This window comes from Mycobacterium sp. NPDC004974 (genome assembly GCF_053600815.1).
The window spans coordinates 113340-344025 of record NZ_JBSGAQ010000002.1; the positions used below are offsets into that span (position 1 = coordinate 113340).

Genomic DNA, 230686 nt, shown 5'->3' on the forward strand with positions numbered 1-230686 from the left:
GTCGCAGAAAGCGGAGTACGAGGTGCTCATGGCGGAGCCCATGGTGTTGCGGGCGATCAAGAGTGCGTCGCGCGGTCCCCTCACGGCCCGGGTGGACAAGCTGACCCTCACGCTGTCAGGCCTGGGTCGCGGCCTGTGGGAGGCCGCGGTGCAACGGGACGGTTCGTAACCGCATGAGCGGCAGCGAGACATTTCTCGCGATCCAGACCTGGCAGGAGATCAAGGCAGATTTCGGCGTCAATTGGCTGATTTATCTGTCCATGCCGTTCGTCGCCGCCTTCGTCGGGTGGAGCACCAAGATCGTCGCGCTGGAGATGCTGTACCGGCCGATGGAGTTCAAGGGCATCGGCCTGTTCGGTTGGCAGGGCATCGTGCCTCGCCGCGCGGGCAAGGTCGGGTCCAAGACCATCGAGCTGCTCACCCAGAACCTTCTGAAACCCGAAGAGCTGCTGGAGAAGGTCGACGCCAGAGAGGCCGTCGACACCTTGCGCGAGCCGCTGACCCAGGCAGTCGACGAGATTTCCCGCGACATCGCCGAGCAGATCCGCCCCGGGCTGTGGGATTCGCTGCCTGATGCAGCGCGTAAGGCGATCATGGCGCGCGTCCACGAACAGACGCCGAAGATCGTGGAGAAGATGCTCAACGAGATGCGGTCGGACCTGAACCGGTTCGTCGACATCCAGTACCTGGCGGTCACGACGCTGGTCCGGAACAAGGACAAGCTCAACAAGCTGATGCGCGGGCTCGGCGACAACGCGATGGCCTTCGTCCGTCGCAGCGGAATCTATTTCGGGCTCGCGATCGGCGTGGTCCAGATGGTCGCGTGGGCGCTGTTCCAGAATCCGTGGATCATGCCGGCCTTCGGCTTCGGCGTCGGCCTCATCAGTGACTACATCGCGCTCAACATGTTGTTCCGGCCCGTGCGGCCGACGAAGTACCTCGGCTTCATCCCGTTCCAGGGGTTGCTGCACGCCGAGCGCGACAAGATCACCGCGGACTACGCGCGGATCCTCGCCGAGGACTTGTTCTCACCCGAGATCCTGTTCGACGGCGTGCTACGCGGCCCGGGCTCCGACAAGCTGTTCGCGCTGGTGGGCAAGGAGGTCGAAGCAGCCATCGATGCGCAGACCGGCATCGCGACCCCGCTGGTCAAGTTCGCCGTCGGCACGCAGCGCTACAACGCCTTCAAGGACAACATGGTGAAGATGGTGCTCGAACGGCTCCCCACCACGATGGTCGAGGCCCAGGACTACGCCATGCATGCGCTGGACCTGGAGAAGACCATCATCGACAAGATGGGGCAGCTCACCAACGAGGAGTACGAGTCGATCCTGCGGCCGGTCTTCAAGGACGACGAACCGACCATGATCGCCGTCGGCGCAATCCTCGGCGGCGTCGTCGGCGAAATCCAGGTGCAGGTCATCGAGCACTTCGGCAATGACCCCGAGGCCATCGCGCTGCGCACCCTTCTGCATCACTAGCGATCGCCGGCCGGACCACTGCCGCCGGCCAGCAGGTCGCGGGACTGCAGAGCCAGCCAGAGTTGGGCGATGTCCGCGGTATCGGACAAGCGGGCGCCGGTGAGCTCCTCGACCTTGTGCACGCGGTAGAGCACGGTCTGCCGATGGACATTCATCGCGGCCGCCGTACGCTGCCACGACCGCTGGTTGGCCAGGAACGCCTCCAGCGTCTCGACCAGGCCGGTCCGGTGCTGGGCGTCATGCTCGATCACCGGACCGAGCCAGCGTTCCACCATCGCCCGGGCGTCCTCGACACCGCCCATGCCCACCCACGATGTAGCGGTGCCGTAGCGAACGACGGGATCCCCGGTCCGCTGCGCGGTACCCAGCGCCCACGTCGCCTCGCGGGCGGATTCGGCCGAACGGGCCACGGTCTTGATCACCCGGCCCGCACCGACCCTGGCCGTCGGCCCGAGTGAGGCGGCGATCGCCTCGACCGCATCATCGGATGCCGGTACCACGGCATGGGCGACTCCCGACCGGAACGCCGACACATGGGGAATCCGGCGGCGCCACAACGCCACGTGCAGATCCCGCAACCGCCGTTCGTCATCGCACGTGACCGAGACGAACATCGATGTCGCCGGGTCCAGCCCCGAGGACACCAGCTGACGACGCCCGACCCGTTGATCCATCCGCCCGTCGATGAGCTGCGCGGTGAGCTCGGCACCCGAGCGCCGGGCGTGTTCGAGCGCGAGGTGGGTCTGGGACAACTCCAGCGCGACGACGGTCGCGGCGTGCTGTATCAGCACACCGTCGAGCGCGGCACCGCCTTCGCGGATGACGGCCAGCACCGCGTCGTCGTGCGTGGGCACCTCCCCGACCAGAACCTCGGCCCCGCCGTCGGTGAGGACCGATCGTGCCCCGGCGGCCAGTGTGCCCTGCGACGCCGTCCGCACAGTCTCTTTCACGTCGTCCGACGGGTGCGGGCCGTCAGGGTGATAAGCGTCTCCGGTGACCCGGTCGCACACGTACACCGCGCATTTCAGTTCCTTCGTCAGGGCGTCGGCGATGCGTGATCGCCCCGCATCGCCTGTGGTGGAGTGGCGCAGCGCGTCATAGATGCGTGCCGTCTGCATCAGCCGCTGGGACTGCTCGAGCAGGGTGGCCTCGGCGACGGCGCGCGAGATCGCCACGAACGGCATCGGATAACGAATCCACAGCACCGGTAACTCGAGACGCTCGCTGGCGCGGGTGAACCGCTGGGTCAGTCGCGGGCAGAACATGTCCTCGCCGATGGCCAGTCCGCTGGCCCCCACGCGATGGAGTTCCTCGAGCAGATTCTCCTGGTCGTCCGCTGCTGCCGGGAACGACATGCCGTTGGTCATGAGCAGTTCCCCGGCGCTGACCCACTGCCACGGCTCGGGCAGATCCGACGTGTGGGTCCAGGTCACCTGTCGATCCAGTCCGGACTTGCCGGAATGCAGTCGCAGCTGCAGGTGCGGCATGTCCAGCAATTCGCGCACCGTGATACTCACATGCCAACCGTATCGACTCGACGACACATCGGGTAGCGCCATCAGCCAGATCCGAACAGCCCGACCCGATTACGGATTGCCCACCAGGGCTGCATCCCTGGCCTTGCGATGGGCCTGCGGCCCGAATACCGCGTACAGCGTGGCGGCCACGCTACCGCCGGCCAGCCAGGACAGATCCAGTCCGCCCAGCGCGCGGGCTCCGAAGCCCTGCATGACGCCTGTGGTCCCGTACATGAACATCCAGGTGGACACGATGCCGGCCGCGAAACACCCCATCGTCACCCAGTTCACATCGGGCAACCGCGGTGACCCGATCGGGTCGAACAGTCGCTGCGAATCGAGACGGCCCTTCTCGATGAAGAAGTAGTGCACCAGCATGATGCCGGCCCAGCTCGCCACCCACGCCACGATTGAGGCCAGCCAGGTGTCGAGCACGGCGGCAAGGCTGGACTGGAAGATGAAGAAGACGATGGCAAACAGAGCCAACACACCGACGAACACGTTCAGCTTCCGTCGGTGCACCTTGATATCGAGGGCCTGAGCGGATACGGAGAACGAGTAGATGTTGAGGATGTTCGTCGCGATCGGACCATGAATCACCAAGAACAGCACCGGTATCGCCAAGGCACCGTAATTCTCCACGATCAGCTTGCCCGGATCGACCGAACCATTCGTCGTCGCCAGACTCGCCCCCAGTACGCCGAGCCAGACCACCGGGATGAACTGGCCCAGCACGCTGGCCAGATACAACCGACGCTTCGGCACCGTGGTGCTGACGAACCGCGAGTAGTCACACGCGTAGGCGAACCAGGTGATTCCCCAACCAATTCCGATCACCGTCATCACCGCGGACATGGCTGCGACGCGTTCGCCGCCGTGCAGCACGTGGCCGGCGGGCCCGGCGTACGACGAGTCGATCGGTAGGTGAACCCACGCCACCACCGACATCAGCACCAGCACCGCCAGGGTCGGTGGAACCGTCCACCGCTCGAACCTGGCGATGGTCCGATAGCCGAACCAGGCGATGGTCACCTGGATGGTCATGACCGCCGCGGCGACCAGGATCTTGGCCGTGATGTTCGGCGCGTCCGGATCGACCAAACCGAGGCGGCCCAGCAGCGCCATCACCAGATCCAGCACGATCCAGGTGTTGACCGCACACCAGCCCACGGCAAGCGCCGCCTGGATGGCGGCCGGCACATAGGCGCCACGTCGGCCGAATGCGGCCCGGGACAACACCATCCCCGTGACACCGGCCTGTTGGCCCATCACCACGAACACGCCGAACAGCGCCATCCCGACGACGTTCCCGGCGATCAGGACGATCAGTGTGTCACGCAACCCAAGGCCGAGCCCGATGCCGAGCGCGCCCAGCACCCAGTTGATGGGCGCGATATTGGCACCGGCCCAGATCCAGAACTGCCCTGAAACTCGTTTGGTGCGGACCGATTCGGGGATCGGTTGGAGAATCTCTTCGAACTCGTGGATATCGGCCTGCGTGGTGGTTGTCACGGTGATCAGCGTGCGCTCTCGGTCGCGAGCGCAGGCTGCAACTCTTCGACTTGGCGTGCCTGCCACAGCTTGATCAGACCGAGGTAGATGAAGAACGTCGCAACCGTCCCCACGATCCACGCCGTATCGATGCCACCGATCTTGCTGGCAACCACGCCCTGATAGAACGCCGTTGACATGAACGGGATTTGGACGACGAAGCCGAGGAAGTAGCTGAGCACGGCCGGGACATTGAAGGCACCGTAGCCACTCTTCGGATCGCTGAACGAGGCCGGGTCGTAATGCCCCTTCTTCACCACGTAGTAGTCGATCAGGTTGACGATGCTCCACGGGATCAGCAGATAGATCAGGATGCTGATGAAGTTGGAGTACTGGACGAGGAAGTCATCGGAAAATCCGATGGCGGCGACGAAGACCACTACCGCGATCGCTGTCGCGGTGATGTTCCTGGCCGAGGACTTCGGCGACCACTTCAGCTTGAAGGCCTGGATGCAGGTGAGCGTGCACAGCGATGACCCGTACATGTTGATGACGCCGGCATCGATCGCTCCGAAGAAGAACACGAGCATCACGAAGACGAACAGGGGGCCGGGCATGATGCGCGACAGACTGGCCAGTTGGGCATCGGAGCCAAGGCCCGCAACGAGGAGCGCACCGACGATCATCGCTCCGGCGGCACCGAGGAGCGTGCCGAAGTACGTGTACCAGAACGCGGAACGGGGGGTGGTGGAGGACGGCAGATAGCGTGAGTAGTCCGAGACATATGGCGCGTATGAAAGCTGCCAGATCCCGGCAACCGATGCCATGCCCAGGAAGCCGGTCCAGTTGAAGGCGCCACCGCCGCCGCCACCGATGTCGCCGACACCGCCGTGCGCCGCGGCGACTGCGGTGTAGCCGAGGGTGAACAGCAGGGCGAGACCCGAGAGCCAGACCATCACCCGGTTCATCCGGAGGATGAGCTGATAGCCGACGACTACGGTGACCAGGGTGAGTCCGGTGCTGACGGCAAGCGCCACAACGGCATTCAGCGATGGGAACACCGCGATCAGGGTCTGCTGCGCCAGTATCATCAGGGAGACGATCCAGCCGACGTACGCAAGAATGACGACGACGATCACCAGCAGCGACCCGTACATCCCGAACTGGGCACGCGCCTGAATCATCTGCGGCACACCGAGGCCCGACCCCTGGACCGAGTGCAGCGCCATGAACACCGCACCCACGACGCTGCCGAGTAGGATCGCGATGATCGTGGATGTCACGTCCAGCTTGAAGATCGTCGGCCCCAGCAGGCCCGTGACCACGGCCAGCGGGATGATCTGGACCGTAAACCAGAACGAGAAAAGGTGCCGCACCTTTCCGGTGCGCTGCGATTCCGGCACCGGCTGGATGGTCAGATACTCGACCCTCGGGGCACTGTCATGCGACATGAAACACGTCCTTGTCTGGTGGGTATCGGCCGGATCAGCGGATCGCGAAGCCGCGGTCGACGACGCTCTCGAGCATGTCCACATAGGTGTCCATGTCGTCGCGCGCCGGCCGTGGTGCGGCGTCGTAGGGCATGGCAGCTTTCACTGCCGGGCTGAGGAAGTAGGCCCCCGCAGCCAGGACGGTCAGCGCTTCGAACTGGTCCGGCTGCTCGGCGGACAGGCTGTCCAGCGCAGCTTCGGGATCCTTGCCTGCGCTGGAGTCCAGCGCCTCGGTGAGCGCGCCGACGAGGTCGGGCCGGTAACCCAGGACCTGGTCGAGCAGGGCGCCGGACACCTCGGCAGTGGTGGCCGACGGCATGGTGTCGCTTGCGGGGATGAGGGTCTCGGCCAGAGTGGCAAACACCTGGCGCTGTTCGGAATTGAGCATGACGGTCCTCAGAATGCAGTCGGGATGCTGGAGCGGGTCTCGGCCAGATGCCGCATGGACCGCAGGGCGACCGCCATGATGGTGGCGGTGGGATTCATACCGGTCGACGTGACCATGGTGCTGCCGTCCACGATGAACAGGTTCGGGACGTCATGTGTGCGGCACCATTCGTCGACGACGGAGGTGGCCGGGTCGGTGCCCATCTTCGTGGTGCCCAGCAAGTGCCAGGCACTGTGCCGAACCACCGGAACCGGGTGCACGTCAACGGCTCCGGCGGCCTCGTGTGCCTCGACGGCCCGCGCGACGTTGAACTCGAGCATGCGCTGGCAGTTCTCGCCGATCTCGTAGTGGATCTTGGCCGCGGGGATGCCGTCGGAGTCGGTGACGTCGGGATCCAGTGTCACGGTGTTGGATTCGTCGGGCAGGTCCTCGGTGGTGATGCCCCATTCGGTGTAGCGACCGAAGGTGCTCGCCAGCCGCGGATGGAAGTTGGCGCCGAAGCCGTCGCGCCAGTTGTCGCCGGGCTCCCACAACGTCTGGGCCAGCGGGCCACCGGTCGGCATCAGGTTCCACTTCGCACCGCGCACGAATCCGCGGTCGGTGTCGGTCTCGTAGAACTGCAGGGACTGAATGGCCTGGCCGGCCGGGCCGAGCCAGGTCTCCATGTCTTCGTCGTACGCGCCGTAGACCGAGGCGTAGGGGTGCGTCATCAGCCGCTTGCCGACCAGGCCCGACGAATTGGCCAGGCCGCCCTCGGCCGAGTTCAGCAGCAGCCGGGGCGTGCCGATTCCGTTGGCCGCCACCACCGTCACCCGGGCGGCCTGATGCTGCAGCGTGCCGTCGCGGTCGATGTACTCGGCACCGGTCGCCAGTCCGCGGTCGTTCGTGGTGATTCGGCTGACCCGGGCTCCGGTGACCAGCTGCACCCCGAGCTTGATCGCGTCACGCCAGTGGGTGATGTCGGTACTGGCCTTGGCGCCGACGGGGCAGCCGGATTCGCAGGCGCCGTAGCGCATGCAGGCTTCCTGGTTCTTGTACTTGCGCGAGGCGATGGCGTTCGGCGCGGGCCACCAGTGCCAGCCCAGCTTGTTCATTCCCTTGGCCGCGACCAGGCCGTACTTGCCGATCGGCAGCGGGGGCAGCGGGAAGGTGTGCGGGTCCGGATAGGCCGGGTCGCCTTCCAGTCCGGACGCCCCGATGTGGTGAGTGACCTCGTCCAAGAACGGCCGCAGATCCTCGTAGGTGAACGGCCAGTCCTCGGCGACGCCGTCGAGGGTCTTGACCCGGAAGTCCGACGGCATGGGGCGCACCCAGTGTCCGGAGAACATGATGGTGCTGCCGCCCACACCGTTGAACATCAACGGTTCGACGGGGCTCTCGGTGCTGTCGATCGGATAGTCGGCGGAATTCTGCCGCACGTTGGGGCTGGCATTCCACTGCTTGAGGCGGGTGAGCTCCCACTCCGGCTTGCCGGCGGTGAAGTCGTCGGGCAGGTTCCAGTCGCCCTGCTCAAGGCAGACGACCTTGAGTCCGTGGCGGGCCAGTTCGAGGGCCGCCACCCCGCCGGAGGCTCCGGCCCCCACGATCAGGACGTCGGGTTCGTCATGGATTTCTCGGGTGTTCACTGGTCGCACTCCAGGTCAGATGGGCTGCTGTGCGAATAATGATGCGTGCGTCACACCTTGGAGGGCGAGAATTGATCCGCACAAAGTGCAGGACCCGCCTTGTGCAGGCGCACAAACACTGTCAACGCCCTGTCAGTTTGGGCTGATCAGCCGCCTCAACGGGACATGTGCTGTAGCCGGCGGGCCGCAATGGCGACCGCCAGGGTGGTCAACTGCCCGGGCTCGTCGAGGTCGACCTCGAGCAGCCGGGCCACCTGGTCGAGCCGGTAGTAGAGGGACTGCCTGCGGATGTGCAGGCGTTTGGCGGCCTCCGCCTTGCTACCCGCGCACGCGATCAGCACTTCCAGGGTGCGGACCAGCTCGCTCCCCTTGGCTCCGTCGCTGCGTTCCAGCGCGCCGATCTGGTCGTCGACGAATTGGCGCATGGCATCGGCGTCACCGTGGTGGGCCAACAGCCGCTCCAGCACGAGTGCCTGCACGCCGATCACCGGGCCGGCCTCCCTCAGCCCCTGACCGAGCCGCAGCGTCTCACGCGCCTCCACCATGGCCCTGGGCAGCAGGGCGATCTCGCCCACCACACGACTAGCTGTGGCGCACAGACGGTTTCGTGGAAGTCGGGCAACGCGCGCGGCCTCGCGCACGGCATCGAGGACTTCGGTCGACGGCACCCCGGCGGGCATGGCCAACACGCCGCACAACAGACCGTCGACGAGGCCGAAGATGCCGTGGCCGACCTGACCCATCAGGGCATCCGCCACCGAGGCAACCGATTCGACGCGCTCCGGGTCGATCGCGACGCATACGTAGCGTTGGCCCGTCGTCGCGATGCCCGCCGCGCGCAGCCGCGATTCCAGCGCGCTGTGTTCGACGGGTTGATTCGCCACCAGCTGATCGAGCACCAGCTGCTGCGCCCGGAGCGTGCCCGCGATACCCGTCTGCTCCCGCATCAGGCACAGCCCCAGCACCGTGGGCGCACGGTCGAGCACGGCGGCGCAGAGCAGTTCGGGTACGCCCTGCGGATCCACCGACAGCCGGCCCCATGCCGTTCCGTCGACCATGACCGGTACCTCGGAGCGCTCGGTACCGGAGCCGTCGCCGGCGCTGGACTCGACCATGACGCGTCCCGCATAGTCGCTCAGCCGGGCCGACGTCCCGAGCATCGAGGCGACCTGATCGATCAGTTCATTCAGGGTCGCGCCCCGGGCCAGCGCTTCCGACAGCGCCCGCGACGTCTCGTCGGCGTAGCGCAACCGCGAGACCGAGCGATTGATCAGCTCACTGTTGACCGCCTCGGCCACCTCGGTGAACCGGAGGGTCGGCGCCAGTTCGACCACCGGGAACCCCAGCGGCAGCGCCTCCTCGACCATCTCCGGCGGTACTTGCGCGAATGTCCTTCCGACCTCGAAGAACAGCCCGGCCACGCCTCGCTCGGCCAATCGCCGGACGTACAGCCGGCGACCGGCCTCGCCCACATCGATGAGGCCGACGCCGTTGGTCAACAGCACTTCATCGCCGCGCAGCAGGCCCGCGATGTCGTAGAGGTCGGTGGAATGAACCCAGCGCACGGGGTGATCGAGGTTGTCGCCACCGCTGAGCACGGCGGGGCCGGCCGACTGCAACGACGGGTGCGCCAGCACGTCTCTCACGGTCAAGGACATACGACAGTATGACCCACGGCACCCTCTAAACGTATGACAATACGTCTGTTGTCGCGGGACAAGCAGCGGGGCATTCTGGTCCACACAGGACCACTGAACATGCGTGCCGGCCAAACCAGCACCAACTGCTCCGACCAAATATGTTGCAGCACAATCTAATTACCACCAATAGAGGAAGATTGCCATGACCACACTCGTCACCGGCGGCCGCGGCTTCGTCGGCCGTCACCTGGTGGACCAACTGCTCGCCGGCGGCGAACGCGTCATCATGTACAACCGGGACTACTCCGTCGACCCCCGCGACGGGGTAGTACCGGTCCTCGGCGAACTGTTCGACATCCCGCGCCTGACCGAAACCCTCCGCACCTACGAGGTGGACCGCATCATCCACACCGCCGGGCAGAGCCACCCGGCGATCTCGATCGAACTACCGGTCACCACCTTCGCCGCCAATGCCGACGGCACGCTTGCGGTTTACGAAGCAGCCCGGATGACCGGCGTCCGTCGCATCGTGTTCTTCTCCTCGGAGTGCGCCCTGGGCAACATCACCGAGGCCGGCCCGGTCACCGAAGACATCAAGCCGGCCCCCACCACCGTCTACGGCGTGACCAAGGTGGCGGGCGAGTTGCTGGGCAGCACGTACAACTCGCTCTACGACATGGAAATCGTGTCGCTGCGCATCACCGAGGTGTACGGGCCGGGCTTGTGGATGCCCAGCCTGCTCGGCGACATGATCCGGGCCGGACTGCGCGGCGAGACCTTCGCCCTCGAATCCGGTGGTGATCACGGGTTCCAGTTCGTCTACGTCGACGATGTCGCCACCGCTGCCCGGCTGGCGTCCACCACCGCCAACCTGACCCAGCAGGCCTACTTCGTCTCGGGCGGCGACCGCATGACCGTCTTCGAAACCGCCGACCTGCTGAAGAAGTTCCTGCCCGATGCCCGGTTCGAGATCGGCCCGGGCTACCTGCCCGACTGGGACCGCCAGGTCCAGTTCGATCTGGGCCGGTCGGAGCGCGACCTCGGCTACGTGCCGGCCTGGACGCTGGAGAAGGGCCTGGAGAAGCAGATCGAGTGGATCCGGGCGACCGAGAAGCTGTGACGGAACGAAACGAAAAGGACACGCACATGGGTGAGATGACAGGCCGCATTGCCCTGGTGAGCGGAGCCTCCTCAGGTATCGGGCTGGCCACCGCCGCCACCCTGGCCCGCGAAGGTGCCGACGTGGCGGTGCTGGCCCGGCCGCAGGACGATTTGTCCGAGGCCGTCCGGCTCGTCGAAGGACACGGCAGGCGCGCCCTGCCGGTCAGCGTCGACGTGCGGGATTCGGCCGCGGTGCGCGCGGCGTTCGAACAAGTGGAAGCCCAACTCGGTCCGATTGATGCCGTGCTCAACAACGCCGGAATATCCCGCGTCGCGCCGCTTGTCGAGACCACCGACGAGGCCCTCGACGATCTGATGTCGATCAACGTGGCCGGGTCGTTCTACGTGCTGCGCGAGGCGGCCCGCGTCATGCAGCCCCGGGGCGCCGGCGCCATCGTCAACACCGGCTCTGAACTCGCGCTCATGGGCCAGCCCGGTTTCGTCGCCTACACCGCGACCAAGGGCGCCATCGTGGCGATGACCCGCAGTGCCGCAGCGGAACTGGCGTCCTGGGGCATCCGGGTCAACTCCGTGTGTCCCGGCACCACCCGCACTCCGCTGCTCATGGTCGAGTTCGAGGACAGCGCCGACGCCGAGGCCGAGATCGCCGAGATCGAGTCCAGCGTCGCAGTCGGACGGTTCGGTGAACCGCAGGAGATCGCCGAGGCCGTGGTGTTCCTGCTGTCCGACCGCGCCAGCTACGCCGTCGGCACCCACCTCGTCGTCGACGGCGGACGCTCGAGCTGCATTCCCGCCGGCAACATCGGCGTCTCCCACAACAACTGACCTACAAGGAGTTTGACTATGGCTGAGCAGAAGCCCCGGATGTACCGGGACATGACGTGGTCGGAGATCGCCGAGGCGGCCCGCGCCGACATCCCGGTCGCCATCCCGATCGGTTCGACCGAACAGCACGGCCACCACCTGCCGGTCTGCACCGACTGGCTCATCCCCGAGAAGCTGCTGGAGGAGGCCAGCCGTCGCACCGACCTGGTCGTCGGGCAGTTCGTTCCGTTCGGCTACCGCAGCCGTCCGGGTAGCGGTGGCGGACAACATATCCCGGGCACCCTGTCGCTGCGGGCCACCACCTACATCGCATTGCTCGAGGACATCCTCAGTGAGCTGAAGCGGGCCGGGTTCCGCAACATCGTGCTGTACAACTGGCATTACGAGAACAGCGGCTTCATCTACGAGCCGGCGTTCCTGATCTCCGAGAAGCACCCGGAACTGAAGATCCTGGTGATGGAGGACGCCAACCCCGATTTCACCGTGGACCGCCAGCAGGCCATCTGGCCCGAAGGCTTCCCGGGTCTGGCGCTTGAGCATGCCGCCGTCATCGAGACCTCGCTGCTGCTGCACCACGCACCGCACCTGGTACGGACCGAGCACATCAAGGCCGACGCACCTGAGCGGGTCGTCAACCACGATGTGCTGCCGATCGACACCCGGATGTCCACGGCCAGTGGTGTTCTGTCGTCTCCTGAGGCGGCCACCGCCGACAAGGGCAAGATGCTCACCGAGTGGATGGTCGACCGGTTGGTGGCGATCTTGGATGAGGAGTTCGGGGGCCGCCGCGGCGGTGCCGCGTAGATCCTGTGGTGGCGGTGCCGCGTAGATCCTGTGGCGGAGGTGCCGCGTAGGTCCTGTGTAATGGCGCGCCGCGCGAAATGTGTCGCGGCGCGCCATTCACATTTGTCCCAGTAGTCACCGCTGAGCAATGGGGTGTCGTTGTGCCCGCCTATGCGCGACTTTTCAGCGACAATCGCCCCACACCTATCGTGGGCACCGTCCGTCACGTCGGCGCTCACTACTCACACCACTGACACCTCATCAGCCACGCATGCAACGGATTTCGAGTTGCCCGACTACTAGCGACAGAGTCGCTGATAGCCGGGCACTGGACTGGTGAGGTTGACGAGACCGGTGGAGCTGGTGCGTCAGAAGTGGTCAGCGACAATGCGTTTGATGAGGCTGATGTTGCCCATCTGGCGATTGTCGCTGGATTGTCGCTAACAGGCGGGCAGATCGGATAAGGCTTCGACGGCCGTGGCTGCCGGGGCGGATGTGACTCGCCACCCGCCGGCCGCCACGGCCATCAGCATCCTCAGCCGTGCAGGTGAAGCGGCGCGCCGGACACAGCCATCAGCGCCTCTCCCAATGCCTCGTTCTGGGTGGGGTGGGCGTGCACGAATCGAGCGGCCTCGTCGGCCTTCACACCCAGGTTGTACAGCATCTGGGCCTCGCCGATCAGTTCCGAGACCCCGTGGCCGATCATGTGTACGCCCGCAACCGCACCGGCCGGGTCGACGACGAGCTTGATCGCGCCGGACGCCTTGAGGATCTGGCTGCGCCCGTTGCCGGCCAGGTCGTAGGTGACGGTTTCCACGCCGTCGCCGTAGCGTTCCCGCGCCGCCTCCTCGGTGAGCCCCACCGAGGCGATCTCAGGGTTGCAGTACGTGACCCGTGGGATACCGAGGTCCGCGACGGGCTGGGGGTTGCGGCCGGCGATCTGCTCGGCGACGAAGATGCCCTGCTGAAATGCCCGGTGCGCCAACTGGAGTCCGCCGACGATGTCGCCGATCGCGTAGACGCTCGGCACGCTGGTACGCAGCGCGTCATCCGTCACCACGAACCCACCGTCGAGGGTCACCCCGGCCTCGTCGAGCCCGAGATCGGCGGTACGCGGGGCCCGGCCGACGGCAACCAGCAGCACATCGGCGGACAACTCGTCGCCGGATTCCAGGGTCACTCGCACGTCGCCGTGATCGGTGGCGACCGCGGTGACGCGGGCTCCGGTCTTGGCGGTGATGCGGCGACGACGGAACAGCCGCTCCAGATAGGTGGAAATGGCGGCGTCCTCGTTGGGCACCAGCCGTGGCAGTGCTTCGACGATGGTCACCTTGGTGCCGAACGAAGCCCAGAGACTGGCGAATTCGACGCCGATCACGCCGCCGCCGAGGATGATCGCCGATTCGGGGATGGTCTCCAGTTCCAGGGCCTGATCGCTGGTGAGCACCCGCTCGGAGGGCGCGATGAGTCCGGGGAGCTTCGGCGCCGATCCGGTGGCCAGCACGATCGATTTGCCGGTGATGGTGGTGCCGTCGACCTCGACGGTGGTGGGCCCGGTCAGCCGGCCGCGGCCGTTGACGACGGTGATGCCCAGGGCGTCGATCAGCCCGGACAGTCCCTTGTGCAGCCGTGACACCACGGTGTTCTTGAAGCCGTGCAGCTTCTCCGGGTCGATGCTGTCGAAGGTCGCATTGACCCCGAATTGCGCTGCCGTGCGCGCGCTGTCGGCGACCTCGGCCGCATGCAGCAGAGCCTTGGTGGGGATGCATCCGCGGTGCAGGCAGGTTCCGCCGACCTGGGCCTCGTCGATCAAGATGACCGACAAGCCGAGCTGGGTCGCGCGGATCGCGGCCGCGTACCCGCCAGGGCCGCCGCCGAGGATGACGATATCTGCTGTGCTCACGAGACGCTCCTTGAAAGTTCGATGGCGGTACGGGCCTGGGTGTAGAGCCACCCCGCTCGGTAGGACGAACGCACCAGCGGGCCGGACATCACTCCGAGGAAACCGATCTCGCGGGCGATGCCGTCGAGTTCGGTGAATTCATCTGGGGTGACCCAGCGTTCGATGGGGTGGTGCCGCGGTGTGGGCCGCAGGTACTGGGTGATGGTGACCAGTTGACAGCCGGCAGCGTGCAGATCCCGCAGGGCAGCAACGATCTCCTCGGTGGTCTCCCCCATGCCGAGGATCAGGTTCGACTTGGTGATCAAGTCTTGACTGCGGGCCCGCTCGATCACTGCGAGCGAGCGTTCATAGTCGAAGCCCGGCCGGATCCGGCGAAAGATACGCGGCACGGTTTCCAGATTGTGCGCGAGCACTTCCGGTGCCGCATCGAAGACTTCGTCGAGTTGTTCGGGAGTGCCGGTGAAATCCGGGATGAGCAGTTCGACGCCGGTGCCCGGGCAGGCCGCGTGGATCTGACGCACGGTCTCCGCGTACAACCAGGCGCCGCCGTCGGGCAGGTCGTCGCGCGCCACCCCGGTGACGGTGGCGTAGCGCAGCTGCATGTCGGCCACGGATTCGGCCACGCGCCGCGGTTCATCCCGGTCCAGCGGCTCGGGGCGGCCGGTGGCGATCTGACAGAAGTCGCAGCGCCGGGTGCACTGGTCGCCGCCGATCAGGAAGGTCGCCTCCCGGGCTTCCCAGCATTCGAAGATGTTGGGACAGCCCGCTTCCTGACACACGGTGTGCAGGTCGTTGCGCTGCACCAGGGCGGCCAGCTCCCGGTATTCCGGGCCGGTCCGCAGCTGGGTCTTCATCCAGGCCGGTTTGCGTTCGACCGGGGTCTGCGCGTTGCGGACCTCAAGTCGCAGGAGCCGGCGGCCTTCTGGGGTGACGGTCATTTCCTCAGCATTCGACGATGTTGACAGCGACGTTGACCGCCAGCCCACCCATGGATGTCTCCTTGTACTTGGAGCTCATGTCCATTCCGGTGGCACGCATGGTCTCGATGACCTGGTCCAGGCTCACCCGGTGGGTGCCGTCGCCGCGCAGCGCCATGCGGGCCGCGTTGATCGCCTTACCCGCCGAGATGGCATTTCGTTCGATGCACGGGATCTGCACCAGGCCACCGATCGGATCGCACGTGAGGCCGAGGCTGTGTTCCATGGCGATCTCGGCGGCGTTCTCCACCTGTTGCGGTGTGCCACCCAGGATTTCGGCCAGTCCTCCGGCAGCCATCGACGCCGCCGAGCCCACCTCACCCTGACAACCGACCTCGGCACCCGAGATCGAGGCCCGCTCCTTGTACAGCGATCCGATGGCCCCGGCGGTCAGCAGGAAGCGGACGGTGGTGTCGTCCGGGTCGGCGATTCCGGCCGGGGTGTAGCGCAACGCGTAGTGCAGAACCGCCGGGATGATCCCGGCCGCACCGTTGGTGGGCGCCGTCACGATCCGTCCGCCCGACGCGTTCTCCTCGTTGACGGCCAGCGCCACGAGGTTCACCCAGTCCTCGGCGAAAGCCGGGTCACGCTGCGGGTCTTCGGCATTGAGCCGCACGAACCAGTCCCTGGCGCGCCGCCGGACCTGCAGGTTGCCGGGCAGATAGCCGTCGCGGGCCATCCCGTTGGCCTGGCACGCGACCATCACGTCGCGGATGTGCAGAAGGCGTTCCCGCACGTCGGCTTCGCTTCGGTTCACGCATTCCTGCCGCATCATCGCCTGGCTCACCGACAGCCCGTCCCGTTCGGTCAGGGCCAGCAACTCCGCGGCCGAACGGAAGGAACCGGTGGCGTCTGCTCCCGCCCCTTCCCGCTGGGCCGGCGCGCTTTCAGTGACGACGAAACCGCCACCGACCGAGAAGTACGTCTCGCGGTACGCGACGTCACCACCGGCCGAAAACGCCGTCAGCGTCATGGCATTCGGGTGCTGGGCGAGCTGCCGGCCCGGCTCCAGATGCATATCGGATTCGGTCAGCGCGATGACGATCCGGCCGGCCAACAGGATCTTCCCGTCGGCGCGAATGGTCGCCAACCGCCGTTCCATCTCGTCGGTCTCGATCGTCTCGGGCCGATAGCCCTCGAGACCCAACAGGATGGCGGGCATCGTGCCGTGCCCGGCACCGGTCGCTGCCAGCGAGCCGAACAGATCCACCCTGACCTCGGCGACACGATCGACCATGTCGCGCCCGGCAAGTTCGTCGACGAACATGCCGGCCGCCCGCATCGGGCCGACGGTGTGTGAGCTCGACGGGCCGATCCCCACCGAGAACAGGTCGAACACGCTGACCGGCATGGCTACAGCTCCGGGTACAGCGGGAACTGCTCGGCCAGCGTACGAACCTGCGCCGCAAGCTGTTCGGTGTCGGCATCGGCCTCGGCGATCAGCGCGGCGGCGATGACGTCGGCGACGCGCGCGAAGTCCTCGTCACCGAACCCGCGAGCGGCCAGCGCCGGGGTGCCGATGCGCAGCCCGGAGGTGACCATCGGCGGCCGGGGATCGAAGGGCACCGCGTTGCGGTTCACGGTGATGCCGACGGCGTCGAGCCGGTCCTCGGCTTGCTGCCCGTCGATCGCGGCGTTACGCAGATCCACCAGCACCAGGTGCACGTCGGTGCCGCCGGTGAGGACTGTGATTCCCGCGTCCTTCACGTCGGGCCGGCTCAGCCGCTCCGCCAGGATCCGCGCACCGCGCAGGACCCGCTGTTGGCGTTCGGCGAACTCCGGCTGGGCAGCCATCTTGAATCCGACCGCCTTGGCCGCGATGACGTGCTCCAGCGGTCCGCCCTGTTGGCCGGGGAACACCGCGGAGTTGATCTTCTTGGCGATGTCGGCCTCGTTGGTGAGGATGACGCCGCCCCGGGGCCCGCCCAGAGTCTTGTGCGTCGTGGAGGTCACGACGTGGGCGTGCGGCACCGGCGACGGGTGCAGACCGGCGGCGACGAGGCCCGCGAAGTGAGCCATGTCGACCATCAGGTAGGCACCGACCTCGTCGGCGATCTCACGGAACCGGGCGAAATCCAGCTGCCGCGGGTAGGCCGACCATCCGGCGATGATCAGCTGCGGCTTGTGCTCGCGCGCCGCCTCGGCGACGGCGTCCATGTCGATGAGGAAGTCCTCCTTGGACACCCCGTACGCGGCGACGTTGTACAGCTTGCCGGAGAAGTTCAGCCGCATGCCGTGGGTCAGGTGCCCACCGCAGTCCAGGGACAGGCCGAGAATCGTGTCGCCCGGCTTGATCAGCGCGTGCATGACCGCGGCGTTGGCCTGGGCACCCGAATGTGGTTGCACATTGGCGAATTCCGCCCCGAACAACGACTTCACCCGGTCGATGGCGAGCCGTTCGACCACGTCGATGTGTTCGCAGCCGCCGTAGTAGCGCCGGCCGGGATACCCTTCGGCGTACTTGTTGGTCAGCACCGAGCCCTGGGCCTGCATGACCGCGAGCGGTGCGTGGTTCTCCGAGGCGATCATCTCCAGGCCCAACCGCTGCCGGTGCAGTTCGTCGCCGATCGCCGAGTAGATCTCGGGATCGAAGTCGGCCAGGCGTTCGTCGAGGATGCTCATGGCTAGGCCTCGCTCTTCTCTGTGTACTCGGCTGCGGTCAACAGGTTTCCCGCCTCGGTCGCCTGGACCTCGAACAGCCAGCCCGATCCGTACGGATCAGAGGTGACCAGGGCGGGATCGTCGACGGCTGCGGTGTTGACTGCCGTGACGGTGCCGGTCACGGGCGGATACAGCTCGGACACGGTCTTGGTGGATTCCACCTCACCGCAGCTTTCGCCCGCGGTGATGGTCGACCCGACCTCGGGCAGGTCGAGGAACACCAGGTCACCGAGCGCGGCGGCGGCGACCGAGGTGATGCCGACCTTGACCGGCGTGTCCGGCAGTGCGGCACCGGGGGCGATCAGCACCCATTCGTGTTCCTCGGTGTAGCTACGGTCATCGGGGATTGTCTGATTCGTCATGTCGGGGGTCCTTTCAGCTGCGGCGGTAGAACGGGGCGGGGGTGACTTCGAACTGCTCTTTGTTGCCGCGGATGTCGACCTGCAGCACGGTTCCGGGTTCGGCCAGACCCGTGTCGAGGTAGGCCAGTGCGATCGGGTAACCAAGGGTCGGCGACAACGCGCCTGACGTCACCATTCCCACCGCGGCCCCGTCGTTCTCGACGGTGTAACCGGCCCGGGCCGCGCGACGGGTTGCACCCTTCAGCCCGACCAGGACGCGCGAGACCGGCTGCTCGGAAAGTCCTTGCAGCGCCTCACGTCCGATGAACTCCTTACCCAGGCGGACCACCTTGCCGAGGCCCGCCGCATACGGGTTGAGCTCGCGGGTGAGCTCGTGTCCGTAGAGCGCCATCCCGGCCTCGAGCCGCAAGGTGTCGCGGCAGGCCAGACCCGCAGGCAGCCCGCCGACCTCGCTGGTGGCGGCCAGCAAGGACCGCCACAACGCCACGGCCTGCGCGTTGGGCACGTAGAGCTCGAAGCCGTCCTCGCCGGTGTAGCCGGTACGCGCCAACAGCACATCGATGCCGCCGACCTGTGCCGCAGTCACCGCGTAGTACTTGAGGTGCGCGACCAGTTCCAGCTGCTCGTCCGGCACCAGTGAGCTCACGATGCCTTCCGCTGCGGGCCCCTGAACTGCGATCAGTGCGGTACTGGTGGACTGGTCGTCGACGTCGGCGTCGAATTGTGCCGCGCGTCCGGCCAATTCGCGTGCCACGGTCGGGGCGTTCGCGGCATTGGCGACCACCAGGAAGCGGTCGTCGCCGAGCCGGTACACCACCAGATCGTCGATCACCCCGCCGTCGGCGTCGCACATGAGCGAGTACTTGGCCCGGCCGATAACGATCTTGGACGCCTCGCCGACCAGCGCGAAGTCCAGCGCCTCGGCGGCCTGGGGTCCGGTGACCGAGATTTCGCCCATGTGGGACAGGTCGAACAGCCCGGCAGTCTCACGGACCGCCTTGTGCTCGGCCAGTTCACTGCCGTACTTCAGCGGCATTGCCCACCCGGCGAAGTCGGTGAATGCGGCGCCCAGTCCCCGATGTTCGTCGAGCAGCGGGGAAGCCGGGGTGTTGTTGTCGGTCATGCAAAAACCTCCTGAAGGCTCTCGGCGATGTCGGTCTGGAACGCCTCGGGTGCAGGGCACGAGCAGGCGAGATTGCGGTCGCCGTGCACGCCGTCGATGCGGCGAACCGGTGGCCAGTACTTGTTGAGCCGCAGGGAGGCAACGGGATACGCCGCGTACTGCCTGCTGTAAGGCAGGCCCCACTCGGCGTCGGTGACCTGTTCTGCGGTGTGCGGGGCCTGCCGCAGCGGGCTGTCCTCGAGCGCCCACTCCCCCGCGCCGACGCGGCTGATCTCGTCGTGGATGCTGATCATCGCCGCGATGAACCGGTCCAGTTCGGCCAGGTCCTCGGATTCGGTGGGCTCCACCATGAGCGTTCCGCTGACCGGGAAGGACAGTGTCGGAGCGTGGAAACCGTAGTCGATCAACCGCTTTGCGACGTCCTCCGCGGTCACTCCGGTGCGCTTGGTGATCTCCCGGAGGTCGAGGATGCACTCGTGCGCGACCAACCCGGTCTCCCCGGTGTAGAGCACCGGGTAATGCCCGGTCAACGACTTCGCGAGGTAGTTGGCGCCCAGCACCGCGGCCTTGGTGGCCGCGGTCAATCCGTCCGGACCCATCAGCGCCAGGTAGGCCCAGGTGATCGGCAGAATGCCGGCCGAACCGTAGTTGGCCGCCGAAACCGGCGCCGGGCCGTCCTGCAGCGGGTCGCCGGGCAGGAACGGTGCCAGGTGGGCGCGGACCGCGACGGGCCCGACGCCCGGGCCACCGCCACCGTGCGGGATGCAGAACGTCTTGTGCAGGTTGAGATGTGAGACGTCGCCGCCGAACTCGCCCGGTTTGGCCAGCCCCACCAGTGCGTTCAGGTTGGCGCCGTCGACGTAGACCTGCCCGCCGGCGCGGTGGACGAGATCGCACACGGTGCGGACATCGGTTTCGTACACACCGTGTGTGGACGGGTAGGTGAGCATGATCGCCGCGACCTGTCCGTCGTGGCCGGCCAGCTTGGCCTCCAGGTCATCGTGGTCGATGTTGCCGTTGGCGGCCGTCTTCACCACGACCACCCGCATCCCGGCCAGGACCGCCGAGGCCGCATTGGTGCCGTGTGCGGACTGCGGGATGAGGCAGACGTCGCGGTGGTCCTCCCCGCGCGACCGGTGGTAGCCGTTGATGGCCAGCAGGCCGGCGAGCTCACCCTGAGATCCGGCGTTGGGCTGCAACGAAACCCGGTCGTAGCCGGTGATCTCGGCCAGCCAGGTTTCCAGGTTTCCGATCAGCTCGACGTAACCCGCGGTCTGCTCGGCCGGCGCGTACGGGTGGATACCGGCGAACCCGGGCCAGCTGATCGGCTCCATCTCGGCAGCGGCGTTGAGCTTCATGGTGCAGGATCCGAGCGGAATCATGGTGCGGTCCAGTGCCAGATCCCGGTCCGAGAGCTCGCGCAGGAAACGCAGCATCGCCGTTTCCGACCGGTGCGAATGAAACACGGGGTGCTGCAGGTACTCCGAGGTGCGCAGCAGGTCGGCGGGAAGCGCGAACAGATGATCGGCGGCTGCCGGCGATGCACCGAACACGTCGAGCACGCGCCCGACGACCTCGTCGGTGGTGCACTCGTCGCAGGAGATGCCGACGTGTTCGGCGTCGACCAGCCGCAGGTTGATACCGACCCGGTCGGCCGCCGCCACGATCTCATGAGCGGTGCCCGGGGCACGCACCAGCACGGTGTCGAAGAACCCGTCGTGGACGATCTCGCGACCGGCGGCCCGCAGACCGTCGGCCAGCGCGGCGGCGTGCCGGTGGACACGGGTTGCGATGGCGCGCAACCCTTCCGGTCCGTGGTAGGCGGCATACATGGCGGCGACGTTGGCCAGCAATGCCTGCGCGGTGCAGATGTTGCTGGTCGCCTTGTCGCGGCGGATGTGCTGCTCACGGGTCTGCAGTGCGAGCCGGTAGGCGGGCTTGCCGTCGACATCGACCGATACGCCGACCAGGCGGCCGGGCAGCATGCGCTCCAAACCGGATCGCACCGCCATGTACCCGGCGTGGGGTCCGCCGAAGAACAGCGGCACGCCGAATCGCTGAGCCGAGCCGACCGCGATGTCCGCGCCCTGCTCGCCGGGGGCCGTGATCAGGGTCAGCGACAGCAGGTCGGCGGCGACCGTGGTGAGCATGCCGCGTTCGCCCGCCGCGGCGATGAGCGGGGCGAGGTCACGGACCAGTCCGCTCGCACCCGGGGACTGGAAGACCACACCGAAGGCGTCACCGTCCGGCAGCGCCTCGGTCAGATCGGCGACCACGACCTCGATGCCGACGGCCTCGGCCCGCCCGCGCACCACCGCGAGCGTCTGCGGCAGGCAATCGGCGTCCAGAACCACACGGTTGGACGACACGGACTTGTTGGCCCGTCGCATCAACAGCATCGCCTCCACCACCGCGGTGGCCTCATCCAGCAGCGATGCACCGGCCACCGGCAACGCGGTGAGGTCTTCGATCAACGTCTGGAAGGTGAGCAGCGCCTCCAGTCGGCCCTGCGAGATCTCCGGCTGGTACGGCGTGTAGGCGGTGTACCAGGCAGGCGACTCGAGCATGTTGCGGCGCAGGACAGCGGGAGTGATGGTGTCGGAATACCCCAGACCGATCATCTGAATCCGCTGTTGATTGCGGTCGGCCAGCTCGCGCAGCGCCGCGAGCACCTGCTGTTCGGACCGCGCGGCGGGCAGCCGCAAGTCTTCGGGGCAGCGGATCTGCTGCGGCACCGCGCTGTCGATCAACTCATCGGTGGTTGCGAACCCGAGAGCGTCCAGCATGTGCCGCTCGCCCACACGGTCGGGGCCGATGTGGCGGTCGCGAAAAGAGCTGTCGTCGTTGACAATTGCGGTGCACTCAGGCATGAGGTGACTCCGGTTTCGGGCATCGCGATTACACGATGCGTCGTGAAGTGACACCTCCCCGCTCTGTCCTGAAACCTGAGAGCTTTAGCGCGTTGCGCTTGTCCCCTTCGGTAAGCGCGATAGCGCTGTTCTCCAGAGTTGTCTCGACACTGCGGTATTGGGCCTGAGAGATTCCCGGGGAGGAGTTGCTCCTACGGCGCCTCCGGAATCGGAGGTTCTCCCACAATGCGTCAACGACGTATTGAGTTATGTGACGGATGCTACTCGATTACGGCGCTGTGGCCGCAACTTCTCCGTTGACGGGCAGATTTGACACCCGTCCAGCGACCATGAGCGACACGATGTCGAACACCACGGTGGCCGCTGCCACGGTCGTGATCTCGGCATGGTCGTAGGCGGGGGCCACCTCGACGACGTCGGCGCCGACGATGTTGAGCCCGGACATCTTGCGCAGCATCTTCAGCAGTTCGCGCGAGGTGAGGCCACCGGCTTCGGGAGTGCCGGTGCCCGGGGCGAAGGCCGGGTCGAGCACGTCGATGTCGATCGACAGGTACACCGGGAGGTCGTCGACCCGGCGGCGCACCACGTCGACGGCCGCGTCCGTGCCGATCACGTCGAGGTCACCGGCCCGGATGATCTTGAACCCCATGCGGGCGTCGTCGTCGAGGTCGATCTGGTCGTAGATCGGGCCGCGGATGCCGACGTGGATCGAGTGATCCTCGATGAGCAGCCCTTCCTCGAACGCCCGCCGGAAGATCGTGCCGTGGGTGACCGGGGCGTTGAAGTAGGTGTCCCAGGTGTCCAGGTGGGCGTCGAAGTGGACCAGCGCGACGGGACCGTGCTTGGCGTGCAGGGCCCGCAGGTTCGGCAGCGCGATGGTGTGGTCACCGCCGATCGACACGATCCGGCGGTCGCCGCCGGCCAGGATGTCGGAGGCATGATCCTGGATCTGCTGGCAGGCCTCGGCGATGTTGTACGGCGTGACCGCGACGTCGCCGGCGTCGACAACCTGCACATGGTCGAGCGGCGCGACGCCGAGTTCGACGTGATAGCCGGGGCGAAGCGTGCGCGCGGCCTGGCGGACGGCCATCGGACCGAACCGGGCACCGGGCCGGTAGGAAGTGCCGCCGTCGAAGGGCACGCCGAGGATCGCGATGTCATAGTCGGACACCTCGTGGATGTCGGCGATCCGGGCGAAGGTGCCCTTCCCGGCGTAGCGGGGGACCTTGGTGGCGGGCAGTGCGCCGATGATGCCGTTCTGCGTGCTCATCTGTGGTTTCCAGCCTTTCGACTCGCCGGTTTGTTGAGAGTCAGCATCACTCCCGGCGCACACCCGTAGCGAGCAGATAATGCCCAAACACTGACGAGTCCCTTTGAGCAATTGCACAATCACTATCGTCAGAGCCGCACGTCAGCCATTGATCGATGGAGGTCCGCGATGCGTCTGTCCACCCGTAACCAGCTCACCGGCACGGTCACCGAGGTCACGATCGGCGCCGTCATGGCGACCGTGAAGGTCAAGCTCGACGGCGGTGACCAGATCGTCACGGCCTCCATCACGAAGGAGGCCATCGAGGAGCTGGGCCTGGCGCCGGGCACCGCGGCGACGGTGCTGGTCAAGTCCACCGAGGTGATGCTCGGCGTCGACTGACGTCGGGGAATTCGGAACCATGATGGCCGAGGCACTGCCACTGCCCGATACCGGCAGCACCTCAGTCGATCTCACCGAGCAAGTGGTACGCGTGTCGGCGTTCTACGCCAGTGCCCGCGGTGAAGTATTCGCCCAGCTGCTTGCGGCGTGCGTCGAAGATCAAACGGGCGCAGCGTATTTCTGCGAGTACTTCCTCGGTGGCCGACGCGCGGCGATCACCGAACTGTGGCAGCGCGGGGTGGAGCGCGGCGACGCCGACGCGGACATCGCGATCGATGACGTCATCGACATCCTGTTCGGGCCGCTCATCTTCCGCCGCATGACGGGGCATTGTGTGCTCACCGAGGAGAACGCCCGCCGGCTGGCCCGAACCGCTCTGCGGGGATTGCTTCCCGCCTAGCTCACGTGCACCCGCAGCCACCGGCGGCAAAAAGCTGGCCATCTCACGCCTGCTCGGCATCTCGCGCGCCATGCTGTGCGAGCATCGGCGGGCAGAGCCGCTGGCCTTCGAATCACCAGAGGGAGTCCATGGATGAAGAGGCTGCTTGCGCGCCTGAAGGGCGTTCCGTCGAAACCGGATCACGTGGACAGTGAGCCGGACGGCGATGGCGTGCTGGTCAATGCGTACTGCACCCGCAGCGATGTTCCGGTGCCCGGTTTCCCGCATGCCTTGAACGGCCACCGCGACCTTTCCGATCCGGAGCTTGCGCAGCACCTGGCGGGATTCGCGGGCTATGTACTGAGTCGCGGAGATGGCCAGATGACGCGCACTCGCTATCACGTCATGCGGCACCTGCAACGCGTGCAGCAGCATTGGAGCCTGACCATCGATGAAGCGCAGCTCGATGCGCTGGCGCAGTGGGCGCAGCGCGCAAATGCGATCGTGGTCCTGCCTGATGGCGGTATCCGCGATCCGCAAGGGCGCGTGCTGTTGTCCGCCGGCGGTGCCGAGGCCGACCCGGGCGCCGCGCTGCCCTACCCCGATCAGGCATGGCAGCGTAAGGCGCGGACCGAGGCCGAACTGGCGGCGAGAAATCTGTCGCCCTCCGCATCCCTGCCGCCGCTGATCTCGGAGCCTGAACTGCGGCAGCGCACGCCGCAGGAGATTGCCGAGCGGGCCTTTGCATTGCTGGCGGTAGCGGTGCGTGCCGAGTCGATGGCCAGCGGCGAGGCGCTGCCGCTGGACACCTTGCTGCAGCGGCTGCCATCGGCCGAGGCCGCGCTCACGCCCAAGGAACGTGCCTTCCTATTCGATCAGGCGCCGACCCAGTCGGAGGTCGCCCAGTTCGGTTGGCGCTACGAGTGCCTTGCCGTGCTGCAGTGGGCCATGGGCCTGCTCGATGTCCTGCCGTTCCCCGATGCGATCTGCGACGTCCCCCGCGCCACGCGCACCATGCTCGATGCGACGGATGTTCAGGGTGTCCTGGGCGCAATGCGCATGCGCTCCGGCAGCGAGATCCTGGACGCGCTCGATCTGCACTATCGGCTTCATTGGCTTGTGCGCCAGGCGCAGCTCAAGGAATTGCCCGCGCCGGAGGGCCTGGACCGCGGTGTGGTCGTCGAGCGCCACTACGCGCTGAACTGGCTGGTGCGATTCGAGGACAGCGCCTGGGACGAGGTGGATACGCCCACCTGAATCCGGCGCCCAGCAAGGCCTAGCTCACTCGCACCCGCAGGTCTCCCCCACCCGCAGCGTCGGCGTGATGTCGTCGTCGGAGTGATCCCCGAGCAATCGGCCCAACGCCAGGCGGGCGAGCGCGTCGACAGGTTGTTGGATCGCGGTGAGCCGCAACTGCCCATAGTCGACGGCGGCGCCGTCGAAGCCGACCACCCGGATGTCCTCGGGCACGCGCAGTCCGGCATCGACCAGTGCACGGACCGTCGCGGCGGCCTGGCCGAATGTTCCGACCACCAGCGCCTGCGGCACGCGTTGCCCGCCACGCAGAAACTCGCCGACCGCGGCGTACGCGCCGGCCGGGGTGAGATCGGTCCGGATGAGCGGGAGATCCTGCCCCACGGCGGAGGCGACGCCCTCGAACCGTTGCTGCACGGTTTCGCGGTCACCGTGCTGGACATCGTCCTCGGTGAAACCGCCGACGAACGCGATGTCACGACAACCATGGACCTCCAGGAGGTGCCGGGTGACGAGTTCGCCGGCATTCACGTGATCAACCCCGACGATGTCGGCTTCCACCTCACCGCGGACGTTGTGCATCCACACCACCGGAATACGTTCCTGCCGACAGAGATTCGCCGTTTGCGGAGCGTTCGCGGCACCGACCACCAGCAGTCCGTCGACACCGACCTCGGAGAACGCGGCGGCGAACTCAAGTTCCCGCTCGGGGTCGTAACCGGTGTTACCGATCAAGGTCAGGTGGTCGCGCGCCCGGGCTTCGATCTCGATCCGCCCCACGAACTCGCCGAACAGAGGCAACGTGAGGTCGGGGACCAACAGGCCGATCTGCCGCCATCGCCGCGACCGGCGCAGCGCCCTGGCCCGCACATCGGGCCGGTAGTTCAGCTCGTCGATCGCACTGATCACCTTGGCCCGCAATAATTCTGACACCGGACGCGGACCGTTGTTGAGCACGTAGCTCACCACCGCCGTCGAGGTGCCGGCGCGGCTGGCCACATCTGCCAGTGTCGGACGTTTCCCACTCACAACGGCTGGACCCTCCGCTCGTCGATGACCGCTCGAAAGAGTTTCAATCACCTCGATTGTGACGGTTCCGCCCACGCTTCGCCTGCCTCACGCTAATCGATTAGAACCGTAACGAGGAGGACCCGTGGTTGTAACCGGACGTTGGTGGAGTGACTGACATGGCATTCGTACGTCTCAGTGGAGTCAGCTACCTCGATCCCGAACTTGTCCACGACAGCTACATCCTGTTCACCGGCGCCGACGGAACGACCCGGGTGATCAACCTCAACGGCACCGTGGTGCACGAGTGGCCGTATGCCGGTGTGCCACCGCGCATTCTGGACCCTGCGCTCAACGGCGGGCGCCTCGGCGACGTCGGGGTGCAGCTGTCCGACAGCGGAGACGCTCGTGGCGGCATCTACGCCAACGGCACCGTCGGCCAACTCGACTGGAACGGCGAGGTCGTCTGGGAGTGGGGCACGCAGGCACCTGGTGGCGCGGCCCGGCAGAACCACGACTGGGAGCTGCTGCCCAACGGCAATCGCCTGATCCTGGTCACCGTTCCCCGGGTGGTAACCGCTCTCGGCGAGCACACCGTGGGCGACCAAGGACTCTACGAGGTCACACCCGAGGGTGAGATCGTCTGGCAGTGGCTGGCCGGCGACCACCTCGACGAGTTCGGATTCTCCGAGGCCGGATGGGACGCGCTGCGCCAGACCGTCGCTCGCGACCCCGACGATCCCTGGGGTTATCTGGAGATGAACAGCGCCAAGACCCTTGGGCCCAACCGGTGGTACATCGACGATCCGGACTCGGTCTTCCACCCCGACAACATCCTGATCAGCTTCCGCAAGGCCAACATCATCGCGCTGATCGACAAGTCGTCCGGAACCATCGCCTGGCAGCTGGGTCCCTACTACGACGCCGAGCCCGGCGCCCAGCACCAGCGGATCAACGTGCACAAGGTCCCACGTCCGGTCGATCAGACCTCCGGGCAGCACAACCCGCACATGATCGCCGCGGGCCTTCCCGGGGAAGGCAACATCCTGGTGTTCGACAACCAGGGCGGCGCCGGGTACCCGGCCGCACCGCTGGGCATCTACGCCGGATCCAGAATTCTCGAAATCGACCCCGCCACCAAGGAAATCGTGTGGCAGTACACCGCTGAAGACTCGGGCCTACCGTCCTGGACCTTCTTCAGTTCGTTCGTCAGCAATGCCCAGCGGCTTCCCAACGGCAACACCCTGATCACCGAAGGGATGCAGGGGCGGCTGTTCCAGGTCACGCCCGACGGCGATGTGGTGTGGGAGTACCACAGCCCGTACCAGGGCCTTGGCGTGGCCGGTGAGCCCGAGGTCAAGCAGACCAGGGTGCCCGGGGTCGACCGGCTCACCCAGACCGCGCTCGTATACCGGTCGCAGGCCGTGCCGTTCGACTGGGTGCCCGCGGGTACCCCGCGCGAACCGCTGCGCGCAGTAGGCACCGAAGCGGGAAGCCGTCCATGACAGCCGGTTTGGCCGTCCGGACACCGGCGGCGAGCGCGCGCCGATACCCGGGCCCGGCCCGGGTGCGGTCGGCGTTCGCGCGGTTGGGTGTCCTGGGTTGGACGGTCGCCGGCCTTGGGATCGCCGCGGCGTTGTGGTCGCTGATCGTGGCGACCGGACGGTTCCCGCGGCAGCTGTTCCCGAGCGTGCCCGAGATCCTCGCCGCCGGGCAGACCCTGTGGACCGAGGGCCTGCTGGCCGACGACATCGTCGCCAGTTTGCGCAGGGCGGCAGTCGGTTTCGCGATCGGTGCCGCCGCCGGGATCGTCGTCGCGGTGTTCACCGCGACCACCAAGCCGGGGCGCAACCTGCTGCAACCTGTGCTCCGGGTGTTCTCGCCGATCCCGACGATCGGCCTTGTCCCCTTGGCGATCCTGTGGTTCGGGCTCGGCGAGAACAGCAAGCTGCTGGTGATAGCACTCGGTGTCTTCGTCCCGGTGTGGATCAACAGCCACTCCGGTTTGGCGAGCACACCGGTCGACTATCTGAAGGCTGCCCGGTGCCTGGGTGCCGGCCGCTGGCAGACGTTGTCCAAGGTGGTGCTGCCCGAAGCCGCCCCCGACATCGCATCGGGTCTGCGGGTGGGGGCTGCGATGGCCTTCGTGCTCATCGTGGTGGCCGAGATGACCGGCACCACCGCGGGTATCGGGTACCGGATCTCCCAGGCACAGCTCTTCTCCCAGGCCGACCGGCTGATCTTCTGCCTGATCATCCTTGGCATCGTCGGCGCGCTGTGCGACCTGCTGGTCGCCTCGGTCACGTCCCCGTTCACCCGTTGGGCTCAAGAGGAGCGCTGATGGCCATCCAGACCCACGACCTCGTGGTGCAGTTCCCCGGCAAGCAGGGGCCGACGCTCAAGGGCATTTCCCTGACCATTCCCGACGGGTCGTTCTCCGTCCTCGTCGGCGCCTCGGGCAGCGGCAAATCGACACTGCTGCACTGTCTGGCCGGGCTCATCATCGCGACCGCCGGATCGGTGACCGACAGTGACGAGGCGGTCACCGCACCGCATCCCCGGCGCGGCGTCGCCTTCCAACGCGATGTGCTGTTCCCGTGGATGTCGGTCGCCGACAACATCGACTTCGCCCTGGCCGCCCGGCGGCTGTCAAAACCTGAGCGCCGGGAAAAGATTCACGAACTGCTGGACTTGGTGGGCCTGCGGGACGAGGTGGCCACCCAGCGCCCCGGTGAGCTGTCCGGCGGTATGCGGCAACGGGTCAGCATCGCCCGCGTGCTGGCCGGGGAGCCGACGGTGATGCTGATGGACGAACCGTTCGCGGCGCTCGATGCACTCACCCGGCTGCGCATGCAGGATCTGCTGATCGATCTGTGGACGCGGTTGAACCGCACGATCGTCTTCGTCACGCACGACATCGACGAGGCGATCCGGCTCGGCGACACCGTCAGTGTGCTGCGCGACGGGCAGATCGCCGATCAGATCACCAACCCGTTGAGTCGCCCCCGGCCGGCCGACGCGCTGGCAGATCAACCCGGCTACAGCGAGATCCGCAAGACCCTGCACCACCAGCTCGGCATCGACCACGCCGTCCACTGATCCCCCACCCCCACAAAGGAACCCATACCGTGAAGACTCCTCTTCGGCGTATCGTCGCCGCAGCAGTTGCCGCTGCCGCACTCACTGTGGCAGCCACCGCGTGCACCGACCCGGGCACCGCGAACGCCGATCAGCTGACCGTCGGATTCGTCGTCGACCCGTCCTGGGCACAGATCCCCGTCGCCGCCGACACCGGCCTGTTCGGCAAGCACAACGTGAACGTCAAGGTGGTGAACTTCCAGTCCGGCGTGGAGGCACTGCAGGCCGCGGCCGCCGGTCAGGTCGACATCACCACCGCGGCCGATGTGCCGACCTCGGCCGCGCTGACCCGCACCCCCACCTTGCGGGTGATCGCCGACGGTTCCCGCTGGGAAGGCTCGCGTATCGTCGCCCGGCGCAGCGCGGGCATCAACACCGTCGCGGATCTGGCCGGCAAGTCGATCGGCACTCCGCTGGGCACGAGTGCTGCCTACTTCGTGTCGAACGCCTTGGCGCAGAACAACATCAAGGCCGAGCTGGTCCAGGTCGCGCCGTCGGCGATCGTCACCGCCGCCACCCAGCGCAATGTCGACGCCGTGTCGATCTTCCAGCCCTACCAGGCGCAGACCATCAAGGCCCTCGGCGACGACGCCGTGGCGCTGACCGGCGGAACCTACAACCAGCACAGCCTGTTCGTCGCCACCGAATCGGCCGTCTCGACCAAGGGCACGGCGATCACCGCCTTCCTCGCCGCACTCGGTGACGCCGGCACTGCCCTGTCCCAGCACGACAAGGCCGCCACCGACGCCGTTGCCAAGGCCACCCAGCTGGACCCCGAACTGTTGGGCACCGTGCTCGACGAGTTCGACTTCACCCTTCAGCTGAAGCCGGACCTGGCCGCCAAGCTGGCCGAACTGGGCGCGTGGGCCAAGACGCAGAAGTCCATCGACCCGGGCACGCAACTGCCCGACTACGCAAAGTTCCTCGACAATCAGTTCCTGCCGCAGTCGGCCCCATAGGCGCGGAGCCGATGACGGAAACACCGCCTTCCGGTAGTGCAGCGGTCGACACAATGGCAGCCATGACCAGAAATCGCCTACTCGCCGCTGCGGCCGCCGCGGCCGTGCTCACCGGCTGTACGACAGCCACCCAACCCGGGCTGCATCCCGGGCAGTTACTCACCGCACGGCCGCTGACCACCACCGCCGCGCTGCCCAGCGGTGAGACCCGGTTGATCACCTACGTCTCCGACGATGCGCATGGCCAACCCATCGTGGTGTCAGGCACCGTGGCCGTCCCGAAGTCGCCGCCGCCCGAGGGCGGCTGGCCGGTGATCTCCTGGGCCCACGGCACCACCGGCTACGCCGACACCTGCGCCCCCTCGGTCGATACGCCCGACGGTCTGGCCCACGACTACCTCGGACCGGTGACCACGATGCTCGACACCTGGGTGGCGCGCGGCTACGCCGTCGTCCAAACCGACTACCAGGGGCTGGGCACCCCCGGCGGGCATCCCTACGTCGACGGCACCAGCGAGGCGAACACCGTCACCGACATCGTGCGGGCGGCCCGCGAACTGAACTCCGGCATCGGCACGGACTGGGTTGCCATCGGCCACAGCCAGGGCGGGCAGGCCGCGCTGTTCACCGCGCAGGATGGTGGGCAGCGCGCACCCGAACTCGATCTGAAAGGCGCGGCGGCACTCGCACCCGGCGGGGTGGGGATGAGCCAGGCAGTCGACTTTGCACGCTCCGGAAGTCCGGAAGCCGTTGGAACACAAGCTTTCCTACCACTGCTGGTACTCGGCGCCGCCGTGGTCGATCCGGCCATCGAGCCGGATGAGATCTTCACACCGCAAGCGCAGCCCTTGTTGACCGCGGCCCGCACTGCGTGCATCGGTCAGATCCGCGCCGTCGCACCGGTGCCATCGGCACAGGTCTTCGCGGCGGATGCGAATGTGACCCCGCTGCAGGACTACCTCGGCCGCCAAGATCCGACCCGCCTCAGCCCGGGGGTACCGGTCTTGATCGGGCAGGGCACCGCCGACACCGCGGTTACCCAACCTGGTGTCGACGCACTGGCAAAAGCCCTGTGCGACAAGGACGTCGCAGTCGACTACCGGGTGTATGCCGGCCAGGACCACCGTGGCGTCATCGGCGCCTCACTACCGGACGTACAGGACTTTGTGAACACCGTGATGGCCGGGAAAACGGTCAGCACCTGTCCACGCTGACACCTACCTACAGTGCCCGAGCCCGCTGGTCACGCAACCGCAGCAGTGCCGTCCCGAACGCGCCGACCACCACCAGGTCAGAGGCCACCCCGCTGCTGACCGTCGCCAGCAGCCACCCGGCGACGCCGGTGGCCAGGACGAACGGCGGCAGCCACTCGAACACCTGCGACCATGACGGCACCGGATGGTGGGTGTGCGCAGCGTCCTTGGCGCGGGCGTACTCGGGATAGAACTCGGTGACGGCCACCGCGAAGAACAGCGCGGCCAGCTGAAGAATCCACCCGGTCCAGAAGTTGTCGGTGCTGCCGTAGACCACATCGCCGAGGAAGCCGACCGAGGCCGAGAAGCCGAATGCCGCCGCCCACACGGCGGTCACCACCATGTTGGTGCGCTTGAACAGCGGCGTGTCCCAATGGTCCGGCGGGGTGACGTCGCGCGCGTACGCCGTCGTGTACGGCCGGCCGATCATCAGGCTGACCAGGGCGAAAATCGCCAACGAGGCGTTCGTGATCTCCCCCGACCACATCTCCAGCCACGTCTTCTGCCCTCTGGAGGCCACCAGGCCGACGACGGCCAGCACCACGAAGAAGGCCACGCCGAGCATCTCGAGCACGTGCACCGGAATGTTGCGGCGACGGTCCAGTGCCAGAACCAGCAGCGAGAATCCGAGCGCACCCCACACGGCGATCTCATAGCGGCCGGGACCGGCAAGGATCGCCATCAGAGCCCACGGCACGATTCCGGACAGCGGGGAGTCCAGAAACGCATCGAGGGCTTTTCCGGGCACGCGACGACGGTAGGGGACGCAGCTGGGAAAATCCCAAGACTTCAGGTTCCCCGGAGGCGGACCATGGAGTCATGGCCTCCGACCTGGAAACCCGTGTCGACGAGATCGCCCCGGACATCTACCGGCTGTCCACCTGGATACCCGGGATCACCGAGCACGGCTTCACCTTCAACCAGTTCCTGCTGACCGGAGACGAACCGTTCCTGTTCCATACCGGTCAGCGGTTCCTGTTCCCGCAGGTCTCCGCGGCCATCGATCGGGTCCTGCCGCTGGCCCGGCTGCGCTGGATCTCGTTCGGGCACCTGGAAGCCGACGAGTGTGGCGCGGTCAACCAGTTCCTGGCGGCCGCACCGCATGCCGAGGTGATCCACGGACCGCTGGCCATCATGTTGTCGCTGAACGACATGTGCGACCGTCCTCCCGTCACCGCGCCCGCGGAGACCCCGCACGACGTCGGCGGACACCGCCTGCGCTTCATCGCCACACCGCACGTGCCGCACAATTGGGAAGCCGGGCTGTGGTTCGACGAGGCGACGTCGACGCTGCTCGCCGGTGACCTGTTCACCCACACCGGCCAGTGTCCGGCCCTCACCGAGTCTGATTGTGTGGCACCGGCATTGGAAGCCGAGGCGCTGTTCCAGGCCACCGGCCTGACCACGAATCTGATGCCCACTTTGGCCCAGCTCGCCGAGCTGAACCCCACCACCTTGGCGATCATGCACGGCGCGTCGTACCACGGCGACGGGGCCGGGCAGCTACGCGCGCTGGCCGACGGTTACACAGGGTTTTTCGGCGCGTCATAACCCGCCCTGATTACGGGCGATGCGTAGCCTTGGCGCGGTGAAGGCGTGGCAACCGGTGGGCGCCCTGCTGGCTGCGGGTGTGCTGTTGTCGGGCTGCCAATCGAGTATCGAAGGCACCCCGAGCACCAGCCCGCAATCACCGACCGAGCCCAGTTTCCCGACCGCGCGGCCCACGCGGTCCAGTCCGGCGCCCTCGCCGAGCACCACCGCCGCGGCCCCGCCCAGCAGCTCCCATGCGCCGTCCGGCGCCACCCCGCTGCAGCCGGAGAACGGGTACGTCTTCATCGAGACCAAATCGGGGCGGACCCGCTGCCAGCTGTCCAAGCAGGATGTCGGCTGCGAATCGAACTTCACCAATGCACCGGTGATCGACGGCGAACACGCGAACGGCATCAGGCTCACCCCGGATGGCCAGATCAAGTGGGTAGTGGGCAACCTCGGTGACATTCCGGTGGTCACCCTCGACTACCGCACGTACAGCGCGGTGGGCTGGACCATCGATGCGCGCGAGGACGGTACCCGCATCAGCAATGACGGCAGCGGGCACGGAATGGTCATCGCTGTCGAAGGGGTGAGAACCTTCTAGAGCTTCTAGAGTTGGTCAATGACTATCGCTCAGCGGGAGCGTGCCGCCCTGGTCGAGTCCATGCGCGCCGCGGGCCCTGATGCGCCCACCCTCTGTGAGGGCTGGACTGCCCGTGACCTGGCCGCCCATCTCGTCGTGCGCGAGCGTCGACTCGACGCCGCCCCCGGCATCCTGGTGCCTCAGCTCGCGGGCTACACCGAGCGCGTGCAGCAGAAGGTCACCGAAAGCACCGAATGGGGCGACCTGGTGGACCAGATCGCTGCGGGCCCTCCGCTGTACTCCCCGTTCAAGCTGTTGGACCCGTTGGTCAATGTGGCCGAGATGTTCATTCACAACGAGGATGTGCGCCGGGCCCAACCAAACTGGGAGCCAAGGCATCTCGACAGTGCGACGGTATCCGCACTGTCGCGCGGGATCGCCGCGATGGCCCGGATGTCGATGGGCAGATCCCCGGCCCGGGTGGCATTGACCACCCCCGCGGGCAAGACGCTGGCCACCGTCGGCGCCGGTCCGGCGGTGACAGTGACCGGGGAGCCGGGCGAGCTGCTGTTGTTCGCCGCGGGCCGAGAGCCGGCCCGCGTGACGTTCGCGGGCGACGACGATGCCGTCGCCGCGCTGCGCGCCGCCCGTCGCGGACTGTAAAACACCAGGCAGTCCCCCGCTTTACTCCTTCTTGATCATGCGTTGAATCGCCACCCCGACGATTAGCGCGTGAGTACGCTTTCATCGGTGGAACTGGAGGTTTTGGGACCTCTTCAGGTCCGATTGGACGGTGCGACCGTCGTGATACCGGGCGCGAAGCCGCGCGCCATCCTCACGATGCTCGGTCTGCACGGCGGTGCGGTGGTACCCGCCGACGTGCTCATGGAATTGCTCTGGGGCGACGATCCGCCACGCACCGCCGCCAAGGCCCTACAGACCCATATCTCCGCATTGCGTCACGCCCTCGGCGACGGCTTCGTGCTGACCGAGGGCATCGGGTGGCGTCTGAACACGGCCGAGACTGATGCCTCGCGATACAAGTCGCTCACCAAATCGGGCCGGGACGCCTTCAGCTCCGGTGACACCAGCGGTGCGGTGGCCCGGTTCGATGAGGCGGTAACCCTGTGGCGGGGAATCCCGGAACTGCCCGACGGCCGGCCGGGAGCATCCGAGAAGACCCGGTGGATCGAGAGCCACGCCGCACTGATCGAGGACCGGGCCGATGCACTCCTTGCGACTGGCCGTGCCGCGGAGATCATCGGCGATCTCGAAGCTGCCGTTGCGGATGCGCCGTTGCGCGAAAGACGTTGGGGCCAACTGATGCTCGCGCTGTACCGTGCCGGCAGGCAAGGTGAGGCGCTCGGCGCCTATCGACGGGCCCGCTCGCTGTTGGCCGATGAGCTCGGAGTCGACCCCGGACCCGAGCTTCGGCGGCTGGAGGCCGCGATCGTCGCCCAGGATGCCGAGCTCGAGGTCCCTGCGACGCAACATGTTCCGTCAGTGACGCGGGCAGTGACCTTCCTGCTGACGGATATCGAGGGGTCGACCGCCGCATGGGAGGCAGACGCCGATGCCATGGCGCTCGCCCTGGCGCGGCACGACGAGCTCGTCGAACAGGTTGTCACATCCCGCGGCGGACGGCTGATCAAGACGCGTGGCGAGGGTGATGCCACATTCTCGGTCTTCGACCGCCCGTCAGCGGCCGCGGCCGCCGCGATCGAGTTGCAGGACGCGATCTTCCACGAGCCGTGGGAGCTGGCCGAGCCGATGCGCATCCGTGTGTCGCTGCACACCGGCGAGGCCGAGCTCCGTGACGGCGACTACTTCGGTCGCGCCGTCAACCGCGCCGCCCGCCTGCGTTCACAGGCCTCGGGCGGTCAGATCCTGTGTTCGGGTGCGACTGCAGAGCTGGTCATCGATTCCTTGTCCGACGACGTTGCGCTCGCCGATCTGGGCATGCACCAGTTGAAGAACCTGGCACGGCCCGAGCACATCTTCGAGCTCCGCCTCCAGACCGCCGAAAGCTCACCGCCGACAGGTGATACGCCGATCGAGCGGCCGGCGATGCCCGCGGTGCTCGGCGGGCCCGGCCCGTTCGTCGGGCGTGGTCGTGAGCTCGCAGAACTTCTCGCCGCCTGGCAGTCGGCGCTCACCGGTGGCACGGCCGCGGTCCTGATCGCGGGCGAACCAGGTGTGGGCAAAACCCGCCTGGCCGGCGAATGGTGCCGGCAGGCCTATGAACAGGGCGCGGTCGTGCTGTACGGCCGTTCCGACGAGGACCTCGGTGCCCCCTACCAGCCGTTCGCGGAAGCCCTGCGCACACTCGTGCCCTGCGTCGGCACGAACCAGCTGCGCGGAATGCGTGGCATCGAGGCACTACTGCCCCTGGTGCCCGGTCTGACCGACGTCCTCCCCGATCTCGCCGCACCGCCCCACGGCGACCCGGACACCGAACGCTATGCACTGTTCGATGCCGTGGTGGCGCTGCTGGGCGTCGCCTCGGTCGACGTACCCATCGTCCTGGTACTCGACGACCTGCACTGGGCGGCCAAGCCCACCCTGCTGCTGCTTCGCCACCTCCTTCGCTTCGGCGAGCACGCCCGAGTGCAGATCATCGGCACGTACCGCAGTACCGACCTCGACCGTTCACACCCGCTGGCGGCGATGCTCGCCGACCTTCACCGCGATGGCAGCGCCAACCGCATTACCCTGGGCGGCCTCGACGAGAACGACGTCAGCACTTACGTTGCCGAGGCCGGATACCACGACGAAGAGTTGGCCCGCGCGTTGGCGTCGGTCACCGGTGGCAACCCGTTCTTCCTCATCGAGGCATTGCGCCATGTGGACGAGAGCGGTGGGCACTGGGACCCGAGCACCCTGCCGCAGGGTGTCCGGGAAGCCGTGAGCCGCAGACTCTCCCGGCTTCCGGTTGAGACGAACAAGGCACTGGCCGCGGCAGCGGTCGTCGGCAGCCAGTTCGCCCTAGAACTGGTCGAGCACGTGGTCGGCCAGGATCTGGTCGACGCGTTCGACGAGGCATGCCAGGCCGGCATCGTCATCGAGGAGCCAGGTGGGCTCTACCGCTTCAACCACGCCATCGTCCGGCAATCGCTGCTCGCCGAACTGGCATCCGTGCGGCGCATGCGGCTGCACCAGCGGATCGCCACAACGTTGGAGACGAAGCCGGGCGCCGACGACGAGCTGCTGGCTGAACTGGCCCACCACTACTTCGAATGTGCTTGGGCGGGAAACGCGGTCAAGGCCGTCGAGTACTGCCGGCGCGCTGCGGACCAGGCGATGGCGCGACTGGCATACGAGGGCGCCGCCGACCTCTACGACCGTGCCCTGCACGCGCTGGAGGAACTCGACGACGAGCTGCCCGACCGCGACGACCAGCGCGTCGAGCTTCTGGTGGCACGCTGTGAGGCGCTGCTGGCTGCGGGCGATGTGTCGTCGGCGGCGGGTGTGGTCACGCAACTGAAAGAGGGAACGCGTGATTCAGCCCGTCTCGCGGCGTGGGCCACGTGCTTCGACGGCCAACTCTCGATGCTCGTCGATCCCGAGCACTTGGACGAGATCGAATCCTCGGTGGCGGCCGCCGCCGCAACGCTGGCCGAATTAAACGACCCCGCAGGGGAAGCCAAAGCCCACACCGTTCGGGCGGGGTGCCTGGCACGCCTCGGGCGCGTCGCCGACTGCGAAGTCGCGTTGGACAACGCGCTCACCGCAGCACGCCAGGCGCATGAGCACCGCTTGGTGAACGCGGTGCTTGCAGGCGCCCCGTTGGCCGCGCTGTGGGGGCCCAATCCGGTTCCGCGTGCGGGCGGGCGGTGCCTTGACGTGGTGCGTCTGCTGCGGATCACCACCGATTCCCCCGCAGTAGAAGCGACGTCGACGCGCTGTCAAGCGGTCCTGGAGGCGTTCCGCGGGCGGGCCGCTGCCGCCCGGCGGATGATCGACTCCGCGCGACGCACGGTCACCGAACTGGGACTGCGCCATGCGCTTCTAGAAGTCGAGCACTTCGCCGGCATCGTCGAGTTGGTGCTCGACGATCCTGACGCAGCCGAGCTGCATCTTCGCCTGGCCTACAACGGCTTCCGCCGGATGGGCCTCGACGCAGACGCCGCCGAGACAGCCGCGCTGTTGGCCCGTGCTTGCCTCTTGCTGGATCGAGACGTTGAGGCCGACGAACTGTGTTCGGAGAGTGAGCGACTGGCGGGGCACGCTCTGAAGGCGTCGATCACCTGGCGGACGGTCCGGGCACAGCTGTTGGCCCGCCGCGGCGCGCACGATGAGGCCCGGCGGGTGGCCGAGGAGGCCGTAGCCATTGCCGAGCGCACCGACGCGTTGGTCGATCACGGTGACGCGCGCCTTGCCTTGGCAACCGTCCTGGGTGACACCGACGACGTTGCCGGCGCACGGGCCGCCGCCGAGCGTGCCGCCGAGCTGTACGAGCTCAAAGGAGCTGTGGCACTGGTCGAAAAGGCGCGCGACCATCTCGGTATGCCGGTACACCCGGCTCCCCCGGCTGCACCCGCTCAGCCCGAAGCGCCGGTCGAGATTCACACCGCGGCCATCGAAGCGACCGAACGTGCTACGGCACTTGTCGAGGCCGGGGCGTGGGACGAATTCGAGCGGATGTTTGCACCCGAAGGCTCAGTAGAGAGTCGGCGCAAGCTCGTCGGCTTCGAGCGGACCGCATTCACACCATACGAAGTGATGCACCAGACGCGGTGCGATCTCGAGAGCGGGGTCATGCGGGCGGATTTTGTCATCTCTGCCGTACGCGGCGAGCAATTCGCAATCGCACGGGTGAGCATAGGCACCGCTGATGAAAGTCCCGGTGCGCCGGAGGACGAGTTTCTACAGCTGTATGGCATCGACGAGGAAGGTCGAATTGCCCTGCAGATTTGGTTCGACCTCGACGACATGGATGCCGCGCTCGCCGAACTCGACGCCCAGTACGCGCGATTCGAGCAAGAACGTTCGCGAGCGTCATTGGAGAACAGCGCGACCCAGATCAACGATCGGATCAATCAGCTGTTCGCCGCCGGCCGTTGGGACGAAATCGGTCCGCTGTTCGCCGACGGAGTCTGGATCGATGATCGGCGGCGGGGAATCCGCGGAGAGCACCACGGCCGCGCCGGCGCACTCCGCAACATCCGCGCGGTCGCCGACTTGGGCGCCGTGAACATCTCGACAACAACTCTTGCGGTGCGGGGCCAACATCTGTGCCTCAGCCATGCAAATGTCTACGGGCGCGACGGTTTCGACGCAGAATCGCTCAACGTAACCGAGGTAGTTGACGGGTTGGTCGAGACCGTCGTCGCTTTCGACGTCGACGACCTCGACGCCGCCATAGCGGATCTCGACGCTCGATACGTCGCCGGTGAAGCGGCGCCTTGTTCGGAAACATGGTCCGCCATCGCGCGGGCCCTTGCTGCATTCAACAGGCGCGAAATGCCCGAGTTCATGCCGGACTGGGTCAACATCGATCACCGGCGAGCGAGAGGGTTCGCGCCCGGCGACCTGACCGCATACATACGTGCCACGTGGGATCTCGCGCCGGACGTCAGCATCTACGCCGAGGCCGTTCTTCGGCTGGGCGGCGTTGGAGCGGTCTTCACTCAGGCGGTCAGCGGTACCTCGCAAGACGGCTTCGACGCCGAATGGCGGGAAGTCTGCCTTGCGAACGTAGAAGGCAACCTGCTCAGCCGCATCGAGATGTTCGACGAGGCCGACCTCGACGCCGCGCTGGCTCGCTTCGATGAACTCAGTCGGTCTGCCCCGAAGCTGGAGAACACGGCAAATCGCACGTACGAACTTCTCCAGAATTACTTGGCGGACCGTGATTTGGATGCGATAGCGACCATGTTGGCCGACGACTTCTGCGGCGACGATCGTCGTCAGTTCGTAGGCTCCGGAGTCCGGCACGGTCGGGTTGCCGCGCTCGAAGACGCACGCGCGGCCGGCGACATCGGCGTCGGGAATACGGCGGCAACCGTCGTTGCCACGCGCGGTGAGCGCCTCGTCCTCAGGCGCTCCCGCTACGAAGTCGGCGACGAGCAGGCCGACGCGTTCCAGGTCAATGTCCTCGAAGTCGTCGTCGTGGATGCCGACGAGCGCATCTCCGCTCTAGTCACCTTCGACCCCGACGACCTCGACGCCGCCTTCGCAGAGCTCGACGCTCGATACCTCGCCGGTGAAGCCGCACCGCATGCGCAGATGTGGTTGCGCACCATGCAGGTTTTTGCCGCGCTCAACCGGCGCGAACTTTTCCCGACCACGCCAGATTGGGTGAACATCGACCATCGGCGGGGGACCCCAGTCGCACCCGGCGAGATGCCTGCGTTGCTAAGCGCCGCATGGACTTTCACGTCTGACCTGAGCCACTTCGTCGACATGGTGCATCGGCTCAACAATCTTGGAGCGGTCTACACCTATATGGCGCACGAAACCTCCCAAGACGGTTTCCACGCCGAGTGGCGAGCGATCAGCGTTATCACGTTCGAAGGAGATCTGGTCAACCGCTGCGAAGTCTTCGACGAGGAAGACCTCGACGCTGCGCTGGCGCGGTTCGAAGAGCTGCTTCCGCCAGTTCGACGTCTCGGGAACACCGCGAGCCGGACATACGACAAGTTCAACGCGTATCTCGCGGGCCGCGACTGGGATGCCATGGCGGCGATGATCGCCGACGATGCCCTCAGCGACGATCGCCGTCGGGTCATCAACAGCGGTATCCAACGCGGTCGGGACGCCCAGATCGCGAATCTGCACGCCGTCGTCGGCCTCGGGGTCAAGAACTCGGAGTCGGTCGTGGTCGCGACCCGCGGGGACCACCTCGCGCTCACTCGTGTTCGCGTATCGGGTGGCCGGCACCGGCCTGAAGCGTTCGGCATCGAGCTGCTGACCATCATCGGAACCCGCACCGACAACAGAATCACGACGAGCGTCTTGTTCGACTCCGACGACTTCGACGCTGCTTCCACCGAACTCGAGGCTCGCTATCTTGCCGGCGAAGCAGCGCCGCATGCACATTCGTGGTCGGCGGTCGTGGGCGCATATGCTGCGCTCAACCGGCGCGAAATGCCCCCGACAACCGCCGATCATGTGAGCGTCGACCACCGGCGAGTGACATCATTCGCACCCGGCGATATCAAGGACTACACCCGCCGCGCCTGGGACCAGATTCCGGACATCAGCTTCCGCATCGAGGCCGTACATCGGTTGAACGATCGCGGCGCAGTAGTAACCCATGCGTTGCACGGAAGTTCGCGGGAGGGCTTCGAGGCGGAGTGGCGCGAGATCCACCTCATGACCCTCGAAGGCGAGCTGTTCAACTGCAGCGAGATGTTCGACGAGGAAGACCTGGACGCTGCGCTCACGCGATTCGACGAACTCAGTCGGCCGACGCCGCACCTCGAGAATGCGGCAAGTCAAGTAGACCAACGATTCTGGGGGCATTTCCCGGATCGGACCTGGCACGCCATGGCCGAGATTCTGACGGAAGACTTTTCCCTTGACGATCGTCGTCAGACGTTGAACGCGGGCCTTCGAAAAGGCCGGGAGACCGAAATCGAGAACGTCAAGGTCATCGCTGATGTCACCGAGCGCGTAGAGGTGACGGCGAATGTCATCGCAACCCGCGGCGAACGCCTTGCCCTTCGTCGTCTTCGCTTCTCCGGGCAAGACCAACAGCCCGACTCGTTCTATACCGAGATGATCGGCATCGTCGAGATCGATGCCAATAGTCAACTAGCGGCTCACGTCGTGTTCGATCCCGACGACATCGACTCCGCCTTCGCAGAACTCGACGCGCGATACCTCGCCGGTGAGGCCGCTGCGTACGCGCGCACATGGTCGGTCATCACAGGCGCCCAAGCAGCGTTCAAACGACACGAAGTCCCCGCGACAACGCCGAACATGCCGTACATCGATCATCGACCGGTCCTGTCGGTCGATGCGGTCGATCTGGCCACATTTGTCGGTGCCGTGTGGGCCGTCATCCCAGAACCCAGCGTCTACATCGAGGCAGTACATCGGCTGACCGAGCTCGGAGCCGTCGTTACCCAGGTGCTGAAAGGAACCTCGCGAGAGGACTTTGACGGTGAATGGCGGCTGATCGACCTTTTCACAGTCGAAGGCAACCTGATCAGCCGCTGTGAAGTGTTTGACGAGGCCGACCTCGACGCAGCGCTCACCCGCTTCGACGAGCTGAGTCACCCGACAACGCCCACTTGAGATCGCCGATAGGCTGGCCCCGTGGACTTCCGTGTGTTCGTCGAACCCCAGCAAGGCGCTACCTACTCCGATCAGCTCGCGGTCGCCCGCGCAGCCGAAGCTCTCGGTTATTCGGCGTTCTTCAGGTCCGACCACTACCTGGCGATGAGCGGCGACGGCCTACCCGGGCCGACCGACTCCTGGGTGACGCTGGCCGGCATCGCACGCGAAACCTCGACGATCCGGCTGGGCACCATGGTCACCTCGGCCACGTTCCGCCACCCCGGACCGCTGGCCATCTCCGTGGCGCAGGTCGATGAAATGAGCGGTGGCCGTGTCGAATTGGGCCTCGGCGCCGGCTGGTTCGAGGCCGAGCACCAGGCCTACGCCATCCCGTTCCCGCCACTGGGTGAGCGTTTCGACCGGCTCGAAGAGCAGCTGCGCATCCTGACCGGCCTGTGGGACACCCCCGTCGGCGAGACGTTCGACTTCGCGGGCAAGCACTACACGGTCGTCGACTCACCGGCGCTGCCCAAGCCCACCCAGGCTCCGCACCCGCCGATCGTCATCGGCGGCATGGGGGCCAAGCGCACACCGGCACTCGCCGCCGAGTTCGCCTCTGAGTTCAATGTGCCGTTCGTCCCGCTGGACCTCCTCAAGACGCAGTTCGCGCGGGTCGCCGACGCGGTGACCGCGGCTGGACGAGCAGCGGACTCCCTGACCTACTCGGCGGCGTTCGTGGTGTGCGCGGGCCGCGACGAAGCGCAGATCACCAAACGGGCCGCGGCGATCAACCGCGAGGTGGACGAGCTGCGCAGCAATTCGCCGCTGGTCGGCACACCCGCCGAGATCGTCGACAAGCTGGGGCCGTTCTTGGAGGCCGGGGTGCAGCGGGTCTACCTGCAGATGCTCGACCAGTCCGATCTCGATCACATCGAGCTGTTCGCCAGCGATGTCATCCGTCAGCTGAGCTGACCGAGGCCCGCTCCAGCGCCGGGCATAGTATCGGTGCCCGTGACCGGTGACGACGATCAAGGGCGGCCTCCCGAGGTGCCCTGGCATCATTCGACGCCGGCGGTAGCCGGGGCCAGCGCGGCGGCCCTCGCCGTGATCGGCCTGGTGGTGTGGATGGCGATCGCGCTGACGGGCTCCGGCGGGCCCGAGGACGCGCCGATAGATTTCGTCCCACCCAGCTTTTCGTCGACTTCGGTGAAGTCCTCGAAGTCCACCACGACCCGGACCACCACCAGTCGGCTTCCGGTGACCACCGAGTTCGGCGTGCCGGGCGAGTCCGACACCACGACGACGTCGCCCTCGGAGACCTCCGGGACCTCGACCACGTCCGAGACTTCGCCCACCTCGACGACCACGACAACTACCACGACCACGACCACGACCACGGAGTCGAGCAGCGCCGGCTACGGCGAGTACCCGACCACGACGCACAGCCGGCCCCGCACCAACGTGACACGCACGCTGTATCCGGCACCTGGCGGCTGAACCCGCCTACCATCGGCGCGTGTCGAACTATTACGACGACGACGAGCCCACCCAATACGCCCCCAGCTACGGCGAGTACTCCGAGCCTTCCGCGCCGCCCACTCCCGAGCCCGTTCCCTGGTACCGCAAGCCCGCCGCACTGATCGGCATGGGCGCCGGGGGCGCAGTCATCGCGGCGCTGGTCATCTATGCCCTGGTGCAGCTGTTCTCGTCAGACTCCCCGTCGACGTCCACGACAACCACCACGTCGACCACACCGACGACCACTACATCGGTCGTCACCACGGCGCCGGTGGTTCCCGCGCCGACTCACACTGTCACCGAGACCGTGGCGCCGACCACCACGACGGTCGAGGAGACCACCACGACCACAACCACAACCACAACCGAGACCACCACCACGACCACGACGACCGCGCCGACCACCACCACGACAACTGCGCCGGTGACGACGACAACGCCTGCGGGTAATCCGTAACCTGACGCGGCGCAGCTGGTTATCCACAGGTCCTCGAAATGCTGCTGGCCGCCGTCGCAGCTCTCCAGAAGTATCGAGTTGGTGGACGTTGACGATGTGCTTCGCCAACAGGATGGGGTGATCTCGCGCCGGCAGGCGTTGGACGCGGGCCTGCAAGAGCACGAGATCCGGCGACTACTCAGACGCAATCAGTGGGCGCGGGTCCACGTGGGCGTGTACGTCGATCACACCGGACCACTGACGTGGTCGCAACGCGCTTGGGCGGCAGTGCTTTACGCGGCTCCGGCCGCACTGTGCTTCGATTCTGCCCTTGGAGCCGACGCGTTGCCCATCCATGTAGCCGTCGCGCAACAGCGCGCGATGTTGGCTGAACCGGCGGGAGTCCGCATTCACCACCTTGCGAACCTTCAGGCGCGGGTGCTGTGGAACGTCAGCCCACCGCGGATGCGCTACGACGAAGCCGCGCTTGATGTCGCGTGCCGCGCCGCGTCCGAACTCAATGCCATCGCGGTCCTGGCCAACGCCTGCCAATCGCGGCGAACCACTGCGCATCGGCTGCTGCGAGTGCTCGATTCTCGGGCACGGGTACGCCGTCGCCGGTGGTTACGCGCGGTATTGATCGATATCGCCGACGGCACCTGCTCGGTTCTCGAGCATGGCTATCTCGTTCGCGTCGAGCGCGCGCATGGTCTACCCAAGGCCAAGCGACAGAAGCGGGCCGCGTCATCCATCGGTGTCTGCTATCGCGATGCCGAGTACGGCGAACAGCTCATCGTCGAGCTCGACGGCCGGGTCCACCACGATTCGACGACCAGGCGGGATGCGGATTTCGAACGGGATCTCAACGCCGCCGTCGACGGCCATTCAACAGTCAGGCTCTCCTACGGGCAAGTCTTCGACCGGCCGTGTCAGACCGCGAGCAAGATCGCTCAGGTGCTGCAGCGGCACGGGCTCGCAGTGGCCGGCCGCCCGTGTGGGCCGCGGTGTGAGTTCACTCGACTCGACCGCGCCGCATAGTCGTCAACACCGAGGATTCCAGTCAACATCAAGCAGGAATCCTCGGTTTAAGTCCGTATCAGGGTGACGGCGCCACCGATGTGGGTGTGGGCTCTGGCGCCTTGGTCGGCTCTGGCGAATGTGTGGGCTCAACCGTCGGCTCGGGGGTATGTGTGGGCTCCGGCGAAGGTGAAGGAGTGTGCGTCGGCTCAGGCGCCGCAGTGGGTTCCGGCGTGGGCGAAGGCGACGGCGTGGGCGAAGGACTCGGCGTGGGCGAAGGCGACGGCTCAGATACCGGTGGCTTGAACGTCGGGATCGGCAACTGTGGGAGCGTCACCGGCGGAAACACCAATGGCGGTACCGGAATCGGCGGGATCGCGACAGGCACAGGCACAGGCACGGGCACAGGAGCCGGCGCGGCCGGTCGAGGCTGAGGCTGGGGCGCCTGTGGGGCCGGGGCAAGCGGCGCGGTCTGACGACTCTGCACCAACCGTGGCGCAGCTGCGGGCTGCGGCGCGGATTGCGCGGGCGCGCCAGGTCCTGGCCACGACGGATCGCGCACCACCACGGTCCGGGTCGGCGGTGCGGGCGCGGCCTGGACCAACGGAGACTCGGCCGGAACCGTCTGCGGCGCCGCAAGGCTGGATCCGGTCGCGGCGGCATCGAGGCGGTCGGCCCGTGCCGACAACACCATGCCGACCGTGCCGACGACGGCCAGGAACACCGCCGCGTACGCCACCACTCCCCCGCGCCGATACCAGGGAACACGCGCGGCAGCGGGCGGCAAAGCCGGCTCGGAGAACACGAATTCCGGCCGGGCCGAGTCGTCGGTCACCGATTCCGGAACGAACTCGGCGACCTCAGCCGATGAGTCAGACACCGACCACGCCAGAGCGGATGCCGCGATCGTCCCGGTGCCGAGGACGGGAGCAGACGCGTACGCCACCTGCGTCGCGGTCTCGTCGGCACCGTGTCGGCCCAGCAGCGCAGCCCCGACTGCCGCGATCACCTGGGCCTGCGGCACGGTGGTGACCGGCTTTCGGAAGGCCTCTGAAAGACGTTGGGTGACAAGGGGTATCCGCGCTCCGCCACCGACCGTCACCAGGGCCGCCAGCTGCGCCGGGTGAATACCGTTGCGGCGCAGCAGGTCCAGCAGAGCCTCGATCACGCCGCCCAGCGGCTGATCCACAACCGCGTCCAGTTCAGGGCGGGTGAGTCTGATCGCGCCCGCAGGACCGGCCAGGCTGGTGGCGCTCTCATCGCTCAGCCGTTCCTTGGCGGCCCGACACTGTTCGCGCAGCCGGCCCAATGCGGCCACCCCTGCGGTGCCGGCCGGTTCGGCATCCAGGTCGCTCAGGACGTGTCGCAGCACTTCCTGGTCGATCAGATCGCCGGAGAAGTCCTGGTATCGCACCGTCTGCCCGACGGTGGCGAACCCTGCAGAAGCGTCGGCAAGCGTCAGGCTGGTGCCGGAACCGCCGAAATCGCACAGGGCGACGACGCCGCGGGCGGGCAGACCCGGATGCGCCTGGATGGCCGTCAACGCCGCGACCGAATCGGGAACCACCCGAACGCCGGGCATCGCGCGACGCACGGAATCGAATGCCGCCGGGCTCCAATGCGCGGGCACCGCCACAACCGACACATCAGGTCGATGCGTCGGGCTGGTCTCACGCGTCAGCGCCTCGACGGCGCCGGCCAGTAACCGTTCGGCGTGATGGGTCGAACCGTCGGCGGCGACCAGCGGCACCGGATCGCCGACCCGTTCGACGAATCCGCCGATGACCGAGCCGTCACCGAGTGCGGACACCGCCCGCCGCACCAGCGGCGCATGATCGGCGATCGCCACCAGATTGGTCGCCCCCACGGACAACCCCAGGCAATCACGCATACCTGTATGTCGACGGAGGGCCCTGATTCGTTAGTGGCGCGACGAGTACTCGGCGACCAGCGCCTCGGCACTGCGCACCGCGGCCCGGCAGGCCCGCGTCGTAAATGGATCGTTGAGCGGATGATCGGCCCGCCGCCGCCAGCGCTGCGCCGCCGCGAAGGCCGAGCGAGGCCCGTCGAACGGGGCGTCGGGTTGCAGTCCCAGCCGGCTTGCCGCATCGGTACCCGAGCCGCCGATGATCCGACGCAGCGAGGCCATCTCGTCCTCGTTCAGCGTCGTGGGCCGTGAGCGCAACAGGCTGAGCAGCCGCAGCTCCTCGAAGGCGTGCGTATCGGCGAGCAGCGGATCGATGTCGGCAAGGATGTAAGGCGTCGCATAGATGGGATTCGCCTGCACGAACTGTCGCAGCGACAGCAGCGCCGTATGTGCCTTGAGCAGCTCCGAACGTTGCGCGAACTGCTGGTCGATCACGTCGCGCAGCGCGATCAGGCCGCTGCGTTCCAGCAGTTCGTCGGCCAGGGCGACGGAGTCGGACACCCCGGCGTGCATCACCGCGATCGAGATTCGGATGCCGAACATGCCGAACCGGTCCAGCAGCGCGGCGCGGGTGGCGGCGTCGACCGGCAGTGCACTGTCCTCGCGCACGAACCGGTCGACCGAAAGCATCGCCTTCGTCAGATCAGCGGGCTCGATACTCGCGAGCTTCTGCAGCGCGACGAATTCGCTCTGCCGCAGGGTGCGGGCGGTGAGCGCGAGCAGTCCGGACACCGGGACGACGGCCTGGCAGATCCCGGTCTTGTCCATCTCCTCGGTGAACCGCTTGGCCACGTCCTTGGCCGACATCATCGCGTCGATGCGGCCGGCACCGATCTCATCGGCCCGGGAGGCCACTCCGATCACGCCGAGTGCGCCCGACGACCCGCCGACAAGCTCGCCGATCTGCTTGAGCAGGGCGATGTCGGCGGCGTTGAGCGTGCGCAACAGGAAGACCACCGCGTCGACGCGGGGCACGCCGTCCTCGGGGACGAGTAGCCGGTGGGTCCGCATCGACACGTCTCGTGACAGCGACGAGGTTCCCGGGGTGTCGATGATCGTGGTGTCGATGAGCTCGGCGGCGGGCCACTCGACGTCGAGGTCCACTACGTCTTCGGGATTGAGCCCGGCGAAGCTGAAGGTGAGACCGCGATCATGTGGATCCCGCGCGATCGGCACGTTGGCACGCCGCCCGCCGCGGTGATTGGCGGTCACCTTGGGGGTGGGCCCGTGCCGGAACCAGGTGACGATGCGGGTCGCCTCGGTGGCATCGGTGGGCGCGATGTCCTCCCCGACCAGAGCGTTGACGAGCGTCGACTTGCCGGCCTTGAGCGTGCCGGCCAGCGCGATACGGATCGGCTGGTTGAGCCGGCGCCCGATGCGGTCGAGCTCGTTGTGCACGTCGGGCCGATTGCGATAGGCCGGGTCACCTCGGTACGCCTTGATGGTGCCGCTCAGAATCGAACGCACCTGATCCGCCGTGCTCACGCTGCGGAGTCCAACCTTTCGCCGCCAGTCAACCCTTCGAGCTTAAAGCGTGCCGAACACGGTTGAATGTTCACCGAGGCGATCACGGGGTCAGCCTCTCGGTCCGCCGGCACGGAGGTGCAGCACATGGAAACTGCGAGCAGAGTCAGTTCCGACACATGGCGGACAGCCACCTGGTCGGTACCGCTGGTGTTCCAGTTGGTGCTGACACTCTTCCTGGCGACCACTTGGGCGGCGGGAAAGTGGGTGTTGGTCGGCGACACGCACCGGACAATGATGTCGGCCGGGGCTGCGACGTCAACTGTGGTTGCCCTCGTGATGAGCATCGTGCTCTTCAAAGCTCGGTCTTCGCGTTTGCGCGGCGTCGGCCTGGCCGTCGCCGGCTCGGCGGCAGCGGTGTTGGTCGGTTGGCTGGTCGCTGCATTCTGGATCTACGAATGACGGACAACCCCGCGCCGACCAAGTTCGGCCCCCTCAGCTTCGTCGCGGCTCTCGTCACCAGCCTCATATTCGAATTCGCCGCTGTGACAATGGGATACTTCGTGATCTTTCTGCTCTACTTTGTCTTGCCCGCACTCCTGATCGTGGCCGCAATCGGGGGCCTGTTCTACTTCTCGGGCGGCAAGACAACGCAGGTCGGCCTCGGAATGCTGATCGGCTGCCTGGCAGCTCCGTTGACCGCGACGATCGCGGCCATCGTCCTCGCTGTCTCCTACGCCGGAGCCTAGGCGCCCTCGCCCGCGAGATTCGTGGCGTGGTGGACGACCTGTTTGAGGATGTTCTGCTGACGTTCCAGTTCCGCGACGCGGGTATTGCGTTCGTTTTCTTCGATCTTCGCGGCCATCAGGGTGGCCTGTAGCGATTCGTTGAGCGAGCGCGTGGTCTGGTTGGCGATCCCGCGGTAGTGGTCGCGCAGTTGACGTTGGATGCCTTTGAGCCGGTCCCGAGATTCCTTGCCGACGACGAACGCCACGTCGTCGACGAATTTGCGGGTGTTGGTCTTGGCCTCACCGCGCACCCGGAGCATGCGGTTCTCCATGTCCTCCTTGTAGGCCTTGCGGCCCAGAACCAGGCCGGCGCCGAGGGACAGCGGATTGAACATGCCCAGCCCCGCGAAGGAGGTGAGCATGCCGAACATCAGCACTCCGCCGTAGGAGCCGCGCATGCCGGTGATGACCTTGTGCCCAGCCTTGATCGGCTTGGCCTCCAGGCGGGCCAGCGATTTCATCTCGCCGAATCCTGCGCCCATGTCGCGGGCGTCGATCTGCGGCAGTTGCACCGCCTCCAAACCGGCCTCGGTGAAGGTGCGAGCCACCTCGGCCGCGAGGGCCTCGGCCCGCTGGTACGCCCAGACGAAGTTGTCGCCGACCGCGATGGCCACCGCTTCTTCCAGTTCCGCGCCGATCTCGGCCCAGTGCAGGGTGGGGTCGCCGGAGTCGATGACCTTCTCGGTGTGTGCGGTGATATTGCGGAACCGGTGGCGCAGATCGTGATCGACGTCGGCGGTCAGATCGGCGATACCGTCATTGAGCACCTGCTGCCACAGTGCCGTCTGCTGCAAGGCCTCCTGGGCCTCCTCCTTGCGCCGTTCCAGGTCCGCGGTCAGCCGCTCGCGTTCGCCCGGATCGTTGAAGGCCGAAAGCTCAGAATCCACCGCTAACAGAAGATGCTCTGCGGCTGAATGGATTTCAGCCACCACCTGATCGCGAATACGATCGTTCTCGCGCGAGAGCACGCGGTCGGACAGGAACTTCACGATGGCCGGGAAGTTCGACTCCTCGTTGAGTTCCTTGTCGTTGAGTTGGATGGCATGACTGCGCAGCACTGAGGACACCGGAGTGACCGGGGTCGTTATCCCGGCCCGTTGCAGATGACGGGCATTGGCGCCGACGATTTCCCGCCAGTGCGGATACAGGTCGGTCTTGGTCGCGACAATCGTTGCCACGGGGCAGATTTCGATCGCCTGCCGGATGAAGATCATCTCTGGCTCGGTGAATTCCTGGCTGGTGTCACTCACCATCAGCAGTGCGTCCGCATCGGGCAGCAGCCCCAGCGTGGACGACAGATGGGGCTGCCCATGCCCGCCCACACCCGGGGTGTCGATGAATGCGAGCCCGCCTTTGAGCAACGGGCTGGGCGCGGTCACCTCGACGCGCAGCACCTCACGGCCGCCGGCTTCGGGTGCCCGGCGCAGATCCTTGGTCAGGTCCGAGGGCGAAATGCTGATCAGCTCGGGTTCGGCGCCGTCGGGCCGCGCCACCACAAGCCGCGCCGTGGGCTGGTCGCCGTAGGAGACCACGGTGGCCAGCACGGTGCTTTCGTCGTCGCCGACGCGGGCCACCGGGACGTTGAGCAGCGAGTTGAGCAACTGGCTCTTGCCCTGTTTGAGCTGACCGGCGATGACCACCCGGATCTGCGGATCGTTGATCCGCACATTGGCCACTTTCAGCCGTTCCACGAGATCGCCACGATCCCGCGCGGCGGCGATCTTGGTGGTGTGGTCGATGAGCTCGACGATCACCTTGACCTTGCGGGGGTCAGTCGGTTGCGTCGGTTGGGTCATGGAAGTTCCCTCCTGCGGAATCCACCGTAAGCGCACGAACGGGGCGGGGACTCCCCAGGTGTGGGAGTCCCCGCCCGTCGCTGACTGGTGCGGATCAGAACCCGTGGAAACCGACGTCGTTGTGTGACGAGGTGTCCAGGTGGGTGTTGGTGTGGGTCTCAGGCGCGAAGCTGCTGTTGAGCCCGCCCACCTGGTGCACGGAGTCGTCGGTCACCGAGCTGTGCACGGAGCTGGAGCTGTGCACCGAGCTGTCCTCGTGGATCGAGTTGTCGGTGACCGAGTGGTCCGACAGCGAGGTGCTGGCCGAGCTGGTGGTCGAGCTGGTGGTCGTCGTCGAGCTGTGCACCGACGAGTCGATCACGCTGCTGTTGCCGCTGCCCACGTCGTGACCGGCGGTGGTCTGGTTGCCGCCGACAGCGTGGTTGGAGCTGTCGCTGATCACGATGCTGCCCGCGTTGCCGCCGTCGCCGCCGCTGGCGTGTCCGCCACCGATGCCGAGCAGGCCGCCGCCACCGCTGGCGCTGGCGCCACCGCCATGACCGCCGCTCATGTCGACATCGCTGATCACCGGTCCGTCGTTGCCGGAGATGACATTGCCGCCGGCGTGCTGCGAGCTGTCCTGGATGGCGTTGCCCTCACCCACGTTGACGTGGGAACCCGAGCCTGCCCAGACATCGCCGTTGTTGACGGTGTTGCCGTGGCCCAGCACGGCGCCGTCGCCGGTGACGATGGGACCGCTGGAGTGACCGGTGTTGACCACGGCGCCGTCGGTGGCGGTGTTGGTGGTGGTGGTCTTGTTGCCCAGCGTGATGTCACCGAAGCCCAGGTTGAACGCGCCCTGCTGTGCGTTGGCGCCCGCGTCCTGGTTGGGGCTCATGATCGGGGTGTTGTTGTGGCTGGCCAGATCCGTGGAGTTGCCGCTCATGAAATCGGTGTTGGTCTCCGGCGCGAACGTCGGCTGAGAGGTGAAGGCCGTCTGCGGGGAGAACGGGGAGCCGATGCTGTGGTAGTCGGCCACGGCTCGCTGCAGCCCGTACACCGGGTCGCCGTTGCCCAACGCGATGCCGGCCGGAGCGGCCGATGCCGCCACGGAGGCGAGCTGGGCGGCCGACACGTTGGGCAGGCCCGCGTCCCGAAGTGCGCCCTCGGGATTGGCGACGTAGGCCGCCGCGGCGGCCGGGCTGCGGAAGAGCTCGAGGATGAAGTCGATCAGAGTGGTCATGTCTCCAACCTTTCGGATGTTTCTGGGAGTTTCTGGTGAGTCCCCCCGCCGGGCTGTCCGGCGATCTGGAGACAACGTTATGGATCCGCCGCAGCCCCGGAAACGGGGTCGATTCCCCTCCCCGTATCGCCCCTACTCGGGGTGGAGGGGGCTGCCCCAGTAGGGGGTTAGGGGATACGTAGGGGCAGGGGTGGCCAGCCCCGGGACTATTGACGTTTCCGCAGGTAAACGCCACAAGCGCACGACCACTTGGGTCGTGCGCTTGTTGGAACGCTGGGGCAGATCAGTCGAAGATGTCGAATCCGCCGCCACTGTCGGTGTGATGTTGGTCGTCGACGATGGGTTGGGCCCAGCCGTCGGCCTGCATCGCATCGACGATCGGCGCATCCTCGATGACAGGTTCGTTGAGCTGCAGCGATACGTCATCGAACGGCTGATTGACGAGGCCGGGATCGTCGATGGCCGGCGCAGAGGACACGAGGTGGTCCAGGGAGCCCGACTGATCGATGACCTGGCCGGTCGTCGAGTCCCAGGCATCGTTGGGGGAATCGAGCGGCACGTGATCGCCGAAGGCGTCGAACGCCGCCGTCGCCGCACCGCTGGCCCAGACGTTGCCGCCCGGGTCGGCCGCACCGAGATCGCCGAACCCCGTGTTCGTGCCGGTCATGGACAGCGACTCCGACACGACGGGAATCAGGTTGTTGACGTCCGCGCTGGTCACATCGGTCAGATGGGCATCGGCAATGGCCTGGGCCGGATCGGCGGCATAGTGGGCAGCGGCATCGGGGTCGCGTACCAGCGACATCACAAAGTCCAGCAATGTGTTCGCCATGCTCCACCTCCTCAACAGTTCGATTTGAATGTTAGCCAGCTGTGAGGGTGCTGGGATCGGTGCCGAACCCACCCCTGCCCGCCCGCCATTAGGGGGGTGGACATTAGGGGATCGACGCCACTAGGGGATCAATCACGGGCTCTGGCGGTCTCAGCCGTTAGGGTGAGGTTCGGCCGAGACAACAGGAGTGACGCCTGATGACCGACTCACTGGGGTTGTCGATCGGGATGACCAACCTGGTGGCAGCCCGCGAGGGCCGCCAACCGGTGATCCGCCGATCGATCCTCACCCTGCACAACGACCGTGCCCCCGACGTGGGCGAGTACACCGGCAGCGGGTTGCCGCTGGCCGGCTTCGTGGAACGGGTGGGCGACCCGGTTCCCCTGGTCGCAGCCGACGGGTCCCAGCACCGCGGCGAGCTGGTGCTGGCCGAGGCGTTGGCCGCGATGGCCCGCCTGGCCGGTGGCGGTGCGCCGGTGGTGATCGCCGTCCCGGCGCACTGGGGTCCGAGCACCGTCGGCGCCTTGCGCGATGTACTGCCTCGTTATCCCGGGCTGGCCCCCAATGGCACCGCGCCGGGCCTGGTGCCGGACTCTCTGACCGCGCTGGCGGCCCTGCAGGCCGATCCGGGGCTGCCCGCCGACGGCGTCGTGGTGTTGTGCGATTTCGGCGGCAGCGGCACGAGCGTGACGCTGGCCGACGCCGGTGCGGCGTTCGCCACCATCGGTCCGACCGTGCGCTATCCCGATTTCTCCGGCGACCTGATCGACCAGGCCCTGCTCAACCATGTGCTCAGCGGGGTCGCGTCGGCCAACGATGCCGACCCGGCGGGCACCGCGGCCGTCGGATCGCTGGCCCGGCTGCGGGCTGAATGCCGTCAGGCCAAAGAGCAGTTGTCCGCCAACACCGCCACGGTGATCCGCACCGAGCTGCCGGGATTCAACTCCGATGTCCGGGTGACCCGCCCCGAACTCGAGCAACTCATGTCCGCGCCGCTGGCGGGCCTACTGGATGTCATCGAAGACACGTTGCAGCGCAACAACATTGCGCTGTCGAGTGTGACCGCGGTGGCCACTGTGGGCGGCGGTGCGGCGATTCCTCTTGTTACCCAGCGACTGTCGGAACGGTTGCGGGCAGCGGTCGCCACCACCGCACGCCCGCAGTTCGACGTCGCAGCCGGGGCAGCGCTGGTCGCAGAGCGGGTCGTCGACGCGGGCGCGCCGACGGGGATGGCCCCCATGGTGGCGGCTGCCGACGCGCCGACGGGTTTGGCTCCCGAGGTGGCCGCCGCCGATTTGCCGACCGGGATGGCCCCGACCAGTCAGGCTCCGGCCGCCGACGCGGGGAATGTCGGCGCCCTGGCCTGGTCGCAGGACGACGCGCCCGGCAACGAGCCGGTGCCGTACGCGGGCGGCGACTACCAGACTCCCGCGGGCACGACGGCGGCGCGACCGTCCGTCGAGTTCAGCCACGACGAGGAGATGTTCGACGCCGGTCCGGCACCGCTGGCCTGGTACAAACGCCCGCCGATCCTGTTCGGAGCCGCGGCCGCGGCCGCTCTGTTGGCTGCGGGCGGCCTCGCGGTGACTTTGACCAGCACCACCGGTGATTCCACGCCCGTGACTGAGACCAGCACCACCTATTCGATGGGCCCGTCTCCGGAGGGGCCGCCGCCTGAGCCGGTCACCACCGTGACCGAGGGTCCCGACGGGGTCAAGACGACCACGGTCGTGGTTCCGCCACCGCCACCGCCGGAGACGACGACGTCGGCACCGGAAACCACCACGACGACCAGTCCGACCACAACCACCACGACAACGACGACCACCACAACGACTACGACAACGACGCCGCCGCCGCCGACGACCACCACGACGCAACCGCCGACGACGACCACGCAGCCCCCGACGACAACGAAGCCGCCGACCACCACCCAGCCGCCGGTCACGACCACTGCGGCGGCCGAGGGTGCCGACGACGGCGTCTCCTAGGCAGTCACCATGACCGCCCCGGCACCGGAGTCCGTTCCGGAGCTTCCGTTGACTGCCCGATCGGCGATCGCTGCGGTGCTGGCCGACCCGACCGCACCGGTCAAGCTGCTGCTGTCCGGCGGGATCGGAACCGGGAAGAGCACGGTGCTCGCCGCGGTCCGCACCGCACTGCGCGAGGCCGACCGTGTTGTGTTGACCCGTGCGCCCCGGCCGGACGATGCACCTGAGGCGGCGTTCGTCGTCGACGACGCACATCTGCTCGGCGACAGCGAAATCGGCTTTCTCACAGAGAAAGTCGCCGATCCAGCGTCGACCGTCGTGGTGGCGAGCGAGCCGTTGACACATCGCCCGCCGTTGGTCACGTTGGCCACCACACTGGAGCGGGAGAACCCGGTGGCACGCCTCGGGCCCATACCGACAGCCGAGGTGGGTCGGCTTCTGAGCACGGCGCTGGGAGCCCCGGCCACCCAGGAGACCGTCAGATCGGTGTTGGCCGCGACAGCCGGATTGCCATTTCTGTTGCAGGCGGCCGCGGATGCGGTCGATGCGCCGGCCGATGCGGCCCGGTTCGCGTTGCTGCAGCGGTTGCGTCGGGTTGACGACGACACTCGCGATGCGCTGCTGATCCTGTCACTGAGTCACGATCTCGGTCCCGACGACGTCGCGGCGGCGCTGCGGTTGACCGGCGCCGAGGCGTCGGTCTTGGTGGATCGGGCCCGGGCCGGCGGGTTGGTGGAGCCGTCGCATGACCGGCGGTTCGTGCGGATGGTTCACGAGTCACTCGCCCAGATCGCCGGCGCCGCCCGCCACCACGAGATCGAAACCTCCCTTCTCGCTTCGCAACTCGAGCTGTCCACCTTGTCGGCCGACCTCGCGGTGGGGCTGGCCGAGCACGGATTGCGCGACGATCGGCTGGCCGAGGCGCTCGCCGAACACGCCGCCCACAGCCGCGCCCGGCCCGCGCGGGCGGCCCGCCTCTACCGCGCCGCGGTCACGGCCGGCGCGGCGGCGGTGAGCACCCGCCTGGCCGATGCCCTGGCACTGGCCGGGGACTGCACCACCGCGGCGCGGATGGCCGACGAACTGCTCGGCTCCGAGGACCCGGCCGAACGGGCCACCGCGGTGCGGGTCGCGGCCAGTGTCGCCATGCACGACGGCGGCGCCGCCCAAGCCGCCGACCTGTTCCGTTGGCTCGGTCCGTATCCGGATGTCCTGGTCAGTTCGGCGAGCACGACGGCGTTTCTCGCGGCCGGCGACGGCGAGGCCGCGCGGGCATCGGCAGGCACAGAGGCGGCCGGGCCGCCCACCTCGACAGCACGGGCGGCCCGCAGCCTGGCCGAAGGTTTGGTGTTGTCGCTGGATCAGCCGTTCTCCGTGACCGTGGCCCGGCTGGGACAGGCCGTCACGACCGAATATCAGGCCGGTGGCGTCGCCCCCGATACGCCGGCGGCGTTGGTGACGCTGGCGGCGCTGCACGGTGGCGACTCGGTGCGGGCGCGCAGTGTGATCAGCCGCGCAGTGCGTGCGGGCGGAAAAGACGAGGCCTTCAGCGCGGCTCGGCACCGCTTGCTGTTGGGCTGGGTCAAGATGCAGGACGGTCAGCTCGCTGCGGCCGGCGCGGACGCTGCCGCCGCCGAGGCGGGTGAGGATCTGCACCGGCGCGACGCGTTGTGGGCCGCCGCGCTGCGTACCGCGATCGCCCGGCGCAGCGGTGACAGCGGCGCGGTACAGAAGTATTGGTATGCCGCGGTGGAAGTCCTGGCTGAGTATTCGATCGACCTGTTCTCGCTGCTGCCGCTGGGCGAGTTGTGGGTGGCCGGTGCCCGCATGCGTCAGGTCGACCGGTTGGAGCACACGCTGGCCGAGGCGTGGAATCTGCTTGCGGCCCTCGGTAATCCGGTGTTGTGGTCGGTGCCGCTGCACTGGGCGGGTGTGCACGCCGGGATTCTGGCCAACTCCCCCGGCGCGGTCGCCCCGCATGGGCAGGCATTGACGGCCGCGGCCGGGCAGAGCGCCTTCGCCCGGGCGCTGGCCAATGGCGGGCGGACCTGGTTGCGGGTGCTGGCCAACCACGTCGACATCGACGAGGTGACGGCCGCTGCGCGGGCGCTGTCCCAGTTCGGCCTCACCTGGGATGGCACCCGGCTGGCCAGCCAGGCCGCGCTGCAGACCCCGGACGCCCGGGTGTCGCAGGCGATGCTGCAGCTGGCCCGCGATCTCAAGCAGACCAGTGCGGTCGAGGAGGTCGAGGTCGTTTCAGGCGCCCCGGTCGTCGCCTCGACGCAGACCGCACCGACGCCGTCGTCGACCAAGTTGTCCGACCGCGAGCGCGAGGTGGCCGAACTGCTGCTGCTCGGGATGCCCTACCGCGACATCGGCAGTCAGTTGTTCATCTCGGCGAAGACCGTCGAGCACCATGTCGCCCGGATTCGGCGACGGCTCGGCGCCGAGTCCCGCTCGGAGATGCTCTCGATGTTGCGGGCGATGTTGGCGCCCCAGGGCTAGAAGGCGCGAATGCCGTTTTCGACATTCGCATTCTTTGCCACTTTCGAATTACTGACGTGGCCCCCATCGCCGGGAGGGCTGAGACCCGTACCACAGTTACCTCAAAGTTAGGTAAGCCTCGGTAGCGGTGAGAAACACCTAAATGTCACTATGAGCTGAAGGAAGCTAAGTTACCGACGGGTAACTATGCCTAAGTTACCGGCCGGTAACTCGCGAAATGGAGGCGTTTCTGTGGGGAGTCTCGAACACACCCTGACTCTGTCACGGCTGATTATCGGTGTGCTCGCCACGCTCGTCGTTTTGGCGTTCGCCGCCAAGCGCGTGCTGTGGCTGACCAAGCTGATCAGCTCGGGACAGAAGGTCGGCGACGAGCGTGGCCGCAAGGACCATCTGGTCCAGCGCTTCCTGAACCAGAACAAGGAAGTCTTCGCTCAGTCGAAGCTTCTGAAGTGGTCGATCCCCGGCATCGCGCACTTCTTCACCATGTGGGGCTTCTTCGTCCTCGCCACGGTGTACCTCGAGGCCTACGGGGTGCTGTTCAACCCCGAATTCCACATCCCGTTCGTCGGCCGCTGGGCGGTGCTGGGCTTCCTTCAGGACTTCTTCGCCGTCGCCGTGCTGGCCGGCATCATCGTCTTCGCGATCATCCGTATCCGTAAGAACCCCGAGCAACTGGGCCGCGAGTCCCGCTTCTACGGCTCGCACAACGGCGGCGCCTGGACGATCCTCATCATGATCTTCCTGGTCATCGCGACCTACGCGGTGTTCCGTGGTGCGGCCGTCAACGTGCTGGGCGAGAACTTCCCCTACCAGTCCGGCGCCTTCTTCTCCGACGGCATGGCCGCGCTGCTGGCTCCGCTGGGCCACACCGCCAACGTCTGGCTGGAGAGCCTGGCACTGCTCGCCCACCTCGGCGTCATGCTGGCCTTCCTGCTGATCGTGCTGCACTCCAAGCACCTGCACATCGGCTTGGCCCCGATCAACGTCACCTTCAAGCGTCTGCCCGACGGCCTCGGCCCGCTGCTGCCGATGGAGTACAAGGGCGAGAAGATCGACTTCGAGGATCCCGCTGAAGACGCGGTGTTCGGCAAGGGCCGCATCGAGGACTTCACCTGGAAGGCCAACCTCGACATGGCGACCTGTACCGAGTGCGGTCGCTGCCAGTCGCAGTGCCCGGCCTGGAACACGGGTAAGCCGCTGTCTCCCAAGCTCGTGATGATGAACCTGCGCGATCACCTGTTCGCCAAGGCTCCCTACATCATCGAGGGCAAGCCGATGCCCGAGGACGGCTCGGTCGACTTCGCCAAATTGGGCGACAGCCTGCACGGGCACGGCGTGCCCGAAGACGGCTTCGCCCGCATCGAGGGCTCCGGCCCCGAGCAGGCGCTGCGCCCGCTGGTCGGCACTGCCGAGCAGGGCGGCGTCATCGACCCCGACGTGCTGTGGTCCTGCACCAACTGCGGTGCCTGCGTCGAGCAGTGCCCGGTGGACATCGAGCACATCGACCACATCGTCGACATGCGCCGCTACCAGGTCATGGTCGAGTCGGAGTTCCCCGGTGAGCTCGGCGTGCTGTTCAAGAACCTGGAGCTCAAGGGCAACCCCTGGGGCCAGAACGCCAAGGACCGCACCAACTGGATCGACGAGGTCGACTTCGACGTGCCGGTCTACGGCGAGGACGTCGAGAGCTTCGACGGCTTCGAGTACCTGTTCTGGGTCGGCTGCGCCGGCGCCTACGAGGACCGCGCCAAGAAGACCACCAAGGCCGTCGCCGAACTGCTCGCCGCCTCAGGCGTGAAGTTCCTGGTCCTGGGCACCGGTGAGACCTGCACGGGTGACTCGGCTCGCCGCTCCGGCAACGAGTTCCTGTTCCAGCAGCTGGCCGCGCAGAACGTCGAGACCATCAACGAGCTGTTCGAGGGTGTCGAGACCGTCGACCGCAAGATCGTGGTGACCTGCCCGCACTGCTTCAACACCATCGGCCGCGAGTACCCGCAGCTGGGCGCCAACTACACCGTGGTGCACCACACGCAGCTGCTCAACCGCCTGGTCCGGGACAAGAAGCTCGTGCCGGTCAAGTCCACCGGTGGCCCCGAGGTCACCTACCACGACCCGTGCTTCCTGGGCCGCCACAACAAGGTCTACGAGGCTCCGCGTGAGCTGGTCGAGGCCTCCGGCGTGACGCTGAAGGAAATGCCCCGCCACGCCGACCGCGGCCTGTGCTGTGGTGCCGGTGGCGCGCGCATGTGGATGGAAGAGCACATCGGCAAGCGCGTCAACGTGGAGCGCACCGAAGAGGCGATGGACACCGCCTCGACCATCGCGACCGGCTGCCCGTTCTGCCGCGTGATGATCACCGACGGTGTCGACGACGTGGCCGCTGCCCGCAATGTCGAGAAGGCCGAAGTGCTCGACGTGGCCCAGCTGCTGTTGAACTCGCTGGACAAGAGCGCCATCAAGCTGCCCGAGAAGGGCACGGCGGCAAAGGAATCCGAGAAGCGGGCCGAGGCACGCGCCGAAGCGGAGGCCAAGGCCGAAGCCGCGGCACCGGCACCCGCCGTCGCCGAGGCTGAAGCAGCCGCTCCGACCGAAGCACCTGCTGCCTCGGCGTCGGTAGCGACTGCCACCAAGCCGGTCACCGGGTTGGGTATGGCTGGTGCCGCTAAGCGTCCGGGTGCGAAGAAGGCTGCGGCACCTGCCGCGTCGACTGCCCCGGCTGCCGAAGCACCTGCCGCTCCGGCTGCCCCGGTCAAGGGTCTGGGCATCGCCGGTGGCGCGAAGCGTCCGGGCGCCAAGAAGACTGCTGCTCCGGCAGCGTCGGCCGCTCCCGCTCCCGCAGCCGAGGCCCCGGCCGCGCCTGCGGCCCCGGTGAAGGGTCTGGGCATGGCGGCCGGCGCGAAGCGTCCGGGCGCCAAGAAGGCAGCTGCTCCGGCGGCACCGGCCGCCGCTGCGGCTCCGGCTGCTGAAGCTCCCGCCGCACCGGCAGAACCGGCCAAGCCGGAACCGCCGGTCGTGGGCCTGGGCATCGCCGCGGGTGCGCGTCGTCCGGGGGCCAAGAAGGCCGCCCCGGCTGCGCCCGCAGCTCCGGCCGCTCCGGCGGCACCTGCTGCCGAGCCGACGCCGGAACCGGCAGCGGAGACGCCCGCCGAGCCTGCCAAGCCGGAACCTCCGGTCGTCGGCCTGGGCATGAAGGCCGGCGTCAAGCGTCCCGGTAAGCGCTGAGCACGTCCCTAACGCACCGAACGGCCATCTCCATCACGGAGGTGGCCGTTCGGCGTATCGGGATCAGCTCTTGGCGCCGTAGGGCGGGGCCTTCACCGGAGGCACGGCGACCACCGGGGCGATCGTGCCGGTGTAGGTGACGGTCGTGGTCTCACCGAGGGTCATCGATCCGCCGGAGACGACGGTTGCCGGACCTTCCGGTGCGCCGCCAAACGTCGCGGCAATGACTCCCATTGCGACGACGGCGCTGCCGCCGACTACCGCGGCGAGCGTCTGGACCCGGATGTTGCCGCTGATTCGTGCCATTTGGACTGCCAATCGTGTCGGAGGATTGCGGCACGAAACATCCCCTGACCTGGGGAAATCAAGCGCCGTTTGCGTTGCAGCCATGGTTTCGTAGCTTTTTGGCCCACGCGTGGCCACCCAAGCGAACCCACAGCGGGTTGACATTCGAATGGCAGGTGCACCCACAGATCATGTGCTCTGGCAACTCGAACGGCTGTGGCGGTGGCCACCTACTGGTTCGGCAAATTCCAAATTCAGTGGACGGTGATGAGACCATGGTGAGCGTGACTACCCATCAGTTGCCGTGGCAGACCGGTCAGCACCCGAAGCCGCGTACGTTCGCCCAGTCCACGAAGCTGCAGGACGTCCTGTACGAGATCCGTGGACCGGTACACGAACATGCCTCACGGCTGGAGGCTGAAGGTCACCGCATCCTCAAGCTCAACATCGGCAACCCCGCGCCGTTCGGCTTCGAGGCACCCGACGTGATCATGCGCGACATGATCCAGGCACTGCCGAACGCGCAGGGCTATTCCGACTCCAAGGGCATCGCCAGCGCGCGCCGCGCGGTATTCACCCGGTACGAACTGGTCGAGGGTTTCCCCCGGTTCGACATCGACGACGTGTATCTGGGCAATGGCGTCTCCGAGCTCATCACCATGACCCTGCAGGCGCTGCTCGACAACGGTGATCAGGTGCTCATCCCGGCACCGGACTACCCGCTGTGGACAGCCTCGACCGCACTGGCCGGTGGCACCCCGGTGCACTACATGTGCGACGAGACCCAGGGCTGGAATCCCGATGTCGCCGACATCGAGTCAAAGATCACCGAGCGCACCAAGGCGCTCGTCGTGATCAACCCGAACAACCCCACGGGTGCGGTGTACAGCCGCGAAACCCTGGAGCAGATGGTCGAGTTGGCCCGCAAGCATCAGCTCTTGCTGTTGGCCGACGAGATCTACGACAAGATCCTCTACGACGACGCCAAGCACATCTCGCTGGCCACGCTGGCTCCCGACCTGCTGACTCTGACCTTCAACGGGCTTTCCAAGGCCTACCGCGTGGCCGGCTACCGCTCGGGCTGGCTGGTCATCACCGGTCCCAAGGAGCACGCGAGCAGCTTCATCGAGGGCATCAGCCTGCTGTCGAACATGCGGTTGTGCCCGAATGTGCCTGCGCAGCACGCGATTCAGGTCGCCTTGGGCGGCCATCAGAGCATCGACGATCTGGTGTTGCCGGGCGGGCGGCTGCTCGAGCAGCGCGACATCGCCTGGACCAAGCTCAACGAGATCCCCGGGGTTTCCTGCGTGAAACCGGCCGGTGCGCTGTACGCGTTCCCGCGCCTGGATCCCGAAGTGCACGACATCCACGATGACGAGCAACTGGTGCTCGATCTGCTGTTGCAGGAGAAGATCCTGTTGACGCAGGGCACCGGATTCAACTGGCCCACACCGGATCACCTGCGTATCGTCACCCTGCCGTGGTCGCGGGACCTGGCCCACGCGATCGAGCGGCTGGGCAACTTCCTGGCCAGTTACCGCCAGTAAGGCCCACTACCACCCGTTGTTGCGCAGTCCGCACATCCACCATCCGTCACCGAGATCGACGGGATTGGTGCAGATGTCGCCGTAAAGGTCGGCGCCTTCAGGGGATTCGTTCGGGTCGTACAGATAGCCGCCCGCATCGTCGGGAATCCCGATCCACTGCGGAAAGAAGCGGCTACCCCCTCGATTGGACACTCTCCCCTCAGCCACGAGGAACCGTAACGCCCAAGGCAATTCGTTGCCGTAATACGCCGCCCCGGGATCGGTTTCGAGTGCCCGCTCGAACAACGGCCGGTGCATCGTGAACCAGGTTCGCGGTGCCACCATCCATGTCGAGTTCACCACTACGGTGACGACAACCAGTACCGGCACCACCGTCGCGAGAACTACCCAGCGGCGGCCTCTGATCGCCGCGACAACCACCGCCACCAGCCCAAACACATACAGCGCGCCCATGAGTGGGATCATCAGGATGTCGAAGATCCACCATGAGGTGTGCGACCAGTGCCACCAGAACCCGACCAGCCAGCACGCCAGGCCGCCCCAGAGCAACCACACCCACCACCTACCCACTCGCTGAGTATCGCTGCCGCACGCGCGTAGGCCCGCGTATGTAGCGTGGTGGCGGAAAATCGCGCCAGATCCCGCCACTGCGTTACGCACGCGGAGGCCAGGAACCCGACAGCCACCCGCTCTAGGCTGTCCGGGTGGCGCACACGCATTCCCACTCCCATTCGCTGGCCGGCCCGTCTCCGCTGGGCCCGTTGGCCGCACGCATCGTCGTCGGCCTGTTGGTGGCCATCGGGCTCGCGGTCCTCATCGGCGCGGCCGTGCTGTGGCCCAGCCACCAGAGGGTCGACATCCCCCTGCCGTTCCAGAACGCCGCGGGCGGAGCCGTCACCACCGAGGCCGGGCACGTGGTGTCCAGCACCCTGGCCGATTGCGGCAGCCCGTCGGCCGGAGGTGTGCTGACGGCCAAGCCGCAGCCCGCCGAGCCGGGTGCCGGCACGTGTGTGCAGAACCTGGTCGCCATCGATTCCGGCCCGAACAAGGGCGCCAAGACGTTGCTGGAGTTCACCACCGGGCCCGGGCAGCCGAATCTTGTTGCCGGAGACAATATCCGGGTGAGCCGGCAGGTCGATGCCGCCGGTACGACGAGCTACGCATTCTTCGACTACGAGCGCACCTGGCCGTTGATCGCGCTGGCCGCGGCGTTCACCGTGGTGATCGTGGCGGTGGCACGCTGGCGGGGCCTGCGCGCGATCATCGGCATCGTCGTGGCGTTCGCGGTGCTGATGCTCTTCCTGTTGCCCGCGCTGCGCGACGGTGCCCCGGCGGTCCCGGTGTCGCTGGTGGCCTCGGCGGCCATTCTCTACGCGGTGATCTATCTGGCCCACGGTGTCAGCCTGCGTACCAGCGCGGCCCTGCTGGGCACCCTGACCTCACTGCTATTGGCGGCCATATTGTCCTGGGCGGCAATCGAACTGGCTCACTTGACGGGGTTGTCCGAAGACCAGAACAACGAGGTTGCGGCGTATCTGGGCAACGTGTCGATCACCGGCCTGCTGCTGGCTGGGTTCATCATCGGCTCACTGGGCGTGCTCAACGACGTGACCATCACCCAGGCCTCGGCGGTGTTCGAGCTCGCCGAGCACGGCGGCAGCAGGCGCTCGATCTTCGCCGGTGCCATGCGGGTGGGCAGCGACCACATCGCCAGCACGGTCTACACCCTGGTGCTGGCCTATGCCGGCAGCGCGTTGCCGCTGCTGCTGTTGTTCAGCGTGGCCAACCGGTCATTGGCCGACGTGCTGACGGGTGAGAGCGTGGCCATCGAGATCGCCCGTTCCGCGGTAGGCGGTATCGCCCTGGCCCTGTCGGTCCCGTTGACGACGGCGATCGCGGCGGTGCTGGCGACGCCGACGAAATAGCGTCAGCCGGCGAGGTCCTTCTCGGTGAGCTCGGTGGCGGCCAGAGCGGCAGCCAGGGTGTCGTGCCGGAACACCGAGGTGACGTGGTCGTGCACCACCCGGAAGGCAGCGGCTCCGGCGTGAGCCGTCCCGTCAGCGGCCCGGACGGTCTGCTCGACGACGACCACACCGTCGTGCACGAACATCCGTCCCGGCGTGACGGTGTCGCCGACAGATGCGGCCCAGTCGCTCAGTGCGGCATGCCCCTGGGTGGCCCCGTTGGCATCGCCCAACTCGATGTCATCGCTGGACAGCGCGGTCAGGGTGTCGATGTCCTTGTCGTTCAGCGCGTCGTGCCAGGCCAGAACCGTGGCGATCTCGGATGTGGTCATGAACGAAACGTACGCCACTCAGAACGGTGTGCGGTCGAGCCAGGCGTCCCAAGTTGCGGTGTCGCCGAACACCTCGAGCCCGAGTTCGGCCGCGGTCCGCCGGCGCGTGACGGCCAACAGCAGGTCGTTGGCCGACCCGCGCAGCGCGACGGTGCCCTTGCCGTGGCTGTGTGACCATCCGAGGCCGTCTTCGTCGTGCTCCACCGTCCATTCGCCGGTGGGGCCCAGACCGTCGTCGGTGGCATGCAGGTGGATGCTGGCGCCGAACGCGAGCGGTTCGCCGTGCCGCTTTTTGGCCATACCGGTGGAGATCTCGAGCCACTCGCTGACCGCGTCGGCGGCGAGGTCGGCCGGCAGGACGAACGTGGTTCCCACGGCCAGCGCGGCGTCGGCGTGGTGAACCGCCACCTCGTGTACGCGTCGCCGGATCCACCAACCCCCGGGCTTGGGGCCCAGGAACGTCCACACCCTGGTGTCGGTGCCGACCTGGTCGACGGCCTTGAGGATCTGGGTCGCACCCGCATTGAGCCACTCGAGCGCGGCGTCGGGATCATCGGGCGGCCTGCCCTCGTGAACCTCGCGCGGATCGAGGGCCGACACCCGGCGCTCGGAGATAATCTGTGCCGCCCAACGGTTTCCGCGCCCGACGTGGCGGAACAGTTGCTTGATTGTCCAGTCCGGGCACGTCGGCACCGGTGTATCGGGATCGCTGGAGGCGATCAGCTCCCCGAAGCTCCGGGTCTGGTCGAGGAGTGCTGTGTGGAAGTCCACGTCACGAACTTACCGCTGTGCGTGCCTTCCCGAGCGCGATCGGCAGAGTCGACCAGCCCCGCAGGATGCGGGTCTCGCGACGGCTGCCTTCGCCGGCCGCCCGGGCATCGGGGAACCGGTCGAAGAAGGTCTGCAGGCCGACCTGACCTTCGGCCCGGGCGAGGGCCGCGCCGAGGCAGAAGTGCCGGCCGCCGGAGAACGACAGGTGCCGTCCGGCGTTGTCCCGTTCGATGTCGAAGCGGTGCGGATCGGTGAACACCGCGGGGTCTCGATTGGCCCCGGCCAGATGGATGATGACGAGTTCTCCGGCCTGCACCGGGGTTCCGGCCACTTCGGTGTCGCGGAGGGCTACCCGCGCGCTCATCAACACCGGTGAGTCCAGTCGCAGGATCTCCTCCACCGTGTTCGGCCACAGCTCGGGCCGCATCGCCAGGGTCTGCAGGTGTTCGGGATGGTCGAGCAGCATGCGGATGCCGTTGCCCAACAGGTTGACCGTGGTCTCGAATCCGGCCGCCAGCACGAGCCCGGCCAGGGCCCGCAGTTCCGCCTCGTTGAGCGGTTCCCCGGCCGCACCCGCGTCGGAGGCCTGGATGATCTGGCTGAGCAGGTCCTCACCGGGGTTGCGCCGCAGTTGACGCAGGTGACCGGTCAGCCAGGTCTCGAATCCGTGGATACCGGAGTTCACCTCCTGGTACTGACGCCAGGTCAATCCGATGTCCAGGCTGGGCGCGCCGAGCTCGCCGAAGCGCAGGATCTGGGACCGGTCGGCGTCGGGCACACCGAGGATGTCGCTGATCACGGCGACCGGCAGCTGTGCGCAGTACCGGTCGACGATCTCGACCACACCGTCGTCGTCCATCGAGTCCAGCAGTTCGTTGGCCGTTTCCTGGACCCGTTCGCGCAGCCGGGCGACGGCGCGGGTGGTGAACACCGAGGAGACGAGCTTGCGGTAGCGGGTGTGATCGGGCGGTTCCACGGCCAGCAGCGACGGCGGTAGCAGCGGGTGCAGCGACCCGTTGTCGGTCTTGTCGGCGACCCAGCGCAGCGGCTTCGGCAGGTTGCCGCCGAGCCGCGAAACCCGGAAGTCATCGGAGCGCAGCAGCTCGGTGGCCACGTCGTGGTTGAAGGTCATCAAGATGGCGCGGCCGCGCACAATCGGTCCGCGACGGCGCATTTCGTCGGCGAAGGGTGCCGGGTCGGCCCGCACCGCGGGGTCGGCGATGAGCCGAGCCTGCGGATCCCCATGACGCATCCCATACGCAGAGATGCCTCGAACCACCCCGTGCAGGGCCATCCACCGGATTCGTTCCCGCATGGCCCGAGCCTACGACTGCGGAATTTGTTCTACAAGCGTCAAACAGTGGCGACCGGACGGCCCAGCGCGTACACACGCCATCCGGCGTCCCGCCACCGCTGCGCGTCCAGGCAATTACGGCCGTCCACAACGACTTTGACGCGCACCGTGTCGGCCAGCTCGGCCGGGTCCAGGTCGACGAACTCGGCCCACTCGGTGAGCACCAGCACCGCATCGGCCCGATCGCAGGCTTCGATGACCGAGGTGGAGTAGTTCAACGTGGGGAACACCCGCTGTGAGTTGTCCATCGCCTTGGGGTCATACACGTTGACCGCAGCGCCGTTGAGCTGCAGCATGCCGGCGACGTTGAGCGCGGGCGAGTCGCGCACATCGTCGGATTCGGGCTTGAACGCCGCGCCCAGCACCGCGATGTTGGCGCCCAGCAGCGAACCACTGCAGGCCCGGGTGGTCAGTTCCACCATGGCAGTGCGGCGGCGCATGTTGATGCTGTCGACCTCACGCAGGAAGGTCAGCGCGTGGTTGGCGCCGAGCTCACCGGCGCGGGCCATGAACGCCCGGATGTCCTTGGGCAGGCAGCCACCACCAAAGCCCAGACCCGCGTTGAGGAATCGTCGTCCGATCCGCGGGTCGTAACCCAGCGCGTCGGCCAGCATGGTCACGTCGGCGCCGACGGCTTCACACACCTCGGAGATCGCGTTGATGAACGAGATCTTGGTGGCCAGGAACGCGTTGGCGGAAACCTTGACCAGCTCGGCGGTCTCCAAGTCGGTGACCAGGAACGGCACCCCGTCTGCGATCAGCGGCGCGTAGAGCTCACGCACAGCCGCCTCGCCCCGCACCGAATCATGCTGCACGCCAACCACAATGCGATCCGGGTGCAGCGTGTCGTGCACGGCGTACCCCTCGCGGAGGAACTCCGGATTCCAGGCCACCTCGACGTCCACATCAGCGGGTGCCAGGCCGCGGGCCCGCTCGGCCAGGTCGGCGGCCGTACCGACCGGGACGGTGGACTTGCCGACGATGACCGCCGACCGGCGCAGCTTTGGCACCAGGGTGTCGATGACGGCGTGCACGTGGCGCAGATCGGCGCTGTATTCGCCCTTCTTCTGAGGGGTGCCGACGCCGAGGAAGTGCACATCGGCGAAGTCGGCGGCCTCGTCATAGTCGGTGGTGAACCGCAGGCGCCCGGCAGACAGGTTGTCGTTCAACACCTTGCGCAGCCCGGGTTCGTAGAACGGGATGTCACCGGCGGCGAGTTTGGCCACCTTGCCCGGGTCGATATCGACCCCGATCACCTCGTGGCCGAGCTCGGCCATCCCCGCCGCATGTGTCGCGCCCAGATAGCCGGTACCGAAAACGGTGCATCGCATACTGCCTGGATAGGCGGCCAGTATGAGCTAGCTGCTACGCGACACTGAGCGGCAGGCCAACGTCAGGTGACGGTTGGTGGCGGGGCCGCGCGGTTCAGTGTCCGCCGAACGGGAACGGCCACAGCGATCCGCCGTCGCCACCCGACTTGTGAGAACCACCGGAACGACCGGGGTTCCAGTCGCCGGATCCCGAGCCACCCGGATTCCAGTCATCGGAGCCGCCAGAGCGTCCGGGGTTCCAGTCACCGGACCCGCGGCCCGGGTTCCAGTCACCCGATCCCCGGCCAGGGTTCCAGCCCGAACTCGGACCCGAACCCGATCCCGGGCCCCAGTCATCGGAGCCTGAACCGGGCCACTGCGGGGCTTCCGGTTCATGGCGCGACGGCGGGTCCCACCGCGGAGACTGCTCCCACGGCGGGCGGAAGATGTTCGGCAGCCGCGGCGCAGGCGGCAAAACGACCAGCGGCGGGATGTACGGCGCCGGCGGGTTGTAGATCGGTGGCGGCGGCGGCGCGGGCGGAGCTTCGGGTGCCGGAGCAGGCGCCTCAGGCGCGGGCGGCGGGGCCGCGGCGGGCTGTTCGACGTAGACCGTGCGCGGCGGAGCCTGCGGTGCGGGCGCCGGGGCTTCCTGCACCACCGGGATCGGGGCCTTGATGGTCTCTGGCGGCGGGGCCGGTGGCGGCGGTACGGCAGCTTCTGGCGGCGGCGCGGGGGCCGGCAGCTTGGCCGGGGCGCTGGGTGCCACTGCGCCCTGCGCCGGGGCCGGACGCTGATCAACCGTCGGCCGGATGCTCACCGCAAGCGAAATAACCAGGGCCACAACGCCAACCACGAACACCGACGTCAACGCCGAACCCACCAGGAGGAAGGGTTTCCGCTCCTCGTCCATCGGCATCTCGTCGGCGACGAGGTCCACCCCGTCGATGGCATCGGCACCGGCCGGGGCCATCTCGGTGGCCAGGCCGGCCAGCGCGTAGGCGCTGCCCGCGGTCGACCCGTCGGGATCTTGCGAATAGGCCAAACCGACCGTGGTGGCCTCGAACGCCGGAGCATTAGCCGACGCGAGTGCGGCACCGCGCGCCAGCGCCATCTCGGGCTCGTCCGGGGCGCTGACGGGGAGCGACACCAGAGGCTCCAGGTGCGCCTTGACCGAGGCGACGTCGACGCCTGAGCCGAGAACGAACATGCCCTGCGGTGCGGAATCGGCGGCGTCGACGGCAGCGGCCATATCGGTGAGCACGGCCATGGCGTCGGCGCTGTGCAGGGAGCGGCTCAGCACCTTGACCACAGAACCGTCGTCGGTCTTGACCACGGACAGCGTCGCGGCGTCACGGTCGATGAACAGCAGCGCCGTGGTGTCGTAACCGACCGCGCGGCCCACCGCCTGGGCCAGCGCGGCGGCGGCATGGCTTTCCGAGACCAGCATGACGTCGTCGATGCCGTGCGCGGACAGGGTGTCGCGCAGTGCGGCGGCGTCGGAATGGTCGGTCCAGGTGACCCCGATCGACTTCAGATGGTGCCCGCCCGCGGTCGCGCTCTCCTGGGTTCCGAGGATCGCAGCGACCACCTGATCGGCCGCGCTGATGGTTGCCGAATCTTCACCGGCGGTGACGTCGAAGACGTCGTGATCGACGGTAACTCCGTCGGCCTTCTCCCCCTCGACCAGCACCATGCGGACCGTTGTAGGTGCCATCGCCACACCCAATACGATGTCCACCGAGCCCTCCAATGTGTTTGCTACACTGCGTTTGTCGCCACTGCGCACACATTCCGCACGAACCGACAACTAGAACCTTCATCGGTGTAACCAGCTCGATCGTTACACCTGCGCTCGTTAGCTACAGCGCTTGGACTCCGGTCGGACCGCGGCGGCGTTGTGCGTGCCGGCGCCGGTTAGTTAGACCCTACTCGGCATTACGACAAAGAGCGCCGGCCGGTTCATCCCGCGCTGTCTTCCTCGGCCGGATCGGGACGCTGTTCGTGGTCTCCGAGCTGGCCAAAGTGCCCCAACTGCCCCAGCGTGCCGCCGAACAATCCCGGTCGGCGCTGCGGCAGGTGCCCGTGCACACCCTCGGCGTATGCGGACTCGGCGTGCTGTGTGAAGTCGACGCCGGTGGTCTCATCTTCGGGGCTGAGCCGGAATCCCATGAACCGGTCGATCGCCTTGGCGAGTCCGTACGACACGGTGAACGCGTAGACCGCCACGACGACCGCGGCCAGCAGCTGCTTACCCAGCTGCGTCAGCCCGCCTCCATAGAAAAGGCCCTGCGGCCCCTGGGTCATCACCTCGGTGGCCAGGAATCCGATCAGCAGCACGCCGACCACGCCGCCGACGAAGTGCACACCCACCACATCGAGAGAGTCGTCGTAGCCGAACCGGAACTTCAGGCCGATGGCAAAGGAACAGACCACACCGGCAGCCAGGCCCACCACGACCGCGCCCAGGGTGTTGACGGTGCCGCAGGACGGGGTGATCGCCACCAGGCCGGCCACCACGCCGGAGGCGGCGCCGAAGGTGGTCGGCTTGCCGTCGCGGACCTGCTCGACCGTCAGCCAGCCCAGCATGCCCAGGCAGCCGGCGACCAGGGTATTGAGGAAGATCGCGGCGGCGGTGCCGTTGGCGGCCAGCGCCGAGCCCGCGTTGAAGCCGAACCAGCCGAACCACAGCAGACCGACGCCGAGCAGCACGAAGGGCAGGTTGTGCGGGCGCATCGCGTCCTGCTTGAAGCCGATGCGGGGGCCGAGCACCAGGGCCAGCGCCAGGGCCGACGAACCGGAGACGATCTCGACGACGAGGCCGCCGGCGTAGTCGAGGACGCCCAGGCCGGCCAGCCAGCCACCCGGCCCCCAGACCCAGTGCGCGACGACGGCGTACACCGCGACCGCCCAGATCGGGACGAACAGCATCCAGGCGGCGAACTTCGCCCGGTCCGCGATGGCCCCGCTGACCAGGGCGGCGGTGATGATCGCGAAGGTCAGCTGGAACGTGGCGAACAACAGCTCGGGTACCGCGCCGTGGGCCGTGCTGGGGGTGATGCCGAGCATGCCGAAGTGCTGCAAGCCACCGATCAATCCGCCGCCGGCGTCCTCGGAGAACGCCAGGGTGTAGCCGACCAACAGCCAGGCCACCGTAACCAGCGGGATCGAGATGAAGCTCATCATGATCATGTTGAGCACGCCGGTGGTGCGGACCATGCCGCCGTAGAAGATGGCGAGGCCGGGGGTCATCAACAGGACCAGCGCGGTGCTGGCGAGCAGCCAAGCAGTGGCGGCCGGATCGATTTCGGGCACGTCGAGCTCCTTTGGTCTCGACGAGAATGTCGGGCGCGCGTTTCAGCTGCGCGGCGCGCGTGTTTCAGCCGTGTTTCGTGTTGCGGTGTGGTTACTGAAAGTTCACCGGGTGTGGGCTTGGCCTGCCGAGCGTGCGTGCCTGCCTCGCGGTCGCGGCGGCCCCGGAGTCGCCGCGCCCAGCCCCCGCAGTCGCCGCGCCGTTTTCTACACCAGGGCTGTTGATCGGCGATTCCACGACTCACACGTAGAAAACGACGCAGACGTGGCGAGGGCCAGACCCCGGATGCACGCCGAGTGGCCACTTATGACACGCGAATCGCCCGTTTACGTGTCATAACTAGCCACTCGGCAAGAGCGCCTACGACTTGATGAAGTTCAAATGCGAACGTGACGGCGTCGGCCCGCGCTGACCTTGATATTTCGAGCCGACCTTGTCGCTGCCATACGGGTGCTCGGCCGGGCTGGTCAGCCGCAGCAGGCACAGCTGGCCGATCTTCATGCCGGGCCACAACGTGATCGGCAGGTTGGCGACGTTGGAGAGCTCCAGGGTGATGTGCCCGGAGAACCCCGGATCGATGAACCCGGCCGTCGAGTGCGTCAACAATCCGAGACGCCCCAGCGAGGACTTGCCTTCCAAGCGCCCGGCGAGGTCGTCGGGCAGCGTGCACACCTCGAGCGTGGAGCCGAGGACGAACTCGCCCGGGTGCAACACGAACGGCTCACCCTCCGCGGGTTCGACCAGGCTGGTCAGCTCGTCCTGCTGTTTGGCCGGGTCAATGTGGGTGTAGCGGGTGTTGTTGAAGACCCGGAACAGGGTGTCCAGGCGAACGTCGACGCTCGACGGCTGCACCAGGGCATCGTCGAACGGCTCGATGGCCAGGCGTTTCGCGGCGATCTCGGCCCGGATGTCCCTATCGGAGAGCAGCACCCGACGAGCGTATCGGTTACCGACGGACCACCTGCGGCAACGGCGGCAAGGCGGTGTCGGCGTCGGGCCCCACCAAGGATTTCCCAGCCGCCCTCCCAACCAGTGGCACCACCTTGCGCACGACGGTGTGGATCGGCAGCTCGGGCGGCGAGATCGGCGCGGCATGTTCAACCGGGGTCGACGCCTGCGGCGGCGAGTTGCGAGGGCCCCCGCGCATGGTCACCGCCAGGAACACCGCACCCGCCACGATCAGCACCGCTGTCGCCACGACCATCGCCAAGGTGTGCGCCAGAGGGTCACGCTTGACTGCCGGCGCGGCCTCGTCGCGACGGTCTGCACTGGCGAGCAACGCGCCGCGCGCCAGCAGCAAGGCCGCGTCGTCACCGAGGACGACCGGCCGCGACATCACCGAATTCACTTCCTCGACAAGACTTTCCGCATTGGGTGTCGAACCCGCGATGGCAACCGCGGAGATCGGTTCGGAGAAGCTGTCACAGACGCCGCGCAGCGCCAGCACTGCGGTGGCCGCATCAGGTCCAACCAGACGGCGGCTGTGTGTTCGGCGCGTACCGTCCTCGCCCTCGGCGCCGATCGCGGCCAACATGGTCTCGTCGGGTTCCATGACGCATAGTGCGATCGAGTCGCAGTCCGCGATCTGAACGGTGTATTCGGCGGCGGCTGCGAGCGCGTCGTTGGTGGAGACCACCTCGACGTTGGCAATGCCCAGCTCCTTGAGAGCCTCGAGGATCGACTTGGCCTCGCTGGCCACCTCGTCGGTCCAGGTCAGGGCGACGCGGTCGACGACGTATCCGTTCGCCGGGGCGGCGGCGCAGGTGCCGAGCACCGCGTTGACGACGTGCTCACTGAAGTCGGGGTGCTCGACGCCGATGCGGGTGTGCGCGTCGAAACCGTCGTGGTCGATCATCGCGCCGTCGCCGCGAGTGCCCTCCACCAGGAGAAGCCGGGTATCGCGCGAGGTCATGGCGATACCGATAACAACATCCATGGGAAAACCCCTCGATTGATTCGGCCCGTGGTGGGGGCCTGCTCGCTCCATTCAGCGCCGGATGGAGCCCAGGACGACCGACGGTAGACAGGGCGCCTGAGAGCGAAAGCCCAAGCTGTTATGCGACTCTCAGGGTCGGGCGTGAACAGGAATCATGTTCTGGGGTCGTATCTTTCGCCACCCGGCCCGAAGCACCGGGTCCGCACTGGGCAACGGTCGATCGGCCGCGTCGACGACCTTCGCCAGGCGGGGGCTGCCCCACGGGTCAGCCGGCGTCAATTTCTCAGACTCGCGGCGGCGTTGTCCGCCCGCCTTACCCACAACGCAGGCCGAGTTGCTATCCTTCGTCAGCACCATGCCGATGTAGTTCAATGGCAGAACATCAGCTTCCCAAGCTGAATACGCGGGTTCGATTCCCGTCATCGGCTCCATACATACAGGTCAGCGGCGTATAGCAAATTGCCAGCTAACTCGAATCGGCGGAATCCTTCCTGCTCACCTAAGCAAATCTGGCGCGCGATCACCGGAAACGATTTAGACCACACGAGTAGCATCAACACTTGTCGGGGGCCATCGGCCGGAGGTACCGATCATGATCGACGCGACCCGCTCACTCGTTGTTACTGCCGCAGCAATACTGACGCTGGGCGTCAGCACCGCCGTCGCCAATGCCGACCCGCCAGCACCCGGCTCCCCCTGCGGCCCCGACAAGGTGATCACGTCCGTCAACACCTGCGAGCCGCTCAACTCATCGTGCACGGGGTATGACGGCATGGTGATTGGGCGGGTGGCCGCTGACGGCCGATGCGTGATTCCGGGGCTCGACGGCACCCGGTGGTAGGCCGGACCGGTAGCGCGAGAGTCGTCACCGACCGTCGGTGATGGCAGCTGCTCCAGCACCAGACGACTACGAGAGTGGTTGCAGCACAATACTTCAACAAACCACGGCGGACGGCATTCTTCACCGTCACGCACGCGCCTGATCTTGCCGGCACCCGGCTCACGCCGCCACACCCTCCCATTCATTGAGAACCCTCATTGACAATCGCCGTCGCCGTGGCAGACAGTGCTAGACGTCCGCGGAACGAAAGGCACGTCATTGAGCACGAACCAGCCCGAAGACCAGCTCAACGAGCTCGGCTATTACGCGGTGACCCGTCACCCCGCGGATGTCCGGGTGGTCCTGCCCGAAGCCCGTACGGCCGAAGGCCTCGGTTTGGGTTCCTGCCACATCGGTGAACGCTTCACGGTGAAGGACGCGGCGGTGCTCTCCGGCGCGGTGGCGGGCTGCAGCACAACCCTGGGGATCGCGCCGTCGACCAACTACCACACGCGGCACCCAACAGTCACCGCCACAGTGGGATCGACGATGCACGCGCTCACTGAGGGTCGCTTCGCCATGGCGTTCGGACGCGGAATGGCGGCGTACTGGAACGTGATCGGTCTCCCGGTGGTGACCGAGGCCCGGCTGCGTGACTTCTTCGGCATCCTGCGCCGGCTCTGGGCCGGCGAGATGATCCTGGACCATGACGGCCCGGCCGGGAAGTGGCCGTTCCTGCGCCACACCAGCGGCCTGCCCGACGGACCTCCCATCGGTTTGGTGGCGGTCGGCCCCAAGACGATGGAACTCGCCGGTGAGATCGCCGATTTCGTTGTGCTCCATACGTTCTTCTCCGATGAGGCGACGACGTCGTCGGTCGCGGCAGTGCGCCGGGGCGCGGAACGTGCGGGCAAGGATCCCGACAGCGTCCGCATCTGGGCCTGCCTGGCAACAGTTCCCGACGCGTTGTCACCGGAGGACCAGTTGCGCCGCGGAGTTGGCCGGCTGGCGACGTATCTGCAGGCCTACCCGGACGTGCTCGTTACGGCCAACGGCTGGGATCGCGCGGTGTGGGACCGGATCAGGCAGTCCGAGCTGTTCACCGATGCCGCCACCGCCGGGCCCATCGACGCCAGCGCCTCATTCGAGACGCTGCAGCGGATCGCCGAGCTGATTCCCACCGAATGGTTGGATTCGGTGGCCAAGGGGTCACCGCAGGACTGCGCGAAGACGATTGCCCGGCAGTACGACCTGGGCGTGCACTCCGTCATCATGCATGGGGCGAGCCCACACGAACTCGCGCCCGTGGTCCAGGCCTACCGGGCGGACCGGCCGACGCTGCGGCGAGCTGTCGCGGCGAACCCGGGCAGGTTTGCCTGAACGCCCGCGAATCTCCGCAGGCCGCCCGCGCTCTGGAGCAGTGGCGGGCCGCGGTTCCCTCCGCGGTCATCCAGTCGGCCGCGGGCACCCGGCTGAACAAGCGCGGCCTCGAGACCCGCGCGCGTCTGCTCGACGTCGCCATCCGCTGTCTGGCCGACAGCGGTGGCGAGCCGGTGTCGGCGAACCGCATCGCCAAGGATGCGGGCGTCACCTGGGGCACGGTGCAGCATCAGTTCGGCGACCTGGACGGTCTGTGGGTGGCGGTGATCACCGAGATCCATTCCCGCAGTTGGGCATCCAATGCGGATGTCCGGCCGTCCCGCAGCGGCACCCTGCGCGAGCGGGTCACCGCGGCCATCGATTCCATCTGGACGTACCTGGACACCACCGAGGGACGGGCGCTCACGGCGTTGCGCACCTCGCTGCCGCCGCGCCGTTCGGATATCGCCGCCGAATACCCGCAGACAGCAGCGGCTTTCGCGGCGCGCGAACTCGATTGGATTCAAGGCTTCGACTACCTGATGGACGGGCTCGACCTCGACCCGGACCAGCTGTACCGGGTGCGGTGCCTGCTTCCCGCCGCGATCCGCGGCCTGAGCAACGAACGCCAAGTGGGTTTCACCTCGGATCTCGAGATCGCCCGTGCGACGTTGACCGACGCGGTGGTGGCATTGCTGTCCCAGCCACGGGCGTGAGGGCGAGCGGGGCCGCGCCGATTTCTACACCAGGGCTGTTGCTCGGCCGCGGTCACGACTCTGAGGTAGAAAGCGACGACGTGGCCCCGGCCCCAGCCCCGGTCCGCGCCCGCGCCCGCCGCGTCAACGGATAACAGCACAGCCCGATCAACAGCGCCGACACATGGCCGATCGCGGTGAAGTTGATATTGCTCACCAACGCGGCGCCACAGTAGATGAACGCCGCACCCAGGTACAGCCACCGCCACGGCCGCGCGATGCGATACGCCAGTACGGCGCCCACCCCGGCGAGGAAGTAGCTCACCCCGATGTCGCGGACATGGACGAGCCGTTCAGGCGCGAGGTGATCGTGGATCGCCAGGTACAGCAAGCCCTCGCTGATGTAAGTCGCCAGCACATGAGAAATCAAACCGACTGCAAGCCAACGAATTTGGCCGAGCCAGCGTTCGGCCGGCGCAAGAATGAGGGTGAAGAGCACCAGGTACGGGGTCCAGAACCGTCCATCGATCCAGAACAGGCTCGTGAATAACACGTAGAGCGGATCGGTCCCCAGATGGTGGATGTTGGTCGAGCTCTGGACCAGGAGGTCATGCAGCTCCCGACCATGTGTCTGGCGCTGGATGATCGTGGTGACGAGCAGAATCGCCAACCACGCGTACGTCAGCGGGGCGCTGCGAACATATCGCCACACCGCCGCCGACCATGACTTCAGACGCACGGTAACCAGTATGGACACGGCGGCTGGACGTTCGCCGAGATTGTGCCGAAGACAAGGAATGTCGCCCGGCCCGGCGGGCGAGGACACCGCGAATCACCTTGACATGACAGGTTTTTGCATACAAAAAAACCTACGTTGACGCGCGGCAAGGAGCTTGACGGCGTCCCATTACCATGCCGGAAACTCACAGCCACTACTCCGGCTTCCCGTGGGATACTCACTGGATGGGCGGCGCGTCGCGGCACGATATGACCCGAACTCCGGTCGACGAACTGTCGGCATTCGAAGTGGCAACCCGAGATCTGGTGGGCGTTGCGCTGCGCAGCGTGGAGCAACTGGAGATCTCGCTCCCGCAATTCCGGCTGCTGCTCGTGCTGCAGGAGCACGGGAAGTCGACATCGACAGAGTGCGCCCAGGCGCTCGGCGTGGTCGGATCGACGGTGACCCGGCTGGCCGATCGGCTGGATGCCTCCGGTCATCTGGTTCGCGGTTCCGACCCCACCAACCGCAGCGTCGTCACGCTGTCGCTGACCGACCGCGGACGCAAACTGGTTCGGCAGATCACCACCCGACGCCGGCGCGAACTGAGTCGAGTACTGGACCGCCTCGACCCGACCGAGCGCGCAGCGTGCGCCGCGACGTTGCGGAGCTTCCACGAGCTAGTCACCGATGACGACCACGACGACCTGAACCGGCCGATACCGCTGTAGAAATATCGCCCCGAAAAGGCGATTGACAAACTCGTGCCGCAAGAGATGTTGTGGCACACAACGTTTGTGGACTGTTGCGATTTGGTGCGGCGATTTCCCGGGACAGTGCACCTGATCGGGCCTAGTGTCAGCCAACATGGAATCGAACAACGATGACATGACCGAAACCGATCGCAATCAGCGCGGCAAATTATCGAGACGTTCGATGCTGGGGGGCATCGCGGCCGCCGGAGTCGGTGCGGCCGCCGTGGGTGCTTTGGCCTCCGGCTGCGACGACACCGGAAAGCCGACTGCCAGCGGACACACCGGCCCGCCCGACTACGGCACGGGCATCAACGAGGGCTTCAACGGGAAGATCGAACTGGACATTCGTGATTCGAAACCGGATTGGAAGCCCTTCGAGCTCAAGCACGCGCCCGAGGGTGCACCCAACGTCCTGGTGGTGCTCTATGACGACACCGGCATGGCCTCATGGTCACCCTATGGCGGCAGGATCAACATGCCGACGCTGCAAAAGTTGGCCGACAACGGACTCACCTATTCGCAGTGGCACACCACGGCGCTGTGCTCGCCCACCCGGTCCTGCCTCTTGACCGTCCGTAATCACCATGTGAATCGGTTCGCGAGCATCACCGAGGGTTCCGAAGGTTTCCCGGGCACGGCAGCCCGCCTGCCCGCGCAGTGCGCGACGGTCGGCCAGGTGCTCCAGGAGAATGGCTACAGCACCTTCTGGGTCGGCAAGAACCACAATGTGCCCGAAGAGGACGTCTCCAGCGGCGGCAGCAAATCAGAGTGGCCGCTGCAGAAGGGATTTGACCGCTTCTACGGATTCCTCGGTGGGGAAACCAACCAGTGGTATCCCGGCCTGACCGAAGACAATCGGTTCATAGACCAGCCGTATACCCCTGAACAGGGTTACCACTTGTCGAAAGACCTTGCCGATCAAGCGCTCCGAATGTTGCGCGATCAACGGTCCAGTAACCCCTCCAAGCCCTGGTACATGTGGTTCTGCCCCGGCGCGAACCACGCGCCACACCACAGCCCCGAGGAGTACTCGGCCAAATACAAGGGCAAGTTCGACGACGGCTACGAGGCCTACCGCGAATGGGTGCTCAACCGAATGATCGACAAGGGCATCATGCCCAAAGGCACTGAGCTGACCCCGATCAATCCACTGCCAGAAGACGTGGCCGTGGAGGCGGACGCGGTACGCCCATGGGATTCCCTGAACGCAGACGAGAAGAAGCTGTTCTCCCGGATGGCGGAGGTGTTCGCCGGCTTCTCCGAGTACACCGATGCCCAGGTCGGCCGCGTGGTCGACTACCTGGAGCAGACCGGACAGCTGGACAACACCCTCATCTTCTACTGCGCCGACAACGGCGCATCAGGTGAGGGGTCGCCCAACGGCTCGGTCAATGAGAACAAATTCTTCAACGGGTACCCCGACGACTTGGCCGAGAACATGAAGATGATCGACAAGCTCGGCACTCCCGATACCTACAACCACTATCCGACGGGCTGGGCGGTGGCGTTCTCCACACCGTTCCAGATGTTCAAGCGCTATTCGCAGTTCTCCGGCGGAACCTGCGACCCGATGGTGATCCACTGGCCCAAGGGCATCAAGGCCAGGGGTGAGGTGCGCCATCAGTACCACCACGCAACTGACGTTATGCCAACCATTCTCGACGTCGCGGGTATAGAGATGCCGGAGGAGTATCGCGGCATCAAGCAGTACCCGATAAATGGGGTGTCGATGCGGTACACCTTCGACGGTGCCGATGCGCCCACCACCAAGAAGCGTCAGTACTACGCGATGCTGGGCACCCGCGGGATCTGGCAGGACGGCTGGAAGGCGGCGGCGCTGCACGCACCGATCAGCGGCAAGGGCCATTTCGATCAGGACAAGTGGGAGCTGTTCCACGTCGACGAGGATCGTTCCGAGTCGAAGAACGTGGCCGATCAGAATCCGGCCAAGCTCAAGGAGCTGGTCGACGCGTGGAACGAGGAGGCCAAGAACAACTACGTGCTTCCCCTCGACGACCGCACCGCGGTCGAGCTGATCACCATCGAGCGGCCGCAGTTCGAACCGTCCCGCACTCGTTACCTCTATTACCCGGAGACCGCGCCGGTGCCTGAGGGCGTGGCGGCCAACATCCGCGGCCGGTCCTACAAGATCATCGCCGACGTCGACATGACCAAGGACGCTCAGGGCGTGCTGTTCGCGCACGGTTCACGCTTCGGCGGGCATGCCCTGTTCATCAAGGACAACAAGCTGCACTACGTCTACAACTTCCTGGGCATTCAACCCGAGCAGGTCTTCGTCTCCGGTCCGCTGCCGGAGGGCAAGCACGCACTGGGCATGGAGTTCAAACGGGAAGGAAAGGGCCCGAACGGCGAATCCACCGGCACCACAATCCTTTACGTGGACGGCAAGGAAGCGGCCAGGGGTCCGATGCGGGCACAGATCGGCAAGTTCGCGCTCGCCGGCGACGGGTTGTGCGTGGGGTTCGACAGTGGCGACAACGTGTCGTCGCTGTACCAGAATCCGGGTCGGTTCACCGGCGGCACCATCAGAGGCGTCGCGGTCGACGTCAGCGAGGAGTCCTACGTCGACCTCGACAAGGAAGCCCAGGCCGCGTTCGCGACGGACTGAGTCCAAACGGGAGTTCCCCTAGCCGCCCGAGCATTCCCGCTCGGGCGGCTAGGGGGCCAGGAAATGGCCCTCCGCTTTTCGACACGTCGCTGATTCGCCAAAGTACGTCCAACTCCGCAACTCCCGTCGTCCAGGCGAATTCCCGCTGTTGCGATCACAGCGCAGCGAACGAACGCGGTCTATGCAGATTGGGACAGCCGCGCACTGTCACACGCTCATTCGGGGCAGCGCGACCGATGCCACACAGGAACTGGTTTCAGTTCGGTGCTGATGAATCCCGCTCGTAGGCAACATGTTTGAATTTTGAACCTTCATGCGCGCCGCCGATCGAGCTGCCGAACCAGTAAATCCCCAGTTCACCGGCGTGATATCGACGCGCGCACACGTCGCGACTTCAATCGAAATTTCCCGAGATCATGTTCCTAGAGCCTCTCACTGGCTACCTTCAGGCGTCCCCAGCCCGTGCCAGGAAGGAACACACCTTGCAAATCTCCCTACGGCCCTACATGACCGCGGGTTTCACCCCGGCGGGAGTGCCAGCGCCATCCCGGCTACACCCATTGCGCCGCCCCCGCTAACAGCGTCGGCCACACACGTCTCGGCCGCATCCATCGCTTCCACCGCAGCGGCCACTAGCTCCGCCGACCCGTCGCCCGCTGGTGGCACGTCATCGGAACAACGGCGGAGGACATCGGCAAACTCGGCATTTCTGCAACTGCCGAACTGGCGACGGTCGACGAAGGCGTCGAAGAAAATCGGCCCCTGGCAAGCGCTTTCATCACACCGACCCGTCTGCCATCTTCACATCTCAGCTATTCGTCGAAATAGCTTGTGCAAGTTCATACTTCGACACAGTAACGCCTTTGCGCGTCGGCCCGAACATCGGCATCCAGTTCGGAAAAAGCAACCTCACCAACGTCCAACGTCATCTACGTCTAGAAGGGGAAGTCCAAGTGGAAGTATCCGTTCGTTCATATCTCTCCGCCACCACCGCGCTTGTTGGTGCCGGTGCGATAGCTCTGAGTCCCGTCAGTCCCGTTGATTCCAATCTGAGTGATCTGCGGGCTCCTGTGGTGGAGTCGGATGTCGGGTTGGTCGCGGCACCGTTCCCGTTGCAGACCGTGTTGAACACCGCCATCAACTCGGCGAACAACGTGTATGCGGTGGGGCAGGGAATGTGGGCGTTGCCGGCGCCTCTGTTGCGGCAGGTGGCTGCCAATCTGATCCAGTACGCCTCGATTGAAGTCGGTGCTTTTCAGTCGGCGGCCAATGCTGCGGTGGGGTATTTCGGGACCGACTTCCCAGAGATCATGCAGAACGCGATCGCTGCGTTGGACTCCGGTGATTTCGATGCGTTCATGAGCGGTGTGAACAACGCGACCTTCTCGTTGTTCTATCAGGTGTTGATGCCGATGCAGTCTGCGATGGCGATCCCGCAGCACGTTGTGGCCAGCCTGTCGGCCACGGTCACCTACGTCACGGGCGCTTTTGTGACCGCTTTGGGGGCCGCGGCGCTGATGGGGACGCTTCCCGCGGTCACCGCTGCGGCCGGTTCCGGCATGCAGGCCATCTATGACCAGGCCAGCGGTGGTAATTGGTTGGGGACGGTTGCTGCTGTGGTTGACCTGCCTGCCGTGGTGACCAACGCGGTCCTCAACGGGGTGAACCAAGTCGGGGGCCTGCTGGGGCCGGCCAACAGCATCATCGCTGGCGGCGGCATATTAGGTGCGTTTGCGCAGACGCTGCCCAGTGGACTGGCTTCGGCGATCATGGCCCCGGGCGCACAGAACATCGCGACCGGGGGCACGGTGGAAGCGGCGATGCAGGATTTTGCCACCCAACTAAGCACCGAGTGGCCCACGCCCGACGAGTTGGCGGCCATCCCGACGGGTATCACGGCAGGGCTGCAGGGCCTGCCACAGGCAATGCTGAATGTGGCCGGTAATGCGTTGGGCGGGTTGATCGGTGGCGGTGGTTTTGCTGCGTTCGCCCCGGCGGAACAGGTCGTGGAGCTGAGCCTGTCGGGTGACGTGGCGCCTTCCGCCACGGCTGCACGTAGTGATGTGGCGTCCTTGACCGCGGCCGTCGGTGGTGGGGTGGCCGACCGGCCGGCTGGTGTGAATCTTGGCGGCTTCGATATGGGGGGCGGTGGACTGATTGGGATGTTCATCGGTAACGGGACTGCTGAGAACCCCAACGCCGGGATCCTGATCGGGAAGGGCTACAGCTACGGCACGGTGGCCGGGGACTGCACGTCGACCTGTGATGGTGGCAACGGCGGGATGTTGTTCGGCACGGGCGGCAACGGCTTCGGCGGTGGGACCGGTGGCAGCGTCGGCCTGATCGGCAATGGCGGCGTCGGCGGTGCGGGCACCCTTGAGCATCTAAATGGTGGTGTTGGCGGTAAGGGCGGCATCTTCGGCAACGGCGGCGCCGGAGGCGCCGGGTTCGGCAACGGCAACGGTGGTAGCGGTGGCAATGCCGGGGTGTTCGGCAACGGTGGCACCGGCGGTGCGGCCGGTGGGAGCGGCGGGACCGGCGGTACGGGCGGTCTGGGTGGTTTGTTCGCCGGCAACGGTGGTACCGGTGGGTTCGGTGCCGGCGCTGGTGGTGACGCTCGCGCCATCGGCAACGGCGGCACCGGCGGCGCCGGCAACGTCAACAACCCCACTGGCGGTGACGGAGGCACCGGTGGCGCGGTGTTCGGCAGCGGCGGCACCGGCGGTGCCGGCGCGTTCGGCAGCACCGCCACCGGCGGGGTGGGCGGTACCGGTGGTCGGGGCGGTGACGCGATCTCCCTGGTCGGCAACGGCGGTACCGGCGGGGAGGGCGGCAGATCTCAAGCGGCTCGGGGCAAGACCGGCGGTACCGGCGGTGACGGTGGCTCCGGTGGAAAGGTCTTCGGCCAGGGCGGTACCGGCGGGCAAGGCGGCACCGGCAGTGTAGCTGGATCTATCCAGGGCACCGGCGGTACCGGCGGGAATGGCGGTAGCAGCACCGGAATCCTGGGCACCGGCGGTAACGGCGGCACCGGCGGCACCGGCGGTGCCGGCGGTGCCGTCGCCACCACGCACACCGGTAACGGCGGTAACGGCGGTAAGGGCGGTGCCGGCGGACTCAACGGCGGCGCGGGCGGCGCCGGGGGCACCGGGGGCACAAGCTCCAATTCCCAACCCGCCGGGACCGGCGGCACCGGCGGCGTCGGAGGCACGGGCTTCGGCGGCAAACGCCCCGGCAGCACCGGAAAGCCCGGCAGCGGACCCTCCGGCGTACAGGGCGGAAAAGGTGGAAAGGGTGGAGCCGGAGGCGGCCTCTGACCCACCCCAACCCCACCAATGCAGTCAAAACATCAGTGGCCCAGCATGATCCACTGCACCCAGTCGTGAATTCGGTCTAGACATCGCGAGCTAGCCCAGTCATGACAACAACGATCCACCCCCTCCGGTCCCCAACGGAGGGGGTGGGTTGCGTTGTAGTTCAGTATTTTTCGCTTCCCGCAGAGGGTTCATACCCCCTTTGCCTCTGCGTGGCAGCATTGGAACTGAAATGCTCTGCAAATTAAAGAGATTCAGCCATAGCCTCTGCTAGCATCGCGCCTATGACGACTCGCGCCCGCTCGGTTGAACGTGCACCAGCTCAAGAGCCCAGTCGCACACCTTTCATCGTGGCGATCGTCGCGTTGGTGGCGGCGTCGGGCGCAGCAGGCGTCGCGATCTGGGCTCTGTTGGATAAGACCGAGGCATCCAACGGCGCCGTGCCGGCGACACCGGCCCCGCCTACCTCCGAACAGATGAGTGCCGCCCGCACGCGCACCTGCGACAACTTCAAGAAGGTCGCCTCCGGGGTCGCCATCCAGACGCACACTCGGCCGGAAGATAATCCCACCTCGGGGCAGGCCGTCGCGGCGAATGCCCGGTTGTCGATGCTCGGCGGTGGCACGTACCTGCTGAACAATATGGATCCGGCCGCACCCAGCGGCCTCAACGATGCGGTCAAAGAATTCGCCGGGACCCTGCAGGCGGTTGCGGTGAACGCGCTGGCCGGCATCGGCAACGATGCGCCCGACCAGGCCGGCTTGCTGCAGAAGGCGCAATCCGAGACCGAGCGGATCGAAGTGCTCTGCAAGTAGTCGGTGCCGCCCGTCAGGGCCGCCGGGTCGATAGCGGCAAGGGGCCCACATCGAATCCGACAGCTCGATAAACTCCGCTTCGGTTTGACCGACGCAACAGCGTCCGGGCGACCCAGGAGGACCGTGACATGCGTCGACAGCGATGGGATGGCAAGCGACCCCTGTCCCCGCGAATAGTGCTGGGGCAGAGGGTCGCGGCGAATCACGATCTATCCTTCCGGTTCCCGACCGAACAGGTCGATGCCGAGACGGATTGGTGCTGCTTGGACACCAGTCACCACCTGATCTATGTGCACCGGGTCGGCCAGTTGCGCTCGATGGAATTCGACGTCGACTGGGGGCCGTCCGGTCGGGCTGTCCTGCGCAAGGGCGACATCTGGGTGATCCCCGCCGGGCACCGGTGCTCATCGCTGGTCTATGGCGACACGGCAAGTTACTGCGAGATCGCCATGCCTGTAGGGATGTTCGGCGATGTAGCCCTTGAACCCCGGATCAACCATCGCGACCCGTTGCTGCAGGATCTGGTCGAGACGGTCTACAACGTCGCCGACCGCGATGATGTCGTCGCGCGGTTACTCAGAGACTCGGCGATCGAGACGCTGCGGTTGATGCTGTCCGATTCGTACACGCCGGTGCGCACCCGCCGCCAGTACGGACCCCATCACCTGGACGCCGAAACCTGCTCATTGCTCGTCGAGTATCTGGAGGACGGTCTCGACACCGAGATCACGCTGGAATCGCTTGCTGCGCTGGCAAAAATGCCGGTGAACACCTTCCTCAAGGCGTTCCGCACGGCGTTTCACAGATCGCCCTATCAATACCTGCTGGACCGCCGCATCGGCCGCGCCAAGACCCTGCTGCTGACGACCAGCTACACCATCACCGAGATCAGCACGATGGTGGGCTTCGCGGCGCAGAACCAGTTCACCACCGCGTTCCGGCGCCGCGTCGGAGTGTCGCCCCGCGACTACCGCACATTGCCGTGATTGGCGACGAGCAGCGGCCCGCCAATCTCACTGACCACCCGATCCGCCGATGCCGAATCCGGACGCGACTACTTTGGTCAGGGAACCCTGACGATAGGAACGGCCGTGGACTCCGACACGATCTGGCGCAATGTCGATGAGCAGCGTGGACAGCTCGCCGATCTTCTCGACACCTTCCAACCCCACCAGTGGTCGACACCGTCACTGTGTGCCGGCTGGACGGTGCGTGAGGTCGCGATCCACATCACGCAGTCCCACGCCAGCATCGGCGAGATGTTGCCGGCCGCGCTCAAGTCGGGCTTCCGGTTCGACGCCATGGTCCGCCGGGCCGCCCAGGACGATCCCGCCGACCCGCCTGCCATCACGGCGCGGCTGCGCGCCATGGCGGGTTCGCGGAAGCGGCCGCCGATGACCAAGGAAGTCGATCCGCTGTTGGATGTGCTGATCCATACCCAGGACATCTGCATCCCGCTGGGCATCGACCGTCCGATGCCCACCGACGCGGCCGTGGCTGTCGCGGAACGGTTGTGGCACATGAAGTTCCCGTTCGCGCCGCAGCGCGATCTACCGGGCTATCGCTTCGTGGCCACCGATGCTGATTTCGCCGTGGGGCCGGATTGGGGTGGGCGCCGCGAGGCACCGATTCGTGACATCGTGCTGATGCTCTCGCGGCGACGCGATGTGCCCGACGCCGAACGCGAGGCCGACGGCGAGTCCGAAGTGGACTAGCGGCCGTTCTGCACCTCGTGCAGCCGTTTGTACAGGCCGTCCTGGCCCATCAAGGTCTGATGATCGCCGCTCTGTGAAATACGCCCGTCTTCGAGCACCAGGATCCGGTCGGCCACCGCGGCAATGAAATCCAGGTCATGGCTGACCACCACGCAGGTGCGGTCCTTGGCGTAGCCACGGATCACCCCGATCATGCGGGCCCGCTCGTCGGCGTCGAGGTTCTCGGTCGGCTCGTCGAGCAGCAGGACTTCGGGCCGGCGCAACAGACAACGCGCGAGGGCGATCAGGCGCTTCTGCCCGCCGGAGGGGATCTGAACGTCCACCACCGTGTCGTAGCCGTCGTGCATCTGGGTCGTGATGATCGAGTGGATGTGGGCTTCGGTGCAGGCTTCCTCGATGTCGGCATCGGTGGCGTCCGGCCGCGCCAACCGGATGTTCTCCCGGATGGTGTCCTTGGTGAAGAACGGGAACTGGGCGAGTTTGGACACCTGATCGCGCAGCGACTCTATGGTTACGGTCGAAATATCATTGCCGTCCAACAGAATTCGTCCATGTTGGGGATCCCGGAACCGCAGCAGCAGGTTGAACACCGTCGACTTGCCCGACCCGATACCGCCGACCAGTCCTACCGTCTCCCCCTCGGCGATCGAAAACGACAGCCCTTCGACGATGTTCCGACCGGGCGTGTAGGCGAAGGTCACGTCCTCGAAAACCACGTTGCCGTGCACCTCACCCAGCGCTACGGCATCCTCGGCTTCGTGCACCGAGGGCTTCGTGTCCAACAGTTCGTAGGTGGACGTCACATTCGGCGCCAGGGCCTTGTATGTGGTGTAGGCCCCGAGAACCCGTTGTGCGGCACTGAACATCACCGGAACCACACCCGCGAAGACCAAAAGTCCTGCGAATGTCAGTCCGAAGTGTCCGCTGAGCCCGACGCCGACCAGGAGCACGACCACGGTGCTGAGCGCGACGAAGATCTGTGAGCCGTTGACGGTGGCCTGCATCCACACCACCGAGGCCGCCGATCCCTTGGCGGCCTCCTCCGAGACGGCATGAAATCGCTTGCTCCGGAGCGGTTGCGCGTTGAACGTCTGGATCTCGGCGATCCCGCTGATCGTCTGCTCGACCTCGGCGGCCATCGCCCGCTCGGCATTCATCACCCGGTGCATCACCGCCTGTACGTGGCGGCCGGCGAATCTGAGGGTGATCAGCGCCAGCGGCGTGAGTACCAGTGCGGCCACCGTCATCTGCCACGAGATGGCCAGCAGGTAGCTGATCACTACCACCAGCACTGCCGCATCGATCAGCGGCGGCAGCAGACAGTCGGTCAGAAGCCGTTGCACACCGGCAGATTCCGTCATCACCCGGTGCATCAGCTCGCCGCTGCGTGAGGCCAGAAAGAAATCCAAGGACAGCGACTGCATGTGGTCGTGGACGCGCTGGCGGATGTCCACCAGCAGCACCCGTTCGACCTTCGCGCCGATCCATGCGTTGACGAAATACATGAGCTGGGTCAGGACCAGCGATGACGCCCAGACAGCCAAAAGCACCGCGAACGGCACCGTCACGGCCAGAGAATGCAGCACCCCGTCCTGGCGGGCCACCAGCGGACCGCGCAAATCCCATACGCTGCTGAGGTTTCCGCTGTTCCCGGCGTCGGCGATGACCTGGACCATCGGCCCGAAGGCGGCCACGGTGATATAGGGCAGCGCCGAGGCGATCCCGCCGATCACCAGCAGCAGGGCCAGCACTCCCCGGACCGCGCGGAGCATGCTCAGACTGCGCCACACCATATGCAGCGACGACGCCACTGTGGCCACCGGCACCCCCTTTTCCCGCGAAGGCTATCGTGCGGGTTCAGTCGCTGTCGCGCGGAGCATCCGGCACCGTGGCGGGCGCTTCGTCGTCGAAGAACTGCCGGATCGCAGCGAATCCCCCGTGCCGGGATGCCTCGTAGGCCCAGATCGCGGCGATGATCGGCAGCGGCCCGAACGCCACCCACCACCGCGCCGACGGTGGGACCAGCTCGGCGATCACCTGGGCGCTGGACTGATCGTCGACGACGGCAGGCAACCATTCGTGCAACAGGATGGTCAGCATCCGCGTCGCCTCGAACGGTCCGGCGATGGTGGCCAGCACCCAACTCAGGCACGCGATGATCAGCGCCCACGGCCAGGCCAGCAGCAGCGACTGGTCGTCGACGATGTCGGCGGCCGAGCGGATCGATTCGGCGATGAACGAGAACCCGAGCGCCACCAGCAGCACACCGATCTGCGCGGCCAGCAGGTCGTCGAGCACCGAGTTGGCCAACTCGTCGCCGCTGCGCGTCGGCAGGCCGAACGCCAGCGACAGCAGGCCGGCCAGCAGGGCCAGCAGCGTCAGCGCCGATGTGGAGTCGTCGATGCGCATGAACGAGTCGGTCAGGATGCGCATCACCAGGCGCGACGAGGACGACGGCCGGGTGCGGTACAGGATCATCACCACCAGGCCGGAGATGACGATCGCGATCAGCCAGGCCACCACGGCGGCACAGATGATCACCAGTGCCAGCGAGCCGATGACCGGGACCAGTTGCTCGTTGGCGGTCTCCCCGTTGCGAACCACGAGCAGGGGCACCAAACCGATGGCCACCACTCCCAGGGCGCGCACCAGGATCGGCAGGGTGAATCCGGCGATGTCACCGGCATCGAAGTCGGGATCGGTGCGGCGGATCGCGGCGATCTCGGCGCTCATCACAGATCGCGCCCGGCGGAACGACATTCTGCGCGCCACGAGGGGAATCTAAACGGCGCAGCGCTCCCTGGTCTTGGGGACACGCCACGCTCAGCGCAGGTAGAGCTCGCCGCCGGTCGGGTAGCCGCCCCCCTTGGTGGTGAGGTGGACATGGTCGTAGTGGCCGTAGCCTCCGGCCTTGGCCCCGCCGTCGGGCGTGTAATAGGTGCCCCGCCAGATGGCGTCCTGCAGGGCGAACCGGTCGGCGTTCTTCAGGGCGTAGGCGACGATCCGGTTGCCGAGTTCGATGCCGTGGGCGCTGCCGGGGTTGGGGATCATCACGTCGAGCGCCAGACCGTTGGGGTGCCAGCGCAGCGCGTCCGGCCGGACGCCGCCGATGTCATGGATCTCCGGGAAGTCGGCGCTGACGCTGCGCGACGCGAGGATGGTTTTGACCTGCAGGCCGCGCTCCGGGGCATCGCCGACGGGCAGCAGCTGCGGGATGTTGATGACGCGCCAGCGGGACGCCGTGGCGGGCGGCGCCTGCTCGGCGCTCAGGCCCACGGTCTGCGCGACGACAGGGGACGCGGATGCGGACGGCGCGGTCACGATCTGCAGGCAGCACGGCGGCTCCTGGGCCGGCGCGGGTGCCGCGACAGGTTTGACCGAGTCGGAAAAGGGGGATGGAGGAGCATCACTGCCGCCTGCGAAGAACGCAGCGACCGGCGCGATGATCGCAGCCGCTACAGCCGGCAGTTTGCGCTGACCGGGGCTGGCTAATACGTGTCGGCCCACACGGGCACCATACGGGTACTTATCTGGCGTTGCAGCAACCACTCCTCTGTTCTGAGAGTTTCCTCAGAAACCTGTCAAGGACATTTGCGGCGTGTTTACGCAGGTCAAAGGTCACGAATTGGTCACGGGCGCGCGGACCTTTTTAAGGACCGCCATCACGTGGTGGCAGGTATTTCAATGCAAAAACAACCTCGGTCCTGCCTCCCGGTCGTTACGCTCCTGTCCAGATTTACGGAGCCGCAAATCGCCCAGGAGGTTGTCTCGTGTGGCGATGAAGCCCTGGAATGACGACCGGCCGCTCACCCGACGCGTGGTGTTGGGCGAGACGGCCGTGGCCACTCGCGGCCTGTCCCTGCGATTCGCCACCGAGCAGATCGACACCACGACCGATTGGTGCTGTTTCGACGACTCCCGTCACCTGGTCTTCGTGCACCGCGCCGGACGTCTGCGCTCGATGGAGACCGATCTGGACTGGGGCCCATCGGGCCGGGCGCTGCCGAGCGTGGGCGACGTGTGGGTGGTGCCGGCCGGGGACAAGTGCGCGTCACTGGTCGAAGGGGACACCGCGGGATACTGCGAGATCGCCATCCCGGATCACCTGCTCGGCGAGACGACGCTGATTCCGCGGGTCAAGCACCACGACCCGCTGATTCATCAGATGGTGGAGCGCATCCACGACGTCGCCGATCGCAAAGACGCGGTCGCGCGTCTGCTCACGGCGTCGATCGGTGAAACCCTGCGACTGCTGATCACCGACAACTACACGGAGTCCGTCCAGCGCCGGACCGAGCGCAAGGCCGACGTCCTGGATTCAGCCACCCGTTCGATGCTCATCGCGTTCCTCGAAGACAGCATGGATTCCGAGATCACTCTGGAAACACTTGCGCGGCAGGCGAAAATGTCGGTGGGCGGCTTCATCAAGGCATTCCGGGCAGCGTTTCACACCACCCCGTACCAGTTCCTGCTGGAACGACGGATCGAACGCGCCAAGTCCCTGTTGCGGAACACATCGCATACCGTCACCGAAGTCAGTGCGATGGTGGGGTTCTCGACGCCCAATCATTTCGCCACCGCGTTCCGGCGCCGCGTCGGGGTCTCGCCGAGCACCTACCGCGACCATCGCTGAGAGCACGGCCGTCGGCCGATCTAAGTCAATAATTCGAACGTGCAAAAGAATGCGAATGTCGTTCGGCGACTTTCCAGATACCTTCGCGCGGTCAGCAACAGCTGACATCCCCGCTGTTGCGAAGGAGACCTTCTTGAACCTCGCTCTACGGCCGTATATGACGGCCGGTGTCGCCTTGGTCGGCGCCGGCGTCATCGCAGTCACCCCGGTGGCCGCGCCCCCGCCTGAAATGCAATCCCACTCGATACAACTCAGCGCGGCGATCGATGACCCCATCGAGGTCTTCTCCCCGGTATTCGCCCAGGCGAGCACCGTGATTCAGAATGCGATCCAAGCCGAGATAGACGATCCGTTCCCCATCATCGTCGGGCTGGCCGGCAAGCTCGCCAAGGACGGCAAAACGCTTGGTGACATCGCCAGTACGCTCGGCCAGTCCTACGCCGGGCTGGTGGCCGGCCTCCCGGGGGCATTGACCACCTACGCGCAGAAACTGGCGGCCGGCGATTTCACCGGGGCAATCGGTGCGTTCATGCCTATCGCCATGGGACCGTTCATTACCACGTTCATGCAGGTCATGAACTTGCAGAGCTTCGTGAAGACCCAGTTCGATGTCGCGAGGGATTTGACCGGTGCCGCGATCCTGACCGCCTGGTCTCTCGGGCCTGGTCAACTACTGTCGGTGTACGGCGTCATCGGCGCGGTAACCAATACGCTCGGCGATCTCGTAAAGGCAGTGCCCACAGGCGATCCCGGCACGATCGTCAACGTCATCCAACACGGCATCGCCAATATTGCAACCGCGACTCTCGGCGCAGTCGATTTGTACCGATTTGTCGTTGACGACGCGCGAACCAAGTTCCGCGACATCCTCAACCCGCCGCCGCCGGAGCCCGAAGAGCTCACCGCTGCGGTCACCTCGAAGGTGACGGCGCTGTCACTGCCCGCCGCCGAGGCTCCGGCAATCGAGGCGCCTGTCACAGCACACGTAAGCGAAACCACCAGCGGCACAACAGTGAGCGACGCGGCAGCCTCATCGGCGGCAGAAGCAACTGAAGCAGGTCCCGCGGCGGCCGCCTCGGACACTTCAGCGGAAACAGTCAGACCGGCCGTGCGCGAGAGCCTCGTCGCTGTGCCCGGGAAGGCCGGGATAACAAGCACGACCAAGAAACCCGCCGCCAAGTTCGTCTCGGAGGTACGCGACGGAATCTCCGCCACGGTCAACAAGATTGGCGAAGACGTGAAGAAGACACTCGCCAAGCCTGAGAAAAAGTCAACGAGTGCTTCAGCCCATGCCGACAAGGCGGGCGACGCCGGCTGACACCGACGCGCCGGCCCCTCCTAGGCGAGGGGTCGGCGCACGTCCGGCGATCACGAACGCTGACGGTAACCACTGGGCGAGATTCCCACGCGCCGCCGGAATGCGTTCGCGAAGTGACTCGGCGTGGAAAACCCCACTGATGACGCGATTTCCGCGACGGTCTGCGAGGTGGTCAGCAGCAATGTCTTCGCGCGTTCGATCCGCAGGTCCAGCAGGAACTGGTACGGCGTGGTGTGAAAAGCACGACGGAAAGCACCGATGAATCCTTGAACAGGCATCCCGGCCAGCCGCGCCAGAGCGTCCAGATGGATCTCCGAATCCAGGCCGTCGTTGAGATGCTCGACCAGCATCTTGCGCGTAGCGGTGTCGAAGACCCGATGTTCGCGCGCCTTCGGCGGCGCCTCGGCATACTTGTCCCTGATCAACAGGCGCATGGTCTCGGCGACGGAGTCGGTGAGCAACCGCGCGATCGCATCATCCCGATCGGCGACGGTGTAGATCTCCTCGACCAGGTGCTGCATCAGCAGATCCCGGTACTTGATGCGGGGTAGCAACGCGGTGTCGCCGATCACCCGACGCGGAATGGCGATCTCGCAGTATCCCGCGACATCGCCCTGCACCAACGCCGCGCATGGAATACCGGCGGGCTTCCACCACACGTCCCCCGATGTCGGCGGCACTTGCCCGGACGGCCCCCAATCGAGCGCGGTCTGCATCGAATGCATTGCGCCGCCGCGGTATACGTACACCAGATGATGGGTGTCGCTGAAGCTGCACCAATCCGTGGGCTCCGTTATCCGCTCAGTCCCGAACGTGAACGACAGCCCCCGAGCCGCGACATCCTTCTGCTCCAGCACGACGCGCGGAGTCAGCGGCCGGCCACCATCCCACGGCTTCAATCCCATGCGAAAACCCCCAGGCACAACAATCGCGATCGGCGCCAGGCTACGCCCCCGACGGCCCGAAACCGACCGATTGACCCGAGTCGCCCCATCTCGAAGCCCTTGACCGGAATATTTCGCAAGGCAAACAGAATGTGAATGCGGTCTCGCGGTTCAGACCGTACTTTTCGGCCCGTCAGTGACAACTGACACCCTCATCTGAACCGAAGGAGACCGAGTTGAGTCTCGCTCTACGACCCTACGTAACCGCAGGCGTCGCCCTCGTCGGCGCCAGCGTCATTGCGGCCACCCCGATAAGTCCTCCCCCGATTGACTTCGACGCCGCCCTACCGCAAGTTTCGACGGCGTCGGTGGAACTCACTGCCGCCGTCGATCCCATCGCGGCTTGGGCGAACTTGTTCACACACACACCCGAGAACTTGTTGGCGCTAGGCAATCTGATAGCCAAGAATCCCGCCCCAATCCTCGGGCAGATCGTCGCCAACTGGTCGGGCTACGGCCAAACGCTGGGAACAGCACTCCAAACGGCCGGGACGGCTCTCAGCACCTATCTGACGATCACTCTGCCCACTGCCCTTCAGAAGTTCTCCAATCAGCTGATGTCCGGTGATATGCAAGGCGCCGCACAGACGTTCGTCGACGCCATTACCAGCCTGGCCTACGGCGCAGGGCTCCCGATGCTGAACGTCTTCAGCATCCCCGTCCACATCACGCAAAACTTCGCGAATGTGGTCGCTACCCTGGGCCCGAACCTCATGGGGGTGGTGGCTAACGTCGGCCTCAGCGCTGTGGCGATGGTGGTTGGCACCAGCTACGCGGCAGGCGACAGTGCCCGAGCGGTCGTAGACGCGATCAAAGACGGGGACCCGGTCGGGGCATTCAACGCGCTCGCAGCCATGCCCGCGATCGTCGCGGACGCCCTAATCAATGGCTACGACAGTCCAGCCAGGGGCATCCTCGCCCCCGGGCTTCTCTCTTTCGAGCATCCCCCAACACCCGACACGCCGCCCTGGGAGGGCTGGTGGTCCGACGGCCCCATCGCAAGACTGCTGAACAGCCGCCTGACGATCGCCAAGGCGATCGGTTGGCAAGATCCGGCAACACCTCCCGCGCTGTCAGGGCTGTTTGGAACCGGCTCCAAGGCAACCACGTTGTCACCGAAGGCTACGGTTCCGGATGCTGTAACGGCACCGACGGTGACGCTGTCGACAGATCCGGCACCAGCCGCACCTGAGACTGAAACTGCTTCTCCGGAATCAGCTGCGACAGAGGATGTTACGCCCAAACCCGCCAAGCAGGCGGCAACTTCGCTCGTCCGCCAGAGCTTGGTCGCAACCCCCGGCAAGCCCGGCGCTCTCGGCACCACCAACAAGCCGGCCGAAAAGGTGGCCTCGGATGTCCGCGACGGAATCTCGGCCACCGTCAACAAGATCGGCGAAAGCGTCAAGAAGGCCTTCGCCAAGCCCGAGAAAAAGTCAGCGAGCGCGTCCACCGGTGCCGACAAGAATTCCGGTTCCGGCAGTTCGGGAGATGCCAAGTAGCACCGACGCAGGCGCCCCCGCCCTCGCCTAACGGCCGGGCGGGGGTCGACTGCCACGTGAAGCCGCTTCTACGGCACGGTCACCACCGCGGCGATCGAACGCGATCTGCACCGAATGCATTGACCCGCAGCGGTTTACGTACGGGGCCAGCAGCCGACCACCATCCCACGGCTTCAATCCCATCCGAACAACCCCCAAGCACAACAATCGCGATCGGCGTCAGGCTACGCCCCTGATGACCCGAAACCGACCGATTGACCCGAGTCGCCCCACCTCGAAGCCCTTGACCGGAATTTTTGAAAAGTCGAAAAGAATGTGAATGCGCGTCTGCGGTTCAGACCGTACTTTTCGGCCAGTCAGTGACAACTGACACCCTCATCTGAACCGAAGGAGACCGAGTTGAGTCTCGCTCTACGACCCTACGTAACCGCAGGCGTCGCCCTCGTCGGCGCCAGCGTCATCGCCGCAACACCCCTCGCCCCACCCGCACCCGACGTCCACCTACCCACACTGCCGTCGCATGCGTCAGTTGAATTGTCGGCATTCACCAACCCGCTCGACACCTGGGCCTCCGTGCTGACGGCGACCATTACCGACGTCGGAGCACTCGGCCAGGCCATCGCCGAGAACCCGGCGCCCATCCTGCGCCAGGTGATCGCCAATCAGCTGGCGAATGCCACCAAGCTGGCCGGTATCGGGCAGACGATGGCCACCGCCATCGGAGGTCTGCTAGATCCTAGTAGCCCGTACAGTTCGGTCAGCTTGTTGCAGCAGGCAGTCAGCCAAGCCGCGGCAGGTGATGTCGCGGACGCCATCGACAGCGTTTACAGCGCACTCATCGTGAACCCCGCCTTCAGCGTCGGGTTCCCTCTGCTCGGTACGTTTGACGTGATCAATGGAGTGACGACGAACGTCCAAAAATTTGTCGCAATGGTGCCCAACCTTGTCATCGCCGCGGGTATGACTTTCGCTTTCGGCACCTTGGGCAGCATCAAAGGGGCGCTTCAGGACAGCGCACAAGGGTTTGTCGATGCGGTCAAGACCGGTGATGTCGAAACGGCAGCAAGTATTGCACTCAATGCACCTGCCGTCCTCGCCGGAGCCGCGCTGAACGGATACGCCCCATTCGATCACGGCGGACTGCTCGGCGTGGATGGCCCGATCAGAGCCTTTGTGGACTGGCAAGAGCGTGCCGCCGAAGCAATCGGGAAGCCAAAGCCGCCGATCACATTCACATTGCAGTCGGCTGAGGTGTCCAGAGTTCCAGAGGCTGCCGTGGCGCCGACGGTGGCATTGGCAATAGATCCGGCACCAGCCGCGCCTGAGACCGATACTGCTTCTCCGGAATCAGCTGCGACAGAGGGTGTTACGCCCAAACCTGCCAAGCAGGCGGCAACTTCGCTCGTCCGCCAGAGCTTGGCCGCAACCCCCGGCAAGACCGGGTCTCTCGGCGCTACCAGCAAGCCGGCCGAAAAGGTGGCCTCGGATGTCCGCGACGGAATCTCGGCCACCGTCAACAAGGTCGGCGAAAGCGTCAAGAAGGCATTCGCCAAGCCCGAGAAGAAGTCAGCTACCGCCTCCACCGGTGCCGACAAGAGTTCCGGTTCCGGCAGTTCGGGAGATGCCAAGTAACACCGACGCAGTCGACCTGGCCGGGATCGTCACTCGATCGCGGCCAGGTCGCAGCCGCCCAGGTTGAGTCAGCCGTTGATTACTCAGGGAGTCTGCGTGTGGCACTGAAACCGTGGAACGACGATCGGCCCCAGGCGAACCGTATCGTGTTGGGCGAGAGACACATCGAGTCCCGCGGCATGTCCATGAGGTTCGCGACTGAGCAGATCCACACCACCTCCGAATGGTGCTGCCTAGACGAAACCCGCCATCTGCTGTTCCTGCACCGGGCCGGGAAACTGCGCTCGATGGAGACCGACTTGGATTGGGGCCCCTCGGGCCGGGTCCTGCCCAAGGTCGGCGACATCTGGGTGGTGCCGGCCGGCGACAAATGCGCGTCCCTGATCGAAGGCGACACCGTCGAATACTGCGAGATCGCCATCGCCGATCAAGCTCTTGACCCAACGACGCTGGTTCCTCGTGTCAAACACCGCAACCCACTGATCCATCAGATGGTGGAGCGCATCTACGCCGTCGCCGACCGCGACGACACAGCCACCCGACTCCTTACCGACTCGCTCGCCGAAACCCTGCGCTTGGTGATCGCCAAAACCTGCGCGGTGACCCCGCCTCCCCAGGCCGCACGCCGGTCCAGCACCCTGGACGCGGCCACCCGCGCAAAGGTCATCAAGTCTCTAGAAGACAGCATCGACTCGACGATAACCCTCGAAACCCTTGCGCGGCAGGCAGACATGTCGGTACCCGGTTTCATCACGGCATTCCGCGCCGCGTTCCACACCACCCCGTATCAATACCTGCTCGACCTACGGTTCGAACACGCCAAGTCACTGCTCCGCAAGTCATCGCGAACTATCGCCGAAATCAGTGCAATGGTGGGCTTCTCGCGGCCGAGTCACTTCTCCACCGCCTTCCGGCGCCGCGTCGGGGTGTCACCACGGGTCTACCGGGACGGCTGCTGAGCGCCGTCGACGTGCCCGTCGAGGTGACAATTCAAACGTGCCACAGAATGTGAATGCCGTTCTGCGGCTTTCCAGATAGCTTCGCGCGGTCAGTGATGGCTGACACCCTCACCCGTACCGAAGGAGACCGAGTTGCCCCTCGCTCTACGCCCCTATGTGACCGCCGGCGTCGCGCTCGTCGGCGCCGGCATCATCGCCGTCACACCGGTAGCCGCGCCCCCACCCGCGGTCCAAACCCACGCAGTTCAGCTCAGCGCAGCGATCGACAATCCCATCGAGGTCTTCGCCCCGGTGTTCACCCAAGCGGGCACCGTCGTGCAGAACGCCATCCAGGCCGAGCTGAACAACCCCTTCCCCGTTACCAGGGCGATCATCGACAAGGCCGCCGCGGATGGGAAGGCGCTGGGGGACATGGCAACCGCTTTGGCACCGGTGGTCCAGAACTTGGTGAAGTACTTTCCGGTGACAACAGAAGTCGCCATGAAGAGGCTGGCCGAAGGCGATCTTGACGGCGCTCTCGGCACCTACATCGGATTGTTCTTCGGGCCGGTCTGGGTGGGCTTCATGCAGTACATGAAGGTTGTCGGGCTCGTCGAGGACAAGTTCGAGATCGCCAAGCGCGTCACCTCGGCGGCGATGTACTACGCGTGGGGAATGATCAGTGTCGCGGCGTCCGGTTTCGGCTTCGCCCAGACCGTTGCCGCCAACATCGAAGCCGTCGGCAAATCCATCGCGACAGGGGATCCGACGAACGTGGTCAATGCCGTGCAACACGGCATTGCCAACGTCGCATCGGCGGCGATCAACCAGGCCGACTATCTGAAACTCGTGCTCGATCCCCGTCCTGCCCTCGCAGCGGCCATCAACCCGCCGCCGCCCGACCCCGAGGAAGAGTTCCTGACCGCGACCACGGATCGCCAGGTCGCGGCGGTATCGCTGCCGGCCACCCCCGCCCCGTCGGTCGAGGTACCGCCGGCGGAGCCGACGACCGAGGACGTGGCGACCGGAGTCGACGCGCCCGGCGAAGCGACGCCGGCAGCCGAGACGCCGACGACTGAGACCAGGTCGCTCGTTCGCGACAGCCTCGTCGCCGTGCCCGGGAAGCCCGGGATAACGAGCACGACCAAGAAATCCGCCGCCAAGTTCGTCTCGGAGGTACGCGACGGAATCTCCACCACAGTCAACAAGATTGGCGAAGACGTGAAGAAGGCACTCGCCAAGCCTGAGAAAAAGTCAACGAGTGCTTCAGCCCATGCCGACAAGGCGAGCGACGCCGGGTAACACCGACTGCGTCAGAGCTGGATGGCATTTCGCCCGTCGACCCAATCACCCGATACCCGTTTGAGAAGAATCTTCCGAAGAAGGAGATCCCCCATGCAACGCGCACTAAGCCCCTACGCGGCGGCTGGCGTAGCACTGGCCACCGCCAGCGTCATCGCTGCGACACCAATCATCGATACCGCGCCCCATATCCAATCGCGCACCGCGAGTACGTCAGTCGAACTCGCCGCGCTCACCAATAGCGTCGTTGACCCGTGGATCACACAGTTCAACGCAGCCTCGGCCAACATGACTCAACTCGCGCACGAGTACTTCCTGGCCCCCGGCCCGGACGTGCAGCAAGCCGTCGTCAACCAGGTGGGCTATCTCAACACCCTCCTCAACGACCCAGCCAGCATCGGGACGGTTATCCAGAGCATCGGCGCCAACGCGCGGAAGGTACTGGAAGGGCTGACCTATATCGGCCTGGAGAGTGGAACCTTTCCGCTCGGGCGCCGCCTGTTGATGAACAACGACTACCTCCACACGGTGATGGCCCAGTACCTGCCGCTGTACCTGCCGGCCGACATGGATCCTCAGACCGTGCAGATCGCCATTGAAGTCGTCAAGGCCCTGGGCACACCTCTGTCCGGCGTGCTCATCGGTTTTGCGGGTCCGATCGTCAGCCCGGCGGTGGCATTGCTCAACAGTGTGCAGGCCATCGCCGGAGAGCTGGGTACTGATCCGGCAGTCGCTCTCCAGACGCTAATGGCAACCCCGGCCAACGTCGTCGGCGCATTCTTCAACGGCGCCACCCTCGATCTCTCAGCGGTACTGCCGCTGGTCAACGGGAGCATGCCCGAGGGCACCTCGATCGACGCACTCAGCGTGGCATTCGGCGGGCTGCTGACTGCGGGTAACACAGCGTGGAACCCAGCAGGCGAGCTCGTTACGTTCGGCCCCGGCCATATGGGCGGATCGATCCTGAACTCGATTGGCTTGTCCATCACGCGACCCGACGGCGCCGGAAACCCGTCGACGATGGTGATTGCCGGCAACGCAGTGGGCCCGCTAGGAGCGCTGGCCAAGCTGTCGCAAGTCATTGCGAAGGAACTCGGGTGGGATGGCAAAGGTAACCCGCTCACCAACCTGAAGTTCCCCGAAATCAACCAGGGCACAGCTACTAACGCAACCGTCGACCCGGCGCCACATGCTGTTACATCAGCTACTGGTATCCCTGAAAGGCCCCAGCTTGAATCCGCTGACACCGCGGACACGGCTACGGCTACCGGTGACAACAGTGCGTCCGTCGCTCCGACGACGAGCGATACGGTCGACACGAATGAAGACACGATGGCCGCCGTTCCGCCCGCACCCGCAAAACGAGCAACGGTCCCGCTTACCCGGCAGAGCCTCGCCGCCACACCCGGCAAGGCCAGCGCCAAGGTGGCCTCGGATGTCCGCGACGGAATCGCGGACGCCGTCAACAAGATTGGCGAAGGCGTCAAGAAGGTCTTCAGCAAGCCCGCCAAGCTGGCCAAGGCTGACACAGCCAAATCCGATGCTGGTGGTAGTGGTTCGGCCAAACACCGCGCAGGTGACGGAAACTCGGGGGATGCCAAGTAACACAGACCCAATCGACCCTCGCCTGGCGGCCGGGCGGGGGTCGATTGCCGTGTGAAGCTGCTGTTATGGCGCGGCCATCACCGCGGTGAACGTCATCCGGTCGCCCCGGTACAGGGAACGCCGTCTCGACATCGGCGGCACCCTGGTGCTGGCCGGCTCGGTCACCCCTGGGCCGCCGTTGGCGGTGAATCCGGAAACCGTTGTACGGCAATGGCTGACCATCACCGGTGTGCACAACTATGAGCCCCGGCACCTGCACCAGGCCGTCGAATTCCTCGACCGCACCCGCGAGCGCTATCCGTGGGAGTGTCTGGTCACGCCGCCGGTGGCACTGTGCGACATCGCGTCGGCGTTACGCCCTCCGCCTGCCGGCAAGCTCCGGACTGCGATCTGTCCCTGACCGGCGCCGTCAAAAGTTTTGACGGACTTTGGCGCAACACACTTTCACGAGAGCTTCCAGCGGCGCGCCACAAACGACGAAACTACGGGCTCTGACGTGAAATACGTCAGAGCCCGTAGTTTCGTCGCAAGAAGAATCAGCCCTGGAAGACGCGGATCCAGTCGACCAGCATCTCGGCCGGGTAGTTGCCGCCACTCGGATCGCGGCCGCCCGAGCCGCCGATGGCGATGTTGAACACCGGCACCAGGGTGTAGCCCGGATCGTTGAAGGGCCAGTCATCCAACGAGTTCGCCGGAACCGTGAAGAAAGGTTCCATGCCGGGGGCATAGTCCTTCCAGAAGTACATGCCCGTCGGCGTCCACGACATCCGCCAGGTGTGCCATCCGCTGTCGATGGGGTGCGGGTCGGTGGCGAACGATTCACCGTCCAGGCGGGCGTGCACGGTGCTGCCCGACGGCCAGTCCCGGTTGCCGTACCACTCGACGAGGTCAACCTCGCCGCCGCGGACAGGATCGTCATTGAGGAGCCAGAACGCGGGCCAGGCGCCGTCGGTCAGGCAGTTGAGCTTGACCCGGGCCTCCCAGGTGGTGCCGATGCCGCCGCGCCAATTTCCGACGACTTTGGCGCTCGCGTACTTCTCCTGGATCGTGGTGCCCGGGCCGCGCGTCGCGCGGATCACCAGGTTGCCCTTGCCGTCCTGGAACGCGTGGTCGGTATCGGTGACGTAGCGGCCCATGTTGAACGGCTTGTCCCACTCGACCGGGTTCTTGATCATCTCGCGCTCCGGCACGAGGTGCCACCACGCCGGATCCGGCGGAGAACCGGCCGGGCCGTTGAACTCATCCTGGAACAGGAAGGTCGACTGCGCCGAGGCGGCAGCGGGCGGGGTGGGAGCTCCGGGGGCAGGCGCCGGCGGGTTATCACCAACAGCCGGGTCGGCGTTCGCCATCCCGGCAGGCAATGCAGCCGCTGCCACCCCCAGACCCATCATGAACATCACACTGCGACGATCCATCTCAGGCACAGCAGAACTTTAACCGAACTCTTACGCAGATATCCGACCCCTGCCCAAAGTTTCGTAGGGCCACACCCGTTTCCGCAGCTAGGGACATACGGCAGGCGCGTCGTCACGCACCGGAACGTCGGCGGGCAGGGTGTAGGTCACCACGACATCGGCATCGGCGGCGCCCTCATTGGTCACCCGGTGCGCCACCCCGGCGGGAATGACGACCGCCTGGCCGGCGGTGTACTCCACCGGTGCGCAGTCAGCCGCGGTCTGCACCACCACGGCGCCCTCGTTGATCACCGACTGCTCCCATCCGGGATGGCTGTGCCAACCGCTGCCGGCCCCGGGTTTGAGCAGCAGGCCCTGCACGTGCAACGTGATGGGCTGGCCCGCGGTGACCACCCAGATCGGTGCGGTGGTGGTGCCTTTGCCCAGATCGGTGCGCACCACGTCGCCCTCAGCGGGCGTGGCAGCGGCGGGGGCGGCCGACACACCCGTGGCGATGACGGCTCCGACGACGACGGCATAGATGCGGTTCACAGTGCCTCCCGATTGTTGATCGAAAGGTAGCCCGCTCAAGCGTATTTCGTCACTGGAAAGGCTGGAACGGATACTGCGGCTGCTGCTGGTACGGGTACTGGGGTTGCTGCTGATACGGGTATTGAGGCTGGGGCTGCTGCGTCTCACCCCGGTTCGGCACCTGGATCGGAATCGGCACCGGGACGAACGGCACGGTGACGTATGTCGTCGTCATCGGGTTCGTCGTCGTGGTGGTCGTGGTCGGCGTCGTCGTTGTAGTCGTCGGCGGCGTTGTGGTTGTTGTGGTGGTCGTCGTGGTGGTGGTCGTGACGGGAGGCGGCGTGGTCGTCTGCGTGACGACACGCGTCTCGGTCACCGGTGGCGGCGGTGCTTGGGTCACCGTGACCGGCGGAGGCGCCTCGATGACCGGCTCAGGCGCGGGTGGCGGCTCGACCGGGGCCGGCGGTGGGGCCTCGACCGGGCTGGGGGCCACCTCCTGCGGAGGCAACGGCTTGGGCTCGGGCGGCTTGACCTCTGAACTCGGGGCGCTGCCCGTCGAACTGGTCAATGCATACGTCACCCCGCCGATGGCGACGAGGACCAGAGCGGCGGCCACGGCGAAAACCGTCAGCGGCAACCGCTCCCATCCGCCGCGCGGCTGCTCGATCGGACCGGTCGGCGGGACGTACTGCACGGCGGGCCGCGCCGCGGTCTCGCTGCCGTAGGAATCCACCAGATCGGGTCCGGTGTAGGGCACCACGTCGTCGCCCGCATCATCTTCAGACCACGCCAGCGCCCGGAACGTCGATGAACCCTCAGAACCCTGTGCGGCGGAAGGGATTCCAGCCGTCGGCACCGCGGCCGCCACCCCCAGGGTCGGCGCCATACCGGTTTGCGCATCAGATTCGGCGAGGTAGGCGGCGGACAAGGCAGCACCGATCGCAGCGTCCAGCGCGGGCTGCGGAGTGGTCACCACCACGGCCTGCGAGTGTTCCGAAAGTTGTTGAGTGACCAGCGGAATGCTGGCACCGCCCCCGATGGTCACCACCGCTGAGACCGCCGGCCAACTGATCCCGTTGCGCTCCAACGCTTTTTCGAGCGCGTCCAACACGCCGGCAAGCGGAGCCTGCATCAACGACTCGAGTTCGGTGCGGGTCACCCGCACGGTGGCGGAATAGCCGGGCAGTTCCACCACCAGATCAGTCACGGTGTCAGCCGACAGCCGTTCTTTGGCCTGACGGCACTCCTCACGCAGCCGAGCCAACGACCCGACCGCCGCGGTGCCGGCTGGATCGATGCCGCCGGCCTGAGCGACCCCGTCAAGCACATGTGTCAGCAACGACTGGTCGATCTGATCACCGGAGAAATCGGGATAGCGGGTGGTCTCGTCAATGGGTTCGAGCGCCGACGCGGCGTCGGCCAGCGTGATGCTGGTACCGCCGCCACCGAAATCCAGCAGTGCCACCACGCCGTTGGGCGGCAGGCCCGGGTTGGCCCGCAGTGCGGCCAGTGAGGCGACGGCGTCGGGGACGAGCCGGGGCGGCCTGCCGTCGCGGGAGAAGCTGGGGTTGGTGCGCAGCGCATTGCGCAGGGCACGCATCGTGGGTGCACCCCAGTGCGCGGGCACGGCGATGGCCAACTGATCGGATGGTCCGCCCGCCAGGTCCACCATCGCGTCGAGGGCTTCGACCAGCAGGGTGTCGGCGGGATAGGACGCACCGTCGGGCGCCACGAGGGGCACCGGATCGCCGACCCGCTCGACAAAGCCACTCAACGTGACACCGGAGCCGGATTCAGGCATGCCGACTTGCGGCGTCCGGTCTGTCGACAAGGTCAACACCGAACGCCGGCTGACAGGTTGATTGCCGACACGCGCCGCAACCAAGTTGGTGGTCCCGATCGACAACCCCAACGGGCCGCTCATAACGCACGCCACGATAGCCGCAGTGCAGCCCCGGAGCCTTCCGACACTCCGCACCTGCGCGGCCAAGCATGTTCGGCCGGTGCGCTTTTGACTACGTCAGCAACGCTAATGCCGCACACAGGAACAGCAATGGTCACCCTGGACGAAGATCAAATCGCCACGTCGGCAAACGGTTTCAGCCCCTGTGGCGAATGTACGGCTTCTCGCGCCGAACGCCGTGGCTCCGCCGCAAGAGAATGCACGTTCACCACAGTGGACACAGAGGCTATTCCAGCTGCCCACGGTGTGCTCCAATGTCGGGCATGGGTGACATCGACGACATCAAGCAAGTCAAATACCGGTACCTGAGGGCCCTCGATACCAAGCACTGGGACGAGTTCGCCGACACCCTCACCGAGGACATCGCCGGCGACTACGGGCAGTCCATGGGCAAGACGCTGCACTTCACCGACCGCGACTCGCTGGTCGAATACATGAAGAGCTCGCTGGGCCCGGAGGTCATCACCGAGCATCGGGTCGCGCACCCGGAGATCGAGGTGAACGGCGACGAGGCCACCGCCACCTGGTACCTGCAGGACCGGGTGATCATCCCCAACATGAACTTCATGTTGTTCGGCTCGGCGTTCTATCACGACCGCTACCGCCGCACGGCCGACGGCTGGAAGATCAGCGCCACCGGCTACGACCGCACCTACGACGCCACGCTGTCGCTGGAGGGCCTCAACTTCAAGCTGGAACCCGGTACCGCCCTTAACATTTGACGCGCTATTTCGCGACGGCGATCACGGCGCCGGGCCGTAGCCACTGCATGATCTTCACCAAGGTGGCGTCGTCGATCGCGACGCAGCCGGCCGTGGGCCCGCCATCGGTGGTGTGTACGAAGAACGCGCCACCGTTGCCGGGCACCCTGGCCTTGTTGACGCCCATCACCACGGCGTGCTTGTAGGCCGTGATGTCCAGGTTCTCGGTCCCGCTGCTCGGGTCGGTGTTGAACGGGCACTGCGCCTTCTGGCACACCTGCATGGTGTTGTAGGTCGGGCTCTTCATGTCGCCGTCCCACCAATGGTCCGGGGTGACCTGGACATACTGCAGGCCCCCGCCGGGATTGGGTGCGGTGCCGAAGGCGAAGTCGAGACTGAACACACCCATCGGCGTCTTCATCTCACCGTCGTGGGTCTGCGGCGCCATTCCGTTGGCGCCGATGTTGGCCGGAATCCCCGCACCGATCGGCTGCCATCCGGCCGGCCCCCGTTGCCAGACATCCATCTTGGCCTTCGAGCCACCCACGCCGACAACCGAAATCACCTGGGTGGCGTTGCCGACCGAGGGGGCGAACCAGGGCGGGTCGACGGCACCGGCGGTGGGCGCGCATGCCAGCGCCAGCACCCCGGCACACAACAGGGCGAGCAGTCGGCGCATCCGTCCATCGTCGTTGCCGTCCCTCTCGGCCGGATAAAGCTTGGAGCACGATCCGGTCGCGACGGTTACGTTGGCGCCATGGACGTGCGCGCGATCGGCAAGGGACTGGGCACCTTGGACCGCGAGGTCTTTGAGGCGGTCGCCGAGTCACCGAGCCCCCTACTGGACTCTGTGATGCCCGGGCTGACCAGGGCAGCAGACCATTCCAAACTGTGGTTCGCCATCGCGGCGGCGATGGGCGCGCTGGGCAGCACGGCGGTACGGCGCGGCGCTGCGCGCGGCGTGGTCAGCCTGGCCGTCACCAGCCTGGTGACCAATCAGGTGGCCAAGCGGATCTGGAAACGGCCCCGGCCGGATCACCGCCTGATCCCCGTGGCGCGGCGGATCCGACGCATGCCGACATCGCACTCGCTGCCGTCCGGTCACTCCGCGAGCGCCGCGGCCTTCGCCGTGGGTGTCGGCCTGGAGTCCCCGGCCGCCGGCCTGCCACTGGCGCTGCTGGCCGGCCTGGTCGGGTTGTCCCGGGTCGCCACCGGCGCGCACTATCCCGGCGACGTGTTCGCCGGATTCGGCATCGGCGCCGCGATCGCGGTCCTCGGCGCCCGCGTCGTCCCCACCATCCCCGCCGCCACCCTGCCGAAGTCCGATCCGCTGCGGTTCCCCACCGAGCCGCGACCGGACGGCGCCGGCGTCGCCCTGGTGATCAACCCGGCCTCCGGCGACGGAACCGGCGCGCGAATCATCGATGACGTCCGAAAAGCCCTGCCGCGCACCGAGATCATCGAACTCGGCGATGACGACGACATCGAGGCGGTGCTGCGGGAGACGGCCGCCCGTACCGACGTGCTCGCCGTGGGTGGCGGCGACGGCACGGTGGCGGGTGCGGCAGGCATCGCCGTCGACGCGGGTGTTCCGCTTGCGGTGTTCCCCGGCGGGACGTTCAACCACTTCGCCAAGGACATCGGCTGCGATTCGGTGGCCCAGACCGTCAAGGCGATCGCCGAAGGCTCGGCCGCCTACGTCGACCTGGTCTGCCTCAATGAGGAACGCATGGTGATCAACACCGCCAGCATCGGCGCCTACCCGAAGTACGTGCGCACCCGGGAGAGGCTGGAGCACCGGATGGGCAAGCGCTTGGCCGGGATGTACGCGCTGTACCTCACGCTGCGCCGGGAAGCCCCGGTCCGGATCAGCTATGACAACAAGACCCTTGAGACCGAGTTGTTCTTCCTGGGCAACTCGACGTACTTCCCGTCCGGATTCGCCCCGTCACAACGCCCGCGCCTGGACGATGGGCTGATCGACGTGCGCATCCTGGAGACCGGGCGGCGCTTCAGCCGGCTGCGCATCGCGACGGCCGTGGCACTCGGCCGGCTGGAACGCAGCCCGCTGTATCACGAGCTGCAGGTGCCGCAGTTCCGGTTCACCGCGGTCGACGGCCCCACCACCGTGGCCCACGACGGCGAGGTCGGCGAGGCGCTCAGCGAGGCCAGTTTCACGGTGCGGTACCGGGCGCTGCCGGTGTTTCGTCCGCTGCCGTGACGACTGCCGGATACGGCGGGCACAGCAGGTAGACCGCCACGAACCAGGAGTAGCCCAGTGCCCAGCCGGCCATCACGTCGGAGGGGTGGTGGACGTTGAGCACGACCCGCCCCACCCCGATGGCGACGACCACGAGCACCCCGGCCGCCACCCACCAGCCCCGCTGCCGCGGGCGAAGCGTCGGCCAGGCAAGAACCGACAGGGCCAGCGCCGAGACCATCACGCCCAGCGCGTGCCCGGACGGGAACGAGGTCGAGAGCGCGTGGACCAGTGCGGTGGCCGGGCGCGGACGATCTGCCAGAAATTTGGCCACCTCGGTCGTCACCGCGCTGAGCTCAACGGTCAAGAGCAGGAATAGCGCGATACGCCGTTGTCGTCGCCGCAGCGCAACGACGATCATCACCAGCGCCAGCAACCGGAACGCGAAGGGCCCGAGCACCGTGCAGAACACGTTCCAGGCCGTCACCCAGCCCGGGTGCGCCGCGCCGTACCGGTACGGGCCGGCCAGCCCGGCGTCGTCCAGGTCGGCCAGCCAAGTCCACTGCATCGCGTAGCCGACCCACAGCGCCGCGTACACCGCGACGGCCACTACCGCGCTCACGATCAGCCACCTGGCCCCGGTTTTCACCAGATCATCTCTACCAGCTCCAACCGATTTGCCATGTTTGCGCGCTACCGTCGAACACATGGCACTGATCCTGCGAAAGCTGATGCACATCGGCGCACTGCCGGAGGGTCTGCGGGCCGAAGCCGAAGCCGAAGGCATCCTCTTTCTGGCCGAATACGTCCCGGTGACCAGGCGGTTCACCGGAACGATCCCGGGCCTGCGGTCGGCGGGCAGCGTCGCCAGTTATGCCGGTGCGCTGGCTCTGACCAACTACCGCGCGCTGGCCACCATGTCCACCCTGCCCAAGCTTGCCGGCCGCAGCATCGACCAACCGTGGTCAGCGCCGCAGGTCGGTGCGATGCACGCCGAACTCGACCCGACCGGGCTCACCCTGACGGCCGATGTGGCCGAGATCGACCGGCGCTGCCGCGGCCGATTGTCGCTGCACTACAAGACCGCGATACCGGACGAGATCCTGACGCAGCTGCCCCGCCGGTCCCTGGCCTTCGACGTCGGGCCCGAATACGTTTTCCGCGCTGTCGGGGTGCCGTACCACCCTTAGTTCTGACGGTTCATCAGCGCGGCGATCACCGCGGTGAACTCGTCGTCGCGGTTGATCTCCAGCCCGCTCGCGCGGGCCGCGCCGTCCAGGACGTACCAGGCGAAATCGGCCAGGTGCGTCACGATCTCTTCGCGTGACCGCTCCGGCGCCGCACCGCGGATCCACGCCGACACGGTGGCTTCCACCATCGTCACCACCGCGAACGGGACCGTTTTGAACGCGGTGTCATCCACCCCGATGGTCTGGGCGATCGTGGCGATGATCCCCTCGGACTGCCCGGTCATGCGGAGCTTGAGCTCGCTCATCGCGTCCAGCGAGCCGTCGCCGTCGAATGTCGGCCCGCGCCGGACGAACTCGTCGAGGCGCGGGTGATCGAGCATCCAATCGGCCACCGCCGCCACGGTGCGGGTCAGGATCTCGCGCAGCGAGCCGTAGGAGATATCGAGGTTGGGGTCGAGCACCGCCGCGAAATCGTCGAACACATAGGAGCGGACCCGTCGCTCGAGCTCGTCCTTGCCGGCGAATTGGCGGTACACCACCGACTTCGCCACCCCGGCGCGGTCCGCGATACGCAGCATGGAGATCTCGGCGCCCGGTGGATTCTCCTCGATCAAGGCGACCGCCGCCTGCAGGATCTGGGCGCGCCGCTCGGTGTTGTGCTGCTCCCAGCGGGCGTCGTAGCCGCTGACCACAGCAGGTTCGGTGGCAGTCGGCATGGCCTCCACCCTACCGACGACGCCCCGTCGAATAAGTGGCTCTCGGTGAGCCAAACGGTTGCGGGCCAAAGGTTCAGCCTGTTCGGTCGTAGGGTGGACGGAAAGGATGTGACGTGACCGAGCCGCTACACCAGAACCTGCTGGTCGTGCACTGGCATGACCTCGGGCGCTATCTCGGCGCATACGGCCGCCCCGACGTGGCCAGCCCACACCTCGACCAGCTCGCCGCCGAGGGAATCCTGTTCACCCGCGCACACGCCACCGCGCCGTTGTGCTCACCGTCGCGAGGATCGCTGTTCACCGGCCGGTACCCGCAGAGCAACGGCCTGGTGGGCCTGGCGCACCATGGCTGGGAGTACCGCGCCGGGGTACGCACCCTGCCCCACCTTCTCGCCGAATCAGGTTGGCACACCGCACTGTTCGGCATGCAACACGAGACCTCGTACCCGGCCAACCTGGGCTACGACGAGTTCGACGTGTCGAATTCGTTCTGCGAGTATGTCGTCGAGCAGGCCACCGCTTGGCTGGCCGATGCTCCGCAACAGCCGTTCCTGTTGACCGCCGGATTCTTCGAGACGCACCGCCCATATCCCCGAGACCGGTATGAACCGGCCGAATCGGCGACCGTCGAGGTGCCCGACTATCTGCCCGACACCGGCGACGTGCGCGACGATCTCGCCGAGTTCTATGGATCGATCGCGGTAGCCGACGCGAAGGTGGGCGAACTGCTCGATGCCCTGGCCGCGGCCGGCCTCGACGAGAGCACGTGGGTGGTCTTCATGACCGACCACGGGCCGGCGCTGCCGCGGGCCAAGTCGACGCTGTACGACGCAGGCACCGGCATCGCACTCATCGTGCGTCCGCCGCGGGGTTCTGCCGTTGCGCCGCGCCGCTACGACGAGTTGTTCAGCGGGGTCGATCTGCTGCCCACCCTGCTGGAGTTGCTCGGCGTCGATATCCCCGGCGACGTCGAAGGGCTGTCACACGCCAGCAACCTCCGGGCAACCTCCACGGAAACCGGCGAGATCCGATCCGAGGTGTACACCACAAAGACCTATCACGATTCTTTCGACCCCATTCGAGCCATCCGCACAAAGGAATACAGCTATATCGAGAATTACGCGGCACGGCCATTGTTGGACCTGCCGTGGGATATCGCCGACAGCCCACCCGGACGGGTGCTCGGCGACACGGTCCTGAGCCCCCGGCCCGGTCGCGAACTGTACGACCTCGTCGCGGACCCGACCGAACGCAACAACCTGCTCGGACCCGATGCCACCGACAAGGACGAGGCGATCGCGGAGAACCTCGCACTGTTGTTGAACGACTGGCGCCAGAAGACCCTCGACGTCATACCCTCCGAATTCGCGGGCACCCGCATTTCGGAGCGTTATACCCAGACATATCTGAGCATTCACGGCCGTCCCGCCACCAGCCGATCTGCCATCGCCACCGACCGTGGCATCACCGATACCCATCAATAGTTTTCATCTCGGTGAATAAAAACTCTTGACGCTTCTTCGAATAGGCGCCGCAAATCAATGATGGTTAGAGTCTCGCCCATGTCAGATCATCCGACTGCCTACCTGGTGCTCGCTTCCCAGCGCAGCGGGAGCACCTTGCTGGTGGAATCCCTGCGCGCCACCGGCATGGCCGGTGAGCCCCAGGAGTTCTTCCAGTACCTGCCGACCACCAGCATGTCGCCGCAGCCCCGGGAATGGTTCGCCGGCGTCGAGGACGAGTCGATCCTGCGCCTGCTCGATCCGCTGGTCGAGGGCAAGCCGGATCTGGCCCCGTCGGAGATCTGGCGCGACTACGTCCGCACCGTCGGCCGAACCCCCAACGGGGTGTGGGGCGGCAAGCTGATGTGGAACCAGACCCCGTTGCTGCTGGAACGCGCCGAGGGCCTGCCCGAGCGCTCCGGGCCCGGTCTGCTCGCCGCGATCCGCGACGTCATCGGCAGCGACCCGGTGCTGATCCACGTCTACCGCCCCGATGTTGTGTCACAGGCGGTTTCGTTCTGGCGGGCGGTGCAGACCAGGGTCTGGCGCGGCCGGGCCGATCCGATGCGCGATGCCCGCGCCGAGTACCACGCCGGCGCCATCGCCCATGTGATCAAGCTGCTGCAGGCCCAGGAGGAGGGCTGGCGCTCCTGGTTCGTCGAGGAGAACATCTCCCCCATCGAGGTGTCGTATCCCTTTCTGTGGCGCAACCTCACGACCGTGGTGGCCACGGTGCTCGAGGCACTCGGCCTGGACCCGCGACTGGCCCCGCATCCGGTGCTGGAACGCCAGGCCGACCAGCGGTCCGACGAATGGGTGGATCGCTACCGCCGCGATGCCGAGAAGGAGGGGTTGCCGGTATGACGGCCACTGATCTTTTGCATGTCGACGAATTGCGGCTGCTGGAAGCCGAAGCGGTGCACATCATCCGCGAGGTGGTTGCCGAGTTGCAGCGCCCGGTGCTGCTGTTCTCCGCCGGCAAGGATTCCATCGTCCTGCTGCGCCTGGCCGAGAAGGCTTTCCGCCCTTCGCCGTTGCCGTTCCCGGTGCTGCACGTGGACACCGGGCACAACTTCGGCGAGGTCATCGAATTCCGCGACCGCCGCACCACCGGCGTCGGGCACAAGCTGGTCGTGGCCTCGGTGCAGGAGACCATCGACAGCGGCCGGGTCGCCGATCCGGGGCCGGGAGCCTCCCGCAACCGGCAGCAGACCCGCACGCTGCTGGACGCGCTGGAGGCCGGCGGATTCGACGCGGCGTTCGGCGGCGCCCGCCGTGACGAGGAGCGGGCACGTGCCAAGGAACGCATCCTGAGTTTCCGCGACGAGTTCGGTCAGTGGGATCCGCGGGCCCAGCGCCCCGAACCGTGGTCGCTGTACAACGGCCGGATCCGCAAGGGTGAGCAGGTCCGGGTGTTCCCACTGTCGAACTGGACCGAGCTGGACATCTGGCGCTACATCGAGCTGGAAAACCTTGAGCTGCCGTCGATCTACTTCGCCCACGAACGCGAGGTCTTCGAACGCGACGGCATCCTGCTCGCAGTCTCGGAGTACGCCCAGCCGGTCGGTGCCGAGCGCGCGGCGGTGGAGTGGGTGCGCTACCGCACGGTCGGCGATCTCACCATCACGGGAGCCGTGCGGTCGGAGGCCACCACCATCGACCGGGTGATCACCGAGATCTCGGCGGCCACCGTCTCCGAACGCGGTGAGACCCGCGCCGATGACCGCACGTCCGTCGCCGCGATGGAAGACCGCAAACGAGAGGGCTATTTCTGATGTCTACCCGTCAGCTGCTGCGCATCACCACCGCCGGTTCGGTCGATGACGGCAAGAGCACCCTGATCGGCCGCCTGCTGCACGACACCGACAGCCTGCCGCTGGATCATCTTGAGGCCGTGACCGGTTCGGACGGCGTCGCCGATCTGGCGGCGCTGTCGGACGGCTTGCGGGCCGAACGGGAGCAGGGCATCACCATCGACGTGGCCTACCGGTTCTTCTCGACCGCCACCCGCAGTTACATCCTGGCCGACACTCCCGGGCACGAGCGCTACACCCGCAACATGTTCACCGGCGCCTCCAATGCGCACGTGGCCATCCTGCTGGTGGATGCCCGGGCCGGGGTGCTGCGCCAGACCCGGCGCCATGCCCGCATCGCAAAACTGTTGGGCATCAAGCACTTCGTCGCCACGGTCAACAAGATCGACCTGGTCGACTTCGACAAGGGCCGGTTCGCCGAGGTCGAGCAGGAGCTGCAACAGGTCGCCGACCGGCTCGGCGGGCTCGATCTCACCGTCATCCCGATCGCCGCCAAGCTCGGTGACAACGTGGTCCACCGCTCCCAGAACACCCCCTGGTACGACGGGCCCACCCTGCTCGAATACCTCGAAGGCATCGAACTGGCAGCGCCGCATGCCGACCCGGCGAGCCTGCGGCTGGCCGTGCAGTGGGTGTCCCGGCCGACTACCGAACAGCGTCGCCGCTACACCGGCAGGCTGTCCGCGGGCACGCTTCAGGTCGGTGACCCCGTCGTCAGCCTGCCGGCCGGCACCCGCTCCATCGTGACAGCCCTGGATACCCTGGACGATGACCGATCGATAGGCGTTGCACCGCTCTCGGTTTCGATCGAGCTGGCCGACGACATCGACGTCGGGCGCGGCGACGTCTTCGTCAGCGGCTCCTCGGAGGCCGTGGTGCCGGTGCTGGCCCGCGAGATCGACGCGACGGTGTGCTGGTTCTTCGACAACCCGCTGCGCGCCGGCGACCGGCTGGCCCTCAAGCAGGGCACCCGCACGGTACGGGCCACGGTCCAGGAGTTGCACACCAAGCTCGATCCGGAGACCCTCGACGAGGTCGAGTCCCCGGTTGAGCTGGCGCTCAACGACATCGGCTCCGTCACGTTGCGGACCAGCTCGGTGCTGGTGGCCGACAACTACGCCGACAACCGCGACAACGGTGCGTTCATCCTGATCGACGAGGTGTCCAACGACACCGTCGGTGCCGGGATCATCCTGCATGCGCGTGAACTCAAGCCGAGCGGGCACAACCGGTCCGACATCAAATGGCATCCGTCGTCACTGGACCGCGACTACCGCTGGAACAGCACGGGCCAGCGCGGCGCCACCATCTGGTTCACCGGCCTGCCCGCCTCCGGTAAATCCACGCTGGCGGTGGCCGTCGAGCGGGCCCTGGTCGAATCGGGCCAGGTGGCCTACCTGCTCGACGGGGACAACCTGCGTCACGGCCTGTCCGATGATCTCGGCTTCTCGGCCGGTGACCGGACCGAGAACATCCGCCGCGTCGGACATTTGACCCGGCTGCTGGCCGATGCGGGCGTGGTGGCGCTGGCGTCGTTGGTGTCGCCACTGAAGTCCGACCGGGACACCGCGCGGGCCCTCAACGACGCCGCCAAGCTGCCGTTCATCGAAGTACACGTGGCGACGTCACTGGCCGAGTGCGAGCGCCGCGATCCCAAGGGGCTCTATGCGCGGGCCCGGGCCGGTGAGCTCAGCGGGCTCACCGGTGTCGACGCTCCCTACGAGGCGCCCGAGAATCCCGACCTGGTGCTCGACACCACCGGCGCCGTCATCGACGACCTGGTCCAGCAGGTCATCGACTTGCTCAACACCCGCCGCTAACCAGCGATTTGGGTGCATTCAGCGGCGGTCAGCGCCGTTGAATGCACCGAAATCGCGGACTAACTCGTGATTTGTGGAGTCTTGGCCGTATCGAGCACGGCTGAAACTCCACAAATCGCGGCGATGACGTGGTCGAGGTGGGTGACATACAGCCCGTGGGCGGCGCCGGGGATCTCGATGAGCTCCGCGTTCGGCAGCAGCGCGACCGTGGGACGCCCGGAGAGCTCGATGGGCGTCGACACATCGGCATCGCCCTGGATCACCCGAACCGGAAGATCGAGGTCGGCAAGCTCGGCACGGTAGTCGGCGTGGGCGCCCATCTGCTGGGTGCCGACCAGAGTCTCAACGGGCAGGTCGGCGACCTGGTCCACGGTCCACTCGACCACCTCGGGCGACACCTCGTGGTCTCCGAAGAAGGGGGCGGCGTTGTCGACACACCATTGCCGCACATCGCGTTCCAGCTCGGCGGTTACCGCGTCGAGGATGGCCTCATCGACACCGTCCGGGTTGTCCTCCGCCTTCACCACCATCGGGAGCTGAGGTGCCACGAGCACCGCGTGATCCACCCGGTCCACCCCGTGTCGACTGAGGTAGCGCACGATCTCACCGCATCCCAGGGAGTGCCCGACCAACGTGACGTCGTCGAGATCCAGGTGATCGAACAGCGCGGCCAGGTCGTCGGCAAGCAGATCCACCGTCCACTCGCCCTCGTAGGCACCAGAACTTCCGTGGCCGCGCCGGTCGTAGCTGACACACCGAAAACCCTTGTCCACCAGATGTTCGATGATCTGATCCCACTGGCCCGCATTGAGTCCCCACGAGTGGGTGAAGACCCGGACCGGTCCGGACCCGGTGTCGGTGTAGTGGATGTCGGTGCGGTCTGCGGTCTTGAATGTCGGCATGCGTCAATGCTCACCGCCGGCCATCCGAAAATCGATTACGTCGTAGGTAATGACTACCGAACCTGAGCGACCACGAACACGCGACGGAACGGGAAGAACGTGATGCCGTCGTCCCGCTTCGGGTACGCCTCGGCCAGCATCGGGATGATCGCCTGGCGGTACTGCTCCCACAGCTCGTCGCTGAGCCGGCCTTTGACCTGAGTCAGAGCCGTCCCGGTGATCCAGTCCAGAACCGGTGTCTCACCGGATAATTGGTGCACATAGGTGGTCTCCCAGGCATCGACCACGCAGCCCGCATCGGTCAGCAGTCCGGCGTATTGAACGGGCGTGTCCACCTGGCCCACGTCACGCCATGGCATGTCACGCAGCGGCTCGATGAACGGCTCGCGCCGGGCCAGCGCACGCACCGCGTGGTGGGAGGGCGCATCGAAGTTGCCCGGCACCTGGAAGGCGATCCACGCCCCGGCCGGCAGCTGACCGGCCCAGCGCACCACGAGTTCGCGATGCGACGGCACCCACTGCAACGCCGCGTTGGAGACCACCACGTCGGTGTCGGGTCGCGGGTTCCAGTCCTCGATCGCCCCGGCGTGTGCCTTGAGCCCACGGCTCTGCGCGGCCTCGACCATCTCCGGTGAGCTGTCCCAGGCCTCCAGCGTGGCCCCGGGCCAACGCTGCAACAAGGTCTCGGTCAGGTTGCCCGGCCCACACCCCACGTCGACCACGCGCCGCGGCGTCTTTGCCGCAACCCGCGAGAGCAGGTCGTAGAACGGCCGCCCGCGGTGGTCGGCAAAGGTCAGATACGTCTCGGGGTTCCACACCCACCCGATCATCCCCGCCCTCGGCGGCCGGTGCATGATCGTCGGCGATGGATGAATCGAAAAAAGTGCGGAAGATCTGGACCGAGCTGGGCCTGCCCGGCATCGTCGACGTACACACCCACTTCATGCCCAAGAACGTGATGGACAAGGTGTGGCAGTACTTCGACAGCCAGGGCCCGCTGATCGGCCGGGAATGGCCCATCACCTACCGCGCCGACGAGGCGCAGCGGGTCGCCACCCTGCGGGAATTCGGCATCCTCCGGTTCTCCTCGCTGATCTACGCGCACAAGCCCGACATGGCGGCCTGGCTGAACCAGTGGGCGCGAGGGTTTGCGCAGAACACCCCGGATTGCCTGGCCACCGCCACGTTCTACCCCGAAGAACAGGCCGCGAGCTACGTCGCTGACGCCATCGCCGCAGGTACCGAGGTGTTCAAGGCGCACATCCAGGTAGGCAACTACGAGCCGAACGATCCCCTGCTCGACGAGGTCTGGGGGCAGATCGAAGACGCCGGTATCCCCGTCGTCATCCATTGCGGCTCGGGCCCGGCGCCCGGAGACTTCACCGGCCCGGAGCCGATCGCCCGGCTGTTGGGCCGCTACCCGCGCCTGCCGCTGATCATCGCGCACATGGGCATGCCCGAGTACTCCGCGTTCCTGGATCTCGCCGAGCGCTACGACAACGTGCGACTGGATACCACGATGGCGTTCACCCCGTTCGTCGAGGAGATGATGCCGTTCCCCACCTCGGAGATGGACCGGCTGAAAGACCTGGGTGAGCACATCCTCTTCGGCAGCGACTTCCCGAACATCCCCTACGGGTACGCCGAGGCCGTGCACCACCTGATCGACCTGCCGGGTGTCGACGACACCTGGCGCCGCAATGTTCTGCACGACAACGCCGCGAAGTTGTTCGGGCTGAGCTGAGCAGTTAGCTAGCATCGGGAATCGTGGACCCGGACCCGGTGGAACCCCCGATCCCTGTTCCCGACGTCCCCGGCGGCGAAGCCGGTGCACGCGGCCTGCCACGGCGTTCCGACCTGACCTTGCGGCAACGGGCCATCGTCGACGCCTCCGCGATCGCCGACATCGCGTTGCGCACCGGGGTCGCCTCCATCGTGGCCACGTCGATGGTGCCGACCACTCTCGCGTCGATGCTGCATCCGTCGGCGTCGCGGACCGAGCACGACCACATGCGCTTCTACGCCGATCTGGCCGCCGCACAAGATCCGGCGGTGTCGTTCCCGGCGCCCACCCGGCCACCCCGGGTATCCACCCGCCCGGCCAATCCGGTGGCCGAGATGATCGCCCACGGCCAGGTGGAGAACATCCGGTTCGACAGCAGCTTCACCGCGGTCAACCCCGGGCTACGCGACCTCTGGAGCGGGTTCACCCGCAACAACGTTGTGCGGGCCCAGCATTGGCGCCACAATGACGGGCCGCATCCCACGTTGTGTGTGATCCACGGGTTCATGGGGTCGCCGTATCTGGCGAACGGCCTGTTCCTGTCCTTGCCGTGGTTCTATCGCTCCGGGTACGACGTGTTGTTGTACACCCTGCCGTTTCACGGTCGCCGCGCCGAACGGTTCTCACCGTTCAGCGGCTACGGATACTTCTCCCACGGATTCGCCGGTTTCTCCGAGGCCATGGCCCAGGCCGTGCACGACTTCCGTTCGGTGATCGACTACCTGGAGTCCACCGGTGTCGATCGGGTGGCCCTGACGGGCATCTCCCTGGGTGGCTTCACCTCGGCACTGCTGGCCAGTGTGGACGACCGGATTCAGGCCGTGGTCCCGAATGTCCCGGTGGTGACGCCGGATCGCACGGTCGACGAGTGGTTCCCGGCCAACAAGCTGGTGGCCCTGCAACGGCGCATGTCCGGAACCGACCCGGCGTTGACGGAGGCGGCGGCGCGGTACGCCTCACCGCTCAACTACCGCCCCCTGGTACCCAAGGAACGACGGCTGATCATCACCGGCCTCGGTGACCGGCTGGCCCCGCCGCAGCAGGCCGAGATGCTGTGGGAACACTGGGATCGCTGCGCGTTCCACTGGTTCCCCGGCAACCACCTGCTTCATGTGAGCCAGCCGGACTACCTACGCCGGATGACCCGCTTCCTGCAGGACTTCATGTTCGACTGACGCCGCCGCCTTCGGCACCGCGACGGGGGTGCCGTCCAGACGGTCCGCGGACAACGGGTTCAGCGCTGCCAACGCCGGGCGATGCCGACCGGCGGCCGATTTCAGGCCGGCCAGCGGAGCCTTGCGTGCCGGCCGCTCCTCGGTGCGGAATGCCGCTCCCACCGTCAACTGCGGTTGCGCCGGAGATCCGGTGAACTCCAGTGCGGTCCAGGTCTCCTGGGCCGGCACCGCGCCGATCTCGGCCAGCACGGCCTCCAGCTTGTCGCTGACGCTGACACGGTATGCCGCAACATATCCGGAGTCATCCTTGACGCCACGCCAGGTTTCCTTGCCCGGGTCGGGAAGCGGTGAATCCACCCCGTCGACGAGCGTGACCGTCCAGCCTTGCTCGCGCAGATGATCGGCGAGCCGACGCCCGACAATTTCCGTGGTGTCCCGCAACGGGATTCGCGAGGACCGGGCACGCAACGCATCGAGGTTGTCGGTGGCGGCCACGGTCAGGCTGATCCAGCTACGTCGCGCACCACCGGCGTCGCGGTGGGTCACGCGGACCTTGTCACAGCGGATGCCGTACCGGTCCAGGTAGCTGACCACGACTGGAAGCTGGGCCGGGTCGGCGGGATCGACCCGCAGCACGACGGTCTCCGAATCGACCGCCTCCGCAGGCTGCTTCTTGGCCAGGTTGCGCCGCCACACCCCGATGCACCGGGCGATGCGCGTCGTCAGGAACAACCCGCCCCACCACGCCAGCAACAGCACCACTGCGGCGACGGAGACGCCGAGCACCCACCGCTCGGTGTTGGTCTGCCACGGCCGGGCCAGTACCGCCGCGACGATGAACAGGGACGCCAACGCAAGTCGGGCGGTCATGAATGGTCCTTCCGTCTGTATGCGCTGAACGCAACGGCGATGGCCGCCAGCGCAAGTGCTCCGGTACCGGCGAAAGCGACGATTCGCCCGGTGTTGTCACGCGGGGCCGGTTCTGCCGGTGCGGCAATGGGTTTGCCTGCGGGATCCGCCGGACCGTCCAGCGGCATATCGGCGACGTCCCAGGTGAGCGCCGCCACCGGATCGACACCGCCGGCACCGATCACGTTCGACGGCGAGCGGGCGGCACCCTGGGCGGTCGTGGTCAGCCGGTGCACCACCTGCCGCGCGTTGAGGTCGGGAAACTTGCTGCGCACCAGGGCCGCAACGCCGGATACGTACGCCGCGGCATAGCTGGTGCCGTTGAGCGGGACCAGCTTGTCCTGATCGGTGGGCATGGCGTTGGACAATCCTCCGCCGGGCGCGTTGCTCACCGAGGAGATGTTCTCTCCCGGCGCCGCGATACCCACCCATGGCCCGGCCATGGTGAACCCGGAAGGCTGACCGGTCGCGTTCAGCGACCCGACCGACAGCACGTAGGGCTGCCACCACGAGGGGATGGAAACCGAGGAGACGCCGCCCCAGTTACGCGGATCGCCCGGAGCGCCGGCGTCGCCAAGCGGATTGGATCCGCACGCCGATCCGGTGGTGACCCCGCCCTGGGTGTTACCCGCGGCCGCGACGATCACCGCGTCCTTCTCGACCGCCGCATAACGCAGTGCCGCACCGAGTTCGGTCTGATCGATGTGTTTGTCGGCGGGCATGCAGGTCACCACGGAGATGTTGATGACGCGCGCACCCATGTCTGCCGCGCGCACCACGGCCCGGGCCAGGCTGGCCACGTCGGCCGCGGCGCGGGCCTCGGCAATATCGGTGCCGGTTGCGCGCGGGGCAAATCGTGGCGAGTTCTGCCGGATCGAGATCAGCCGGGCTTCCGGCGCCACACCGGAGAAGCCGTCGGGTCCGGGCTGCCCGGCGATGAGACCGGCCACCGAGGTGCCGTGGCCGTCACAGTCGGTCAGCCCATCGGTGGACTCGATGAAGTCACCGCCGCCTTCGACGTGAGGCAGCCGGGGTCCCGGCTGCACCCCGGTGTCGATGACGGCGACGGTCTGGCCCTGTCCGCGGCTCTGCTTCCATGCACCGGACAGGTTGAGCGCCAACTGATTCGGGTTGACCGCGCCGGGATCGGTACCCGGCAGCACGCCGGTGGTGGCGCACGCCGAGCGCTGCGCCATCGCCTCCACCGGACCGGCACTGCCGGCCGGCGGGGCGACCTGTGGGTCGACCTCGGGCGGGCTGACGGCACCCGCCGACGGGGAGCCGACCAACAGCACCAGACCGGCTGTCGCCAGAACACCCAGGCTCTTGTGGATCACCGATTCATCACCTGTCGAGGACGAGGCTGAACAGCCCGATGAGGAAAGCCATCACCGGAATCAGCGAGGCGTCGAGGCCGGTGGCCAGGAAGCCGACCAGGCGGCGCATCGGCAGCGAGTACGTGTCCGGCGACGCGGCCCGCGGATTCAGCGCCGCGACAACCCACACCACCACCAGGGCGGCCAGCACGGCCAGCGCCCACCACGCGGCCTGATAGCGGCCGTCGATCGCGAAGGCCACCAACAAGACAACGGTCAGCAGGTAGGGATGCCCCAGCAGCCATGCCTTGCACGAGGCCGAGTCCCAGACCCGGGCCCGCAGGGCGGCACCGAGCGCACCGGCCACCACGACGTACCAGGCCCACGGCGACGCGGTCGGCGAACCGACCAGCGCCAGTGACCCGGCCACACCGAGCAGCACGCCCGCGGCGATCACACCGGTCTGATGCGACTGGCTCACCCGGACCCGGCGCGGCAGGTCGGCCAGCACCGAAAGCGGCTGCGCCGACGGGGACGGATCGCCCGGCGCCGGGATGACCGGCAGCGGGAATCGGGCCCACATCGCGGACAGCTGGGCGGCCTGAACGGTGACCACGAGGGCGATGACGATCAGCGCGCACCCGATGACCGTCGAGTTGATCTCCCACAGCGAGGCCGCTCCGGCGACCAGCAAGACGCCGGCTCCGGCCACCGCGGTCGCGGTGAACACCGCTATCCCCCGGTCGTCGGGCGAGCTCGCCATGCTGATCAAGGACCATGCGGCGACTCCGGCCGCCGCCAGCAGAATGCTGGGCGCACCGAAATCGCCTGGCACACCGAGCGCGAACACCGCCGCGACAGGAACCAGCGCGGTGACGGCCAGCGCGGTGGCCAGTACCGGGGAGCGGCCCCTGGTCGACAGCGCGGCCAGCACGGTGGCGATGGCGATGCCGCCGACGACGAACAGTCCGAGCAGTTCACCGGTCACCACGCGGTGGGCGAGGGCCAGGCCGGTGCCCACCAGGATCAGCCCGATCAGGGCCAGCGACGCGTACCGCGCGATGTTCGCAGGGCCCCACGGGCGCTCGCGGGCCGCGGAGAAGATCACGGCGGCGTCGGCGATGTCCTCGACGATGCGCGGGGCAGCCGGCCCGGCGGGAACGGCTTGCAGCGCAAGCAGATCACCGTCCACCACACCGACGGTGTCGAGCGTGGCATCCAGGCTGTACGGCGCACCCCCGACCGGGGCCAGGCTCAGCCGTACCGGGTCGCCGGCGCCGTTGTCGCCGCCTTCGGCACCGTCGCCCCCGGCGGGGAGCACGATGCGCTGGACCGCGGGCAGGATCTCGCGCAACGGCAGCTCGGACGGCAGTGCCATCTCGGTCAGCCGGCCGCCGTCGTCTCCAGCGGCCAGCACGGCCACCCGGACGATCGGCATCACAGTGTTGTCGGACATTCCTATGCTTTCTGGGTTCTTCTCATGGAGCGTGAATCTCGGTGGGCGTGGTCTTCGGTTGTCGCAACTTCGTCGAAGTCGCGGATGAGCGGCTGGTCGGGGAACCAGGAGCCGCTGGGCAGCGAGGCGGTCAGCCGTTCGATCGCCATCGCGATCGCTTCGGAAGTGCCCGCCGTGAAGGTCGAGATCCATTCCCCGTCAAAGGCTTTTGACGGGGAGACCAGAATCCGTCCCTCGGGGGTGTCGATGATGCTGACCCCCACCTGGGTGGTGACCCGGTGACCGTCACGGTGTTCTCCGGCGACGATCTCGACGTAGGTACGCCGTCCGTCGAACACCGATTCCACGATCGGGCGGGCCGAGGCCGGGACACCGAGGAATCCCAGCACTTCGATCAGCGGGGTGCCGTTGCGGATCTGCTCGTCGGCGCGGGCACCGGCCGCGGCCGGCAGCGCGAACTCCCCGAACCGCGCCGGCCTGCGTTGCGACAGACCGGCGGTGAGCACCGGGACCAGCGCGTGGGGGTGGTGGATGTCCATCTCGGTGAAGGTCACCAGCTGCGCGTTGCGCAACACGACGACGGTCTGGTCACCTGACCGCGAAACAATCCCGCGCAGCAGATCCCCCGGACCGGAGACAAACCGCAGGTCGAGCCACTGGGTTGCCCGGCAAGCCAGCCGAACCCATTGCGCCACCCGCGGATTGACCCCACCACTGGCGTCGAGCACACCCATCCTGGTCAGTTCAGCGGTCTGCTCGGCGGCAAAGCCGAACCGCTGCGCCGGTTCGCTGTAGGGCGGCGTGATGGCCAACACCCACGGGTACGCCCCGGCGCCGAGTACCTCGGCGAGGTACCAGGCCTGATCGGTGGTCAGCTCGACCGCGTTAGCTCCCACTTGTGCCCGGCATCAGCCCCACTTGGCCCCTTCAGCCGCGTCGCGTGCGCTCATCGACATGGTGTTCATCTCGTGAGTGGACGCCATCGCTCGGTAGGCCCGGGTCAGCTCTTCCATGGCCTGGTTCCACTGCGCCTGCCAGGCCTGGTAGGTCATGGCGGTGTCACCCTGCCAGGCACTGCTCAGCGCGGCCTGCTCGGCGGCGATGTCGGCGCCGACGGCGTGCAGAGCGCCCGAGTAGGTGTTCATCTCCCCGGCGTGAGCCAGCATGGCCGGGTAGTTGTACATGATCTGAGACATGAAAACTCCTGTATCCGTTGAGTGTTCGGCTAGACCGAGGTGTAGGTGCTGGCGGCGGCGGCATCCTGGGCGACGTAGGTGCCCGCGGCGTCGCCGAGGTTGAGCTGCGCGATGTCGAGCAGCGCGTTGACCTTGGCCGACACCTCGACGAAGCGGGCGTGTGCGGCCTGGAACGCGGCGGAGGCCTCACCCATGTGGTAGGCCTGCGACGACATGGCGGCCTGCTCGGCCTGCGCGATGGTGCTGCGCATCAGGGCGGCCTTGGCGCCGAACGCGGCCTCGGAGGCAATCAGCTGGGGGATGTGAGCGTCCAACAGACTCATGGTGTTTCCTTTCGGATCGTTGGTGGATGGTCATGCAAGAGCGGTCTGGTCAGCTGCGCGAACCCCCTTCCGGAACACCCGGGGCCGCATCGGGGTCCCAGGAACCGGGCAGCATCGGCGAGACGGGGCTCTCGTCGAATCTCTCGCCGGCCAAGTTGGTCAAGCCGGCCGCGGCCGCATCGGATTTCGTCTCGGTGCCGGTGAATCCCATCGTCCCTGCGCCGCTTTCAGATGCGCGGACCCGTGGTTCCGGCCGAGGCGCGGGCTCCGGATCCGGCTCCTCGTAGTCCATGTAGGCATCCGCGTAGGCGTGGTCCTCCAGTGCCGCGCCCCGCTTGCGCCGGCGCTTCCGCCGGGCCGCCAGCGACGCCGCCACACCCGAGGCCGCCGCGGGAATTCCGGCGGCCGGTGCCGAGGCACTGGACTTGCCGCCCACCGTCGGGCTGAAACCTTCATCGGGGTCGTTGCCCATCACCGCATATGGTGCGAACGCCGCGGCCGCGACCGGAGCCGGCGCCGCGACCCCACCCGCACCGGCAGCGGGTGCGCCCGCCGGAGCGGCCGGTACCCCGGCGCCGATCCCCGCCGGGCCCAGGCCCGCCATCGGCAACCCCTGATCAGCCCGCATCGGCACCGGCGGTGCATCGGCCTCGGCGGGAACATCTGCCGGGGCGTCGGTGGGGAGCAGGTCGAGCAATCCCAAGAAGGCAAGGCCGATCCCGAGGAGAGGTACCAGGAAGGGCGACAACGCAGCACCGATCCAGGTGCCCCAACCCACGGGCTGGAAGATCGCCTGATAGAGCACGGCGCCGAGCATCGGACCCCACTCGGTGAGGAAGGCACTCGGATTGGTCAGCAGCGTCTCGATCATCCCCCGGATGCTGCCGAGCGGATCATTCAGGAACTTCAGCAGCTGATCGCTGCTGGGCAACGTCTTGACGTAATCGATCAGCCATTGCGGCAGATTCGGGTACTCGCTGTCTGCCGTCGCGTCGGCGCTGGTCAACGCTGAACCGGAATCCGTCGCGGTGGCCTGCGCCATCATCTGCCGCGCGTTGGCCGAGGCGGTACCTGCCTCCCCCACACCGGGTTTGAGAAGCATCGGCGACGGCGTGCTGGCCGGGGCCGCCATGACCGCGGCTCCCGACACGGCCTGGTAGGTGGCCATGGTGGTGGCCGCCTGGATCCACATCCGGACGTAGTCGGCCTCGTTGACCGCGATCGGAATCATGTTGATACCGAAGAAGTTCGTGGCGATCAGGACGCCGTGCACGACGTGGTTCAGCGCGAGCTCGGGCAGGGTCGGCATGGTGGCCACCGCCGTGGTGTAGGCCGCGGCCGCCGATTCATGCTGCACGGCCACCGCCGCGCTGTTCGCACTCTGCTGCGCCAGCCAGGTCAGGTACGGCCCGTGGGCGGCGACGTACTGCTCCGAACTCGGGCCCTCCCACGACCCGGCTTGCACCCCGCCCAACACGCTGGTGAGTTCTGCTGCCGCCGAGGCATATTCAGTGCTCAGCGAATGCCAGGCCCCCGCTGCGGCCAGCAACGACCCGGCGCCCGGACCGCTGGAGAGCAGCGTCGAGTGCACCTCGGGTGGTAAGGCCATCCAGATGGGGGCGGTCATGTCAGAGGCCGCGCGCAATCATGTAGGACGAGGCAGCCATCGCGTCACCGGTGACGTAGCTGGCGCCGGACTCCGCGACGCCGGCACCCGAGCGGCCGAGCTCCTCGACGCCCTGGGCGGCCAGCGTCGAGTGCTGGGCGCCGTGCACGCTGAACCCCGTCGCGGTCTGCAACGACACCGCATCCGCGGCAGGCGGGATCACCGCCGAGACCAGGGGGGCGGCCGCGGCGTGAGCGGCGGCCAGACGCGCGGTGAGCGCCTCCACGGCCGCACTCGCGGCGGTCAATCCTTCCGGAACTACCCGCAATGTCATCAGAATTCCTTTCTCCCGTTGTTCACGGACAGCGCCGCGTCATCGATGAGTGGGTTGACGAGCTGGACGAACTCGGGCGCGTCGCCGTCGCCGAGCAACATGCCGCGTCCCGCGGGGAACCGGGCGAACCGGTGCCCGCGGAGCTTGCCGCTGTCGGCGGGATTGCCCGACAGCATCAACGTGGTCGCTTGCAGATCATTGAGGCGACGCAGCAGCGCCGCGGTCATCACGGCGTGCGCCGATCCGGTGGCCCGGGCCGTCACGATCACGCGCAGACCCAGATCGGAGGCCTCGGCCAGCAGACCCACGATGTTGGTCCACGGGCGCTGCCCCGCGAACGGCCCGCTGACCGCGGGTCCGTCGGGGATCTGGTCCACGTCGTCGATGATCAGGTAGTGGATGTGGCCATCCGGAGCCGTCCGCTGACGCCAGGCGCTGAGCTCCTGCGGGCTCAAACCGGCCGGCGGACGGCGCTTTTCGATGAGGGCCGACAGACCCAGCATCGCCGGCAGCACGCGGTCGATGTTGGCGGTGTACTCGTTGTCCGGGAACAACGGCTCCTCCACCAGATGCAGCCGCCGGTCGATCACCGTGAAGGCCACCTCGTCCGGCCGCGAGTTCTCGCGGATGGTCCGGATGATGTGACGCAGCAGCGTGGTCTTGCCCGACCTCGTATCGCCGAACACGGCCAGCAGCGGGTTGTTCTTGAAGTCGAGCAACACCGGTGCCAGATCCTCTTCACGCTGCCCGATGACCACCTGCTCGGGCGCCGGGTATAGCGGCGCCAGCGCGGCCGGGGCCAGGGCGGTGGGCAGCAGGCGCACCGGCGGTGCGCTCTGTCCCGAGTAGCGGGCGTTGATGACGGCGATGTCGCTCAACTGCGGCTCGGCGAACAGGAAGTGCTCGGCGGCCATCGTCAGGCCGCGGCCCGGCTGATCGGCGGGTACCGAATCGGCCGGCCGACGCAGCGCACCCACCACGCGCACGATGCTGTCGTGGCTGTCGTGCAGCTTGAGCTCCAGGCGCAGGCCCAGGCCGTCACGCATCGCCAGCGGCACCTCCAGCCAGTTCGGCGTGGTGATCACGACGTGGATGCCGTAGGCCAGCCCGGTGTTGGCCAGCTCGGTCACCCTGGCCAGCAACGGGTTACGGGTGTTGAACGTATCCGTGTTGTCCCGGCTGAACGCGTACAGGTTGTCGATGACCAAGAAGACTTCGCCATACCCATCGGCATAGCTGCCCACCCGGCTCACCGCGCCCTGGCGCTGACGGGCCTGCAGCAGCTGCTCGAGCTCGCCGAAGGTACGGCGGATGCGCTCGGGCTCCAGCGGGGTGGCCACACTGCCGACGTGGGCCAGGTCCTCCAGGCCGGCGAGCTGTCCGCCGCCGTAGTCCAGGCAGTAGAAGCTCACTTCGCTCGGCGAGTGCAGCGCCGCGGCCGACAAGACGAACGTCTGCAGCGCGGTCGACTTGCCGGATCGCGGGCCGCCGTGGATCAGGACGTTGGCTGCCGACGAGTTCGCGTCGAACACCAAGGCTTCCCGGCGCATCTCGAACGGCTTGTCGATTTCGCCCAGCGGCCAACGCAGTTGACCGGGCTCCACCTCGGTACGGGCCAGAACGTCGTCCAGGGCGATCGCGTCGTCCAGCGGCGGCAGCCACAGCTTGGGTGCCTGCGGGCCGTAGGCGGCCAGCTGGTCGCCGATGGTGGCGATCAGCTTGCGCGGCGGCGCGGCGTCGAATTCCGGCTCGTTGGTGACGATCACAGTGTCGGGCTCGGGCTCGACGCGCGAGGCGGTGAACAGCTGCGGCTGCGGCAGGGCCCGCACCACGATCGACTTCTCCGCGCGCGGCGGATCGTAGATGCCGTCGACGTAGGTGCTGCGGAACTTGACCGGCACCGCACCCGGCGCGGGCACCAGGAAGCCCTCGCCTTTGTGCTCGCGACCCGATTCGATGTGATAGGCATCCTCGACCCCGATGATCTGACGGGAGATGCTGGGGCTCGACACCTTCAGGCCGATCCGGTACGACGTGTTCTTGTCGATGTCCTTGATCCGGCCGATGTCCAGGGTCTGCGACGCGAACAGGATGTGAATCCGGAACGAGCGGCCCTTGCGCGCAACGTAATCGAACAGATCCGCGTACTCGGGATGCTCGGCCAGCATCAGGGTGAACTCGTCGGCGACCACGAACAGCGTCGGCATCGGGGGCAGATCATGTCCGGCTGCGATGGCGGCCTCGTACTCGGTGACCGAGTTGAAGGCGCTGCCCTGAACCCGCCGGCCGGCCTCCTTGAGCATCTGCTCACGGCGGGCCACCTCACCGCGCAGGGTGTCGGCGAACCGGTCGGCCAGCGACCGCTTCTCGGCCATGTTCGAGATGACCGCGACGACCTGCGGGAAGTTGCGGAAGATGTCGGCGCCGGCCTCGCCCTTGAAGTCGGCGTAGATCACGATGAGCCGCTCGGCGGAGTGAGTGGTCAACAGCGACAACAGGATCGACATCAGCGTCTGGGACTTGCCCGAGCCGGTCATACCGATCATCAGACCGTGCGGACCCATGCCCCCCTCGGCCTCGTCCTTGAGGTCGAAGTACAGCGGCTCGCCGGTGGCGGTGACGCCGATCGGCACCCGTAGTTCGTCGTCGCGGTTGCGCGGAGCCCACAGGTCGGCGACATCCAGCGCCGCGGCATCCGGGATGTCGAGCAGCGTGGTGAAGGTGGCGCCGCCGGTAGCGGTCGACCGCACGTAGCCGGGGTTGGAGTCCCAGCGCGACAACCGCCGCGCGATGTGGGCGGCCGCGGCGGCCGACATCGCGTCGGCCTTGTCGACGTAGGGCTGCCATCCGCTGCTCTGCCACCGCTCGATCCGGCCCTCGGTGACCCGCAGGATGGGCCGCTCGGGATCGGGGTACTGCTCGCGGTTGGGCAGCTTGTCGCTGCGGTGGATCACGGTCACCCCGGTCAGGCCCGGCTTCCGCGCGATGTCGTCGGGGTCGGCCTCGGGGTCGTCGAGCACGACCAGCAGGTGCTTCAGCGCCTGATCCGCCTCGGCGGGGAATGCCGGCCGCCCGGCCAGGGCCGAATCGAGTTGTCCGCGAAGCTCCGTCACACCGGTGGTCAGGTACCGGGCCGGGCCGACGCCGTCGGCCTGGGACGGAATATCCACGTGCGGCAGCCATTTCAGCCACGACCAGTCATCGGCGTCCACATCGGGCGAGGCCAGCGCCACCCCGAGCATGGTCGGGTCGTGCCAGGTGACGGCCTGGGCGATCCAGGCCCGCAGCGCGTCGCGGACTTCCTCGGCCTCACCGATCACGGTGATCCGGGCGAGCTTGGTGACGTCGATGCCGGCGGGGGCGTCGCGCACGGTGCGCTGCACGTCGAGCAGACCGCGAAGGGTGCTGTGCGACACCGGTTCCAGGTCGATCTCGTCGGCCGTGTCCTTGACCTTCAACGCCGCATCCAGCGGCACATCGTGCAGCCCGGCGCGCAGCACCAGGAAGTCACGGTCGCGCGGATCGCGCTCCCACTGCCGACGGGTGCCCGGAATGATGGCCAGCGCCTCGGGTTCCGGGTGCGACCACTCCAGCGCCGCACGCTGCTCGGCGGCATGAGCACGGACGTTGTCCCGTACCACCGACAGGTAGCGCAGGTAGTCGGCGCGCTCGGCGTCGACCTCCTCGGTGCGCATCTTGTTGTCCGACCCGCGGTACATCGCGGTGGCCGCCAGCAGCAGCACGAACGGGAAGAACAGCGTCGTCGGCGAGATCATCCGCATACCGGTGGCCACCAACGCCACGATCATGCCGACGATCAGGATGACGATCAGGAACGGCAGCACGCGACGCAGCAGCGACGGCGGAACCAACCGCGGCAGCTGCGGTGGCGGCTCGATGGTGATGGTGCCCTTGCGGGTGGTAGGTGGAGCCAGCCTGCGCTGGTGCTCGAAAATCAGCCGGCTCATCGAGTTCCCTCCAGGCGGGCAGCATTTGCGTTGGACGACAGCGCATCATGAGCGGTCAGGGCGTCGCCACGGGACAGGGTCGGACCGGCCGCGAACTGCGTCAGGATCGACCACGGGATGGGTAGGGCCGGCGCGGTGAGGCCAAGCGCGGCAAGGGTTTTGTCGTGGTCACCGGTGGTGTCGATGCCGTAGCGCACACCGGTGTCGCTGACCCAGAACTGTGATCCGGCGGTCGGCGATCCGGGCTCGGCACCCACGGTCTGCACCAGGTACCCGGTGCCGGGTGCCAGTGCGACGCGGCTGGCGGCACCGTTGGCGCCCGCCCCGACCAGGTCGACGCTGCGCTGTCCGGCAGGAACCGGCACGACCGCACCGGACAGCAGGCTCAGTCGGCTCTCGGTGGCACCCGCCGGCTTGCTCCACTGGGCGCAGGTCACCGGGGCCGCCGAGGCGGACACGAGCTCGAGCGCCCGGTCCGGGTAGGCAGCGGTGTCGATGCTGTGGACCGCTGGGGTGCGGGCCACCTCGTCGGCTCCGAGTCGCGGCGGCTGTTGCAGCCCAAAGGAATCGGTGTTGCGCATGATCGCGGCGAGCACCGGGGAGATCGGCTGCAGGCCGTCGGACAGCACCGCGTAGTAGCGGACGGTGTTGTCAGCCTCGGCGGCCGAGACCACCGCGCCCACCGGCGCCGGCGTCGACAGTTCGAACTGTGCGGGCGCACCCGCCCCGGCGATCGCCGGCGCGGTCAGTGCGGGCGCCTCGGGGATCGCGTTGAACAGGCCCGCCGCGATCGGCCGCGGGGCCGGGATGTCGGAGCCGAAACCGAGTGCATCGGTGACGGCACGGTTGTTCAGGTCGATCGGGCTGCGCTTGCCGTCCCACAGCAGCCAGTCACCTGGGGTGGGGCCGCCGCTGTGGTGCACGAGCACGGCCTGGCCCGCCGTCAGCGGCAGGGCCCGCTCCTCACCGGATCCGAGCGTTCCAGCGATCAGCGTGACTCCGGCGGTCGTTCCCGTATTGCTGTCGCACACAGTCCAATCCGCGTCGGCACTGGTGCTCTGCACCATCCGTTCGGGCGCACCGGGGATACCGAGCAGGTTGCCTCGCGGGTACTTGTCGATCTCACTGGTCTTGACGGTGCTCGGGTTGTCCGCCTTGCCGGTGATCAGCCGGGCCGAGGTCAGGTTGAGCACCGGATGCAGCTGTTCACCCACGCGCACATACAGCGCCGCGGTGGACCGGTCGGCCAGCACGGTGTCGTTACCGGCCGTCCCGCCGGGGCGGATCAACGAGAAGATGAAGCAGCCGACCAGGCCGGTGACCAGGATCAGCGCGCCGGTCAGCACCGCCCGGCTCTGCGTACGCAACGGGTCGACCAGCATGCGGGTGTCGTGCAGCGCCACGCCGGAAGCGATGCGGCGCATGACGAATCGCCAGCCCGAGACCTGATGACGCGTGACGAAGCCACGCCGGTAGGCGACCTGATCGGGGTTGTCGTTGGACGGTGTGCGGGAGGAGAAGGAGCGGCGCTCGTCAGGTCCCTGGGTGGTCATGCGGGCACCGTCAGGCCCAGGCCACGCAGCAGCGGGGCAGCCGAGTTGTTCACGTCACCGGCGGTGATCGTCATCATCTCCTCGTCGGTGAAGTCGTCGTGGTCGGAATGATCGAGGCGGTACTCGCGCTCCTCCTCGGAACGCTCGACCAGGTTGCGGACGAAGCGGCCGTTACCGGCGATGTCGAGGCTGCGCCGCGGCACACCGTTGGTGTCCGGCATGGTGGCTGCGGCCAGATAGCCGAACAGCTTCTCCATGTCGTCGTGGGCGGCCTTCTCGAACGTGCTGTCGCGCTTCTCGGCCATCCGCTCGGCGATCTCGACGAGTTCGGACGAGGAGTACGACGGGAAATCGATGCTGCGGGTGAAGCGCGAGCGCAGACCTTCGTTGGTGTCCAGGAACATGTCGAGGTCCTTGCGGTACCCCGCGACGATCACGACGAGCCGGTCGCGGTCGTTCTCCATGCGGGCCAGCAGCGTGTCGATGGCGACCAGACCGAAGTCGTTCTTGGCTCCGGTGGACACCAGCGCGTAGGCCTCGTCGAGGAACAACACGCCGTCGAGCGCGCTGTCGATGATCGCGTTGGTCTTGGCCTCGGTCTCACCGATGTGCTGGCCGATCAGATCGGCACGGTGCACCTCGCGGACCGTCTCCTTCTTGAGAAGCCCCAGGCCGCAATAGATCTTGGCGACGACGCGGGCGATGGTGGTCTTACCCGTACCGGGAGGACCCGCGAACACCAGGTGGTTGGTGCGCTGGGCCACGGCCAGTCCGCGTTCCTGGCGACGGATCGACATGGCGACCGAACTCTTGAGCCGCGCCACCTGGAACTTCACTTCTTCCAGACCGATGAACTCGGCCAGCTCGGCTTCGGCCTCGACGAGCAGGTGCGCCTTGCGCTCCTTGGCACCCGGGTCGACGAAGTCCGACTCGGTCGGTTCGGTATCCGGGTCCCACGGATCGGTTCGGGCGTCGATGCGTGCGGCGGTGGTGATGAGCAGCCCGAAGGACGAATCCAAAAGGGCCTCTTCGACCTGCTTGTTCTCCGGGTGGGCCGCGAAGAGGTCCTGCAGTACTTCGTTGGCGTCCTCGTCCTCGCCCTGCGAGCGCAAGGTCAGCCCCTTGGCCAGCGCGCCGTCGAGCGCCGCCACCGCGATCGGGCCGGACGGGTCCTCCAAGTACGACAGCGCGGGTGCCAGCATGCCGAGGCGCGCCAGCGCGATGCCGAGGGTGACACGTGCGGCGTGCGCGGTGACCTCGTCGAGCGACGGGTTGGTGACGACCGGGGTGAGCAGACGCACCACATCGGACCAGCGCTCGGCGTGGTGGTTGAACGCCACCCGGAGCCAGGTGGCGTTCAGCCACCCGGGGCGACGGGCCAGCAGTTCGGCCACCAGCGCGTCGGCCTCGGCCCGTGCACCCGAGGCATAGCGCCCCGCGGCGTAGGCGAGCTGGAAGTCGTCGACATCGACGGCCCGGAACTGCAGGTACAGCCCACTGTCATAGGTGAACCCGAGGTCGCCGGCAGCCAGATCGATCTCCCGTTGCAGCAGACCGGCGCTGCCCCGGGTGCGCCACACGGCGTCGATGACCGGTTCGGACACATCGCCCGCGGCGGCCAGGCCGGTCCAGGCATCACAGTGGTCATGCGCGATCCGCGTCAGACCAGCAAAGCCGGCGCGGGCTGCGTCGAGATCGGCCGGCCGTTGCCGGTCGTTCACCGTCAAGCCCAGCGCACGACAACATGTGGCGAAGCGGCTGATCACATCGCGATCGAGCCGGGGCGCTCCCTGTGTTGGAGCCGCAAGCGTGTCACTACCCATATGCGTGCACGGGAGCGAAGCCCCCGATTCTCTCCCTTATGTATGGCTAAGCTAACTTTTGCTGAAGTTAGCATTGCATAACTTAAGTGTCGAGAGGCACGTACTCGAGCTAGGTCGTGAACTGCCTCACCTTTTAGTCGCAGACACGAGGCTGATAGTTCCCGTCATCCCGCCGGATTCGGTGTCAGGTTCGGGCACGGGCCGACCCACTTCGGCCAGATATTCATGCAACGGTGTCGGCACGGCGTCCCAGCCCCGCGAGCCGAACCACCGATCCGCCGGCTCGTGTTGCTGGTTGTACACGAGCGTGAAAAAGGCGTTCTCGTCGCCGGAAGACACCGCTTCGGCGCGCTTGGCCTCGAAGGCCTCGTCCGGCATCGGCACCGCCTCCTCGATGCCGACGAAGCTGCCCGGCGCGGCCAGCGCATCGATTCCAGCAAACAGCTGTTCCTGTGCTGCGGCGGGCAGATAGATCAACAATCCCTCGGCGATCCACGCCGACGGCCGCGACGGGTCGAAGCCGCTCTCTTGAAGGGCGCGCGGCCAGTCGTCGCGCAGATCGATCGCGACCTCGCGGCGCTCGGCCGTCGGCGCCTCGCCCAACTGATCCACGGTGTCGCGCTTGAATTCGAGCACCCGGGGCTGGTCCAACTCGTACACCACGGTGCCGTCGGCCCACCGTAGGCGGTAGGCCCGCGAGTCCAGGCCGGCCGCCAACAGCACCACCTGTTGCACGCCGGCTTCGATGGCCCGGGCGAAGTACTCGTCGAAGTACTTCGTGCGGGCGCCCTGGAAATTGACGAAGTTCTCGCCGAATTCGGTCTGCAGCGGATGCTCGGGGTCGGTGCCCTCGACCGCGGTCGTCCACTCGCCCCCGACCGCGCGGCAGAACACCTCGGCATATTGGTCGACGGCGAGAGGATCGTCCTTCCGCGCCTCCAATGCCCTTGAGGCAGCTACGAATAACGCTGTCTGCCCAACGCTCGTGGTGATATCCCAATTGTCGTCATCGGTACGCACCGACGCGAGGGTACGCCGCGAATCTGACAGCTACACCAATGGTCGACCGGTCCGGATCCGCCAGTCGAGGTCTTTGAGCAGCACGTTGAAGGGGAACTGCCGCAGGAACGACGGCAGCAGATCGTTGATCGTGCGCAGCACCCTGATCAGCTGGTCGAACCGCTTCTGACTCTTGGCATCCCATGGCAGGTGCATCTCGTCGCGGAACCGCTGTGGCAGAAAACCCGTGGTGATCAGCAGTGCCACCGCGTCGAGCCGACGCTGCACCGCGCGGGGCAACCTCGGATTCTTCGGCCGGCCCGCGGCGATCGGATACAGGTACCCGCGCACGGTGTCGTCGATGTGCAGTTTCTCCAGCGACTCTTCCCAGTAGCGATCGAAGGCAGCCCGGTCGGCCGGCCACATTGCCTCGGGCACCTGCAGGGTGGTGCCCATCGTGACGCTGTCCCGGTAGTGGCGGTCGGCGGTCTCGTCGTCCAGCTCGCCGATGAACATCCGGAACACGTCGACCCCGCCCTTGTAGAGGCACGCGGCCACCCACAGCTGCAGATTCTTGTCGAACGCGTTGTACTTCACCGGGCTGTCCTCGGTGGAGTACACCTGCGCGTGGGCCTTGTTGACCGCGCGCCGGTAGGCCGCCTTCTGGGCATCGGTGCCGCGGGTGGCCACCGCCAGGTAGGTGAAGGTGGTTCTGGCCCGCTTGACCGGGTGCAGATCGGTGCGGCCGCTGTCGACGCGACTCTCCACGACGCCGTAGCCGACGCCGGGGTTCGCCAGCTGCATGATCACGTTCGCCGGACCGGCCAGCAGCGCCACACCCATCAGTCCGTCGTCGAAACTGGCGGTCCGCCGGCGGCGCCTGGGCGCAGCCCCCGGGCGCGACGAGTCACTCATCGCCCGTTCGACATGCGGGATCGGTTCGCTGACCGTCATGGCCACCCCTTCTGAAACTGAGAACATGTGATTCCCGATATTGGCCCGCCGGCCTGACAGGTGTCAAGATGTTGGGGTGAAACAGGTCCGGCCGTACCGCGGCATCGAGGCAGCCGACCGCCTCGCGCAACGGCGCAGCCAGCTGCTGGAGGCGGGGCTCGACTTACTGGGCGGCGAGGACGCGGAGGTGACGGTGCGCGCCGTGTGCCGCACCGCCGGGCTGGCCGCACGGTATTTCTACGAGAGTTTCGGCGACAAAGACGACTTCATCGGCGCGGTCTACGACTGGGTGATCGCCGATATCGCGACCTCGACACAGGCCGCCGTCGCCGCCGTTCCGCTGGCCGATCAGACCATGGCCGGGATGGCCAACATCGTGCACCTGATCGCCCAGGACCGGCGGATCGGCCGGCTGCTGTTCAGCGTCAAACTGTCCAACGAGGTGCTGGCCCGCAAACGCGTCGAATCCACGGCGCTCTTCGCCACCCTGCTCGGTCAGCACGCCGGCGACGCCCTGCAACTGCAGGAGAACGACTACCTCAGGGCCGTCTCATATTTCGCGGTCGGCGGGGTGACCCAGACGATCAGCGCATGGCTGTCCGGTGAGGTCGCACTGTCTCCCGAACAGCTCATCAACCAGTTGCGCTCGATGCTCGACGCAGTGGCCGGCATGCAGCAACCGGGGAGTTGACCGTGCCGGGCCCGGTGTTGCTGCGCCCCGGCGCGGCGCCGCACGTGGCCGCCCAGCCATGTCGGCGTCAGCCCCGGCCGGTGAACCTACGCGTCCCCGATGCAGCCCAGCCCGGATCACCCGTGGTGGCATAGCCGACCCAGGCGCCGTGCATCTGGTCGGCCAATGCGGCGGGAGGCTCGCCGGGCCCGAGCAGCGCAGCCGGGCCGCGCAACGACTCCAGTCCGATCCGGTCGAACACGAACGGCAGCTCAACCGCATGGGCTGCACCCAGCGTGCCGTCTACAGCTTCTGAGCGCCAAGAGAATTCGTAACGGTGGGTACCCGCGCCGGCCAGTTGCTCATGAGCTCGGGCAGTGCGGTCACTGCCGGAGCGGAACAAAGCGTCACCGAGAATCGCTGCACGCAACTCACCCCAGCCCGCGCGGGGAAAGCGCGAGCGGTACTGCCGGACCAGGCTCGCCGGGTCGGGGTCCACGCGCGCGGCGAGTCGCTCGACGTCGTCGCGGGTGGTGGAGGCGAGTTGAGACTGCGGGGCCAGGTACAGGTTGCCCTCCTCGGCGTTGGTCCCGATGAGCAGCCCCACTTCGGGATTGAGCCGCTGTGCCGGCTGTTCGGCCAGCACCAGGCTGAACGGGCTCAATCCCAGCAGCGGATCGAAATGTTCTTCGGTATGCAAATCGAGCCCGGCAAGCTTCGGCACCACCTCGACGAGCTGTTCGTCGGAGAGCTGGTCGAAGCCGTCCGCGGCGGGTTCGACACCCAGGGCCTCGGCCGCCGCCTGGGTGACTTGAGTGGCCTGTTCGGGAGCGAACGCACCGAAACCGTTTCCGCTCTGCATGATTGCGCGACGGATCAACCGCTCCACGCCAGGAGTCGCCAGCGCCCCGGCGGTGATCGTTGCGCCCGCGGACTGGCCGAACAGGGTGACGTTGCCGGGATCCCCGCCGAATGCCTCGATGTTGGTCTGCACCCAGGCCAGCGCGGCCAGCACGTCGAGCAGCCCCCGGTTGGGTACCGCCCCGGGCAGATCCAGAAATCCGGTGATCCCGAGCCGGTAGGTGACCGTCACCAGCACCACGCCGTCGCGGGCGAAGGCGGTTCCGTCGTAGAGCGCCGAGCGGGTGGAGCCGGCTACGAAGCCGCCGCCGTGGACGAACACCATGACCGGACGGCGCTGCGCGTTCGGCGGAGCCCAGACGTTGACCGTGAGATAGTCGTCGCCGCGCACCCAGCCCGGGCCGAAGAAGGGCGACATGTCCAGGCGTCCGAAGCCGTTGCGGGGTGGCTGCGGAGCGGTCGGTCCGGGCCTGGTCGCATCGCGTAGGTCCCGCCACGGTTCGTGGGCGATCGGCACCGCGAAGCGGCCCGCGGCCATAGGCGCTGCGGCGTAAGGGATTCCGAGAAATACCTGCGCGTCCGGGATCTGGAAACCACGCACGGCACCGGTTGCCGTCTCGACGATCGGATCGTCCATCCTCACGAACCCTCGCTCACCCGGTCGAACGGCGCCCATGCCTTGATCGCGTACCTGTCGCCGTCGCGCATCACCTCGGCACCCCCGTGCCCGCCGAAATGCGCCGGTAGCACCAGTGTGTTGGTGTCGGCGGCCTGACCCAGCACCCGCCGCCGGGTGGCCCGCGCCTGCACCGGGTCCTCGCAGTAGCAGCTGTTGGTGTAGGGTTCGACGACCTGCAGCGCCGTGTGCATCATGTCGCCGACGAAAACAGCACGGTCACTGCCGGACCGCAGCCTGACCACCGCCGAGCCCGGGGTGTGGCCCGGGGCCGCCTCGAGCGCGAGGTTGGCATCGATCTGAAAACCGTCCTCCCACAACACTGTTTGTCCCGCTGCACGGACCGGGGCCACACTGTCGAGGAACACGTTGTCCCGCCCTGCGACCGGGTCGCCCCGATTGGCCGGGTTCCAGAAATCGAAGTCGGCCAACGGCATCAGATAGGTGGCGTTCGGAAAGGTCGGGATCCAGTTGCCGTCGTCGAGGTAGGTGTTCCAGCCGACGTGGTCGACATGGAGGTGGGTGTTGATCACCACGTCGACATCCTCAGGAGCGACACCGGCCCGGGAGAGGTTCCCGAGAAAATCGGTGTCCAGGTGATGCCAGACCGGGGCATACGGCCGGTCCTTGTGATTGCCCACCCCGGTGTCGACCAGGATGGTCCTGCCCTCGCTGCGCAGCAGCCAGGTCTGAATGGCGGAGACGCAGACGTCGTTATCGGGGTCGTAGAAGTCGGGCGCCATCCATCCCTCGTTGCGTCGCCACACCTCGTCGGAACTCTCCGGGAAGAACTCCTGCGGCGACAACCGGACCGAGCCGTAATACTCCATCACCCGGGTCACGCTGACGTCGCCCAAAACGATTTCGTTCATGGAACCCAGCCTGGTCACGCCCTGTCAGCTCAGCCAGGCCCCACTGTGCCTACCCCTGGCAGGGATAGGCACGGCTCATCAGACCGCAGGCATAGTGGGGTCATGACCACCGGACAACTCGGCGAATTCCTGCGGGCCCGGCGCGGTCGGCTGCATCCAGAGGATGTGGGCCTGTCCCGGTACGGCGAGCGGCGCCGGGTCGCGGGGCTGCGACGGGAAGAAGTTGCCCAGCTCGCCGGCGTCAGCGTGTCGTATTACACGCGGCTGGAACAGGGACAATCGGCCAATGCCTCAGAGGCGATCCTCGAAGCGCTGGCGCGGGCTCTGCAACTGGATGTTCACGAGCAGACGCATCTGCGGGAGCTGGCATCACGGCGCGCGCAGCCGCCTCGACGGCCTCCCGTCGAGCACGTCAGCGCGTTGACGCGCGATCTGTTGCGCTCGCTGGACCACCTGCCGGTGCTGGTGCTCGGACGCCGCACCGATGTGCTGGCCTGGAACGAGCTGGGCCACGCGCTGCTGGCCGGCCACGTGGATTTCACGTCGGTGGACAGCCCGGCGACCCGGCCGAACCTGGCCCGGCTGCTGTTCCTCGACCCCCATAGTCGCGATCTCTACGTGGATTGGCACCGCAAGGTCCGGACGGTGGTCGGCAGCCTCCGCCTGGCAGCGGGCCGGCATCCCGACGACGCACTGCTGTCCGCCCTGATCGGTGAATTATCGGTCAAGAGCGAGGAATTCGTGTCGCTGTGGGCCGATCACCGGGTCAAGCCCTGCGAGGCAGACTCCTATGACCTGCGCCATCCGCTCGCCGGACCACTCACGGTCACGATGCAGAATCTGACGCTGGCCCGCGACGCCGAGCAGGCACTGGTTGTGGTGACGACGGCGGAGGGCTCGAGTTCGGCGGACGCATTACAGCTGCTTGCGCGGGAATCCCGAGGCATTAATATCCAAGACCCGACGACTGCCGGGCGCGCATGATGGCGATATGACCAACTCCAGACAGACTCCAGGTCAGGCAGTGGCCGACACCGGCGTCCTGGTCGCGGCAATCCGCGCCGAGGAAACCCGCCGCCCCGACCGGCTTTTCGATGATCCGTTCGCAGAGCGCCTGGCCGGTGAGTCCGGTCAGCGGATGCTCGCTGAAGCCGTCGCCGCCAGCGGTGACAAGTCCACGCTGCAGATCGTGGTGCGCACGCGCTTCTGGGACGAGGCGCTGCTGAGCGCAGTGCCACCGGTCCGGCAGGTGGTGATCCTCGCCGCGGGCCTGGACGCCCGGGCCTACCGGCTGCCGTGGCCCGACGGCACCACGGTGTTCGAACTCGATCAGCCCGCGGTGATCGCGGCCAAGGCTGACGCGCTGGCCGGCGACGAACCACGCTGCCGGCGGGTGGCCATCGGCGTCGACCTCACGCAGGACTGGACCGAAACCTTGCGAGCCAACGGCTTCGACCCGAACCTGCCGGCCGTCTGGTTGATGGAAGGGCTGCTGCAATATCTGGACGAGGGCGCCGTGCGCACGGTGTTCGAGCGGGTCGACGCGCTCTCGGCGCCCGGTTCGGTGCTGCTCTACGACATCGTCGGCAAGGTGCTGATGGACAGTGTGATGCTGGCCGCGGTCCGCGAACGGATGTCCCGCAACGGGGCGCCGTGGCTGTTCGGCACCGATGCCCCGGGGCAGCTGTGTGAGCGGCTGGGCTGGTCGGCGGTCGTCACCGATGTGGCCGAGCCGGGCAACACGTGGAATCGGTGGTTCGCCCCCGCGGTGCCACTGGATGTCCCCGGAGTGCCTCGCGGATATTTCGTCACCGCCACCAAGTAGGGACCGGGTACTACCCCGCCGGTACCGGCGGACGACGATCGGCGGCCGTCTTCGGCGCCGCCTGCGCGTCGTTGTCGGTGAATTCCTTGGTCCAGCAGGCGAATTCCAGGGTGATTCCGTCCGGGTCGAGGAAGTAGAACGACCGCACGTAGACGCCTGGGTGCACCGTCGCCGACGCCTGCATCGGGCTGTCGTCGTGGTTGAGAACCGGGCCGACCCGGACCCCCTTGGCCTTGAGCTTCTGCCGGTACTCGTCGAACTTCTCGGCGGGCACGTGCAGGGCGATGTGGTTCAGGGATCCGGTGGCGCTGACGAATTCGCCGATGCCGGGGATCGCGGCCGGCGCGGAGATCCCGGGCACGCCGTCGGGGGCCTCACGGAACCAGAAGAACGCGATGCAGTCCCCATTGCCCGCGTCGAAGAAGAAGTGCTGACCCATGCCGCCGGGCAGGTCGAGCGATTTGATCAGAGGCATGCCGAGCACATTGGTGTAGAAGTCGACTGTGCGTGCCATGTCCGCGCAGACCAGCGCCACATGGTTGATACCGCCGAACTCGAACTCCGGGTTGGGGTTGTTGGGCTTGATCACGTCATACACCTCCGGGGTGGACACCAAACACTGGCGCAACTGCGAATCTGAATCTAACATCAGATTCAGAAGTGATCAATGGCCGTGCACGATTCCCGCCCGCCGGGAGTGAGGAAGTCCGTGACCGTCAGCCCCCGTACCCCGTTGCCGACCGCGCGTGGCCGCCAGACCCAGGCGGCGATCGACACCGCGGCCCGTGCGGTGATCGCCCGCAAGGGCATCCTGGCCACCACGATCTCCGACATCGCCTCCGAGGCGGGCCGGTCGGCCGCATCGTTTTACAACTACTACGCCTCAAAAGAAGCCATGGTCCGCGAATGGGCCCTGCGATTCCGCAACGAAGCCCGCGAACGCGCACTTCCCGCGACCGGCCCGAACCTGACCAATTGGGAGCGCTGCCACCAGGCGGCCTCCGCCCACTGGATGACCTACCGGCACCGCCTGGCCGAGATCATCAGCGTCTCCCAGATGGCGATGATCGACGACGACTTCGCCGAATACTGGGACGAGATCTGCCAGCTGCCGATCGCCATGATCACCGAGATGATCAAACATGCTCAGCAGCAAGGGTTCTGCCCCGACGACGACGCCCACCTGACCGCCGTCGCATTGGTGTCGATGCTCAACCAGTTCTGCTACACCCAGTTGTCCGGCGGGCGCGACGCCACCGCCGACGACTCCGCCTGCATCACCACCCTGGCCAACGTGTTCTACCGGACCATCTACCACGAGGAGACCTCCCGCTCATGAACAATGCGTCACCGGAAGTGGTTCGCGAGTTCATCGGCCTGGAATCGCCGACGGCCCAGCGCGCCGGTGCGGGCGGACACCCCTGCCAGGGCCTGTATTACCGAAGCGCCGACCACAAGCCCACGGTCGCGGTGATCGCCACGCACTACCAGATCGACTTCTCCGAGCACTACATCGCCGACCACCTGGCCGCCAGGGGCATCGGCTTCCTCGGCTGGAACACCCGCTTCCGCGGATTCGAGAGCAGCTTCCTGCTGGACCACGCACTGGTCGACATCGGGGTGGGCGTGCGCTGGCTCCGTGAGGTACAGGGCATCGAAACCGTTGTTCTACTGGGCAATTCCGGTGGAGGTTCCTTGATGGCGGCCTACCAGTCCCAAGCCGTCGATCCGAACGTACGGCCACTCGAAGGCATGCGGCCCGCCGCGGGCCTGACCGAACTACTGCCCGCCGACGGGTATGTGGCCAGCGCGGCCCATCCGGGCCGCCCAGATGTGCTGACCGCCTGGATGGACGGGGCGGTCGTCGACGAGAACGACGCCATCGCCAGCGACCCCGACCTGGACCTGTTCGACGAGCGCAACGCGGCACCCTTATCGGCAGAATTCGTGGCGCGCTACCGCGCGGCCCAGGTCGCACGCAACGAGAAGATCACCGACTGGGCTGAGGATGAACTCAAAAGGATTCAGGCGGCTGGATATTCGGACCGCCCGTTCACCGTCATGCGCACCTGGGCCGACCCGAGAATGGTCGATCCGAAGGTCGAGCCGACCCGCAGGCAGCCCAACCTGTGTTACGCGGGGGTGCCGATCAAGGCCAACCGGTCGGCGCGCGGCATCGCCGCGGCCACCACCGTCCGCAACTGGATCGGCATGTGGAGCCTGCGGCACGCCCAGACCCGGGCCGAGCCGCACCTGGCCCGGATCACCTGCCCGGCCCTGGTGATCAATGCCGACCAGGACACCGGGGTGTATCCGTCCGATGCCAAACGCATCTACGACGCGCTGGCGAGCACGGACAAGTCCCAGTGCTCGATCGACACCGACCATTACTTCACGACTCCGGGCGCGCGCGGCGAGCAGGCCGATACCATCGCCCGATGGATCGCGAAGCGGTGGCGGTGAACCCAGGCCGGATCAAGGTCCTGGCGCATTTCACCCCCGGTGACAAGGTGATGGATTTTCTTGCACCTCACCAGGACTGGCTCGATGTCACGTTCTGCGCCGAAGACGACGACGCCACCTTCTACCGGGAACTGCCGTCGGCCGAGGTGCTCTGGCACGTGTTGCGGCCGGTGTCCGGCGATGACCTGGAGCGCGGGCTGCGACTGCGTTTGGTGCACAAGTTGGGCGCCGGGGTGAACACCATCGACGTCGACACGGCTACCCGGCTGGGCATCCTGGTGGCCAACATGCCCGGCGCCAATGCGCCGTCGGTGGCCGAGGGCACCGTGCTGCTGATGCTGGCGGCACTGCGCCGGTTGCCCGAACTCGACCGCGCCACCCGGGACGGTACGGGTTGGCCCTCCGATCACAGCCTGGGTGAAACCGTGCGCGATGTCAGCGGGTGCACCGTGGGCCTGCTCGGCTACGGCAACGTCGCCAAGCGGGTCGAGAAGATCGTCGTCGCGATGGGTGCCGATCCCTCCCAGGTGATCCACACCAGCACCCGCGACACCGGCCATCCCGGGTGGCGCAGCCTGCCAGACCTGTTGGCCGCCAGCGATATCGTCTCGCTGAATCTCCCGCTGACCGAGGCCACCCGTGGGCTACTCGACAGCAAGGCCCTGGCTTCGATGAAACCCGGCGCGGTCGTCGTCAACACCGCGCGCGGTCCGATCATCGACGAGCCGGCCCTCGTCGAGGCGCTGCGCAGCGGGCAGTTGGCCGCGGCCGGCCTCGACGTCTTCGCCGAGGAGCCCGTACCGCCCGGCAATCCCCTGTTGGAGCTGCCCAATGTGGTGCTCACCCCGCACGTCACCTGGTACACCGTCGACACGATGCGGCGCTACCTGACCATGGCGGTCGACAACTGCCGGCGCATCCGCGACGGCGAACACATGGCCCACGTAGTAAACGGGGTTAAATGAAGTCTCCGCCACCTGAAGGATGCGGTTTCCCTACTGGCGCCGTTGTTAGGCGGTGGTTTTCGGGTTTTGACGTTTCACGGCCTGCCTGATGGCGTTGGGCTCCACGTCCTGCAAGGCCACTTCCTGGCCCCGGTGTTTGATTACGATCGCGGCGTTGGTGTCAGCGTTGCCGGTCCACCCGCATGCTGGGTTTGCGCATCGGAACAACGCTTGGTTTTCGCGTTGCCCCTCTGCGGTGGACCCGCATCGGTGGCACGTCTGCGACGTGCCGTGTGGCCGGACTCGAATGACCCGTGCCCCTGCTTGATCGGCCTTGTATGTGAGCAGTGTCAGGATCTGGGTCCATCCTTGATTGAGGATGGACCGGTTCAACCCGGACTTTTGTTTGACGTTCACCCCCGGCGCCTCGACGGTGCTTTTAGCGCTGCGGGTCATGTCCTTCACCCGCAGGTCCTCCACCACCAGGGTGGCCACCCCGGTTGCGACCAGTGCGGCGGTGGATTGGTGTGCGAATTCGTACCGGCGTCGGGCCTGGCGGGCTTTCAGGCCCGCGATCTGGACGTAGGTCCGCAGCAGCCGCCGGCTGGCTTTGTGGCCGCGGGGTTTTCCTGCCCGCTGCCGCGCGGCTCGGCGTTCAAGACGGTAGAGACGTTTCTTCTCGCCCGACGCCAGGGTGGCGGCTTGATCGATGAACGACCCGTCCGACAGCGCCAGCGTGTGGATCACGCCGCGGTCGATACCGACACTGCCGCGTTCGGTGCGTCGTCGGCGGGGTTTGGCCACCCGGTTTTCGCCACGCACCACCAGCATCCAGCCAGTAGCCTCCCGCACCACCCGTGCACCGGTGACCCGTTCAGGTATGGCGCGGTGCAACCGGACCTTGACCGTCCCGACTTTCGGAATGGCCACGGTCGCCCACTTGCGATTGAGCCGGGTGAGGTTGAGGTCGCGAGCTTGGGGCACATCGACCGCGCGGCGTGCCCGACGCGTTTTCCACGTAGGCCTACCATGGGTGCCGTTCCAATAATTCAACCAGGCCTGCTTGTAGGCCTTGAGTACTTGCTGTGCGGCTTGGGCGGGCAGGACTGCCAGCCAGTCGATGTCTTTGCGGGACTGCCGGATCGCCGCATCCGAGTCCGACCACGACGGCCACCGTCTCGATGCCTCATGAAACGTGTGGTGCGCGTGGATGAGATTCCACAACGCCCGAGCAGCGCCAGCCTGGCGAGCCAACACCTCCGACTGCGCCGCAGATGGTGCCAGCGGGTACTTCACGCACCGCTTGACCACCATCAACTCGCTCACAGCGGCAGTATCGTCCACACCTCTGACATGATCATTGGTTCACGTCACCACGAGGGCAACCGAACAAGGATGTACGCACAGGAAGACATGTCGTCTACCCCCCCGCGTCCGAAAATACCTGTGGGGCCGACACTTCTGGTCCGGCTCCTACTTCGCGCGCCCATTCGGCGGAGCGACCATGACCGTGGTCGAGCAATGCATCGAAACCAGCAACGCCCCGTATGACAGACGGGGCCTCGCCCCGCGAGGCACAAACACCGGGATGCGCTACGCCCAGCACTAAAGGACGGAGCACCGCGCAAGGTACAGATAGGCCACTGGAGTGGCGCGCATCACGCCGGGGTACCCTCGGCCCCAACCGACCGGTTAATAGATATATGCCCCGGATGGAGGACCCGCATGCCTATTGCGATCACGTCTGAGCACAGCGATCTGGCCGATTCTGTTCGGTCCCTGGTCGCGCGGGTGGCGCCCTCCGAGGTGCTCCACGAGGCCCTTGAAGTGCCGATCTCCAACCCTCCCTCATACTGGAAAGCCGCCGCCGAGCAGGGCCTGCAGGGCGTTCACCTCTCGGAATCCGTTGGCGGGCAAGGCTTCGGGATCCTGGAACTGGCCATCACATTGGCCGAATTCGGCTACGGCGCGGTGCCGGGGCCCTTCGTCCCGTCGTCGATCGCCAGTGCGCTGATCTCGGCCGACAATCCCGAGGCCAAGGTCTTGGGTGGCCTGGCCTCCGGCGAGACCATCGCCGCCTATGCCATCGATTCGGGCCTGACCGCCACCCGGCACGGTGATGGCGTGGTCATCCGCGGCGAGGCACGGGCGGTGCCCGCCGCCGCGCAGGCATCGGTTCTGGTGCTGCCGGTCGCGATCGAGTCCGGTGTCCAGTGGGTGGTGCTGGACGCTGCCCAACTGGAGATCGAGCCGGTGCGCAGCGTCGACCCGTTGCGGCCGCTGGCCCACGTGCGGGCCAACGCCACCGAGGTGGCCGGCGATCGGGTGCTGTCCAGCCTGGACCGCGCCCACGCCCGTGCCCTGATCACGACCCTGCTGTCGGCCGAGGCGATCGGTGTCGCCCGCTGGGCCACCGACACCGCCACCGCGTACGCCAAGATCCGCGAACAGTTCGGCAGGCCGATCGGCCAGTTCCAGGCGATCAAACACAAGTGCGCCGGGATGATCGCCGAGACCGAGCGAGCGACCGCCGCCGTCTGGGACGCTGCCCGCGCATTGGACGAGGCGCAGGAAGACGCTTCTGCGCAAACCCATTTCGAGTTCGCCGCCGCGGTGGCCGCCACCCTGGCACCCGCAGCCGCGCAGCACACCACCCAGGACTGCATCCAGGTGCACGGCGGTATCGGATTCACCTGGGAGCACGACACCAACGTCTACTATCGGCGCGCACTCGTGCTGTCCGCGTGCTTCGGCCGGGCCTCGGACTACCCGCAGTCAGTGGTCGATACCGCGACCGCAACCGGAATGCGCCCGGTCGACATCGACCTGGATCCCGACACCGAGAAGCTGCGTGACGAGATCCGCGCGGAAGTCGCCGGACTGAAGGCGATTCCGAGTGGCGCCGAGCGCAACACCGCGATCGCCGAGGGCGGATGGGTGCAGCCGCACCTGCCCAGGCCGTGGGGGCGGGCGTCCGAACCGATCGAGCAGATCATCATCGCCCAGGAGTTCAGCACCGGCCGCGTACGCCGCCCGCAGATGGGCATCGCCTCGTGGATCATCCCGTCGATCGTGGCGTTCGGCACCGACGAGCAGAAGCAACGCTTCCTGCCGCCAACGTTCCGCGGCGAGATGATCTGGTGCCAGCTGTTTTCCGAGCCGGGCGCGGGTTCGGACCTGGCCAGCCTGACCACAAAGGCCACCAAGGTCGATGGCGGCTGGCGCATCACTGGGCAGAAGATCTGGACGACGGGTGCGCAGTACTCGGCGTGGGGTGCCCTGCTGGCGCGGACGGACTCGCACGCTCCGAAGCACAATGGCATCACGTACTTCCTGCTCGACATGACGGCTCCCGGCGTCGAGGTGAAACCCCTGCGGGAGCTGACCGGCAACGCGATGTTCAACACCGTGTTCATCGACGACGTATTCGTACCCGACGACATGGTCCTCGGCGAGGTCAACCGCGGCTGGGAGGTCAGCCGCAACACACTGACCAACGAGCGGGTGTCGATCGGCAGCAGCGAGCCGCCGTTCCTGGCCAACCTGGAACAGTTCGTCGCGTTCCTTCGCGACGGGCAGTTCGACCAGATCGAGCAGAATCATGCCGGCCGGCTGATCGCCGAAGGCCACGCCGCCAAGGTGCTGAACCTGCGGTCGACCCTGCTGACGTTGGCCGGCGGCGATCCCATGCCCGCCGCGGCAATCTCCAAGCTGCTGTCGATGAAGACCGGCCAGGGCTATGCGGAGTTCGCGGTGGCCTCCTTCGGCACTGACGGGGCCGTCGGCGATCCCCAGCAGGAATTCGGGCGCTGGGCCGAGTACTTGTTGGCCAGCCGCGCCACCACGATCTACGGCGGCACCAGCGAGGTGCAGCTCAACATCATCGCCGAACGGCTGCTGGGCCTGCCCCGCGATCCGTAACTCTCTTGCGCGAGCAGACGCAAAACTGCCCCTTTTCGCTGGAAAAGGGGCAGTTTTGCGTCTGCTCGCCGGGGTCAGGCTCATGGTGAATCACAGCCAGTCGGCCGGCCGGATCTCGTCGGCGCCGGGGACCACGGCACGCGGCCGCTCGCCGGCACTGTCCAGCGGCCGCGTCGCGTCGATGCCGACCCGGTCGGTCACCCCACCTTCCCGCAGGCTGCGGTCGACGGGATTGCCCCGACCGCCCGGGATGACCACCAGATCGCGAGAGCCCTGCACTCGCGTGGCGATGGCCCTCTCGACCGCCGCATTGTCATACGGGGAGACATCGGCATCCACCACCACGACGTGTTTGAGGTCGCGATGCCCGGCGAACGCAGCGACGATCGCGTCCATGCCGTCGCCGTCATGCTGTTTGTCGATACTCACGATCGCGTGGAACTTGCGCAGCCCGCCAAGGGTTACCCGCACATCACGCAGCCCGGGCAGCACCGCCCGGATCGCACCGAACAGCACCCCCTCGTTGGGCAGCCCCATGATGTTGAGCTGCTCGCGCGATCCCGATGTCAGGCCCTGGTAGATCGCATCCCGACGCCGGGTCAGCGCGGTGGCCCGGAACACCCGCGCGGGTTCACTCTCGTATTCGCCGTCGAATTCGGCGAACGGTCCTTCGTCCTCCCACCGGCCCGGCACGATCTCACCTTCGAGCACGATCTCGGCCTCGGCCGGGACATGCACCGGCACGGTGCGGCATGCCACCAGCGGAAGCTGGCGATTCTGCAGTGCCCCAACAACTCCCAGCTCGTCAAAGCCAAACGGGGCGGCACTTCCCGAGGTCGCGGCAGCCAGCCGGGTGGCGGCGTCCAGACCGAGCACCACCGCGACCGGTAGCGCCCGGCCGGCGGACTCGGCCCGTTGCAGCAGCCGATGCAGATGGCGCTGCACGATCACGATGCCCGTCTCGTTTCCGCCGCGCAATTGCATCCGGTGATACGACAGGTTTCGTACGCCCAGTTCGCGATCCTCGGCGATCACCACCCCGGTGGTGATGTAGGGCCCGTTGTCACGTTCGTGATGGGTGAGTACCGGCAGTTCGGCGCCGAGGTCGAGCTCCTCGCCCACCAGCACCTCCTCCTGTACCGGTCCGCCGGGCACGATCACCGGCGCCACCGGGTTGCGTAATGCGTTGGCGTAGCGCTGCGCAACCTGATCGGTCCCGACGCGGAAGGACGTCGCGATCATCTCGCGTGAAGCTTGGGTGTTGATCACCACGGGGTGGCGCGAGCCCAGCACCGACTCGAACACCAGCGCCGGTCCGGTCTCGCAGGCGCGGGCCAGTGCCGCGATCTGGAATCGCGGATCGGCCTCGCGGCGGACCCGCGCGAGGAGTCCTGCGCGATCCAGCAGCGCCAGCTCTTCGCGCAGATTATGGGCAGCCGTGGCCCGCCGCGGTTCAGCCATCGGCGTTTCCGTTCCGCCCACGACGCCCCTGCCAGCGAACCGAACCCGGTACGGCCAGGCCGAGCACATCGAAAGCTCTCATCACGGTGTGCGTGATCATCTCGTCGATGTCGGCGGGTCTGAGGTAATACGCCGGCACCGGCGGCATGATGATGCCGCCGGATTCGGTCACCTGGGTCATCAACCTGAGATGCCCCGCATGCAGCGGGGTTTCACGCAGCAACAGCACCAACCGTCGGCGTTCCTTCATCATCACGTCGGCGGCCCGCACCAGCAGTGTCGCATCGAAACAATTCGCCACCGCGGAAAGGGTTTTCACACTGCAGGGGGCGATCAGCATGGCATCGGCGGTTGATGACCCACTGGCCAGCGTCGAGGCCAGGTCATGGTCGTCGTGAACCGTGTCGGCCAGCGCCAGCACGTCGCGCACCGTCCAGTCGGTCTCCTGGTGGATGGAATCGCGGCCGGCCCGGGTGACGATCAGATCGGTGTGCACATCATCGATCCCGGCGGCCAGTTCGAGCGCCCGGATGCCCAGTGCGCTACCGGAAGCACCGGTGATGCCGATGATCAGTCGGGTCACGTCAGCTGCGCTCGCCGGCCCACAAATCGAAGTCGCAGCCGTCCGGCGCCTGCGTCACGTGGCTTTGGTAAAGCCGACCGTAGCCGCTGAGCCCCGTCCGGAAGTCGGTGCTCGGTCGGGGCTCCGCATCACGAGCCCGCTGGGCCAGCTGCTCGGGTGAGACCAGCAGGTCCAGGCTGCGCTCGGCCACCGAAATCCGGATGCGGTCACCGGTGCGGACCAGGCCGAGTGGGCCGCCGGCGGCGGCTTCGGGCGCTACGTGCAGCACGATCGTGCCGTAGGCGGTGCCGCTCATCCGCGCGTCGGAGATGCGCAGCATGTCGGTGACTCCGCGCTGAGCGAGCTTGCGAGGAATCGGCAGGTAGCCGGCCTCGGGCATTCCCGCGGCCAACGGGCCGGCATTCTGCAGCACCAGTGCGTCATCCTCGGACACATCGAGATCCGGATCGTCGATCCGCTCGGCCATATCCTGAAGCGACGTGAACACCACTGCGCGAGCAGTCTTTTCGAACAATGCCGGGGACGCAGCCGAACGTTTGAGCAACGCACCGTCCGGCGCCAGGCTGCCGAACAGCGCCACCAGCCCGCCGTGCGGATCGACGGGCGTCTCGGGCGCAGCGATCACCGCGCTGTCATGCCACTGGCCGGCCGCCTCGACGCCGTCCCGCAACGTGCCGCCCCACACCGTCGGCGCGGACAGGTCGCACCGGCCGTCGAGCTGGCGCAGCACCTGAGGTATGCCCCCGGCCGCGTGCAGATCCGACATGTAGTGCGATCCGGTGGGTTTCAGATCCACGAGAACCGGTGTGTCGTCGCTGAGTTCGTTGAACCGCTGCATATCCAGCCGCAGCCCGGCCCGCCCGGCGATGGCGGCCAGGTGCACCACGGCATTGGTCGACCCGCCCAGGGCGAGCAGCATCCGCACGGCATTTTCGAGCGCCTGTTCGGTGACCAACTGGCGCGGCGTGGGCTTGCCATCGACGGCAAGCCGCGCAGCGACGGCCCCGGTGCGTTCGGCGACCCGCAACCGGTCGGCGTGAACGGCAGGTACGGTCGCGGCGCCGGGCAGGCTCAGACCCATCGTCTCGATCAGCGCCGCCATCGTCGAGGCCGTTCCCATCACCGGACAGGTACCCGCGGTGGCGGCCAGGTTGCGTCGCACCGATGTCAACCGCTCGGTGTCGACGTCACCGGCCCGGTATTTGGCCCAGTAGCGACGGCAGTCCGTGCACGCACCGAGCGCCTCGCCTTCGAAGGAGCCGGTGCTCATCGGCCCGACGGGCAGCATGATGGCCGGCTTGTCCACCGACAGCGCGGCCATCAGCTGCGCCGGTAGCGTCTTGTCGCACCCCCCGATCAACACCACCGCGTCCATCGGCTGGCCCCGAACCAGTTCCTCGGTCTCCATCGCCGCAAGATTGCGGAAGTACATCGAGGTCGGCGACAGGAACGCCTCGCCCAACGAAGCCGTGGGAAACACCATGGGCAACGCCCCCGACGTCAGCACGCCGCGCTTGACAGCCTCCACGAGGCTGGGCACCAACCGGTGGCAGTTGTTGAAATCGCTTGCCGTCCAAGTGATACCGACGATCGGGCGATCGAGAAGCTCTTCGGTGTAACCCATCGAAGACGCGAACGCGGTGCGCAGAAAGCGGGCGAATCCCTTGTCGCCGTAGTCGGTAAGGCCGTCTCCCAGTCCCATTTCTTCTCCCTACATCCGGAACCGAAGGTCGGTCAGCGACTTCACCAGACGCAGAAAGTCCACCGGCCGCCCTACGGTCTCCACGCCCACCAGGGCACCGGCCAGGTAACGCTCCACGGTCAACTCGTCGTCGGTGGCGCTCACCACGTCGTGCGTATCCAAGTCGGCCGGCAGCCAACCGGCCTGCTGCAGCCGGATACCGGTCTGCTCGGACCAGAACGTCGGAACCGACGTGGACACCTCGGGCTGGCCGAGCAGGCTGGCGACCACGGCCTTGGCCTGAGACACCGCGTTGTGCACCGATTCGATACGGGCTTCCAGGCCGCCGGCCGTGCGCAGCGATGCGGCGTCCCCTGCGGCATAGACATCCGGCAGCGTTGTCCGCCCGGCCTGGTCGACGAAGACACCGCGACCGCACTCCGCGCCGTCCGCGGCGGCCAGCTCGACATTTGGCACCGCGCCGGTCGCGTACACCACCAGGTCGACGGTGAGCCGGGTTCCGTCGCGGAGTACCACCACGACGCCGTCCTCGTGGCCCGTCAGTTCGGTAACCAGACAGTCGAGGTGCACCCGCAGGCCACTCTGTTCGTGTCGACGCCGCAACCATTTCGCCGTGAACTGTGAGACCTTCCCCGGCAGCACGCTCGTCCCGGCCTCCACCAGCGTCACGTCGAGACCGAGCCCGATCAGCGAGCTCGCGATCTCCAGGCCGAGGAATCCGCCACCGACGATCAGGCAGGAACGCGCGCCGGTCCGTACCGCCGCCTGCAGTCGCTGTGCATCCGGCAGCGTGCGCACCGCGTGTATCCGGTGGTGGTGCGGCCAGGGCGGTGGTACCGCCCGCGCTCCGGTGGCAAGAACGCAGGTGTTGTACCGGACCACGCTGCCGTCATCGAACGTGACTCGATGCGCACGCGAATCCAGCTGCACCGCACGATGTTCGGTGTCGACGTCGACCCGCAGATCGGCGTACACGTGCGGGGCACGCAGTGACAACCGCTCGGCGGCCACCCCGGCTGCCAGCACGGCCTTGGACAGCGGGGGCCGCTCGTAGGGCAGCAGCGGCTCGTCCCCCACCAACCGGATGCTGCCCTCGTGGCCGCCGCGCCGCAGCCCGTGAACCACCTCGGCGCCGGCCTGTCCGGCGCCGAGGACCAGGACGTCGGTCACGTCCTTACTGTCCGCCGGGAGGCTCGGGACAGATTGTGCCGACACCGAATTCGTCACGATCGGTCCCCCAGACCGCCCAGGCACACGTACTTCACCGAGAGGTACTCGTCGAGGCCGAGATGGGAACCCTCACGGCCGTATCCGGATTCCTTGACCCCGCCGAACGGCGCCACCTCGGTCGCCACCAGGCTCTCGTTCACACCGACCATCCCGTACTCGAGCGCCTCGCTGACGTGGATGACCCGGGCGTAATCGCGGGTGTAGAAGTACGCGGCCAGGCCGTAGGCGGTGTTGTTGGCCCGTTCGATCACCTCGTCGACGGTGTCGAAGACGGACACCGGCGCGATCGGGCCGAAGATCTCCGCGCGGGTGATCGCCGCGTTATCGGCGACGTCGCCCAGAATGGTCGGCTCGAAGAACAGTCCACCTGTCGCGCGGCCGCCCAGCACCACGCGGGCGCCGTCGGCCTCGGCTTCTTTGACGGCCAGTTCCATCGCGTCCAGGGCGTCCCGGTTGATCAGCGGCCCCACGTCGGTCGAGCCGTCGTCACCGGGACCCACCCGCAGATCGGCAACCGCCGCGGCGAACCGGCGCAAGAACTCTTCGGCTACCGGACGCGCGACGTAAATGCGGTTGGTGGCCACACACGCCTGACCACAGTTGCGAAACTTGCTGGCCACGGCGCCGCGTACCGCGAGGTCCAGATCGGCGTCGTCGAACACGATCAGCGGCGCATTGCCGCCCAGTTCCAGCGACATCCGTTTCAGGGTGGCAGCCGAATCCCGCGCCAGGATCTTGCCCACCTGGGTCGACCCGGTGAACGAGATTTTCCGGACATCCGGGCTCGCGGTGAGCACCTTCCCGAGACGCGGGCCCGAACCGGTGATGACGTTGACCACCCCGTCGGGCACACCGGCCCGCGCCCCGATCTCGGCGAGCGCCAACGCCGTCAGCGGCGTCTCCTCAGCGGGTTTGACCACCACGGTGCAGCCGGCGGCGAGAGCGGCGGCGACCTTCCGCGTGATCATCGCGGCCGGGAAGTTCCACGGCGTGATGACCCCGACGACACCGACCGGCTCACGCAGCACCAGCAGCCTGCGGTCACCGGTGTTGGCCGGGATGGCGTCGCCGTAGGCACGCCGCCCCTCCTCGGCGAACCATTCCAGGAAGGACGCGGCCTGGGCGATCTCGGAGCGGGCCTCGCTCAACGGTTTGCCCTGTTCGCGGGTCAGCAGCGCGGCGAGTTCGTCGCGGTGCGCCAAAACCGCTTCGTACCACGCGCGCAGGATGCGGCAACGTTCTTGTGCCGGACGCCTGCGCCAGCCCGGGTAGGCACGGCGAGCGGCGGCGATCGCGTCGGCCGCATCGGTTTCGGTCATCGCCGGCACGCGGGCGATCACCTCACCGGTAGCCGGGTTCTCCACGGGAAACGTGGCACCATCGGCCGAGTCCGCCCAGCGGCCGTCGATGTAGGCCTGCCAAGTCTGGTCGACGTCCGTCAAACGCGGTGAATCTGTCTGCACCGAAACCCCTTTCGGTCCATGGCGGTTGAGGAATCCGAGGCAGCCGCCGTGTGCCCACCGATCGTAAGAGCGGCGCGAGGGTCGAGCCGATAGTCAGATGTACGAGGATCCGGCCGACTACCGTCGCCGTGCACTAATCGACGGCAGAGCCGTGGCGGTTGCGCTCGATGTCGAGAGCCAGGATGGCCAGGTAGAGATTGACGAGGTCGGCGAACGACGTCAGCTCACGGTCGGTCAGCTTCTCGATCAACTGCATGCGGTAGCGAAACGTGTTGCGGTGGACGTACATGGCCTCGGAGGCCAGCGATACCTGGCAGTCGTGTTCCACGAAGGCTCGCAGAGTCTCCACCAGGCACGAGTCGTGTTCGCGGTCGTATTCCAGCAGCGGCCGCAGCATCTCCTCGCCGAGCGAGCCCAGCGGCACCTTCAGGTTGGCCAGCAACAAACGCGACATGCTGACCGGTGCGGGCTGGTTGACGCCCGGCCCGTGGCTCAGCGCCTCCTGCGCCTCGTACCACGACATCCGCAGCCCCGTGACGCCCGGATACACGCCGCCCAGCCCGATGCTGACCGGGCCCAGCCGGCCCAGGTGTTCGCGCATCCCGCAGGTCAGCCGCTCGGTGTCCACTCGCTCCGAGACCACGAGTGCGATCACCTCGCCGACCAGGGCCACCACATACTGACCGACGCTGCCGGGCAGAAAGCGGTCCCCGTTCCAGGGCACGTCGTGCAGGCGTTCCGGCGGACATGCCACCCGGGCGAGCACCACTCGGTTGCCGGCCTGGGTGTCCACTCCCCATCTCGCGAGCCGGTTCGCCCCCGCGGTGTCGGAGACGTCGCCGTGCACCAGGTCTTCGATGACCTCGCCGACGAGTTCACGCCTGCCGTTCCGCTCGGCCTGCAGCCGGGAGAACTCCAAGGCCACCAGCCCGAGCGCGAAGCGCACCACATCCTGCGTCTCAGTGCTGCCCTTGGTACAGACGAACGCCACGTTGTGGTTGGCGACGCTCACCGGGTAGCACGTCACGCCCGCCACCACCGATCCGAACTGCAGCCGGCTGCGCCCGGCCAGGATCTCCCCGGTGGGCCAGACCTCGCTGGTCGGCGTCGCCGCCAGCACGTTGCCGTGGAAGTCGACCAGGGCCACCGGCGCGTCGAGCATCGTGCGCAGCCGTGCGATCAGGCCGTCCAGCCCCTGCCTGGACAGCAATGCGTCGGTCAGCGCCTCATGCACTTCGAGGGTGCGCCGGGCCACCGCGTACCGGTCGGCCACCTGCCGGTCCACCACGTACTCCGCGACCGACCGGAACGTCGTCCGCAACGGAATCTCGATCAGTGGCAGGTTGAACCGGCGGGCGGCCTCCACCAGGGCCACCGGAATCTCAGTGTGTTGGAGTGCCGGGGCCACGCTTGTGCCGACAGCACTGACACCTGCCGACGCGACGCGTTCCATGAACGTCGTGATCTCGGGGCTGGTCGGCTCCGGCCAGGAGATCCCCAGGGTGAGGATCAGCTCGTCCCCCAACAGGTACGGCGCCGGGTCGACCATCTCGGTCACCGTGACCCAGCGGATCTCCCGCTGTTCGGCGCCTTCCGGCAGGTAGATCGCGCGGATGCCGAACTGCTCGGCGTCGAGTAGGGTCCGCAGGCTGACCGGACCTATGCCGGCGACGCCGCCACCGAGTGGGCCTGAACCGAACTGCATGGTGCCCTGCAAGATAGCCCACCCGCCGATTTTGTTCAGCCGACGATGCTGTTGACAGGTGTCTGCGGCGCCTCGCCGCGCGCGCCTGCCCTGACATTGCCGACCGCGAGCTCGATCATCGCCCGGCGGGTATGCACTGTGGCGCTGCCGATGTGCGGTGTCAGCACCACGTTGTCCAGCTGCAGCAGCGGGCTGTCCTTGCGCAGCGGCTCATCGACGAACACATCCAGCGCCGCACCGGCGATGCGGTTATTGGTCAACGCGTCCAGCAACGCCGCCTCGTCGACCACCGCGCCGCGCGCGGTGTTGATCAGGTAGGCGCTCGGCTTCATCAACGCGAAATCCTCGGCCGTGAAAAAGCCACGGGTGCGCTCGGTCAACGGGGTGTGCAGCGAAACAAAGTCGGACTCGGCCAGCATTGTCTCCCACTCCGCGTAATGCGCCAGACCGCTGTTGTCGATCTCCGGGTTCGGCTTCCGATTGTGGTAGAGCACCCGCATGCCCAACGGCGCGACGAGTTCGGCGACGCGACGCCCGATCCGGCCCATGCCGACGATGCCCAATGTCGCGCCGTGTGCGTCGCCGGTCAGTGGCGCCCAATCGGGTCCCCAGTTGCCGTTGCGGATCCAGCGATCCGACCACACGATCCCGCGCGCGATACCCAGGATCAGGCCCAGCGTCACCTCGGCCACCGCGTTGTCGAGGACGCCCGGGGTGTTGGTGATGATCACGCCGGCAGCCGTGGCGTCGTCGACGATGATGTTGTCGTAGCCCACGCCGTAGTTCGACACCAGCCGCAGCGACGGCAGCTGGGAGAGGACCCCCGCGTCGATCTTCGTGTCGCCGTCGAGGATCCACGCCGTCGGTGCTCCGTAGGCCGCCAGCCCGCTCTCCGTGCCCGGCGGCACGTCGACCACGTCGAAGTCGGCTTTCAGCGCCTGCAGCAGATCCGCGGGCACGTCGGTGGAGTTGAAGATCGTCGTCATCAAATCAGTCCTTTTGATACTTGTAATCGGTCACAAATCCAGTTGCTGCGAGGGCACTTCGACCTCGATGCCGTCCAGTTCGGCCACGGCGATCACCTGGCAGCTCAGCCGGCTGGTCTCACACGGTTCCGGGACGACACCCAACAGGGCCTGCTCGGTGGGTCCCGGTGCGTCCAGCTTGTCGGCCCATGGGGCACGCACCCGTACATGACAGGTTCCGCAGATCGCGCCGCCACCGCATTCGGCAACGATCCCTTCGACGCCCTCCTGGCGGGCGGCCTCCATGAGGGACCACCCGTCGTAGACGTCGAGGGTTACCTGCTCGCCGGACGGCAGAATGAATGTCGCCTTGATGTCGCTCACAGGAACACCGTCAATGCTTTGGCCAGCAGTACGTTCTGGTCCAGGTGCACCGTCCGATGCAACAGCCGCCAGCCATCGGGCCCCTCCGCCAAGGTGTCGCTGCGCTTGCCGACGAACATATTCACTTCGTCCTCACCGCGATTCTGGTACACCAGGATTCGCGATCTGGCCACCACCTGGCGACCTTGTTCCCGCTCGGCGACGTCGCTGATCCTGGTGTTGGTCACCAGGTGCGAAACGCGCGACGGCGGTTCCTCGGCCCAGTGGATGTTGGTCTGGATCTGGCGAATCCGCTGGGTGATGGTGTGCAGACCCTCGTCCATCCAGCACAGGTCGTGTTGCTCGACGGTGAATTCCGTTGCCGCGGTCCTAGGTACGTTGCGCGCCAGCGGGACCACGTAGCGCACATCGGGGTGCAGCAGCGTGAGCCACTGATCGTAGTCGCGATCGTCGAGCAGATCGGCCTCGTGAAACAGGAACTGCTGCACCGAGAATGCCAACTGCAGGTCGGCACCCGGCGCGATGGGTGCGGTGGTCATCGAAGCAACACCTCCTGATCGAGCTCGGCGACCGGTGCCAGTTCTTCCCAGCTGTCGGCCTTCATGAAATCGGCCCAGCGGTTGTAGAAGATCCGCGCGTTCTCCTCGGTGAACTCACCGTTGTCGACCGCGCCGTCGAGCCCGTCGATGGGCTTGGCGTGGCCGAGTCCCATCTCGTAGTTGAAGTACAAAGTGCGCGAGACAGTCCCGAGGCTGGACTGCGACGCGTAGGTCCAGTTCTCCATGTCATCGGATTCGGTCAGCCCGCCCGGACCGGAGTACCGCAGGTAGTAGTGACGGGCCGTGTCCTTCACTTTCTGCGGGGCGTCCCGGTCCACCAGGAAGATGCGCCACATCTCCATCTCGGTGGGCGAAATCGGATGGAACACCGCGATGGTGCGGGGTTGGCGGCCATGAAACGACATATTGGGAAAGATCGTGCCGACGGTCATGCTGACCCGAGGGCTGTCACCGAACCGCTCGACGCGCCGCTCATGGCAGCGCCGGTAGTACTCGGCGACCTCCGGATCGTTGTCCCAGCCGCCGGCGTACTCGGGTTCGGAGTAGTACGGCGGCTCACCGATCACGCCGTGGCCCAGGCCCGGGAAGCCGAGCGTGGTGACGTTCTCAGGTTCGTCGTCGCGCCGGCCGCGCCCACCGCTGGGCCCGATGCCGACGAGGTCCACCGAGCGGTGGCTGACATCGTGATAGTTGTCGCCGATGAAGTTCTCCGGGGCGAACTTCCAGTTGCACGGCACCCGCCACTTCAGGATGCCGCCGATCATCTCGTTGTTGCCCTCGGTGCCGTCGCGCCCGTCGAGCGCGTAGTCGAGATACAGGCGCATGTCGCCGAGATAATCCAAGAGGTCGGGCGCCTGCGGGTCCCACGAGGCCCACACCGTGCCCTTGTACACCGCGACGCGCGGCACCGGCACCAAACCCCAGGCCTTCTTGTCCAGTTCGCCGTGATAGTAGGTGCTGAAACCCGGAACTCCCACCAGGTCTCCCGGACGCTCCACCAGCCGGCCGTCGATGGAGTAGCTCCAGCCGTGGTACGGGCAGGTGAAGTTGCGGGTGTTGCCCATGTCGTAGCGGCACAGCTTCATCCCGCGGTGCGTGCAGGTGTTGAGCAGTACGTGTACGTCGTCTTCCATGTCCCGGGACACGATCACCGAATCGGTGCCCATCCGGGACACCACGTAATCGCCCTTGTTGCGGATCTGGTCCTCGTGCGCGACGAACAACCATGCGCGAGTGAAGATGTGCTTGAGCTCGCGCTTGAAGATGTCGTCGTCGACGAAAACCTCGCGGCTGACGAGGCCGCGCTCGCGGACGACCAACTCGTCGATGCGTTCCTTCACGGATCCGCCTCCAGTTAACTGTTGATGTTCAGGATTGAGGTTATGGAGCTGCCCGGCGCTCCGGTATGTGCGCGTGCATGGCCTACCGGGACCGGTTGGTGCGTCAGTACAACACCGCCGCATCGGCCAGATGACAAGCAGCAGTGCGCCCTTCACCCATCTCCAGGAGTGGCGGCAGTTCGGTGGCGCAGATGTCAACCGCCTCCGGGCAGCGGGGATGGAACGGGCATCCCGACGGTGCCTGTGCGGGATCGGGCACATCCCCGGGAAGAACCCGGAGCTGGCGTCGCCGACCGTCCGGAACGGGTACGGCGTCGATCAACGCGCGGGCGTACGGATGCCGCGGCGCACGCCAGACGGCGGCGGTTGCCCCGAGTTCGGCGACCCGGCCCAGGTACATCACCGCCACACGGTCTGCGATGGCGCGCACCACGGCCAGATCATGCGAGATGAAGATGAGTGAAATACCTTCTTCGGAACAGACATCCACGATCAACTGGGCCGCATATGCCTGAGCGGACGCGTCGAGTGCGGAGATCGGCTCGTCGGCCACGATCACCTCGGGTTCGGTGGCCAATGCGCGCGCCAGCGCGATCCGTTGCCGTTGCCCACCCGAGAACTCGTGCGGGTATTTCCGGGCAGCCGTCGCAGGTAGCCCGACCCGGTCCAGCAGATGCCCCAACTCGACACCACCGCTGCCGCCGCGGAGCTTCCGAGCCCGGATCACCTCGGCGAGTTGGTCTCCCACTGTGCGGCGGGGGTTCAGCGATGCGGCGGAGTCCTGGAAGATCATCTGCACGTGACACTGCTCGGCCGGCCTGGTGCGCCGGCCGAGCGGTACCACATCGCGCCCACGATAGGTGATCGAACCTGACGTCAACGGCGCCAGGCCCACCAGGGCCCGCGCCAAAGTCGATTTACCGCAACCACTTTCCCCGACAACGCCCAGGATCTCCCCCGCGGCCAGGTCCAGCGAGACGCCGTTGACGGCCCGCACGACGGTGTGATCCGCCCGTCGGTATTGCACCACCGCGTCCCGAACTGAGAGCACCGAGTCGCTCATGACACCACCCGCTCCGCGATCTCGCTTTCCCGCTCGGCAACGAAACACGCGACACTGTGGCCGTCGGTCACGTCATCGAGATCCGGGATGCGCGCCTGACACTCCTGCACTGCCCGTTCACATCTGGGGGCAAAGGCGCAGCCCTGCGGCCATTCCCCGATCCCCGGCGGGGCTCCTCGAAGCGGCCGCAACCCGAACTCACCGTTCGCGTCCTCCACATGCGGCAATGCAGCCAGCAGCGCAGACGTATACGGATGCGTAGGTCGCCGAAACACGTCCGCAGCGGGCGCCTGCTCGATGATCCGCCCGGCATAGAACACCGCGAGATCATCTGCGACGCTGGAAAGCACTCCAAGGTCGTGCGTGATGACCATGATGCCGATTCCCGTCTCATTCCTCAGGGTGTCGAGCAACTGCAGGATGCCGGCCTGCACGGTGACATCGAGGGCGGTCGTCGGCTCGTCGGCGATCAGCACCTTGGGCTCGCAAGCCAGCGCGATCGCGATCGCGACGCGCTGGCGCATACCGCCACTGAGCTGATGCGGATACGCCTTGAGCGTGCGCTCAGGGCTGGGCAGCCGTACCTGCTCCAGCAGTTCGACCGCCCGCGCCTTCGCGGCGGCACGGGACACCTTGCGATGCTTGATCAGATGGTCGGTCAACTGACGACCCACGGGCAGCATCGGGTGCAGGCTGCTCATCGGGTCCTGGAACACCATCGCGACGTCACGGCCACGCACCTCCCGCATCCGGCGGGGGCTCAACTCCAGCAGCTCCCGTCCGTTCAGGGTGATGGACCCGGTGCGACGCGCGCCCGTGGGCAACAGTTGCAGCACGGACAGGCCGGTCATGGTCTTGCCGCTGCCGCTCTCACCCGCGACACCCAGGATCTGGCCTTCTGCCAAAGTCAGATTCACGTCGACCAGGACCGGCTGGTACGTACCCGCCACGGGCAGACTGACATTCAGATGGTCGATGCGCAGTAGCGTCATGACGCCCTCCCCGCTTCGGCCAGCCGCTTGGTGCGGGGGTCGAGGATGTCGCGCAGGCTGTCCCCGATCAGGTTGAACGCCAACGCGACGGTCAGAATGGCCAAGCCCGGGAACACCGCGATCCACCACGACGAGAATTGGTTGGCACCCGCCGCGATCATCGACCCCCATTCCGGGGTGGGCGGCTGGGCGCCGAGACCGAGGAACGACAGCCCGGCGAGCAGCAGAATCGCGCCGCCCACCTCCTGGGTGGCCAGTACCAGGACGGGTCCGGCCACGCTGGGGATGACGTCCATCCGGATCGACCGCAGCGACGACGTGCCGGCCAGCCGACTGGCCAGCACGAAGTCCGATTCCCGCAGACTGACCACGAGCCCGCGCACGGTGCGGGCATAGATCGGCCACGACACGATCACGCCGGCGAGCACCGAGTTGTGCAGGTTCGCACCGAGTGACGCGGCGATCGCCATCGCCAGGATGATCACCGGGAACGCGAACACCAGGTCGACCAGTCGCATCAGTGCCTCGTCGACCCAGCCGCCGAAGAAGCCGGCCACCAAACCGACAACCCCGCCGATGACGGCGGCGCAGACCACCAGGACGAGGCCGAACACCACCGAGATCCGGCTGCCGTACAGCACCCGGCTGAGCACGTCGCGCCCGAGCTCGTCGGTACCGAACCAGTGCTGCGCCGACGGCCCGGACAGCGGCGGAAACGCCTGGGCCAACGGATCGTACGGCGCGATGTGCGGTGCGAAGAGCAGCACCAGCGCCCACAGCGAGAGCATCACGGCGCCGGTCAGAAATGCGGTGTTGCGATACTTGCCCAATCTCATTCGGCGCCATCGCCGATGCCGGGGCTGCGACTGTTGTTCGATGACATCATCGAATGCCGGCAGGGTGGTCGTCATGTCAGCCTCACTCGCGGGTCAAGGGCCATATAGAGCAGGTCGACGACGAGGTTGATCAGGATGTAGGAGAGTGAGACAAACAGGCTCACTCCCATGATCGCGCTCAGATCGCCCGCCGTCGCCGCGTGGTAGGCGTACTGCCCGAGACCGGGCCAGTTGAACACCGTCTCGATCAGTACGGTGCCGGCCAGCAGGGTGCCGAAAGCAACGCCGGTCACGGTGATGATGGGTCCGGCGGCAGCGCGCAGTATGTACCGGAACGTCGTCTCGGTTCCGCTGAGCCCCTTGGCTTCTGCCGCGCGCACGTAGTCCTGCCCGAGTACCTCCAGAACCGAGGTGCGGGTGAACCGGATGATCAAGCCCAACGTGTAGACACCCAGCACCACCGACGGCAAAACCAAATGCGAGGCTGCCGAAGCGAATGCGGGCAGGTCGCCGGCCAGCAGACTGTCGATGGTGAGGAATCCCGTGATCTTCGGCGGGGCAACGAATGTCGAGTCAAGTCGACCACCACTCGGCAGCCAGCCCAACTTGGCGAAGAATACGAACGAGGCCACCAACCCGAGCCAGAAGATCGGAGTGCTCACGCCGAGCATTGCGATGATCCTGGCGAGCTGATCAGGAAACCTGTTGCGCCGTAGCGCAGCCCAGGTGCCCAGAGCGACCCCCACTACGACCACGAACAGCACGGCGGCCATCACGAGTTCGAGCGTCGCCGGCGCGTAGGCCCCCAGATCCTCGACGACGGGACGGTGGGTCAGTTGTGACATTCCCAGGTCACCCTGCAGGAGGTTCTTGAGATAGATGAAGTATTGAACGACGGGGGGCCGGTCCAGTCCGTACCGGGCCTCGTACGCCGCCACGACCTCAGGGTCACTGGCCGCGCGATCACCGAGGTTGGCGGCTGCCGCGTTGATCGGCACCACGGTGGTGAGCAGGAAACTCACCACCGTGATACCGACCGCGAGGATGGCGGTCAAGCCCAGTCGGCGCAGGGCGTAACGGACGAGAGGGCGGCGACGCCGGGCGGGCGCGCTGGGCTCAGCGCGCACCTCCGGGTTCGCGAGGCTGTCGATGACCATCGGATACCCTTCGTCAGCCCCGGCCGACCTTGCCGAAATTCGTTCCGAGCGCTGGGTTGTAGTTCAGCCCGGTCAGGTTCTTGTCCGCGACGACGTTCGAGGCCACCGTCACGATCGGGATGAAATGGTTTGTCGCTTTGAGGGTTTGGTCCCATTCCTGGAACGCCGCCACTCGCTGGGCGTCGTCCAGCGTGACACTGGCCTTGTCCGCCAACTCGATCAGTTGCGGGTCCTGCTCCGATGGCCAGTGAATCCGCTCGCCTAGCACACCGCCGGGGTTGTAGATCAGGAACTGGCTGGGATCGGGATAGTCCGGCGGGTAGGGGTACATCGCCGCCTGCGTCTTGCCCTCCTGGTAGCGGGTGCGCGTGACCTGTGTCGGGCCGGGCTTCAAACTCACCTTGACACCGACCTCACCGAGACTCGAGGCGATACGTTGCGCGAACATACCCATGTCGAGGCCGCCGACCTTGTAGTCACTGCCGTACTCCAACACGATCTCGGCACCTCCCTTGCCGCTGGCGGCCAGCGAGTTCTTCGCCGCGCCGACGTCGCGCTTGGTGGCGAACTGCTCGGGCAGCGCGGCCTTGACACTGCGTGGGATCAGGCCGGTGCCCTGCACCGCGCCGGGCCCGGCCAACTGCACAAGCCCGTCGTAGTCCACGCCGAGCGCAACCGCTTTGCGGAAATCGGCGTTGGCGGTCGGTGAGTCGGCGGCGTTGGTGAGCGCCAGATAGACGACCTCCGGCGGCAGACCGCTGTGCACCGACACCTTCGCGGCGTCCAGCTCGGCCAGCATCGGCGACGACAGGTTCAGCGCGACATCGGCATCGCCGTTCTGGACGTTCAGCGACTGCTGTTGCGGGCTGGAGGTGCTACGGAAGACCAACCGGGTAAATGTGGGTTTGTCACCGCGATAGTTGTCGTTCGCCTTGAGCACCAGCTTCGAGTTCGGTTCGTAGCTCTCCAACACGTACTGCCCGGTGCCCATCGACATCTTGTCGAACTTGGAACCCGCGCTGTCTGCGGCCGCGGCGTTGGGCGCATCGGTGGCGCCGTGCTTCTTGGCCTCGGCCGAGTTGATCACGCTGAAGTTGCCGGAGGTCAACATCACCGGCAGTTCCGGACGCGGCGTCTCCGACGACACCACGATGGTCGATGCGTTCGGCGCGGTCACCGCCAAACCGTCCATCAGATACGACGGGCTGCCCTTGTAGTTCTTGAGTCGGTTGAAGGAGAACACCACGTCGTCGGCCGTCATCGGAGTTCCGTCGGAGAATTCGACGTCCGGCCGCAACCGGAACGTGAATGTCTTGGCGTCAGGTGAGCCCTCGAAGCTCTCAGCGAGACTTGGCACCACCTTCTCGACAGATTCGCCGTCGAAGGTCACCAGGGTGTCGTAGGTGTGCAACAGCGCGTTGGCGCCGGTGAAGTCGAATACCTGCGCGGGGTCGAGCGTGCTGATATTGAGCACCTCGTCGATGACGAGCGTGTCGGCGGCCGCAGCATTTTGGCTTGATCCTCCACAGGCCGCCACCAGTCCGACGAGGCTCAACGAGAGCAGCGCACCAGCTCGGCGTCTCATCCGAGTAATACCCATAACCACCGCTTCCTGTCTCCGGTGAGGGCAGACCGGAGCCCTCACGACGTGGTGCAGACCAGCCAACGCTGTCGTGAGCTGGGTCACCATGTGCGACCGCACCGCGATTGCGCCACAAGTCGTCGGCGCGCACAGTGCGCGCTACAGCCCTGCTCCCCCTGGCGCGAGCGGACGTAAATGTCCCCCAAAACCGGTGTTTTGGGGGACATTTACGTCTGCTCGCCGGTCTCAGGCGTACCGTCGAAATAGGCAGCTAGCAGAAACGGTTGACTCTCAACGATGAGCACGTCACGACTACGCATTCTGCGCCCGGTACTGCTGGGCGCAGCTGCGCTGTCGGTCGTCATCGCGCCGACCGCTGTGTGGGGTCAGGTCGCCCCGGGGGCCACCGAAATCCAGGCCGACCCATGCGTGAACGGCGTCATTCCGTGGAATCCCTACGTGGTGAACTGCAACCTGCAACCCAGGCCGCCCCGGGTGCGCGGGTCCGCTCCCGACGCCGGCGCCATCATCGCGTGCCGGGGCAAGCCGGGATGCCTGGCCTGGTACGTCAACGGGCCGCCGTGACGATCTGAGTGGACCTCATGGGCAGCGACGAGGACGACGTCGAAAAGCATTGGCACGATCCGGAGATGTTCCGATCCGCGGTGGGTTACGTGCTGGCCGTGGTCGCTGTCGCCGGGGTCGCCCTGACGTTCTACGCCTTTGACCATTCCACCCTCTCGGCGTCGCTGGTCCCGACGATTCTCTTCGTCGGCGGCGTCGGCGCATTCGTCCGTACCTACCAGGTATGGAAAGCCGAGGGCACCTGGCCGATCTGGCAGGGCGCAGGCTGGTTCCTGCTGGCGTTGTCGCTGATGTGCCTGGCCGTGCCGGGCTCAGCGATGCTCGACTAGGACCCCGTAGCGCCGGCGGCTTTCACGGCGCGGCTGCGATTGAGCGCCACCTTCGCCAAGCGCAACGACAACCGGGGCGACAGCCGCTCCAGGTACCAGAGCATCTTCCACCACGCCGGAACGATGATCATCGCGTCACCGCGCATCACCGCACGCACCACCCGCTCTGCAAATGCCGCAGGGGCCATGGGCCGCAACGGTTCCCAGAACTTCTTGACGAACTCCTCGTCACCGATGCCCAGGACGTTGAGTCGCCCGTACTTGCCGCCGGTGAGGATCGGGGTCCGCACCACGCCCGGGCAGAGCGCCGAGACCAACACGTTGTGTCGCTCGGCTTCGACCCTCAAGGTCCGCGAGATGGCCACGACGGCGTGTTTGGTGGCCGAATAGCTCGCCGTGCCCGCGCCGGTCATGAGCCCCGCCATCGACGCGGTGTTCACGATGTGACCGCTGCGCTGCCGGATCATGATCGGATACACCGCCTGGATGCCATGCACGACACCGCGCAGGTTCACATCGAAGACGTCGTTCCAGTCATCGAGTGTGTACGAATCGACCTCGCCGGCGACCCCGATACCCGCATTGTTGAACAGGTAGTCGATGCGCCCCGACTGCTCCACGATCTCGGCGGCCACCCGCTCGAACGATGCAGGGTCACGCACGTCGAGTTCGATCGCGTGTGCTGTGCCGCCGCTCGCACCGAGGCGGCGGGCAAGGTCCTGTGCGGCATCGATCTGCCGGTCGGCTATCCAGACTTCGGCGCCTTCGCCTGCCAGCCTGGCTGCCAGCGCCGCACCGATACCGGACGCACCACCGGTGATGACGGCGACCTTGCCCGACGGACTCGCACCCATGGCCGCAGAATACGTTCGAACTCGCGGACCCGCCGGGGGTTGTGGATTTAGGGCAGGATCGAGTCGACGTACCCGCCGTCGACCCGCAGCGCTCCACCTGTGGTTGCCGAGGCCAACGGAGACGCCAAGTAGGCCACCATGTTTGCGATCTCCTCAGGCTCGATCAGGCGCTGGATCAACGACTGCGGCCGGTGCTTGATCATGAATTCGCGTTGCGCTTCATCCCACGGCAGCGATTTGTCGACCAGTTGGTAGACGAAGTCTTCGACGCCCGCGGTGTGGGTCGGCCCGGCGATCACCGAGTTCACGGTCACGCCGGAGCCGGCGGCCTCCTTGGCGAAACCGCGCGACACCGCTAGCAGTGCTGTCTTGGAGACGCCGTAGTGGATCATCTCCGCCGGCGTGACAATGGCGGAGTCACTGGCGATCTGGATGGCCCGGCCCCAGCCCCGCTCGGTCATCCCGGGCAGGTAGCTGCGGATAAGTCGGACTGCGGCAAGGACATTCACGTCGAAGTAAGTGCGCCACTGCTCATCGGTGATCTCCAGCGGCGGTACGGCACCGAAGATGCCGAGGTTGTTCACCAGGATGTCGACCTCGGGCAACTCACGTAGCAGGTCCGCTGTTCCCTCCTCGGTGGAGACATCGGCGGCGACACCAAGGACGTCGAACTCGCCCAGCTTCGCGACGGCTTCATCGACCCGGGCCGGAGTGCGACCGTTGACGGCGACACGGGCACCGCTGCGCGCCAGTTGCTCGGCGATGGCCAACCCGATGCCCTGGGTCGAGCCCGTGACGAGTGCGGTCTTTCCGGTCAGGTCGATGTTCACAAGGCTGTACTACCACCGATGCGGGCGAACTATTCCAGGTTGCGGAGTTCGCGCTTGAGGATCTTGCCGGTCGGGTTGCGGGGCAATTCGTCGAGGAAGACCACCTCACGTGGCACTTTGTAGCGGGCCAGATGTTCTTTGACGTAGGTCTTGATCGCGTCCTCGTCGAGGCTGGCGCCCTCGGCCTTCACCACGAAGGCCTTGAGCCGGGCACCCCATTCCTTGTCCTCGACACCTAGTGCCGTCGCCTCGATGACATCGGGATGGCCGCTGATCAGATCCTCCACCTCGGCCGGGAACACGTTCTCCCCGCCGGACACGATCATCTCGTCATCGCGGCCGCTGACATAGAGGAGACCGTGCTCGTCGAAGTATCCGACATCGCCCGAGGACAGCATGCCGTCGATGATCTCCTTGCCCCCGCCACCCGTATAACCCTTGAACGGGAACGTGTTTCGCACGAAGATGCGGCCCACCTGCCCCGGGGGAAGCTCGTTGCCGTTGTCGTCGATGATCTTGACGGTGATGCCCTTGACCACCGGCCCGACCGTGGCCGGGTTGATCGACAGATCCTTGGGCCGGGCGATGCTCGCGAAGGCGATCTCGGTCGAGCCGTAGAGGTTGTAGATGACCGGCCCGAGCTCCTTGAGGGCGCGGGAGGCCAGCTCGGCACCCAGCTGGGATCCGGAGACGAAGACGATCCGCAGCGAGGACAGATTGGGCTTGGGCGTCACCTGCTCGAGGTAGTCGAGCAGCCGCGAGAGCATGACCGGCACCACCACCATGGCGGTGACCTGATGTTTCTCAACATCTTCGAACACCGTGGCGGGCTTGAACCGGCGACGCAGCACCAGGGTCGTGCCCAGCATCATCGCGAGGGTGGCGTGCAGGAACCCGAGCGCATGGAACATCGGCGCGGGAAGCGCGGTCACCTCGCCGCCCCGGAACGGGACGTGCGACAACACTCCCCCGATCGGGGCCAGCGACGGCGGGGCGGCACGGTTGGCGCCCTTGGGCGTTCCGGTGGTGCCGCTGGTCAGGATGATGATCGCGGGATGCTTACTGGCCTTCGGTGCCGGACGCCCATTGCCGCGTGCGATGACGTCGGCCAGCGTCTCATCGGTGCTGCCGGAGGGTTTGCCCGAATCCGGGTTGACGCCCAGCGCCCGTAGTCTGCCCAGTTCCGGTTCGGCGTGGGCCACCGCAGCGGTGTATTCGTCGTCGTAGATGATCACCTTGGCGCCCTCGCGCTCGGAGACCTCCTTGATCTGCGGCCCCGAGAACTCGGAGTTGAGCAGGATGATCCGGGCTCCCACCCGGGCCGCACCGTACAGCGCGACCAGGAACCAGCGGTGGTTGCGGGCCAGTATCCCCACCCCGTCACCGCCCCTGACGCCCATGGTGAGCAGTTCGTGGGCCACCGCGTGCGCCGCCGAGTCGAGCTCACCGAACGTGAATTCGCCCTCGTCGTCGATGACCGCGACCCGGTTGGGATGCCGACGCGCGTTCAGCGCCGGGATCATTCCGATCTCACCCCAGGTGCGGATGTCACCCAGCATGGCCAGGATGTTCTGTGGCGGTTCCAGCCGCAGCGCACCCGCCTCGAACATCTTGCGCGCGTAGTGCAATTCCGCCGCGCCCCGCTCCGCGTACTGCTTGGCCTTCGCAGTCAGGTTCGCCGGCAGATCAGACAGACTTGGCATGTCGCCACAATAAGTGACATCTATCGCACTTCGGGCCTTAACTACCATGTGGTCATGGCCGGTGCAGTATCGCTGGAGATCGACGGCCTCGAGGTGGCCGTCACCAACCCTGACAAGGTGGTTTTCCCTGACGCGCACGTGACCAAGCTGGACCTGATCAACTACTACCGATCAGTGGCCGACGGCGCACTGCGCGGAGTGTACGGACGTCCGATGATCCTCAAACGGTTCGTCAAGGGCATTGCCGCCGAGGCCATCTTCCAGAAACGGGCACCGGAGAAGCGGCCCGACTATGTGGACGTGGCCGAGCTCAAGTACCGGTCCGGCACATCCGCCAAGGAAGCCGTGCTGCGCGACACCGCGGGTCTGGCATGGGCGGTGAATCTCGGGTGCGTCGATTTGAACCCCCATGCCGTGCGGGCCGAGGACCTCGACCATCCCGACGAACTGCGGGTCGACCTGGACCCGATGCCCGGGGTCGACTGGTCGCAGATCGTCGACGTCGCCCAAGTCGCCCGCGCGGTGCTCGAAGATCATGGTCTGACCGCGTGGCCCAAGACGTCGGGCTCGCGCGGCTTCCACATCTATGCCCGCATCCACCCGAGGTGGCCGTTCACCAAGGTGCGACTGGCCGCCGAGACAGTGGCGCGTGAGGTCGAGCGGCGCGTTCCCGATCTCGCGACGGCGCGCTGGTGGAAGGAGGAACGTGGCGCCCGGGTCTTCGTCGACTTCAACCAGAACGCCAAGGACCGCACGGTGGCCTCGGCCTACTCCGTGCGAGCCACCCCCGATGCCCGGGTATCCACCCCGCTGCGGTGGGACGAGGTCGACGGGTGCCGTCCCGAGGCGTTCACGGTCGCCACAGTGCCCGAGCGGTTCGCCGATATCGGCGACCCGTGGGAGGGCATGGACATCACAGTCGGCGGGTTGGACGCGTTGCTTGCGCTCGCCAAAGAGCTCGGCCCGGCCGAGAAGCCGCCGAAAGGCGCCGGACGAAGCGGTGCCGGCAGGCGCGTTTCTTCGATGCCGCTGATCGAGATCGCCAAGACCAAGACCAAGGACGAGGCCATGGCGGCACTGGACGTGTGGCGCGATCGCCATCCCGCGGTGGCCGCGCGTCTGGAACCCGTCGACATCCTGCTCGACGGGATGCGCGGCCCGAGCTCGATCTGGTACCGGGTGCGGGTCAACCTCCAGCACGTACCTGAGGCCGAGCGCCCACCCCAGGAGGAGCTGCTCGCCGACTACAACCCGTGGGAGAACTACCGCGGCGCTCAGTGGAAGCGCTGAAAACTAGGAGTGCGTATGCGAATCGCCCTGTTCGCGACCTGCCTGGCGGATGCGATGTTCCCACCCGCGGCGATCGCCACGGTGCAGTTGCTCGAGCGCCTCGGCCATCAGGTGGAGTTCCCACAAGGCCAAACCTGTTGCGGCCAAATGCATATCAATACCGGCTATCTCAAGGAAGCCACCGCGCTGGTGCGCAATCACGTCCAGGCTTTCGAATCCGCGAACTGCGACGCCGTGGTGGCCCCGTCGGGCTCGTGTGTGGGTTCGGCACGTCACCAGCACGCGATGGTGGCCCGTCGCGCCGGTGACGAAGCCCTGGCCACCCGCGCCGAGAGCCTGGCGGCCAAGACCTACGAGCTGTCGGAACTGCTGATCGACGTGCTCGGGGTTGACGATGTCGGCGCCTACTATCCGCACCGCGTCACCTATCACCCGACCTGCCACTCGCTGCGCATGCTCGGCGTGGGTGACAAACCGCTGCGACTGCTGCGCAAGGTGCGGGGGCTGACACTGGTGGAGCTGCTGGAGGCCGAATCGTGTTGCGGCTTCGGCGGAACGTTCGCGATCAAGAACTCCGACACGTCCACGGCCATGCTGACCGACAAGATGGCCCACATCCTGGAGACCGGCGCCGAGGTGTGCAGCGCCGGGGACTCCTCCTGCCTGATGCACATCGGTGGCGGGCTGAGCCGGCTGCGATCCGGAGTGCGCACCGTGCACCTGGCCGAGATCCTGGCGGCGCAGGCATGACCACCTTTCTGGGCACCCCCGGCGTCGGCAACCTGCGCGGCGACGAACCGTTCCCCGCCGCCGCCCGCACCGCGCTCGCCGATTCCCAGCTGCGCCGCAACATCGGCCATGCCACCCACACCATTCGCACCAAGCGGCTCAACGCAATACGCGAGTGCGACGACTGGGAGCAGCTGCGCGCCGCCGGCAGCGCCATCAAGCAGGACGTCATGGCCCGGCTTCCCGAGTTGCTCGAGCAGCTCGAGGACAACGTCACCCAGCGCGGCGGCGTGGTGCACTGGGCCCGCGACGGCGATGAGGCCAACCGCATCGTCGCCGGCCTGATCCGCGCCACGGGCTCCGACGAGGTGGTCAAGGTCAAGTCGATGGCCACGCAGGAGATCGGGCTCAACGAATATCTGGAAGCCCAGGGCATCGCCGCGTTCGAAACCGATCTGGCCGAGCTCATCGTGCAACTCGGCCACGACAAACCCAGCCACATCCTGGTGCCGGCGATCCACCGCAACCGCGCCGAGATCCGTGAGATCTTCACCCGCGAGATGCCCGACGCGGGTGAGCTCACCGACGATCCCCGGGTACTGGCGATGGCGGCCAGGGCCCATCTGCGGCGCAAGTTCCTCACCGCGAAGGTCGCGATCAGCGGCGCGAACTTCGGCATCGCCGAAACCGGCACGCTCGCGGTGGTGGAATCCGAGGGCAACGGGCGGATGTGCCTGACGCTGCCGCAGACGCTGATCACCGTGATGGGCATCGAGAAGATCGTGCCGACGTTCGCCGACCTCGAAGTCTTCATGCAGTTGCTGCCACGCTCGTCGACGGCCGAACGAATGAACCCGTACACCTCGATGTGGACCGGCGTGCACCCCGGCGACGGTCCACAGGACTTCCACCTGGTCCTGCTCGACAACGGCCGTACCCGGGTGCTGGCCGACGAGGTGGGACGCGCCGCGCTGCACTGCATCCGATGCAGCGCATGCCTCAACGTCTGCCCGGTCTACGAACGCACCGGCGGCCACGCCTACGGCTCGGTGTACCCGGGACCGATCGGGGCGATCCTGAGTCCTCAGCTCACCGGCACCACCGGTCACGACGACCCCAACGCCAGCCTGCCGTATGCCTCGACGCTGTGCGGGGCGTGTGTCGAAGCGTGTCCGGTACGCATCGACATCCCGTCAATCCTGGTGCACCTGCGCGCCGAGCAGGTGGACTCGGAGCGAGGAGGGCTACCCGGCGGGCAGGATCTGGCGATGAAGGCCGCGGGCTGGGCAATGGCCGGCGCGGGCCGGTTCTCGCTGGCCGAGAAGGTTCTGGGCGCCGGTCGGTTGATCGCGGGGCGCGATCACCGCATCTCTTCGCTGCCCTGGCCGGCCTCCAAGTGGACGGCCAGCCGGGACATTCCCGAGCCGCCGGCCGAGACGTTCCGGCAGTGGTGGAACCGGACTCATCAGGGAGGGCGAGGATGACCGGCCCGACGCCGGAGGCCAGGGCGGCGGTGCTCGGCCGGGTTCGCGGCGCCTTGGCGTCCGCGCCGCCGCAGGCAGTCGTGGTGCCGCGGGACTATCACCGCGAGCCGCTGACCGGCGCCGGGAATGTCGAGAGGTTCGCCGAGACGGTCGCCGAGTACCAAGCCCGGGTACATCGCATCAAGGTCGACGCGATCGCGTCGACCGTTCTGGAACTGGTCGGGCCGAGCGCCACCGTGGTCATCCCGGCCGACCTGCCGCCCGAATGGGTGGCGGGGCTGACGACGGTCGCCGATGCGCCCGAGCTCGGTGTCGAGCAACTCGACAGAGCCGATGCGGTGCTGACCGGATGCGCGCTGGGGATCGCAGCGACTGGGACGATCGTGCTGGATGCCGGCCCCACACAAGGGCGGCGCGCGCTGACCCTGGTACCCGACCATCACATCTGTGTGGTGCGGGCTGATCAGATCGTCGACACCGTCCCTCAGGCATTCGGCGAGCTGGCGCCGACGCGGCCCCTGACCTTCATCTCCGGACCCAGCGCCACCAGCGACATCGAACTACAACGTGTAGAAGGCGTCCACGGACCCCGAACGCTCGACGTGCTGGTGGTGTGAACCTTACCGACGAGTAGGCCCCGGAGGGTTCTTAGCAAAGTATTAACGCTGGCTCCCAGCCGCCTTAGATTGCCCGCATAACGTCATGGACAGGTTGACGCGAAGGAGCTCAGCCCAGAGCTCAGGAAAGACGGCGGGAGGCTGATCATGGCATTCACGAACAACACCCCGGCATTGGATCGACACTTTCGGTACGGGAACTCGGCGGTTATCTGCGAGGGCGCATCGATGCGTGCGCAATGCCGCCAGCTGGCAACAGTGGTGACCGTCAAGGGAGATGTCGACACCAACAACATCGACCAGATCGCATCGTATGTGAATCGGTTCATCCTCGCGGAGAAGCCGTTGGCACTCGATTTGAGTGGCGTGAACAGCTTTGCACCGCAAGCGATCTCACTGTTCTACGACATCGATGAACGGTGCGGCGCAATCGGTGTGGACTGGACGGTGGTCGCCAGCCAGCCGGTCATCTCCGAGATCCACCACCAGGAGGTGGACGTACCGGTCAGTTCGTCGGTGCCCGAAGCCCTGCATCACTTCGCCGAAGGCAACACGGCACGCCGCCGGTTGCTGCCCCTGCTTATCAAGAGCGCCTGAGAGAAAGGCCAACGCAATGTTGATCGATGTTCGCTGGTTGACCCGCCTGCTTCGCCATCGTCACCGGGCGGTGCACACGTAGTTCATCGCACATCAGACAAACGTCGAAATGGCTGCCAGACCCGGTCTGGCAGCCATTTCGCTTATTTATGGCAAATCGTCTTACTGAACCTTCGTGACGGAGGGTGGCTTCCACGTGCCGTCGATGATCGACGGTGAGGTTTCCGTCGGCCAGTACAGGCGCAACATGAGGTTGAACTTGCCGGCGGGTGCGGGCAGCCAGTTGGCTTCCTTGCCCGGGCCGGGGTTCTCGTGCTGCAGATAGAGATCGACCGATCCGTCGGGGTTGCTGGCGAAGGGGTTCCGTTGGCTCAGCGTGTAGCGGTTGAGCGGATTGTCGACGAAGAAGTAGCCCTCGTCGTACATGGTCAGTGACCAGAATCCGTTGACGGGCGGGAACTGGCCCTTGTCGAAATGCAGCGTGTACTTGTTGGCGCCGTCGTAGGAGTGACCATCGGTGTCGGCTTCCGACGTCGGGTAGACCGCGTCCTTGGGCAAGTTGGCGCCCAGGCCGATGGCGGTGATCAACGCGCGCTGCAGATAGTCGGTGCCGTACTGACCAGTCTGTGTGGTGAACCGCCAACCGTTGACGTCGTCCAGGTCTTTGAAGCGGGCCATGATCTTGTCGACGCCCTCTTTGGGAACCGACTGCAAGGCTGCGGCCACGTCGGGACCGAGCTTGTTGATGTCGAACTTCTCCCCGGCGACGATGCCGAGTTCAGCCATCTTGTCCACGATCGGGCGGTCGGCCTCGGTCGGCGGGTTGTCCTTCATCAACGAGGCCAACAGATCGAAGTACGCTTCGGCACTCAGATTGTTGACCTGGTCGCGGACCGGCGTCTTCATGTCGATGGTCGGATCGACCTTGCCGGCCGGCGGGGTGTACGGCTTACCGTACGAGCTCAGGGGCACCAGCGAGATCTCGTCCTGCAGCTTGTGCACGGCCGCGTAGTCCTCTGGCGTGCCGTCGCAGTAGATGCGGCCGAGCAGCCACACGGTCGAGGTGGGTGACTTGTACTCCTTCACGCCGGCGGGCAGCGTGCCCTTCCAGCCCGGACCGGTGATGGCGTAGGTCTGCGGGCCCGTCCCGGTCGTGCGCTTCCCTGGAACCTCGAAGACATTGGTGTAGCCGTCGAGCATGGGGAACAGGTAGTAGCGGTCGCGGGCGTCCGGCAAGGTCAGCACCCACGGCTCGTTCTTGACGTCGATGAATCCGTTTGTGTACAGGGTGTCGGCGTTGGGTGCGGTGACGTCGCGGAACTGGGCGTTCGGGTACTCACGCATCCGCATCAACTGCCCCATCGGCGCCCGCGGCGTCTCAACCTGGGCGACATTGGTCATCACACGTCGCGTCATCTCAACGGTGACAAGGGGATACCCGTAGACGTAGGCATCCAGGGCGATGGCTTTGGCCTCATCGGGCGTCAACTGGCCGGGCCCAGACTGCTGGCTGTGGTCAGACGAAGGCGAACACGCCAGGGTGCCCATCATCAAGATCGCGGTGCCGAGCGCGACGAGCCTCTTGGCCACGCGCCGATCCTTCTTCACGAAAAGTCGTTCCTTTCTGAGGGTTTCCGCCGACTAGGTATAGGCGACGTGGACGCGGTGAATCTGGCCGTCGAAGGGGAAGGGCGCGCGTTCGCGGTAGTCGAGCGATACAGGTGAGCCGAGGCAGGTGCCGATGTCGAGGCAGTCGTTGGCGGTGAACAGCAACGACACGCTGACCGGGACCTGGCCACTGGCAATCGTCTCGCCGTTCCGCGCGACGGTGATGTCGAGCGGACCGCCCGGGCGCGGGTCCGCGTACTGGGTGGTCACGGTGATCGTGGCGCGCCCCGGCGGCACCTTGCCCTCACTGCGGATCTTGGTGCGCGACAAGATGAACAGGTTGTACTCGTAGCAGAGCTGGCCCTCGTCGAGGTAGACCGTCAGCCCACCGGCCGCCGCTCCGAGCGCGTACAGCACCCCGTTGGCATTGGCGGGGATGTCGACGTCGATGGTGACAACGTTGTTCTTGTTGCCCAGCGCCGGGGCACAGAATTCCGGCATCCGGATGGTGTCACCCGAGAACTCCCACTCCTTGTAGGGCGGGGCGATACGCAACTCAGGGTGATAGACCGGAACCCACAGGCCGCCGCCGATCGGCAACACCGCATTGCGGGCGGCTTCGACCATGAACATCTCCCGCATCTGGGCAAGCTTCTCGGGCTGTTCAGCGGCGAGATCGTGGGCCTGCGACCAGTCTTCGTCGAGGTGGTACAGCTCCCATGTGTCGTTGTCGGGGGTCCACGTGGCGATACCCGGCGGCAGGCCCGGCACCCACGGCAGCCGGGGCCCACGCGCCGAGGCCATCCAGCCGTCGTGGTAGATACCGCGGCTGCCCATGACCTCGAAGTACTGGGTCTTTTTGCCGCCGGGTGCATTTCGATCTCCCAGCGTGCGGGCGAAACTCGCTCCCGCCAGCGGCATCTGGGGTTCGCCGTTGACCATCTGCGGCGGCGCGATACCGACGATGTCGTAGATGGTCGGCACGATGTCGTTGCAGTGCAGGAACACATCGCGGGGAGCGGCATCCGCGTTGATCCGGGCAGGCCAGCGCACCGCCATCGGATTACGGGTGCCGCCCAGGTGGGAGGCGAGCAGCTTCATCCCCTTGTAGGGCGTACTGCCCGCCCACGCCCAGGCCGCGTGGTACTGGTTGTCAACCAGCGGGGAACCCAGGACGTCGAGGCCGCCGAGCTCCTCGAGGGCGTCGATGTGCTGGCGCACCGTGGTGGGAATCCCGTTCTGCGCCAAGAGTTCGGCGATCGTGCCGTTCTGGCCTTCGCCCGACGAGCCGTTGTCACCCCAGATATAGACGAACAGGGTGTTGTCGGCGTAACCGAGTGATTCGAGCTCATCGGCGAGACGGCCGACCTGGACGTCGACGTGCTCGGCGTAGCCGGCGGCGACCTCCATCAGACGGCGCTGGAACGGCTTCTCGTCCTCGGGGATTTCATCCCAGGCCGCCATCGCTTCATCGCGTTCGGTCAGGACACAGTCCTCGGGAATCCAGCCCTTGTCCTTGGCGCGCTCGAACACCCGCTGCCGGTAGGCATCCCAACCGTCGTCGAACTTGCCCGCGTACTTGTCGGCCCACTCCTTCATGATGTGGTGCGGACCGTGCAGGCAACCGCTGGCCCAATACATCATGAACGGCTTGTCGGCGTTGAACGCCTTGTGCCGGCGCAGCCAGGAGATGGCGTCGTCGGCCAGATCCTCGGACAGGTGGTAACCCTCTTCGGGAGTCTTCGGCGGGGCGACGACGGTGGTGTTGCGCACCAGGTTTGGCTCGTACTGCGAGGCTTCACCGGCCAGGAATCCGTAGAAGTACTCGAAACCCAAACCGGTGGGCCAGTTCTCGAACGGTCCGGCGGCAGTGGTCTCTTCCGCGGGGGTGTTGTGCCACTTCCCGAAGGCCGATGTCGCGTAGCCGTACTGCTTGAGCACTTCAGCCACGGTGGCGCTCGACCGCGGGATCTTGCCGGCGTATCCGTCCCAGTCGTTGGCGAGCTCAGCGATCTGGCCGTTGCCGATCTCGTGGTGGTTGCGGCCGGTGAGCAGCGACGCCCGGGTCGGCGAGCACATGGCGGTGGTGTGAAAGCGGTTGTAGGACACGCCTTCAGCGCAGATGCGGTCGAGCGTCGACGTGGTGATCTCACCGCCGAAGGTCGTGGGCAAGCCGGGCCCCGCGTCGTCGATGAGCACGATGACGATGTTCGGCGAGTCATCATGTAGTCGCTTCGGGACTTGACGAGGTTGGTACGTCGACTCCTGCAACGTGCGGCCCGCGATACTGCCCGACGGAACCGGCGGGAACGGCAAAACACCTCCGTCCGGTAGAACCGCCGCCACCAACTGGTCACCCTGCACGTCAGACACCGCGCCCCTCTCCTCCATAGGAACTCGGTCTGTGCAGCAGGCCACTGTGGGGCAAGCCGCGCAGCCGATTCACCCCGACCCGGTCATCTACTGTGCAGCAAACTGAGAGCCGATGTCTTGACATTCCAGGACAAATCTTTGACAGTCTGGGACATGGCCGTGATTCGCGGGACGGCACTCACGAATTTTCACCAACTCGTCACCGAACTCGGCGGAGATAGTCGCGCACTGATCGCGGCCGCCCACATTCCCTACGACGATGTCGGTCGTCACGACCGGTTCATCTCCCTGCCCAACGGCGCCCGGATGCTCGAAGACACCGCCGCCGCACTCGGAACCCCGGATTTCGGACGGCGTTTGGCACTTCGTCAGGGCATCGACATCCTGGGCCCGGTCGGCCTTGCCGGCCGCAATGCCGCCACTGTTGCCGAAGCCTTCACGATCTTCGAGAAATTCATGGCGGCCTACAGCCCTTCGATCACCGCACGGGTCACCACACATCTCGACCCGCAACTACCGCGCTTCGAATTCGAATTCCACCTGGACCCGTCACCCCCGCAAGCCCAGGCGATCGAACTGTCGCTGGGAGTCACGCTGCGGGTACTGCGGCTGTTTCTCGGCACCGCCTACCGGCCAATCGCAGTGCACCTACCCCACCATGCATTGACCCCCACCGACGACTATCAGAGCTACTTCGGCTGCCCGCCCAGTTTTTTCGAACCGGTCGCAGGCTTCACCCTGCGCACCACCGATCTGCAACGGCCACTGCCCGCCGATCAACTCGCCCAACAGACCGCGGTCGACTACCTCGCCCAGCTCATGGGCGACTTCGACCCAGCGACCAGCCAACGGGTGCGCAGCCTGGTGCGCCAACTCCTGCCCACCGGGGCCATCGGCCTGTCCGACATCGCCCGTCACATCGGCCTGCACCCGAAGGCGCTGCAACGGCGACTGCGCGCCGAGAACGCCACGTTCGCCGACCTGGTCGACCAGACACGCCGCGACGTCGCTCAACGCCTGCTGCTCGACACCGATGTCGGCCTCGACCAACTCTGCCGCCAACTCGGCTATGCCGAGCAGAGCGTCCTCACCCGCTCCTGCAAACGCTGGTTCGGCGCGACTCCCACGGCCTACCGCAACGCACGGGTCGGGTCGCCGCCGCGGCCATAAACGCCGGGCTACCAAGCCAAGCCACGTCCTTGCCGAGCGAAGGATTCGTCGCCCATACCCCGCCCCACCTGCTACAGTTCGGCCCGCCGGGCGATGCAATCGGCACCTGCCCGCCTCGGGAAGGAGTCCCGCTGTGTCCCGCACACTGTCCAACATGCGCTACGGATTGGTCCCGGCTTTCGCCGCCGGTGCCGTCGGGGTCGCCGTCGGTCTGTTCAGCCCCGTGACCGCGGCGGCCGATCCGCCGCCGCCGCGCCCGCCCGACTGCACGGCTGCCGACCTCGCCAACATTGCGTCGGGCGTCGCCGCGTCGACGTCGACGTACCTGTTCACCCACCCGGACGTGAACGACTTCTATACGAGCCTGCGGGGCCGTCCGGAGGAAGAGGTGCCGGACGCCACACGGGCTTACTTCGACGGCAATCCCCAGGCCCACGCTGACCTCGCCGGGATCCGTCAACCGCTGACCGATTTCCGCAATCGTTGCGGAATCAAGCAGCCCGACCAGCCGTTAGGACAATGATGCACAAGACAACGTCGCGATCATCCTGGCTTCGCGCGGCCACGGTGGTGCTCTCATTCACGGCGCTGCCCGGCGCCATCGTCCTCGCCGCCCCCGCCGGGACGGCCAACGCCGACGTATGCGCCAGCGCCGGCCGCCGGATTTCTGTCGGCGGTTGCGTCAACATCGCCGACGCGGTCGCCCCTTACGTTCCCCCGCCGACGTACTACGCCCCGCTGCCGGAGGATCCGCCACCGCCGCCGCCCGGATCGAACGTCAACGGCTGTATCGGCTGGAACGGCCGGTGGGTCAACGCGAGCGGCTGCAACTAGCTCAGGAACACATCACAGCCCCCGCTTTCTACATGGGGGCTGTGATCGCCGCCGGTCAACAGCCCTGGTGTAGAAAACGGTGCCCGCAACTAGCTCAGGCGATCGCGCCTGAGTCCTTGAGCTCGCTGATCCGGTCCCAGTCGATGCCGAGTTCCATCAGCACGATCTCGGTGTGCTCGGAGGCCTGGGGTGCGCGCGTGGTCTCCAGCGGTTCGTGATTGAACTGCACGGGCCCGCGCACCACCTTGAACGGCTTGCCGCCGTCGGTGGCCTCCACCTCGACGATCATGTCGTTGGCGACAGCCTGGTCGTCACTGGCGAGCTCAACCAGGCTCTGGAACGGCGCCCACTGGCCCTTCATGGTCTTGAGGTGCTGACGCCAATACTCGAACGGCTTGCTGCGGATCGATTCGGAAATCAGTTCGGCTGCCGCTTCGGCATTTTCGATCAGCGGAAGGACATCGGAGAACCTCGGGTCATCGGCCAGCTCGGGTAGGCCGAGGTGCTCAAAGGCGTCGCGGATGTATCCGGTCGGGCTGACGATGCACAGATTGATGGTGCCGCCGTCTGAGGTGAGGTAGTTACCGAGGAACGGGTTCACCGTGGGGCCGATGGAATCGGGCATCACCGAGCGCATCGTCTCGCCGGTCTCCATGCCCTGGGTGACGCTGGCTCCGGCCGCCCACCACGCGGTGCTCAGCAGTGACACGTCGACCTCGAGCGCTTCGCCGGTCCGGTCGCGGTGGAACAATGCCGCCGAGATACCGCCGGCGATGTTCATCCCGCCGATCGAATCGCCGAACGCCGGAATGCCCTGGGACAGTGCCCCGCCCAACTCCTCGGGGGTGAGGGCATGTCCGACCCCGCTGCGTGTCCAGAACGCGGTGCCGTCGAAACCGCCGACCAACCGCTCGGGCCCCTTGTCGCCGTAGGCGCTACCGCGGGCGTAGATGATGTTCGGGTTCACCGCGCGGATGTGCTCGACATCGAACTTGTTCTTCTGCCGGGCCTGGGGCATGTAGTTGGTCAGGAACACGTCGGCCGTCTTGGCGATCTCGTACAGGATCTCCTGGCCACCAGGGGTCGAGACGTCGATGCCGACGCTGCGCTTTCCGCGGTTGGGATGCTCGATGAGCGGATGCCGGTTCGGGTCGAGTTCGAATCCGCCCATGTTGATGAAGCCGCGCTGGGTATCGCCGCGCACCGGGTGCTCCACCTTGATGACGTCGGCACCCCAGTCGGCGAGGATGGCGCCGGCCGCGGGCACGAACGTGAACTGTGCGACCTCCAGCACCCGGATACCCTGCATTACCTTGATCAACGCGGCCCCTAACCGTTGTACTTACGGTAAGTGTAGCGAGACCGTTTCCGGCTCACCGATCCCCGCCGAAACCGCATTCCGGCAGAAGAAGTTCGAGAGCCGGCCTGCTGGAATACCGTTTCGCCGAAGTATTGCGGGGTATGCCACCACCGAATGGGGTTACCGTCGAGTAGGGCCCGACGTATGGAGGCCGGTGATGACCGCTACCGGAGAAGTCAACGAACGACAGGCCAGGCAGGTCGCCGAGCAGGCGCGGGAAGCGCAGTGGCGCCAGCCCAGCTTCGGTAAGGAACTGTTCCTCGGCAGATTGCGATTGGATCTGGTCCATCCGTACCCACGGGGTTCGGCCGAGGCGACGGAGCGGGGAGAGGCATTCCTGGCCAAGTTGCGGGCGTTCTGCGAGACGCAGATCGACGCCACGGTCATCGAACGCGACGCGCAGATCCCAGACAAGGTGATCCGGGGTTTGAAGGAACTCGGCGCGTTCGGCATGAAGATCTCCGCCGAGTACGACGGGCTCGGCCTGTCGCAGGTGTACTACAACAAGGCGCTCACCCTGGTGGGTTCGGTGCACCCCGCGCTCGGGGCCTTGCTGTCGGCACACCAGTCGATCGGGGTACCGCAGCCGGTGTCGATGTTCGGGACAGCCGAGCAGAAGCGCACCTGGCTGCCCCGGTGCACGCGGGAGATCAGCGCGTTCCTGCTGACCGAGCCGGATGTCGGCAGCGACCCGGCCCGACTGCACGCCACCGCCACGCCTGACGGCGACGATTACCTGCTCAACGGCGTCAAACTGTGGACCACCAACGGTGTCATCGCCGACCTGCTCGTGGTGATGGCCCAGGTGCCGCCAAGTGACGGGCATCGCGGCGGTATCACCGCATTCGTCGTCGAGGCGGATACGCCCGGCATCGTTGTCACGAACCGCAACGCATTCATGGGGTTACGCGGAATCGAGAACGGTCTGACCAAGCTGACCGACGTGCGGGTGCCGGCCGCGAACCGCATCGGCCGCGAGGGAGAAGGCCTCAAGATCGCCCTGACCACGCTCAACGTCGGCCGCCTGTCGCTGCCGGCGGTGTGTACCGGATCGGCGAAGTGGAGTCTGAAGATCGCCAGGGAATGGTCGAAGGAACGCGTGCAGTGGGGCCGGCCGGTCGGTGAGCACGACGCGGTGGCCGGCAAGGTGGCGTTCATCGCGGCCACCGCCTACGGCATCGAGTCGATGGTCGAGCTCGCCGGCGAACTGGCCGACGCCGGGCGCACCGACATCCGGATCGAGGCCGCGCTGGCCAAGCTCTACGGCTCCGAGATGGCATGGCTGATCGCCGACGAGCTGGTGCAGATTCGTGGCGGCCGCGGCTTCGAGACCGCCGAGTCGCTGGCCGCCCGCGGGGAACGCGGCGTGCCCGTCGAGCAGGTCCTGCGCGATATGCGGATCAACCGGATCTTCGAAGGTTCCACCGAGATCATGCATCTGATGCTGGCCCGCGAGGCGGTGGACGCGCACCTCTCGGTGGCGGGCGACATCATCGACCCCGAGGCCGACCTCAGGCACAAGGCGAAGGCTGCCGCGCAGGCCGGCAGGTTCTACGCGCGCTGGCTGCCCACCCTGGTCACCGGAAAAGGCCAGCTGCCAACATCATTCACCGAGTTCGGGCCGCTGGCCGAGCACCTGCGGTATGTCGAACGGGCCAGCCGCAAGCTCGCCCGCAGCACCTTCTACGCGATGTCACGGTGGCAGGGCAGGTTGGAGCACAAGCAACGCTTCCTCGGCCGGATCGTCGACATCGGGGCAGAACTGTTCGCGATGACGGCGGCCTGCGTCCGGGCCCGCAGCGGCGCACCGGACTCCGCTGTCGACCTCGCCGACGCGTTCTGTCGCCAATCCCGAGCACGGGCCGAGCGGCTGTTCACCGAACTCTGGGACAACAGCGACGACTCTGACCGCACGCTGGCGCACGAGGTGCTCGCCGGCAGCTACACGTGGCTGGAGGACGGAATCATCGATCCGTCGATCGAAGGGCCGTGGATCGCCCAGGAGGGCGGCGACGTGACGGAGGACGTGCACCGGGTCATCCGGTGAACAAGTACTTGCAGACGTGAACAATCCACGGGCGCAGGCTTCCTCACGACCAGGGACGCTCGTAGACTCAATAGGTTATGACGACCCCGTCGAACGCGCACGGCCGCGGATGGGGACAGCGGCCGCATTCGTTGGATGCGCTCGATCACCGCCTCTCCCGAAGACAGGCACGTCAGATGAGTCGGCGATTCGCCGGGGTCGGCGTCGGCATCGCCGCCGCGCGCCTTCGCGAAATATCCTGCGGCGCACCCGCCGCCGACGCTGAATTGGAACGTGTCGAATTCGCGGTCGTCGCAGATGAACTCATGCACGACGAGCGGATCGCGAAACTGGCGCGCAGCAAGCAGCGCTGCGCGTCATGGTTCGTAGTCGTCGTCATGGGGCTGATCATGTTCAGCTCGCTGTTGTGCATGGTCGTGCTGATGTTGAGCCTGATGCAGCACTCGGCGCCGTTCTGAGCGGACCGCTCAGTCGAACGCCACGCTGAAGTACTGCGTCTCCTGGAACTCGTGCAGACCTTCCCGGGCACCTTCGCGACCGAGCCCGCTCTGCTTCATCCCACCGAACGGGGTCGACGGGTCGGAGACGATGCCCCGGTTGATGCCGACCATGCCGGCGTCGAAGGACTCGGCGAGCCGTAGCGCATCCTGCAGCCGACCGGCGTAAACGTAAGCCGCCAAACCATATTCGGTGTCGTTGACCCAACGCAGAAGGTCGTCCTCGTCCTCCCACACCACGACCGGGGCGACGGGCCCGAAGATCTCGTCGGCCAGGATCTCGGCATCCGGGGCGACACCCGTCAGCACCGTGGGAGCGACGAACCAGCCCTCGGCGGGCGCCTGCGCCTGCGCGGCGATCACGGCACCGTCGGCCACCGCGGCATCGACCGCGGCAGCCACTCGCTGCGCTGCGCGCTCGCTCACCAGCGGACCGATCTGGGACGCCGGATCCGACGCAGGCCCCACGCGCAGTGCCGCGACCTCGGCGCCCAAACCGGCGACGAACTGATCGGCGACCGAAGCGTGCACATAGAACCGGTTGGCCGCGGTGCAGGCCTGGCCCCCACCGCGGAACTTCGCCACCATCGCGCCGGCGATGGCCGCCTCGACATCGGCGTCGGCGGTGACGACGAACGGAGCGTTGCCGCCCAGTTCCATGCTGGCGTTGACGATCCGGGCGGCAGCCTGCTTGAGCAGCACCCGGCCGACACCGGTGGAGCCCGTGAACGACACCTTGCGGACCCGGTCGTCGCTCAACCAGTTCTCGACCACGGCGGCGGCATCGGTGGTGGGCACCATGTTGACCACACCATCAGGAACGCCTGCGGCCGAAAGGATTCCGGCGATCGCCAGGGCGGTCAGCGGCGTCTCGGCCGCCGGCTTGAGGACCACGGTGCAGCCCGCGGCCAGCGCCGGCGCAATCTTGCGGGTCGCCATCGCGGCCGGGAAGTTCCACGGCGTCACCAGTGCAGCGACCCCGACCGGCTTGTGCGTGACCACCGTCCGGGTGCCACCGGCAGGGCTGACACCGTAGGCGCCGTCGGTGCGCACCGCCTCCTCGGAGAACCAGCGGAAGAACTCGGCGGCATAGCCCACCTCGGCCCGGGCATCGGCCTGCGACTTGCCGTTCTCCGCACAGATCAGGGCCGCCAGCCGCTCGGTGTCGGCGACCATCAGGTCGAACACCCGGCGCAGGATGTCGCTGCGCTGCCGGGGGCTGGTCCTGGCCCAGCCACCGAAGGCCCGGTGCGCGGCATCGACGGCCGAGCGGGCGTCAGCCACCGTGCCATCGGCGACCTCGGCGATGGTCAGGCCGGTAGCCGGGTCGTGCACCTCGAACGTCGAGGCGCCACCGCGGGCTTGCCCGTCGATGAGGATGCCGTGCTTGGCGTCCAGTTCGGCGATCGCATTCTGCGTGTTCACTCAACGTCTCCCAGGGATCTAGGCGGTTCGGCGGTCAGCGGGTCTCGGCGAAGATGGCGGCCAGGATGTCCAGCCCCTCCTCGAGCAGGTGATCAGGCATCGACAGCGGCGGCAGGAACCGCAGCACGTTGCCGTAGGTCCCGCAGGTCAGCACCACCAGGCCCTGGGCATGTGCAGCGGCCGAGACCTGCTTGGCCAGGTCGGCGTCGGGCTCGCTGGTGCCCGCCTTGACCAGTTCGATGGCGATCATGGCGCCGCGGCCGCGGACCTCGCCGATCCGGGAATCCTCGGCAGCGATCGCGTTCAGGCGGCCGACCATCGTCTTCTCGATCTCCACGGCGCGGGCCAGCAGTCCCTCACGCTCGATGGTGTCGATGACCGCGAGCGCGGCGGCGCAGGCGATCGGGTTGCCGCCGTATGTGCCACCGAGGCCGCCGGCGTGCGGCGCGTCCATGATCTCGGCGCGGCCGGTGACCGCCGACAGCGGCAGGCCACCCGCGATGCCCTTGGCGGTGACGATGAGATCGGGCACGACGTCGTCGTGCTCGATCGCGAACATCGCTCCGGTGCGGGCGAAGCCCGACTGCACCTCGTCGGCGACGAACACCGCACCGTTGTCGGTACACCAGTTCTGCAGCGCGCGCAGGAATCCCGGTGCGGGGACGATGAACCCGCCCTCGCCCTGAATGGGTTCGATCACCACGGCGGCGACGTTGTCGGCACCGACCTGCTTGTCGATCAGATCGAGGGCGCGGGCGGCCGAAGCCGCACCGTCGGTCTCGCCGTCACGGAACGGGAACGAGGTCGGCACCCGGTACACCTCGCCGGCGAACGGCCCGAACCCGTTCTTGTACGGCTGGTTCTTGGCGGTCATGGCCATGGTGAGGTTGGTGCGGCCGTGGTAGGCGTGGTCGAAAACCACGACGGCCTGCCTGCGGGTGTGAGCGCGGGCGATCTTGACGGCGTTCTCGACGGCTTCCGCGCCGGAGTTGAACAGCACGCTGCGCTTCTCGTGATCACCGGGAGTGAGCCGGTTGAGCTCCTCGGCCACCCCCACATAGCCCTCGTACGGGGTGACCATGAAGCACGTGTGGGTGAACGCGGCGACCTGCTCGGTAACGGCCTCGACGACAGCCGGTGCGCTGTTGCCCACGGTGGTCACGGCGATGCCGGAGCCGAAGTCGATGAGCTGGTTGCCGTCGGCGTCCACGAGGATTCCGCCGCCTGCCGCGACCACGTAGACGGGCAGTGTGGTCCCGACGCCGCCGGCCACCGCAGCGGTCTTCCGTGCCTGAATCTCCTGCGAGATCGGGCCGGGAATGGCGGTGACGAGCCGGCGTTCCTGGGCGATGGCCGTACCCGCGATCTCAGCGATGGTCACGTGTTCCTCCTGCTGCTGGCGGTTGTTTGTCGTAACGCTAGGGAACCGCGGGCATCGTCGGCAGGTCAGAAATGCACAAATATGTTGCTTGAATTGTGCGAAACTGGCACCCATGGTTCTGGTCGGCGATGTCCTGGATGTGCGGCCGCTCGGGTTGGTCGCCGTCGAGGTCTGCCGCCGCGACGCACCGGTCCGCTGGGTGGCCACGAGTGAACTCGCCGATCCGGGGCCGTTCCTGGAGGGCGGGGAGATCCTGCTGACCACCGGCCTGGAAACCGGTGACTGGCACGACCAGTGGGACGGCTACGTGCGCAGGCTTGCCGACGCCGGTGTGGCCGCGGTGGGGTTCGCCGTCGGCCTCACCCACGCCGAGACTCCGGCAGAACTCGCGGCTGCCTGCCGACGGCACCAGGTGAATCTGTTCGAGGTGCCACGCCGCACCACCTTCGTCGCGATCAGCCGACACGTCGCGCATCTGCTGGAGGAACAGGAGTCCACCGCGACACGCGAGTCCCTCCAGACACAGCGCAAGCTCATCTCGGCTGCGGCCAAACCGGATCCTGCAGTCGCGGTCATCACCGCGCTGGCCGCAGCGCTCGACGGCGCGGCATGCCTGATGAACCCCGACGGCCGGGTCGTGACAGGCCCGGTCGGCGCCCGCCGCAACGAGTTCCCGCTCGACGAGGTCGCCCACGACGTCAAACGGTTGCAGGCCCACGGATTGCGTTCGGCTGCAGCACAGTCCAACCCGACGCTCTCCGTGTCGGTCCATCCCATCGGGCTACGCGGCCGGGCGTCGGCCTACCTGGCGGCATTGGCGCCGGCCAGGGCATCGGAGGGACAGCGCCAGGCGGTGACGACCGCGGTGGCCCTGCTGGGACTCATCGACGAACAGGTCCGTAGCCGCGCCACGACCCGGCAGCACCTGCGCAGCCGAGCGCTGGAGCTGCTCGCCGAAAGCGATGACCGCACCGCGCAATTGGTGTTGGAGGTGGACCAGTCGGCGGCCGAACTGCCGAGACACATCCGCTTCCTGCGGGCCACGGGGGACGAATCCGCGATCGAGAACGCCGTGGCGTCCCTGGAGCGGCGGGGCATCCTCGCCGGGGTATATGCCGGCGAGTTGTGCGCGGTCGTCGCACCCGCACAGGCGAAGGCAACCGGTTCACAGTTGGCCGAGGGTGGACTCCACGTCGGCGTCGGGAATGCGGTGGCACCCGGCGACGGCGCGACCGGCTATCGCACGGCCGGACTGGCACTCGCCCAGGCCACCGAGGTGTCCGGCGTCGTGCTGTGGGACAAAGTAATCGACAATGGCCCCCTGAGTCTGATCGATCCCGAGAAAGCCGCGGCGTTCGCCGAATCCTGGTTGCACGGGCTCGATTCCGAGCAGTTGGAGATCCTGCGTTGCTTCCTGCGCCATCACGGATCGCGCCTGAAGGTCGCCGAGGAACTCGGCCTGCACCGCAACACCGTGCGCAACCGTCTCGCTGCCATCGAGGCGGCGCTGCCCGGCAAGCTCGATGATCCGCAGACCCGGGTGAGCGCGTGGATCGCCCTGCAGTCGGCTCCCGACGACCTCAGGCCTTGAAGTAGACGAACTGGTGACTGGTCGCCAGCAGTGCGCCGGTGCGGCCGAACAGATGCGCGCTCTGATCGAAGTATCCGCCGGAATACCGGTGTGCCCGTGCCGTTCCCAGAACGAAGTCGTCGCCCTGAGTCGCGAGCTGCTCCTCGTCGGCGTGGAAATACACGGAGATCGACACCGTGCCCGCCGGCACGAACTGACCGTGACGCAGGAAGACCCGCGGATAGAAGATGTCGCTCACCGAGGTCAGCGCGGCGAAATCCATCGGCCTGGAAGGTTTGTTGCGCACCCACAGGGTCGTGGTGGAACTTGCCGACTCGGTCGGTTCCCCGCCGACGTCGGGCATCCCTCCGTCGACGAACCGCATGTCGTAGTTGTCGAACCACGCCACACCGAACGGCGGGACCGACGGCACGATGTCCTCGGGCGCCGGGGCCTGCGGCGCGGTGATCTCGGTATCCGACCACCCTTGGCGTCGCAATCCGAACACCGCGGTGGCGGTGGTCTTGACCTCGCCGTCCTGGCTGAGTTCGACGATCCAGTGCTGATTGGACCGGTTGGTCTTGACGGCCCTGGTCACGATGTCGAACTCGCCGTCGACGATCGGCGCCGCATAGTTCACCGTCAGGGCGATGGGCTGACCGTGCCGTTTCGGGTGCAACTCGACCGCCCGCACCAGGGTCGCGGCCGTGATACCGCCGAACGGGCCGACCATGTTGGCCCACTCCGGCACCGTCCGCCCGCGCCACCGACCGTCACCGGACGGCGAGAGTTCAAGGGCTTTGTCCAAGGGATGCACCCGGCCACAGTACCCAGGCCGCCTCGCGTTGCTCGGCGCCGCCGATGCCACCTTGCAGACCGCACCATCCGGAGGAACCCGTCAAAAAATTTGACGGCAGCCTGGCCAGGTATGGCCAGGTATGGCCAGGAAGACCCGGCGGTCAGCCAGTTCGCTTGGCCGGCGCATAGTTCGGCCGCCCCAGCCCGAGTGCCTGCTGCGCGATCATGTTGCGGAACACTTCAAGGGTGCCGCCGTAGATACCGGTCGGACCGGCCAGCCGGAAGATGTACTCGGCGGCGCCGTCGGCGGCCGCGCCCCGCGTCCCCACGGGCAATGCGCCCGCCGATCCGACGATGTCCATGAGATCCGGGGACACCTCGCGCATGGTCTGGGCGATCGCGACGCGCCCGTACATGTCGGGGCTGCTCAGCGCGGCTTCCAGCCGGGCGATGCCCCGGCCCAGCCGATAGCGCGACGCCGCGTCGTCAGGGGCCACGGCGGCCACGCGATCGACCGCCTCGGCCATGAGGTTGATGTGCTCGGTCATGGTGGCGAGCTTCTGCAGGCCGCGGGTCTCGCGTTCGAACGTGCCGTGCTCGAGCTCGAGGGCACCGCGCAGCACCGTCCAGCCGCCGTTCACCTCACCGACGCGGTACCGGTCGCTGACCCGGACGTCGCTGTAGTAGGTGATGTTGGTGCGGTCTCCGTCGACGGTGCGCAGCGGCTGGATCTCGACGCCGGCGGATTCCAGCGGCACCAGGAACATCGTGAGGCTCTTGTGCTTCGCCGCGGCCGGGTCGGTGTTGGTCAACAGGAACACGTACTGGGCGTTGTGCGCGTTCGAGGTGAACAGCCGCCGTTGATAATCCAGCTCTCGCCATCCCGCACCGCCCGGGTCTTGCAGGTCGCGACGTCAGACCCGCCCTCGGGTTCGGTGTAGCCCAGGCACAGCCGCAAGCTCCCGTCGAGGACACCCGGCAGCACCTCGTCCAAAAGCTCGGCCGAGGCGAACTTCTCCACCGTGTGGGCGACCATCGCGGTGGTTCCCCAGTGGAACCACGGGGTGTGGGCCCGGCCGATCTCCAGTTCCCAGATCCGGCGCCGGACCGCGCTGAACCCGCCGTCGGCCTCGGCCTGGTAATCACCGGCCAGGTACCCGGCCGCACCGAGGGCCAGATGCACTGTCTCGTCGAAGTTCTCACCTGTCTCGCGGTCACGCTCGATCACCTCGTCGGTGACGACCCGGGCCAGAAACGCCCGCAGCTCATCGCGGAAGGCCAGGCCCTCCTCGGACAGCTCGACATGGGAGAAATCCACCAGCACACCGTGACACTTCTAGACTCATTTGTAAATGAGGTCTCGCCACTTCGACGCCGCCGGCAGAAATCATTCACGATGGAGACCTCACAAATCTCGGCCAGGGAGCGTCTACAGGGTGTGACAGCCAAACCGCCTTTCGAGACCGTGGTTCGCGACCACGGCCCCACCGTCTATCGGGTGTGCTGCGCCATCGTCGGCGCGCACGACGCCGACGACGCCTGGTCGGAAACGTTCCTGGCGGCGTTGAAGGCCTACCCCGACCTCCCCGCCGATGCCAATTTCGAGGCCTGGCTGGTCACCGTCGCGCACCACAAAGCCATCGACATCACCCGGACCCGAACGCGCCAACCCATCCCGACCGACGTCGTCCCCGAAACATCGAGCCCCCGCACGGCCGAGAATTTCGACGACCTGGCCGCCGCGGTCGACAAGCTTCCCCACAAACAGAAACACGCGGTCGCCTACCACTACCTGGCCGGCCTGCCGTATGACGAAATCGCCGAAATCCTCGGCGGCAGCGCTGCGGCCGCACGCCGCGCCTCCAGCGACGGGATCGCCACGCTACGACGCACCTACCTCACCGAACTCACCGAGGTCGACGCGCCCAGGAAAGGAGAGACCAATGAGTAACGACGACGGCATCGTTCGCGAGCTGGCCCGAATCACCCAACCCGGCCCCGGCAAGCTGGCCGAGTTTCACCACCGACTCGCGGCCGCCGCCCAGCGCGACGGTCTCCTCGACATCGCCTACCGCACAGTCGACACCCCCGTCGGGCCGCTGCTGCTGGCGGCCACCGAGCAGGGCCTGGTCCGCGTCGCCTATGCCCGCGAAGACCACGACACCGTGCTGCAGCACCTCGCCGACGAGGTGAGCCCGCGCATCCTGCAAGCACCCGCCCGCCTCGACACGGCGGCCCGCGAACTCGACGAGTACTTCGCCCGCACGCGACGCACCTTCGACCTGCCGCTGGACTGGCGGCTCGCCGCCGGATTCCGCAGCACAGTGCTGCATCACCTGCCCGAGATCGACTACGGGCAGACCGCCAGCTACGCCGCCGTCGCGGCCCTGGCCGGCAGCCCCAAAGCGGTACGCGCTGTGGGGACGGCGTGCGCGAAAAACCCACTGCCCGTTGTCATCCCCTGCCATCGCGTCGTCCGCAGCGACGGTGCGATGGGCGGCTACCTCGGCGGTCCGGAGGCCAAGCGCCTGCTGCTCGACCTGGAGGCGGCGGCATGAACGGCACGAATGCCTGGCAGCAGCGGGTAGATCTCATCGACTGGAGCCGTGTCAGCGATGAACTCGACAACACGGGATGTGCGCTGACCGGGTCACTGCTGACTCCGGCGGATGCCGCCGACATCGTCGCGCTCTACCCCGAGGTGGCCCGGTTCCGATCGACGATCGACATGGTCCGCTACCGGTTCGGCGAGGGCCAGTACCGCTATTTCCGGCAGCCCTATCCGCCGGCCGTGACAGCACTGAAGAAGGCGCTGTATCCCCACCTGCTGCCGATCGCCCGCACGTGGTGGGCTCGGCTCGGCCGCGAGGCACCGTGGCCGGATGACTTCGACGACTGGCTGCGGATGTGCCATGAGGCCGGTCAGACCAAGACGACCGCGATCCTGCTGAAATACGGTGCCGGGGACTGGAATGCGCTGCACCGCGACCTCTACGGCGAGTTGATCTTCCCGCTACAGGTCGTGATCAATCTGACCGACCCGGACGTCGACTACACCGGCGGCGAGTTCCTGCTTTACGAACAACGACCCCGCGCACAATCGCGCGGTACCGCCACTGTCATCCCCCATGGGCACGGCTTGGTATTCACCACCCGCGACCGACCGGCCAAGTCGGTACGGGGCTGGTCGGCGGCACCCATCCGGCACGGCGTCTCGACGGTCCGTTCCGGGACCAGGTTCACCCTGGGCCTGGTCTTCCATGACGCGGCATGAGTCTGTACACCCTGATCGACGCCGACGGTCATCCCCATCGCAGCAACACACCGGGAACCTTTGGGGGACACCGCGGTAGCAAGATCTACGGCTGCCTCGACTGCCCGTCGGCCCTGCGCGCCATCGCTGCCGGCGGGTACGTCAGACACCGGGTGTTCTTCGCCGACGCGCAGGCCGCTGCATCGGCGGGGTACCGCCCGTGCGCCGTGTGCCTGCCCGACGCCTACCGGCAGTGGAAGGCCGCGGGGTCTAGCTCGTAGGCACCGGGATCGCCGCCGTGTCGTCATCATCCGCACGGGGCACCTGTCGCGGCGCCGGCTTGCGGAAATGGTTGTCCCCGCGGGGATACACCACCTGCGGCCACCAGAACCAGCGGCCCAGCAACGTGGCGATCGACGGCATCAGCAGCGACCGCACGATCAACGTGTCCAGCAGCAGGCCGATCGCGATCGTCGACCCCATCTGGGCCAGCACGACGAGGTCACTGCCCAGCATGGCCGCCATGGTCGCCGCGAACACCATACCCGCCGAGGTCACCACGCCGCCGGTGCCGCCCATCGAGCGGATGATGCCGGTCTTGAGCCCCGCGTGGATCTCCTCCTTGAACCTGGAGACGAGCAGCAGGTTGTAGTCCGATCCGACCGCCAACAGGATGATCACCGACATCAACATGACCAGCCAGTGGACATGGATCCCGAACAGGTACTGCCACAACAACACTGAGATGCCGAACGACGCCGCGATCGAACTGGCCGCCGTTCCCACGATCACCAGGGCCGCCACGGCGCTGCGGGTCAGGATGAGCATGATGATGAAGATCAGCGTCAACGCCGACACCACGGCGATCATCAGGTCGTAGCGGGCTCCGTCGCTCATGTCCTTGTAGGTGGCCGCGACGCCGCCGAGGTAGATCTTGGCGTCCGACAGCGAGGACATCTTCAGGCCCTCCTGCGCAGCGGTGCGCTCGGCATCGACCCGCGCGATACCCTCCGGCGTCGCCGGGTCGGTCTGGTGGGTGATGAACATCCGCGCCGACTTGCCGTCGGGCGAGAGGAACATCTTCAGGCCACGCTCGAAGTCCGGGTTCGTGAACGCCTCCGGCGGCAGATAGAACAGGTCGTCGTTCTTGGCCTGATCGAAGCTCTCCCCCATCGCCAGCGCGGTGTCGTTCATCGCCTGCATCTGGTCCAGCAGCGCCTTCTGCGAGTTGTACGACGCCAGCGACAGGTCCCTGCTGGCTTTCATCGACGCGATCGTCTGAGGAAGCAGCGCAGTCAGTTTCGGAGCGAGGTCCGCCAGTTGATCGGTGTTGAGCTGCACCGACGAGGTCTTGTCGGTCAGCTCATCGATCCCGTCGAGGGCATCGAAGACCGACCGTGCCGCCGAGCACATCGGGATGTCGAAGCAGTGCGGTTCCCAGTAGAAGTAGTTGCGCATGGGCCGGAACTGGTCATCGAAATTCGCGATGTTGTCCCGCATCTTCTTGGTGACCTCGAGTAGCTCCTGCGACTTGGCCGCCGAGTCCTGCGTGAGCTTGGTCTGTTGAAGGGACAGCTGGTACTGCTGCTCCAGAATCGAGATCGAGACGTTCGTCGCGTCGATCATCTTGAGCTGGTTGTCCAATTGATCCCGCTGGAACGGCAGGTTCAAATTGCTGGTCTGGCCTTGGATGGCGGTCTGGAACGGAATCGAGCTGTGCTGGATCGGGATACCCAGGGGGCGGGTGATGCTCTGCACCATCGCGATGCCCTCGGTACGCAGCACGTTCTTCGCGACGCGGTCCAGCACCAGCATGTCGGCGGGATTCCGCATGTCATGCGTCGATTCGACCATCAGGATGTCAGGATTCATCCGGGCCTGGCTGAAATGCCGGTCGGCAGCAGTGAATCCAACGTTCGCCGGCGCATCGGCCGGCAGATACCAGCGGTCGTTGTAGGCGGGTTTGTAGCCGGGGACGGCCACCACACCGATCAGCACCACGAACGCGCTGGCCACCAGGACCGGTGCGGGCCAACGGACCACCGTGGTGCCGACCCTGTACCAGAACCGGCCCTTGGCCTCCCTTTTCGGCTCGTACAGGCCAACTTTGCTCCCCAGGTACAGGACCGCGGGACCCATCGTGACAGCGGACGCCACGACGACGATCATGCCGATGGCGACGGGGGCGCCCATGGTGCTGAAGTAGGGAAGCCGCGCGAAGCTGAGGCAGTAGGTGGCCCCGGCGATAGTCAGGCCCGACCCGATGATGACCGGGGCGACGGACTTGAACGTGGCGTAGTAGGCGTCTTCTCGGTCCAGCCCCTGGCTACGGTCCTCACGGTAGCGGCCGAAGATGAAGATGCCGTAGTCGGTCGCGGCGGCGATGGCCAGCATCGTGAGGATGTTGCCGGCGAAGGTTGTCAGCCCGAACACGTCATGGCTGGCCAGAACCGAGACCAAGCCGCGCGACGACAACAGCCCCACACCGGTCAACAGCAACTGCACCAACGTGGTACGGATCGACCGGTAGACGATCAGCAGCATCACCGCGATAGCGATCAGCGTGTAGAGGGTAATCGTGGCCAAGCTCGCGTTGCCGATTACGTGCAGATCATCGGTCAGCGCCGCCGGACCCGCGACGTAAGCCTGCACGCCCGGCGGGGCCGGGGTTTCCTTGATGACCTCGCGGACCTTCTCCACGCCTTCGTTGGCGAGGGTCTGCCCCTGCTCGCCTGCGAGGTTCAACATCACGTAGGACGCTTTGCCATCGGCGCTCTGCGCCCCGGCCGCGGTGAGCGTGTCACCCCAGAAGTCTTGGATGTGCTGGATGTGCTCGGGATCCTCACGCAGCTTGCGGATGATCTCGTCGTAGTACTTGTGCGCGTCGGGGCCCAGCGCCCGGTCGCCCTCCACCACGATCATGACCGTGCTGTTGGAATCGAACTCCTGGAAGTTCGCGCCCATGCGCTTCATGGCGATCATCGACGGCGCATCCTCGGGCGCCATCGGCGCCGAGTGGAGTTCGCCGACCACCTCGAGCTGCGGCGCGATGACGTTCACGACGACGGCGAAGGCGATCCAGAACAGCACCACCGGAATGGACAGGATTCGCAGCATGTGGGCGAAGTAGGGGCGGTGACCCCGATCGTTCTTGGCGTGGGCAGCTGTGGAAGACGTCATGCGGACTTCACCAGGCAGTAGGTCTGGGGTTTGATCCCATTGGCTGATTGCTCCTCCCGGACAGCGCCGTTCACGGTGACGCGGCAACCGATTTCGCTACCGTCGCCCAGGGCCATGAGGTTGGCACTCACGGTGGGCAACGTGGTCGACAAGGTCACCGACCACGGCAGCGACGTAGTCACGGAATGCACCTTGGCGTCCGGGTCGAAATAGCTGATCTGAGCGGTCGACCCGGGCGGCCCGTACACGTCGTACACCAGGACCTTCGGATTGAACTGAACGATCTCGATGCCGGCGCCGGCGTTCGCGTTGAGGTCTTCGGAGCCAAACATCCGATGCAGGCGCGAGACCACGAGACCCGACACCGCAAGCACGACGACCAGAACCAACGGAATCCACGCGTGTTTCAACACACGACGAGCTCCCCGACCAGGACTCACCGATACCTCCCGACGATTACCCGAACCCACCGAAGGCGATGACCCGCCCCGGCGATCGGCGAATTAGTTCGAATAACTATGTACAGCGGAGACAAACGTTACACCGGTCCACAACCCGTCGCAGCAGTGACCTATTTCCTGTGAACTTGCTGAAAGCAAGCTTGGTGCACCAGCTTTGGCCATGCGGCCCAACATTTGTCGGCATCCCTGCCCGCCGGCCATTTGGTATCAGCTACCTAGATCGACTATTATTATTCATAGATATTCTATGTATTAGTTGGGAGGTTGTCTGAGGTTGGACAACGACACGGACCCACGGTCCGACAGTCAAGACGCCACTCGGTTCGTCAACACGGTACTGCCCTGCATCGAGCAGATCCGGGGTCGTGCGCGGCGACTGACCCACAACACGTTTGACGCCGAGGACCTGATACAAGAGACAATGCTCAAGGCCTACAGCGGATTTCACACCTTTCAGCCGGAGTCGAACGCCCGCGCCTGGCTCTTCCGGATCATGTACAACAACTGGGTCAACGCCTACCGCACGCGTCAACGGGGCGTGGCCGAGCAGCTCTGTGAGGATTTCACCGATTGGCAGATGTCCGCCGAGGCCCGCCACACCTCTTCAGGCCTGCGGTCAGCCGAAGTGGAAGCCCTCGAGTCCATACGCGATGACGAGGTCGCCGATGCGCTTTGCGCCATACCGGCAGTCAACCGCGTGACGGTATATCTCGCCGATGTGGAAGGCTATCCCTACCGCGAAATCGCCTCTCTGATGGGAACTCCCATCGGAACCGTGATGTCGCGGCTAGCACGTGGCCGCCGCCGACTGCGCGAGCTACTCAGTGACGTCGCCAAGGACCGGGGCATCATCCGTCTCCCGGCAAACGGCGCTGGCCCGTTGCCGCAATCGACCCGATAGCCAAGGCCAAGCTTTGTACGCGAATCAGGCTGCGGTGCAGGGCAGTCGATCGCAGTCGAACCCGCCGGCCACGCCGGCGTCAATGAGCCGGGCACGGAGATTTCGCCGCCCCCGATGCAATCGCGACATCACCGTCCCCACCGGAATCTGCAGGATCTCGGCGATCTCCTTGTACCGGAATCCTGCAACGTCGGCGTAGTAGACGACGATGCCCTGCGATTCCGGCAACGCCCGCATGGCCTCACGCACGTCGTCATCGCCCAGCGATTCCAGCGCCGCCAGTTCGGCCGAGACCACGCCCAACGGGAACCGTAGGGCCACCTCCGCGAGTTGCGCGTCCGTGAGTTCGTCGGCGAAGACCTCCTGCGGTCGGCGCTGCGCAGTCCGGTACGAGTTGATCCACGTGTTCGTCAGAATCCGGAACAGCCAGGCGCGGATGTTGGTGCCGTCCTGGTACGTGTGAAAACTGCTGTACGCCTTGACCATCGTCTCCTGAACCAGGTCTTCGGCGTCGGGCACGTTGCGCGTGTAACGACGCGCGGCCGCGAAAAGCTGGTCCACCAACGGCAGTGCATCGCGCTCGAACCGCTCCGCACGACAATCGTCAACACTCATGTGCACGCCCGTGCTCATCGGCATGGCCCCCGCTCCCGCCACTGCTCATATCGCTGGCCTCAAACACTTCGCCACTCGAAACTATTCGGCGCCGCAGCCGACCCCCAGGGGGATTACCCCCAGGTTCGGGGCGGTTTTCCACACCCCAGCGGTCGTGCCGAACTCTCATGCACGCAGCATGGCACCTCAACCCAAGTTGAGGTCAAACGATTTTTCGTCGCCAATCTCTTTGCGGCTGTTGCACTTCAGCGCCCCGATATTGACTCCACGGCAGATTGTTCCGACGGCGGTGTGCTCAGCAGGTTTCCTGCCCGGCGGGATCGAACCGGCCGTCACGCACGCGTCCACGTCGTTCATCGGCGATACGCCGGGAAACCCGGCGACTCCCGCTTTAGGCTCATCGCTTATGAATCGAGTCGATCGCTTCTTCGAGATCTCAAGCCGTGGTTCAACGGTCCTTTCCGAGATCCGCGGAGGCCTGGTCACCTTCATCGCGATGGCCTACATCATCGTGCTGAACCCGGTCGTCCTCTCCGGCTCCGCCGACGTCGCGGGCAACAAGCTGCAGTTCGCACAAGTCTCGGCCACCACCTGCCTGGCGGCGGGCGTGATGACCATCCTGTTCGGGATCATCGCGCGGCTGCCGTTCGCGTTCGCCGCGGGACTGGGCATCAACTCATTTCTCGCCACGACCGTGGTGGGCACGGTCACCTGGCCCGAAGCAATGGGCCTGGTGGTCATCGACGGCCTGATCATCGTGGCGCTGGCGGCCAGCGGGTTCCGCCGTCTGGTGTTCGACGCCGTCCCGATGCAGCTCAAACTCGCGATCACCGCGGGCATCGGCCTGTTCATCTTGTTCATCGGACTGGTCGACGCCGGATTCGTCGGCTCGACCGGCCTGCCCTCTCCCCCGGTCGGGCTCGGCACAGGCGGCGTCGGCTCCATCAACACCGTGCCCACGGTCGTGTTCGTATTCACCCTGCTGGTCACCGGCATCCTGGTGGCCCGGAAAGTTCGCGGCGGCATCCTGATCGGCCTCGTCACCGGCACTGTCGTGGCCGTGATCGTCGAGGCGATCTGGCACCTCGGCTTGGCACAGGACAAGACCGGCGGTTGGGGTCTGTCGGTACCGAGCCTGTCCGGCTCACCGTTCGCACTGCCCGACTTGTCTCTCGTCGGCGACGTCAGCCTCGGTGCCTTCAGTCGGATCGGCGCACTCGCCGCGATCATGCTCGTGTTCACGCTGGTGTTCGCCAATTTCTTCGACGCCATGGGAACCATGACGGGGCTGTCCCGGGAGGCCGGCCTGTCCGACGCCCAGGGCAACTTCCCGCGGCTGAAATCAGCCCTGATCGTCGAAGGCGCCGGTGCCGTCGTCGGCGGCTCCTCATCGGCATCGTCGAACACCGTCTTCATCGAATCCGGCGCGGGCATCGAGGAGGGCTCCCGCACCGGGTTCGCCAACCTCATCACCGGTGCGCTGTTCCTTGCGGCCATGTTCGTCGCCCCGCTGGCCTCGATCGTGCCCACCGAGGTCGCGGCCGCGGCCCTGGTGATCGTCGGCGCCATGATGGTGTCGCAGCTGCGTCACATCGATCTGTCGGAGTTCTCGGTGGCCCTGCCAGTGGTGCTCACCGTGGCCACCATGGCCTTCAGTTATTCGATCGCCAACGGCATCGGTGTCGGCTTCGTGGCCTGGGCGGTATTGCGGTCAGCCGCGGGCAAGGCCCGCGAGGTCAGCCCGCTGCTGTGGATCGTGGCGGCCGGCTTCATCCTCTACTTCGCCCGCGGCTGGATCGAGTCGCTCATCGGCATGTAGGGGCCGGTAGCCTTCACGGTCATGGGGATGACGTCGCCGATCAGTCGGTTGCCCGAAGAGAGTCAGCAGTGAGCGCCGGCTTGTTCGGATTGCTCGACGACATTGCCGCGCTGGCGCGGCTGGCGGCGGCTTCGATCGACGACATCGGTGCGGCCACGGGCAAGGCGACCGCCAAGGCCGCCGGCGTGGTGATCGACGACACCGCGGTGACGCCGCAGTACGTACACGGCATCTCCGCTGACCGTGAGCTGCCGGTCATCAAGCGCATCGCGATCGGCTCGCTGCGCAACAAAATCCTGTTCATCCTGCCCGCGGCGCTGCTGCTCAGCCAGTTCGCGCCGTTTTTGCTGACGCCGATCCTGATGCTGGGCGCGACGTACCTCTGTTTCGAAGGCGCCGAGAAGGTCTGGGGACGGTTCATCGGCCACGGCGGACACGACGCCGACGGCCAGCCCGCCACGGCGGTCGGTGGCGACGCCGAGAAGTACATGATCACCGGCGCGATCCGCACCGACTTCATCCTGTCCGCCGAGATCATGGTGATCGCACTCAACGAGGTCGCCGATCAGACCTTCTGGCCTCGACTGATCATTCTGGTGATCGTCGCGCTGGTGATCACCGCCGCGGTCTATGGCGTGGTGGCCGGCATCGTCAAGATGGACGACATCGGCCTGCTCCTGGCTCAACGCTCGTCGCGGATAGCGCAGAAGATCGGGCGCGGCCTGGTCGCCGGGATGCCCAAGCTGCTGTCGGCCCTGTCGACGATCGGCACAGTCGCGATGCTCTGGGTCGGTGGACACATCCTCCTGGCCGGCACCGACACCCTGGGCTGGCACACGATCTACGGCCTGGTCCACCATGCCGAGGAAGCGGTGCGGCATGCGACCGGCAGTACCTTCGGCGGTCTGCTGGCCTGGCTGACCAACACCGCCGCGTCGGCCGTGATCGGCCTGGTGGTCGGCACCGTGGTCGTGGGGATCATGCACGTGCTGCCGTTCGGCAAGAAGGACAAGCACGACGCTTCTGCGTGATGCTCTACGCGTCGATTTCTACCGCAGGACGGCTATCCAAGTGAGTCCGGCAGCCGTGGCGTACAGAAGGACGCCGCGCAGGTGCGAAAGTCAGCGCATCGCATGACCGCAGAACGTGAAAATGACTGCCGCAGAGCCGATTTGGCAGTTCCACTGGGTTGCCGGGCGGCGGCTGCGGTTCGTCGGCCATCCGGTGACCGCTTCGCGGAGAAGATTCACCGGACAAATATTTTTTGGGTCAATGCGTTTCGACGTGCCATACTGGACACGGACGTGCAACGTACGTCCAGTTTGAACAATGAGAGAAGCAAAAATATGGCACAGGGAACTGTGAAATGGTTCAACGGCGAAAAGGGCTTCGGCTTCATCGCTCCTGACGGCGGCGCACCCGATGTCTTCGTCCACTACTCCGAGATCACCGGCGGTGGTTTCCGGTCGCTCGAAGAGAACCAGCGCGTTGAGTTCGAGATCACTCAGGGAGCCAAGGGCCCCCAGGCAGTGGGAGTTACTGCGGTCTAAACCGCTCTAAGACCTGACTATGGGCTGGTACGGATTAATTTCCGTACCAGCTCATTTTGCATTTCACACCGGTGCGTCCTGGATCCGCCCCAACCAACTGGCAGATTCGGTCTGGGCCGCGCGCAGTACGCAATCCGCGGTCTCGAACAACGGCGTGCGCCTCACCGTTTCCTCCACAGACATCGCCGCTGCACAGCGCATCACCAGCGCTCCGAGCGCAGCCGACGTCTTGCACGGGACGACAAGGAGTTTCACGCATTCGCTCCGGCCTGTCACCAACATCAACCGGGGACGACTCAGCGTCATCCCTTGCGCCCACCGATTGCCGGTGACGATCGTGTTGAGGTCCAACTGCCCCTCAGCGGCTGACCAGTTGATGCGGATGTCGACGACTTCCCCGATCGATCGATGAAGGGCGCCAACAAGTTCGGGCAATTCAGCGGCAACGGAGGCGGTGTGCGGCCACCACGCTCCGTCAATGTCGGCGCCCAATTGCCTGGCGAGGGCAAGCCGGACGGGACTGGCCAGTCGCCGTGTCCCGTTCAGGCCGTTCACGATGACTGCGCATCTGCACGGGGCATGGGCCGATCCGAGGGCTGGTCCGAGAAAACCAACTCGGGCGGCGGTTCAACCGCGCCCTCGACATCCGGCATCGGTTGTTGCTGCTCCGGGTGCGAAAACAGTGCGGACGATTCCATAAGAGTGTCCTTGAAAGGTGCGGGACGACCGCACTGGTATTGGATAGCAAGCGATGGTTAATCACCGGCTGACGGTTCAACATCGAAGTCGTGACTGTCATTCGCCACGGCTGACCAACTGATGTATCCGGCCTAATCACAACCTACACCCGAGGAGTGATGTCCTCGCTGCCCAGTGCCCGGATGCCACCGCTACCGGTCGCGTACGGCGGGCAGGATCAGGGTGTCGATGACGTCCCGGATGAACTTCGCGTCGATGCTCTGACCGCTGATCACCCGCATCAGGCACATGCCGGTCATCACGTCGGCAACCAGAGACCAGTCCCGGTCGGGTGCCACCTCACCGCGGGCAGCGGCCTGCTGCAGGATGGCCGTCACCACGCGCCGGCCTTTGAGCAGCATCAGATCGTCGAGGGCCGAGGCGAGGTGCGGATCATGGCTGGCCTCAACCGCGGCCCGCAGCACCAGATCGTAGGAGAAGTGCTCCTCGTCGTTGCGCACCGCACGGCGCACGATCTCGTCGAAATCACCTTCCAGACTGCCGGTGTCGGGCGCATCGTTGCTCATCAGGTCGGGCCGCCAGTACACGAGCGCATCGGTGATCAATGCGGCCTTCGATGACCAGCGACGGTAGATCGCCGCCTTGCCGACACCGGCTCGCGCGGCGATGTCGTTCATGTTGGTGTTGACGTAGCCGTTCTCGGCCAAGGCGGCCAATGCGGCATTGAGAATCGCGGGATCACGCGATCGGTCGAGCCGACCATCGGTGCGCCGGCGCAGTTTCGACTCCGCATCGGGCGCGCTGTCCGTGTCACCCACGACACTCACCTCCCTCACATCGTGGTTACCGGGATCGCAGCGGTCTTGTCGTCGTCGGGGTCGCCCGCCGGCTTCGGTTCGGCGGCGCTGCGGCCCTGCCTGGTGATCTCAAAGGTGTTGAGCGGCCACCAGAACCAACGCCCCAGCGCTGCGGCGATCGACGGTGTCATGAACGAACGAACAATCAGAGTGTCGACGATCAAGCCGATACCGATCGTCATACCGAGCTGACCGACCACGCGCAGATCACTGACGATCATCGACATCATAGTGAAGGCGAACACCAGACCCGCCGCGGTGACAACTCGCCCGGTCGCTCCCATGGCGCGGATGATGCCCGTGTTGAGCCCGGCGTGGATCTCCTCTCTCAGACGCGAGACCAGGAGCAGGTTGTAATCCGAACCCACCGCCAGCAGGATCACCATCGACAGCGGGATCACGATCCACTGCACACCCAGTCCGAGGATGTCCTGCCACAGCAGCACCGACAAACCACACGCGGTGCCCAGGGATGCCGCCACGGTACCGACGATCACCAGGGCGGCCACCACACTGCGGGTGATCAACAACATGATCGCGAAGATCAGGATCATCGACGCGATGATCGCGATCGCCAGGTCGGTTTTGACACCGTCCTGCATATCGGCGTACAGCGACGCGGTACCGGCAATCGAGACCTTCGCATTGGCCAGCGGGGTGCCTTTAACCGCGTCGGCCACAACATCTCTGAGGTCACGGACATGGTCGATGCCCTCGACAGAGGCGGGATCCCCTTGGTGTGTGATGATGTATCGGACCGACTTACCGTCCGGCGAGACGAACATCTTCAGGCCACGTTGGAAGTCGGGGTTGGTGAACACGTCCGGCGGCAGGTAGAAGAAGTCGTCGTTCTTGGCCTGATCGAAGTACAGACCGATCTCCGTGGCGCCCTTGGCCAGTTCCTGTTGCTGGGCCTGCATGCCGGCCATCGTGCTGTGGGTCGCGATCATGAAGTCGCGCATCCGTGCCATCGAGTCGATGGTGGTCCTCAGCACCGGAAGCATCTGCGGCATCAGCTGATCCATCCGATCCATATCGGCGGTCAGACCCTGCATTTGATCCGTGAGCTTGTCGATGCCGTCCAAGGTGTCGAAGATCGACCGCATCGACTGACAGATCGGGATGTCGAAGCAGTGCGGCTCCCAGTACAGGTAGTTGCGCATCGGCCGGAAGAAATCGTCGAAATTGGCCAGGTTGTCGCGCATCTCCTGGGTCGCTGCCAACATCTCGTGCGTCTTGCCGACCATGCTGTGCGTGGTCGCCGTGAGCTCGGAGGTGATCGCGTACATGCGCTCCATGCTGGCGACGGTCCGGCCCATCTCGTCGGCCTGCTCGAGCATCTGAGCCGAGTTGTCGTTGTTGAACTTTGCGCCCTGCAGAGTTCCGGCGTTCTGCGCACCGAGCAGGAACGGGATGGAACTGTGCTCGATCGGCGACCCCAACGGACGGGTGATGGTCTGCACCCGATCGATGCCACGCATGTGAACCACGCCCTTGGCGACCCGGTCGATCACCAGCATGTCAGCGGAGTTGCGCAGATCATGATCGGCTTCGAGCATCAGCAGCTCGGGGTTCATGCGTGCCTGGGAGAAGTGTCGGTCCGCGACGCCCATGGCGAGGTTGGCCGGCATATCGGCGGGGGTGTACTTCTGATCGTTGTACTGCGGCACGTAGCTCAGCAGCGCGACGAAGCCGATGATGGCAACGATGCTGGTCACCAGGATGATCGGGATGGGCCAACGGACCACAGAGGTACCGACTTTGCGCCATCCCTTGGCCGAGAGGTCACGCTTGGGGTCGAGCAACCCGAACTTCGAGGCCACCGTCAGGACCGCGGGCGCCAGGGTCAGCGCCGTAGCGATGATCACCAGAATCGCGATGGCGCAGGGCAGGCCCATGGTCTGGAAATAGGGCAGCGTGGTCATCGTGAGGCACATACACGCACCGGCGATGGTCAACCCGGAGCCCAGGATGACGTGCGAGACACCGTGATACGCGATATAGAACGCGTCCTCGCGGTCCACACCCCTGGCGCGTTCCTCGTGATACCTCCCCAGCAGGAAGATCACATAGTCGGTGCCCGCAGCGATGGACAGCATCGTCACCATGCTCACCGCATACGGCGTCAGACCGATGATGTTCAGGTAGCCCGCCGTGGCCGTAACACCCTGTGCCGCAAACAGTTCGAGTATGACGATGAACAATGCGATGAACATCGTCACCAGCGAGCGGTAGATGAACAGCAGCATCAAGATGATGACGCCGATGGACAGCAGCGCCATCGTGGCCATGCTCTCGTGCCCGGCCACGCTGGTATCGGCGTTGAGCACGGTATTACCGGCGACGTGCGCCTTGATACCGGGCGGCGCGGGCACCGAGGCGACGAGGTCGCGCACCGCGGCCACCGACTCGTGGCTGGCGCTGGTGCCCTGAGACCCGTCAAGGAAGATCTGCACATAGGCCGACTTGCCGTCGACGCTCTGCGAGCCCGCGGCGGTCAGCGGATCGCTCCAGAAGTCCTGAACGTTCTGCACGTGCTCTTTATCGGCGTTCAGCTTGGCGACGATCTCGTCGTAATACTCGTGCGCGGCATCGCCGAGCGTCTCGTCGCCCTCCAGCACAACCATCGCCGACGAGTCCGAGTCGTACTGCTGAAAGACCTTGCCGATGTTCAGCATCGCCTGATACGACGGTGCACCGGTGGGGCTGATCGGCACCGACCGGGTGGCCGCGACATCGTCGAGTGACGGAGTCACCACTGCCAGTCCGACCGCAACGACCAGCCAGAACAGGATGATCGGCAGCGAGAAGATCCGGACCATGTGGCCCAGGAACGGACGATGCGACTTCGAGGGCGCGTTGCTCATACGGATTTCACCAAGCAGTAGATGAACGGTTTGACTGTGTCGGTACTTGCGCGGTCGTCGCGCACTTCTCCGTCGACCGTCACTCGGCATCGAAGATCACTGACGTCGCGGTCACCCTGGACCATGATGTTGGCCGACATCGACGGCAGTGTCGTCACGATCGTGAAAGACCAAGGCAACGGTGCATTTTCGATGAGATGTGGTTGGCCGTTCTCGTCGAGATAGTTGAGGTTCGCCGTCCCACCCGACCCGGTCACCTCGTACATGATGTGCTTGGGGTTGAAGTTCTCCGTGATGGCGGAACCCTCGGCCGTCCTCGGTACCCGGTTGCCGGAATCGCGAATCCGCAGGATCGCGTACGTGCCCAGCGCGACGACCACCACCAAAAGCAACGGCATCCACGCCTTCTTGAGCAACCGGTACACCGCTGCGCCTCCTGCTGTGACAATTGCCGAGATTAGACGGAACTCAAGTTCCGCCTAAGAGGATGCTGAGTACTGTACTCGAGCCAGGCCCCGTGAACGACCGGTGCCTACCTGGCCAGGAACTGCTCGAGCCCGGCGATCACGATGTCGAGGTTGAAGTCGAAGTCCCCGGCGGCAGTCGCGTCGACGCCACGATCGGCCACCACACCACTGAGCAGCGGGAAGTCACTGGACGGCAGATCTTTCAGTGCGCGAACCACCTCGGGCGTCTGGTGGTGCAGCCGCGACTCCGCCGAGCCCAGCACGTCGTGCGCGGCTGACATCGCGAGCCCGGACACCAGAGTGAGCACGCGCCCGGCGTCGTCGGTACCGAATCCACCGTCGGCCAGGGCCCGCAGCACCTGCTCGGCCAGCGCGAGACTGGCCGCCCCACTCGGCCCCCGCAGCCGGAAACTCGTCGCCGTCACACCGAGTTTGAGCACGCCCTGGCGGATGGCATTGCCGTAGGCCCGCAGGACCTCCTGCCAGCTCGCGCCCTCGGGCAACTTGATCGAGCGCAACTCGGTCTCGAACAGATCGGCCACCACCAACTCGAGCAGGCCGTCACGGTCACCGACGTAGTAGTGCAGCGTGGTGCGGTCCACCCCGAGCGCATCGGCCACCGCCTGCATCGTCAACGCGCCCGGCGTAATGGCGCGCGCCGCGGCCACGATCTGCTGCTGATCGATACGGGGTGGACGGCCCCGCCCCCGGCGCGGCGCGTTTCCGGTGGTCACACCCCGAATTCTAGTTGTTTCGCCGCCCGTGTTCGGACCACTCTTCCTTTTTTCTCACGGTAGTGGAAAACTGCCCGAAACCGAGGAAGGAAGCCGCTGCGATGTCACAAACTTCTCCATACCGGGTTGTCCAGTGGACGACGGGAAACGTCGGCAAGAGTTCGGTGGCGGCCATCGCCCGCAACCCGACCCTGGAACTGGTCGGCTGCTACGCATGGTCGGCGGACAAGGCCGGCAAGGACGTCGGAGAGCTCGTCGGCATCGAGCCCCTCGGGGTGGCCGCCACGAATGACGTGCAGGCGCTACTCGCCCTGAAACCGGATGTCGTGGTCTACAACCCGATGTGGATCGACGTCGACGAACTCGTCGAAATCCTTTCCGCCGGGGTCAATGTCGTTGCGACCGCCTCATTCATCACCGGGCACAATCAGGGCCAGGGCCGGGACCGGATCGCCGAGGCCTGCCGCAAGGGCGGCGCGACCATGTTCGGATCGGGCATCAGCCCGGGCTACGTCAACCAGCTGGCGATCGTGGCTGCCGGCATCTGCGACCGTGTGGACAAGGTCACCGTCAACGAGGCCGCCGACACCACGTTCTACGATTCGCCGGAAACCGAGAAGCCGGTCGGGTTCGGCCTGCCCATCGATCATCCCGATCTACAGGCCATGACCGCTCACGGCACCGGAGTCTTCGGCGAGGCGGTCCGGATGATCGGTGATGCACTCGGTATCGAATTCGACGAGGTCCGCTGCGATGCCGAATATGCCCAGACCACAGAGGATCTCGACCTCGGCTCGTGGACGATTCCGGCAGGGGGTGTGGCGGGCGTCTTCGTCAGCTGGAAGGGGATCGTCGGCGACACCACGCGCGTCGAGCTGACCCTGCGGTGGCGCAAAGGACAGACGCTGCAACCGGATTGGCAGATCGATCAGGACGGCTGGGTGATCGAGGTGGCCGGTCGCCCGACTGTGACGATGAAGGTCGGCTTCCTACCGCCGCCGGACTTCGAGGCGACCACGCTGGAGGAGTTCATGGTGCTGGGGCACATCATGACCGCCACTCCCCCGATCAACGCGATCCCCGCCGTGGTCAACGCCGCACCCGGCATCGTCACCTACAACGATCTCCCGTTGATCCTTCCGCGCGGAGTGGTGCCGGCGAGTCAGGGCTGACGCGCCCGGGCCGATGCCCGGCAGCCGACCTCTACGAGGTAGCCGTCGGGCATCCAGCAGATTACCGCTGGCCAGCCCGAGTCGTTTTGTAATACTAAACCAGAAGCCGGCAGCGAACCCGGCCTACACAATGTAAGCACGCCCCCGATATCGCTGACACTTTGCAGCCTCCTCTGCGCTCCGAGACACCACAGGATTGGCCCATCCGTCGAGAACGCAACCGACGGCATCGATCAACGACGATTGAGGAGAGCCAACCGTGGACTCGTTGCGCGCCAATCACATTGCGCCCGACATGCAAGATCAGCAGGCCGGGGTTGTGGTACCCGACCGGCTACTGGAGGTCACGGCGCTCAACGATCTGATGGGCGATGCGGTCACGGTGAACCTCGATTGGGCCGGCACCGATGACGGGCGGCTGAACTTCGCGCTCGCCGCCCTCGAGCCGGTTCCGCTGCGCCGGATGCTGCCCGCGCTGCAGAGCATGGACCTGGAGGTTCTCGAGGAACAGTCCGGCACCTGGACCCGCGCGGACGGCCGGGTGTGCCACGTGTATCAGCTGGTGTTGCATCCCGGTCCGGATGCCGTCGACGCGCTGGCCAAGCCACAGGACGGCATCACCGAGCGCATCCGCGAGACCTTCCAGGCGATGTGGGCCGGCCGGGTCGAATCGGACGGGTTCAACGCGCTGATCCTGCGAGCCTCATTGAACTGGCGTCAGGTCAGTGTCCTGCGCAGCTACAGCCGCTACCTGAGGCAGCTGCCGTTGCCATACGGTCAGGCCCGCATCCAGCGGGTGCTCCTGGACAACCCGGACGCTGCCCGCGCCCTGCTGGCGCTGTTCGAGGCGCGGTTCGGCCAGACCGAGCAACCAGCCGACAGCCCCCACCGCGCCGCCCGCATCACCGAGGCCGAGCAGCGCGTGGCCGCCGAGATCGACCAGGTGCTGCACATCGATGCCGACCGGATCCTGCGCGCGTACCACAACCTGATGGGCGCCACCGTGCGCACCAACGCGTTCGCGCCCGACGCCCTCACGGTCTGGGCACCCTATCTGGTCCACAAGCTCGACGCCCAGTCCATCGACGAGCTGCCACAGCCGCGTCCGCTATCCGAGATCTTCGTCTACTCACCGGAATTCGAAGGTCTGCATCTTCGCTTCGGACTGGTCGCCCGTGGCGGCCTGCGCTGGTCGGACCGCCACGACGACTACCGCACCGAGGTCCTGGGACTGGTAAAGGCACAGGCGGTCAAGAACGCGATGATCGTGCCGGCCGGCGCCAAGGGCGTGTTCGTCGTCAAGGCCCGGCCCGTCGCGGGTGAATCACCCCGTGTGCAGGGCCTGCGGAGCTACCGACAGTTCATCGCCGCATTGCTCGACGTAGTCGACAAGAACGCCGACTCCGCCTCGGGCAGCGATCAGCGGCCCCGTTTCGGCGGCGTGGTGTGCCACGACGGACCCGACCCGTACCTGGTGGTGGCCGCGGACAAGGGCACCGCCTCGTTCTCGGATTCCGCCAACGCGGTGGCACTCGACCGCGGTTACTGGATGGGCGACGCCTTCGCCTCCGGCGGCTCAGCCGGCTACGACCACAAGGCCATGGGGATCACCGCCCGTGGCGCCTGGGTCAGTGGCGACACCCACCTCGCCGAACTCGGCATCGACTCCGAGGCCGACGAGTTCACCGCCGTCGGCGTCGGCGACATGAGCGGCGACGTCTTCGGCAACGGCATGCTGCTGCGCCCGGGCCTGCGACTGGTGGCCGCATTCGACCACCGGCACATCTTCGTCGACCCGCAACCCGACACCGCGCGAGCCCGCAAGGAACGGCAACGACTGTTCGAACTGCCCCAATCATCGTGGGACGACTACGATCGCGCCGCGATCAGCCCGGGCGGCGGGGTGTGGCCGCGGACCGCCAAGACCATCGCCACCACACCGGAAATGCGTGCGGCACTCGGCATCGCCGACGATGAGACCCGCCTGTCTCCCACCCAATTGATCAGCCATATCCTGCGCGCGCCGGTGGACCTGTGGTTCAACGGCGGAATCGGCACCTACATCAAGGCCGGCGACGAACAGCACTCCGACATCGCCGACAAGGTGAACGATCCGGTGCGGGTGGACGCCGGGGACGTCCGGGCACGGGTGATCGTCGAGGGCGGAAACCTCGGGCTCTCCCAGCGCGCCCGCATCGAGTACGCCCGTCGCGGCGGCTTGGTCAACACCGATGCCATCGACAACGCGGCCGGAGTGGACTGCTCCGACCACGAGGTCAACATCAAGATCCTGCTGGACGCCGCCGCGCGGTCCGGCCTGATCAACGGCAGCGCCCGCAACCGACTGCTGGTCGACATGACCGACGAAGTGGCACAGCTCGTCCTGGCCAACAACCAGGCGCACAATCGTCTGCTCAGCGATGCCCGCTCGAACGCGGCCCAGATGGTCGACGTGCACGCCCGGATAACGGCAGATCTCGAGACCCGGCGCGGGTTGCACCGTTCCCGCGAGAACATGCCCAGCCCAGCGCAATTCGCTGACCTGGCCAAGGATGGTCGCGGCCTCACCGCTCCGCAACTGGCCACCTTGATGGCGCACATCAAGCTCGACCTCAAGGCCGAACTGCTCAGTGGCGAGATGTTCGACGACCCATATTTCGTCGCGCTGCTGAACCGGTACTTCCCGCCGACGTTGCGGCGCCAACTCGGTGAGCCACTGCCCGAGCATCCGCTGCGCCGGGAGATCATCACCACCTCGATCGTCAACCGCGTACTGGCCACCTCGGGGCTGACCTTCGCGTTCCGGCTCTCCGAGGAAACCGGCGCTGCCCCAGCCGATATCGTGCGGGCTCACGCCGTGGCGTCCGAGGTTTTCGACCTCGACACACTCTGGTCGGATATCTATGCCGCCGATCTCTCGCCCGCACTGACGAATGCCATGATCATCGAAGGCCGTCGCCTCCTCGACCGGGCCGCCCGATGGATTGTGCTCAACCGGCCGCAACCGCTCGACGTCGACGCCGAGATCACCCGATTCAGCAACCAGGTCGCGATGCTGCGCGGGCAACTCGGATCGATGCTGCGGGGCCAGGAGCGCGATGCCGTCTTGGCGGCGCACGACGACCTGGTGGCCCGCGACGTGCCGGCCGACATCGCCCGTCGGATCAGCGAATCCCTCTATGCGTTCAGCCTTCTGGACATCATCGAGGTCGCCCATGTCCACGGTGAGGACTCGGCTCAACTGGCCAGGATCTACTTCGAACTGTCGGACCGGCTGGGCGTGGACCGGCTGTTGCTGGCGGTGTCGTCGCTTCCCCGAGGTGGCCGCTGGCATGCGCAGGCGCGGCTTGCCCTTCGGGAGGACCTGTACCGCTCATTGCGTGATCTCACCATCGACGTCACCAAGCACGGGGTCGAGGGGGACCAGGTCGCGAGCAGCATCCGCGACTTCGAGGCCTACAACCGGCCGCGGCTGGACCGGGCCAAGCGCACGCTGGACGAGTTCCTCGATTCCGACGCGCCCGATCTGGCGGTGTTGTCGGTGGCCTCGGCCCAGTTGCGCCGGCTCCATCGATGAACTGGGCTCAGCTCACTTTGATGATGGGATCGGCAGTCACGGGGAAGTTGACCGAGTTGGCGATGAAGCACATCCGGTGGGCTTCGTGATGTAGTTCGGTGGCATCACCGGCCCGCTCCGGGTCGGTGATGGTCACCTGCGGCCGTAGCGTGACGTCGGTGAAAACGCCGCTGCCCTCGGCGTTCTCGCTCATGGTGCCCGCCGGCCGATCGCTGTAGTCGGTGACGATGATGCCCGCTTTGGCGCACAGGGCGAGATACCAGAGCATGTGGCACTGGGACAAGCTGACCACGAGCAGCTCTTCGGGGTTCCAGCGCTGCGGGTCCCCCCGGAAGGCGGGATCGGCGCTGCCCGGGATCACCGGTTTGCCGGGCGTGTCGACACCGGACACGTCGTGATCGCGGGCGTAGTCGCGGTAGCCGCTGGTGCCCGAACCGGTGTTGCCGGTCCACGTCACCTCGACCTCGTATCGGTGTGTCCTACTCATCGCCACCTCTCACTCCGTTGAATTCGCGCCAACCTCAACCGGCCCGTCCGCGCAGGGCCCCCGCCGCACCGCGAACCGCAGCCGTGATGGTCTCGACGGTGCGGCTGTCGAGCTTCCAGCACTGCCAGTACAACGGCACGTCCAGGTGTTGCTCGGTGATGCGGACGAAGTCGTCGTCGACCAGTTCCTCGGGGTACATCCCCCAGCCCAACCCGGCCCGCACCGCGGCGCCGAATCCCTCGGCGGTCGGGATGTAATGGATAGGCCTGAGGACATCCTTGCGGAACGCCTTGCGCACCAATTGATCCTGCAGCGCGTCATCGCGGTTCCAGGACAGCGAGGGCGCCGCCTGCGCGGCGTCGCAGGTGAATCCGTCGGGCAGGTAGTTCTGCACGTACTCCGCGCTGGCCACCGGCACGTAGCGCATCGCCCCCAACGGGTGCACCCGGCAGCCCGGGACCGGGCGCCGCTCGGTGGTCACCGCTCCCATCACCACGCCTTCACGCAGCAGCCGCGCCGAGAGGTCTTGATCCTCGATCCTGATGTCGAACAAGAACTCGGCGGCCTGGGCGAATACGCCGGTGAACCAGGTCGCCATCGAATCGGCATTGACCGCCAGCGCGATCCTGGTGCGGTGCGCTGAGCCGCCACCCATCTCCGCAAGCGTCTCGGATTCCAACAGCGCCGTCTGAGCCGCCAACCTCAGCAGTGGAACACCGGCAGCTGTTGCTGTGCAGGGTTTTTCGCGAACGACAAGAACCTGGCCGACACGTTGCTCCAGCGCCTTGATGCGCTGACTGATCGCCGACGGCGTCACATGTAGACGCTGCGCGGCCGCGTCGAAGCTCCCCAGCTCGACCACCGCGGCGAAGGCAGCGAGCTGCTGGCCGTCGATCTGCACGCAACGATCCTAGTCGGGCAGGGCCTCGTCGCCGCGCAAACCGCCGCCCGTGAACCGGACGAGCTGGTCGACCCAACCCCGGTCGAGGCCGCCGGGACCGAGGGGGCGTCCGTAGAGGGCCAGATCAGAACTGGCGAGCGCACCGATCATCGAAAAGATGGCAATTGTGCTGCGCTGCTGACCTTCTCTGGTCTGAATGTCGGGCACCGCACGACCTGCCGCGGCGAAGAACAACTCCGGCAGACTCGGCGCGCCTGCCAACTGGTCGAGCCAGATCTGGTCTTCATCCAAGGCCAGCTGATTCATCACCTTGAGCCAGCGCAATCCGCCAACCGGATCCTCGTCGAGCAGCCTGACGTAGGGCGCGATCAGCGCCTCCACGACGTCGTAGACACCAATCTGGTTCCCCGACTGAGCCACCCGCACGAGTTCCTGGACGACAGCATCGAACACGATCGGGGCGCGCCGCCGCGCCACCTCCAGCACCAGGTCCCGCTTGGCGGGGAAATGGTAGGCCACTGCGCGGCTGGCTACGCCGGCCTCGCGGGCCACAGCGCGCGACGCCACCGCACCGATCGACGTCTCGGCGAACATTCGCTCGGCGGTGTCGATGATCAGTGCGCGGGTGTCGACGTCACGCCGCGGACCACGTCTGCGGGTCGAACTCGGGACCACAGCACGAGCGTAATCACTTGCGGCCTGATCGTCCTGTGGTCGGTGCAGATCTCCTACTACGGTCGTAGGTCAAGATCGGCCGGCAGCGCGATGTGGGCTGACCTGCATTCTTCATAGCGTCGAGCCATGACACGAGCACAGCGTTCCCCAGCTATCTCGATAGCGAATTCCATGACAGGTGTCGCCCGTGGATGGACGGCGAAAGACGCCGTGTTCACCCCGCCGGTGACAACCCCAGCGATCCCGGTCGGCCCGGATCGCCGGGAAGGCGGCCGCTGGCGGCGTGCCCTGGCCGCGGTGCGCGCGGCACTGGCCGCCGTGCCCCGACCCGACCTGCAGCAGCCGTACTACCCGCCGCAGCGGGAAGGCTTCGTCGAAGACGCCGCGATGTCACGCGAAATGTGGCGACTCTGAGTGCTGAAATCCGGCCCCAGAAAATCCGACCCCAGTAGGAGGCGCGGCGGCATGCTCACCTTCTACGATCGGAACATGCTCGGCACCATCGCGCGCGGCATCCGTGCGCACGTGCGCCGGCGGGGGTACGCCCTCCCGGTGGGCTACAACTGGGCCTTCGTGTTGGCGTTCGACGCCACGGTGATCGGTGCCGGCGCGGTGGCCGTGTTGCAGCGCCCCACGGCCGACCTTCCGGCGGGCCTGCTCGCGCTCGTCGTCTGCGTTGCCCCCTTCGCGTTGTTCTACCTGTCCGGCGTCGATTTCAAGGCTCCGATCGTCTGGGCGACCTGGACCACCGCGACCGCGGTGTTGCTGTTCGCGACGGCCACACCCATCGCCAATGATTTCGCCCCGCTGATCGCGGTGCTGATGGTCGGCGAGGTCGCCTCGCTGGCCGGGGTGTGGGGTGGATTCCTGGCGTCGCTGACCGCGGCCGCACTGCTGCTGACCGCCGCCTCGCAACACCGGCTCGACGCCCTGCCGTTGTATCTGGGGATCCTCGGGATGGGTTGGCTGGTGGGCTATCTCGTGCACACCCAGCAGCAACTCATGCGTCAGCAACAGGAGGCACAGGCCGCGCAGGCACTCCACGCCGCAGCCGATGAGCGGCGGCGTATCGCCCGCGAGGTGCACGACGTGATCGCGCATTCGCTGAGCGTGACCCTGCTGCACGTGACCGGGGCGCGCCGCGGACTGCAGCAGGACCGCGACGTCGACGACGCCGTCGAGGCACTGGAGCAGGCCGAACGGCTGGGCCGTCAGGCCATGGCCGACATCCGGCGCACGGTCGGACTACTCGACGGCGCTCCGATGAGCACGGCTCCCGAACCAGGAGTCGACGACATCAGTTGCCTGGTGGACGATTTCGTGCGCGCCGGGCTGAACGTGCACTTCGATGCCAGTGGCCGCACCGATGTCGTCTCAGCGGCGGTGGGTTTGGCGCTGTACCGCATCGCCCAGGAGTCCTTGGCGAACATCGCCAAACACGCGCCCGACGCAGAATCAACTGTGTTACTGAGGATTTCCAGGACATCGGCGACATTGACGATCGACAACCGACTTCCGGTCGCCGCGCTGGCGGGCCGGAGCGGCCGGCGCGCCGAGGGCCGCGGCGTGAGCGGCATGCGGCAACGCGTCGAACTGCTCGGCGGGATCATCAGCGTCGGCCCGGCCGACGACCGATGGTCGGTCCGCACGAATATTCCGTTGGAAGACACCGACCGGGCACCCCGATGGTGCCCCGTGGTGTCATGACCAACGCCATAGCCGAGGTCGCCGTCCTCCTGGTCGACGATCAGGATCTGGTGCGTTCCGGGCTGCGACGGATTCTGCGACGCAAGGACGGCTTCACGATCGTCGCCGAATGCGCCGACGGCGATGAGGTGCCCGACGCCGTCACCCGGTACCGCCCCGATGTGGTGGTGATGGACCTCCGAATGAAGCGGGTCGACGGGATCGAGGCCACCCGTCAGGTAACTGCGGTGGACGGGCCTCCGGTGCTGGCACTGACCACATTCAACGACGACGAGTTGCTCTCGGGTGCGCTGCGCGCGGGCGCCAGCGGGTTCGTGCTCAAGGATTCCTCGGCCGAGGAGCTGATCCGGGCCGTGCGCGCGGTGGCGCAGGGCGACAGCTATCTCGACCCGGCGGTGACCTCACGCGTGCTCACCACCTACCGCAAGTCGGCAGCGCCGCGTCGTGCGGTCGCCGTCGGTGACCTCACGGCCCGAGAGCTCGATGTGCTGACGCTGATCGCCAAAGGGCATTCCAACGCCGAGATCGCCGATGAACTCAGCATTTCCGGACTCACCGTCAAGAGCCACATCGGCCACATCTTCATCAAGCTCGACCTGCGTGACCGCGCCGCCGCGATCATCCACGCATACGACACCGGGCTGGTCTCTCCCCAGTGATCCGGATTTGCCTGCGACGCCGTCGTTCACGGTTCTGTCCTTTCGGGTGACTGCATCGCGTCACTGCGCTCATCGGCTGTCAGCCCGCCCCAGATCCCGTGTTGTTCAGGGAATCTCAGGGATTGCTCGCGGCACGCGCGTTTCACAGGGCATGTACGGCATATCGCCTTGGCCCTGAACACACGCTGTTCTCGCGCCTTCGCCCTTTCGCGGTCGGGGCCGAAGAACACCAACGGGTCGACGTCGCGGCAGTTTCCAAGTGCTCGCCATTCCAAGGATGACAACTCGAGTACCCCCTCTCGCAGTGGTGTCCGACGGTCTGGGGCGTGCCCCGCCTCGGGGGGATGGGAGGAGGCGGGGCACGCGGCTTTTCGGTGAACTCATCGGAAGACTCTCGTCATCGCGTGCTGTCCTCCAGTTCTCTGGCATGGCTGCGACCGACATGTGCCTCGGCGCGCATCCGCTCGACCATGTGCGGGTAGTGCAGCTCGAACGCCGGTCGCTCCGAACGGATCCGGGGCAGCTCGGTGAAGTTGTGCCGCGGCGGCGGGCAGGAGGTCGCCCACTCCAGCGAGTTGCCGTAACCCCAGGGGTCATCAACGGTCACCGGCTCGCCGTAGCGCCAGCTCTTGAACACGTTCCACACGAACGGCAGGAGCGAGACACCGAGGATGAACGATCCGATCGTGGAGATCACGTTGAGCGTGGTGAAGCCGTCGCTGGGCAGGTAGTCGGCGTAGCGGCGCGGCATGCCCTCGTCACCAGCCCAGTGCTGCACCAGGAAGGTGAGATGGAAACCGATGAAGGTCAGCCAGAAGTGCAGCTTGCCCAGACGCTCGTCGAGCAGACGTCCGGTCATCTTCGGGAACCAGAAGTAGACGCCCGCATAGGTGGCGAAGACGATGGTGCCGAACAGCGTGTAGTGGAAGTGCGCGACGACGAAGTAGCTGTCGGTGACATGGAAGTCGATCGGCGGGCTGGCCAGCATCACGCCGGACAACCCACCCAGCAGGAAGGTGACCAGGAAGCCGACCGAGAACAGCATCGGCGTCTCGAACGTCAACTGGCCCTTCCACATCGTGCCGATCCAGTTGAAGAACTTGATGCCGGTCGGGACCGCGATCAGGAATGTCATGAAGGAGAAGAACGGAAGAAGGACGGCACCCGTCGCGTACATGTGATGCGCCCACACCGCGACCGACAGGGCCGCGATGCTGATGGTCGCGTACACCAGCGTGGTGTATCCGAAGATCGGCTTACGGCTGAAAACGGGAATGATCTCCGAAACCACACCGAAGAACGGCAGCGCGAGAACATAGACCTCGGGGTGACCGAAGAACCAGAACAGGTGCTGGAACAGCAGCACGCCGCCGTTGGCCGGGTCGTAGATGTGCGCGCCCAGGTGCCGGTCGGCCGCCAGGCCCAACAGCGCGGCGGTCAGCAGCGGGAACACCATGACTACCAACATCGAGGTCACCAGGATGTTCCAGGTGAAGATCGGCATCCGGAACATCGTCATGCCCGGCGCACGCATGCAGACCACGGTGGTGATCATGTTGACGCCACCGAGGATGGTGCCCAGACCACCGACGGCCAGACCCAGGATCCACAGGTCAGCGCCGGCACCCGGCGAGTGGATGGCATCGGTCAGCGGCGTGTAGGCGGTCCAACCGAAGTCGGCGGCACCGCCCGGCGTGATGAAGCCGCCCAGGGCGATCAGCGCGCCGAACAGGAACAGCCAGAACGACAGCGCGTTCAGTCGCGGGAACGCCACATCGGGCGCGCCGATCTGCAGCGGGAGCACCAGGTTGGCGAACCCGAACACGATCGGGGTCGCGTAGAACAGCAGCATCACCGTGCCGTGCATGGTGAACAGCTGGTTGAACTGCTCGTTGGACAGGAACTGCAAGCCGGGTTCGGCCAGTTCGGTACGCATGAACAGCGCCATCAGGCCGCCGATGCCGAAGAACGTGAAGCAGGTGACGCAGTACATGATGCCGATCAGCTTGTGATCGGTCGTCGTGATGAGCTTGTAGATCAGGTTGCCCTTGGGGCCCATCCGTTCCGGAAAAGGACGACGTGCCTCGAGTTCTCCGATTGGCGGTGCTTCGGCAGTCACCACAGCTCTCCATTTCTATCCCCCTGCGTGAGCATGTTCGCTCCGAGAACACTGGTGTGTTCACGCAGTCAGGAGAAGGGCCATTAGTCCTCAATCTCAGACGCGCCGAGTTGTCTGGAATCTCCCAAGATCAGCTGTGCTGCAATGTGACTCACATGGCATGCATTGGACAGCGTGCGCCGTGCCACCGTTCCCGGACGCCGGATAGGGTCGAACGGCACTACCGAGACATGCCCGCGTTGAGTGAACATGGGTTATGGACACATCAGCTTTGCCGACTTCGTCGCAGACCGCTGAGTCCGCGGCCGGCAGCGTCGCAGCGGAGATTCACGAGACACACACCGGGATCGTCGCCTTGGTCGGCGACAGGGCTTACAAAGTCAAAAAGCCCGTCGTCACGGACTTTCTCGATTTCCGCTCGGTCGAGCGCCGCGATGAGGTGTGCCTCCGTGAGGTTTTTCTGAACCAGCGATTGGCGCCTGACAGTTACCTCGGGGTTGCCCACTTCACCGACCCACAGGGCGGCCCACCCGAGCCGGTGATCGTGATGCGGAGATACCCCGACGCGCGCCGGCTGACGTCGGTCGTTGTCGGTGGCGAGCCCGCGCTACAGCATCTGTCGGCGATCGCCGAAGTCATAGCGCGCTTCCATGCCAAGGCTGATCGGTCAGATGACATCGATACCGCCGCCAAGATTCCCGCGATTACCCGCCGTTGGCGGGACAACCTCGCCGAACTGCGCCGATACGAAGGAACCACACTGCCCGCGGAATCGCTGGCCGAGGTCAGCCGGCTGGTTGAGCAGTTCATCGACGGCCGCGACGCGCTGTTCGCCGACCGGATCAGCGATCGCCGAATCATCGACGGCCACGGCGACCTGCTGACCGGCGACATATTCTGCATGCCGGACGGTCCGGCGATCCTTGACTGTCTTGAGTTCGATGACGGGCTGCGCCACGTCGATTGCACGGACGACGTGGCATTCCTGGCGATGGACCTGGAATTCCTGGGTCGCAAAGACCTGGCCGACTTCTTCATCGCTGAGTACCGACGGATCTCCGGGGACACCGCACCGACCGCGCTGGTGGACTTCTACATCGCCTACCGCGCCGGGGTCCGCGCCAAGGTCGACTGCATCAGAATCGATCAGGGCAACGAGAGCGCCGCCACCGACGCGCGGCATCATCTCGACATTGCTCTCGATCACCTCCGCAAGGGGGCGGTGCGACTGATCCTCGTCGGCGGCGGTCCGGGCACCGGAAAGACGACACTCGCGCACGCGCTCGCTCAACAGCTGTCCGCGCAGGTCATCTCCACCGACGATGTGCGCCGCGAATTGCAGGCGGATGGCCTGCTCGGCGGCGCTGCGGGCATCTTGAACGAGGGCCTCTACAGCAGCGACAACGTCGCCGCCGTCTACGACGCCGTACTTCAGCGGGCCCAGCAGGCTCTGGCCGGGGGCAGATCGGTGATCCTCGACGGCACCTGGCGCGATCCGGATCTCCGCCGACGCGCGCGGCAGGTAGCGGCCGAACAGCACTGCCCCACAGTGGAATTGGCCTGCACGGTGCCCATCGACGAAGCCAAGGAACGCATCGTGCAACGGCAGGTCACCAACTCAGATGCCACACCACAGATCGCGGACGGGCTGGCCGCCGGCGGCGCCGAATGGCCCGACGCCCACGTGATCAACACGCGCCAGACCCTGGCCGACTCTGTCAGCGAAGCCCAGCGGATCTGCTGCTCGGCCATCTGATGTCGATCGAATCAACGGGATGGCCGAACCCACGCCGATCCCGGTACCCGGAGTCCGCACAGGCCCCACATGACGTAGCGCACATTCCTTGTAAGGTGGAATCGCGGTCGCATTTCAGCGTGACCTGCGTAAACGTTGCGAGCAGCCGATTTCGGCACTTATCGAGGGGTAAACATGAACGAAGTGCTGGCGCGTGCCGGCATCTTCCAGGGTGTCTCACCCGATGCTGTGGCTGCGCTGGTCCAGCATCTGGAGCCGGTGACCTTCCGCCGCGGCGAGGTGGTTTTCGCCGAGGGCGAGCCCGGCGACACGCTGTACATCATCACCGCCGGCAAGGTGAAGATCGGCCGCAAGTCGGTGGACGGGCGCGACAGCCTGATCACGCTGATGGGCCCGTCGGACATGTTCGGCGAGCTCGCCATCTTCGATCCGGGTCCGCGAACCTCGACGGTGACCGCGCTGACCGAGGTGAAAACGGTCGTGATGAGCCGCAGTGTGTTGCGGAGCTGGATTGCCGATCGGCCTGAGATCGCCGAACAACTCCTGCGCGTGCTGGCCCGCCGACTGCGCCGCACCAACGACAATCTGTCCGACCTGATCTTCACCGATGTGCCGGGCCGGGTGGCCAAGCAGCTGCTCTACCTGGCGCAACGGTTCGGCAGCCGCGACGGCACCGCGCTGCGCGTCGACCACGAGCTGACCCAGGAAGAGATCGCCCAGCTCGTGGGGTCCTCGCGGGAGACGGTCAACAAGGCGCTGTCGGACTTCGCGCAACGCGGCTGGATCCGCGTGCAGGGCCGGAGCATCCTGATCGACAACGCCGAGCGATTGGCCAAACGCGCGCACTGAACGTGAGCGTGTGATCACCCAGACATTGTTAGTGCCCTAACTATTAGGGTACGTTCAGTTTGTGTCCGTAGTATCCGAAGCGCCGGAGCTCAGCTCCGATCCGTTGGCCCTCGAACGGCAGGTCTGTTTCGCGCTGGCCGTCAGCAACCGCGCCGTGCTCGCCGTGTATCGCCCGCTGCTCGAGCCGCTGGGTCTGACTCACCCGCAGTACCTCGTGATGCTGGCGCTGTGGGATCACCAACGGTCCGTCTCGGGCGGCACACCCCCGCTCTCGGTCAAGGAGATCGCCGCCGCGCTGCAACTCGATTCGGCGACGCTCTCGCCCATGCTCAAGCGACTGGAAGCCCTGGGCCTGCTGACCCGCAGCCGCCGGGCCGGCGATGAGCGCGCGACCGACGTCGAGCTGACCGAGGCCGGGATCGCCCTGCGTGAGCGGGCACTGGCCATCCCACCCGCGGTGGTGGAGCGCCTGGGCGTCGACATCGCCGAACTCGAAGAGCTGCATCGGGTGTTGACCCGCATCAACGTGGCTGCACTGGCGGCCAATTCACTCACCGATTGACACCAGGAGCCCCCATGGCCAAGGACCGTCCCAACTTCTTTCAGTACATCGCCTACTGCTACGGCAAGCGACTGCCCGATTCCATGCGCGAATGGGTGGCCCATGATCTGGCCGACCATGGCGCGGTGCGCCGGCATCTGATCCGGATGGCGATCCCGCCGCTGTTCGTACTGGCGCCACTGTGGCTCCTGCCCGCCTCGCTGTACGTGCACATCGAGATGACCGTGCCGATCTACATCTGGGCCATCTTGATGGCGCTCGCGCTCAACAAGATCTGGCGCCGGCACCGGCTGGCGCAGCATGGCCTCGACCCCAACCTGGTCGACGAGATCCAGTACAAGAAGGACCAGCGGAAGCACGAGGAGTACATCCGCCGGTTCGGACCGCGTCCGGAATCGTCCAAGTACCAGGCCAACAGCAGCCCCTTCTAAGCGTTTCCCCTGGATAGACCCCTTGCATGCAAGCTTGCATGCAAGGGGTACCCTGGTCTTTCGTGGACCCGGACGAGAAGTCGAGCAACAGCCAACGCGTCTACCGGATGACCAAGGACCAGATCCTCTCCGGTGAGTTTCGAGGCGGGCAGCTGCTCAGCGAGGTAGAGGTGGCGACGCAGCTCGGCGTCAGCCGCACACCCGTGCACGAGGCGTTTCTGCGCCTGGCCGCCGAGGACTTCCTGGATCTCGTGCCGCGGCGCGGCGCCGTCGTCGTTCCGGTGTCCGCGCAGGAGGCCACCGATCTGCTGGAGATGCGCCTGGCGCTCGAGACCGCGGCGGTGCGTCGGTTGTGCCGGTCACCGGAGTCCATCGACACCTTGTTCGGTGAGCTGACCGAGTTGGTGGAGCGGCAGCGCCACGGCGCGGCGATCGGCGACGCCGATCAGTTCGCGGCCGCCGACGACGCGTTTCACCGGCGAATCGTGGAGGTCGCCGGGAACACGATCGCCGGCCGCTTCTACGGGTCGCTCAGCGACCGGCAGCGTCGCATGATGGCCGACGCGGCCCGTTCGGACTCGGCCCGGTTGACCGAGTTGATCGGCGAGCACGCGGACTTGGCCGACGCCATCGGGCGGCGCGATGTGGCCGGTTTCGAGGGCGCATTGCTGGCGCATCTGGAGGCTACCTACCGGGTGGTGCTGGCATGACCGCTGTCGCTTTCGACTCCCGTGAGGCACCGGATCAGATCCGGCATCGCCTTCAGCCCTGGCTCGCCGTGGCCATCGCGATCTTCTGCATCGGTTGGGGCGGAAACCAATTCACCCCGCTGCTGATCGCGTATGCCCAGCACTCCGGCTACACCCGGGTGGACGTGGACATCCTGTTGGGCGCCTACGTACTCGGCCTGATCCCGGGCCTGCTGATCGCCTCGACGTTGTCGGACCGCCACGGTCGACGCAACGTGATGGCCGCCGGTGTCATCAGTGCGGCGCTCGGCAGCCTCGTGCTGGCCATCGGCGACTACTGGGGCTTCCCAGCCCTGTTCGTCGGCCGGCTGTTCAGCGGAGTGGCGGTCGGTATCGCGATGGCGGTCGGATCAGCCTGGATCGCTGAGCTGTCCAGGCCGCCGTTCGACGACGCCCCGGCCGGGGCCGGTGCGCGACGTGCCTCGATCTGCCTGTCATTGGGCTTCGGGGTCGGGCCATTGTTCGCCGGGCTGCTCACCGTCTACGCCCCGCTGCCGCTGGTGTTGACGTACCTGGTCCACGCGGCCCTTTGCGTGCCGGTGCTGTGGGCGGTGTGGAATCGCACCGTCGAGACCCGTGAGCGCATGACCTCGCGGCCATTCCTGGACGGATTGAAGGTGCCCGCGGCCGGACACCGCCGGTTCCTTCACGTCGTTGTTCCCATGGCGCCGTGGATCTTTGGTTCGGCGGCCATCGCCTACGCGGTCGTGCCGGCGCTCGTCGCCGATCAGCTCGGTTCGTGGGCTCTGCTCTACACCGTCGGGTTGACGGTGCTCACCCTGGGTTGCGGTGTGGCGATCCAACCGGTTGCGCGGCGCCTCGACGACGTGTCCAGCTCCCGTGCCGTAGTGGTGTCGATGGCATTGATGGCGCTGGGTATCTTCGCCGCGGTAGCCACCGCCATGACCCGCTCGGCGCTCATCGCCCCGCTGGTCGCGATGCTGCTCGGCAGCGCGTACGGGATCGCGATCGTGTCGGGTCTCCTTGAGATCCAACGCATTGCGCCTCCTGATGAGCTCGCCGGGATCTCCGGGGTCTACTACTCACTGGCCTATCTCGGGTTCCTGCTGCCCGCGGTGCTGGCCGCGCTGGCGCACTGGTTCAGCTATCCGGTGATGCTCAGTGCGGTGGGGTTGTTGGCGATTGTCTGCACTGCAGTGTGCGCGTCAGGGTGGGCGAAGCATCTGGAGCCGCGTACACCGGCTGTCAATCGTTGACATAGAAGGATTTGACGTTTGCCGTGCGGAATGGCGAAACTCATTGCGCGCGACCACTACACCTAGGATTACTGCTCGATATTGACCGCAATCCTAGGTACAACGCGTCGAAGTTCATGTGGACCTTGTTCACTTCGGCACACTGTCATGCTCGGTGCACCTCGCTGCCGTGTGGACAGATCGCACCCTATTCCGGCAACAGCTTACGAACGCCTAGTACCGGTTGCCGACATCGACCGTGACTCCATCCACGGTCCCATGGCCAACGACCACGATCGTCCGTCCACACGAGTTGGAACGCACGAATACGCGGACTGCAGAGCTCGACGGCGAATTTGAGATGGACATCCGGATGCTCAACCTCAACCACCTCGAAGAGAAACTCGTCCTGATAATCGATGTGCATCGCCGGTTGCAGGAACGTGCCGTCCTCGGTGATCTGATGGGCAAGTGAGTTCAGCACGCGCGCAGAAGCCTGCGCGGGCATGCCCGTGATCAATAGCTCCGGCAAGCCCATGTCGTGCAGGCCTACGGTGTAGGCATATGGGCGTTTGTCGTTCTCAACAAACTGGACTGCCCACCCGTGGTCCTTGATGATGTCCCGCAGGATGTCCAAGTAGTCATCGGTAGTGCCGTTGGGATTGTCGCACTGCCAGCACATGGCCGCCCCTTCCGTGGTCGATAGGAGCCACTGTGCTCCCGTCCACCGACAACGCTCGCGGGGCACGACTACCGTCGATCTGGTGACGGTGCCGCGATCGCGTCTTACCCAGCTCTTCGCCGTCGGCACCATCATGTTCACGATCGCCGCAACGACTTCGTGCGGACGTCCGACACCCCCACCGCCAGCCAGTTCCACGTCGACCACGACCGCACCAACGACCACCGCGCCAACGCCCACCTTGGCCGCCGTCGTTCCCACAGGTGACTTCACCCCGGTCTCGAAACTCGTCAACGACAACATCACGGCCCATCGCCTGCCCGGAGCCGTGGTGCAGGTCGGGCACGGCGGCAACGTCGTCTTCCGCCAGGCGTACGGCTCGCGCAAGCTTGACGGCGAACCGGGACTGGACGGAGTACCTGCCCCCGCCGAGCCGATGACCGAGGACACGATCTTCGACCTCGCCTCGTTGTCGAAGAGCATCGCGACGACGACGGCCTTCATGCAGCTCTACGAACAGGGCAAGGTCAAGTTCGACGACCAGGTGCAGACCTACCTGCCGGACTTCAACCCCACCAACGACCCACGCCGCGCGCAGGTGACCGTTCGCATGCTGCTCACCCACACGTCGGGCATCGCCGGCGATCTGAGCCTGGACGGTCCGTGGGGGCTCGACAAGGCCGACAAGACCGAAGGCATTCACCGTGCGCTCGGCGCATGGGTCGTGTACGAACCCGGCGCGCTCTTTCACTACTCCGACATCAACTTCATTCTGGTGGGCACGATCATCGAGCGGATCACCGGCCAGCCCTTGGATACGTATGTGCAGGACAATGTCTTTGCACCGCTTGGGTTGTCAGAAACGCACTACCTTCCGGCCACCAAAGCCTGTGGCCCGCACCAGGTCCGGGGCACCGCCGTCGCCTTCGATCCAAGCGCACCCAAAGTGAGCGACTGCCCGGAGGGTACGTGGAGTACCGACCTTCTGCCCCGCATCGCACCGACAGCGCTTGACGAGGACACCCCGGGCATCAACCCCGACTACGGCCACCCGTTGCGCGGGACCGTGCACGACCCGACGGCACGCCGCATGGGTGGGGTGGCCGGCAGCGCCGGGGTGTTCTCGACGGTGAACGACATCGGCCGGTTCGCGCAGGCCCTGCTCGATCGTCTCGCCGGCCGCCCGAGCACCTTTCCGCTGAAGCAATCGACCGTGGAGTTGATGACGACTCCGCAGCAGCCCGGACACACCGCCGAACAAGTCGAAGCGGCCAACACCGCCACTCCGCAAGCCATCGAACACGCCCCCAACACAACCGATCCCCTGCTGGCGCCGCACTATCCGGCAATCGACGGGCAGGACCTCCGCGGCTTCGGCTGGGATATCGATACCGCCCACTCCCGACCGCGCGGGCTGATCTTTCCCGTCGGCAGCTTCGGCCACACCGGATTCACCGGCGTGACGCTCTGGATGGATCCCGGATCAGACACCTACGTCGCCGTCCTGGCGAACGTCATCCATCAACGCGGTGGTCCGCCGATCACGAAGCTGAGTGGCGACGTCGCCACCGAAACCGCCCGGGCGCTCCATCTGTACGGCACCTAGCCGGCGACCGCTGACCCGACGAAGTAGCTGCCCAGCAGGCAGATTCCGATGAGGACAACCCATCCGTCGGTGAGGCGGCAGAGCAACGCCGGAGCGTGACGCACCTCCATGAATTCCCGGAAGATGATGCGCACCTTGATCAGTGCGATGGCGATCGTGCTGACGGTGACGATGGTGCTGGCCCGCAGCGTCCCGTCCTGGTCGACGGCTTCGTCGAGCCACACGTAGACGAGTGTCATCGCCGTCAGGATCGCCCAGACGATCAGCAGTCTTGTGTTGCCCTTGGTGCGCACCACTCACCTCACGACGTAGATCAACGCGAAAATCAGGACCCAGAGGAAATCGACCGTGTGCCAGTAGGTGGCGCCGGTTTCGACGAGCTGCTGGGATCGCCGCTGCGGGCTCCACAACTGGTAGACGACGACACCGAGCACCACGAAGCCGATCAGGACGTGGATGCAGTGGATCGACGTCAGGAAGAAGTAGTGCTGAAAGAACTCATCGCTGGTGAACGTATTCCCCATGCGAACCTGGGTGACCCACTCGACGATCTTGCCTGCCAGGAAGATGACGCCGAACGTGATCGTCAGAAACACGTTCGTCAACGCGGATCGGTAGTTGCCCCCGCGGGAGGCCTGGACGCACCGGGCGATGGACCACGAACTCAGCAGCAGCGCAATGGTATTGACCACTCCGATCCGCAGGTCCAGATGGGATTGCGACTGCAGGAAGAGCTCTGGATTCTGGGTGCGTGACACCAGGTACACCGAGAAGTACGCGGTGAACAGCAGCGATTCGAACAGCACGAACATCCACATGTCGGGCTGCCCGGGCACCGACCGTGTGCGGGCCCCGTCGACTTGTTCGGTCATCGCACCGCCTCCGCTGCCACCTGCAGCTCGCCGGCCTGTTTGCCCGGAAGGTCCGGGAGCGGACCGGTGCCGAAGTCCTCACGTTCGATCATCCTGCGCAGCAGCACGATGAAAACACCGGTGTACGTGACGAACACGACCATGTTGACCCACCAGGCGATCGCGCCGTTCCAGGCGAACGCGCCGCGGTGGAAGATCCAGGCCGGGGCGACGACCACTTCGGTCAGGGCGTTGCAGAGATTGAGATAGCCGAACCACTTCGGAAACACGCGGTTCTTGTCCAGCAGGATCGCGGCCATCCACACCAGCGAGCCGATCAGGAACACACCCATGGTCCCGCTGAACGACAAGAAGGCGAATTCATAGAGCCAGTGGATGATCTCGGGGTCGCGGTCGGGCCGTAGCGCCGCGGTGGTCATTGCGATGGCCATGACGAGCATGCCCGGAATTGCGCTCAGCGAGTACATGATCAGATACGAGTACGCGAAGACGGGGCTGACCGACATCCGTCGCATCGAGTAGGCGAGAAGGGCGTTCATCGGCGCACACATGCCGGTGATGAGGAAGACGACACCGAAGCCGGCGAGAACACCGAACCGGTGGTCGGTCACCCAGTGCACGACCGTCGGGGTGTCCCAGGCCGGGCTCGGCGGAGGCTGCACGCGGGTGACGAAGAAGAACAGCACACCGTAGAGCTGGTAGAAGAACACCATCACATACCACGCGAACCACAGCTCACGCTTGGGGTGATAGCGCAGGTTCCACACGAGTCTGCTCAACCGTGTGCCGCTCATGCGGACACCTTGTCCATCGCGCGCTGCTGTTTGATCGCCTGGGCGAGAACGACTCCCATCACCAGGATCCAGACAGCGATGGCAATGTTCTTGAGCCAGAAGGACAACATCCCGTCCCACGCAAAAGGTCCGTCGAAAGACAACGCGGTGAATGTGGCGGGGACCAGCGCCGCGGCGACGGCAAGGTTGAAGTACGCCACCCACGGTTTGAACACCGGCCGTTCCTGCTGATCCCAGTAGATCGCCAACGCCAGCAGCAGGCACTGCGCGATCAGATACGGCACCAGCAGTGTGAAGGTCAGCCAGGCGAGATCGTTGAGAACCTGGGTCAACTCCGGGGCGCGGTCCGGCCGGAATGAGCCGAGCAGCCAGAACATGTTGGCGATGAGGAACAGCGCCGGTGGACCTCCGGCCGCCGCGATCAGGCTGTAGGACAAGATCGGCGTGCGGTGGGCCATCCGCCGGACCTGCATCGCCAACAGGATCACGATGGGGATGAGGCCGACGCCGAACCAGTTGAACAGGATCATGCTGTACCGGATCCGCGCGGTTTCGTCCTGATAGAAACTCGCGACCTGCTCGGCAGACATGTTGGGGGACATCGGATGTACGAACCCGGGGAACAGGAAGAACGCGGAGATCCAGATGATTGCCACTACGGGCAACGTCCCCAGGAGGATCAACTCGCCGTCAGGTCGTCTCATCGTCGGACTCTCTTCATGCGTGACGTTAGTTGCCGATCGGCAACTTGGACGGTAGCCGATCGGCTACTCGACGGTCAATCGTCGGTTACCGTTGACGCTGTGACGTCCACACAGGAGGCCCGCACCTTCGGTGCGATCACGCGTACCGCCGCTCAAACGCGGGTAATGGACGCGGCACTGAAACTCATTGCCAATCACGGGGTCAGCGGGACGTCACTGCAGATGATCGCCGACGAAATGGGTGTCACGAAGGCCGCCGTGTATCGGCAGTTCAAGACCAAGGAAGAGATCGTCATCGCGATCACCGAACGGGAGATGAGCCGACTCGAAGAGGCACTCGAGGCGGTCGAGGCGCAGGGGTCTCCCCGGCAGGCCCGTGAGGAGCTGCTGGACCGGATGATCGAGCAGGCCATCGACCGCCGCGGCGCCTTCAGCATTCCGATGTTCGACCCCGTCATCATTCGCCTGCAGGCCGAGTACGAACCGTTTCAGCGGTTCATCGAACGCCTCTATGCCGCACTCCTGGGCACCGAAGCCGGCGTCGAAGCCCGACTTCACGCGGCGATGCTCTCAAGTGCGATCAGCGTCGCCGTCATGCATCCGCTGCTCGCCGACATCGACGGTGAAACGCTACGCGTGCAGTTGAACCAGATGACCCGCCGGATGCTCGGGCTCGCTGATTAGCGGGCAGTTAAACAACGAATGGCGTTTCGCTAATTTGCGTTGCCTCCCGACACCCGCTGCTCAGCCAGCACCAATTGCCGTCGGATCAGAAACAGCGGGAACGCCACACTCACGGCAATGACCGCACTGAGCACGATGTAGATCCACACCTTCGGGATGCCGATCCGGCGGGCCTCGACGACCATGAACACGAACGCCGCCAACCCGAACAGCAGCAGGTCGTTGGTGAGTGAGGACGTCGCGTAGTTGGTGTAGCCGCTCTTGAAGAAGTCGATCAGGCTCGTGCTTTCAGTGGTGATGTAGCCGATGTTGTTCCACCAGGTCCCGACCAGCGCCACCACGGCGATCACGGCGTAGACGCCGCACAAGATCTTGTCGTTTCGACTCAGCTCTGCCATCGTCATGCCTCCCCGTCAGACCGACACAGTCCAGGTCAACCTATCGATCCGGCGGACGTGAGGGGCCCGTTTGGCGCCAATCAGGTGAGTGAGTACTCTCTCACCATGTCATCCGGACGGGACCGGCTCTTGGCCACGGCACTCAAGCTGTTCGCCGCCAAGGGGTATGCCGCGACGTCGGTGGCCCACATCCAGCAGGCGGCCGGCCTGGCACCGGGGTCGGGTGCGCTCTACAAACACTTCGGCTCAAAGCGGGAACTGCTCGAGGCCGCGGTCTCGCACCGCATCGACGCCATCGTGAGCGCCCGTGAGCAGTACGACGCCGGCAATCCGAAATCCGTCGAGGAGGCGGTTCGCAGTGCCGGTCAATTGATCTGGACCAACCTCACCCAGAGTGAGGAACTGCTGCGGGTCATGCTGCGCGAACCCGATGAGCTCGGCGAGCTCGACGAGAAGACGTGGCAGGTCATCACCGACAATGCCTATCAGCGGTTCGCCGATGAGCTGGCCGCATCCAATCGCTCGGGCCGCACCCAGATCCCCGATCCCGAGGCCACCGCGGCGGTCGCCATCGCCGGGCTGTCCTACGCCGCGACCCTGCAGGCGCTGACCGGGCGCTTGCCGGGCAACGTCGACCACGAACGCTTCTTCGAGGCCTGGGTCACCCAGACCGTCAGCGTGATCAAACAACACCGCACTCAAACCAACTGATTACCAACCTATTTCAGGAGGAAACCGTGACGTTCTCCCTGCAACTGAGCGACGACGTGATCGAGGTCCGCGACTGGGTCCACCAGTTCGCCGCCGAGGTGGTGCGCCCCGCGGCCGCGGAATGGGATGAGCGGGAGGAAACCCCGTGGCCGGTCATCCAGGAGGCCGCGAAGGTGGGGCTGTACTCCCCCGAGTTGTTCGCCCAGCAGGCCGCCGAACCCACCGGGCTGGGCATGCTGACCGTGTTCGAGGAATTGTTCTGGGGTGACGCCGGCATCGCGCTGTCGATCCTGGGCACCGGCCTGGCCGCAGCGGCGTTGGCGGGCAACGGAACTCCCGAACAACTGGGCCTCTGGCTGCCGGAGATGTTCGGCACGGCCGACGAACCCAAGCTCGGCGCGTTCTGCTCCTCGGAGCCCGACGCCGGCTCCGACGTCGGCGCCATCCGCACCCGCGCCCGCTTCGACGAGGCGACCCGCGAGTGGGTGCTCAACGGCACCAAGACCTGGGCCACCAACGGCGGGATCGCCAACGTCCACATCGTGGTCGCCTCGGTCTACCCCGAACTCGGCTCGCGCGGGCAGGCCACGTTCATCATCCCGCCGGACACTCACGGCTTCACCCAGGGCCAGAAGTTCAAGAAGCACGGCATCCGCGCCTCGCACACCGCCGAGGTGGTGCTCGACAACGTCCGGCTGTCCGAGGATCTGATCCTGGGCGGGCGGGAGAAGTTCGAGGACCGCGTCGCGCGCGTGAAGTCCGGCGCATCGGCCGGCGGCCAAGCCGCGATGAAGACCTTCGAGCGCACCCGGCCCACCGTCGGGGCGATGGCGGTCGGCGTGGCCCGCGCAGCCTACGAGTACGCCCTCGACTATGCCTGCCAGCGTGAGCAATTCGGCCGCAAGATCGGCGAGTTCCAGGCCGTCGCGTTCAAGCTCGCCGACATGAAGAGCCGTATCGACGCCGCCCGGCTGCTGGTGTGGCGCGCCGGCTGGATGGCACGCAACAACAAGGCGTTCGACAACGCCGAGGGCTCGATGGCCAAGCTCGTGGCCAGTGAGACCGCGGTGTACGTGACCGATGAGGCCATCCAGATCCTCGGCGGCAACGGCTACACCCGCGACTACCCGGTCGAGCGGATGCACCGCGACGCCAAGATCTTCACGATCTTCGAGGGCACCAGCGAGATCCAGCGACTGGTGATCTCCCGGGCCATCACCGGCCTGTCGATCCGGTAGGGGCCGAGCGGCTACTTGCCGGTGCGCTCGCGGTGCTTGCACCCGGGCCAGCAGCACGGCCGCCGCTGGCCTTCCTCCAACTCCTCCTGCGTGCGGCGTATCCGCCGCTCGCGCGTCACCTGTTGCTTGGCGTCCTCGACCCAGCAGATGAACTCGTTGCGCGCGAGCGGCGTGATGTCGCGCCAGGCAGCCAGCGCCGAGACATTGCCGATCAAGGCTTCGTGCAGGTCCGCCGGCAACTTGTGCACCACTCCGCCGGGCACGCGCTGGCCAGTCATGTAGCCAGGTTAAGCCGCCTACCGCAGCAACCCACTTGCGACACGACATTGCCCTTACCGTGACCTTAGAAGGGTCTTATTTTTCTTAGAGTTGGTGTACGGTGGGTGCTCAGGGCGGTTGTGAGCACGGGCACATCACCGTGTTACCGCAGGCCACACGTAGGGCCGGCCGCCTCGGCAGGACGGAAGGAACCCGACATGCAGCCTGCAGCAGCCACCCGGATCGCACTTGTCACCGGCGCGTCGCGGGGTATCGGCGCCGACGTCGCCCAGCAGCTCGCCAGTCCGGAGACCCACGTCGTCGTCAACTACCGCGAGAAGGCCAAACGCGCCAACACGGTCGTCGACGCCATCCGCCGCGCGGGCGGACGCGCCTCCACGCTCGGAGCCGACATTTCCGATGAAGCGGCCGCCGCCGCGATGATCGAGCGGGTGGGCCGTGAGTTCGGCCGCCTGGATGTCCTGGTGCTCAACGCTTCGACCGGGCTGGAGCTGGGAACCGATCCCGGCTACGCGATGCGGCTGAACCGCGATGCACAGCGCCGGCTGGCC

204 protein-coding genes, 1 tRNA gene, 2 pseudogenes and 1 riboswitch (2 of these 208 only partly in view) are annotated in these 230686 nt (G+C 66.4%); of the genes and pseudogenes, 99 read left to right on the forward strand and 108 right to left on the reverse strand.

Going from position 1 to position 230686, the window contains the following annotated elements; all coding sequences use genetic code 11:
• Positions 1-169: the end of an Abi-alpha family protein gene (locus tag ACWEFV_RS05530; RefSeq protein WP_286174609.1), read on the forward strand. The gene continues 644 nt to the left of window position 1, outside the view; 169 of the gene's 813 nt are visible here — the last part of the coding sequence; its start codon lies off the left edge, out of view; its stop codon occupies positions 167-169.
• A 4-nt stretch (positions 170-173) separates the two neighbouring features.
• Entirely contained in the window at positions 174-1481 is a 1308-nt protein-coding gene (locus ACWEFV_RS05535; protein ID WP_450069358.1) for a DUF445 domain-containing protein, read from the forward strand.
• On the opposite strand, the gene ACWEFV_RS05540 is transcribed toward ACWEFV_RS05535, so the two are convergent.
• The 6 genes from ACWEFV_RS05540 to ACWEFV_RS05565 form a co-directional block, all read right to left on the reverse strand.
• Positions 1478-2998, reverse strand: a complete 1521-nt coding sequence (locus tag ACWEFV_RS05540; protein WP_167857700.1) for a PucR family transcriptional regulator — start codon at positions 2996-2998, stop codon at positions 1478-1480. The genes ACWEFV_RS05535 and ACWEFV_RS05540 overlap by 4 nt on opposite strands.
• A 69-nt stretch (positions 2999-3067) precedes the next feature.
• Positions 3068-4510: a purine-cytosine permease family protein gene (locus ACWEFV_RS05545; protein ID WP_450069359.1), complete on the reverse strand. Its 1443-nt coding sequence runs from the start codon at positions 4508-4510 to the stop codon at positions 3068-3070.
• A 5-nt stretch (positions 4511-4515) separates the two neighbouring features.
• Positions 4516-5940 carry a purine-cytosine permease family protein gene (locus ACWEFV_RS05550; RefSeq protein WP_450069360.1) on the reverse strand — a complete coding sequence of 475 codons (1425 nt, stop codon included), beginning with the start codon at positions 5938-5940 and terminating at the stop codon, positions 4516-4518.
• Positions 5941-5974: 34 nt separating this feature from the next.
• The gene (locus ACWEFV_RS05555; protein WP_450069361.1) at positions 5975-6367 is read right to left on the reverse strand and encodes a hypothetical protein; all 393 of its coding nucleotides are present in this window, start codon (positions 6365-6367) and stop codon (positions 5975-5977) included.
• 8 nt (positions 6368-6375) lie between these two features.
• Positions 6376-8001, reverse strand: coding sequence for a GMC family oxidoreductase (locus ACWEFV_RS05560; RefSeq protein WP_450069362.1), 1626 nt, complete (start codon positions 7999-8001; stop codon positions 6376-6378).
• Positions 8002-8147: 146 nt separating this feature from the next.
• Entirely contained in the window at positions 8148-9650 is a 1503-nt protein-coding gene (locus tag ACWEFV_RS05565; protein ID WP_450069363.1) for a PucR family transcriptional regulator, read from the reverse strand.
• A gap of 184 nt (positions 9651-9834) precedes the next feature.
• Between ACWEFV_RS05565 and ACWEFV_RS05570 the strand changes: the two genes are divergently transcribed.
• Genes ACWEFV_RS05570 through ACWEFV_RS05580 form a run of 3 tightly spaced genes read left to right on the forward strand, consistent with a single transcriptional unit; the run spans position 9835 to position 12383 of the window.
• Positions 9835-10752 carry an NAD-dependent epimerase/dehydratase family protein gene (locus ACWEFV_RS05570; RefSeq protein WP_135452000.1) on the forward strand — a complete coding sequence of 306 codons (918 nt, stop codon included), beginning with the start codon at positions 9835-9837 and terminating at the stop codon, positions 10750-10752.
• Positions 10753-10778: 26 nt separating this feature from the next.
• Positions 10779-11579 carry an SDR family NAD(P)-dependent oxidoreductase gene (locus tag ACWEFV_RS05575; protein ID WP_450069364.1) on the forward strand — a complete coding sequence of 267 codons (801 nt, stop codon included), beginning with the start codon at positions 10779-10781 and terminating at the stop codon, positions 11577-11579.
• Between the two features lie 18 nt (positions 11580-11597).
• Positions 11598-12383, forward strand: a complete 786-nt coding sequence (locus ACWEFV_RS05580) for a creatininase (protein ID WP_450069365.1) — start codon at positions 11598-11600, stop codon at positions 12381-12383.
• 514 nt (positions 12384-12897) lie between these two features.
• On the opposite strand, the gene lpdA is transcribed toward ACWEFV_RS05580, so the two are convergent.
• The 8 genes from lpdA to speB form a co-directional block, all read right to left on the reverse strand.
• A complete protein-coding gene (gene lpdA, locus ACWEFV_RS05585; RefSeq protein WP_135451996.1) occupies positions 12898-14265 on the reverse strand; it encodes a dihydrolipoyl dehydrogenase in 1368 nt (455 codons plus the stop codon).
• A complete protein-coding gene (lipA, locus tag ACWEFV_RS05590) occupies positions 14262-15203 on the reverse strand; it encodes a lipoyl synthase (protein WP_450069366.1) in 942 nt (313 codons plus the stop codon). The genes lpdA and lipA overlap by 4 nt, the downstream gene beginning before the upstream one ends.
• Before the next feature lie 4 nt (positions 15204-15207).
• Positions 15208-16593 carry an L-serine ammonia-lyase gene (locus tag ACWEFV_RS05595; RefSeq protein ID WP_450069367.1) on the reverse strand — a complete coding sequence of 462 codons (1386 nt, stop codon included), beginning with the start codon at positions 16591-16593 and terminating at the stop codon, positions 15208-15210.
• 2 nt (positions 16594-16595) lie between these two features.
• Positions 16596-17864: a serine hydroxymethyltransferase gene (gene glyA / locus ACWEFV_RS05600; RefSeq protein ID WP_450069368.1), complete on the reverse strand. Its 1269-nt coding sequence runs from the start codon at positions 17862-17864 to the stop codon at positions 16596-16598.
• Positions 17865-17866: 2 nt separating this feature from the next.
• Entirely contained in the window at positions 17867-18265 is a 399-nt protein-coding gene (gene gcvH, locus ACWEFV_RS05605) for a glycine cleavage system protein GcvH (protein WP_450069369.1), read from the reverse strand.
• 13 nt (positions 18266-18278) lie between these two features.
• The gene (gene gcvT, locus ACWEFV_RS05610; RefSeq protein WP_450069370.1) at positions 18279-19388 is read right to left on the reverse strand and encodes a glycine cleavage system aminomethyltransferase GcvT; all 1110 of its coding nucleotides are present in this window, start codon (positions 19386-19388) and stop codon (positions 18279-18281) included.
• The gene (gene gcvP, locus ACWEFV_RS05615; RefSeq protein ID WP_450069371.1) at positions 19385-22258 is read right to left on the reverse strand and encodes an aminomethyl-transferring glycine dehydrogenase; all 2874 of its coding nucleotides are present in this window, start codon (positions 22256-22258) and stop codon (positions 19385-19387) included. Before gcvP ends, gcvT begins: the two co-directional genes overlap by 4 nt.
• A 53-nt stretch (positions 22259-22311) precedes the next feature.
• Positions 22312-22404, reverse strand: a riboswitch (glycine riboswitch).
• 122 nt (positions 22405-22526) lie between these two features.
• A complete protein-coding gene (gene speB / locus ACWEFV_RS05620) occupies positions 22527-23528 on the reverse strand; it encodes an agmatinase (protein ID WP_135451982.1) in 1002 nt (333 codons plus the stop codon).
• A gap of 168 nt (positions 23529-23696) precedes the next feature.
• On the opposite strand from speB, the gene ACWEFV_RS05625 reads away from it, so the two are divergent.
• The 3 genes from ACWEFV_RS05625 to ACWEFV_RS05635 all read left to right on the forward strand — a co-directional run bounded on the left by ACWEFV_RS05625 (position 23697) and on the right by ACWEFV_RS05635 (position 25545).
• Positions 23697-23909 (forward strand): TOBE domain-containing protein, encoded by a 213-nt coding sequence (locus tag ACWEFV_RS05625; protein WP_450069372.1) that lies wholly within the window; start codon positions 23697-23699, stop codon positions 23907-23909.
• 22 nt (positions 23910-23931) lie between these two features.
• Complete coding sequence (locus ACWEFV_RS05630; protein WP_450069373.1) at positions 23932-24309, forward strand: TetR-like C-terminal domain-containing protein; 378 nt, start codon at positions 23932-23934, stop codon at positions 24307-24309.
• A 132-nt stretch (positions 24310-24441) separates the two neighbouring features.
• Positions 24442-25545: a DUF4272 domain-containing protein gene (locus ACWEFV_RS05635; protein ID WP_450069374.1), complete on the forward strand. Its 1104-nt coding sequence runs from the start codon at positions 24442-24444 to the stop codon at positions 25543-25545.
• Positions 25546-25569: 24 nt separating this feature from the next.
• Here the strand turns inward: ACWEFV_RS05635 and ACWEFV_RS05640 are convergent, their stop codons facing one another.
• Positions 25570-26541, reverse strand: a complete 972-nt coding sequence (locus tag ACWEFV_RS05640) for a LacI family DNA-binding transcriptional regulator (protein ID WP_450069375.1) — start codon at positions 26539-26541, stop codon at positions 25570-25572.
• 188 nt (positions 26542-26729) lie between these two features.
• Between ACWEFV_RS05640 and ACWEFV_RS05645 the strand changes: the two genes are divergently transcribed.
• The 5 genes from ACWEFV_RS05645 to ACWEFV_RS05665 all read left to right on the forward strand — a co-directional run bounded on the left by ACWEFV_RS05645 (position 26730) and on the right by ACWEFV_RS05665 (position 31861).
• Positions 26730-28055 carry an aryl-sulfate sulfotransferase gene (locus ACWEFV_RS05645; protein WP_450069376.1) on the forward strand — a complete coding sequence of 442 codons (1326 nt, stop codon included), beginning with the start codon at positions 26730-26732 and terminating at the stop codon, positions 28053-28055.
• Positions 28052-28891 carry an ABC transporter permease gene (locus ACWEFV_RS05650; protein WP_450069377.1) on the forward strand — a complete coding sequence of 280 codons (840 nt, stop codon included), beginning with the start codon at positions 28052-28054 and terminating at the stop codon, positions 28889-28891. Before ACWEFV_RS05645 ends, ACWEFV_RS05650 begins: the two co-directional genes overlap by 4 nt.
• A complete protein-coding gene (locus ACWEFV_RS05655; protein ID WP_450069378.1) occupies positions 28891-29649 on the forward strand; it encodes an ABC transporter ATP-binding protein in 759 nt (252 codons plus the stop codon). Before ACWEFV_RS05650 ends, ACWEFV_RS05655 begins: the two co-directional genes overlap by 1 nt.
• Before the next feature lie 29 nt (positions 29650-29678).
• Positions 29679-30647, forward strand: coding sequence for an ABC transporter substrate-binding protein (locus tag ACWEFV_RS05660; RefSeq protein ID WP_450069379.1), 969 nt, complete (start codon positions 29679-29681; stop codon positions 30645-30647).
• A 62-nt stretch (positions 30648-30709) separates the two neighbouring features.
• Positions 30710-31861, forward strand: coding sequence for a lipase family protein (locus ACWEFV_RS05665; protein ID WP_450069380.1), 1152 nt, complete (start codon positions 30710-30712; stop codon positions 31859-31861).
• 7 nt (positions 31862-31868) lie between these two features.
• On the opposite strand, the gene ACWEFV_RS05670 is transcribed toward ACWEFV_RS05665, so the two are convergent.
• Positions 31869-32648, reverse strand: a complete 780-nt coding sequence (locus tag ACWEFV_RS05670) for a hypothetical protein (protein ID WP_135451965.1) — start codon at positions 32646-32648, stop codon at positions 31869-31871.
• 83 nt (positions 32649-32731) lie between these two features.
• Here ACWEFV_RS05670 and ACWEFV_RS05675 point away from each other — a divergent pair, with 83 nt between their 5' ends.
• From ACWEFV_RS05675 to ACWEFV_RS05695, 5 genes are all read left to right on the forward strand, one after another.
• Positions 32732-33451, forward strand: coding sequence for an oxygen-binding di-iron domain-containing protein (locus ACWEFV_RS05675; RefSeq protein WP_135459799.1), 720 nt, complete (start codon positions 32732-32734; stop codon positions 33449-33451).
• A gap of 19 nt (positions 33452-33470) precedes the next feature.
• The gene (locus tag ACWEFV_RS05680) at positions 33471-34037 is read left to right on the forward strand and encodes a hypothetical protein (protein ID WP_450069381.1); all 567 of its coding nucleotides are present in this window, start codon (positions 33471-33473) and stop codon (positions 34035-34037) included.
• A gap of 18 nt (positions 34038-34055) precedes the next feature.
• Positions 34056-34679, forward strand: coding sequence for a TIGR03085 family metal-binding protein (locus tag ACWEFV_RS05685; protein WP_450069382.1), 624 nt, complete (start codon positions 34056-34058; stop codon positions 34677-34679).
• Positions 34680-34766: 87 nt separating this feature from the next.
• Entirely contained in the window at positions 34767-42260 is a 7494-nt protein-coding gene (locus tag ACWEFV_RS05690; RefSeq protein ID WP_450069739.1) for a BTAD domain-containing putative transcriptional regulator, read from the forward strand.
• A 21-nt stretch (positions 42261-42281) separates the two neighbouring features.
• Positions 42282-43214 (forward strand): LLM class F420-dependent oxidoreductase, encoded by a 933-nt coding sequence (locus ACWEFV_RS05695; protein ID WP_450069383.1) that lies wholly within the window; start codon positions 42282-42284, stop codon positions 43212-43214.
• Positions 43215-43300: 86 nt separating this feature from the next.
• On the opposite strand, the gene ACWEFV_RS05700 is transcribed toward ACWEFV_RS05695, so the two are convergent.
• Positions 43301-43627, reverse strand: a complete 327-nt coding sequence (locus ACWEFV_RS05700; protein ID WP_450069384.1) for a hypothetical protein — start codon at positions 43625-43627, stop codon at positions 43301-43303.
• A 131-nt stretch (positions 43628-43758) separates the two neighbouring features.
• On the opposite strand from ACWEFV_RS05700, the gene ACWEFV_RS05705 reads away from it, so the two are divergent.
• Together ACWEFV_RS05705 and ACWEFV_RS05710 are read left to right on the forward strand one after the other, a co-directional pair.
• Positions 43759-44217 (forward strand): hypothetical protein, encoded by a 459-nt coding sequence (locus ACWEFV_RS05705; RefSeq protein ID WP_450069385.1) that lies wholly within the window; start codon positions 43759-43761, stop codon positions 44215-44217.
• A gap of 81 nt (positions 44218-44298) precedes the next feature.
• Positions 44299-45234, forward strand: a complete 936-nt coding sequence (locus ACWEFV_RS05710) for a type IV toxin-antitoxin system AbiEi family antitoxin domain-containing protein (protein ID WP_450069386.1) — start codon at positions 44299-44301, stop codon at positions 45232-45234.
• A 58-nt stretch (positions 45235-45292) separates the two neighbouring features.
• Here ACWEFV_RS05710 and ACWEFV_RS05715 read toward each other — a convergent pair whose 3' ends face one another.
• On the reverse strand, positions 45293-47080 hold the full coding sequence (locus ACWEFV_RS05715) for an Hsp70 family protein (protein WP_450069387.1): 1788 nt from the start codon (positions 47078-47080) through the stop codon (positions 45293-45295).
• Between the two features lie 54 nt (positions 47081-47134).
• On the reverse strand, positions 47135-48625 hold the full coding sequence (locus tag ACWEFV_RS05720; protein WP_450069388.1) for a dynamin family protein: 1491 nt from the start codon (positions 48623-48625) through the stop codon (positions 47135-47137).
• Between the two features lie 126 nt (positions 48626-48751).
• On the opposite strand from ACWEFV_RS05720, the gene ACWEFV_RS05725 reads away from it, so the two are divergent.
• The gene (locus ACWEFV_RS05725) at positions 48752-49066 is read left to right on the forward strand and encodes a hypothetical protein (protein ID WP_450069389.1); all 315 of its coding nucleotides are present in this window, start codon (positions 48752-48754) and stop codon (positions 49064-49066) included.
• Positions 49063-49353, forward strand: a complete 291-nt coding sequence (locus tag ACWEFV_RS05730) for a hypothetical protein (RefSeq protein ID WP_450069390.1) — start codon at positions 49063-49065, stop codon at positions 49351-49353. Before ACWEFV_RS05725 ends, ACWEFV_RS05730 begins: the two co-directional genes overlap by 4 nt.
• Here ACWEFV_RS05730 and iniA read toward each other — a convergent pair.
• The 3 genes from iniA to ACWEFV_RS05745 form a co-directional block, all read right to left on the reverse strand.
• Positions 49350-51188 carry an isoniazid-induced dynamin-like GTPase IniA gene (iniA, locus tag ACWEFV_RS05735; protein ID WP_450069391.1) on the reverse strand — a complete coding sequence of 613 codons (1839 nt, stop codon included), beginning with the start codon at positions 51186-51188 and terminating at the stop codon, positions 49350-49352. The genes ACWEFV_RS05730 and iniA overlap by 4 nt on opposite strands.
• Before the next feature lie 94 nt (positions 51189-51282).
• Positions 51283-52410 carry an IniB N-terminal domain-containing protein gene (locus ACWEFV_RS05740; RefSeq protein WP_450069392.1) on the reverse strand — a complete coding sequence of 376 codons (1128 nt, stop codon included), beginning with the start codon at positions 52408-52410 and terminating at the stop codon, positions 51283-51285.
• A 283-nt stretch (positions 52411-52693) separates the two neighbouring features.
• Positions 52694-53242 (reverse strand): Rv0340 family IniB-related protein, encoded by a 549-nt coding sequence (locus tag ACWEFV_RS05745; protein ID WP_450069393.1) that lies wholly within the window; start codon positions 53240-53242, stop codon positions 52694-52696.
• 197 nt (positions 53243-53439) lie between these two features.
• Here ACWEFV_RS05745 and ACWEFV_RS05750 point away from each other — a divergent pair, with 197 nt between their 5' ends.
• The 3 genes from ACWEFV_RS05750 to ACWEFV_RS05760 all read left to right on the forward strand — a co-directional run bounded on the left by ACWEFV_RS05750 (position 53440) and on the right by ACWEFV_RS05760 (position 60960).
• The gene (locus tag ACWEFV_RS05750; RefSeq protein ID WP_450069394.1) at positions 53440-55233 is read left to right on the forward strand and encodes an Hsp70 family protein; all 1794 of its coding nucleotides are present in this window, start codon (positions 53440-53442) and stop codon (positions 55231-55233) included.
• 9 nt (positions 55234-55242) lie between these two features.
• Entirely contained in the window at positions 55243-57738 is a 2496-nt protein-coding gene (iniR, locus tag ACWEFV_RS05755) for an isoniazid response ATPase/transcriptional regulator IniR (protein ID WP_450069395.1), read from the forward strand.
• Between the two features lie 231 nt (positions 57739-57969).
• On the forward strand, positions 57970-60960 hold the full coding sequence (locus tag ACWEFV_RS05760) for a heterodisulfide reductase-related iron-sulfur binding cluster (protein ID WP_450069396.1): 2991 nt from the start codon (positions 57970-57972) through the stop codon (positions 60958-60960).
• Between the two features lie 63 nt (positions 60961-61023).
• On the opposite strand, the gene ACWEFV_RS05765 is transcribed toward ACWEFV_RS05760, so the two are convergent.
• Positions 61024-61266, reverse strand: coding sequence for a hypothetical protein (locus tag ACWEFV_RS05765; protein ID WP_135451939.1), 243 nt, complete (start codon positions 61264-61266; stop codon positions 61024-61026).
• Positions 61267-61502: 236 nt separating this feature from the next.
• Here ACWEFV_RS05765 and ACWEFV_RS05770 point away from each other — a divergent pair, with 236 nt between their 5' ends.
• Positions 61503-62792, forward strand: coding sequence for a pyridoxal phosphate-dependent aminotransferase (locus tag ACWEFV_RS05770; protein ID WP_167857696.1), 1290 nt, complete (start codon positions 61503-61505; stop codon positions 62790-62792).
• A gap of 6 nt (positions 62793-62798) precedes the next feature.
• On the opposite strand, the gene ACWEFV_RS05775 is transcribed toward ACWEFV_RS05770, so the two are convergent.
• Complete coding sequence (locus ACWEFV_RS05775; RefSeq protein ID WP_450069397.1) at positions 62799-63347, reverse strand: hypothetical protein; 549 nt, start codon at positions 63345-63347, stop codon at positions 62799-62801.
• A gap of 149 nt (positions 63348-63496) precedes the next feature.
• On the opposite strand from ACWEFV_RS05775, the gene ACWEFV_RS05780 reads away from it, so the two are divergent.
• The gene (locus ACWEFV_RS05780; RefSeq protein WP_450069398.1) at positions 63497-64717 is read left to right on the forward strand and encodes a YibE/F family protein; all 1221 of its coding nucleotides are present in this window, start codon (positions 63497-63499) and stop codon (positions 64715-64717) included.
• Positions 64718-64719: 2 nt separating this feature from the next.
• Here ACWEFV_RS05780 and ACWEFV_RS05785 read toward each other — a convergent pair whose 3' ends face one another.
• From ACWEFV_RS05785 to ACWEFV_RS05820, 8 genes are all read right to left on the reverse strand, one after another.
• Positions 64720-65088 carry a nuclear transport factor 2 family protein gene (locus tag ACWEFV_RS05785; protein ID WP_450069399.1) on the reverse strand — a complete coding sequence of 123 codons (369 nt, stop codon included), beginning with the start codon at positions 65086-65088 and terminating at the stop codon, positions 64720-64722.
• An 18-nt stretch (positions 65089-65106) separates the two neighbouring features.
• Entirely contained in the window at positions 65107-65859 is a 753-nt protein-coding gene (locus tag ACWEFV_RS05790) for a maleylpyruvate isomerase family mycothiol-dependent enzyme (RefSeq protein ID WP_450069400.1), read from the reverse strand.
• 1 nt (position 65860) lies between these two features.
• The gene (locus ACWEFV_RS05795) at positions 65861-67174 is read right to left on the reverse strand and encodes a cytochrome P450 (RefSeq protein ID WP_450069401.1); all 1314 of its coding nucleotides are present in this window, start codon (positions 67172-67174) and stop codon (positions 65861-65863) included.
• A gap of 38 nt (positions 67175-67212) precedes the next feature.
• Entirely contained in the window at positions 67213-68544 is a 1332-nt protein-coding gene (locus tag ACWEFV_RS05800; protein WP_450069402.1) for a UDP-glucose dehydrogenase family protein, read from the reverse strand.
• Positions 68545-68638: 94 nt separating this feature from the next.
• Entirely contained in the window at positions 68639-70261 is a 1623-nt protein-coding gene (locus ACWEFV_RS05805; RefSeq protein WP_450069403.1) for a DUF7159 family protein, read from the reverse strand.
• 221 nt (positions 70262-70482) lie between these two features.
• The gene (locus ACWEFV_RS05810) at positions 70483-71835 is read right to left on the reverse strand and encodes an ammonium transporter (protein WP_450069404.1); all 1353 of its coding nucleotides are present in this window, start codon (positions 71833-71835) and stop codon (positions 70483-70485) included.
• Between the two features lie 358 nt (positions 71836-72193).
• The gene (gene dcd / locus ACWEFV_RS05815; protein ID WP_039313451.1) at positions 72194-72763 is read right to left on the reverse strand and encodes a dCTP deaminase; all 570 of its coding nucleotides are present in this window, start codon (positions 72761-72763) and stop codon (positions 72194-72196) included.
• 16 nt (positions 72764-72779) lie between these two features.
• On the reverse strand, positions 72780-73769 hold the full coding sequence (locus ACWEFV_RS05820; protein WP_450069405.1) for a DUF7159 family protein: 990 nt from the start codon (positions 73767-73769) through the stop codon (positions 72780-72782).
• 357 nt (positions 73770-74126) lie between these two features.
• Between ACWEFV_RS05820 and ACWEFV_RS05825 the strand changes: the two genes are divergently transcribed.
• The 4 genes from ACWEFV_RS05825 to ACWEFV_RS05840 all read left to right on the forward strand — a co-directional run bounded on the left by ACWEFV_RS05825 (position 74127) and on the right by ACWEFV_RS05840 (position 76664).
• Positions 74127-74200 (forward strand) — tRNA-Gly (locus ACWEFV_RS05825).
• 161 nt (positions 74201-74361) lie between these two features.
• Positions 74362-74610 (forward strand): hypothetical protein, encoded by a 249-nt coding sequence (locus ACWEFV_RS05830; protein WP_450069406.1) that lies wholly within the window; start codon positions 74362-74364, stop codon positions 74608-74610.
• Between the two features lie 258 nt (positions 74611-74868).
• Positions 74869-75969, forward strand: a complete 1101-nt coding sequence (locus ACWEFV_RS05835) for a TIGR03857 family LLM class F420-dependent oxidoreductase (RefSeq protein ID WP_450069407.1) — start codon at positions 74869-74871, stop codon at positions 75967-75969.
• A gap of 173 nt (positions 75970-76142) precedes the next feature.
• Positions 76143-76664: a TetR/AcrR family transcriptional regulator gene (locus ACWEFV_RS05840; RefSeq protein WP_450069408.1), complete on the forward strand. Its 522-nt coding sequence runs from the start codon at positions 76143-76145 to the stop codon at positions 76662-76664.
• Between the two features lie 52 nt (positions 76665-76716).
• Here ACWEFV_RS05840 and ACWEFV_RS05845 read toward each other — a convergent pair whose 3' ends face one another.
• Positions 76717-77376 (reverse strand): rhomboid-like protein, encoded by a 660-nt coding sequence (locus ACWEFV_RS05845; protein ID WP_450069740.1) that lies wholly within the window; start codon positions 77374-77376, stop codon positions 76717-76719.
• A gap of 230 nt (positions 77377-77606) precedes the next feature.
• Here ACWEFV_RS05845 and ACWEFV_RS05850 point away from each other — a divergent pair, with 230 nt between their 5' ends.
• The 6 genes from ACWEFV_RS05850 (at position 77607) to ACWEFV_RS05875 (ending at position 86589) form a co-directional block, all read left to right on the forward strand.
• Positions 77607-78092, forward strand: coding sequence for a MarR family winged helix-turn-helix transcriptional regulator (locus ACWEFV_RS05850; RefSeq protein ID WP_450069409.1), 486 nt, complete (start codon positions 77607-77609; stop codon positions 78090-78092).
• Positions 78093-78228: 136 nt separating this feature from the next.
• Positions 78229-80745 (forward strand): arylsulfatase, encoded by a 2517-nt coding sequence (locus ACWEFV_RS05855; RefSeq protein ID WP_450069410.1) that lies wholly within the window; start codon positions 78229-78231, stop codon positions 80743-80745.
• A 1073-nt stretch (positions 80746-81818) separates the two neighbouring features.
• Positions 81819-84062 carry a hypothetical protein gene (locus ACWEFV_RS05860; RefSeq protein WP_450069411.1) on the forward strand — a complete coding sequence of 748 codons (2244 nt, stop codon included), beginning with the start codon at positions 81819-81821 and terminating at the stop codon, positions 84060-84062.
• A gap of 281 nt (positions 84063-84343) precedes the next feature.
• A complete protein-coding gene (locus ACWEFV_RS05865; protein ID WP_450069412.1) occupies positions 84344-84874 on the forward strand; it encodes a hypothetical protein in 531 nt (176 codons plus the stop codon).
• Between the two features lie 263 nt (positions 84875-85137).
• A complete protein-coding gene (locus ACWEFV_RS05870) occupies positions 85138-85860 on the forward strand; it encodes a helix-turn-helix transcriptional regulator (protein ID WP_450069413.1) in 723 nt (240 codons plus the stop codon).
• Between the two features lie 105 nt (positions 85861-85965).
• Entirely contained in the window at positions 85966-86589 is a 624-nt protein-coding gene (locus tag ACWEFV_RS05875) for a maleylpyruvate isomerase family mycothiol-dependent enzyme (RefSeq protein ID WP_450069414.1), read from the forward strand.
• Here the strand turns inward: ACWEFV_RS05875 and ACWEFV_RS05880 are convergent.
• The 3 genes from ACWEFV_RS05880 to ACWEFV_RS05890 form a co-directional block, all read right to left on the reverse strand.
• On the reverse strand, positions 86586-88409 hold the full coding sequence (locus tag ACWEFV_RS05880; RefSeq protein ID WP_450069415.1) for an ABC transporter ATP-binding protein: 1824 nt from the start codon (positions 88407-88409) through the stop codon (positions 86586-86588). The genes ACWEFV_RS05875 and ACWEFV_RS05880 overlap by 4 nt on opposite strands.
• 37 nt (positions 88410-88446) lie before the next feature.
• Entirely contained in the window at positions 88447-89349 is a 903-nt protein-coding gene (locus tag ACWEFV_RS05885) for a hypothetical protein (RefSeq protein WP_450069741.1), read from the reverse strand.
• Between the two features lie 63 nt (positions 89350-89412).
• Positions 89413-90096 (reverse strand): hypothetical protein, encoded by a 684-nt coding sequence (locus ACWEFV_RS05890; protein WP_450069416.1) that lies wholly within the window; start codon positions 90094-90096, stop codon positions 89413-89415.
• A gap of 271 nt (positions 90097-90367) precedes the next feature.
• Between ACWEFV_RS05890 and ACWEFV_RS05895 the strand changes: the two genes are divergently transcribed.
• Together ACWEFV_RS05895 and ACWEFV_RS05900 are read left to right on the forward strand one after the other, a co-directional pair.
• Positions 90368-91222, forward strand: a complete 855-nt coding sequence (locus tag ACWEFV_RS05895; RefSeq protein WP_450069417.1) for a helix-turn-helix transcriptional regulator — start codon at positions 90368-90370, stop codon at positions 91220-91222.
• A 55-nt stretch (positions 91223-91277) separates the two neighbouring features.
• On the forward strand, positions 91278-92540 hold the full coding sequence (locus ACWEFV_RS05900) for a hypothetical protein (protein ID WP_450069418.1): 1263 nt from the start codon (positions 91278-91280) through the stop codon (positions 92538-92540).
• Between the two features lie 50 nt (positions 92541-92590).
• On the opposite strand, the gene ACWEFV_RS05905 is transcribed toward ACWEFV_RS05900, so the two are convergent.
• Complete coding sequence (locus ACWEFV_RS05905; protein WP_450069419.1) at positions 92591-93445, reverse strand: helix-turn-helix domain-containing protein; 855 nt, start codon at positions 93443-93445, stop codon at positions 92591-92593.
• Between the two features lie 215 nt (positions 93446-93660).
• On the opposite strand from ACWEFV_RS05905, the gene ACWEFV_RS05910 reads away from it, so the two are divergent.
• The 6 genes and pseudogenes from ACWEFV_RS05910 to ACWEFV_RS05935 form a co-directional block, all read left to right on the forward strand.
• Positions 93661-94983, forward strand: a complete 1323-nt coding sequence (locus ACWEFV_RS05910; RefSeq protein WP_450069420.1) for a hypothetical protein — start codon at positions 93661-93663, stop codon at positions 94981-94983.
• 534 nt (positions 94984-95517) lie between these two features.
• Positions 95518-96615 carry a hypothetical protein gene (locus ACWEFV_RS05915; RefSeq protein ID WP_450069421.1) on the forward strand — a complete coding sequence of 366 codons (1098 nt, stop codon included), beginning with the start codon at positions 95518-95520 and terminating at the stop codon, positions 96613-96615.
• 98 nt (positions 96616-96713) lie between these two features.
• On the forward strand, positions 96714-97574 hold the full coding sequence (locus ACWEFV_RS05920) for a helix-turn-helix transcriptional regulator (protein ID WP_450069422.1): 861 nt from the start codon (positions 96714-96716) through the stop codon (positions 97572-97574).
• 132 nt (positions 97575-97706) lie between these two features.
• Positions 97707-98855, forward strand: coding sequence for a hypothetical protein (locus ACWEFV_RS05925; protein ID WP_450069423.1), 1149 nt, complete (start codon positions 97707-97709; stop codon positions 98853-98855).
• A 21-nt stretch (positions 98856-98876) separates the two neighbouring features.
• A complete protein-coding gene (gene gjpA / locus ACWEFV_RS05930; RefSeq protein WP_450069424.1) occupies positions 98877-100460 on the forward strand; it encodes an outer membrane porin GjpA in 1584 nt (527 codons plus the stop codon).
• 121 nt (positions 100461-100581) lie between these two features.
• Positions 100582-100860: pseudogene (locus tag ACWEFV_RS05935) on the forward strand (dehydrogenase); the annotation flags it as partial.
• Between the two features lie 136 nt (positions 100861-100996).
• Here ACWEFV_RS05935 and ACWEFV_RS05940 read toward each other — a convergent pair.
• The 3 genes from ACWEFV_RS05940 to ACWEFV_RS05950 form a co-directional block, all read right to left on the reverse strand.
• Positions 100997-101875, reverse strand: a complete 879-nt coding sequence (locus ACWEFV_RS05940) for a glycoside hydrolase family 16 protein (protein ID WP_450069742.1) — start codon at positions 101873-101875, stop codon at positions 100997-100999.
• An 87-nt stretch (positions 101876-101962) separates the two neighbouring features.
• A complete protein-coding gene (locus tag ACWEFV_RS05945; RefSeq protein WP_450069425.1) occupies positions 101963-102406 on the reverse strand; it encodes a cupin domain-containing protein in 444 nt (147 codons plus the stop codon).
• A 49-nt stretch (positions 102407-102455) separates the two neighbouring features.
• Positions 102456-104309 (reverse strand): Hsp70 family protein, encoded by a 1854-nt coding sequence (locus tag ACWEFV_RS05950; protein ID WP_450069426.1) that lies wholly within the window; start codon positions 104307-104309, stop codon positions 102456-102458.
• A 302-nt stretch (positions 104310-104611) separates the two neighbouring features.
• Between ACWEFV_RS05950 and ACWEFV_RS05955 the strand changes: the two genes are divergently transcribed.
• Positions 104612-105070, forward strand: coding sequence for a nuclear transport factor 2 family protein (locus tag ACWEFV_RS05955; RefSeq protein ID WP_450069427.1), 459 nt, complete (start codon positions 104612-104614; stop codon positions 105068-105070).
• Between the two features lie 4 nt (positions 105071-105074).
• On the opposite strand, the gene ACWEFV_RS05960 is transcribed toward ACWEFV_RS05955, so the two are convergent.
• Complete coding sequence (locus ACWEFV_RS05960) at positions 105075-105728, reverse strand: L,D-transpeptidase family protein (protein ID WP_450069428.1); 654 nt, start codon at positions 105726-105728, stop codon at positions 105075-105077.
• A gap of 78 nt (positions 105729-105806) precedes the next feature.
• On the opposite strand from ACWEFV_RS05960, the gene ACWEFV_RS05965 reads away from it, so the two are divergent.
• Positions 105807-107270: a bifunctional phosphatase PAP2/diacylglycerol kinase family protein gene (locus ACWEFV_RS05965; RefSeq protein WP_450069429.1), complete on the forward strand. Its 1464-nt coding sequence runs from the start codon at positions 105807-105809 to the stop codon at positions 107268-107270.
• Here ACWEFV_RS05965 and ACWEFV_RS05970 read toward each other — a convergent pair.
• Entirely contained in the window at positions 107224-107871 is a 648-nt protein-coding gene (locus ACWEFV_RS05970; protein ID WP_450069430.1) for a phosphatase PAP2 family protein, read from the reverse strand. The two genes, ACWEFV_RS05965 and ACWEFV_RS05970, sit on opposite strands and share 47 nt — an antisense overlap.
• 85 nt (positions 107872-107956) lie before the next feature.
• On the opposite strand from ACWEFV_RS05970, the gene ACWEFV_RS05975 reads away from it, so the two are divergent.
• On the forward strand, positions 107957-108439 hold the full coding sequence (locus tag ACWEFV_RS05975) for a hypothetical protein (RefSeq protein ID WP_450069431.1): 483 nt from the start codon (positions 107957-107959) through the stop codon (positions 108437-108439).
• On the opposite strand, the gene ACWEFV_RS05980 is transcribed toward ACWEFV_RS05975, so the two are convergent.
• Positions 108436-109155, reverse strand: a complete 720-nt coding sequence (locus ACWEFV_RS05980) for a TetR/AcrR family transcriptional regulator (RefSeq protein ID WP_450069432.1) — start codon at positions 109153-109155, stop codon at positions 108436-108438. The genes ACWEFV_RS05975 and ACWEFV_RS05980 overlap by 4 nt on opposite strands.
• A gap of 113 nt (positions 109156-109268) precedes the next feature.
• Between ACWEFV_RS05980 and ACWEFV_RS05985 the strand changes: the two genes are divergently transcribed.
• The 4 genes from ACWEFV_RS05985 (at position 109269) to cysC (ending at position 114291) form a co-directional block, all read left to right on the forward strand.
• The gene (locus ACWEFV_RS05985) at positions 109269-110639 is read left to right on the forward strand and encodes a sulfatase family protein (protein ID WP_450069433.1); all 1371 of its coding nucleotides are present in this window, start codon (positions 109269-109271) and stop codon (positions 110637-110639) included.
• A 78-nt stretch (positions 110640-110717) separates the two neighbouring features.
• A complete protein-coding gene (gene stf0, locus ACWEFV_RS05990) occupies positions 110718-111521 on the forward strand; it encodes a trehalose 2-sulfotransferase (protein ID WP_450069434.1) in 804 nt (267 codons plus the stop codon).
• Positions 111518-112432 carry a sulfate adenylyltransferase subunit CysD gene (gene cysD, locus ACWEFV_RS05995; RefSeq protein WP_450069435.1) on the forward strand — a complete coding sequence of 305 codons (915 nt, stop codon included), beginning with the start codon at positions 111518-111520 and terminating at the stop codon, positions 112430-112432. The genes stf0 and cysD overlap by 4 nt, the downstream gene beginning before the upstream one ends.
• Positions 112432-114291, forward strand: coding sequence for an adenylyl-sulfate kinase (gene cysC, locus ACWEFV_RS06000; RefSeq protein ID WP_450069436.1), 1860 nt, complete (start codon positions 112432-112434; stop codon positions 114289-114291). Before cysD ends, cysC begins: the two co-directional genes overlap by 1 nt.
• Positions 114292-114350: 59 nt before the next feature.
• Here the strand turns inward: cysC and ACWEFV_RS06005 are convergent, their stop codons facing one another.
• Together ACWEFV_RS06005 and ACWEFV_RS06010 are read right to left on the reverse strand one after the other, a co-directional pair.
• The gene (locus tag ACWEFV_RS06005; RefSeq protein ID WP_450069437.1) at positions 114351-115193 is read right to left on the reverse strand and encodes an alpha/beta fold hydrolase; all 843 of its coding nucleotides are present in this window, start codon (positions 115191-115193) and stop codon (positions 114351-114353) included.
• Between the two features lie 53 nt (positions 115194-115246).
• Positions 115247-116011 carry a trans-aconitate 2-methyltransferase gene (locus tag ACWEFV_RS06010; RefSeq protein WP_450069438.1) on the reverse strand — a complete coding sequence of 255 codons (765 nt, stop codon included), beginning with the start codon at positions 116009-116011 and terminating at the stop codon, positions 115247-115249.
• Positions 116012-116058: 47 nt separating this feature from the next.
• On the opposite strand from ACWEFV_RS06010, the gene ACWEFV_RS06015 reads away from it, so the two are divergent.
• Positions 116059-116937, forward strand: coding sequence for an amidohydrolase family protein (locus ACWEFV_RS06015; RefSeq protein ID WP_450069439.1), 879 nt, complete (start codon positions 116059-116061; stop codon positions 116935-116937).
• Positions 116938-116960: 23 nt separating this feature from the next.
• Positions 116961-118151: an alpha/beta hydrolase family protein gene (locus tag ACWEFV_RS06020; protein WP_450069440.1), complete on the forward strand. Its 1191-nt coding sequence runs from the start codon at positions 116961-116963 to the stop codon at positions 118149-118151.
• On the opposite strand, the gene eccE is transcribed toward ACWEFV_RS06020, so the two are convergent.
• The 13 genes from eccE to ACWEFV_RS06085 all read right to left on the reverse strand — a co-directional run bounded on the left by eccE (position 118107) and on the right by ACWEFV_RS06085 (position 134588).
• The gene (eccE, locus tag ACWEFV_RS06025) at positions 118107-119021 is read right to left on the reverse strand and encodes a type VII secretion protein EccE (protein ID WP_450069441.1); all 915 of its coding nucleotides are present in this window, start codon (positions 119019-119021) and stop codon (positions 118107-118109) included. The two genes, ACWEFV_RS06020 and eccE, sit on opposite strands and share 45 nt — an antisense overlap.
• Positions 119018-120397 carry a type VII secretion-associated serine protease mycosin gene (gene mycP, locus ACWEFV_RS06030; RefSeq protein WP_450069442.1) on the reverse strand — a complete coding sequence of 460 codons (1380 nt, stop codon included), beginning with the start codon at positions 120395-120397 and terminating at the stop codon, positions 119018-119020. Before mycP ends, eccE begins: the two co-directional genes overlap by 4 nt.
• A 7-nt stretch (positions 120398-120404) precedes the next feature.
• Positions 120405-121832, reverse strand: coding sequence for a type VII secretion integral membrane protein EccD (eccD, locus tag ACWEFV_RS06035; protein ID WP_450069443.1), 1428 nt, complete (start codon positions 121830-121832; stop codon positions 120405-120407).
• Between the two features lie 2 nt (positions 121833-121834).
• On the reverse strand, positions 121835-122728 hold the full coding sequence (locus ACWEFV_RS06040) for an ESX secretion-associated protein EspG (protein ID WP_450069444.1): 894 nt from the start codon (positions 122726-122728) through the stop codon (positions 121835-121837).
• A 12-nt stretch (positions 122729-122740) separates the two neighbouring features.
• Positions 122741-123028, reverse strand: a complete 288-nt coding sequence (locus tag ACWEFV_RS06045) for a WXG100 family type VII secretion target (RefSeq protein WP_135451874.1) — start codon at positions 123026-123028, stop codon at positions 122741-122743.
• 29 nt (positions 123029-123057) lie between these two features.
• Positions 123058-123351: a type VII secretion system protein EsxG gene (gene esxG / locus ACWEFV_RS06050; protein ID WP_067765159.1), complete on the reverse strand. Its 294-nt coding sequence runs from the start codon at positions 123349-123351 to the stop codon at positions 123058-123060.
• A gap of 49 nt (positions 123352-123400) precedes the next feature.
• Positions 123401-124978, reverse strand: a complete 1578-nt coding sequence (locus tag ACWEFV_RS06055; RefSeq protein ID WP_450069445.1) for a PPE domain-containing protein — start codon at positions 124976-124978, stop codon at positions 123401-123403.
• A gap of 1 nt (position 124979) precedes the next feature.
• The gene (locus tag ACWEFV_RS06060) at positions 124980-125291 is read right to left on the reverse strand and encodes a PE family protein (protein ID WP_135451872.1); all 312 of its coding nucleotides are present in this window, start codon (positions 125289-125291) and stop codon (positions 124980-124982) included.
• Entirely contained in the window at positions 125291-129259 is a 3969-nt protein-coding gene (gene eccCa / locus ACWEFV_RS06065; RefSeq protein WP_450069446.1) for a type VII secretion protein EccCa, read from the reverse strand. The genes ACWEFV_RS06060 and eccCa overlap by 1 nt, the downstream gene beginning before the upstream one ends.
• Positions 129256-130812, reverse strand: a complete 1557-nt coding sequence (gene eccB, locus ACWEFV_RS06070) for a type VII secretion protein EccB (RefSeq protein ID WP_450069447.1) — start codon at positions 130810-130812, stop codon at positions 129256-129258. The genes eccCa and eccB overlap by 4 nt, the downstream gene beginning before the upstream one ends.
• Positions 130809-132578: a type VII secretion AAA-ATPase EccA gene (gene eccA, locus ACWEFV_RS06075; RefSeq protein WP_450069448.1), complete on the reverse strand. Its 1770-nt coding sequence runs from the start codon at positions 132576-132578 to the stop codon at positions 130809-130811. Before eccA ends, eccB begins: the two co-directional genes overlap by 4 nt.
• A 183-nt stretch (positions 132579-132761) precedes the next feature.
• The gene (locus ACWEFV_RS06080; RefSeq protein WP_450069449.1) at positions 132762-133655 is read right to left on the reverse strand and encodes a class I SAM-dependent methyltransferase; all 894 of its coding nucleotides are present in this window, start codon (positions 133653-133655) and stop codon (positions 132762-132764) included.
• A gap of 30 nt (positions 133656-133685) precedes the next feature.
• Positions 133686-134588: an oxygenase MpaB family protein gene (locus ACWEFV_RS06085; protein WP_450069450.1), complete on the reverse strand. Its 903-nt coding sequence runs from the start codon at positions 134586-134588 to the stop codon at positions 133686-133688.
• Positions 134589-134664: 76 nt separating this feature from the next.
• Between ACWEFV_RS06085 and ACWEFV_RS06090 the strand changes: the two genes are divergently transcribed.
• The gene (locus ACWEFV_RS06090; protein ID WP_450069451.1) at positions 134665-135279 is read left to right on the forward strand and encodes a TetR/AcrR family transcriptional regulator; all 615 of its coding nucleotides are present in this window, start codon (positions 134665-134667) and stop codon (positions 135277-135279) included.
• Between the two features lie 67 nt (positions 135280-135346).
• Here the strand turns inward: ACWEFV_RS06090 and ACWEFV_RS06095 are convergent, their stop codons facing one another.
• Both ACWEFV_RS06095 and ACWEFV_RS06100 read right to left on the reverse strand, forming a co-directional pair.
• Entirely contained in the window at positions 135347-136756 is a 1410-nt protein-coding gene (locus ACWEFV_RS06095; RefSeq protein ID WP_450069452.1) for a carboxylesterase/lipase family protein, read from the reverse strand.
• 2 nt (positions 136757-136758) lie between these two features.
• Positions 136759-137667, reverse strand: a complete 909-nt coding sequence (locus tag ACWEFV_RS06100; protein ID WP_450069453.1) for an MBL fold metallo-hydrolase — start codon at positions 137665-137667, stop codon at positions 136759-136761.
• Positions 137668-137769: 102 nt separating this feature from the next.
• Here ACWEFV_RS06100 and ACWEFV_RS06105 point away from each other — a divergent pair, with 102 nt between their 5' ends.
• Together ACWEFV_RS06105 and ACWEFV_RS06110 are read left to right on the forward strand one after the other, a co-directional pair.
• Positions 137770-138651 carry a helix-turn-helix domain-containing protein gene (locus ACWEFV_RS06105; protein WP_450069454.1) on the forward strand — a complete coding sequence of 294 codons (882 nt, stop codon included), beginning with the start codon at positions 137770-137772 and terminating at the stop codon, positions 138649-138651.
• A gap of 7 nt (positions 138652-138658) precedes the next feature.
• Entirely contained in the window at positions 138659-139492 is an 834-nt protein-coding gene (locus ACWEFV_RS06110; RefSeq protein WP_450069455.1) for an SAM-dependent methyltransferase, read from the forward strand.
• A gap of 10 nt (positions 139493-139502) precedes the next feature.
• On the opposite strand, the gene ACWEFV_RS06115 is transcribed toward ACWEFV_RS06110, so the two are convergent.
• Complete coding sequence (locus ACWEFV_RS06115; protein WP_450069456.1) at positions 139503-140081, reverse strand: VOC family protein; 579 nt, start codon at positions 140079-140081, stop codon at positions 139503-139505.
• A gap of 120 nt (positions 140082-140201) precedes the next feature.
• On the opposite strand from ACWEFV_RS06115, the gene ACWEFV_RS06120 reads away from it, so the two are divergent.
• From ACWEFV_RS06120 to ACWEFV_RS06130, 3 genes are read left to right on the forward strand one after another with little or no spacing between them, the layout of a single operon-like run.
• Positions 140202-140831: a TetR/AcrR family transcriptional regulator gene (locus ACWEFV_RS06120; RefSeq protein WP_450069457.1), complete on the forward strand. Its 630-nt coding sequence runs from the start codon at positions 140202-140204 to the stop codon at positions 140829-140831.
• Positions 140828-141955 (forward strand): alpha/beta hydrolase, encoded by a 1128-nt coding sequence (locus ACWEFV_RS06125; protein WP_450069458.1) that lies wholly within the window; start codon positions 140828-140830, stop codon positions 141953-141955. The genes ACWEFV_RS06120 and ACWEFV_RS06125 overlap by 4 nt, the downstream gene beginning before the upstream one ends.
• Complete coding sequence (locus ACWEFV_RS06130) at positions 141931-142920, forward strand: 2-hydroxyacid dehydrogenase (protein ID WP_450069459.1); 990 nt, start codon at positions 141931-141933, stop codon at positions 142918-142920. Before ACWEFV_RS06125 ends, ACWEFV_RS06130 begins: the two co-directional genes overlap by 25 nt.
• 45 nt (positions 142921-142965) lie before the next feature.
• On the opposite strand, the gene ACWEFV_RS06135 is transcribed toward ACWEFV_RS06130, so the two are convergent.
• Entirely contained in the window at positions 142966-144225 is a 1260-nt protein-coding gene (locus ACWEFV_RS06135; protein WP_450069460.1) for an RNA-guided endonuclease InsQ/TnpB family protein, read from the reverse strand.
• Positions 144226-144259: 34 nt separating this feature from the next.
• Between ACWEFV_RS06135 and ACWEFV_RS06140 the strand changes: the two genes are divergently transcribed.
• A complete protein-coding gene (locus tag ACWEFV_RS06140) occupies positions 144260-144508 on the forward strand; it encodes a transposase (protein ID WP_450069461.1) in 249 nt (82 codons plus the stop codon).
• Positions 144509-144624: 116 nt separating this feature from the next.
• Positions 144625-146820: an acyl-CoA dehydrogenase gene (locus ACWEFV_RS06145; RefSeq protein ID WP_450069462.1), complete on the forward strand. Its 2196-nt coding sequence runs from the start codon at positions 144625-144627 to the stop codon at positions 146818-146820.
• Positions 146821-146910: 90 nt separating this feature from the next.
• Here the strand turns inward: ACWEFV_RS06145 and ACWEFV_RS06150 are convergent, their stop codons facing one another.
• From ACWEFV_RS06150 to ACWEFV_RS06220, 15 genes are all read right to left on the reverse strand, one after another.
• Positions 146911-148281, reverse strand: coding sequence for a UbiD family decarboxylase (locus ACWEFV_RS06150; RefSeq protein ID WP_450069463.1), 1371 nt, complete (start codon positions 148279-148281; stop codon positions 146911-146913).
• The gene (locus ACWEFV_RS06155; protein WP_450069464.1) at positions 148274-148864 is read right to left on the reverse strand and encodes a UbiX family flavin prenyltransferase; all 591 of its coding nucleotides are present in this window, start codon (positions 148862-148864) and stop codon (positions 148274-148276) included. The genes ACWEFV_RS06150 and ACWEFV_RS06155 overlap by 8 nt, the downstream gene beginning before the upstream one ends.
• A 1-nt stretch (position 148865) precedes the next feature.
• Positions 148866-150566 carry a dihydroxy-acid dehydratase gene (locus ACWEFV_RS06160; RefSeq protein ID WP_450069465.1) on the reverse strand — a complete coding sequence of 567 codons (1701 nt, stop codon included), beginning with the start codon at positions 150564-150566 and terminating at the stop codon, positions 148866-148868.
• Positions 150567-150575: 9 nt separating this feature from the next.
• Positions 150576-151736: an NAD(P)/FAD-dependent oxidoreductase gene (locus ACWEFV_RS06165; RefSeq protein WP_450069466.1), complete on the reverse strand. Its 1161-nt coding sequence runs from the start codon at positions 151734-151736 to the stop codon at positions 150576-150578.
• Between the two features lie 53 nt (positions 151737-151789).
• Positions 151790-153259, reverse strand: a complete 1470-nt coding sequence (locus ACWEFV_RS06170) for an NAD-dependent succinate-semialdehyde dehydrogenase (protein WP_450069467.1) — start codon at positions 153257-153259, stop codon at positions 151790-151792.
• A 133-nt stretch (positions 153260-153392) separates the two neighbouring features.
• Positions 153393-154964, reverse strand: coding sequence for a PucR family transcriptional regulator (locus ACWEFV_RS06175; RefSeq protein ID WP_450069468.1), 1572 nt, complete (start codon positions 154962-154964; stop codon positions 153393-153395).
• A 35-nt stretch (positions 154965-154999) separates the two neighbouring features.
• Positions 155000-155950 carry a 2-hydroxyacid dehydrogenase gene (locus ACWEFV_RS06180; protein ID WP_450069469.1) on the reverse strand — a complete coding sequence of 317 codons (951 nt, stop codon included), beginning with the start codon at positions 155948-155950 and terminating at the stop codon, positions 155000-155002.
• Between the two features lie 30 nt (positions 155951-155980).
• Positions 155981-156313 carry a 2Fe-2S iron-sulfur cluster-binding protein gene (locus tag ACWEFV_RS06185; RefSeq protein ID WP_450069470.1) on the reverse strand — a complete coding sequence of 111 codons (333 nt, stop codon included), beginning with the start codon at positions 156311-156313 and terminating at the stop codon, positions 155981-155983.
• Complete coding sequence (locus ACWEFV_RS06190) at positions 156310-156852, reverse strand: 3-phenylpropionate/cinnamic acid dioxygenase subunit beta (RefSeq protein WP_450069471.1); 543 nt, start codon at positions 156850-156852, stop codon at positions 156310-156312. The genes ACWEFV_RS06185 and ACWEFV_RS06190 overlap by 4 nt, the downstream gene beginning before the upstream one ends.
• Complete coding sequence (locus ACWEFV_RS06195) at positions 156849-158213, reverse strand: aromatic ring-hydroxylating oxygenase subunit alpha (RefSeq protein WP_450069472.1); 1365 nt, start codon at positions 158211-158213, stop codon at positions 156849-156851. Before ACWEFV_RS06195 ends, ACWEFV_RS06190 begins: the two co-directional genes overlap by 4 nt.
• Positions 158214-158316: 103 nt before the next feature.
• The gene (locus ACWEFV_RS06200) at positions 158317-159276 is read right to left on the reverse strand and encodes an ABC transporter ATP-binding protein (RefSeq protein ID WP_450069473.1); all 960 of its coding nucleotides are present in this window, start codon (positions 159274-159276) and stop codon (positions 158317-158319) included.
• On the reverse strand, positions 159273-160268 hold the full coding sequence (locus ACWEFV_RS06205; RefSeq protein WP_450069474.1) for an ABC transporter ATP-binding protein: 996 nt from the start codon (positions 160266-160268) through the stop codon (positions 159273-159275). Before ACWEFV_RS06205 ends, ACWEFV_RS06200 begins: the two co-directional genes overlap by 4 nt.
• A complete protein-coding gene (locus ACWEFV_RS06210; RefSeq protein WP_450069475.1) occupies positions 160265-161179 on the reverse strand; it encodes an ABC transporter permease in 915 nt (304 codons plus the stop codon). The genes ACWEFV_RS06205 and ACWEFV_RS06210 overlap by 4 nt, the downstream gene beginning before the upstream one ends.
• Positions 161176-162261 carry an ABC transporter permease gene (locus tag ACWEFV_RS06215; RefSeq protein ID WP_450069476.1) on the reverse strand — a complete coding sequence of 362 codons (1086 nt, stop codon included), beginning with the start codon at positions 162259-162261 and terminating at the stop codon, positions 161176-161178. The genes ACWEFV_RS06210 and ACWEFV_RS06215 overlap by 4 nt, the downstream gene beginning before the upstream one ends.
• A 13-nt stretch (positions 162262-162274) precedes the next feature.
• On the reverse strand, positions 162275-163846 hold the full coding sequence (locus ACWEFV_RS06220; protein ID WP_450069477.1) for an ABC transporter substrate-binding protein: 1572 nt from the start codon (positions 163844-163846) through the stop codon (positions 162275-162277).
• 294 nt (positions 163847-164140) lie between these two features.
• On the opposite strand from ACWEFV_RS06220, the gene ACWEFV_RS06225 reads away from it, so the two are divergent.
• The gene (locus tag ACWEFV_RS06225; protein ID WP_450069478.1) at positions 164141-164428 is read left to right on the forward strand and encodes a hypothetical protein; all 288 of its coding nucleotides are present in this window, start codon (positions 164141-164143) and stop codon (positions 164426-164428) included.
• A gap of 17 nt (positions 164429-164445) precedes the next feature.
• On the forward strand, positions 164446-164757 hold the full coding sequence (locus ACWEFV_RS06230; protein WP_450069479.1) for a hypothetical protein: 312 nt from the start codon (positions 164446-164448) through the stop codon (positions 164755-164757).
• Here the strand turns inward: ACWEFV_RS06230 and ACWEFV_RS06235 are convergent.
• The 3 genes from ACWEFV_RS06235 to fadD2 are packed head-to-tail and all read right to left on the reverse strand — an operon-like array spanning position 164754 to position 168144.
• Complete coding sequence (locus tag ACWEFV_RS06235; protein WP_450069480.1) at positions 164754-165611, reverse strand: SDR family NAD(P)-dependent oxidoreductase; 858 nt, start codon at positions 165609-165611, stop codon at positions 164754-164756. The two genes, ACWEFV_RS06230 and ACWEFV_RS06235, sit on opposite strands and share 4 nt — an antisense overlap.
• 47 nt (positions 165612-165658) lie before the next feature.
• On the reverse strand, positions 165659-166441 hold the full coding sequence (locus tag ACWEFV_RS06240) for an SDR family NAD(P)-dependent oxidoreductase (protein WP_450069481.1): 783 nt from the start codon (positions 166439-166441) through the stop codon (positions 165659-165661).
• A 29-nt stretch (positions 166442-166470) separates the two neighbouring features.
• Positions 166471-168144, reverse strand: coding sequence for a long-chain-fatty-acid--CoA ligase FadD2 (gene fadD2 / locus ACWEFV_RS06245; protein ID WP_450069482.1), 1674 nt, complete (start codon positions 168142-168144; stop codon positions 166471-166473).
• Positions 168145-168198: 54 nt separating this feature from the next.
• Between fadD2 and ligD the strand changes: the two genes are divergently transcribed.
• The 5 genes from ligD (at position 168199) to ACWEFV_RS06270 (ending at position 172861) form a co-directional block, all read left to right on the forward strand.
• Positions 168199-169434 carry a non-homologous end-joining DNA ligase gene (ligD, locus tag ACWEFV_RS06250; protein WP_450069483.1) on the forward strand — a complete coding sequence of 412 codons (1236 nt, stop codon included), beginning with the start codon at positions 168199-168201 and terminating at the stop codon, positions 169432-169434.
• 15 nt (positions 169435-169449) lie between these two features.
• Positions 169450-170184, forward strand: coding sequence for a (Fe-S)-binding protein (locus tag ACWEFV_RS06255; RefSeq protein ID WP_450069484.1), 735 nt, complete (start codon positions 169450-169452; stop codon positions 170182-170184).
• Positions 170181-171647, forward strand: coding sequence for a LutB/LldF family L-lactate oxidation iron-sulfur protein (locus tag ACWEFV_RS06260; RefSeq protein ID WP_450069485.1), 1467 nt, complete (start codon positions 170181-170183; stop codon positions 171645-171647). Before ACWEFV_RS06255 ends, ACWEFV_RS06260 begins: the two co-directional genes overlap by 4 nt.
• Positions 171644-172264: a LutC/YkgG family protein gene (locus ACWEFV_RS06265; RefSeq protein WP_450069486.1), complete on the forward strand. Its 621-nt coding sequence runs from the start codon at positions 171644-171646 to the stop codon at positions 172262-172264. The genes ACWEFV_RS06260 and ACWEFV_RS06265 overlap by 4 nt, the downstream gene beginning before the upstream one ends.
• Positions 172265-172411: 147 nt before the next feature.
• Complete coding sequence (locus ACWEFV_RS06270; RefSeq protein WP_450069487.1) at positions 172412-172861, forward strand: STAS domain-containing protein; 450 nt, start codon at positions 172412-172414, stop codon at positions 172859-172861.
• A gap of 162 nt (positions 172862-173023) precedes the next feature.
• On the opposite strand, the gene ACWEFV_RS06275 is transcribed toward ACWEFV_RS06270, so the two are convergent.
• Both ACWEFV_RS06275 and ACWEFV_RS06280 read right to left on the reverse strand, forming a co-directional pair.
• Positions 173024-174412, reverse strand: coding sequence for a DUF1254 domain-containing protein (locus ACWEFV_RS06275; RefSeq protein WP_450069743.1), 1389 nt, complete (start codon positions 174410-174412; stop codon positions 173024-173026).
• Between the two features lie 90 nt (positions 174413-174502).
• A complete protein-coding gene (locus tag ACWEFV_RS06280; protein WP_450069488.1) occupies positions 174503-176842 on the reverse strand; it encodes an arylsulfatase in 2340 nt (779 codons plus the stop codon).
• A 153-nt stretch (positions 176843-176995) separates the two neighbouring features.
• Between ACWEFV_RS06280 and ACWEFV_RS06285 the strand changes: the two genes are divergently transcribed.
• The 3 genes from ACWEFV_RS06285 to ACWEFV_RS06295 all read left to right on the forward strand — a co-directional run bounded on the left by ACWEFV_RS06285 (position 176996) and on the right by ACWEFV_RS06295 (position 178846).
• On the forward strand, positions 176996-178012 hold the full coding sequence (locus ACWEFV_RS06285; protein ID WP_450069489.1) for an AraC family transcriptional regulator: 1017 nt from the start codon (positions 176996-176998) through the stop codon (positions 178010-178012).
• Positions 178013-178166: 154 nt separating this feature from the next.
• Entirely contained in the window at positions 178167-178535 is a 369-nt protein-coding gene (locus ACWEFV_RS06290) for a heme-binding protein (RefSeq protein WP_450069744.1), read from the forward strand.
• Positions 178535-178846, forward strand: coding sequence for a hypothetical protein (locus ACWEFV_RS06295; RefSeq protein WP_450069490.1), 312 nt, complete (start codon positions 178535-178537; stop codon positions 178844-178846). The genes ACWEFV_RS06290 and ACWEFV_RS06295 overlap by 1 nt, the downstream gene beginning before the upstream one ends.
• A 94-nt stretch (positions 178847-178940) precedes the next feature.
• Here the strand turns inward: ACWEFV_RS06295 and ACWEFV_RS06300 are convergent, their stop codons facing one another.
• Positions 178941-180155, reverse strand: coding sequence for a CaiB/BaiF CoA transferase family protein (locus ACWEFV_RS06300; protein ID WP_450069745.1), 1215 nt, complete (start codon positions 180153-180155; stop codon positions 178941-178943).
• A gap of 208 nt (positions 180156-180363) precedes the next feature.
• Here ACWEFV_RS06300 and ACWEFV_RS06305 point away from each other — a divergent pair, with 208 nt between their 5' ends.
• On the forward strand, positions 180364-182253 hold the full coding sequence (locus ACWEFV_RS06305; protein WP_450069491.1) for an acyl-CoA dehydrogenase family protein: 1890 nt from the start codon (positions 180364-180366) through the stop codon (positions 182251-182253).
• A 176-nt stretch (positions 182254-182429) separates the two neighbouring features.
• Positions 182430-182711, forward strand: a complete 282-nt coding sequence (locus tag ACWEFV_RS06310; protein WP_450069492.1) for a hypothetical protein — start codon at positions 182430-182432, stop codon at positions 182709-182711.
• A gap of 9 nt (positions 182712-182720) precedes the next feature.
• Here ACWEFV_RS06310 and ACWEFV_RS06315 read toward each other — a convergent pair whose 3' ends face one another.
• Positions 182721-184175, reverse strand: a complete 1455-nt coding sequence (locus ACWEFV_RS06315) for an NAD-dependent succinate-semialdehyde dehydrogenase (protein ID WP_450069493.1) — start codon at positions 184173-184175, stop codon at positions 182721-182723.
• Positions 184176-184209: 34 nt separating this feature from the next.
• A complete protein-coding gene (gene gabT / locus ACWEFV_RS06320; protein WP_450069494.1) occupies positions 184210-185556 on the reverse strand; it encodes a 4-aminobutyrate--2-oxoglutarate transaminase in 1347 nt (448 codons plus the stop codon).
• 112 nt (positions 185557-185668) lie between these two features.
• Here gabT and ACWEFV_RS06325 point away from each other — a divergent pair, with 112 nt between their 5' ends.
• Positions 185669-187147, forward strand: coding sequence for a PucR family transcriptional regulator (locus tag ACWEFV_RS06325; RefSeq protein WP_450069495.1), 1479 nt, complete (start codon positions 185669-185671; stop codon positions 187145-187147).
• Here the strand turns inward: ACWEFV_RS06325 and ACWEFV_RS06330 are convergent.
• Entirely contained in the window at positions 187137-187943 is an 807-nt protein-coding gene (locus ACWEFV_RS06330; protein ID WP_450069496.1) for an acyl-CoA thioesterase, read from the reverse strand. The two genes, ACWEFV_RS06325 and ACWEFV_RS06330, sit on opposite strands and share 11 nt — an antisense overlap.
• Positions 187944-188085: 142 nt before the next feature.
• Positions 188086-189242, reverse strand: a pseudogene (locus ACWEFV_RS06335) (acyl-CoA dehydrogenase family protein).
• Between the two features lie 78 nt (positions 189243-189320).
• On the opposite strand from ACWEFV_RS06335, the gene ACWEFV_RS06340 reads away from it, so the two are divergent.
• The 4 genes from ACWEFV_RS06340 to ACWEFV_RS06355 are packed head-to-tail and all read left to right on the forward strand — an operon-like array spanning position 189321 to position 191458.
• The gene (locus ACWEFV_RS06340; protein ID WP_450069497.1) at positions 189321-189875 is read left to right on the forward strand and encodes an RNA polymerase sigma factor; all 555 of its coding nucleotides are present in this window, start codon (positions 189321-189323) and stop codon (positions 189873-189875) included.
• Complete coding sequence (locus ACWEFV_RS06345; protein WP_450069498.1) at positions 189868-190482, forward strand: methylated-DNA--[protein]-cysteine S-methyltransferase; 615 nt, start codon at positions 189868-189870, stop codon at positions 190480-190482. The genes ACWEFV_RS06340 and ACWEFV_RS06345 overlap by 8 nt, the downstream gene beginning before the upstream one ends.
• Positions 190479-191198, forward strand: a complete 720-nt coding sequence (locus ACWEFV_RS06350) for a 2OG-Fe(II) oxygenase (protein WP_450069499.1) — start codon at positions 190479-190481, stop codon at positions 191196-191198. Before ACWEFV_RS06345 ends, ACWEFV_RS06350 begins: the two co-directional genes overlap by 4 nt.
• On the forward strand, positions 191195-191458 hold the full coding sequence (locus tag ACWEFV_RS06355; RefSeq protein ID WP_450069500.1) for an Ada metal-binding domain-containing protein: 264 nt from the start codon (positions 191195-191197) through the stop codon (positions 191456-191458). The genes ACWEFV_RS06350 and ACWEFV_RS06355 overlap by 4 nt, the downstream gene beginning before the upstream one ends.
• On the opposite strand, the gene ACWEFV_RS06360 is transcribed toward ACWEFV_RS06355, so the two are convergent.
• Both ACWEFV_RS06360 and ACWEFV_RS06365 read right to left on the reverse strand, forming a co-directional pair.
• A complete protein-coding gene (locus tag ACWEFV_RS06360) occupies positions 191448-194357 on the reverse strand; it encodes an MMPL/RND family transporter (RefSeq protein ID WP_450069501.1) in 2910 nt (969 codons plus the stop codon). The two genes, ACWEFV_RS06355 and ACWEFV_RS06360, sit on opposite strands and share 11 nt — an antisense overlap.
• Positions 194354-194770 carry an MmpS family transport accessory protein gene (locus ACWEFV_RS06365; protein WP_135451830.1) on the reverse strand — a complete coding sequence of 139 codons (417 nt, stop codon included), beginning with the start codon at positions 194768-194770 and terminating at the stop codon, positions 194354-194356. Before ACWEFV_RS06365 ends, ACWEFV_RS06360 begins: the two co-directional genes overlap by 4 nt.
• Before the next feature lie 322 nt (positions 194771-195092).
• Between ACWEFV_RS06365 and ACWEFV_RS06370 the strand changes: the two genes are divergently transcribed.
• Complete coding sequence (locus ACWEFV_RS06370) at positions 195093-195719, forward strand: sigma-70 family RNA polymerase sigma factor (protein WP_286174593.1); 627 nt, start codon at positions 195093-195095, stop codon at positions 195717-195719.
• Between the two features lie 24 nt (positions 195720-195743).
• On the opposite strand, the gene ACWEFV_RS06375 is transcribed toward ACWEFV_RS06370, so the two are convergent.
• Together ACWEFV_RS06375 and ACWEFV_RS06380 are read right to left on the reverse strand one after the other, a co-directional pair.
• A complete protein-coding gene (locus ACWEFV_RS06375) occupies positions 195744-196334 on the reverse strand; it encodes a sigma-70 family RNA polymerase sigma factor (protein ID WP_450069502.1) in 591 nt (196 codons plus the stop codon).
• Positions 196335-196520: 186 nt separating this feature from the next.
• Entirely contained in the window at positions 196521-196691 is a 171-nt protein-coding gene (locus ACWEFV_RS06380) for a hypothetical protein (RefSeq protein WP_167857689.1), read from the reverse strand.
• A 49-nt stretch (positions 196692-196740) separates the two neighbouring features.
• Here ACWEFV_RS06380 and ACWEFV_RS06385 point away from each other — a divergent pair, with 49 nt between their 5' ends.
• From ACWEFV_RS06385 to ACWEFV_RS06395, 3 genes are all read left to right on the forward strand, one after another.
• Positions 196741-198153, forward strand: a complete 1413-nt coding sequence (locus ACWEFV_RS06385) for an NCS2 family permease (RefSeq protein ID WP_450069503.1) — start codon at positions 196741-196743, stop codon at positions 198151-198153.
• 68 nt (positions 198154-198221) lie between these two features.
• Entirely contained in the window at positions 198222-199184 is a 963-nt protein-coding gene (locus ACWEFV_RS06390) for a DUF808 domain-containing protein (RefSeq protein WP_135451828.1), read from the forward strand.
• 315 nt (positions 199185-199499) lie between these two features.
• Complete coding sequence (locus tag ACWEFV_RS06395) at positions 199500-199703, forward strand: cold-shock protein (protein ID WP_029106149.1); 204 nt, start codon at positions 199500-199502, stop codon at positions 199701-199703.
• Between the two features lie 63 nt (positions 199704-199766).
• Here ACWEFV_RS06395 and ACWEFV_RS06400 read toward each other — a convergent pair whose 3' ends face one another.
• The 5 genes from ACWEFV_RS06400 to ACWEFV_RS06420 form a co-directional block, all read right to left on the reverse strand.
• On the reverse strand, positions 199767-200258 hold the full coding sequence (locus ACWEFV_RS06400) for a DUF5994 family protein (protein ID WP_135451827.1): 492 nt from the start codon (positions 200256-200258) through the stop codon (positions 199767-199769).
• A 335-nt stretch (positions 200259-200593) separates the two neighbouring features.
• Complete coding sequence (locus tag ACWEFV_RS06405) at positions 200594-201220, reverse strand: TetR/AcrR family transcriptional regulator (protein WP_450069504.1); 627 nt, start codon at positions 201218-201220, stop codon at positions 200594-200596.
• Positions 201221-201234: 14 nt separating this feature from the next.
• A complete protein-coding gene (locus tag ACWEFV_RS06410) occupies positions 201235-204126 on the reverse strand; it encodes an MMPL/RND family transporter (RefSeq protein ID WP_450069505.1) in 2892 nt (963 codons plus the stop codon).
• The gene (locus tag ACWEFV_RS06415; RefSeq protein ID WP_450069506.1) at positions 204123-204551 is read right to left on the reverse strand and encodes an MmpS family transport accessory protein; all 429 of its coding nucleotides are present in this window, start codon (positions 204549-204551) and stop codon (positions 204123-204125) included. Before ACWEFV_RS06415 ends, ACWEFV_RS06410 begins: the two co-directional genes overlap by 4 nt.
• Before the next feature lie 107 nt (positions 204552-204658).
• Positions 204659-205327 (reverse strand): TetR/AcrR family transcriptional regulator, encoded by a 669-nt coding sequence (locus tag ACWEFV_RS06420; protein WP_450069507.1) that lies wholly within the window; start codon positions 205325-205327, stop codon positions 204659-204661.
• 101 nt (positions 205328-205428) lie between these two features.
• On the opposite strand from ACWEFV_RS06420, the gene ACWEFV_RS06425 reads away from it, so the two are divergent.
• Together ACWEFV_RS06425 and ACWEFV_RS06430 are read left to right on the forward strand one after the other, a co-directional pair.
• Entirely contained in the window at positions 205429-206499 is a 1071-nt protein-coding gene (locus ACWEFV_RS06425; RefSeq protein WP_450069508.1) for an NAD(P)H-dependent amine dehydrogenase family protein, read from the forward strand.
• A gap of 259 nt (positions 206500-206758) precedes the next feature.
• Positions 206759-210076 (forward strand): NAD-glutamate dehydrogenase domain-containing protein, encoded by a 3318-nt coding sequence (locus ACWEFV_RS06430; RefSeq protein ID WP_450069509.1) that lies wholly within the window; start codon positions 206759-206761, stop codon positions 210074-210076.
• 7 nt (positions 210077-210083) lie between these two features.
• Here ACWEFV_RS06430 and ACWEFV_RS06435 read toward each other — a convergent pair whose 3' ends face one another.
• The 3 genes from ACWEFV_RS06435 to ACWEFV_RS06445 are packed head-to-tail and all read right to left on the reverse strand — an operon-like array spanning position 210084 to position 212139.
• Entirely contained in the window at positions 210084-210563 is a 480-nt protein-coding gene (locus tag ACWEFV_RS06435) for an OsmC family protein (protein WP_450069510.1), read from the reverse strand.
• Between the two features lie 34 nt (positions 210564-210597).
• Positions 210598-211464 (reverse strand): LysR family transcriptional regulator ArgP, encoded by an 867-nt coding sequence (locus ACWEFV_RS06440; RefSeq protein WP_450069511.1) that lies wholly within the window; start codon positions 211462-211464, stop codon positions 210598-210600.
• 9 nt (positions 211465-211473) lie between these two features.
• Positions 211474-212139 (reverse strand): TetR/AcrR family transcriptional regulator, encoded by a 666-nt coding sequence (locus ACWEFV_RS06445; RefSeq protein WP_450069512.1) that lies wholly within the window; start codon positions 212137-212139, stop codon positions 211474-211476.
• A 171-nt stretch (positions 212140-212310) separates the two neighbouring features.
• Between ACWEFV_RS06445 and ACWEFV_RS06450 the strand changes: the two genes are divergently transcribed.
• The 3 genes from ACWEFV_RS06450 to ACWEFV_RS06460 all read left to right on the forward strand — a co-directional run bounded on the left by ACWEFV_RS06450 (position 212311) and on the right by ACWEFV_RS06460 (position 214505).
• Positions 212311-212553 carry a hypothetical protein gene (locus ACWEFV_RS06450; RefSeq protein WP_450069513.1) on the forward strand — a complete coding sequence of 81 codons (243 nt, stop codon included), beginning with the start codon at positions 212311-212313 and terminating at the stop codon, positions 212551-212553.
• A gap of 75 nt (positions 212554-212628) precedes the next feature.
• Positions 212629-213846: a sensor histidine kinase gene (locus tag ACWEFV_RS06455; RefSeq protein WP_450069514.1), complete on the forward strand. Its 1218-nt coding sequence runs from the start codon at positions 212629-212631 to the stop codon at positions 213844-213846.
• Complete coding sequence (locus ACWEFV_RS06460; protein ID WP_135451817.1) at positions 213843-214505, forward strand: response regulator transcription factor; 663 nt, start codon at positions 213843-213845, stop codon at positions 214503-214505. Before ACWEFV_RS06455 ends, ACWEFV_RS06460 begins: the two co-directional genes overlap by 4 nt.
• 26 nt (positions 214506-214531) lie before the next feature.
• Here the strand turns inward: ACWEFV_RS06460 and ACWEFV_RS06465 are convergent, their stop codons facing one another.
• Together ACWEFV_RS06465 and ctaD are read right to left on the reverse strand one after the other, a co-directional pair.
• Positions 214532-214789 carry a WhiB family transcriptional regulator gene (locus ACWEFV_RS06465; protein WP_450069515.1) on the reverse strand — a complete coding sequence of 86 codons (258 nt, stop codon included), beginning with the start codon at positions 214787-214789 and terminating at the stop codon, positions 214532-214534.
• A gap of 113 nt (positions 214790-214902) precedes the next feature.
• Entirely contained in the window at positions 214903-216624 is a 1722-nt protein-coding gene (gene ctaD, locus ACWEFV_RS06470) for an aa3-type cytochrome oxidase subunit I (protein WP_450069516.1), read from the reverse strand.
• A 256-nt stretch (positions 216625-216880) separates the two neighbouring features.
• Between ctaD and ACWEFV_RS06475 the strand changes: the two genes are divergently transcribed.
• From ACWEFV_RS06475 to ACWEFV_RS06500, 6 genes are all read left to right on the forward strand, one after another.
• Positions 216881-218380: a bifunctional aminoglycoside phosphotransferase/ATP-binding protein gene (locus tag ACWEFV_RS06475; RefSeq protein WP_450069517.1), complete on the forward strand. Its 1500-nt coding sequence runs from the start codon at positions 216881-216883 to the stop codon at positions 218378-218380.
• Positions 218381-218554: 174 nt separating this feature from the next.
• Positions 218555-219229: a cAMP-activated global transcriptional regulator CRP gene (gene crp, locus ACWEFV_RS06480; protein ID WP_135451814.1), complete on the forward strand. Its 675-nt coding sequence runs from the start codon at positions 218555-218557 to the stop codon at positions 219227-219229.
• Positions 219230-219290: 61 nt separating this feature from the next.
• A complete protein-coding gene (locus ACWEFV_RS06485) occupies positions 219291-219791 on the forward strand; it encodes a MarR family winged helix-turn-helix transcriptional regulator (protein WP_135451813.1) in 501 nt (166 codons plus the stop codon).
• A 14-nt stretch (positions 219792-219805) separates the two neighbouring features.
• A complete protein-coding gene (locus ACWEFV_RS06490) occupies positions 219806-220222 on the forward strand; it encodes a DUF5313 domain-containing protein (protein ID WP_135451812.1) in 417 nt (138 codons plus the stop codon).
• Positions 220223-220284: 62 nt separating this feature from the next.
• Complete coding sequence (locus tag ACWEFV_RS06495; RefSeq protein WP_450069518.1) at positions 220285-220932, forward strand: GntR family transcriptional regulator; 648 nt, start codon at positions 220285-220287, stop codon at positions 220930-220932.
• Complete coding sequence (locus ACWEFV_RS06500; protein ID WP_450069519.1) at positions 220929-222188, forward strand: MFS transporter; 1260 nt, start codon at positions 220929-220931, stop codon at positions 222186-222188. Before ACWEFV_RS06495 ends, ACWEFV_RS06500 begins: the two co-directional genes overlap by 4 nt.
• A gap of 187 nt (positions 222189-222375) precedes the next feature.
• On the opposite strand, the gene ACWEFV_RS06505 is transcribed toward ACWEFV_RS06500, so the two are convergent.
• The gene (locus ACWEFV_RS06505) at positions 222376-223047 is read right to left on the reverse strand and encodes a DUF4262 domain-containing protein (RefSeq protein WP_450069520.1); all 672 of its coding nucleotides are present in this window, start codon (positions 223045-223047) and stop codon (positions 222376-222378) included.
• Here ACWEFV_RS06505 and ACWEFV_RS06510 point away from each other — a divergent pair.
• Complete coding sequence (locus ACWEFV_RS06510) at positions 222929-224455, forward strand: serine hydrolase domain-containing protein (protein ID WP_450069746.1); 1527 nt, start codon at positions 222929-222931, stop codon at positions 224453-224455. The two genes, ACWEFV_RS06505 and ACWEFV_RS06510, sit on opposite strands and share 119 nt — an antisense overlap.
• Here ACWEFV_RS06510 and ACWEFV_RS06515 read toward each other — a convergent pair.
• The 4 genes from ACWEFV_RS06515 to ACWEFV_RS06530 are packed head-to-tail and all read right to left on the reverse strand — an operon-like array spanning position 224452 to position 226825.
• Positions 224452-224748, reverse strand: a complete 297-nt coding sequence (locus ACWEFV_RS06515) for a cytochrome C oxidase subunit IV family protein (protein WP_450069521.1) — start codon at positions 224746-224748, stop codon at positions 224452-224454. The genes ACWEFV_RS06510 and ACWEFV_RS06515 overlap by 4 nt on opposite strands.
• Before the next feature lie 3 nt (positions 224749-224751).
• Complete coding sequence (locus ACWEFV_RS06520) at positions 224752-225327, reverse strand: cytochrome c oxidase subunit 3 (protein WP_450069522.1); 576 nt, start codon at positions 225325-225327, stop codon at positions 224752-224754.
• Positions 225324-226121, reverse strand: coding sequence for a hypothetical protein (locus ACWEFV_RS06525; protein ID WP_450069523.1), 798 nt, complete (start codon positions 226119-226121; stop codon positions 225324-225326). The genes ACWEFV_RS06520 and ACWEFV_RS06525 overlap by 4 nt, the downstream gene beginning before the upstream one ends.
• Positions 226118-226825 (reverse strand): hypothetical protein, encoded by a 708-nt coding sequence (locus ACWEFV_RS06530; protein WP_450069524.1) that lies wholly within the window; start codon positions 226823-226825, stop codon positions 226118-226120. The genes ACWEFV_RS06525 and ACWEFV_RS06530 overlap by 4 nt, the downstream gene beginning before the upstream one ends.
• 165 nt (positions 226826-226990) lie before the next feature.
• Between ACWEFV_RS06530 and ACWEFV_RS06535 the strand changes: the two genes are divergently transcribed.
• On the forward strand, positions 226991-227509 hold the full coding sequence (locus tag ACWEFV_RS06535) for a TetR/AcrR family transcriptional regulator (RefSeq protein ID WP_450069747.1): 519 nt from the start codon (positions 226991-226993) through the stop codon (positions 227507-227509).
• Positions 227510-227538: 29 nt separating this feature from the next.
• Here ACWEFV_RS06535 and ACWEFV_RS06540 read toward each other — a convergent pair whose 3' ends face one another.
• Positions 227539-227907 carry a DUF2834 domain-containing protein gene (locus ACWEFV_RS06540; RefSeq protein WP_450069525.1) on the reverse strand — a complete coding sequence of 123 codons (369 nt, stop codon included), beginning with the start codon at positions 227905-227907 and terminating at the stop codon, positions 227539-227541.
• Positions 227908-228012: 105 nt separating this feature from the next.
• Here ACWEFV_RS06540 and ACWEFV_RS06545 point away from each other — a divergent pair, with 105 nt between their 5' ends.
• Entirely contained in the window at positions 228013-228618 is a 606-nt protein-coding gene (locus ACWEFV_RS06545; RefSeq protein ID WP_450069526.1) for a TetR/AcrR family transcriptional regulator, read from the forward strand.
• A 26-nt stretch (positions 228619-228644) separates the two neighbouring features.
• A complete protein-coding gene (locus ACWEFV_RS06550; RefSeq protein WP_450069527.1) occupies positions 228645-229856 on the forward strand; it encodes an acyl-CoA dehydrogenase family protein in 1212 nt (403 codons plus the stop codon).
• A gap of 11 nt (positions 229857-229867) precedes the next feature.
• On the opposite strand, the gene ACWEFV_RS06555 is transcribed toward ACWEFV_RS06550, so the two are convergent.
• Positions 229868-230134, reverse strand: a complete 267-nt coding sequence (locus tag ACWEFV_RS06555; protein WP_450069528.1) for a YdeI/OmpD-associated family protein — start codon at positions 230132-230134, stop codon at positions 229868-229870.
• A 198-nt stretch (positions 230135-230332) separates the two neighbouring features.
• Here ACWEFV_RS06555 and ACWEFV_RS06560 point away from each other — a divergent pair, with 198 nt between their 5' ends.
• Positions 230333-230686, forward strand: partial view of an SDR family oxidoreductase gene (locus tag ACWEFV_RS06560; RefSeq protein ID WP_450069529.1) — the 5' portion only. 315 nt of this gene lie beyond the right edge of the window; 354 of the gene's 669 nt are visible here — the first part of the coding sequence; it begins with the start codon at positions 230333-230335; its stop codon lies beyond the right edge, outside the window.

Excerpts from the sequence above, each read along its gene's own strand:
- ACWEFV_RS05785 (WP_450069399.1), bottom strand. The coding sequence starts at position 65,088 with ATGACCACATCCGAGATCGCCACGGTTCTGGCCTGGCACGACGCGCTG.
- ACWEFV_RS06555 (WP_450069528.1), bottom strand. The coding sequence starts at position 230,134 with ATGACTGGCCAGCGCGTGCCCGGCGGAGTGGTGCACAAGTTGCCGGCG.
- ACWEFV_RS05955 (WP_450069427.1), top strand. The coding sequence starts at position 104,612 with ATGGGTGACATCGACGACATCAAGCAAGTCAAATACCGGTACCTGAGG.
- ACWEFV_RS06325 (WP_450069495.1), top strand. The coding sequence starts at position 185,669 with ATGGTTCTGGTCGGCGATGTCCTGGATGTGCGGCCGCTCGGGTTGGTC.
- ACWEFV_RS05535 (WP_450069358.1), top strand. The coding sequence starts at position 174 with ATGAGCGGCAGCGAGACATTTCTCGCGATCCAGACCTGGCAGGAGATC.
- ACWEFV_RS06410 (WP_450069505.1), bottom strand. The coding sequence starts at position 204,126 with ATGAGCAACGCGCCCTCGAAGTCGCATCGTCCGTTCCTGGGCCACATG.
- ACWEFV_RS06455 (WP_450069514.1), top strand. The coding sequence starts at position 212,629 with ATGCTCGGCACCATCGCGCGCGGCATCCGTGCGCACGTGCGCCGGCGG.
- gcvP (WP_450069371.1), bottom strand. The coding sequence starts at position 22,258 with ATGCCTGAGTGCACCGCAATTGTCAACGACGACAGCTCTTTTCGCGAC.
- ACWEFV_RS06450 (WP_450069513.1), top strand. The coding sequence starts at position 212,311 with ATGACAGGTGTCGCCCGTGGATGGACGGCGAAAGACGCCGTGTTCACC.
- cysD (WP_450069435.1), top strand. The coding sequence starts at position 111,518 with ATGACGGCCACTGATCTTTTGCATGTCGACGAATTGCGGCTGCTGGAA.
- ACWEFV_RS05855 (WP_450069410.1), top strand. The coding sequence starts at position 78,229 with ATGGAATCGAACAACGATGACATGACCGAAACCGATCGCAATCAGCGC.
- ACWEFV_RS06520 (WP_450069522.1), bottom strand. The coding sequence starts at position 225,327 with ATGACCGAACAAGTCGACGGGGCCCGCACACGGTCGGTGCCCGGGCAG.
- stf0 (WP_450069434.1), top strand. The coding sequence starts at position 110,718 with ATGTCAGATCATCCGACTGCCTACCTGGTGCTCGCTTCCCAGCGCAGC.
- ACWEFV_RS06475 (WP_450069517.1), top strand. The coding sequence starts at position 216,881 with ATGGACACATCAGCTTTGCCGACTTCGTCGCAGACCGCTGAGTCCGCG.
- speB (WP_135451982.1), bottom strand. The coding sequence starts at position 23,528 with ATGAGCACGCAGAACGGCATCATCGGCGCACTGCCCGCCACCAAGGTC.
- ACWEFV_RS06425 (WP_450069508.1), top strand. The coding sequence starts at position 205,429 with ATGTCACAAACTTCTCCATACCGGGTTGTCCAGTGGACGACGGGAAAC.
- ACWEFV_RS05865 (WP_450069412.1), top strand. The coding sequence starts at position 84,344 with ATGACGACTCGCGCCCGCTCGGTTGAACGTGCACCAGCTCAAGAGCCC.
- ACWEFV_RS06290 (WP_450069744.1), top strand. The coding sequence starts at position 178,167 with ATGCGCTACGGATTGGTCCCGGCTTTCGCCGCCGGTGCCGTCGGGGTC.
- ACWEFV_RS06045 (WP_135451874.1), bottom strand. The coding sequence starts at position 123,028 with ATGTCTCAGATCATGTACAACTACCCGGCCATGCTGGCTCACGCCGGG.
- ACWEFV_RS06255 (WP_450069484.1), top strand. The coding sequence starts at position 169,450 with ATGCGAATCGCCCTGTTCGCGACCTGCCTGGCGGATGCGATGTTCCCA.
- gcvH (WP_450069369.1), bottom strand. The coding sequence starts at position 18,265 with ATGACGAATCAGACAATCCCCGATGACCGTAGCTACACCGAGGAACAC.
- ACWEFV_RS05830 (WP_450069406.1), top strand. The coding sequence starts at position 74,362 with ATGATCGACGCGACCCGCTCACTCGTTGTTACTGCCGCAGCAATACTG.
- ACWEFV_RS06380 (WP_167857689.1), bottom strand. The coding sequence starts at position 196,691 with ATGAACGACGTGGACGCGTGCGTGACGGCCGGTTCGATCCCGCCGGGC.
- gcvT (WP_450069370.1), bottom strand. The coding sequence starts at position 19,388 with ATGACCGACAACAACACCCCGGCTTCCCCGCTGCTCGACGAACATCGG.
- ACWEFV_RS06285 (WP_450069489.1), top strand. The coding sequence starts at position 176,996 with ATGGCCGTGATTCGCGGGACGGCACTCACGAATTTTCACCAACTCGTC.
- ACWEFV_RS06490 (WP_135451812.1), top strand. The coding sequence starts at position 219,806 with ATGGCCAAGGACCGTCCCAACTTCTTTCAGTACATCGCCTACTGCTAC.
- iniA (WP_450069391.1), bottom strand. The coding sequence starts at position 51,188 with ATGACCCAACCGACGCAACCGACTGACCCCCGCAAGGTCAAGGTGATC.
- ACWEFV_RS06230 (WP_450069479.1), top strand. The coding sequence starts at position 164,446 with ATGGGCAGCGACGAGGACGACGTCGAAAAGCATTGGCACGATCCGGAG.
- ACWEFV_RS05645 (WP_450069376.1), top strand. The coding sequence starts at position 26,730 with ATGGCATTCGTACGTCTCAGTGGAGTCAGCTACCTCGATCCCGAACTT.
- ACWEFV_RS06270 (WP_450069487.1), top strand. The coding sequence starts at position 172,412 with ATGGCATTCACGAACAACACCCCGGCATTGGATCGACACTTTCGGTAC.
- ACWEFV_RS06275 (WP_450069743.1), bottom strand. The coding sequence starts at position 174,412 with ATGATGGGCACCCTGGCGTGTTCGCCTTCGTCTGACCACAGCCAGCAG.
- ACWEFV_RS05960 (WP_450069428.1), bottom strand. The coding sequence starts at position 105,728 with ATGCGCCGACTGCTCGCCCTGTTGTGTGCCGGGGTGCTGGCGCTGGCA.
- cysC (WP_450069436.1), top strand. The coding sequence starts at position 112,432 with ATGTCTACCCGTCAGCTGCTGCGCATCACCACCGCCGGTTCGGTCGAT.
- ACWEFV_RS05550 (WP_450069360.1), bottom strand. The coding sequence starts at position 5,940 with ATGTCGCATGACAGTGCCCCGAGGGTCGAGTATCTGACCATCCAGCCG.
- ACWEFV_RS06100 (WP_450069453.1), bottom strand. The coding sequence starts at position 137,667 with ATGAACGAAATCGTTTTGGGCGACGTCAGCGTGACCCGGGTGATGGAG.
- ACWEFV_RS06525 (WP_450069523.1), bottom strand. The coding sequence starts at position 226,121 with ATGAGCGGCACACGGTTGAGCAGACTCGTGTGGAACCTGCGCTATCAC.
- ACWEFV_RS06055 (WP_450069445.1), bottom strand. The coding sequence starts at position 124,978 with ATGACCGCCCCCATCTGGATGGCCTTACCACCCGAGGTGCACTCGACG.
- ACWEFV_RS06355 (WP_450069500.1), top strand. The coding sequence starts at position 191,195 with ATGAGTCTGTACACCCTGATCGACGCCGACGGTCATCCCCATCGCAGC.
- eccE (WP_450069441.1), bottom strand. The coding sequence starts at position 119,021 with ATGACCGCCCGACTTGCGTTGGCGTCCCTGTTCATCGTCGCGGCGGTA.
- ACWEFV_RS05820 (WP_450069405.1), bottom strand. The coding sequence starts at position 73,769 with ATGGATGTTGTTATCGGTATCGCCATGACCTCGCGCGATACCCGGCTT.
- ACWEFV_RS06085 (WP_450069450.1), bottom strand. The coding sequence starts at position 134,588 with ATGACGGTCAGCGAACCGATCCCGCATGTCGAACGGGCGATGAGTGAC.
- ACWEFV_RS05975 (WP_450069431.1), top strand. The coding sequence starts at position 107,957 with ATGGCACTGATCCTGCGAAAGCTGATGCACATCGGCGCACTGCCGGAG.
- ACWEFV_RS06235 (WP_450069480.1), bottom strand. The coding sequence starts at position 165,611 with ATGGGTGCGAGTCCGTCGGGCAAGGTCGCCGTCATCACCGGTGGTGCG.
- ACWEFV_RS06060 (WP_135451872.1), bottom strand. The coding sequence starts at position 125,291 with ATGACATTGCGGGTAGTTCCGGAAGGATTGACCGCCGCGAGTGCGGCC.
- ACWEFV_RS05570 (WP_135452000.1), top strand. The coding sequence starts at position 9,835 with ATGACCACACTCGTCACCGGCGGCCGCGGCTTCGTCGGCCGTCACCTG.
- ACWEFV_RS06340 (WP_450069497.1), top strand. The coding sequence starts at position 189,321 with ATGGAGACCTCACAAATCTCGGCCAGGGAGCGTCTACAGGGTGTGACA.
- ACWEFV_RS06110 (WP_450069455.1), top strand. The coding sequence starts at position 138,659 with ATGACCAACTCCAGACAGACTCCAGGTCAGGCAGTGGCCGACACCGGC.
- ACWEFV_RS06295 (WP_450069490.1), top strand. The coding sequence starts at position 178,535 with ATGCACAAGACAACGTCGCGATCATCCTGGCTTCGCGCGGCCACGGTG.
- ACWEFV_RS06460 (WP_135451817.1), top strand. The coding sequence starts at position 213,843 with ATGACCAACGCCATAGCCGAGGTCGCCGTCCTCCTGGTCGACGATCAG.
- ACWEFV_RS05800 (WP_450069402.1), bottom strand. The coding sequence starts at position 68,544 with ATGCGATGCACCGTTTTCGGTACCGGCTATCTGGGCGCGACACATGCG.
- ACWEFV_RS05635 (WP_450069374.1), top strand. The coding sequence starts at position 24,442 with ATGAAGAGGCTGCTTGCGCGCCTGAAGGGCGTTCCGTCGAAACCGGAT.
- ACWEFV_RS05625 (WP_450069372.1), top strand. The coding sequence starts at position 23,697 with ATGCGTCTGTCCACCCGTAACCAGCTCACCGGCACGGTCACCGAGGTC.
- eccD (WP_450069443.1), bottom strand. The coding sequence starts at position 121,832 with ATGTCCGACAACACTGTGATGCCGATCGTCCGGGTGGCCGTGCTGGCC.
- ACWEFV_RS05655 (WP_450069378.1), top strand. The coding sequence starts at position 28,891 with ATGGCCATCCAGACCCACGACCTCGTGGTGCAGTTCCCCGGCAAGCAG.
- ACWEFV_RS05750 (WP_450069394.1), top strand. The coding sequence starts at position 53,440 with ATGACCGACTCACTGGGGTTGTCGATCGGGATGACCAACCTGGTGGCA.
- ACWEFV_RS06125 (WP_450069458.1), top strand. The coding sequence starts at position 140,828 with ATGAACAATGCGTCACCGGAAGTGGTTCGCGAGTTCATCGGCCTGGAA.
- ACWEFV_RS06160 (WP_450069465.1), bottom strand. The coding sequence starts at position 150,566 with ATGGGACTGGGAGACGGCCTTACCGACTACGGCGACAAGGGATTCGCC.
- ACWEFV_RS06225 (WP_450069478.1), top strand. The coding sequence starts at position 164,141 with ATGAGCACGTCACGACTACGCATTCTGCGCCCGGTACTGCTGGGCGCA.
- ACWEFV_RS06530 (WP_450069524.1), bottom strand. The coding sequence starts at position 226,825 with ATGAGACGACCTGACGGCGAGTTGATCCTCCTGGGGACGTTGCCCGTA.
- ACWEFV_RS05665 (WP_450069380.1), top strand. The coding sequence starts at position 30,710 with ATGACCAGAAATCGCCTACTCGCCGCTGCGGCCGCCGCGGCCGTGCTC.
- iniR (WP_450069395.1), top strand. The coding sequence starts at position 55,243 with ATGACCGCCCCGGCACCGGAGTCCGTTCCGGAGCTTCCGTTGACTGCC.
- ACWEFV_RS06215 (WP_450069476.1), bottom strand. The coding sequence starts at position 162,261 with ATGGTCATCGACAGCCTCGCGAACCCGGAGGTGCGCGCTGAGCCCAGC.
- lipA (WP_450069366.1), bottom strand. The coding sequence starts at position 15,203 with ATGACCGTCACCCCAGAAGGCCGCCGGCTCCTGCGACTTGAGGTCCGC.
- ACWEFV_RS06305 (WP_450069491.1), top strand. The coding sequence starts at position 180,364 with ATGACCGCTACCGGAGAAGTCAACGAACGACAGGCCAGGCAGGTCGCC.
- ACWEFV_RS06105 (WP_450069454.1), top strand. The coding sequence starts at position 137,770 with ATGACCACCGGACAACTCGGCGAATTCCTGCGGGCCCGGCGCGGTCGG.
- ACWEFV_RS05555 (WP_450069361.1), bottom strand. The coding sequence starts at position 6,367 with ATGCTCAATTCCGAACAGCGCCAGGTGTTTGCCACTCTGGCCGAGACC.
- ACWEFV_RS06500 (WP_450069519.1), top strand. The coding sequence starts at position 220,929 with ATGACCGCTGTCGCTTTCGACTCCCGTGAGGCACCGGATCAGATCCGG.
- ACWEFV_RS06360 (WP_450069501.1), bottom strand. The coding sequence starts at position 194,357 with ATGACGTCTTCCACAGCTGCCCACGCCAAGAACGATCGGGGTCACCGC.
- ACWEFV_RS05895 (WP_450069417.1), top strand. The coding sequence starts at position 90,368 with ATGAAGCCCTGGAATGACGACCGGCCGCTCACCCGACGCGTGGTGTTG.
- ACWEFV_RS05965 (WP_450069429.1), top strand. The coding sequence starts at position 105,807 with ATGGACGTGCGCGCGATCGGCAAGGGACTGGGCACCTTGGACCGCGAG.
- ACWEFV_RS05980 (WP_450069432.1), bottom strand. The coding sequence starts at position 109,155 with ATGCCGACTGCCACCGAACCTGCTGTGGTCAGCGGCTACGACGCCCGC.
- ACWEFV_RS06545 (WP_450069526.1), top strand. The coding sequence starts at position 228,013 with ATGTCATCCGGACGGGACCGGCTCTTGGCCACGGCACTCAAGCTGTTC.
- ACWEFV_RS05730 (WP_450069390.1), top strand. The coding sequence starts at position 49,063 with ATGACGGACAACCCCGCGCCGACCAAGTTCGGCCCCCTCAGCTTCGTC.
- ACWEFV_RS06220 (WP_450069477.1), bottom strand. The coding sequence starts at position 163,846 with ATGAGACGCCGAGCTGGTGCGCTGCTCTCGTTGAGCCTCGTCGGACTG.
- esxG (WP_067765159.1), bottom strand. The coding sequence starts at position 123,351 with ATGAGTCTGTTGGACGCTCACATCCCCCAGCTGATTGCCTCCGAGGCC.
- ACWEFV_RS06345 (WP_450069498.1), top strand. The coding sequence starts at position 189,868 with ATGAGTAACGACGACGGCATCGTTCGCGAGCTGGCCCGAATCACCCAA.
- ACWEFV_RS05595 (WP_450069367.1), bottom strand. The coding sequence starts at position 16,593 with ATGCCGGTCAGCGTGTTCGACCTGTTCTCGGTGGGGATCGGCCCGTCG.
- ACWEFV_RS05685 (WP_450069382.1), top strand. The coding sequence starts at position 34,056 with ATGACTATCGCTCAGCGGGAGCGTGCCGCCCTGGTCGAGTCCATGCGC.
- ACWEFV_RS05630 (WP_450069373.1), top strand. The coding sequence starts at position 23,932 with ATGGCCGAGGCACTGCCACTGCCCGATACCGGCAGCACCTCAGTCGAT.
- ACWEFV_RS06210 (WP_450069475.1), bottom strand. The coding sequence starts at position 161,179 with ATGACGACCACCCTGCCGGCATTCGATGATGTCATCGAACAACAGTCG.
- ACWEFV_RS06350 (WP_450069499.1), top strand. The coding sequence starts at position 190,479 with ATGAACGGCACGAATGCCTGGCAGCAGCGGGTAGATCTCATCGACTGG.
- ACWEFV_RS05680 (WP_450069381.1), top strand. The coding sequence starts at position 33,471 with ATGCGTAGCCTTGGCGCGGTGAAGGCGTGGCAACCGGTGGGCGCCCTG.
- ACWEFV_RS06300 (WP_450069745.1), bottom strand. The coding sequence starts at position 180,155 with ATGCAGGGTATCCGGGTGCTGGAGGTCGCACAGTTCACGTTCGTGCCC.
- ACWEFV_RS05565 (WP_450069363.1), bottom strand. The coding sequence starts at position 9,650 with ATGTCCTTGACCGTGAGAGACGTGCTGGCGCACCCGTCGTTGCAGTCG.
- ACWEFV_RS05850 (WP_450069409.1), top strand. The coding sequence starts at position 77,607 with ATGGGCGGCGCGTCGCGGCACGATATGACCCGAACTCCGGTCGACGAA.
- ACWEFV_RS05795 (WP_450069401.1), bottom strand. The coding sequence starts at position 67,174 with ATGCGGGAACGAATCCGGTGGATGGCCCTGCACGGGGTGGTTCGAGGC.
- ACWEFV_RS05905 (WP_450069419.1), bottom strand. The coding sequence starts at position 93,445 with ATGGGATTGAAGCCGTGGGATGGTGGCCGGCCGCTGACTCCGCGCGTC.
- ACWEFV_RS06435 (WP_450069510.1), bottom strand. The coding sequence starts at position 210,563 with ATGAGTAGGACACACCGATACGAGGTCGAGGTGACGTGGACCGGCAAC.
- ACWEFV_RS05725 (WP_450069389.1), top strand. The coding sequence starts at position 48,752 with ATGGAAACTGCGAGCAGAGTCAGTTCCGACACATGGCGGACAGCCACC.
- ACWEFV_RS05765 (WP_135451939.1), bottom strand. The coding sequence starts at position 61,266 with ATGGCACGAATCAGCGGCAACATCCGGGTCCAGACGCTCGCCGCGGTA.
- ACWEFV_RS06395 (WP_029106149.1), top strand. The coding sequence starts at position 199,500 with ATGGCACAGGGAACTGTGAAATGGTTCAACGGCGAAAAGGGCTTCGGC.
- ACWEFV_RS05940 (WP_450069742.1), bottom strand. The coding sequence starts at position 101,875 with ATGGATCGTCGCAGTGTGATGTTCATGATGGGTCTGGGGGTGGCAGCG.
- ACWEFV_RS06205 (WP_450069474.1), bottom strand. The coding sequence starts at position 160,268 with ATGACGCTACTGCGCATCGACCATCTGAATGTCAGTCTGCCCGTGGCG.
- ligD (WP_450069483.1), top strand. The coding sequence starts at position 168,199 with ATGGCCGGTGCAGTATCGCTGGAGATCGACGGCCTCGAGGTGGCCGTC.
- ACWEFV_RS06015 (WP_450069439.1), top strand. The coding sequence starts at position 116,059 with ATGGATGAATCGAAAAAAGTGCGGAAGATCTGGACCGAGCTGGGCCTG.
- ACWEFV_RS06150 (WP_450069463.1), bottom strand. The coding sequence starts at position 148,281 with ATGGCTGAACCGCGGCGGGCCACGGCTGCCCATAATCTGCGCGAAGAG.
- ACWEFV_RS05740 (WP_450069392.1), bottom strand. The coding sequence starts at position 52,410 with ATGACCACTCTGATCGACTTCATCCTCGAGCTCTTCCGCAGCCCGGCC.
- ACWEFV_RS05885 (WP_450069741.1), bottom strand. The coding sequence starts at position 89,349 with ATGTCGTTCCGCCGGGCGCGATCTGTGATGAGCGCCGAGATCGCCGCG.
- ACWEFV_RS05745 (WP_450069393.1), bottom strand. The coding sequence starts at position 53,242 with ATGGCGAACACATTGCTGGACTTTGTGATGTCGCTGGTACGCGACCCC.
- ACWEFV_RS06535 (WP_450069747.1), top strand. The coding sequence starts at position 226,991 with ATGGACGCGGCACTGAAACTCATTGCCAATCACGGGGTCAGCGGGACG.
- ACWEFV_RS06180 (WP_450069469.1), bottom strand. The coding sequence starts at position 155,950 with ATGACGACGATCTTCAACTCCACCGACGTGCCCGCGGATCTGCTGCAG.
- ACWEFV_RS05900 (WP_450069418.1), top strand. The coding sequence starts at position 91,278 with ATGTCGTTCGGCGACTTTCCAGATACCTTCGCGCGGTCAGCAACAGCT.
- ACWEFV_RS06175 (WP_450069468.1), bottom strand. The coding sequence starts at position 154,964 with ATGCAGTTCGGTTCAGGCCCACTCGGTGGCGGCGTCGCCGGCATAGGT.
- ACWEFV_RS05950 (WP_450069426.1), bottom strand. The coding sequence starts at position 104,309 with ATGAGCGGCCCGTTGGGGTTGTCGATCGGGACCACCAACTTGGTTGCG.
- ACWEFV_RS06005 (WP_450069437.1), bottom strand. The coding sequence starts at position 115,193 with ATGCCGACATTCAAGACCGCAGACCGCACCGACATCCACTACACCGAC.
- ACWEFV_RS05575 (WP_450069364.1), top strand. The coding sequence starts at position 10,779 with ATGGGTGAGATGACAGGCCGCATTGCCCTGGTGAGCGGAGCCTCCTCA.
- ACWEFV_RS06095 (WP_450069452.1), bottom strand. The coding sequence starts at position 136,756 with ATGGACGATCCGATCGTCGAGACGGCAACCGGTGCCGTGCGTGGTTTC.
- crp (WP_135451814.1), top strand. The coding sequence starts at position 218,555 with ATGAACGAAGTGCTGGCGCGTGCCGGCATCTTCCAGGGTGTCTCACCC.
- ACWEFV_RS06375 (WP_450069502.1), bottom strand. The coding sequence starts at position 196,334 with ATGAGTGTTGACGATTGTCGTGCGGAGCGGTTCGAGCGCGATGCACTG.
- ACWEFV_RS06540 (WP_450069525.1), bottom strand. The coding sequence starts at position 227,907 with ATGGCAGAGCTGAGTCGAAACGACAAGATCTTGTGCGGCGTCTACGCC.
- gjpA (WP_450069424.1), top strand. The coding sequence starts at position 98,877 with ATGGCATTTCGCCCGTCGACCCAATCACCCGATACCCGTTTGAGAAGA.
- ACWEFV_RS06385 (WP_450069503.1), top strand. The coding sequence starts at position 196,741 with ATGAATCGAGTCGATCGCTTCTTCGAGATCTCAAGCCGTGGTTCAACG.
- ACWEFV_RS05650 (WP_450069377.1), top strand. The coding sequence starts at position 28,052 with ATGACAGCCGGTTTGGCCGTCCGGACACCGGCGGCGAGCGCGCGCCGA.
- ACWEFV_RS06310 (WP_450069492.1), top strand. The coding sequence starts at position 182,430 with ATGAGTCGGCGATTCGCCGGGGTCGGCGTCGGCATCGCCGCCGCGCGC.
- ACWEFV_RS06260 (WP_450069485.1), top strand. The coding sequence starts at position 170,181 with ATGACCACCTTTCTGGGCACCCCCGGCGTCGGCAACCTGCGCGGCGAC.
- eccB (WP_450069447.1), bottom strand. The coding sequence starts at position 130,812 with ATGACCACCCAGGGACCTGACGAGCGCCGCTCCTTCTCCTCCCGCACA.
- ACWEFV_RS06145 (WP_450069462.1), top strand. The coding sequence starts at position 144,625 with ATGCCTATTGCGATCACGTCTGAGCACAGCGATCTGGCCGATTCTGTT.
- fadD2 (WP_450069482.1), bottom strand. The coding sequence starts at position 168,144 with ATGCCAAGTCTGTCTGATCTGCCGGCGAACCTGACTGCGAAGGCCAAG.
- ACWEFV_RS06265 (WP_450069486.1), top strand. The coding sequence starts at position 171,644 with ATGACCGGCCCGACGCCGGAGGCCAGGGCGGCGGTGCTCGGCCGGGTT.
- ACWEFV_RS06200 (WP_450069473.1), bottom strand. The coding sequence starts at position 159,276 with ATGAGCGACTCGGTGCTCTCAGTTCGGGACGCGGTGGTGCAATACCGA.
- eccCa (WP_450069446.1), bottom strand. The coding sequence starts at position 129,259 with ATGAGCCGGCTGATTTTCGAGCACCAGCGCAGGCTGGCTCCACCTACC.
- ACWEFV_RS06190 (WP_450069471.1), bottom strand. The coding sequence starts at position 156,852 with ATGACCACCGCACCCATCGCGCCGGGTGCCGACCTGCAGTTGGCATTC.
- ACWEFV_RS06130 (WP_450069459.1), top strand. The coding sequence starts at position 141,931 with ATGGATCGCGAAGCGGTGGCGGTGAACCCAGGCCGGATCAAGGTCCTG.
- glyA (WP_450069368.1), bottom strand. The coding sequence starts at position 17,864 with ATGAGCATCCTCGACGAACGCCTGGCCGACTTCGATCCCGAGATCTAC.
- ACWEFV_RS05580 (WP_450069365.1), top strand. The coding sequence starts at position 11,598 with ATGGCTGAGCAGAAGCCCCGGATGTACCGGGACATGACGTGGTCGGAG.